Source organism: Gordonia alkanivorans (genome assembly GCF_004011905.1).
In the GTDB taxonomy this organism is placed as follows: Bacteria; Actinomycetota; Actinomycetes; order Mycobacteriales; family Mycobacteriaceae; genus Gordonia; species Gordonia alkanivorans.
In genome coordinates, this window is record NZ_CP027114.1 from 3,790,784 (window position 1) to 4,021,469 (window position 230,686).

178 protein-coding genes, 3 tRNA genes, 2 rRNA genes and 1 pseudogene (2 of these 184 cut by a window edge) are annotated in these 230,686 nt (G+C 67.8%); 69 read left to right on the forward strand and 115 right to left on the reverse strand.

Going from position 1 to position 230,686, the window contains the following annotated elements; genetic code table 11:
* Both pheT and pheS read right to left on the reverse strand, forming a co-directional pair.
* Positions 1-2,029, reverse strand: the 5' portion of a protein-coding gene (gene pheT / locus C5O27_RS17330; RefSeq protein WP_127963246.1) for a phenylalanine--tRNA ligase subunit beta. It extends 443 nt beyond the left edge of the window; the window shows 2,029 of its 2,472 coding nt (coding positions 1-2,029); it begins with the start codon at positions 2,027-2,029; its stop codon lies beyond the left edge, outside the window.
* A gap of 56 nt (positions 2,030-2,085) precedes the next feature.
* Positions 2,086-3,138 carry a phenylalanine--tRNA ligase subunit alpha gene (pheS, locus tag C5O27_RS17335; RefSeq protein ID WP_127963247.1) on the reverse strand — a complete coding sequence of 351 codons (1,053 nt, stop codon included), beginning with the start codon at positions 3,136-3,138 and terminating at the stop codon, positions 2,086-2,088.
* Between pheS and C5O27_RS23155 the strand changes: the two genes are divergently transcribed.
* Together C5O27_RS23155 and C5O27_RS17345 are read left to right on the forward strand one after the other, a co-directional pair.
* The gene (locus C5O27_RS23155; RefSeq protein WP_279636553.1) at positions 3,131-3,265 is read left to right on the forward strand and encodes a hypothetical protein; all 135 of its coding nucleotides are present in this window, start codon (positions 3,131-3,133) and stop codon (positions 3,263-3,265) included. The two genes, pheS and C5O27_RS23155, sit on opposite strands and share 8 nt — an antisense overlap.
* Before the next feature lie 455 nt (positions 3,266-3,720).
* Complete coding sequence (locus tag C5O27_RS17345; protein ID WP_127963249.1) at positions 3,721-4,686, forward strand: hypothetical protein; 966 nt, start codon at positions 3,721-3,723, stop codon at positions 4,684-4,686.
* Positions 4,687-4,834: 148 nt separating this feature from the next.
* Here C5O27_RS17345 and C5O27_RS17350 read toward each other — a convergent pair whose 3' ends face one another.
* The 5 genes from C5O27_RS17350 to infC all read right to left on the reverse strand — a co-directional run bounded on the left by C5O27_RS17350 (position 4,835) and on the right by infC (position 9,548).
* The gene (locus tag C5O27_RS17350; protein ID WP_127963868.1) at positions 4,835-7,303 is read right to left on the reverse strand and encodes a Tex family protein; all 2,469 of its coding nucleotides are present in this window, start codon (positions 7,301-7,303) and stop codon (positions 4,835-4,837) included.
* A gap of 46 nt (positions 7,304-7,349) precedes the next feature.
* Positions 7,350-8,159 (reverse strand): TrmH family RNA methyltransferase, encoded by an 810-nt coding sequence (locus C5O27_RS17355; protein WP_127963250.1) that lies wholly within the window; start codon positions 8,157-8,159, stop codon positions 7,350-7,352.
* Positions 8,160-8,206: 47 nt separating this feature from the next.
* Positions 8,207-8,587, reverse strand: a complete 381-nt coding sequence (gene rplT / locus C5O27_RS17360; RefSeq protein ID WP_005178731.1) for a 50S ribosomal protein L20 — start codon at positions 8,585-8,587, stop codon at positions 8,207-8,209.
* Positions 8,588-8,630: 43 nt separating this feature from the next.
* Complete coding sequence (gene rpmI, locus C5O27_RS17365; RefSeq protein ID WP_006360758.1) at positions 8,631-8,825, reverse strand: 50S ribosomal protein L35; 195 nt, start codon at positions 8,823-8,825, stop codon at positions 8,631-8,633.
* A gap of 120 nt (positions 8,826-8,945) precedes the next feature.
* Complete coding sequence (gene infC / locus C5O27_RS17370) at positions 8,946-9,548, reverse strand: translation initiation factor IF-3 (RefSeq protein ID WP_081712428.1); 603 nt, start codon at positions 9,546-9,548, stop codon at positions 8,946-8,948.
* A gap of 312 nt (positions 9,549-9,860) precedes the next feature.
* On the opposite strand from infC, the gene C5O27_RS17375 reads away from it, so the two are divergent.
* From C5O27_RS17375 to C5O27_RS17385, 3 genes are all read left to right on the forward strand, one after another.
* Positions 9,861-10,286, forward strand: a complete 426-nt coding sequence (locus C5O27_RS17375) for a DUF1844 domain-containing protein (RefSeq protein WP_006868217.1) — start codon at positions 9,861-9,863, stop codon at positions 10,284-10,286.
* Between the two features lie 188 nt (positions 10,287-10,474).
* Complete coding sequence (locus C5O27_RS17380) at positions 10,475-10,777, forward strand: hypothetical protein (protein ID WP_006360761.1); 303 nt, start codon at positions 10,475-10,477, stop codon at positions 10,775-10,777.
* Between the two features lie 253 nt (positions 10,778-11,030).
* The gene (locus tag C5O27_RS17385) at positions 11,031-12,239 is read left to right on the forward strand and encodes an IS110 family RNA-guided transposase (RefSeq protein ID WP_005193666.1); all 1,209 of its coding nucleotides are present in this window, start codon (positions 11,031-11,033) and stop codon (positions 12,237-12,239) included.
* A 9-nt stretch (positions 12,240-12,248) separates the two neighbouring features.
* On the opposite strand, the gene C5O27_RS17390 is transcribed toward C5O27_RS17385, so the two are convergent.
* From C5O27_RS17390 to C5O27_RS17405, 4 genes are all read right to left on the reverse strand, one after another.
* The gene (locus tag C5O27_RS17390; protein WP_006360542.1) at positions 12,249-12,902 is read right to left on the reverse strand and encodes a DsbA family protein; all 654 of its coding nucleotides are present in this window, start codon (positions 12,900-12,902) and stop codon (positions 12,249-12,251) included.
* A gap of 265 nt (positions 12,903-13,167) precedes the next feature.
* Positions 13,168-13,683 (reverse strand): signal peptidase II, encoded by a 516-nt coding sequence (locus C5O27_RS17395; protein ID WP_005193672.1) that lies wholly within the window; start codon positions 13,681-13,683, stop codon positions 13,168-13,170.
* Entirely contained in the window at positions 13,680-15,680 is a 2,001-nt protein-coding gene (locus C5O27_RS17400) for a heavy metal translocating P-type ATPase (protein ID WP_127963113.1), read from the reverse strand. Before C5O27_RS17400 ends, C5O27_RS17395 begins: the two co-directional genes overlap by 4 nt.
* Entirely contained in the window at positions 15,677-16,078 is a 402-nt protein-coding gene (locus C5O27_RS17405) for an ArsR/SmtB family transcription factor (RefSeq protein ID WP_010844639.1), read from the reverse strand. The genes C5O27_RS17400 and C5O27_RS17405 overlap by 4 nt, the downstream gene beginning before the upstream one ends.
* A 92-nt stretch (positions 16,079-16,170) precedes the next feature.
* On the opposite strand from C5O27_RS17405, the gene C5O27_RS17410 reads away from it, so the two are divergent.
* A complete protein-coding gene (locus tag C5O27_RS17410) occupies positions 16,171-16,767 on the forward strand; it encodes a class I SAM-dependent methyltransferase (protein WP_005193680.1) in 597 nt (198 codons plus the stop codon).
* Between the two features lie 569 nt (positions 16,768-17,336).
* Here the strand turns inward: C5O27_RS17410 and C5O27_RS17415 are convergent.
* Positions 17,337-17,699, reverse strand: a complete 363-nt coding sequence (locus tag C5O27_RS17415) for an Rv2640c family ArsR-like transcriptional regulator (protein ID WP_127963114.1) — start codon at positions 17,697-17,699, stop codon at positions 17,337-17,339.
* Positions 17,700-17,798: 99 nt separating this feature from the next.
* Here C5O27_RS17415 and C5O27_RS17420 point away from each other — a divergent pair, with 99 nt between their 5' ends.
* Positions 17,799-18,287 (forward strand): ArsI/CadI family heavy metal resistance metalloenzyme, encoded by a 489-nt coding sequence (locus C5O27_RS17420; RefSeq protein WP_174351863.1) that lies wholly within the window; start codon positions 17,799-17,801, stop codon positions 18,285-18,287.
* Positions 18,288-18,313: 26 nt separating this feature from the next.
* On the opposite strand, the gene C5O27_RS17425 is transcribed toward C5O27_RS17420, so the two are convergent.
* The 6 genes from C5O27_RS17425 to uvrA form a co-directional block, all read right to left on the reverse strand.
* Complete coding sequence (locus C5O27_RS17425) at positions 18,314-18,724, reverse strand: arsenate-mycothiol transferase ArsC (protein ID WP_005193685.1); 411 nt, start codon at positions 18,722-18,724, stop codon at positions 18,314-18,316.
* The gene (locus tag C5O27_RS17430) at positions 18,721-19,146 is read right to left on the reverse strand and encodes an arsenate reductase ArsC (protein ID WP_006360546.1); all 426 of its coding nucleotides are present in this window, start codon (positions 19,144-19,146) and stop codon (positions 18,721-18,723) included. Before C5O27_RS17430 ends, C5O27_RS17425 begins: the two co-directional genes overlap by 4 nt.
* Before the next feature lie 41 nt (positions 19,147-19,187).
* Positions 19,188-19,871: an arsenate reductase/protein-tyrosine-phosphatase family protein gene (locus tag C5O27_RS17435; RefSeq protein WP_127963115.1), complete on the reverse strand. Its 684-nt coding sequence runs from the start codon at positions 19,869-19,871 to the stop codon at positions 19,188-19,190.
* Positions 19,864-20,964: an ACR3 family arsenite efflux transporter gene (gene arsB / locus C5O27_RS17440; protein WP_127963116.1), complete on the reverse strand. Its 1,101-nt coding sequence runs from the start codon at positions 20,962-20,964 to the stop codon at positions 19,864-19,866. Before arsB (C5O27_RS17440) ends, C5O27_RS17435 begins: the two co-directional genes overlap by 8 nt.
* Positions 20,961-21,323 carry an ArsR/SmtB family transcription factor gene (locus C5O27_RS17445; RefSeq protein WP_020173050.1) on the reverse strand — a complete coding sequence of 121 codons (363 nt, stop codon included), beginning with the start codon at positions 21,321-21,323 and terminating at the stop codon, positions 20,961-20,963. Before C5O27_RS17445 ends, arsB (C5O27_RS17440) begins: the two co-directional genes overlap by 4 nt.
* A 150-nt stretch (positions 21,324-21,473) precedes the next feature.
* Positions 21,474-24,356: an excinuclease ABC subunit UvrA gene (gene uvrA / locus C5O27_RS17450; protein WP_040004387.1), complete on the reverse strand. Its 2,883-nt coding sequence runs from the start codon at positions 24,354-24,356 to the stop codon at positions 21,474-21,476.
* Positions 24,357-24,621: 265 nt separating this feature from the next.
* Here uvrA and C5O27_RS17455 point away from each other — a divergent pair, with 265 nt between their 5' ends.
* The 4 genes from C5O27_RS17455 to C5O27_RS17470 all read left to right on the forward strand — a co-directional run bounded on the left by C5O27_RS17455 (position 24,622) and on the right by C5O27_RS17470 (position 29,826).
* Entirely contained in the window at positions 24,622-25,302 is a 681-nt protein-coding gene (locus tag C5O27_RS17455; RefSeq protein WP_006360763.1) for an MBL fold metallo-hydrolase, read from the forward strand.
* Between the two features lie 285 nt (positions 25,303-25,587).
* Entirely contained in the window at positions 25,588-26,706 is a 1,119-nt protein-coding gene (locus C5O27_RS17460; protein WP_127963251.1) for a DoxX family protein, read from the forward strand.
* Between the two features lie 91 nt (positions 26,707-26,797).
* Positions 26,798-27,454: a hypothetical protein gene (locus C5O27_RS17465; protein ID WP_127963252.1), complete on the forward strand. Its 657-nt coding sequence runs from the start codon at positions 26,798-26,800 to the stop codon at positions 27,452-27,454.
* The gene (locus C5O27_RS17470) at positions 27,451-29,826 is read left to right on the forward strand and encodes a HelD family protein (RefSeq protein ID WP_127963253.1); all 2,376 of its coding nucleotides are present in this window, start codon (positions 27,451-27,453) and stop codon (positions 29,824-29,826) included. Before C5O27_RS17465 ends, C5O27_RS17470 begins: the two co-directional genes overlap by 4 nt.
* On the opposite strand, the gene C5O27_RS17475 is transcribed toward C5O27_RS17470, so the two are convergent.
* Positions 29,798-55,804 (reverse strand): non-ribosomal peptide synthase/polyketide synthase, encoded by a 26,007-nt coding sequence (locus C5O27_RS17475; RefSeq protein WP_127963254.1) that lies wholly within the window; start codon positions 55,802-55,804, stop codon positions 29,798-29,800. The two genes, C5O27_RS17470 and C5O27_RS17475, sit on opposite strands and share 29 nt — an antisense overlap.
* Positions 55,801-63,975, reverse strand: a complete 8,175-nt coding sequence (locus C5O27_RS17480; RefSeq protein ID WP_127963255.1) for an amino acid adenylation domain-containing protein — start codon at positions 63,973-63,975, stop codon at positions 55,801-55,803. The genes C5O27_RS17475 and C5O27_RS17480 overlap by 4 nt, the downstream gene beginning before the upstream one ends.
* Positions 63,976-64,309: 334 nt before the next feature.
* Between C5O27_RS17480 and C5O27_RS17485 the strand changes: the two genes are divergently transcribed.
* Positions 64,310-65,212 (forward strand): hydroxymethylglutaryl-CoA lyase, encoded by a 903-nt coding sequence (locus C5O27_RS17485; protein ID WP_035752185.1) that lies wholly within the window; start codon positions 64,310-64,312, stop codon positions 65,210-65,212.
* Between the two features lie 34 nt (positions 65,213-65,246).
* On the opposite strand, the gene C5O27_RS17490 is transcribed toward C5O27_RS17485, so the two are convergent.
* On the reverse strand, positions 65,247-65,693 hold the full coding sequence (locus tag C5O27_RS17490; RefSeq protein WP_006358695.1) for a universal stress protein: 447 nt from the start codon (positions 65,691-65,693) through the stop codon (positions 65,247-65,249).
* A gap of 177 nt (positions 65,694-65,870) precedes the next feature.
* Entirely contained in the window at positions 65,871-68,027 is a 2,157-nt protein-coding gene (gene uvrB / locus C5O27_RS17495; protein ID WP_035752184.1) for an excinuclease ABC subunit UvrB, read from the reverse strand.
* A gap of 337 nt (positions 68,028-68,364) precedes the next feature.
* On the opposite strand from uvrB, the gene C5O27_RS17500 reads away from it, so the two are divergent.
* Positions 68,365-68,949 (forward strand): ribonuclease FAU-1 family protein, encoded by a 585-nt coding sequence (locus C5O27_RS17500; RefSeq protein WP_035752180.1) that lies wholly within the window; start codon positions 68,365-68,367, stop codon positions 68,947-68,949.
* 49 nt (positions 68,950-68,998) lie between these two features.
* Here the strand turns inward: C5O27_RS17500 and C5O27_RS17505 are convergent, their stop codons facing one another.
* From C5O27_RS17505 to rpsA, 5 genes are all read right to left on the reverse strand, one after another.
* Complete coding sequence (locus tag C5O27_RS17505) at positions 68,999-69,469, reverse strand: hypothetical protein (protein ID WP_035752179.1); 471 nt, start codon at positions 69,467-69,469, stop codon at positions 68,999-69,001.
* A gap of 130 nt (positions 69,470-69,599) precedes the next feature.
* Positions 69,600-70,496, reverse strand: coding sequence for a dephospho-CoA kinase (gene coaE / locus C5O27_RS17510; RefSeq protein ID WP_035752176.1), 897 nt, complete (start codon positions 70,494-70,496; stop codon positions 69,600-69,602).
* A 63-nt stretch (positions 70,497-70,559) separates the two neighbouring features.
* Positions 70,560-71,789 carry a zinc metallochaperone AztD gene (gene aztD / locus C5O27_RS17515; protein WP_035752174.1) on the reverse strand — a complete coding sequence of 410 codons (1,230 nt, stop codon included), beginning with the start codon at positions 71,787-71,789 and terminating at the stop codon, positions 70,560-70,562.
* Between the two features lie 69 nt (positions 71,790-71,858).
* Complete coding sequence (locus C5O27_RS17520; RefSeq protein WP_035752171.1) at positions 71,859-72,608, reverse strand: TetR/AcrR family transcriptional regulator; 750 nt, start codon at positions 72,606-72,608, stop codon at positions 71,859-71,861.
* A gap of 146 nt (positions 72,609-72,754) precedes the next feature.
* Positions 72,755-74,224: a 30S ribosomal protein S1 gene (gene rpsA / locus C5O27_RS17525; RefSeq protein ID WP_035752169.1), complete on the reverse strand. Its 1,470-nt coding sequence runs from the start codon at positions 74,222-74,224 to the stop codon at positions 72,755-72,757.
* Positions 74,225-74,747: 523 nt separating this feature from the next.
* On the opposite strand from rpsA, the gene C5O27_RS17530 reads away from it, so the two are divergent.
* The 3 genes from C5O27_RS17530 (at position 74,748) to C5O27_RS17540 (ending at position 77,433) form a co-directional block, all read left to right on the forward strand.
* Positions 74,748-75,323, forward strand: a complete 576-nt coding sequence (locus C5O27_RS17530; protein ID WP_006359827.1) for a 2'-5' RNA ligase family protein — start codon at positions 74,748-74,750, stop codon at positions 75,321-75,323.
* A gap of 75 nt (positions 75,324-75,398) precedes the next feature.
* Positions 75,399-76,532, forward strand: a complete 1,134-nt coding sequence (locus C5O27_RS17535) for a class I SAM-dependent methyltransferase (protein WP_127963256.1) — start codon at positions 75,399-75,401, stop codon at positions 76,530-76,532.
* A gap of 34 nt (positions 76,533-76,566) precedes the next feature.
* Complete coding sequence (locus C5O27_RS17540; protein ID WP_127963257.1) at positions 76,567-77,433, forward strand: class I SAM-dependent methyltransferase; 867 nt, start codon at positions 76,567-76,569, stop codon at positions 77,431-77,433.
* Positions 77,434-77,453: 20 nt separating this feature from the next.
* Here C5O27_RS17540 and C5O27_RS17545 read toward each other — a convergent pair whose 3' ends face one another.
* From C5O27_RS17545 to C5O27_RS17570, 6 genes are all read right to left on the reverse strand, one after another.
* A complete protein-coding gene (locus tag C5O27_RS17545; protein WP_279636554.1) occupies positions 77,454-78,227 on the reverse strand; it encodes an amino acid ABC transporter ATP-binding protein in 774 nt (257 codons plus the stop codon).
* Positions 78,224-79,204, reverse strand: a complete 981-nt coding sequence (locus C5O27_RS17550) for an amino acid ABC transporter permease (protein ID WP_127963258.1) — start codon at positions 79,202-79,204, stop codon at positions 78,224-78,226. Before C5O27_RS17550 ends, C5O27_RS17545 begins: the two co-directional genes overlap by 4 nt.
* 1 nt (position 79,205) lies before the next feature.
* Complete coding sequence (locus C5O27_RS17555) at positions 79,206-80,144, reverse strand: ABC transporter substrate-binding protein (protein WP_035755388.1); 939 nt, start codon at positions 80,142-80,144, stop codon at positions 79,206-79,208.
* Between the two features lie 108 nt (positions 80,145-80,252).
* Positions 80,253-81,341, reverse strand: coding sequence for an isocitrate/isopropylmalate dehydrogenase family protein (locus tag C5O27_RS17560; RefSeq protein ID WP_127963259.1), 1,089 nt, complete (start codon positions 81,339-81,341; stop codon positions 80,253-80,255).
* Positions 81,341-84,088: a DNA polymerase I gene (gene polA, locus C5O27_RS17565; RefSeq protein WP_006359993.1), complete on the reverse strand. Its 2,748-nt coding sequence runs from the start codon at positions 84,086-84,088 to the stop codon at positions 81,341-81,343. Before polA ends, C5O27_RS17560 begins: the two co-directional genes overlap by 1 nt.
* Before the next feature lie 78 nt (positions 84,089-84,166).
* Positions 84,167-84,736: a GNAT family N-acetyltransferase gene (locus tag C5O27_RS17570; protein ID WP_006359994.1), complete on the reverse strand. Its 570-nt coding sequence runs from the start codon at positions 84,734-84,736 to the stop codon at positions 84,167-84,169.
* Between the two features lie 222 nt (positions 84,737-84,958).
* Here C5O27_RS17570 and C5O27_RS17575 point away from each other — a divergent pair, with 222 nt between their 5' ends.
* The 4 genes from C5O27_RS17575 to C5O27_RS17590 are packed head-to-tail and all read left to right on the forward strand — an operon-like array spanning position 84,959 to position 89,308.
* The gene (locus C5O27_RS17575; RefSeq protein WP_006359995.1) at positions 84,959-86,374 is read left to right on the forward strand and encodes an ABC transporter permease subunit; all 1,416 of its coding nucleotides are present in this window, start codon (positions 84,959-84,961) and stop codon (positions 86,372-86,374) included.
* 3 nt (positions 86,375-86,377) lie between these two features.
* Complete coding sequence (locus C5O27_RS17580) at positions 86,378-87,367, forward strand: branched-chain amino acid ABC transporter permease (RefSeq protein ID WP_005201095.1); 990 nt, start codon at positions 86,378-86,380, stop codon at positions 87,365-87,367.
* Positions 87,360-88,496, forward strand: a complete 1,137-nt coding sequence (locus tag C5O27_RS17585) for an ABC transporter ATP-binding protein (protein ID WP_075864081.1) — start codon at positions 87,360-87,362, stop codon at positions 88,494-88,496. The genes C5O27_RS17580 and C5O27_RS17585 overlap by 8 nt, the downstream gene beginning before the upstream one ends.
* A complete protein-coding gene (locus C5O27_RS17590) occupies positions 88,493-89,308 on the forward strand; it encodes an ABC transporter ATP-binding protein (protein ID WP_006359997.1) in 816 nt (271 codons plus the stop codon). The genes C5O27_RS17585 and C5O27_RS17590 overlap by 4 nt, the downstream gene beginning before the upstream one ends.
* 116 nt (positions 89,309-89,424) lie before the next feature.
* On the opposite strand, the gene C5O27_RS17595 is transcribed toward C5O27_RS17590, so the two are convergent.
* Both C5O27_RS17595 and C5O27_RS17600 read right to left on the reverse strand, forming a co-directional pair.
* The gene (locus tag C5O27_RS17595) at positions 89,425-90,789 is read right to left on the reverse strand and encodes an ABC transporter substrate-binding protein (RefSeq protein ID WP_035755383.1); all 1,365 of its coding nucleotides are present in this window, start codon (positions 90,787-90,789) and stop codon (positions 89,425-89,427) included.
* 168 nt (positions 90,790-90,957) lie between these two features.
* Positions 90,958-91,581, reverse strand: coding sequence for an ANTAR domain-containing response regulator (locus tag C5O27_RS17600; protein ID WP_006360000.1), 624 nt, complete (start codon positions 91,579-91,581; stop codon positions 90,958-90,960).
* Positions 91,582-91,680: 99 nt separating this feature from the next.
* Between C5O27_RS17600 and C5O27_RS17605 the strand changes: the two genes are divergently transcribed.
* Positions 91,681-91,757, forward strand: a tRNA-Leu gene (locus tag C5O27_RS17605).
* Positions 91,758-91,882: 125 nt separating this feature from the next.
* On the opposite strand, the gene C5O27_RS17610 is transcribed toward C5O27_RS17605, so the two are convergent.
* From C5O27_RS17610 to C5O27_RS17640, 7 genes are all read right to left on the reverse strand, one after another.
* The gene (locus C5O27_RS17610) at positions 91,883-93,259 is read right to left on the reverse strand and encodes a glycosyltransferase (protein ID WP_127963260.1); all 1,377 of its coding nucleotides are present in this window, start codon (positions 93,257-93,259) and stop codon (positions 91,883-91,885) included.
* Positions 93,256-94,266 (reverse strand): glycosyltransferase family protein, encoded by a 1,011-nt coding sequence (locus C5O27_RS17615; protein WP_074849950.1) that lies wholly within the window; start codon positions 94,264-94,266, stop codon positions 93,256-93,258. The genes C5O27_RS17610 and C5O27_RS17615 overlap by 4 nt, the downstream gene beginning before the upstream one ends.
* Complete coding sequence (locus tag C5O27_RS17620; RefSeq protein ID WP_127963261.1) at positions 94,263-95,207, reverse strand: WcbI family polysaccharide biosynthesis putative acetyltransferase; 945 nt, start codon at positions 95,205-95,207, stop codon at positions 94,263-94,265. The genes C5O27_RS17615 and C5O27_RS17620 overlap by 4 nt, the downstream gene beginning before the upstream one ends.
* Before the next feature lie 250 nt (positions 95,208-95,457).
* Positions 95,458-96,204, reverse strand: coding sequence for a succinate dehydrogenase/fumarate reductase iron-sulfur subunit (locus C5O27_RS17625; RefSeq protein WP_006360005.1), 747 nt, complete (start codon positions 96,202-96,204; stop codon positions 95,458-95,460).
* 1 nt (position 96,205) lies between these two features.
* Positions 96,206-98,149 carry a fumarate reductase/succinate dehydrogenase flavoprotein subunit gene (locus tag C5O27_RS17630; protein ID WP_006360006.1) on the reverse strand — a complete coding sequence of 648 codons (1,944 nt, stop codon included), beginning with the start codon at positions 98,147-98,149 and terminating at the stop codon, positions 96,206-96,208.
* Between the two features lie 58 nt (positions 98,150-98,207).
* Positions 98,208-99,032, reverse strand: a complete 825-nt coding sequence (locus tag C5O27_RS17635) for a hypothetical protein (RefSeq protein ID WP_040004307.1) — start codon at positions 99,030-99,032, stop codon at positions 98,208-98,210.
* Positions 99,029-99,322: a hypothetical protein gene (locus C5O27_RS17640; protein ID WP_006360008.1), complete on the reverse strand. Its 294-nt coding sequence runs from the start codon at positions 99,320-99,322 to the stop codon at positions 99,029-99,031. Before C5O27_RS17640 ends, C5O27_RS17635 begins: the two co-directional genes overlap by 4 nt.
* Before the next feature lie 347 nt (positions 99,323-99,669).
* Here C5O27_RS17640 and C5O27_RS17645 point away from each other — a divergent pair, with 347 nt between their 5' ends.
* On the forward strand, positions 99,670-100,350 hold the full coding sequence (locus C5O27_RS17645; RefSeq protein ID WP_127963262.1) for a DUF1345 domain-containing protein: 681 nt from the start codon (positions 99,670-99,672) through the stop codon (positions 100,348-100,350).
* On the opposite strand, the gene C5O27_RS17650 is transcribed toward C5O27_RS17645, so the two are convergent.
* The 3 genes from C5O27_RS17650 to C5O27_RS17660 all read right to left on the reverse strand — a co-directional run bounded on the left by C5O27_RS17650 (position 100,347) and on the right by C5O27_RS17660 (position 103,142).
* Complete coding sequence (locus C5O27_RS17650) at positions 100,347-101,336, reverse strand: glycoside hydrolase family protein (protein ID WP_127963263.1); 990 nt, start codon at positions 101,334-101,336, stop codon at positions 100,347-100,349. The genes C5O27_RS17645 and C5O27_RS17650 overlap by 4 nt on opposite strands.
* A gap of 102 nt (positions 101,337-101,438) precedes the next feature.
* Complete coding sequence (locus tag C5O27_RS17655; protein ID WP_425269574.1) at positions 101,439-102,083, reverse strand: DUF1254 domain-containing protein; 645 nt, start codon at positions 102,081-102,083, stop codon at positions 101,439-101,441.
* A gap of 6 nt (positions 102,084-102,089) precedes the next feature.
* Positions 102,090-103,142 carry an ABC transporter permease gene (locus C5O27_RS17660; protein ID WP_127963264.1) on the reverse strand — a complete coding sequence of 351 codons (1,053 nt, stop codon included), beginning with the start codon at positions 103,140-103,142 and terminating at the stop codon, positions 102,090-102,092.
* 126 nt (positions 103,143-103,268) lie between these two features.
* Here C5O27_RS17660 and C5O27_RS17665 point away from each other — a divergent pair, with 126 nt between their 5' ends.
* A complete protein-coding gene (locus C5O27_RS17665) occupies positions 103,269-103,823 on the forward strand; it encodes a TetR/AcrR family transcriptional regulator (protein ID WP_040003981.1) in 555 nt (184 codons plus the stop codon).
* A 12-nt stretch (positions 103,824-103,835) separates the two neighbouring features.
* On the opposite strand, the gene C5O27_RS17670 is transcribed toward C5O27_RS17665, so the two are convergent.
* A complete protein-coding gene (locus C5O27_RS17670) occupies positions 103,836-104,582 on the reverse strand; it encodes a class I SAM-dependent methyltransferase (RefSeq protein WP_006357487.1) in 747 nt (248 codons plus the stop codon).
* Between the two features lie 300 nt (positions 104,583-104,882).
* Here C5O27_RS17670 and C5O27_RS17675 point away from each other — a divergent pair, with 300 nt between their 5' ends.
* The 3 genes from C5O27_RS17675 to C5O27_RS17685 all read left to right on the forward strand — a co-directional run bounded on the left by C5O27_RS17675 (position 104,883) and on the right by C5O27_RS17685 (position 106,576).
* Entirely contained in the window at positions 104,883-105,482 is a 600-nt protein-coding gene (locus tag C5O27_RS17675) for a DUF8020 domain-containing protein (protein WP_006357488.1), read from the forward strand.
* Between the two features lie 174 nt (positions 105,483-105,656).
* Positions 105,657-105,977, forward strand: a complete 321-nt coding sequence (locus C5O27_RS17680) for a hypothetical protein (RefSeq protein WP_006357489.1) — start codon at positions 105,657-105,659, stop codon at positions 105,975-105,977.
* Positions 105,974-106,576 carry a TetR family transcriptional regulator gene (locus tag C5O27_RS17685; RefSeq protein WP_127963265.1) on the forward strand — a complete coding sequence of 201 codons (603 nt, stop codon included), beginning with the start codon at positions 105,974-105,976 and terminating at the stop codon, positions 106,574-106,576. Before C5O27_RS17680 ends, C5O27_RS17685 begins: the two co-directional genes overlap by 4 nt.
* A gap of 302 nt (positions 106,577-106,878) precedes the next feature.
* Here C5O27_RS17685 and C5O27_RS17690 read toward each other — a convergent pair whose 3' ends face one another.
* Entirely contained in the window at positions 106,879-108,381 is a 1,503-nt protein-coding gene (locus tag C5O27_RS17690; protein WP_127963266.1) for a phospholipase D-like domain-containing protein, read from the reverse strand.
* A 121-nt stretch (positions 108,382-108,502) separates the two neighbouring features.
* On the opposite strand from C5O27_RS17690, the gene C5O27_RS17695 reads away from it, so the two are divergent.
* From C5O27_RS17695 to C5O27_RS17715, 5 genes are all read left to right on the forward strand, one after another.
* Entirely contained in the window at positions 108,503-109,192 is a 690-nt protein-coding gene (locus C5O27_RS17695; RefSeq protein ID WP_244216536.1) for a CHAP domain-containing protein, read from the forward strand.
* Positions 109,193-109,212: 20 nt separating this feature from the next.
* Complete coding sequence (locus C5O27_RS17700) at positions 109,213-110,304, forward strand: DUF6670 family protein (protein ID WP_244216537.1); 1,092 nt, start codon at positions 109,213-109,215, stop codon at positions 110,302-110,304.
* On the forward strand, positions 110,301-110,933 hold the full coding sequence (locus C5O27_RS17705; RefSeq protein WP_127963268.1) for a DUF2461 domain-containing protein: 633 nt from the start codon (positions 110,301-110,303) through the stop codon (positions 110,931-110,933). Before C5O27_RS17700 ends, C5O27_RS17705 begins: the two co-directional genes overlap by 4 nt.
* A 258-nt stretch (positions 110,934-111,191) precedes the next feature.
* Complete coding sequence (locus C5O27_RS17710; protein WP_127963269.1) at positions 111,192-112,589, forward strand: amidohydrolase family protein; 1,398 nt, start codon at positions 111,192-111,194, stop codon at positions 112,587-112,589.
* Positions 112,590-112,597: 8 nt separating this feature from the next.
* Positions 112,598-113,542 (forward strand): putative antibiotic biosynthesis monooxygenase, encoded by a 945-nt coding sequence (locus C5O27_RS17715; protein ID WP_127963270.1) that lies wholly within the window; start codon positions 112,598-112,600, stop codon positions 113,540-113,542.
* A 1-nt stretch (position 113,543) separates the two neighbouring features.
* Here the strand turns inward: C5O27_RS17715 and C5O27_RS17720 are convergent, their stop codons facing one another.
* Positions 113,544-113,951, reverse strand: coding sequence for a YchJ family protein (locus C5O27_RS17720; protein WP_127963271.1), 408 nt, complete (start codon positions 113,949-113,951; stop codon positions 113,544-113,546).
* A 96-nt stretch (positions 113,952-114,047) separates the two neighbouring features.
* Here C5O27_RS17720 and C5O27_RS17725 point away from each other — a divergent pair, with 96 nt between their 5' ends.
* A complete protein-coding gene (locus C5O27_RS17725) occupies positions 114,048-114,260 on the forward strand; it encodes a dodecin (protein WP_006867659.1) in 213 nt (70 codons plus the stop codon).
* A gap of 18 nt (positions 114,261-114,278) precedes the next feature.
* On the opposite strand, the gene C5O27_RS17730 is transcribed toward C5O27_RS17725, so the two are convergent.
* Entirely contained in the window at positions 114,279-115,163 is an 885-nt protein-coding gene (locus C5O27_RS17730) for an alpha/beta fold hydrolase (protein WP_127963272.1), read from the reverse strand.
* A 76-nt stretch (positions 115,164-115,239) separates the two neighbouring features.
* Here C5O27_RS17730 and C5O27_RS17735 point away from each other — a divergent pair, with 76 nt between their 5' ends.
* The gene (locus C5O27_RS17735; protein WP_127963273.1) at positions 115,240-115,860 is read left to right on the forward strand and encodes a TetR/AcrR family transcriptional regulator; all 621 of its coding nucleotides are present in this window, start codon (positions 115,240-115,242) and stop codon (positions 115,858-115,860) included.
* Here C5O27_RS17735 and C5O27_RS17740 read toward each other — a convergent pair.
* The 5 genes from C5O27_RS17740 to C5O27_RS17760 form a co-directional block, all read right to left on the reverse strand.
* Positions 115,834-116,508, reverse strand: a complete 675-nt coding sequence (locus C5O27_RS17740) for a TetR/AcrR family transcriptional regulator (RefSeq protein WP_127963274.1) — start codon at positions 116,506-116,508, stop codon at positions 115,834-115,836. The genes C5O27_RS17735 and C5O27_RS17740 overlap by 27 nt on opposite strands.
* 96 nt (positions 116,509-116,604) lie before the next feature.
* On the reverse strand, positions 116,605-117,750 hold the full coding sequence (locus C5O27_RS17745) for an acyl-CoA dehydrogenase family protein (RefSeq protein WP_127963275.1): 1,146 nt from the start codon (positions 117,748-117,750) through the stop codon (positions 116,605-116,607).
* 21 nt (positions 117,751-117,771) lie between these two features.
* Complete coding sequence (locus C5O27_RS17750; RefSeq protein ID WP_006360590.1) at positions 117,772-119,448, reverse strand: class I adenylate-forming enzyme family protein; 1,677 nt, start codon at positions 119,446-119,448, stop codon at positions 117,772-117,774.
* Between the two features lie 47 nt (positions 119,449-119,495).
* Positions 119,496-120,245, reverse strand: a complete 750-nt coding sequence (locus C5O27_RS17755; protein WP_006360589.1) for an SDR family NAD(P)-dependent oxidoreductase — start codon at positions 120,243-120,245, stop codon at positions 119,496-119,498.
* 33 nt (positions 120,246-120,278) lie between these two features.
* Positions 120,279-121,070, reverse strand: coding sequence for an enoyl-CoA hydratase-related protein (locus C5O27_RS17760; RefSeq protein WP_006867652.1), 792 nt, complete (start codon positions 121,068-121,070; stop codon positions 120,279-120,281).
* Between the two features lie 232 nt (positions 121,071-121,302).
* On the opposite strand from C5O27_RS17760, the gene C5O27_RS17765 reads away from it, so the two are divergent.
* Together C5O27_RS17765 and eutC are read left to right on the forward strand one after the other, a co-directional pair.
* Entirely contained in the window at positions 121,303-122,712 is a 1,410-nt protein-coding gene (locus C5O27_RS17765; RefSeq protein ID WP_127963276.1) for an ethanolamine ammonia-lyase subunit EutB, read from the forward strand.
* The gene (gene eutC, locus C5O27_RS17770) at positions 122,709-123,509 is read left to right on the forward strand and encodes an ethanolamine ammonia-lyase subunit EutC (RefSeq protein WP_127963277.1); all 801 of its coding nucleotides are present in this window, start codon (positions 122,709-122,711) and stop codon (positions 123,507-123,509) included. Before C5O27_RS17765 ends, eutC begins: the two co-directional genes overlap by 4 nt.
* Before the next feature lie 21 nt (positions 123,510-123,530).
* On the opposite strand, the gene C5O27_RS17775 is transcribed toward eutC, so the two are convergent.
* From C5O27_RS17775 to C5O27_RS17900, 26 genes are all read right to left on the reverse strand, one after another.
* Positions 123,531-123,866 (reverse strand): SHOCT domain-containing protein, encoded by a 336-nt coding sequence (locus C5O27_RS17775; protein ID WP_006360586.1) that lies wholly within the window; start codon positions 123,864-123,866, stop codon positions 123,531-123,533.
* A gap of 13 nt (positions 123,867-123,879) precedes the next feature.
* Positions 123,880-124,317 (reverse strand): DUF6325 family protein, encoded by a 438-nt coding sequence (locus tag C5O27_RS17780; RefSeq protein WP_127963278.1) that lies wholly within the window; start codon positions 124,315-124,317, stop codon positions 123,880-123,882.
* On the reverse strand, positions 124,314-126,152 hold the full coding sequence (locus C5O27_RS17785; protein ID WP_127963279.1) for an AMP-dependent synthetase/ligase: 1,839 nt from the start codon (positions 126,150-126,152) through the stop codon (positions 124,314-124,316). The genes C5O27_RS17780 and C5O27_RS17785 overlap by 4 nt, the downstream gene beginning before the upstream one ends.
* Positions 126,153-126,262: 110 nt before the next feature.
* Complete coding sequence (locus C5O27_RS17790; protein WP_127963280.1) at positions 126,263-128,245, reverse strand: ABC transporter ATP-binding protein/permease; 1,983 nt, start codon at positions 128,243-128,245, stop codon at positions 126,263-126,265.
* A 201-nt stretch (positions 128,246-128,446) separates the two neighbouring features.
* Positions 128,447-128,911: a hypothetical protein gene (locus tag C5O27_RS17795; protein ID WP_127963281.1), complete on the reverse strand. Its 465-nt coding sequence runs from the start codon at positions 128,909-128,911 to the stop codon at positions 128,447-128,449.
* Positions 128,912-128,921: 10 nt separating this feature from the next.
* Positions 128,922-129,800 carry an acyl-CoA thioesterase gene (locus C5O27_RS17800; RefSeq protein WP_127963282.1) on the reverse strand — a complete coding sequence of 293 codons (879 nt, stop codon included), beginning with the start codon at positions 129,798-129,800 and terminating at the stop codon, positions 128,922-128,924.
* A 145-nt stretch (positions 129,801-129,945) separates the two neighbouring features.
* Complete coding sequence (gene pyk, locus C5O27_RS17805; protein WP_006360580.1) at positions 129,946-131,370, reverse strand: pyruvate kinase; 1,425 nt, start codon at positions 131,368-131,370, stop codon at positions 129,946-129,948.
* A 184-nt stretch (positions 131,371-131,554) separates the two neighbouring features.
* Entirely contained in the window at positions 131,555-133,060 is a 1,506-nt protein-coding gene (locus C5O27_RS17810; RefSeq protein WP_006360579.1) for a glutamate synthase subunit beta, read from the reverse strand.
* Positions 133,053-137,624: a glutamate synthase large subunit gene (gene gltB, locus C5O27_RS17815; RefSeq protein WP_127963283.1), complete on the reverse strand. Its 4,572-nt coding sequence runs from the start codon at positions 137,622-137,624 to the stop codon at positions 133,053-133,055. The genes C5O27_RS17810 and gltB overlap by 8 nt, the downstream gene beginning before the upstream one ends.
* Positions 137,625-137,961: 337 nt before the next feature.
* A complete protein-coding gene (gene lgt, locus C5O27_RS17820; RefSeq protein WP_127963872.1) occupies positions 137,962-139,608 on the reverse strand; it encodes a prolipoprotein diacylglyceryl transferase in 1,647 nt (548 codons plus the stop codon).
* Between the two features lie 124 nt (positions 139,609-139,732).
* The gene (gene trpA, locus C5O27_RS17825; protein WP_127963284.1) at positions 139,733-140,542 is read right to left on the reverse strand and encodes a tryptophan synthase subunit alpha; all 810 of its coding nucleotides are present in this window, start codon (positions 140,540-140,542) and stop codon (positions 139,733-139,735) included.
* Entirely contained in the window at positions 140,539-141,870 is a 1,332-nt protein-coding gene (trpB, locus tag C5O27_RS17830) for a tryptophan synthase subunit beta (protein WP_035755318.1), read from the reverse strand. Before trpB ends, trpA begins: the two co-directional genes overlap by 4 nt.
* Positions 141,871-141,931: 61 nt before the next feature.
* Complete coding sequence (trpC, locus tag C5O27_RS17835; RefSeq protein WP_035755315.1) at positions 141,932-142,750, reverse strand: indole-3-glycerol phosphate synthase TrpC; 819 nt, start codon at positions 142,748-142,750, stop codon at positions 141,932-141,934.
* Between the two features lie 181 nt (positions 142,751-142,931).
* Positions 142,932-143,717, reverse strand: coding sequence for a Trp biosynthesis-associated membrane protein (locus tag C5O27_RS17840; RefSeq protein WP_127963285.1), 786 nt, complete (start codon positions 143,715-143,717; stop codon positions 142,932-142,934).
* Entirely contained in the window at positions 143,714-145,306 is a 1,593-nt protein-coding gene (locus C5O27_RS17845; RefSeq protein ID WP_127963286.1) for an anthranilate synthase component I, read from the reverse strand. Before C5O27_RS17845 ends, C5O27_RS17840 begins: the two co-directional genes overlap by 4 nt.
* Positions 145,303-145,482 (reverse strand): tautomerase family protein, encoded by a 180-nt coding sequence (locus C5O27_RS17850; protein ID WP_005196179.1) that lies wholly within the window; start codon positions 145,480-145,482, stop codon positions 145,303-145,305. The genes C5O27_RS17845 and C5O27_RS17850 overlap by 4 nt, the downstream gene beginning before the upstream one ends.
* Before the next feature lie 39 nt (positions 145,483-145,521).
* Positions 145,522-145,893 carry a phosphoribosyl-AMP cyclohydrolase gene (hisI, locus tag C5O27_RS17855; protein WP_006359158.1) on the reverse strand — a complete coding sequence of 124 codons (372 nt, stop codon included), beginning with the start codon at positions 145,891-145,893 and terminating at the stop codon, positions 145,522-145,524.
* A 19-nt stretch (positions 145,894-145,912) separates the two neighbouring features.
* Positions 145,913-146,686, reverse strand: coding sequence for an imidazole glycerol phosphate synthase subunit HisF (gene hisF, locus C5O27_RS17860; RefSeq protein ID WP_127963287.1), 774 nt, complete (start codon positions 146,684-146,686; stop codon positions 145,913-145,915).
* A 71-nt stretch (positions 146,687-146,757) separates the two neighbouring features.
* A complete protein-coding gene (locus C5O27_RS17865; RefSeq protein ID WP_127963288.1) occupies positions 146,758-147,579 on the reverse strand; it encodes an inositol monophosphatase family protein in 822 nt (273 codons plus the stop codon).
* Entirely contained in the window at positions 147,579-148,322 is a 744-nt protein-coding gene (priA, locus tag C5O27_RS17870) for a bifunctional 1-(5-phosphoribosyl)-5-((5-phosphoribosylamino)methylideneamino)imidazole-4-carboxamide isomerase/phosphoribosylanthranilate isomerase PriA (RefSeq protein WP_006867632.1), read from the reverse strand. The genes C5O27_RS17865 and priA overlap by 1 nt, the downstream gene beginning before the upstream one ends.
* A 52-nt stretch (positions 148,323-148,374) precedes the next feature.
* Complete coding sequence (locus tag C5O27_RS17875; protein ID WP_127963289.1) at positions 148,375-148,674, reverse strand: hypothetical protein; 300 nt, start codon at positions 148,672-148,674, stop codon at positions 148,375-148,377.
* On the reverse strand, positions 148,671-149,312 hold the full coding sequence (gene hisH, locus C5O27_RS17880) for an imidazole glycerol phosphate synthase subunit HisH (RefSeq protein ID WP_006359153.1): 642 nt from the start codon (positions 149,310-149,312) through the stop codon (positions 148,671-148,673). The genes C5O27_RS17875 and hisH overlap by 4 nt, the downstream gene beginning before the upstream one ends.
* Positions 149,309-149,932: an imidazoleglycerol-phosphate dehydratase HisB gene (hisB, locus tag C5O27_RS17885; protein WP_127963290.1), complete on the reverse strand. Its 624-nt coding sequence runs from the start codon at positions 149,930-149,932 to the stop codon at positions 149,309-149,311. Before hisB ends, hisH begins: the two co-directional genes overlap by 4 nt.
* Complete coding sequence (locus C5O27_RS17890) at positions 149,929-151,092, reverse strand: histidinol-phosphate transaminase (RefSeq protein ID WP_127963291.1); 1,164 nt, start codon at positions 151,090-151,092, stop codon at positions 149,929-149,931. The genes hisB and C5O27_RS17890 overlap by 4 nt, the downstream gene beginning before the upstream one ends.
* Positions 151,089-152,432, reverse strand: a complete 1,344-nt coding sequence (hisD, locus tag C5O27_RS17895; protein ID WP_127963292.1) for a histidinol dehydrogenase — start codon at positions 152,430-152,432, stop codon at positions 151,089-151,091. Before hisD ends, C5O27_RS17890 begins: the two co-directional genes overlap by 4 nt.
* Before the next feature lie 170 nt (positions 152,433-152,602).
* Positions 152,603-153,001 carry a substrate-binding domain-containing protein gene (locus C5O27_RS17900; protein WP_244216538.1) on the reverse strand — a complete coding sequence of 133 codons (399 nt, stop codon included), beginning with the start codon at positions 152,999-153,001 and terminating at the stop codon, positions 152,603-152,605.
* 334 nt (positions 153,002-153,335) lie between these two features.
* Between C5O27_RS17900 and C5O27_RS17905 the strand changes: the two genes are divergently transcribed.
* From C5O27_RS17905 to C5O27_RS17935, 7 genes and pseudogenes are all read left to right on the forward strand, one after another.
* Positions 153,336-154,934: a DUF222 domain-containing protein gene (locus C5O27_RS17905; RefSeq protein ID WP_127963293.1), complete on the forward strand. Its 1,599-nt coding sequence runs from the start codon at positions 153,336-153,338 to the stop codon at positions 154,932-154,934.
* A 67-nt stretch (positions 154,935-155,001) separates the two neighbouring features.
* A pseudogene (locus tag C5O27_RS17910) lies at positions 155,002-155,173 on the forward strand (dicarboxylate/amino acid:cation symporter); the annotation flags it as partial.
* A 415-nt stretch (positions 155,174-155,588) separates the two neighbouring features.
* Complete coding sequence (locus C5O27_RS17915; RefSeq protein WP_020173050.1) at positions 155,589-155,951, forward strand: ArsR/SmtB family transcription factor; 363 nt, start codon at positions 155,589-155,591, stop codon at positions 155,949-155,951.
* Positions 155,948-157,048: an ACR3 family arsenite efflux transporter gene (gene arsB / locus C5O27_RS17920; RefSeq protein WP_127963116.1), complete on the forward strand. Its 1,101-nt coding sequence runs from the start codon at positions 155,948-155,950 to the stop codon at positions 157,046-157,048. The genes C5O27_RS17915 and arsB (C5O27_RS17920) overlap by 4 nt, the downstream gene beginning before the upstream one ends.
* On the forward strand, positions 157,041-157,724 hold the full coding sequence (locus tag C5O27_RS17925; RefSeq protein WP_127963115.1) for an arsenate reductase/protein-tyrosine-phosphatase family protein: 684 nt from the start codon (positions 157,041-157,043) through the stop codon (positions 157,722-157,724). Before arsB (C5O27_RS17920) ends, C5O27_RS17925 begins: the two co-directional genes overlap by 8 nt.
* 41 nt (positions 157,725-157,765) lie before the next feature.
* Positions 157,766-158,191 (forward strand): arsenate reductase ArsC, encoded by a 426-nt coding sequence (locus C5O27_RS17930; protein WP_006360546.1) that lies wholly within the window; start codon positions 157,766-157,768, stop codon positions 158,189-158,191.
* Positions 158,188-158,598, forward strand: coding sequence for an arsenate-mycothiol transferase ArsC (locus tag C5O27_RS17935; protein ID WP_005193685.1), 411 nt, complete (start codon positions 158,188-158,190; stop codon positions 158,596-158,598). The genes C5O27_RS17930 and C5O27_RS17935 overlap by 4 nt, the downstream gene beginning before the upstream one ends.
* Positions 158,599-158,624: 26 nt before the next feature.
* Here the strand turns inward: C5O27_RS17935 and C5O27_RS17940 are convergent, their stop codons facing one another.
* Complete coding sequence (locus C5O27_RS17940; protein WP_174351863.1) at positions 158,625-159,113, reverse strand: ArsI/CadI family heavy metal resistance metalloenzyme; 489 nt, start codon at positions 159,111-159,113, stop codon at positions 158,625-158,627.
* 99 nt (positions 159,114-159,212) lie between these two features.
* Between C5O27_RS17940 and C5O27_RS17945 the strand changes: the two genes are divergently transcribed.
* On the forward strand, positions 159,213-159,575 hold the full coding sequence (locus tag C5O27_RS17945; RefSeq protein ID WP_127963114.1) for an Rv2640c family ArsR-like transcriptional regulator: 363 nt from the start codon (positions 159,213-159,215) through the stop codon (positions 159,573-159,575).
* A 569-nt stretch (positions 159,576-160,144) separates the two neighbouring features.
* On the opposite strand, the gene C5O27_RS17950 is transcribed toward C5O27_RS17945, so the two are convergent.
* On the reverse strand, positions 160,145-160,741 hold the full coding sequence (locus C5O27_RS17950; protein ID WP_005193680.1) for a class I SAM-dependent methyltransferase: 597 nt from the start codon (positions 160,739-160,741) through the stop codon (positions 160,145-160,147).
* Positions 160,742-160,833: 92 nt separating this feature from the next.
* Between C5O27_RS17950 and C5O27_RS17955 the strand changes: the two genes are divergently transcribed.
* The 4 genes from C5O27_RS17955 (at position 160,834) to C5O27_RS17970 (ending at position 164,663) form a co-directional block, all read left to right on the forward strand.
* The gene (locus C5O27_RS17955; RefSeq protein ID WP_010844639.1) at positions 160,834-161,235 is read left to right on the forward strand and encodes an ArsR/SmtB family transcription factor; all 402 of its coding nucleotides are present in this window, start codon (positions 160,834-160,836) and stop codon (positions 161,233-161,235) included.
* Positions 161,232-163,232 (forward strand): heavy metal translocating P-type ATPase, encoded by a 2,001-nt coding sequence (locus tag C5O27_RS17960; protein ID WP_127963113.1) that lies wholly within the window; start codon positions 161,232-161,234, stop codon positions 163,230-163,232. The genes C5O27_RS17955 and C5O27_RS17960 overlap by 4 nt, the downstream gene beginning before the upstream one ends.
* Positions 163,229-163,744 carry a signal peptidase II gene (locus C5O27_RS17965; protein ID WP_005193672.1) on the forward strand — a complete coding sequence of 172 codons (516 nt, stop codon included), beginning with the start codon at positions 163,229-163,231 and terminating at the stop codon, positions 163,742-163,744. Before C5O27_RS17960 ends, C5O27_RS17965 begins: the two co-directional genes overlap by 4 nt.
* Positions 163,745-164,009: 265 nt before the next feature.
* The gene (locus C5O27_RS17970; protein ID WP_006360542.1) at positions 164,010-164,663 is read left to right on the forward strand and encodes a DsbA family protein; all 654 of its coding nucleotides are present in this window, start codon (positions 164,010-164,012) and stop codon (positions 164,661-164,663) included.
* Between the two features lie 9 nt (positions 164,664-164,672).
* Here C5O27_RS17970 and C5O27_RS17975 read toward each other — a convergent pair whose 3' ends face one another.
* Positions 164,673-165,881, reverse strand: coding sequence for an IS110 family RNA-guided transposase (locus C5O27_RS17975; RefSeq protein WP_005193666.1), 1,209 nt, complete (start codon positions 165,879-165,881; stop codon positions 164,673-164,675).
* Positions 165,882-166,236: 355 nt separating this feature from the next.
* On the opposite strand from C5O27_RS17975, the gene C5O27_RS17980 reads away from it, so the two are divergent.
* The 3 genes from C5O27_RS17980 to C5O27_RS17990 are packed head-to-tail and all read left to right on the forward strand — an operon-like array spanning position 166,237 to position 170,417.
* A complete protein-coding gene (locus C5O27_RS17980; RefSeq protein WP_127963294.1) occupies positions 166,237-167,700 on the forward strand; it encodes a flavin monoamine oxidase family protein in 1,464 nt (487 codons plus the stop codon).
* Between the two features lie 33 nt (positions 167,701-167,733).
* Positions 167,734-168,369, forward strand: coding sequence for a TetR/AcrR family transcriptional regulator (locus C5O27_RS17985; protein WP_006357353.1), 636 nt, complete (start codon positions 167,734-167,736; stop codon positions 168,367-168,369).
* A gap of 14 nt (positions 168,370-168,383) precedes the next feature.
* Positions 168,384-170,417 carry a neutral/alkaline ceramidase gene (locus C5O27_RS17990; RefSeq protein ID WP_127963295.1) on the forward strand — a complete coding sequence of 678 codons (2,034 nt, stop codon included), beginning with the start codon at positions 168,384-168,386 and terminating at the stop codon, positions 170,415-170,417.
* Positions 170,418-170,424: 7 nt separating this feature from the next.
* Here the strand turns inward: C5O27_RS17990 and C5O27_RS17995 are convergent, their stop codons facing one another.
* The 4 genes from C5O27_RS17995 to C5O27_RS18010 form a co-directional block, all read right to left on the reverse strand.
* Positions 170,425-171,939, reverse strand: a complete 1,515-nt coding sequence (locus C5O27_RS17995) for a DUF4185 domain-containing protein (RefSeq protein ID WP_127963873.1) — start codon at positions 171,937-171,939, stop codon at positions 170,425-170,427.
* A gap of 42 nt (positions 171,940-171,981) precedes the next feature.
* Positions 171,982-173,172 (reverse strand): L,D-transpeptidase, encoded by a 1,191-nt coding sequence (locus C5O27_RS18000; protein ID WP_127963296.1) that lies wholly within the window; start codon positions 173,170-173,172, stop codon positions 171,982-171,984.
* 256 nt (positions 173,173-173,428) lie between these two features.
* A tRNA-Lys gene (locus C5O27_RS18005) sits at positions 173,429-173,501 on the reverse strand.
* A gap of 143 nt (positions 173,502-173,644) precedes the next feature.
* Entirely contained in the window at positions 173,645-173,866 is a 222-nt protein-coding gene (locus C5O27_RS18010; RefSeq protein WP_127963297.1) for a DUF3618 domain-containing protein, read from the reverse strand.
* A gap of 150 nt (positions 173,867-174,016) precedes the next feature.
* On the opposite strand from C5O27_RS18010, the gene bcp reads away from it, so the two are divergent.
* Both bcp and C5O27_RS18020 read left to right on the forward strand, forming a co-directional pair.
* A complete protein-coding gene (bcp, locus tag C5O27_RS18015; protein WP_005199861.1) occupies positions 174,017-174,508 on the forward strand; it encodes a thioredoxin-dependent thiol peroxidase in 492 nt (163 codons plus the stop codon).
* Between the two features lie 12 nt (positions 174,509-174,520).
* A complete protein-coding gene (locus tag C5O27_RS18020; protein WP_006357347.1) occupies positions 174,521-175,147 on the forward strand; it encodes a TetR/AcrR family transcriptional regulator in 627 nt (208 codons plus the stop codon).
* 29 nt (positions 175,148-175,176) lie between these two features.
* Here C5O27_RS18020 and acpS read toward each other — a convergent pair whose 3' ends face one another.
* Together acpS and C5O27_RS18030 are read right to left on the reverse strand one after the other, a co-directional pair.
* Positions 175,177-175,569, reverse strand: a complete 393-nt coding sequence (gene acpS, locus C5O27_RS18025) for a holo-ACP synthase AcpS (RefSeq protein ID WP_006868104.1) — start codon at positions 175,567-175,569, stop codon at positions 175,177-175,179.
* 38 nt (positions 175,570-175,607) lie between these two features.
* Positions 175,608-184,868: a type I polyketide synthase gene (locus tag C5O27_RS18030; RefSeq protein WP_127963298.1), complete on the reverse strand. Its 9,261-nt coding sequence runs from the start codon at positions 184,866-184,868 to the stop codon at positions 175,608-175,610.
* 566 nt (positions 184,869-185,434) lie between these two features.
* Between C5O27_RS18030 and C5O27_RS18035 the strand changes: the two genes are divergently transcribed.
* Together C5O27_RS18035 and C5O27_RS18040 are read left to right on the forward strand one after the other, a co-directional pair.
* Positions 185,435-185,860 (forward strand): HIT family protein, encoded by a 426-nt coding sequence (locus C5O27_RS18035; RefSeq protein WP_127963299.1) that lies wholly within the window; start codon positions 185,435-185,437, stop codon positions 185,858-185,860.
* Complete coding sequence (locus C5O27_RS18040; protein ID WP_127963300.1) at positions 185,857-186,633, forward strand: SIR2 family NAD-dependent protein deacylase; 777 nt, start codon at positions 185,857-185,859, stop codon at positions 186,631-186,633. Before C5O27_RS18035 ends, C5O27_RS18040 begins: the two co-directional genes overlap by 4 nt.
* Before the next feature lie 26 nt (positions 186,634-186,659).
* On the opposite strand, the gene C5O27_RS18045 is transcribed toward C5O27_RS18040, so the two are convergent.
* The 3 genes from C5O27_RS18045 to C5O27_RS18055 all read right to left on the reverse strand — a co-directional run bounded on the left by C5O27_RS18045 (position 186,660) and on the right by C5O27_RS18055 (position 193,269).
* Positions 186,660-190,814, reverse strand: coding sequence for an AAA domain-containing protein (locus tag C5O27_RS18045; RefSeq protein ID WP_127963301.1), 4,155 nt, complete (start codon positions 190,812-190,814; stop codon positions 186,660-186,662).
* 128 nt (positions 190,815-190,942) lie between these two features.
* Positions 190,943-191,293, reverse strand: a complete 351-nt coding sequence (locus C5O27_RS18050) for a rhodanese-like domain-containing protein (RefSeq protein ID WP_075863112.1) — start codon at positions 191,291-191,293, stop codon at positions 190,943-190,945.
* A 188-nt stretch (positions 191,294-191,481) separates the two neighbouring features.
* Positions 191,482-193,269, reverse strand: a complete 1,788-nt coding sequence (locus tag C5O27_RS18055) for a DEAD/DEAH box helicase (protein ID WP_006357340.1) — start codon at positions 193,267-193,269, stop codon at positions 191,482-191,484.
* A gap of 234 nt (positions 193,270-193,503) precedes the next feature.
* Between C5O27_RS18055 and C5O27_RS18060 the strand changes: the two genes are divergently transcribed.
* The 4 genes from C5O27_RS18060 (at position 193,504) to C5O27_RS18075 (ending at position 198,667) form a co-directional block, all read left to right on the forward strand.
* Positions 193,504-195,291: an AMP-dependent synthetase/ligase gene (locus tag C5O27_RS18060; RefSeq protein WP_127963302.1), complete on the forward strand. Its 1,788-nt coding sequence runs from the start codon at positions 193,504-193,506 to the stop codon at positions 195,289-195,291.
* An 84-nt stretch (positions 195,292-195,375) separates the two neighbouring features.
* Positions 195,376-196,611 carry an OpgC domain-containing protein gene (opgC, locus tag C5O27_RS18065; protein ID WP_127963303.1) on the forward strand — a complete coding sequence of 412 codons (1,236 nt, stop codon included), beginning with the start codon at positions 195,376-195,378 and terminating at the stop codon, positions 196,609-196,611.
* Positions 196,608-197,798 carry a trans-sulfuration enzyme family protein gene (locus C5O27_RS18070; protein ID WP_127963304.1) on the forward strand — a complete coding sequence of 397 codons (1,191 nt, stop codon included), beginning with the start codon at positions 196,608-196,610 and terminating at the stop codon, positions 197,796-197,798. Before opgC ends, C5O27_RS18070 begins: the two co-directional genes overlap by 4 nt.
* A 53-nt stretch (positions 197,799-197,851) precedes the next feature.
* Complete coding sequence (locus C5O27_RS18075) at positions 197,852-198,667, forward strand: DUF1206 domain-containing protein (RefSeq protein ID WP_006357336.1); 816 nt, start codon at positions 197,852-197,854, stop codon at positions 198,665-198,667.
* 10 nt (positions 198,668-198,677) lie between these two features.
* Here the strand turns inward: C5O27_RS18075 and C5O27_RS18080 are convergent, their stop codons facing one another.
* Entirely contained in the window at positions 198,678-200,216 is a 1,539-nt protein-coding gene (locus C5O27_RS18080; protein ID WP_006357335.1) for a DUF7782 domain-containing protein, read from the reverse strand.
* A gap of 50 nt (positions 200,217-200,266) precedes the next feature.
* Entirely contained in the window at positions 200,267-200,983 is a 717-nt protein-coding gene (locus C5O27_RS18085) for an HNH endonuclease family protein (protein WP_035750841.1), read from the reverse strand.
* A 344-nt stretch (positions 200,984-201,327) separates the two neighbouring features.
* On the opposite strand from C5O27_RS18085, the gene C5O27_RS18090 reads away from it, so the two are divergent.
* Positions 201,328-201,915: a hypothetical protein gene (locus tag C5O27_RS18090; protein ID WP_127963305.1), complete on the forward strand. Its 588-nt coding sequence runs from the start codon at positions 201,328-201,330 to the stop codon at positions 201,913-201,915.
* Positions 201,916-201,958: 43 nt separating this feature from the next.
* Here the strand turns inward: C5O27_RS18090 and C5O27_RS18095 are convergent.
* A tRNA-Leu gene (locus C5O27_RS18095) sits at positions 201,959-202,040 on the reverse strand.
* Positions 202,041-202,137: 97 nt separating this feature from the next.
* Between C5O27_RS18095 and C5O27_RS18100 the strand changes: the two genes are divergently transcribed.
* Both C5O27_RS18100 and C5O27_RS18105 read left to right on the forward strand, forming a co-directional pair.
* On the forward strand, positions 202,138-202,566 hold the full coding sequence (locus C5O27_RS18100; protein ID WP_127963306.1) for a transcriptional regulator: 429 nt from the start codon (positions 202,138-202,140) through the stop codon (positions 202,564-202,566).
* Positions 202,563-202,913 (forward strand): DUF3817 domain-containing protein, encoded by a 351-nt coding sequence (locus C5O27_RS18105; protein ID WP_006357331.1) that lies wholly within the window; start codon positions 202,563-202,565, stop codon positions 202,911-202,913. Before C5O27_RS18100 ends, C5O27_RS18105 begins: the two co-directional genes overlap by 4 nt.
* On the opposite strand, the gene rdgB is transcribed toward C5O27_RS18105, so the two are convergent.
* The 11 genes from rdgB to clpS form a co-directional block, all read right to left on the reverse strand.
* Entirely contained in the window at positions 202,903-203,523 is a 621-nt protein-coding gene (gene rdgB, locus C5O27_RS18110; protein WP_127963307.1) for an RdgB/HAM1 family non-canonical purine NTP pyrophosphatase, read from the reverse strand. The two genes, C5O27_RS18105 and rdgB, sit on opposite strands and share 11 nt — an antisense overlap.
* Positions 203,523-204,278, reverse strand: a complete 756-nt coding sequence (gene rph / locus C5O27_RS18115) for a ribonuclease PH (protein ID WP_127963308.1) — start codon at positions 204,276-204,278, stop codon at positions 203,523-203,525. Before rph ends, rdgB begins: the two co-directional genes overlap by 1 nt.
* Positions 204,279-204,323: 45 nt before the next feature.
* A complete protein-coding gene (locus tag C5O27_RS18120; RefSeq protein ID WP_127963309.1) occupies positions 204,324-205,088 on the reverse strand; it encodes a cyclic nucleotide-degrading phosphodiesterase in 765 nt (254 codons plus the stop codon).
* Between the two features lie 80 nt (positions 205,089-205,168).
* Positions 205,169-205,981, reverse strand: a complete 813-nt coding sequence (gene murI / locus C5O27_RS18125) for a glutamate racemase (protein WP_127963310.1) — start codon at positions 205,979-205,981, stop codon at positions 205,169-205,171.
* Between the two features lie 14 nt (positions 205,982-205,995).
* On the reverse strand, positions 205,996-206,628 hold the full coding sequence (locus C5O27_RS18130; protein WP_006359574.1) for a rhomboid family intramembrane serine protease: 633 nt from the start codon (positions 206,626-206,628) through the stop codon (positions 205,996-205,998).
* Positions 206,629-206,683: 55 nt separating this feature from the next.
* The gene (locus tag C5O27_RS18135) at positions 206,684-207,655 is read right to left on the reverse strand and encodes a PLP-dependent cysteine synthase family protein (RefSeq protein WP_006359575.1); all 972 of its coding nucleotides are present in this window, start codon (positions 207,653-207,655) and stop codon (positions 206,684-206,686) included.
* 2 nt (positions 207,656-207,657) lie between these two features.
* A complete protein-coding gene (locus tag C5O27_RS18140) occupies positions 207,658-207,948 on the reverse strand; it encodes a MoaD/ThiS family protein (RefSeq protein ID WP_127963311.1) in 291 nt (96 codons plus the stop codon).
* A 2-nt stretch (positions 207,949-207,950) separates the two neighbouring features.
* On the reverse strand, positions 207,951-208,358 hold the full coding sequence (locus C5O27_RS18145) for a M67 family metallopeptidase (protein ID WP_127963312.1): 408 nt from the start codon (positions 208,356-208,358) through the stop codon (positions 207,951-207,953).
* A gap of 157 nt (positions 208,359-208,515) precedes the next feature.
* The gene (locus C5O27_RS18150; RefSeq protein WP_040004228.1) at positions 208,516-209,625 is read right to left on the reverse strand and encodes a P1 family peptidase; all 1,110 of its coding nucleotides are present in this window, start codon (positions 209,623-209,625) and stop codon (positions 208,516-208,518) included.
* 87 nt (positions 209,626-209,712) lie between these two features.
* Complete coding sequence (gene aosR / locus C5O27_RS18155) at positions 209,713-210,288, reverse strand: oxidative stress transcriptional regulator AosR (protein WP_127963313.1); 576 nt, start codon at positions 210,286-210,288, stop codon at positions 209,713-209,715.
* Between the two features lie 62 nt (positions 210,289-210,350).
* Positions 210,351-210,674 carry an ATP-dependent Clp protease adapter ClpS gene (gene clpS, locus C5O27_RS18160; RefSeq protein WP_006359580.1) on the reverse strand — a complete coding sequence of 108 codons (324 nt, stop codon included), beginning with the start codon at positions 210,672-210,674 and terminating at the stop codon, positions 210,351-210,353.
* 21 nt (positions 210,675-210,695) lie between these two features.
* On the opposite strand from clpS, the gene C5O27_RS18165 reads away from it, so the two are divergent.
* The 5 genes from C5O27_RS18165 to glgB all read left to right on the forward strand — a co-directional run bounded on the left by C5O27_RS18165 (position 210,696) and on the right by glgB (position 219,226).
* Positions 210,696-212,003 (forward strand): nicotinate phosphoribosyltransferase, encoded by a 1,308-nt coding sequence (locus tag C5O27_RS18165; RefSeq protein WP_127963314.1) that lies wholly within the window; start codon positions 210,696-210,698, stop codon positions 212,001-212,003.
* A gap of 34 nt (positions 212,004-212,037) precedes the next feature.
* The gene (locus C5O27_RS18170) at positions 212,038-212,649 is read left to right on the forward strand and encodes an isochorismatase family protein (protein ID WP_127963315.1); all 612 of its coding nucleotides are present in this window, start codon (positions 212,038-212,040) and stop codon (positions 212,647-212,649) included.
* A gap of 89 nt (positions 212,650-212,738) precedes the next feature.
* Complete coding sequence (locus tag C5O27_RS18175) at positions 212,739-214,850, forward strand: ATP-dependent DNA helicase (protein ID WP_127963316.1); 2,112 nt, start codon at positions 212,739-212,741, stop codon at positions 214,848-214,850.
* Positions 214,851-215,001: 151 nt separating this feature from the next.
* Positions 215,002-217,002: a maltotransferase domain-containing protein gene (locus C5O27_RS18180; RefSeq protein WP_127963317.1), complete on the forward strand. Its 2,001-nt coding sequence runs from the start codon at positions 215,002-215,004 to the stop codon at positions 217,000-217,002.
* A gap of 1 nt (position 217,003) precedes the next feature.
* Complete coding sequence (gene glgB / locus C5O27_RS18185) at positions 217,004-219,226, forward strand: 1,4-alpha-glucan branching protein GlgB (RefSeq protein ID WP_127963318.1); 2,223 nt, start codon at positions 217,004-217,006, stop codon at positions 219,224-219,226.
* A 68-nt stretch (positions 219,227-219,294) separates the two neighbouring features.
* On the opposite strand, the gene C5O27_RS18190 is transcribed toward glgB, so the two are convergent.
* From C5O27_RS18190 to C5O27_RS18210, 5 genes are all read right to left on the reverse strand, one after another.
* The gene (locus tag C5O27_RS18190; protein ID WP_127963874.1) at positions 219,295-220,242 is read right to left on the reverse strand and encodes a tetratricopeptide repeat protein; all 948 of its coding nucleotides are present in this window, start codon (positions 220,240-220,242) and stop codon (positions 219,295-219,297) included.
* Between the two features lie 59 nt (positions 220,243-220,301).
* Positions 220,302-221,552: an MFS transporter gene (locus C5O27_RS18195; protein WP_127963319.1), complete on the reverse strand. Its 1,251-nt coding sequence runs from the start codon at positions 221,550-221,552 to the stop codon at positions 220,302-220,304.
* Entirely contained in the window at positions 221,553-221,867 is a 315-nt protein-coding gene (locus C5O27_RS18200; RefSeq protein WP_040004226.1) for a thiamine-binding protein, read from the reverse strand.
* A gap of 16 nt (positions 221,868-221,883) precedes the next feature.
* Positions 221,884-222,279, reverse strand: coding sequence for a DUF3817 domain-containing protein (locus tag C5O27_RS18205; RefSeq protein WP_006359589.1), 396 nt, complete (start codon positions 222,277-222,279; stop codon positions 221,884-221,886).
* Positions 222,280-222,349: 70 nt separating this feature from the next.
* A complete protein-coding gene (locus C5O27_RS18210) occupies positions 222,350-223,552 on the reverse strand; it encodes an acetyl-CoA C-acetyltransferase (RefSeq protein WP_006359590.1) in 1,203 nt (400 codons plus the stop codon).
* A gap of 86 nt (positions 223,553-223,638) precedes the next feature.
* Here C5O27_RS18210 and mce point away from each other — a divergent pair, with 86 nt between their 5' ends.
* Together mce and C5O27_RS18220 are read left to right on the forward strand one after the other, a co-directional pair.
* Positions 223,639-224,121 (forward strand): methylmalonyl-CoA epimerase, encoded by a 483-nt coding sequence (gene mce / locus C5O27_RS18215; RefSeq protein WP_006359591.1) that lies wholly within the window; start codon positions 223,639-223,641, stop codon positions 224,119-224,121.
* Between the two features lie 228 nt (positions 224,122-224,349).
* Entirely contained in the window at positions 224,350-225,303 is a 954-nt protein-coding gene (locus tag C5O27_RS18220) for a coiled-coil domain-containing protein (RefSeq protein ID WP_127963320.1), read from the forward strand.
* 30 nt (positions 225,304-225,333) lie between these two features.
* Here the strand turns inward: C5O27_RS18220 and nucS are convergent, their stop codons facing one another.
* Both nucS and glsA read right to left on the reverse strand, forming a co-directional pair.
* Positions 225,334-226,017 (reverse strand): endonuclease NucS, encoded by a 684-nt coding sequence (gene nucS / locus C5O27_RS18225; RefSeq protein ID WP_127963321.1) that lies wholly within the window; start codon positions 226,015-226,017, stop codon positions 225,334-225,336.
* Between the two features lie 158 nt (positions 226,018-226,175).
* On the reverse strand, positions 226,176-227,609 hold the full coding sequence (gene glsA / locus C5O27_RS18230; protein WP_127963322.1) for a glutaminase A: 1,434 nt from the start codon (positions 227,607-227,609) through the stop codon (positions 226,176-226,178).
* Positions 227,610-227,756: 147 nt separating this feature from the next.
* On the opposite strand from glsA, the gene C5O27_RS18235 reads away from it, so the two are divergent.
* Complete coding sequence (locus C5O27_RS18235; RefSeq protein ID WP_127963323.1) at positions 227,757-228,623, forward strand: universal stress protein; 867 nt, start codon at positions 227,757-227,759, stop codon at positions 228,621-228,623.
* 141 nt (positions 228,624-228,764) lie between these two features.
* Here the strand turns inward: C5O27_RS18235 and rrf are convergent.
* Together rrf and C5O27_RS18245 are read right to left on the reverse strand one after the other, a co-directional pair.
* A 5S ribosomal RNA gene (gene rrf / locus C5O27_RS18240) occupies positions 228,765-228,881 on the reverse strand.
* 111 nt (positions 228,882-228,992) lie between these two features.
* Positions 228,993-230,686, reverse strand: a 23S ribosomal RNA gene (locus C5O27_RS18245); it runs 1,442 nt beyond the window's last position.

A 230,686-nucleotide genomic window follows, 5' to 3' on the forward strand; every position in this document is an offset into this window, starting at 1 on the left:
GGCCCGGATGCCACGGCCGGTGATCGGCGGCGGAGAGTTCAAGCTCCACCCCCGCAGCACGCGCGATCGTGCGAGCCGCCTCGAAGGCGTCGAGGTAGTCGGCGGCGCGTCCCGGACCCCACGGCCCCGCAGGGTCGCGCAAGCCGCTCAGAACGACACCGACGTGCAGCGGCTGATGCGGCAACGAGGCGTCGAGCGCCGCGATCTCCTCATCGGTGGGACGCTGCGTCACGTCGAGCGCGGGGACGGGTGCGACGTGGTCCCCGGCGATGACGATCTGGCCGATGGTGAACAACGACAGGTCCCGCTGGCCACGAGCGATGTTGCGCGCCGCCATCTCGAGCAGACCCGGCAGCAGCGTCGTGTTGAGTTCGGGCCGATCCGACTCGAGCGGGTTGAGCACCTTGACGGTCCGGCGGCGCTCGTCGTCGGCGGGCAGATCCCAGAGGTCGAAGACCCCGGCCGGCATGAACGGGTACGGGAGGACCTCGACATACCCGTCGAGGGCGAGGGTGCGTCCGACGCTGCGCCGACGACGCTGCTCCGGCGTCAGGCCGGTGCCGCCGGGTGCGCGCGGCACGACGGCGGGGATGTCCTCGAGACCTTCGAGACGCACGACCTCTTCAACGAGGTCGGCGCGCTGCTTGAGGTCGGGACGCCACGACGGCGGGACGACGTCGAGGGGGTCGGTGCCGGTGACCACGCAGCCGACCTCGGTGAGACGTGCGGCGGTGGTGCCGGCCGGATAGCCGATGCCTGCGACGCGGTCGGGCTCGTCGGCGGCGATGGTGATCGCCGATGGGAGCGGGGTCGCGACACGCGCCTCGGACAGCGGTGAGGAGATGGTCCCGCCGGCGATCTCGACGATGAGCTGGGCGGCCCGATCGGAGGCGACCGCGGTGATCTCCGGGTCGACGATGCGCTCGAAGCGCTTGCTGGCCTCGGAGGTCAACTTGTGGCGTTTGCCGGTGCGGAACACACGGACGGGGTCGAAGGTCGCAGACTCGAGCAGCACGGTGGTCGTCGAGTCACCCACCTCGGTGGCGCGGCCGCCCATGACGCCGGCGAGGGCGATGGGACCGGTCTCGTCGGCGATGACGACGTCCTCCGGGTCGAGCACGCGGTCTACCTCGTCGAGGGTGCGCAGCTTCTCCCCCGGCTTCGCCGAGCGGACGGTGACGGTGCCGGTGATGCGGTCTGCGTCGAAGGCGTGCAGCGGCTGGCCGAGTTCGATCATCACGTAGTTGGTGACGTCGACGATCGCCGAGATCGGCCGGATACCCGCGACCAGAAGGCGCTTCTGCATCCACCACGGCGAGATCGCCTTCGGGTCGACGCCGGTGATAACGCGCGCGGTGTAGCGGGTGGCGCCGGAGCCGTCCTCGATGGCGACGGGCCACGGAGTGCCCTCTGCGATCACATCGGCTTCAACGACACCCGGGTCGACGAAGGGCACCTCGAAGCTGCTTGCCAGCTCACGGCCGAGACCGCGGATCGAGAAGGCGTAACCGCGGTCCGGGGTGACGTTGACGTCGATCGCGGCGTCGTCGAGTCCGAGGACCTCACGGGCGTCGGCGCCGGGCTCGGCGGTGCCGGGGGCCAGCACCAGGATGCCGCTGTGGTCGTTGCCGATGCCTAGCTCGGAGACCGAGCAGATCATGCCGTCCGAGATGCGGCCGTAGGTCTTGCGCGAGGCGATCTCGAACGGGCCGGGCAGCACGACGCCGGGCAGTGCGGCGACGATCAGGTCACCCTCGGCGAAGTTCCGGGCGCCGCAGACGATCCCGCGCGGCTCCGCCTCGCCCACCTCGACGGTGCAGAAGCGGATCGGCTTCTTGAACTCGGTGAGCTCCTCGATCGTCTCCACGCGACCGATCACCAGCGGACCGGTGATCTCCGGGAACTTCTCGATGTCCTCGATCTCGAAACCGACGCGGACGAACCCCGCGTCGATCTCCTCGGTGGTCGCCGACCACTTCGGATCGCCCGAGCGCAGGACCTCGGTGTACCAGGACTGTGGTGCACGCACTGTGTATCAACTACTTTCGTCGCGTCGTGGAAGTCGAAGGATGCTCGCCGGGCCGGTCAGGCGGCCGGACCGAATGGGAGGGTGAACCGGATGTCGCCCTCGACCATGTCGCGCATGTCGGAGATGTCGTTGCGGAACTGCAGGGTGCGTTCCAGGCCCATGCCGAAGGCGAAGCCGGAGTAGACATCCGGGTCGATTCCGCTCGCGCGCAGCACGTTCGGGTTGACCATGCCGCAGCCGCCCCACTCGACCCAGCCGGGTCCGCCCTTCTTGGCCGGGAACCAGACGTCGACCTCTGCCGACGGTTCGGTGAACGGGAAGTACGACGCACGCATCCGCGTGGTGGTCTCCGGCCCGAACAGCGCGCGGGCGAAGGTCTCGAGGGTGCCGCGCAGGTTCGCCATGGTCAGACCCTTGTCGACGGCGAGTCCCTCGATCTGGTGGAACACCGGGGTGTGAGTGGCGTCGAGCTCGTCGGTGCGGAAGGTCCGACCCGGGCAGGCCACGTAGATCGGCACGTCGCGGTTGAGCATCGACCGCACCTGGACCGGCGAGGTGTGCGTGCGCAGCACCTGACGCGAGCCCTCGGGCGCGATGTAGAAGGTGTCCTGCATCGACCGCGCCGGATGATCCGGCAGAAAGTTGAGAGCGTCGAAGTTGTGGTGCTCGGTCTCGACCTCGGGTCCCTCGGCGATCTCCCAACCCATGGCAACGAAGACGTCGGCGACCTGCTCGGCGATGACGGTGATGGGATGGCGGGCGCCGACCGGGCGACGACCGCTGGGCAGCGTCACGTCGACCGACTCGGCGACGAGCACCGCCGCGTCACGTTCGGCCTCGAGGGTCGCAGTTCGCAGTTCCAGCGCCGCGGTCACCCGACCCCGAACCTGGTTCACGAGCTTGCCGGCCTCCGAACGCTGCTCCTTCGGCAGGCTGCCGAGGGCGCGACGGGCCAGTGCGATCGGCGATCGGTCGCCGAGATGCGCGGACTTCGCCGCGGACAGCTGCTCGAGATCGGCCGCCGCCTCGAAGGCCTCGACGGCCGACGTCGCCGCCGCCTCGAGGTCGTCGGGTCCGGGGAATACCGTTTCGTCGGCGGAAGTGGCCACGGTCGGCGAGCTCCTCATGCGTGGGTCGGTGGGTGGACGGCGTCGTCGTCACGCGGAGGGCGGGTCGGGCGCGGAGAACCGGCTCGAGGCGACCGTCAACGGCGGCGATGACTCCCATCGAGCGTAGTCGACCGCCGCGAGGCGCTGACCTGCAGGGAGGCGTCGTCGCCTGCAAGCGGGTCAACAACGGTGTCCCGCCGGCGCTCACCCGACTCGGACTGCTCCGGAATGTCGGCCCTCGCCGGGAGAGTGCGCCGCTCGGAAACCCGTCGCGACCACTGGTCGCTCCGGTAGCTTCGCCGTGTGGACGGCACCGATCCAACCGCACGAGTGGAGCCACCGACTGTCCGCGCTCCGAGACGATCGTCGACGAACTGGTCGCTGTTGATAGCTGCCGCAGCCGCGATCGCATTCGTAGGCCGAGGAACAGCACGCTTGCGTGACGCGTCCCTGTTCGCCGAGGACGGTCGGATCTTCTTGGCCGGGGCCCACAATTCGGGCCCTGCCGCACTTGCCGATCCGTACGCGGGATATCTCCACGTGGTCCCTCGTGCGATCGCAGCGATACTCGAACCCGCTGCGGTGACCAGTGCACCGGCCTTGTACGCGTCAGCAGCCCTGCTCGTGCACCTGTTGATGCTGACCCCGGCTCTGTCGAGACGGCTGGACTGGCTCGTGCCGGGAAAAGTTCTCCGCGCGGTCCTGTTCGCTTTGTTGTGCTTGATGCCGCCGATGTGGGAAGTGCTTGCGAACATCGCCAACCTGATCTTCGTCGGTGGCATTTGCCTGCTACTCCTGGTCGTCTCCGACGACCCGAGGACTCGCATCGCACGTGCCGCAGAGCTCCTCGCGGTAGGACTCCTGGGGTTGAGTGGACCCCTCATCGTCATATTCCTGCCGTGGTTCGTCTGGCGCTGGTGGCGAGTCGGCCGCACTCCGCACTCGACGCTAACGGCCGCCGTGGCCGCCACTGCCGCGGCCGTGCAACTGGTGACCTTCGTGCAATCCCACCGCGAAACGCGCGGCGGGGGCACTCCGTTCTTGTTGCTGAAGGCGATATACGAACGGGTGGGCGGAAGTTGGCTGTTCGGCGATGCTGACGTGTTCGGTCGTAACGCGTCTGTCTGGTTTGTCGGCGCCGCGATCCTGTGGTGTGCCGGAGTGTTGGCGTTGAGTGTGGTGGTTCTGCGCGGGGTGGCGCTGGCCCTGTGGGCGTTGGCAATTGCAGTGCTCGGCAGCGCGACGTTTGCATACGGGACCTGGATGACCGCGTCCTCGTTGGGACTCCAGCGCCATATCGTCGTCCCGGTGGCGACCTTGGTCGTTCTGATGGTCGCAGTGCTCGGTCGAGCATCAAGACGATGGCAGGCGTATGCGGCCTCCGTTCTGCTTGTGCTCGGAGGTGGAGCGATATGGCACGACTTCATGCCGGAGCCGTATGCGTACCGGCCCGATCTCGGCGTCCTGCAGGACTGTCTCGACAGCAGCGCGGCGATCTGCCGTCAACCGATCTTCAACGGCAGATGGGTGATGGTGCTGCGGAACTAGATCATTGATCGCCGAGGCCATCGGCATTGTCTCGAGATGGGCAGGTGCTCGCTCAACGCGATGGCGACGGATGCCCGAGCAGCGCTCTCGGACACGCTGAGACAAACGGTCCCGGCACCACCCCGTGCCGGGACCTTTGTCGAAAGAGCTACTTGCCGAAGCCGGCGCGCTTGAGGGCGTCGGCCATCGCACCGCTCGGTGCGGGCCTGCGATCGTTGCGGTTGTTGCCGCCCCCGCGGTTGCCCTGGTTGCCGCGACCGCCCTGACCGCGCTGTTCGTTGCGGCGCTGACCGCCACCGCGATTGGCGCCGTTGTCGCTGCGGGGCGCACGGGCGCCGCCCTTGCCACCGGCGTTGCCGGCTCCCGGCTCGTCGTCGAGGCGCAGGGACAGGCCGATCCGCTTGCGTTCGACGTCGACGTCCATGACCTTCACCTTGACGATGTCGCCGGACTTCACGACCTCGTGCGGATCGGAGACGAAGCGGTGGGCCATGGCCGAGACGTGGACCAGGCCGTCCTGGTGGACGCCCACGTCGACGAAGGCACCGAAGGCCGCCACGTTGGTGACCTGACCTTCCAGCACCATGCCGGGCGTGAGGTCGGAGACCTTCTCGATGCCGGCGGCGAAGGTTGCGGTCTTGAACTCCGGGCGCGGGTCGCGACCCGGCTTGTCGAGCTCGGCGATGATGTCGATGACGGTCGGACGACCGAAGGTCTCGTCGACGAAGTCGTCGGGACGCAGCTTGGTGAGGGTCGCGGTGTCGCCGATCAGCGAGCGGACGTCGGTGCCGACCTTGTCGAGAATCCGGGTGACGACCGGGTAGGCCTCCGGGTGCACGCTGGACGCGTCGAGCGGGTTGTCGCCGTCGGTGATCCGGAGGAAACCGGCACACTGCTCGAACGCCTTGGGTCCGAGGCGCGGGACATCGGTGATCTGCTTGCGGCTGCGGAAGGCGCCGTTCGAGTCACGATGGGCGACAATCGATTCCGCGAGACCGGCAGTGATGCCGGAGACGCGGGACAGCAGCGGCACCGACGCGGTGTTCACGTCCACGCCCACCGCGTTCACCGCATCCTCGACCACGGCGCCGAGCGACCGGGCGAGCAGCGTCTCGGAGACGTCGTGCTGGTACTGGCCGACGCCGATCGACTTGGGATCGATCTTCACCAGTTCCGCGAGCGGGTCCTGCAGGCGGCGGGCGATCGACACGGCGCCACGGATCGACACGTCGAGGTCGGGCAGTTCCTTCGAGGCGTACGCCGACGCCGAGTACACCGATGCCCCGGCCTCCGAGACCACGACGCTCGTCGGCGGCTTCTTACCGGAGTCCTTGATCGCGGCGATCAGTTCGCCGGCCAGGGCGTCGGTCTCCCGCGACGCGGTGCCGTTGCCGATCGCGATCAGATCGACGCCGTGCTTCTGGACGAGTGCACCCAGCACCGCCAGCGCACCGGCCTTGTCGCGACGCGGCTCGTGCGGATAGATGGTGGCCGTGTCGACGACCTTGCCGGTCTCGTTGACCACGGCCACCTTCACGCCGGTCCGCAGGCCGGGGTCGAGGCCCATCGTGGTGCGGGCGCCGGCCGGGGCGGCCAGGAGCAGGTCCTTGAGGTTGGTGGCGAAGACGGCCACCGCGTCGGCCTCGGCGGCCTGGCGCAGACGCATCCGGACGTCGAGCGAGAGTCCGACGAACAGCTTGGTGCGCCACGCCCAGCGGACGGCGTCGGCGAGCCAGCGGTCGGCGGGACGGCCCTGATCGGAGATCCCGAACCGGGCAGCGATGCGCTGCTCGTAGGGACCGGGTCCGGCCGGACGATCGGCCGCCTCGGGATCGGCGTCGAGGGTGACCGAGAGGATCTCCTCGCGTTCTCCGCGAAGCACCGCGAGCACCCGGTGCGACGGGATCGAGGTGAAGGGTTCGGAGAAGTCGAAGTAGTCGGCGAACTTGGCGCCGGCCGCCTCCTTGCCCTCGCGGACGGCAGTCCGCAGCACGCCGGTCTGCCACATCAGTTCACGCAGTTCACCGACCAGGTCGGCATCCTCGGCGAACCGCTCGACGGCGATCGCGCGGGCGCCGTCGAGCTGTTCGGCGGTGAAGGTCGACGGATCGGTGGGCGGATCCGACAGCAGCGCGTCGGCCACCGGCTCGTGCCCGGCCTCGCGGGCGATCTGGGCCTTGGTGCGGCGCTTGGGCTTGTACGGCAGGTAGATGTCCTCGAGGCGGGCCTTGGTGTCGGCCGCGAGGATTCGTGCGTCGAGTTCGGCGTCGAGCTTGCCCTGTGCGGCGATCGACTCGCGGACCGACTGACGCCGGGCCTCGAGGTCGCGCAGGTATCCGAGACGCTCGTCGAGGGTGCGCAGTTGGGTGTCGTCGAGACCGCCGGTGACCTCTTTGCGGTACCGGGCGACGAACGGGACGGTCGACCCGCCGTCGAGTAGTTCGATCGCGGCCCGGACCTGTCCGACGCCGACGCCGAGTTCGGTGGCGATCGCCGACGCGACGCGGGCGTTCACGACCGCGGGATCGGGGGTGGGCACGGTCTGCGGGGTCGCGGCATCCGATGGGGCGGGGACTGCGGGAGCGGACTCGGGCTGGGGCACGGACGCGGGTGACACGGTTTCTGACACGATCGCCGACCCTACCGGCCGCCTCGGACAGCTGTCAGCCGCGACCCACCGCATTGTGGACACGCGCACTCTCGTACAGACAGATCGCTGCCGCGGCGGCGACGTTGAGACTCTCCGCGCGACCGCGGATGGGGATGGACACCCGGTGGTCGGTGGCCGCCTGGATGTCGGCGGACAGGCCGTGGGCCTCGTTACCGAAGAGCCAGCCGACCCGGCCGGACAGCACCTCGGCGGCGTGATCGAGGTTCACCTCGCCGTCGGCGGCCGTCGCGAGCAGCGAGATGCCGGCGCCGGCGATGGCGTCGAGACCCTCGGTCAGGGCGCGCTGACGCACCACCGGCACGGTGAACACGCTCCCGGCGCTCGCGCGGACGCACTTGCCGTTGTGGGGATCGACGGCGTCACCGAGCAGCACGACCGCATCGGCGCCCATCGCGTCGGCGCATCGGATGAGGGTTCCGGCGTTGCCGGGTTCCCGCGGTTCGACGGCGATCGCGAGGAGCCGCGGCTCGTCGGCGAGGACGGCCTCGAGCGGCACGTCGAGGAGCGGGCAGACAGCGAAGATCCCGGGCGGGGTCGAGGTCTCCGCGAGCTTCGACGCCGCACGGGCGGAGATCACGAGAACCGGGACGCCGGCCGCCTCGGCGGCGGCGGTGATCCCCTGATGCCGGAGCTGGTCCTCGTCGGCGACCAGCACCACCTCGGCGCGGTCGACCGCGAGAGCCGAGGACACCGAGTTGGCCCCCTCGGCGAGGAAACGCCCCTGCTCACGCCGCTCGGCAGCGCGATGGAGCTTCGCATACGACACGACCCGCGAGGATCGCTCGGACAGGATCTCCGTCATCGGATCATCCCTCGGGCGACTCGCGGGTCGTGTGTGGTGTGGCGCAATCAGGCAGCCGGGGCGTTGACGTCGGCCGGCAGGGCCTTGCGGGCGACCTCGACCAGGCCGGTGAAGGCCTCGGGATCGGTCACCGCGATGTCGGCGAGCACCTTGCGGTCGACCTCGACACCAGCGGCCTTGAGGCCCTGGATGAAGCGGTTGTAGGTGATGTCGTTGGCGCGGGCCGCAGCGTTGATACGCGCGATCCACAGCTTCCGGAACTCACCCTTGCGGGCGCGACGGTCCCGGTAGGCATAGGTCATCGAGTGGAGCTGCTGCTCCTTGGCCTTGCGGTAGAGGCGCGACCGCTGGCCGCGGTAGCCCTTCGAGGCCTCGAGGGTGGACCGACGCTTCTTCTGGGCGTTCACTGCCCTTTTCACGCGTGCCATGTGTTAAATCCTTTTGCTTGTCAGAGGTCAGGGTTCGCGCGCGTCAGATGTTCAGCAGGCGCTTGATGCGAGGGGCGTCGTTCTCGCTGACGACGGTGGTGCCGTCGAGACGACGGGTGCGCTTGGAGGGCTTGTGCTCCAGCAGGTGGCGGCGGTTGGCCTTCTGACGGACGATCTTGCCGCTGCCGGTCACCTTGAATCGCTTCGCGGTGCCCTTGTGGGTCTTGCTCTTAGGCATGTCTTTCCTTCTGTCGGGCGAACTCCGGCAGCCGAACCTGATCAGGTCCGGCTGGAATCCGGGTTCACGTCTCGTGATCTCGACCGGGACGGGGCATGCACCCGCGTCCGGCCGAACGGCTCAGCTCTCGTCCGGCGCGTTCTTCGGGCCGCCGGAACGTTCGCGGCTCTCTTGCGCCTTCTGGCGGGTCTTCGCACCCTTGTGCGGGGCGAGGACCATCGTCATATTGCGACCGTCCTGCTTGGCCGAGGTCTCGACGAAGCCGTAGTCGGCGACATCGTTGCCCAGGCGCTGCAACAGGCGGTAGCCGAGCTCAGGACGGGACTGCTCGCGGCCGCGGAACATGATGGTCACCTTCACCTTTGACCCCGCCTCGAGGAACCGGACGACGTGACCCTTCTTGGTCTCGTAGTCGTGGTCGTCGATCTTGGGTCGGAGCTTCTGCTCCTTGATGACGGTCATCTGCTGATTGCGACGCGATTCGCGCTGCTTCTGGGCCGCTTCGTACTTGAACTTGCCGTAGTCCATGATCTTGCAGACCGGCGGACGGGCGTCCGGAGCCACCTCGACCAGGTCGAGGTCGGCCTCGTAAGCCAAGCGAAGCGCATCTTCAACACGCACGATGCCCACCTGCTCCGAGTTGGGTCCGACGAGTCGGACCTCAGGGACGCGGATGCGCTCGTTGATGCGGGTCTCAGTGCTGATGGGGCCTCCTAGTTCAATCCTGCAGTGGTAACCGTCGCGTCGTGGCGAGGGTCGTGTGCAGGAGAACGGCGCAAACCTCAGCAAACGAGCCCCGGGACAGATGTCCGCGGGGCTCCGATACCGACCGATTCATATACTGCGCACTAGGCACAGCACTGCTGATCTCTCGAGTCACATCGACGAGGATGAGATCTGCGACGATCGGCGTGAACCGGACCGTACAACTGCGGGAACTCGCCAGGCGAGGACTCGCGTCGAACGGTGGGAGCGGAACTCCACTTACGACCCCGGCGCATACCAGGGCGGTCGTGCTATGGGAGTCTAACATCCATGGCCGAGAACCCCAATTCGTCACAAGCACCGACACCCCAGGAGGGTGCGACGGGCAGTGGCGCCGACATCGATGATGCGGCACGCACTGACTTCGACAACGTCCGTGACCTGGGAGATATTCCGGCCATCGAGGTCATCACCCGGTCGATCGTGATGCTCATGAGTGCCGCCGCCGAGAAGTTGGGCCTGGCCGAGGGCACCCCGGAGGACCGGATCGACCTGCCCGAGGCCCGTACCCTCATCACCGCCCTGGCCGGCCTCGTCGATGCGTCGAAGGCCGACCTCGGCATCCATGCCGCCCCGATCCGCGACGGCCTCAAGGGCCTGCAGCTCGCCTTCCGTGAGGCCAGCGCATACCCGGACGAGCCCGGCGAAGGACCCGGCGAGAAGTACACCGGCCCGGTGAGGGCCCCGAAGAAGTAGGCGGACCTCGATACGCGGCGTCCTCGCTTCGCTCGGTCGTCGCTACTCGGCCGGCAGGGTTCTGCTGAACGAATCTGCTGCGGCGTCCTCGCTTCGCTCGGTCGTCCCTACTCGGCCGGCGGGGTTCTGCTGGTTGAGCAGGCGAGGAGCGTAGCGACGAGCCGTGTCGAAACCACTAACCTGGACTCATGACGAATCCCGGAGAGTCCGACGCACCGAACACGCCCCCGTCTGACGACGTCATCGACGCGGAGATCGTGCACACCGGTCCGGTGCCGGGAACCCTCCCCGATCCCGACTACACCGACAGCGGTGTCCCGACCTTCGACTTCGTCCGCGACAAGATCGAGAACCGGATCAATACCGCCATCGGCTCCCAGGATCTCGCCGAGGCGAGTGCCGAGGGTCAGAGCGTCGACGAGATGATGCGCAAGCGCGACGAGGCAGCGAAGAAGCGTCTCGAGGAGATCCGCAAGTCAATGGGCCAGTAGCCCAGCCGTACGCACAATCGCCTTTACGTTGGAGTACGTCCGGGGCGGTCGCCTCGGACGCTCGTCCGCGGTTCGGGGCGTGGCTCGACAATCACCTGTGTGCCCTCGGTGGCTCGGCGTGGAAGGCCACCCCGGACCGTGACGGGTCGTTTCGGCCGCTGATTGAGAAGTGTTCGCGAACTTGTCGCTGTGTAAAGGTGCGCCGGCGAAACAACCCCTGACGAGGTCAACAGGTTCGAGCAGAGAGGTTCATGTGGTCGAAACAATCTGGGTAGGAATCGATGTCGGCCGTCACGCACACCACGCCGCCGCTGTGGACGACGCGGGGACGGTGCTGTGGTCACGTCGGGTACCGAACGATCAGGCGGCCATCGAAGCGATTGTGGACCAGGCGTGCCGTGTCGAATCGGTGGTGTGGGCGATCGACATGACCGCGCCGGAATCGGCCCTCCTCCGAGGGGTGTTGTCCCGCCGCGGCCAACACATTCGCTATGTACCTGGTCGCGTTGTGCACAGCATGACCGGCGCTTTCGCCGGCGAAGGCAAAACCGACGCCCGCGACGCGGTGGTGATCGCCCAGACCGCGCGCCTGCGTGGTGATCTCGCGACGGTCGCGGTCCCTGATGACGTCGCGATCGAACTCGACCTGTTGACCGGGCATCGCCGCGACTTGGTCACCGAACGCACACGAGGCATCAATCGACTGCGCGGCCTGCTGACCCGCATCTTCCCCGGTCTCGAACGGTGCTTCGACTACTCGACGTTGACTGGTTTGGCGTTCGTCACCCGCTTCACCACACCGTCGGCGATTGATGGGGTCTCCGACGAGGAGATTTACGACCACCTACGCGGTCAAGGAGTCCGCCGGCCGACCATCCCGAAGATGATCAGCAAGGCGCGTGCCGCCGCGGCCGCGCAGACCGTCGCTCTGCCTGGTGAGGCGACCACGGCATTGCTGGTGCAGCAGGCGGCTACCTCGCTGATGGCGCTCACTCGCCAGATCACCTACCTGGATAAACAGATCGCCGAGGTGTTCCGCCGAGACCGCCACGCCCGGATTCTTGAATCCGTACCCGGTATCGGCACCCGAAGTGGTGCCGAACTCATCGCGTTCACTGGTGGCGACCTCACGTCGTTCGGCTCGGCTGCCAAACTGGCTGCCTACGCCGGTCTTGCTCCCGTCCCGCATGATTCAGGTAACCGGCGGGGCACATTGCGTAGACCGCAGCGCTACCACCGGGGTCTGCGGAAGGTGTTCTACATGGCCGCACTCAACAGCTCGCAACGCGACGGACCATCACGGGAGTTCTACCAGCGCAAACGACGCGAGAACCGCTCTCACGTGCATGCGCTCATCTCGCTGGCCAGACGGTTGATTGATGTTGTGTGGGCACTCATCCGTGATGGCCGAGAATGGACTCCGAGGGGCGCCGGCCCGCCCATCGCGGAGGCTGCCGCCTAGCCCCTGAGATCATTCAGACGCCGCTGCACGCACCGCCGCGGTGAGGTCGTCGATCGTGTTCGGTTGTAGCCGATTCTCGTCGAGGAAGAATGTGGGGGTGCCTTGGACCCCGAGAGCCAGACCGTCAGCGACGTCGGCGCGGATCCGTTCGAGCGTGGCCGGGCTGTTGTAGACCGTGTCGAAGGCCGCCATATCGAGATCGAGGTCGACGGCGAAGCTACGGAACAGGTCGTCAGCGGGGACTTGCTGTTCGCCCCAATGGGTTTGGGTGGTGAACATGCGCTGGTACATCTGCTCGAACCGCCCCTGCTGGGCGGCGGCTTCGACCGCGCGAGCAGCACGTTCGGCGTTGAAGTGTCCGGGCATCGGAAAGTAGCGGACGACGAACGTAACGCGGTCGCCGTAGGTTCGCCGCAGATCCTCGATGACCGGGTAGATGGCTCCGCAGGCTTCGCACTCGAAGTCCAGGAACTCGACGAATTGCGCCCGGCTCTGCGCAGGCGACGTCAGCCGATGACTGTCGGGCCGGGCCACCAGATCAGACACCGCGGCGGTATCGGACGGGGCGGGTGTGGAAGTGTCCTGATCGACGAGGACGGCGACTCCGATACCGACGATAATGGTTACGAAGAACGCCCACGCGAACTTGGTTGGTCTGGTCATACGTTCAACATAGAGGCGATGTCGGCGGGAATGAGGATCGGTCTCATCAGGCCGGGGGTTGCCTTCGGGGTAGCGCCCGGAATGTATGAACCTGATGTCTGTTCTCAGTCTTCATGGGTGCGCGCTACAAGCGGATCAGATTCTGTATCCGGCAGCGAGGAGTCTCTGGCGTTTCCTCTGGGAGCGGACCATCGAGACTCCGGGCAGACGGTGAGCCGGGCAGTGACCAGCGCGGCCAGCCGGGCCCTGCGCCGGATCGGGGGGGTCAGCGCTCGGGTGAATGCTGCGCTCGTTCGTCGGGACTCCTGAATGCGGTGAGGGTGATCAAGATGGCAGCGCCGCCGACGATGAATGTGTCAGCGAGGTTGAACGTTGGCCACCAACCGGTGTGGAGATAGTCAGTGACCACTCCGTCGGGGAACCGATCGATGAGATTGGCGCTTGCCCCGCCGAGGATCGCTGCTAACCCCAGCCGCCCGAGGTGCCCGGTGCCTGGCGCCATCCGCCAGGAGGTGACCGCGACGATGAAGGTGATGATTCCGGTGACTGTGGGCAGCACCCATGCCGGGGCATCGGCGGCGATCGAAAACGCCGCGCCCGGATTGAATGCCAGCCGCAGCTGCACCGGCCCCGTTCCGATGACTGCGCCGTCCGCGAGCGCGCTTGTGGCCCATGCCTTGACGGCCAGATCGGTGGCCGCGAGTCCGACAGCGACGGCCAGCAGCCCGCACCGCCGTGTGAGGCGTACGCGGCGGTGCGCCACCGGAACCGCGGTGATCACTGCCCGACCGTCACTACGGACGGAGTCCGCTGGCCAGTTCCGGTCCTCGCCCGGGCTAGCGCTTTGACCCGGCCGGCGCGGACTCCGTTGGCGATGACGACGATCTCGGCGAGTTCGTGGACGGCGACGACGGCGGCGAGGCCGAGTATCCCGAACAGCGCGAGAGGGATGAGGATCGCGATCAGGGCGAGGGACAGGCCGACGTTCTGCAGCATGATCTTCCGGGCGCGGCGGGCGTGATCGAGTGCCTGCGGGAGGGTGCGGAGGTCTTCGCCCATGAGGGCGACGTCGGCGGTTTCGATCGCTACGTCCGATCCCATTGCGCCCATGGCGATGCCGAGGTCGGCGGTGGCCAGGGCGGGAGCGTCGTTGATGCCGTCGCCGACCATCGCGGTGAACGAGTTCGTTCGGAGGTCGCCGATGATGCGGGCCTTGTCTTCGGGGCGGAGGTCGGCGTGTACGTCGTCGATGCCGGCGATCTTCGCCAGCGCGTTGGCGGTGGCGGTGTTGTCGCCGGTGAGCATCGCGACCGTGGCGCCGATGCGGTGCAGGTGCTCGATTACCGCGCCGGCTTCGGGGCGAAGCTCGTCACGGACGGCGACCGCGCCGATGACCTGACCGTCGTGTTCGATCAGGACGGCGGTGGCGCCGTCGGCCTGCATGGCCGCGACCCGCTCATCGAGCGGGCCGGGCTCGATCCAGTCGGGACGGCCCAGCCGCGCGGGCCGTCCGTCGACGAGGCCGGTCAGGCCGGCCCCGGGAACAGCCTGCACATCGCGCGCGGCGGTGGTCTCGCCGTGGGCGGCGAGGATCGCGCGGGCGAGCGGGTGTTCGCTGTGCGCTTCCAGCGCCGCGGCGACGGCGAGCACCCGCTCCTGGCCCGGAGTGCGGTCGCCCAGGCTGCTCCCGGTGCTAGGAGCAGCGGTGTCGGTGGGGGTGGTGGCGATGTCGACGACGGTGGGCCGGTTCGCGGTCAGAGTGCCGGTCTTGTCGAGGGCGACGGTGCGGACCCGGCCGAGGGCTTCGAGGGCGGCACCTCCTTTGACCAGGACGCCGATCTTGCTGGCGGCGCCGATCGCCGCGACCACGGTCACCGGCACAGAGATCGCCAGCGCACACGGCGACGCGGCGACGAGCACGACCAGGGCCCGTTCGATCCACGTGGCCGGGTCACCGAGCAGGGAGCCGAGGATCGCAATGGCGGCGGCGAAGATCATGATCGCCGGTACCAGGGGCTTGGCGATCCGGTCGGCGAGGCGTTGCGCGTCGCCCTTGCGGGACTGTTCGGCCTCGACGATCTGCACGATCTTGGCCAGCGAGTTGTTCTCCGCCGTGCTGGTGACATGCACGATCAGGGCGCCGGTGCTGTTGATCGACCCGGCGTAGACCTGCGTGCCGGGTCCGGCTTCGACAGGCACGGATTCGCCGGTGATCGCCGAAACATCCAGTGCGGTGCGGCCTTCGGTGATGGTGCCGTCGGTGGCGATCCGCTCGCCGGGTTTGACCAACATCTGGTCCCCGACGGCCAATTCCGCCGGGGAGACGGTGACCGGGGTGCCGTCGCGGAGCACGGTCGCGGAGTCCGGGACCAGATTTAGTAGCGCCCGCAGCCCGCGGCGGGTGCGGGCGACGGCGTACTCCTCAAGGCCTTCGCTGATGGAGAACAGCACAGCGAGCATCGCGGCTTCGCCGACCTCGCCGAGGATCACCGCGCCGACCGCAGCAATCGTCATCAGGGTGCCGACGCCAATTTTGCCCTTCGCCAACCGGCTCAGGGTCGAGGGGACGAATGTCCACGCCCCGATCAGCAGCGCCACCCACTCCAGGGCGAGCGCGACCGGTTCGGGGCCGCCGGACCAGCTGGTGATGTACGCGGCGAGCAGGAACACCGCGGCCGCGGCGGCAGCCTGCAGCTCCCGCACCTGCCACCAGTGCTCCGGAGCCTGCTCGTCCTCACTGGCCGGTTCGTCGTGCCCGCATCCGCATGCGTCGCTCATCGCCGCACCCCCGCCTTCGTGTCGCCCGTTGTGCAGCAGGAGGTGGTGGCGTCGGTGCCGTAGTTCGGGCACAACACAACCGCGTTTCCGGTCGCTGCCAGGAGGGTTTCGGCGGCGGCGAGCACGTCCATCAGCTCCGGTCGGGCCAGGCTGTAGAACACCTGCCGCCCCTGCGGGCGGCCTTCGACGAGCCCACAGTCCCGTAAGCACGCCACGTGCGCGGAGACCGTCGATTGCGCCAACCCCAGCTCCGCCATCAGATCCGCCACCCGGGCCTCGCCACCGTGCGCGAGGCGGGTTGCGATTGCCAGACGGGTCCCATCGGAGAGGCTGTGGAACAACGCCACCGCGGGATCGAGGTCCGCCCCAGTCGCCACCGAGCACTCATTCATCGTCATATGACGATGATAGCGGCATTGTGTGCTGTAATCGAATCATCACGAAGAAGTGGCAGCAGGCGCGGCCGGGCGAGATGGTGGGAGCTGTTGGTATGCCGTCGATGTCGACGATCGAGTCTCTGTTCTGCCGCAGCGCACCGTGGCAGGCGGCCACCGGCAGGTGGGTACTCCCGTGGGCGCTGCAAGGCATCCATCCCCGAGGCCGGGTCCTTGAAATCGGTGGCGGCGCCGGCGCGATGACCGAACAGATCCTCACCACCAACCCCGACGAACTCGTGGATGTGACCGTCACCGACTTCGACCCGGTCATGGTCGCCGCCGCCAGCGATCGGCTGCAGGGTTTCGGGGCCCGCGCTCACGCCCAGGTCGCCGACGCCACAGCCCTGCCGTTCGAGGACGGAAGCTTCGACACCGTCGTCTCGTTCATCATGTTGCACCACGTCATCGACTGGGAACGCGCACTCGCCGAGGCCGCCCGAGTGCTCGCGCCCGGCGGAATGCTGGTCGGCTACGACCTGCTCGGCAGCGCACCGGCGCGGCTGCTGCACAACCTCGAAGGGGCACCGCACCGGTTCATCCCCCGTGGCGAACTCCGCCTGCGCCTGACGTCTTTGCCTCTGACCGACATCACGGTCCGCGAGAACCCTGCGCTCGCCCGGTTCCGTGCCCGCCGTGCTGGTGACCGATGACCACGCCACCACTGCACGGGCATCACCATGGCCCTCCCTCGGACGAGCTCGCCGAGCTCGAGCAGCGTGACGTCGCGGTGGCGTTCGTCGACCTCGCCGGATACAGCGTGTTCACCGAGTTCTGCGGCGACCAGGAAGCCGCAGAACTGGCCATACGGTTGGCCTCTCAGACCTGGCAGGCAGGCTCTACGACCGGGCACGCGGCTGGTCAAGGCCATCGGCGATGCGGTGATGCTCACCGCCGACGCCCCCCAAGTGATCCTCGCCACGATCACCGCCCCCGCGGCCGCGGCCGCCGGTCAAGACGGATTCATCGCCCTACGCGCCGGGATCGATCCACTACGGCAGCGCAGTCGTCCGCGACGGAGACCTGTTCGGGCACGCGGTCAGCGTCGCCGCCCGCATCACCGCCCTCGCTGGCGCCGGCCACGCCGTGATCACCGATCCGATCTGCCCGCCACCAGCCGAGCTGGATTGCTCGCCATGCTCGCTGACCTGCTGAAAGACACCGGAGTTGGCCTGCCAAAAGGACACCCGGATAAGGCTCGCTCAGTTCGTGCCGTCGCCGTTCAACAGCAACCCGTCGTAGCGCTGAGAACGTTGCGTAGTGCTTCCAACGAGTCCGGTTGCGCTCGGTAGTAGACGTTCATGCCGCGGCGCTCGGGGGTGACCATGCCGGCTTTGCGGGGCTGCCCCAGGTGGTGACTGGTGGTGGCTTCGGTGAGGCCGACCGCGGTCGCGAGGTCGCAGGTGCAGGTCCCGTCACCGGTGTCGGTAAGCAGGATTGAGACGAGCTTGATCCGAACGGGATCGGCAAGCGCCTTGAGCCGCAACGCGATCTGCAGCGCGGTGTCGTCATCGAGCGGTGCCGCCGATACCGGTGCGCAGCAGATCGGGGCGCTGATGTCGACCATCGGCAAGGGCTTCGGCATGACCAGATCGTACGCCCCTACTTGACATATGTCGAAAAGGTGGGCACGCTGCAGAGTGACCGCAGTTCGATATATGTCTCACAGGTGAAGGTGATGGTCATGTCCCGTATGCAGTTGGCGCTCAACGTCGATGATCTCGATACCGCGATCGAGTTCTACTCCAAGCTGTTCAACACCACCCCGGCCAAACGCAAGCCGGGATACGCCAATTTCGCGGTCGTCGAGCCGCCGCTGAAACTGGTGCTGCTAGAGAACCCCGGCCAGGGCGGCACGATCAACCACCTCGGCGTCGAGGTCGAATCGAGCGAGAAGGTGCACGCCGAGATCGCCAGGCTGTCCGGGGAGGGCCTGTTCACGCAGGAGGAGATCAACTCCACCTGTTGTTTCGCAACCCAGGACAAGGTCTGGGTGACCGGCCCGGCGAACGAGAAGTGGGAGGTCTACACCGTGCTCGCCGACTCCGACACCTTCGGCACCAGCCCGAAACTGTTGGAACAGAACGCCGCCGCCGACGACGCCGAGCAGGGTTCGGTGTGCTGCGGTGGCAGCGCCGCCGAACCGGCCGAAGCGCGCACGGCCTGCTGCTGAGCCCGACGTTCAGCCCGCGCTCCCGCCTACCGCGCGATGCGGTCGGCGAGGGCGCGGATCCGGGCGGTGATGTCGTCGCGGATCAACCGCATCCGTTCGATGCCGTCGATGCCCCGTTCGGAGGGTTCGTCGGTGTTCCACACCTCGAGGGCGACGCCGTCGGGTGGGGTGACGTCGGCGGTGCCGACCACCACGACGAGATCTGCAGTTTGCATCAGTTCGTCGGTGAGTTGGCGCGGCTGATGTCCGTCCACGGTGGCGCCGACTTCGGCGAGCACCTGGGCGGACAGGTCGTTGACCTGGCCGCCGATCTTCGCGCTGGTGCCGGCCGAGGATGGGGTGATCCGGGCGGTGACTGTCGGTGTGAGATGTTCGGCCATCACCGATTTGCCGCGATTGGACACGCACACGAACAGCACCTGCGGTGTCGTGCTCACCGGCCGACCTGCTGGTCGGCGGGTACGAGTTCGTCGAGGAGGTCCTCGACGAGTCCGCGGATCTGATCGCGGATCGGGCGGACCGCGTCAATGCCTTGGCCGGCTGGGTCGTCGAGGGCCCAGTCGCGGTACCTGACGCCGGGGAATACTGGACATGCATCGCCACAGCCCATGGTGATCACCACGTCGGAGGATTCGACCGTGTCGGGGGTGAGGATCTTCGGTGACTGCGCGGAGATGTCGATACCGACTTCGGCCATCGCCGCGACAGCGGCGGGATTGATTGAGTCGGCGGGAGCAGATCCGGCGGAGCGGACCTCGACACTGCCCTGGCTCAGAGCGGTGAGGAACCCCGCGGCCATCTGTGAGCGGCCAGCATTGTGGACGCACACGAACAGCACGCTAGGTCGAGAGGAAGACATGAAACACAGGCCCTTTCAGCTGTGGAGGAAAGCTCGGAAAGTCACACACGGTCGGCCGTGAGCTCGGCAAGGAGCTCGCGAACCCGGGCATCAAGGTCATCGCGGATGGCGCGAACCTCGCCTAGTGGACGGCCTTCAGGATCGGAGACCGTCCAGTCGAGATACCGCTTACCGGGATAGATCGGACACGCGTCGCCGCAACCCATCGCTACGACCACGTCGGCGGCGGCGACCACATCGTCGGTTAGCGGTTTGGGGTACTGCGTACCCAAGTCGACGCCGATCTCGCTCCTTGCTTCGACGACGGTCGGGTTGATCGAGTGCGCGGGTGTTGACCCGGCTGAGCGCACGTGTACCCGCCCAGCGGCGTGATGGGTCAACAATCCTGCGGCCATCTGCGAGCGGCCGGCGTTCTGCACGCAGATGAAGAGAACCTCGGGCACATCCTTGGGCACCGCGCCCTCAGCCTGGGCGAGGGCGCGTAACCGATCAGCCGCGAACCGGCCCGCCAAGGTCGTCAGATGCGTATGCACCCGGGAGGTACGCCGTAACACGGTGTAGGACTCGAAGACACAGCGTTCTACCGTCTGGCGAGACACCACCCCTTCGTACTTGGCGGCCAAGTCGGCGGCGGTACGGGCCAACACGGTATGAGGCATCAACAGTTCGGGCTGCTCGCGGTGTTCACCGCGACGTAGGTGTTCGTCCAACGCATTCTCAGACATCGCGAGCAGGCTCCTTCGACACATCTAGGCTAGTAGCAGTGGGAGTTGTGAAGCGTTTCCGCAACGCCAGGGACACATAGACGAGGGCGACGAGAACCGGGACCTCGATCAGTGGCCCGATGACCCCGGCGAGAGCCTGGCCGGAGGTCGCACCATAGGTCGCGATCGCGACGGCGATGGCGAGTTCGAAGTTGTTGCCGGCGGCGGTGAACGCCAGCGTGGTGGTCCGTGCGTAACCCAGCCCCATCGCGGCGCCGAGGACGAATCCGCCACCCCACATCACCGCGAAGTAGATCAGCAGCGGCAGCGCGATCCGCACGACGTCCCACGGGTGAGAGGTGATCTGCTCCCCCTGCAAGGCGAACAGGATGACGATGGTGAACAGCAGACCGTAGAGGGCCCACGGCCCCAATCGCGGGAGGAACGAGGATTCGTACCATTCGCGGCCTCTGGCCCGTTCGCCGATGCGGCGGGTGAGATAGCCGGCGATCAACGGGATTCCGAGGAAGATCAGCACCGACTTCGCGATCTGCCACGGCGAGGTGTCGATGGTCGTCTGTTCCAGGCCGAGCCATCCGGGTAGCACCGAAAGGTAGAACCAGCCCAGCACGGCGAACATGATCACCTGGAACACCGAGTTCAGTGCGACGAGGACGGCAGCCGCCTCGCGGTCGCCGCACGCCAGGTCGTTCCAGATGATGACCATCGCGATACAGCGCGCCAGACCGACGATGATCAGTCCGGTCCGGTATTCCGGTAGGTCCGGGAGCAGAAGCCAGGCCAGCGCGAACATCAACGCGGGTCCGACGATCCAGTTCAGCAGGAGCGATCCCAGGAGCAGGCGACGATCGCCAGTGACCGAGTCGAGTCGGTCGTAGCGCACCTTGGCCAGCACCGGATACATCATGATCAGCAGTCCGAGAGCGATTGGCAGCGAGATGCCGTCGATCTCCACGGCCGCCAGGGCGTCACCCAGGCCGGGAACGGTGCGGCCCAGCATCAGGCCCGCGACCATTGCTGCGCCGATCCACACCGGCAGGAACCGGTCGAGCATCGACAACTTCGCCGCGACCGCGGTGTCGGTGGTGGTCACTGGTCGGCCTCGCACGAACGAGTTTCCCCCACAACCATGGCGAGATCGCCCAGCAGGACCGACAGTTGTTGCAGTGCTTCGGTGTTCACACGGTAGTACACCCAGGTCGCGCGGCGTTCGCTCGTCACCAGACCCGCCTGACGCAGCACCTTGAGATGATGCGAGATCGTCGGCTGCGACAGCTCGAACGGCCCGGAGATGTCGCACACGCACGCCTCACCTCCCGGATGCGCGGCGACCTCCGACAGCAACCGCAGCCGAACCGGATCCGCGAGCGCCTTCAGCAGCGGGGTAACCGCTCCGGTCTCGTCACCACTCAGGCCGCGGCCTGGCAAGAGAAGCAAGTTCTTATTCGACACCCGTCAATATTGACATACATCGATTCAACGGGACAAGGCCCTCCGATACCCGGGAGCGCACTTGCGTTCCCGCATTGAGATCCACTTTCGAGCAGAGGTGCTGGCTGAACCAGCGCTGCTGCAATGGAAGTGGCGATTCTGCTGTGCCTGTCAGCCCGCTGACGCGACCGTCTCGTCGACCTCGAGGATCTCGGCGAGGAACTTGCCGGTGTGGCTGCCCGGCGCGACCGCGATGTCCTCGGGCGTGCCCTCGGCGACGACCGTGCCGCCGCCGCTACCACCCTCGGGTCCCATGTCGATGACCCAGTCGGCCGTCTTGATGACGTCGAGGTTGTGCTCGATGGTGATGACCGTGTTGCCCTTGTCGACGAGGCCGTTGATCACCGCGAGGAGCTTCTTGATGTCCTCGAAGTGCAGGCCGGTGGTCGGCTCGTCGAGGATGTAGACCGTGCGTCCCATCGACCGCTTCTGCAGCTCTGCAGCCAGCTTCACGCGCTGCGCCTCGCCGCCCGACAGGGTCGGGGCCGGCTGTCCGAGGCGGACGTAACCGAGACCGACATCGTTGAGGGTCTTGAGGTAGCGATGGATCGAGGCGACCGGCTCGAAGAAGTCGGCGGCCTCCTCGATCGGCATGTCGAGCACCTCGGCGATGGTCTTGCCCTTGTAGTGGACCTCGAGGGTCTCCCGGTTGTAGCGGGCACCGTGGCAGACCTCGCACGGGACGTAGACGTCCGGCAGGAAGTTCATCTCGATCTTGATCGTGCCCTCGCCGGTGCAGGCCTCACAGCGGCCGCCCTTGACGTTGAACGAGAACCGGCCCGGCTGGTAGCCGCGCACCTTGGCCTCGGTGGTGGCCGCGAACAGTGTGCGGATCTTGTCGAAGACGCCGGTGTAGGTCGCCGGGTTGGATCGCGGGGTGCGTCCGATCGGCGACTGGTCGACCTGGACGAGCTTGTCGAGGTTGTCGAGTCCCTTGATCCGCGTGTGGCGGCCGGGCACCTGACGTGCGCCGTTGAGCTTGTTGGCGAGCACGGTCGCGAGGATGTCGTTGACCAGCGTCGACTTGCCGGAGCCGGACACACCGGTCACCGCCGTCATGACGCCGAGCGGGAACGACACCTCGATCCCGCGCAGGTTGTGCTCACGTGCACCGACGACGGTCAGCTGACGCTTGCGGTCGATCGGCCGGCGGATCTCCGGGACCGGGAGTGAATCCCGGCCCGAGAGGTACGCACCGGTCAGCGACTGGCGGTTCTTCAGCAGGTCCTTGTAGCTGCCGCTGTGCACGACGTGACCGCCGTGCTCACCGGCTCGGGGACCGATGTCGACGATCCAGTCGGCGGACCGGATGGTGTCCTCGTCGTGCTCGACGACGATCAGCGTGTTGCCCAGGTCGCGGAGTCGGGTGAGGGTCTCGATCAGTCGACGGTTGTCGCGCTGGTGCAGACCGATCGACGGCTCGTCGAGGACGTAGAGGACGCCCGCGAGTCCGGAGCCGATCTGCGTCGCGAGGCGGATGCGCTGGGCCTCGCCGCCCGACAGCGATCCGGCCGCACGCGACAGCGACAGGTACTCCAGTCCGACGTCGAGCAGGAAGCGGATACGTGCCTGGACCTCTTTGAGCACGCGGCCGGCGATCGCGGCCTGACGCTCGTCGAGGTGGAGGTTGTCGAGGAAGTTCGCGCAGTCGGCGACCGACAGCGCACAGACCTCGGCGATCGACTTCGGGCCGTACTCGGGATGGTCGAGGGTGACCGCGAGGATCTCCGGGCGCAGACGCGCACCCTGGCAGGCGGGGCACGGCACGTCGCGCATGTACCCCTCGTAGCGTTCCTTCATCTGCTCGGACTCGGTCTGGTCCATCCGCCGGGCGAGGAACGACATGACGCCCTCGAACTCGGTGTAGTACGAGCGGGTGCGTCCGTAGCGGTTGCGGAACTTCACGTGCACCTGGTGGTCGCTGCCGTTGAGCAACGCTCGACGAGCCTTGACCGGCAGCTTCTTCCACGGGGTGTTGATGTCGAAGCCCATCTGGTCGGCAAGACCCGACATCAGGCGCAGGAAGTAGTCGGCGTTGTGACCGGTCGACCACGGCGCGATCGCGCCCTCGGCGAGGCTCATCTCCGGGTCGGGCACGACGAGTTCTTCATCGACCTCCTTGCGGATCCCGAGGCCGTCGCACTCGGGGCAGGCACCGTAGGGCGAGTTGAACGAGAACGAGCGCGGCTCGAGGTCGTCTATCGCGATCGGGTGGGCGTTGGGGCACGCCATCTTCTCGGAGAACCGGCGCTCGCGATTCGGGTCGTCCTCTTCGAGGTCGACGAAGTCGAGCACGATGATGCCGTCGGCGAGACGCAGACCGGTTTCCACCGAATCGGTGAGACGCTGCTTGGCGCCGGCCTTGACGACGAGGCGGTCGACGACGACCTCGATGTCGTGCTTCTCCTGCTTCTTCAGCTTCGGCGGGTCGGTCAGCTGGTGGACGACGCCGTCGATGCGGGCGCGTGAGAAGCCCTGGGTCTGTAGTTCGGCGAAGAGGTCGACGAACTCGCCCTTACGGGTACGGACCACCGGTGCGAGAACCTGGAAGCGGGTGCCCTCCTCCATGGCGAGCACCTGGTCGACGATCTGCTGCGGCGTCTGCTTGGCGATCGCCTCGCCACAGATCGGACAGTGCGCCTTACCTGCACGGGCATACAGCAGACGGAGGTAGTCGTAGACCTCGGTGATGGTGCCGACCGTCGATCGCGGGTTGCGGTTGGTCGACTTCTGGTCGATGGACACCGCCGGTGACAGACCCTCGATGAAGTCGACGTCGGGCTTGTCCATCTGGCCCAGGAACTGCCGCGCGTAGGCCGACAGCGACTCGACGTAGCGGCGCTGCCCCTCGGCGAAGATCGTGTCGAAGGCGAGGGACGACTTGCCCGACCCCGACAACCCGGTGAACACGATGAGGCTGTCCCGAGGGAGGTCGACATCGATGCCGCGCAAATTGTGTTCGCGGGCACCTCGGACGATCAGACGATCAACCACTGCAGTCCTAACATTCTTTTCAACTCAGAGTCTTCTCAAACTCACCGGGGCGCACGGGTGGCGCATGGGCACCGTAACGACAGGCACCGACAATTCTGTTCCGCATGCGTAGGCCCGGATAGGATTCGAGGCCCGCGGGCCGGACGATCGGTCTCGCCATCCGCGCATACACCATCGGACCGATAGTCCACGATACCCGCGCCCCGACCACGCCCGACCGTCGCGAGCGTCACACACCCGCCGAGCGGTGTCATAGCCTTGTCGCATGACCTCAGCGACACCGATCAGCGACTCCTACACCGGCGATCTCTCCGAATCGAAGACCCCGCAGCGACGCACTCTGGACTCGGCCACCATCGTCAAACTGTCCGTCGGGTCGATGGACAACAACGTGTACGTGGTGACCTCGAAGGCCACCGGCGACCAGCTGATCATCGACGCCGCGAACGATGCGGACACGATCATCGCCACCCTCGACGCCATCGGCGGGAAGCCCGCACTGATCTTCACTACCCACCAGCACTTCGACCACGTGCAGGCGCTCGCCGCCGTCGCCGAACACACCGGTGTCCCCACCGCTGCCGGCCGGTTCGACGCCCCCGAGTTGCCGGTCACACCGGATCGTCTCGTCGACGACGGCGACGTGATCGAGGTCGGCGACCTGCGCTTCGAGGCCATCCATCTCGTCGGCCACACCCCGGGTTCCATCGCCCTGGCCCTGACCGACGGCGACACCGTCCATCTGTTCACCGGCGACTGTCTGTTCCCCGGCGGCATCGGCAAGACCTGGAAGTCCGAGGACTTCGACACCCTCATCGAGGACGTATCCACCAAGCTGTTCGACCGTTTCGGCGACTCGACCGTCGTCTACCCGGGACACGGGAAGGACACCACCCTCGGTGCCGAGCGTCCGTCTCTGCAGGAATGGCGCGAACGCGGCTGGTGACATCCGCAAAACCCACCTCTCCTCCGTAAACGCGCCCCCTCGTGCCGGGGTGGGTTTACGGAAAAGAGGCGGGTTTGCTTCAGGTTTGGGCATGGGTCTCTCCGGATATCTGACACCCGAAACGCTCTCCCGATCGTGACCTCGGTGCTCCCGAAGTTCCCGAACGGATCACGAAGAGTCGATTCACCTGCATGTATCCGGAGGGCGGGTAGCGTTGATCAGGCCACAAATGCGCTGTACCCCGACGGATCTCGAACCGCACTCGATCGAAGAAGGTTGTGACCGATGATTCTCCGCCGTATCGCCCGCCCGCTCCTTGCGTCTGCGTTCGTCGCCAGTGGCGTCGACGCCATTCGGAGCCCGAAACCGATCGCGCAGTCCGCGGCGCCGCTCGTCGACAAGGCGCGCACCGCACTGCCGCCGGAGGTCGCAGACAAGGTCCCGGAGAACACCGAGACCTTGGTGCAGATCAACGCCGCGGCACAGATCGGTGGCGGCATCCTGCTGGCGACCGGCAAATTCCCGCGCCTCGCCTCGGTCGTGCTGGCCGGAACCCTGATCCCGACGACGGCCGCCGGCACGGACTTCTGGAACGAGGCCGACCCGGTCCGCAAGGAAGCCCAGCGCGACGCGTTCATCAGGAACATCGGTCTCCTCGGCGGCGTTCTGCTGGCCGCGGTGGACACCGAGGGCAAGCCGTCGCTCGCGTGGCGTGGCAAGCAGAAGGCCAGTGCCGTCGCCGCGGCACTCCCGATCGGCTCCGCCGCCGGCCACTCCACCTGGGACACCCTCGTCGAGCGCGGCCATGAGGGCGCCGAGATCGTCGGCGAGCGGTCAGCTGAAGCCGGTGACCTTCTGAGCAAGGGTGCACACGTCCTGTCGGAGCGTTCCGCGGAGTGGACGGCCGAGGCCGCCGCCAAGTTCCGCGAGCACGCTCCTGAACTGGCCGAGTCCGCGCAGAAGCGGTCGCTCGAGATCGCGGAACGGGCCGCCGACACCGCGGCCGAGGTCGCCGACCGTCTGCGCGATCGTGCACCTGTGCTCGCCGACGCTGCCCTGGTCCGCTCGTCGACCCTGGCCGACGCCGCACTCGATCGATCGTCGGAACTGGCCGAGACCGCCCGCAAGCGGGGACCGAAGCTGGCCAAGCAGGCGCAGAAGCGCGCGAAGAAGGCCAAGAAGCAGGCGGCGAAGAACGCGCCGAAGTTCGCCGACGTGGCCCGCGACCGTTCGGCCGAGTTCGCCGACATCGCACGGGACCGCTCGGCCGAGTTCGCCGAACTCGCGCGCGCCCGGTCGGCCGAGCTCGCCGAGTCCGCCCGCCATCTCGCGGCCGCTGCCGAGGAGACCGCGGCGTACACCGCAGACGAGGGCCGCAAGCGCTGGCGCAAGGCGCGCGGCTGACCGTCCTGCCCGGTAGCCGGATGCGAGTACGACGCTGAGCACCACCGACCACCACACGGACGCGGCACACCCACCAGAGAACTATCCCTGGGTGTCCGCGTCCGTTGTGGTCGAGCGGGACCCGCCGACTGCTCCCCCACCCGGTACGCGTCTGGTGGTCGCGGTCGGCTCGAACGCGGCGTCGAGCGTGTTGCGCCGCAAGCTCGGTCACCTCGACCCCGCCGGCGTCCTGCATCTGACGCCGGTGCGGGTCGCCAACATCACAGTCGGCCATTCCGCACACGTCGCGGCACGTGGATACGTGCCCGCGGCACCCGTTCACACAGGTCACGGCTCGTTGGAGGCGGTGGCCGCCTGGCTCTCACCCCGGCAGACCGAGGCGCTGGATCTCACCGAACCCAACTACGATCGACGGACAGTGAACACGCACGACCATCCCCTCATTCTCGGTGAACCTCGGCTGCCCGCCGACGGTCCCGCCTCTCCGGACGAGTTCGACATCTACGTGTCGCGTCACGGAGTCCTGGCCGACCCCTCGGCCGGGACGCCATTGCCGTTCGGCAGCCAGGCGGGTGTCTTCGGGTGGCTGGCGCGGCATCTCGGCGACCCCGATCTACACGGCTCGGCGGCCGAGGTCTGCGCTCGCCTGGCGATCGCGGATCACGCGACCCGGGTCACTGGACTGATCAGAGCTGCCGGACTGTCACGGTCGGCGTGGCCCGTCAATGCGCGAGGAGTTGTGGCGTGACCGCACTGTCCCCCGACACCGACCCTCGGATCAGCGAGGAACAGGAACATCTCGACCGCGTCTACGGCCGTCTCGACCGGATGCGCCGGACCACGCAGCGCCGCCTGTCCTCGACCCTCAGCGAGCGCGGCGAAACCCCGCAGGCGCTCTCGGAGCGCGAGTCCTACGAGCGGATGTACAACGAGGACCTCGCGAAATTCGATGCCGCCGAACACAATCTGTACTTCGGGCGCCTCGACCTCGACGACGGCGAGATCCGGCGGATCGGCCGTATCGGTGTGCTCGACGACGGCCTGGGCGACGACGGTACTCACGACCACACCGCGACCGACGCGACGCTGCTGCTCGACTGGCGCGCACCACTCGCACGTCCCTTCTACCTGGCCACGCCGGCTGCCCCCGAGGATGTCGCCCGCCGTCGCCACATCCGCACCCGCAGCCGCAAGGTCCGCGGGGTCAGCGACGAATCGCTGACCGCAGGCGACGCCCTGCTCGACGACTTCGGTCACGGCGACGTCGTCAACGAATCCGCTCTCGTCGCCGCCCTCAACGCGGCGCGTACCGGCGAGATGACCGACATCGTCGAGACCATCCAGCGGGAGCAGGACCTCATCATCCGGTCGACGCACCGGGGCGTGACGGTCATCCAGGGCGGGCCGGGAACCGGCAAGACGGCCGTGGCGCTGCACCGCGCCGCCTACCTGCTCTACACGCATCGTGAGATCCTCTCGCGCAGCGGCATTCTCATCATCGGACCGAACGACGACTTCCTCAGCTACATCGGTCAGGTCTTGCCGTCCCTCGGCGAGTCCGGTGTCCTGCTCTCGACGATCGGCGACCTGTTCCCCGGTGTCCGGGCCCGCAGCGAGGACCCGCGGGTCACCACCGGCGTCAAGGGCGGCCTCCGGATGGTCGACGTCCTCAAACGTGCGGTGCGGGCCAAGCAGTCGTTGCCGTCCCGGCCGGAGCCGGTGGATTTCGACAGCTACCGGGTCGAGATCGACTCCGAACTGGTCAAGGCAGCACGGGCCAAGGCCCGTTCGACACGCCGCGCGCACAACCAGTCCCAGAACGCCTTCCTCAAGGCCGGTCTCGCCGAGCTCGCCCGACGTCATGCCTCGACCATCGGTTCCAGCCTGCTCGACGGTTCGCAGCTCCTGAGCCCCGCCGACATTGCCGACATCCGCGACGAGATGAGCCACGATCCCGACATCCGTGCGGCGCTGCTGAAGTTCTGGCCCACGCTGACGCCGCAGGACATGCTGCGCGAGTTGCTCACCGACGAGCGCGCCATTCGTAGGGCCACCCCCGGCTGGTCGGACGACGACCGGGCTGCGCTACTGCGGGAACCGCGCACCTTCTCGATCACCGGGGAGGACTTCTCCCCCGCCGATGTGCCACTACTGGACGAGCTGGCCGAACTCATCGGATACGGCACCGACGACGCCGAACGTGCCGAACGTGCACGCTGGCGGCGTCAGCTCGCCGAGGCGCAGGATGCTCTCGACATCCTGACCGGTTCGGCCCCACAGGATCTCGAGGACGAGCTCGATCCCGAGATCCTGATGGCCTACGACCTGATCGACGCCGAACAACTGGCGTCGCGTCAGACCGAGACCCGACGCGCCACCACCGCCGAACGCGCCTACGGCGACCGCACCTGGACCTTCGGTCATGTGATCGTCGACGAGGCGCAGGAGCTCTCGCCGATGGCATGGCGAATGGTGATGCGCCGCATCCCGAATCGGTGGATGACCATCATCGGTGACACCGCCCAGACCTCCGACGAAGCGGGCACCCGGTCGTGGGGTGAGGTCCTCGAGCCGTACGTCGCGAAACGCTGGCAGTTCAAGGAGTTGTCGGTGAACTACCGCACGCCCAGCGAGATCATGACCTACGCCGCTCGCGTCCTCGACGAGATCGGCAACGGCGAGACCGCGCCGACCTCGTTGCGCAGCAACGGTATCGAACCGGTGGCGATCGCGGTGGACGACACCGGTGACGCGGCGAACATCGCGGCCGGCGTGTTCCACGCCGTCGATCTCGCCGAACCCGACGGACTCACGGCCGTCGTCGTCCCCGACACGCTGGTCGATGTGGTGGCCGCCGCCCTGGACCCGGACGCGTTCGACGCGAAGGGTGTGGCAGCCCCGAAGGTCTACACGGTCCGGACCTGCAAGGGTCTCGAGTTCGACACCACGATCGTGGTCGAGCCCGCCGCGATCATCGCCCAGTCACCGCGCGGTCTCAGCGACCTGTATGTCGCGCTGACCCGTGCCACTCAGCGTCTGCTGGTCGTGCACGACGAGCCGCTGCCCGCGGTGCTGGCGGATCTGCCTGCCGTCACCGACGCCGCGACTCCGCGTCGCTGATCGCTGCGTCGATCCGCGGTCCGAACTCCGACAGGGCGTCGCTGCCGACGATGCCGAGATGGTCGGTGTCGATGTCGATCCGCGTGATGCCGCCGCCCAGGTAGGGCGCCCAGCGGTTCGGGCCTCCGTCCGCCGATTCCTCGGTGTCGCTGTCAGCGGCGACGATGAGCATGGTGTCGCCGTCGTACGGTCGTGGCCGGTGCGAGATCGTGCGCTCGGCAGAACTCGTCATACGCGTCAGCATCCGGTCGAAGGACTCCGCATCGAGCAGTCCGAGTCCGGTGACCTTGTCCCGGATCGCGGCGGCGATCGTCTCGGGCGCAACCGATCCCGCGTCGTCGGGGTCGACGAGCTCGTCGACGTCGATGACCTCACGCCAACCGCCGAGCAACTCCGAGGCCAGCTCTCGGGCGTCGATGTCCACCGACATCTCCCCGTCGTCCGTCCAGCTCGGCGCCAGCTCGACGTCGTCGGCCGGGTAGCTGTCGAGCAGACCCAGGAATCCGACGTCCTCGCCGCGCAACCGCAGTTCGACGGCCATCTCCTGTGCGATCAGGCCACCGATCGACCACCCCAGCAGATGGTATGGGCCCTCGGGAGCGATGCGTCGGATCTCGTCGACGTAGCGTACGGCGAGATCGTGCACCGTGGCGTCGGGGAGATCGCCGGCCACCACATACGGATCCTGGAGTCCGTACACCGGTCGGTCGTCGAGATACGGCGCCAGGCCACCGAACAACCACGCCAATCCATCGGCGGGATGCACACAGAACACCGGGTTCCGTGCACCCTCCCGACGCAGCGGTACGACGACGCCGCCGTTCGTCGGGTCGGATGCATCCGCGTCCACGGGTTCCGGTTCGAGGTGTGCGGCCAGCCGCGCGCCGAGGTCGCGAGGCGTCGGTCCGGCGAACACCCAGGCGACCTCGACCGGGATGCCCGTGCGACGACGGAGTTCGGCGACGAGACGGACCGCGGACAGTGACGTCCCACCGACGTCGAAGAATCCCTGGGCCGCGCTCGTGACCGCAACCCCGGTGACCGTGGACATGCACTCGGCGACGAGTTCCTCCCACTCCCCGGCCGGCGCCACCGGCTGCTCCGCGACGTGCGCCTCGTGACCGGCCTCCCGGATCACCGCCGACATCTTCGCGTGGTCCGGTCGTCCGTCGTCCCCGACCGGGATCTCGTCGACGATGGCCAGGACCGACGGGACACAATGCGGTGCAATGACTTCGATGGCAGCGCGACGAACATCGTCGGCGGTGATGTCGGCGCTGATGCCATCGCGGTCGACGCTCACCCACCCGTGGATCTCGATGCCGTCGTCGCTCGGGACAGCGACGACACTGCTCGCTCGCACACCGTCGAGTCCGGCTAGGGCCGTCTCGACCAGGTCGAGATCGACGCGCAGCCCGCCTCTCCGGACCTGACGGTCGAGCCGGCCGAGGACCTCGACCCGGGGTTCCGCGCCGTCATCCAGCCACCGTGCGAGCACACCGGTCGATGCGCCGGCGGTGCGCAGTTCACCGGGGATTCGGGCCGGCAGCGCCCGCCCGGAGGTGTCGACGACGACCGCGCCCGGCGCTCCCTCGATACCGAGCCGGCGACGATCGTCCTCGGTCACCAAGTCGATCTCACCCAGCAGGGTGGTGGTCGGTTCGTCCGCGGTGATCGCATCGATGATCCGCTCGAAGACATCGCGGAACACCGCGACCGTCTCCGGATCGAAGAGTGCTGCTGCGTAATCGATCTCGCCGGTGATGACGGCCCCGTCGGGGGTGGTCGTCTCCGCGAGCCCGAGGGTCAGGTCCACCTTGGCGGGCGGCGGCCCGGGATCGACGGGTTGCACGTGGAATCCGTCCGCGAACTCGGTCATAACCGCCAACTGATCGCTGTGTCCGGCCGAGGTGTCGGCAAGGTAGTTGATCATGACCTGGACGAGCGGGGCGTGCGCGGTGGACCGGACGGGCGTGAGGCGTTCGACGAGCGTCTCGAACGGGATGTCCGCGTGCGCGAAGGCCGCCGCATCGGTGTCGCGTACCTGATCGAGCAGATCGGCGACGGTGTCGTCGGCGCCGATCTCCGTCCGCAGGACGACGGTGTTGATGAACATGCCGATCATCCTCGTCGTCGCAGCCTGCCCTCGACCCGAGACCGCGGCACCGATACTCACGTCGTCGACGTCGGCGAGTCTGGCGAGCGCCGCGGCGAATGCGGCGTGGCACACCATGAACGGCGTCAGCCCGTGCGCCCGGGCGGTACGGGCGACCGCGGCGCTGCGTTCGGGCCCGAATTCGATCGGCAGTCGTGCGCCCCGGTGATCGATCACCGGTGGCCGCGGCCGGTCGGTCGGAAGGTCGAGGGCCGCGGGGATGCCGTCGAGCGCCGTCGACCAGTAGTCGAACTGGGCAGCCATCAGCGAGGTCGGGTCGTCGAGGTCGCCGAGAGTCGCGCGCTGCCAAAGCGTGTGGTCGACGTAACCCACCGGAAGCGGCTCCGGCGCGGGCAGATTCGTTCCCGACGTTCGCGCCTGGTACGCAACCATCAGTTCCCCGGTCAGGATCTGCAGGGATGCGGCGTCGCCGGCGATGTGGTGGATCACCACGACGACGCGGTATCCGCCGTCGACGGGCGCGATCGCGACCCGCACCGGGAGGTCGACGGTGACGTCGAATCCCTCGGCGCAGACCGCCATCGCGGCGTCGACATCGGCTGTCTCGTCCCACCGCAGGCGGGTTGCCACGTCGCTCGTGCCGAGCACGAGCTGTACCGGTGTCCCATCCACCGCCATCGGGTAGACGGTGCGCAACGGTTCGTGTCGGGCGATGACGTCGAGCAAGGCCTCGCGCAGCGCGGCGAGGTCCGGTTCGCCGAGCACATCGAAGGCGACGGGCATGTTGTACACCGGCGATGCCACATCGAACTGGTTGATGAACCAGATCCGTTGCTGCGCATACGACAGCGGGATCTGCGCGGGGCGCCGACGACGGCTCAACGGTTGCACCGACAGACGCCGCTGGGTCAGCGTACGCGCGAGCTCTCGTACAGTCGGTGCGCGGAAGATGTCACGGATGTCGATGTCCACCCCGAGACGTTCGGCGACGCCGGCCACGACACGCAGTGCGGCAAGCGAATGCCCGCCGAGGTCGAAGAACGACACTGTCACCGAGACCTCGTCGAGTGCCAGGACGTCGGCGAAGACCGCCGCCAGAGCGCGCTCGATTCCGTCGGCGGGCGGGACGAACTCGGCCGACACCGCGGCCGGAGCGGGCAGCGCACGACGGTCGAGCTTGCCGGTGGCGGTCAGCGGGACGTCGTCGAGGATCACCCACTGCGTCGGCCGCATGTACTGCGGCAGTGTCTCGACCACGCGGGCCCGAACCACATCGAGGTCGACGTCGCCGGCGAGATAACCGACCAGGACCTCGCCCGTCGGCCCGTTGCGGACGGTCGCCGCGGCGTGCGTGATGCCGTTGATCTGCGCCAGGATCGATTCGATCTCCGCCAGCTCGATGCGCTGTCCGCGGAGTTTCACCTGGAAGTCGGAGCGCCCGAGGTACTCGAGTTCACCTTCCGCATTCCATCGGACCAGGTCGCCGGTCCGGTACAGACGGGCGCCTGAACGGCCGGTGGGGTCGGCGACGAAGCGCTCGGCGGTGAGATCCGGTCGGGACGCGTAGCCGCGAGCCAGCTGCCCACCGCCGACATAGAGTTCGCCGACGACCCCGACCGGTGCGGGTTGCAGCCGGTCGTCGAGGACCCAGGTCGTGGTGTTCGCGATCGGCCGGCCGATCGGCACGGTCACCTCGTCGGTGCCGAGGCGGTGAGCGGTGACCTCGACCGCGGCCTCCGTGGGCCCGTACAGGTTGTCCATGTCCGCGTCCGGGACCAGCGCACCCAGCGCATGCGCGGTCGCCGCGGGCAGCGCCTCGCCGGAGGCGTGGATGCGCCGCAACGTCGCCAGGGCCGCGCGCCGCTCGGGGTTGTCGCCGACGTACTCGGCGAACGCCGCCATCATCGACGGCACGAAGTGGATCGACGTGATCCCCTGGCGCCTAACCTCGTCGAGGACGTAGGCCGGGTCGATGTGCCGACCGTCCTCGGCGATCACCAGCCTGGCGCCGGCCATCAGTGGCGCGAACAGTTCCGGCACCGACACGTCGAAGGTGGCCGGGGTCTTCAGCATCACGACGTCGTCGTCGCTCAATGGTTCCCGGATGTGCATCCAGGCGAGACGGTTCAGGACTGCCCGGTGACTGACCGTGACGCCCTTGGGTGTTCCCGTCGATCCGGAGGTGAACAGCGTGTACAGCGCGTTGTCGGGGTCGACCACCCGACGGAATGCGGCGCGGGACACCGCCGCGGCGTGGTCGTCGGCAACCGGGGTGTCGGCGTCGACCACCAGGACGTGCGGTGTGACACCGGCGAGGACCTCGGGTCGAGGGTCTGCGGCCAGGATCACCGAGATCGACGCCGCGTCGATCATCGCCGCGAGTCGCTCCGCGGGCGTTGCCGGGTCGATGACCACGTAGGCGCCACCGGCGGCGACCACGGCGTGGATCGCCAGGACGAGCTCGACCGAACGCGGGATGCACACGCCCACTGCGACATCCGGTCCCACGCCGTGGCCCGAAAGCCGCTGCGCGAGATCGGACACCCGGGTGGTGAACTCCGCGTAGGTCAGCGTCCGATCCCCCGCCACCAGAGCTATCGCGCCGGGGGTGCGTCGGGCCGCGGCGTCGACCGCCTCGGAGACCGTCGACCACGGCACGGACAGGTCCGGGCCGGAAACCAGTTCGGCGATCCGCGTGCGCTCGGCGTCGTCGGTCAGATCGATCTCGCCCACCGGCCGACCGTCGATTTCCGTACCGGTGAGAGTCTCGAGCACACGGATCAGCCGCGTGATCATCACCTCGATGGTCGACGCGTCGAACAGGTCTGTCGCGTAGACGATCTCGACCGGCCACGCACCCTGGGGGGCCACGCTGACCGCGACGGTCAGGTCGAGCTGAGTGGTCCCGGTGGACACCGCGAGAGGTTCCAGACGGAGTCCGCCGGGGGCCTCGGCTGCGTCGGCGGTCCCAGCAGTGCCCGTGGCGTGCAGCACCGACAGCATCACCTGGCTCAGCGGGGCGAAGGCCTCGGATCGCGCCGGGGACAGCCGGTCGACGAGGTAGTCGAACGGGACATCCGCGCGGGCGAGCGCGTTGACGTCGTCGACGCGGACGCGGTCGAGGAAGTCCCGGACATCGATCGCCGGGTCGACCTCCGTCCGCAGGACCAGGGTGTTGACGAACATGCCGACCAGGTCGTCGAGATGAGCGTGGCCGCGCCCGGCGACCGGCGTGCTGATCGCGATGTCGCGGCTCGCCGACAGGCGGGCGAGGAGGATCGCGAGCGCTGCGTGGATCGTCATGAAGTCGGTGATCCCGCGATCCCGGGACACCGCGGAGATCCGGGTGGCCAGGTCGGCCGGGATCTCCGCGGTGATACGGCCGCCACGCTGAGAGGCAACCGGCGGCCGTGGGCGATCTGTCGGCAACGGGAGGAGGTCGGGCAGGTCCGACAACCTGTTGACCCAGTACCCGACCTGCTTGCCGAGCACCGAGTCCGGGGCGTCGACATCGCCGAGGGTCTGCCGTTGCCACAGTGCGTGGTCAGCGAACTGGACCGGTAGCTCGGTGAACGCCGGCGGCCGTCCCTCGGCACGCGCGAGGTACGCCGTCCACAGGTCGGACAGCAACGGTCGCATCGACTCGCCGTCGGCCGCGATGTGATGGAGAAGGACGACGAGGAGGTGATCGTCACCGTCCGGGCCGTCGCCTCCTACTGCCAGTAGTCGCACGCGCAGCGGGATCTCGGTGGTGATGTCGAAACCGGGCTCACCGAGGAGCAGGGGCAGATCGTCGGCGGTGAGTGAATCGGCGGTCAGCGTGTCGGTTTCCCACCGCAGTGCCGCACGGGCATCGTCGACGTCCAGGATCCGTTGGAAGGGTTCACCCGCGTCGGCCGGGAAGACTGTGCGCAGGATCTCGTGCCGCGCGAGCACATCGACGACGGCGTTGCGCAGCGCCGACCGATCGAGCGGACCGCGTAGTCGTACGGCCAACGGGATGGTGTAGGCCGCCGACTCCGGTTCGAACCGGTTGAGGAACCAGATGCGTTGCTGCGCATACGACAACGGAATCCGGTCTGGGCGGTCGACGACGCGCACCAGTGGCGCCTGCGGCGGCTCCGAGTCGAAGGCGGTCTCGATACGGCGCGCGAGCCCGCGCACGGTCGGGGACTCGAAGACGTCGCGGACACCCAGGCGGACGCCGAACTGGTCTCCGGCACGCGCGCTCAGTCGGGTCGCGGCCAGCGAGTTCCCGCCGATGGCGAAGAAGTCTGCAGTGGCCGAGACCTTCTCGAGGTCGAGGATGTCGGCGACGATCGCGGCGAGGATTCGTTCGGTGTGACCCGACGGCGGTGTGTGGGCGTCGGTCGCGTCGGCGGTGTCGATCTCCGGCAATTGCCTGCGGTCGATCTTTCCGACCGGATTGCACGGAAGGTGCTCCAGGACCTGGAGTTTCGCCGGAATCATGTAGGGCGGCAGCTGCGCGGCGAGCTGTTCGCGGAGATCCGCGACGTCGAGGTCTCCATCCGGGTCGAGGGGCTCGACGTACCCTGCGAGCTCGGTGACAGGGTCTCCCACGCCGATGACGACCGCATTGCGCACGGCCGGGTGTGCGGTGAGCGTCGCCTCGATCTCACCGAGTTCGAGGCGCTGGCCGCGCAGCTTCACCTGGAAGTCGCTGCGCCCCACATAGGTCAGTTCGCCGGTGCGTGATCGGCGCACGAGGTCCCCGGTGCGGTACATGCGGCTGCCCGGTGATCCGAACGGAGCCGGCACGAAACGCTCCGCCGTGAGCGCCGGGCGGTCGTGGTAACCGCGGGCGAGCTCCCCGCCGGCGAGATACAGCTCTCCGACGACGCCGGGCGGCACCGGATGGAGCCGGCCGTCGAGGACGTACGCGGTGGCGCCGGGCACGGGACGTCCCAGCCGGACCGGTTCGTCGAGGCCGACCGCCGGTGAGGTGACGCTGATGATCGTCGTCTCGGTGGGTCCGTAACCGTTGTGGAAGGCGGTGTGCGCGGCCCAGCGGTCCTTCTCTGCGTCGGGGACGGCTTCGCCGCCGACGAGCACGTTGGTGAACGGCAACGACGCGGGGTCGGGTAGTGAGGCGGCCACGGAGGTCACCAGGAATGCGTGTGTCGTGCGATGCGTCGAGACGAAGTCGGCCAGTTCACGCCCACCGTAGATCTCCGGCGGGACGACGACGAGTGTGGCCGCGCTGCCGTAGGCGCCGAGGATCTCAAGGATCGCGGCGTCGAAGGCGGGTGAGCTGATACCCAGCCATCGGGCCTGCGGCCCCGAACCGTGACGGTCACGCAGCACTGCGGCCACGCCGGCCAGGCCCCGGTGGGTGACGAGCACACCCTTGGGCATCCCGGTCGAACCCGAGGTGAAGATCATGTACGCACCGTCGTCGGGGTACACCGGGCGCCGGATCGCGGGAGCCGGCCGAGGCGCTCGGGACCTCAGCTCGGCGGCCCGGTCGGCGTCGAGAAGCATCCAGTGCACCCCGGCCGACGTCTGCACCGAGCCGTCGGTGAGACCCACCTTGGCGCGTGCGCCTCCCACCACGCGGGCGATGCGATCCGCGGGATGGCGGGGATCGACCGGGCAGTACACCGCGCCGGTCTTGGCGATCGCCCACAGCGCGAGTTGTGCCCGTGCCGACCGTCCCAATGCGCACACGACGACGTCGTCCGGACCGACGCCGTGCTCGGTGAGTTCGGCGGCGAGATGCGAACTCGCGTGGTCCAGCTCGTCATACGTCCAGCTGCCGAGCTCGTCGATGACGGCGGGGTGGTCGCCGCGGGACCGGACGGCGGCGGCGAACAGTTCGGGCAGGGTCACGACGGCCGGGTCCGGGTCACCGGAGACCAGCGGCCCCGTGTCCTCGTCGATGGCGAGCAGATCGAGATCGCCGACCGGCGTCGCGGTGTCGGCGACCGCGTGGACGAGGAGGCCGACGAATCGGTAGGCCAGGCGCCGGGCGTCGGCATAGTCGTAGAGGTCGGTGGCGTAGGTGAGGGTGCCGCGCCAGGGTGCGCCCGCCGCCCCGTCGGTGCGCACCGCGACCGTGAGGTCGAACTTGGCAGAGTCGTCCGTCACGGGCACCGGACTGATGTCGAGGCTGGCGAGCTCGGTGGCCAGATCCGCGGGCATTGTTGCGGTGTCTGCGGTATCGGTGGTCGTCAGCAGGACCTGGACGAGCGGCGCGTACGACGCGGCCCGGGTGATCCCGAGCGCGTCGATCACCTCGTCGAACGGCACGTCGGCGTGTGCGAGGGCGTCGAGGTCGTCGTCGCGGATCTCGTGGAGGAGGTCCGCGAACCCGCCATCCGTCGCGACCCGGCTGCGCAGGGCGACGGTGTTGACGAACATGCCGATCAGGTCGTCGGTCTCGCCATCGCGGCCGGCGGTGGCGGTGCCGATGACGATGTCTCCGCTCCCGGAGAGGCGGCTCAGGAGTGCCGCGAGCGCGGCGTGCAGCACCATGAACGTCGTGGTCCCGGTGGCACGGGCGAGATCGGCGGCGGCCGACGCGGTGCGACCCGGAATCGTGAAGTCGACCGTGGCACCGCGGGTGTCGCGGGTCGACGGCCGCGGGTGTGTGGTCGGGAACTCGAGGAGCGCCGGAGCACCGGCGAGGCGGTCCGCCCACCACTGGCGTCGGGTGGCCGCGGTCGCGTCGCCCTGCCGGAGTTCCAGGACATGGTCGGCGTACTGGCGAGGCAAGGGCGCCCAGTCCGGTGCGCGGCCGTCACGTCGCGCGACATAGGCGGCGAGCAGGTCGCGGGCCAGGACCGGTCCCGACGCCCCGTCCGCTGCTATGTGGTGAATCGCAAGCACGAGCAATGCACCGTCGGCCGGGTCGCGGTGCAGACGTGCCCGCACCGGCAGGTCCCGGGTGAGGTCGTACGGCACCACGGTGACGGCCATCGCCTCGGCATCGGAATCGACCAGACGCCAATCGAAGTCGACGTCGTCGGCGATGACCTGGTGCGGTCGGCCGTCCGGCCCGAGAGGGTAGGTGGTCCGCAGGATCTCATGCCGCGCGATCACATCACCGATCGCGGACCGGACGTCGTCGGCGTCGACCTGCCCGCGGATACGGAATCCGAACGGGATGATGTACGAGGCGACGTCGGGTTCGTACTGGTTGATGAACCACAGGCGTCGTTGCGCACTGGAGAGCGGCAGGATGTCGGGACGCGGCGACGATGCCCTCTCGCCCACCTCCGGGCCGAGCGCCGCGGGATCGGCGCCGGAACGTTCGACGCGGGCGGCGAGGCCGCGAACGGTCGGCTCGTCGAAGACATCCCTCACGGTGACCGGGATGCCGAGCGTTCGTCCCAGTCGCGACGCGAGACGGGTTGCTGCCAACGAGTTCCCGCCGGCGTCGAAGAAGCTGGTGCCGGCCGAGACCTCGTCGACCCCGAGCACATCGGCGAAGACGTCGGCGACGGCGATCTCGGCGGGTGTCGACGGGGCGACGTACTCGTCGGCCGCGTACATCGGAAGCGGGAGTGCCTTGCGATCGATCTTGCCCGCGGTGTTCGACGGCATCTCGTCGAGGATCACCCAGGACGTCGGACGCATGTAGCCCGGCAGTTTCTCGGCAACGGTCCGGACGACATCGAGATCGACGTCGGCGCCGGTCAGATGAGCGACGAGCTGCTCGCCGGCGGGCAGTGCCATCACGGACGCCACCACCTGGGTCACGCCGGGTGCGGTCTGCAGGACCGACTCGATCTCCCCCAACTCGATCCGCTGCCCCCGCAACTTCACCTGAAAATCACTACGCCCCAAATACTCCAACTCACCAACACCAGACCACCGCACCCGATCACCCGTCCGATACAACCGCGAACCCCACCCACCAAACGGATCCGCCACAAACCGCTCCGCAGTCAACCCCGACCGCGACGCATACCCCCGAGCCACCTGCACCCCACCCAGATACAACTCACCCACCACACCCACCGGAACCGGCCGCAACCGCGAATCCAACACCCACACCGACACATTCGGCACCGCACGACCAATCGGCACCACCACCTCACCACCGCCGACCACATACGACGTCACATCCACCGCAGCCTCAGTCGGCCCATACAAATTCACCACCCGCACACCAGGCACCAACCCCCGCAACCCCTCCACACCCGCAACACCCAACGCCTCACCCGAACAGAACACCTGCCGCAACGACCCCAAACCCACACCACCCGAACCACCCAGCGCATCAACAAACACCGACAACATCGACGGCACAAAATGACACACCGACACACCAAACCGCTCCACCACCGACGCCACATACCACGGATCCCGATGCCCACCCGGCTCCGCCACCACCACCGAAGCACCAACCATCAACGGCCAGAACAACTCCCACACCGACACATCAAACGACACCGGCGTCTTCCACAACACCACATCATCACCAGTCACCCCGAACAACGACTGCATCCACCCCAACCGATTCACCACCGCCCCATGCGACACCGTCACACCCTTCGGCCGACCCGTCGACCCAGACGTGAACAACGTGTACACACCCACCAACGGCGACAACACCCCCACCTCATCCACCACCGCACCCAACTCCACACCACCATCAACACCCGAAACACCCGACCCCACACCACAATCCACCACCAACCGCTCCACACCAGAAGGCACCACCACCTCCTCAGACCCCCGCGTCAACACCACACCCACACCCGCCGTCGACAACATGTAACCCACCCGCTCCACCGGCGCATCCACCTCCACCGGCACATACCGCCCACCCACAACCACCACCGCATGCACCGCCACCAACAACTCCAACGACCGCGACATCACCACCCCAACAGCAGAATCCACCCCCACACCCACACCCAACAACCGCCGCGCAACCCCCGCCACCAAACCACCGAACTCCCCATACGACACCACCCGATCCCCACACCACACCGCCACCTGCGACCCCGACAACCCCACCCGCTCAGCCACCACCGAACCCACCGAACGACCACCCCACCCCAACTCCACCACCGCACCCCGCGACCAGTCCGCGATGGCGGCACGCTCGGTCGCGTCGGCGAGGTCGATGTCGCCGACCACCACCGTGTCGTCGGCGAGACCGGTGGTGAGGACGTCGACGATCCGCTCACCCAGACGGCGGACGGTGCGATCCTCGAAGAGGTCGGTGGCGTAGACGATCCGCCCGGACAGGGCGGTCAGGTCGCCGGCTGCGTCGCGTGCGGCCGTCATTCCGATCATGAGGTCGAATCGCGCGGCGGGAACACCCGCCTCGACGGGCGTGACCGTCAGGCCGGGCACCGAGATGTCGCCGATCGCGGACTGTTCCAGTGTCAGCATCACCTGGGCGAGGGGTGCGAACGCCTCGCTGCGGGTCGGGGCGAGTACCTCGACGAGGTGCTCGAAGGGGACGTCGGCAGCCGCGAACGCGTCGAGGTCGGTGTCGCGGACCTGCCCGATCACCTCGCCGAACGTGGCACCCGGGTCGACCTGGGTGCGCAAGACGACGGTGTTGACGAACATGCCGACCAGGGCATCGAGTTCGGCGCGACCACGACCTGCGACCGGCGTCGCGAGTGCGACGTCGGAGGAACCCGCGAGACGGGACAGCACGACCGCGACGGCGGCGTGCAGCACCATGAACGCGGTGACCCCATGGCGACGTGCGAACCCGTCGATCGACGACGCGAGTCCCTCGGGCACCCCGAATTCCACGACGGCACCGTGGAGCGATGCCACCGGCGGCCGCGGACGATCAGTCGGCAGTTCGAGTACATCGGGCAGGTCCGCGAGCTCCTCCTGCCACCACCGGGCCCGGCGACCGAGCGCAGAGTCCGGATCGTCCACCGACCCGAGGACGCGCTGTTGCCAGAGGGCGACATCCGCGTACTGGACGTCCAGCGGGGGGCGTTCGGGCGCATGTCCCGCCGTACGCGCGGCATAGGCGTGCAGCAGGTCGTCGACGAGCGGTCGCAGGGATTCACCGTCCGCCGCGATGTGATGGAGGACCACGACCAGGAGGTGGTCGTCGGACTCGGCGACGATCCCGGCACGGATCGGCAGGTCGCGGGTGACGTCGAAGCCAGTGGAGGCGAGGGTCTCGACGTCCTCGTCGCACCACCACTGGTCCACGGTCACCTCGTCGGCGGACGCGATGTCCTGCCAAGGCCTACCGTCGAGGTCCTGCGGGTACCGGGTGCGCAGCACCTCGTGCCGGGTGATCACGTCGGCGAGCGCGGCGCGCAGGGCCACGGTGTCGAGCCGACCGCGCAGCCGCATGGCGAACGGGATGTTGTAGGCGGGTGACGCCGGATCGAACTGGTTGATGAACCACATCCGCTGCTGCGCCGCCGACAGGGGCGGGCGCGACGGACGCGGGATCGATCCCAGGTCCGGGAGGTCATCGCCGGAAGGCGACGGCGCGACGACCGAATCATCACCGCGACGCTCGTCTACCCACTCAGCCATGGCACGGACGGACGGGGCGTCGAACAGTTCACGAACGGTGAACGGCAGCGAGAACATGTGCGAGAGCCGGGCGGCGACCCTGGTAGCGGACAACGAGTGCCCGCCGATCTCGAAGAAGCTGTCGGTGACCGACACCCGCTCGACGGCCTGGTCGAGGACGTCGGCGACGATCTCGACGATCAGGCGTTCGGTGTCCGAACCCGGCGCAACGATCTCACGCGGATTGAGCTCCGGTGCGGGAAGCGACTTTCGGTCGATCTTCCCGGATGTTCCGAGCGGCATGTCGTCGAGTACGACCACGGTGTCCGGCACCATGTACGGCGCGAGGCGACGTGCCGCATGTTCACGTACCTGCGCCACCTCGGCATCCCCGAAGACGTAGGCGACGAGGAGGTCGTCGCGCACCAGAACCGCGGCGGCGACGACGCCGGGTGCGGTCTGCAGCACCGACTCGATCTCCCCCAACTCGATCCGCTGCCCCCGCAACTTCACCTGAAAATCACTACGCCCCAAATACTCCAACTCACCAACACCAGACCACCGCACCCGATCACCCGTCCGATACAACCGCGAACCCCACCCACCAAACGGATCCGCCACAAACCGCTCCGCAGTCAACCCCGACCGCGACGCATACCCCCGAGCCACCTGCACCCCACCCAGATACAACTCACCCACCACACCCACCGGAACCGGCCGCAACCGCGAATCCAACACCCACACCGACACATTCGGCACCGCACGACCAATCGGCACCACCACCTCACCACCGCCGACCACATACGACGTCACATCCACCGCAGCCTCAGTCGGCCCATACAAATTCACCACCCGCACACCAGGCACCAACCCCCGCAACCCCTCCACACCCGCAACACCCAACGCCTCACCCGAACAGAACACCTGCCGCAACGACCCCAAACCCACACCACCCGAACCACCCAGCGCATCAACAAACACCGACAACATCGACGGCACAAAATGACACACCGACACACCAAACCGCTCCACCACCGACGCCACATACCACGGATCCCGATGCCCACCCGGCTCCGCCACCACCACCGAAGCACCAACCATCAACGGCCAGAACAACTCCCACACCGACACATCAAACGACACCGGCGTCTTCCACAACACCACATCATCACCAGTCACCCCGAACAACGACTGCATCCACCCCAACCGATTCACCACCGCCCCATGCGACACCGTCACACCCTTCGGCCGACCCGTCGACCCAGACGTGAACAACGTGTACACACCCACCAACGGCGACAACACCCCCACCTCATCCACCACCGCACCCAACTCCACACCACCATCAACACCCGAAACACCCGACCCCACACCACAATCCACCACCAACCGCTCCACACCAGAAGGCACCACCACCTCCTCAGACCCCCGCGTCAACACCACACCCACACCCGCCGTCGACAACATGTAACCCACCCGCTCCACCGGCGCATCCACCTCCACCGGCACATACCGCCCACCCACAACCACCACCGCATGCACCGCCACCAACAACTCCAACGACCGCGACATCACCACCCCAACAGCAGAATCCACCCCCACACCCACACCCAACAACCGCCGCGCAACCCCCGCCACCAAACCACCGAACTCCCCATACGACACCACCCGATCCCCACACCACACCGCCACCTGCGACCCCGACAACCCCACCCGCTCAGCCACCACCGAACCCACCGAACGACCACCCCACCCCAACTCCACCACCGCACCCCGCGACCACGTCTCGACCGTGCCGCGCATCTCCGCGGGCATCGGGTCGAGCGCCGCAACGGGCGTGTCGGGGTCGTCGGCGAGCAACTGCAGGAGATCGACCAGCGATGCCGCGATCACCTCGGCGACCTCGGCGTCGACGGCGGTCAGATTGGCCTTCACAGTGAGCGACAGCTCGTCGGCGTCCGGGGCGGCGATGAGCGCCAGCGGATAGTGGGTCGCGTCCGAGGTGGTCACGTCGCGGATCTCGAGCCCTGACGTGCGCGATCCCTCCAGCACGGTTCCCGTGTCGACTGGATAGGACTCGTAGACGACCAGGGTGTCGAAGAGCGCGGGATGCCCGGAGGCGCGGGTGATCTCGCCCAGACCGAGGAACTGGTGGTCGACGAGCCCGGTACGGGAAGCGTGGAGCGTCGTCACCAGATCGGCGACCGTCCGGTTCGGGTCGACGTCCGCGACGACGGGCACCGTGTTGATGAAGAGACCGATCATGGCGTCGGCCCCGTCGAGGTCGGCCGGCCGACCCGACACCGTCTCGCCGAAGACGACGCGTTGTTCTCCGGTCAGTCGCGACAGCAGGATCGACCAGGCCGCGTGGAGTGCGGTGCTCGTGGTGCTGCCGAGTTGCCGGACCCGTTCCTCCAGCCGGGCACGGCCGGCGGCGTCCAGGCGCGCGGCGATCTCGTACGGACGGCGCTCCTCCTGGCGGGCGCGGGCGGCGTGGTGGGGCGCGACCACGGTGGGCGTGACGTCGGCGAGAGTGTTCTGCCACGCAGTGAGGGCAGCGGCACGATCTCGGCGATCCAGCCACTCGAGGTAGGACTCCATGTCGGTGGCCGGGGTGACCGCGGGACGGCCGAGATGTGCGGCGAGGAGATCGGCGACGAGGATCGGCCCGGACCACCCGTCGAGGATGATGTGGTGCGCGGTGATCACGACGGTGTGTGCGGGACCGGCGATGCTGTGGTGCGCGACGGCGGTGAACCTGATCAGCGGCGGCGAATCGAGGTGGAACGGCCTGGTGCGATCCTCTTCGGCGAGTTCGGCGATGCGATCCGCCGCATCCGCGAGCTCTGCTGCCGTGAGGTCGATGCCGCGGAAGTCGGGGTCCGTCACCACCGCGTGATCCGCCGGCGGGATCACGACGACGGGTCGGCCCGACCCGGTCCGGGTGAACGCGGACCGCAGGACCCGTTGGCGCGCCAGCAGTTCGCGGATCGCCGGAAGCAACGCGGTCGGCGCGTGCTCACCGGCGAACTCGATGATCGATTGTGTGACATAGGGGTCGGTCGGATGCCCGGCGCCGTCGAACCCAGGGCCGTCGAACTCAGGGGTACCGGCGAGTCGTTCGGCCTCGTAGATCAACCCCTGTTGCAGCGGGGTCGGCGGCCAGATCGCCGGCGCGGTGTGGGAACGACCCGCCGAGTACCTCTCGACCAGATCGTCGATCTCGGTCTGCGAGACTCCCCCGCCGATGACGTCGGTCTCGCTGGGCCCCGGATCCCCCACCGATTCCACGTATGCGGTCAGCGAGGACAGTGCGGCATCCCATCGAGAGGCGATGTCGTCGAGGACGTCGCGACCGAGTACCGCTTCGGGCGCCGAGAGATCCAGTCGCAACGAGCGCCCGCGCGGGGACGGCACCGTCCCCATGGTTGCGGTGAGCGCGGCGAGAGCCGCCATGTCGCCGGTCACCGACGGCGGGAGCACCGGCGCGTCGCCGACCGGAAGGAACTCGGTGGCCGTCGTGTCGGCGTCGTCCTCCGAACCGGCCAGACTCCCCAGGTAATTGACGGTCACCGGCGGTAACGGGCGGTCACGGAGGGGCGACCCAGGCCGTGACCAGCGCAGCGGACCGAACGCGATGCCGTTGTCGGGCATGCGTTTCTGCCGGTCCTTGAGGGACTTGAGGATCGTCGCCAGGTCGCGTCCGGGTGAGGTCCCGGTCTCGGGGATCTCGACGCCGACCGGGACGAAGGAGGTGAACCAGCCGACGGTCTCGCTCAGGTCGGCGCCCGGGGCGACGGACTCCTCGCGCCCATGGTTCTCCAGGAGCACCGACACCGTGCGGGCGTCGTACCCGAGTCGACCGGCGGCCGTCCCGGTGGCGAGGGCGTAGGCGAGGGCCGCGGCGACCACGGTGTCGGCGCGGGCGCCGAACGCATCCGCGACCCGACCCAGCACGGACTCGGTGCGATCGGGTCCGACGACGTGGGTCGTGGAGACGGTGGTTCGCAACCGATCTCGGACGGGATCGAGCACCGAGTCGGACGACGGTGGCAGCTGTTCGGTCCACCAGTCGATCTCGTGCTCGCGGTCGGCGAGTTCGGACAACACCTGCGCCCACCGGCGGAAAGACGTCCCGTGGGCGGTGACCTGCGGCTGGTCGCCGCTGCGGTACTGCCACCAGGCGCGGGCCAGGCCGGACACGATGGTCGGCCACGACACCGCGTCGACGCCGAGGTGATGGATCGCGATCACCAACCGGCCGACCGTGTCCCGGCCGTCGGCGACCCGCACTCCCACGGCCGCGACGAGTCGTCCCCGTTCGGGTGAGAGGGCGCCGAGAGCACGTCGATGCGCCTCTCGCACCGCCTCACCGAGAGTGGCTGCCGCAGAACCGGTGGCCGGCCGCACCGGGTCGAGGATCTCGACCAGGACGTCGTGGGCGCTTCCGGCTCCGGCGATCACGACGGGATCGCCGTCCTCGCCGATCTGCAACGACGCGGTGAGCATCGGGTGCGCTGCCACCACCGCAGCGGTCACGGCGCGCAGGGCGTCTTCGTCGATGTCGGCCGGCAGGGTCAGCACCGTGCTCTGCGAGAAGTCGGCGATGTCGTCGAGCCCATCGGCGAGGTCGAGCATCCACGCCACGCCCGGCGTCGACGCGACCGGTCCGATGCCGCCGCCGGACAGCTCGTCGAGCACCGCGTCGGGTTCATGCCGGGACAGCTGCGCGAGGTCGCGGATCGTCGCGGCGCCGAACACGTCACGCGGGGTGAGACCGAAACCGGCGGCCCGCAGCATCGAGGTCAGGCGGATCGACGCGATCGAATCGCCGCCGAGAGCGAAGAACGAACTGGTCATCGGGACCTGTTCGACACCGAGGACGGCGGCGACGATCCCGGCGACGACGCGTTCGGTGTCCGTCACCGGCTCCGCATCGGACCCGGTGTGCACCAGCATGTCGAAAAGCGGCGCGGGAAGCGCCTTCCGGTCGAGCTTTCCGGCGCTACTGAGCGGCGCATCGGGCAGCGTGACCCACAGCGTGGGCCGCATGTAGGCGGGCAGCGAAGCCGCCACCGCCTCCCGCGCACGGCGGACGCTGTCGGCGCTCTCGGGTCCGATCAGGTACCCGACGAGATGCTCCGCGCCGCCCGGGGACCGCGCCAGGGTCACCGCGGCCTGCCGTACCCCGGAGACGGTCGCGAGCACGGACTCGATCTCGCCCAACTCGATCCGCTGGCCGCGGAGCTTCACCTGGAAGTCGCTGCGGCCCAGGTACTCCAGCTCGCCGGAGCGGTTGCGGCGGACCAGGTCCCCGGTGCGGTAGAGCCTGTCCCCTCGCCCGAACGGGTCGGCGACGAAACGGTCCGCGGTCAGATCGGCGCGCCCGGCATACCCCCGGGCCAGCTGGACACCGCCGAGATACAGTTCGCCGGCGACGCCGGTCGGTACCGGCCGTAGACGGTCGTCGAGGACGAGGCTCTGCGTGTTCCAGATCGGCCGGCCCATCGGCACCACCTCGCGGTGATCGCCGAGGGTGGCGGCGGTGACCTCCACCGCGGCCTCGGTCGGACCGAAGAGATTGTGGACCCGCACCCGGGGCAGGACGGCGCGCACCGCGGCGAGGGTGGCCGGCGCCAGCGCCTCGCCCGAGCAGTAGAGGTGTCGCAGGCTCCGCGGCACCCCGCCCCCCGTGTGGTCGAGGACCTCGACGAAGACCGTCAGCAACGACGGGACGAAGTGCACGGTGGAGACCTGCTCGTCGTCTATCAGCCGGGCGATGGCGTGTGGGTCGAGGTGTGCATCGTCGGGTGCGATGACCATCCGGGCGCCGGTGATCGGCGGGGTGAAGAGCTCGGGCACCGACACGTCGAAGGTCGCCGGCGTCTTCAACAGGACCGCGTCGTCAGGGCCGATGCCGAATTCCTGGATGCCCCAAAGCAATCGGTTCATCACGGCCCGGTGGGTCACGGTCACGCCCTTGGGCCGGCCGGTGGACCCGGAGGTGAACAGGGTGTAGGCGGCGTGGTCGGCCAGGAGCGGCGCCCGCCGTTCGGCGTCGGTGACCGGGGTGGTGTCGAGATCCACCGGGTCGGTGGAATCGACGACGATCACCCGGTTCACGACGCCGCCGATCGTCGTACCGTCCGCTTCATCGGGGCCTGCCGCGCCGGGTGCGACGAGACCGATGTCCGCTCGCGCGGTGTCGATCATGTAGCGCACCCGGTCCACCGGCGCATCGGTGGCCACCGGGACGTACTGGCCGCCCGCGGCGAGGACCGCGTGGATCGCGACCACCAGTTCGACCGATCGCGGTATACACACGGCGACACTGTCTTCCGGGCCGACGCCGGCGGCGATCAGCTCTCGCGCGACCACCGCCACCCGGGCGGCGAACTCCCGATGGGTGATCGACCGGCCGGCGCAGCGCAACGCGACCGCGTCCGGTGAGATCCGGGACCCGGCGACCACGGCATCCGCCAGTGTCTCCGGCAGCAGGGTCACGATGCGGCCGAGTCCGAGCTCGTACTGGGCTTGTTGCTGAGCCTCGGTGAGCAGCGGGATGTCCGCGACCGGCACGTCGAGGTCGTCGGCCAGAACGGTGAGGGTGGACTCCAGCGCGGCGGAGATCGTCTCCGCGGTCTCCTGGTCGAACAGAGCGGTGGCGTACGTGATCGACCCGGCGAGCGTCCCGTCGACGCCCTCGCGGGTACCGATGGTGAGGTCGAATTTCGCGGTGGTGTCGTCGATCTCGACGAACTCGGCGGTCAGGTCCCCCATGGTCGCGCCGGTCACGGCCGGCTCGGCACCGGCGGCGTGCACCAGCATCACCTGTGCCAGCGGCTCGACGTTCTCCGTGCGGGGCGGATCGACGGCGTCGACGACGCGCTCGAACGGCACCTCGGCGTGATCGAAGGCGGTCAGGTCGGCCAGCTTGACCCGGTCGAGGAGGGCCCCGCCGGTGAGCTGCGGATCCACGTCGACGCGCAGTACGACGGTGTTGACGAACATCCCGATCAGCTCGTCGAGGACGCGGTGCCCACGTCCCGCGACCGGGGTCGCGACCGCGATCTCGGCGGTCGACGTCAGCCGCGCCAGAACAGCCGCCACCGCGGTGTGCAGGACCATGAACAGCGTCGCACGCTGCTCGGAGGCGCGGCGGCGAAGACCGGCGACCACCGGCGCCGGCAACGACCACCGTACGGTCGCCGCACTGGGATCGGGTTCGACGGTGCGCGGCCGGTCCACGGGCAGCGGCAGGACATCCGGCAGCCCCCGCAACTGCTGCGTCCAGTAGGACAACTGGCGTGACATCTCCGAGTCCGGGTCGGCCGGATCTCCGAGCCGATGCCGTTGCCACACCGCGTAATCCGCGTACTGCAGGGTCAGCGGCGTCCACTGCGGAGCCTGGCCGCTGCGGCGTGCGTCGTAGGCCTCGACGACCTCGCGGGCGAGGATGGGCGCGGACTCGCCGTCGGCGGCGATGTGGTGGAGCGCGATCACGAGTACGTGATCGGTGTCCGTGGAGCTGAGGATCCGCGCACGCAGAGGGAGATCGCGGGTCACGTCGAACGGTTGTGAGATCGTGGCGGTGATCTCCTCGGCGACCAGGCTGTCCGGCGCGATCCCGGAGATGACGGTGTGTCCGACCGGGACCAGGCCGGGGTGAGACTTGCGCACCACCTGGATGGGTTCGGCTGCGTCTGTTGCTTCCGGATCGGTGGGATAGATCGTGCGGAGCACTTCGTGCCGCTCGGCCACGTCGTTGATCGCCTCGTGCATCGCGTCCACGTCGAGGTCGCCGTGCAGTCGCACGACGATGGGGATCACATATGCGGCAGAGCCCGGGTCGAACTGGTTGAGGAACCACATCCGCCGCTGGGCGTAGGACAACGGGACCGGTTCGGGTCGCGCCATCACGCCGGGCACGGGACCGGTTGCGCGACCATCGATCCCGCCGGTGTCGAGCAGCGTCGCGAGGGCCTCGACGGTCGGGGCCTCGAAGATCACCCGCACCCCGATCTCGACACCGAACTCCGCGCCGAGGCGGGCGACCACTCGGGTCGCGGACAGCGACGTACCGCCGAGATCGAAGAACGAGTCGAGCGCCGAGACGCCCGGGCCGCCGGCCGCGCCCTCCATGCCGAGGACCTCGGCGAAGACCGCCGCGACCGCGCGTTCGGTGTCGGTGCGCGGTTCGAGGTGGACGCCACTCGAGAACTCGGGTGCCGGCAGTGCGGCGCGGTCGAGTTTGCCGGTCGCCGCGAGGGGGATCTCGTCGAGCGGGACGATCGCGGTCGGCACCATGTGCGCAGGCAGATGCCGGGCCGCATGGGCGGTCAGCGCCGGCACGTCGACGGCCGCGCCGTCGCTGCCGTGGACCCAGGACACCAGCACGGTCTCACCCGACGTCGGGTGCGCGATGCCGGCGGTGGTCGAGAAGTCGACCGCGGCAGAGCTTTCCAGGACGGCGTCGATCTCGCCCGTCTCGATCCGGAATCCGCGGATCTTCACCTGGAAGTCGCTGCGGCCGAGGAAGTCGAGTTCCCATCGGCCGTCCCGGCGGCGCCGGCGGACGAGGTCACCGGTCCGGTACATCCGCTCACCCGGCCGCCCGAACGGTGCGGCGACGAACCGCTCGGCGGTCAGCGCGGTCTGGTTCAGGTAGCCGACGGCCAGCGCCGGGCCGACGAGATACAGCTCGCCCGCGACGCCGGGCGGGACCGGATGGAGTCGCGCGTCGAGGACGAGTACACCCACACCCGCGATGGGTCCGCCGATGGTGACGGGTTGTCCCGGACGCATCGCGGCGGAGGCGGTCGACCAGATCGTCGCCTCGGTGGGCCCGTAGAGGTTGTACATCGCACGCCCGTCCGACCAGGCGCGGACGAGCTCGGGTGAGCAGGCGTCGCCGGCGACGCACACCACCCGGAGGTCGGGGAACATCTCGGCGGCGGGCACCGTGGCCAGCGCACTCGGCGTGATCGTCAGGTGCGAGACGGACTCGTCGGCGATGACCGACGCCAGTTCGCGGCCGCCGGTGACCCCCGGCGGCACCACGACCATCGTCGAGGCCCCGGCAACCGCGACGAGGGTCTCGAACACCGAGGCGTCGAATCCCGGTGCGGCAAAACGCAGTACCCGTGACTCCGGGCTCAGGTCGAATCGGGACCGGGCGTCGGCGACCAGATCCGCGAGCCCGCGGTGCGAGACCGCGACGCCCTTGGGTCGCCCGGTCGAGCCCGAGGTGAAGATGATGTAGGCGGTGTCGTCGATCCGATCGTCGGGCACCGGGTTGTCGAGGGCAACCGGCTGCGATGCCCACCGGGTGGGATCGGTCAGGTCGACGAGGTCGTCGACGAGGAGCCAGGTCGTGCCGTCGTCGGCCTCGGCCCGTGCGTCCGAGGAGCCCGGCGCACCGGGCGCCGAACTCGTGACGCCGAGCGTCGCGGCCAGCGTGCCGGTCATGTAGCGGATGCGTTCGGCGGGCTGCGACGGGTCGATGAGACCGACCGCGGCGCCGGTGCGGACGATGGCCCAGAAGGCCACCGTGCCTAACAACGATCGCGGCACGGCCAGCGCGATCACCGCGCCCGGTCGTGCGCCCCGCGACCGCAGTTCCGCGGCGACCAGTCGTGTGGCGATGTCGAGTTCGGCGTAGGTCAGCGTGGTGTCACCGTCGGTGACCGCGACACCGTCGGGGTTGCGGGCCGCCGCGGCGTCGAACAGCCCGGGCAGCGTGACCTTCTTCTCGGCCAGGGCCGGTGAGCTCAGGAGAGCCGGGGCGTCGTCGGGCTCCCCGGTCGGGAGGTCACCGATCGGGGTCTGCGGCGATTCGACGACCGCATGCGCGATGGACAGCAGACGACGCGCCAGATCGGCGACGGTGTCGGGGTCGAACAGCGCCGTCGCATAGGTGATCACGACCGGGGTGTCCTCGTCGCGGGGTCGACCGGGCGGGTCGACAACGGTCACCTGCAGGTCGACCTTGGCGCTGGTGACCGGGGCCTCGAGTTCGGAGACGACCAGACCGGGGAGTTCGACCCTCGGCCGGTCGGTGTTCTGGAAGGCGAGCGCCACCTGGAACAGCGGCGGGTGTGCGGTGCTGCGGGCGGTCGTCACCTCCTCCACGACCGTCTCGAAGGGCAGGTCGGCGTGATCGAGTGCGGCGATGTCGGTCTCGCGGCAGGCCGCGAGGACCGTGGCGAAGTCCGCATCGCGGCGCAGGGGCGTGCGCAGCGCGAGGGTGTTCACGAACATCCCGATGAGGCCGTCGAGCCGACGGTCGCCGCGCCCCTCCACCGGTGTGCCGATCACCAGATCGGTGCTGCTTCCCGACCGCAGGAGGGTGACCGCGAGAAGCGCGTGCACGCACATGAACATGGTCGCGTCGTGCCGGTCGGCGAGTTCGCGCAGGCGTGACCAGGTCGACGCATCGATCACCGTCGACAGTTCCGCACCGCTCTCCTCGCGCAGAGCCGCCCGCGGGCGATCCAGCGGCAGATCGGTGAGTTCCGGGGCGTCGGCGAGTTGCGTTCTCCAGTAACCGAGTTGGCGTGCTGCAAGCGACTCGGGGTCGGTGAGATCACCGAGGATCTCGTGATGCCACACCGCATAGTCGGCGTAATGCACCGGCAGCGGGGACCATTCGGGCGCATGACCGGACTGCCGCGCCTGGTAGGCCTCGACGAAATCGGCCACCAGCGGCGCCATCGACCCACCGTCGCCGATGATGTGATGGACGACCAGGACGAGCACCCACTCGTCGTCGGCGACCCGGATGAGGCGCGCGCGCACCGGTGCTCCCCGCTCGAGGTCGAAGCCGCGCGTGACGATGTCGGCGACGGTCGCGGTCACCCCGGCAGACCCGGAGCCGCGCATGTCGATCGGCGGATCCACCCGCGCGTCGTGCCGGGCGGTGTCGGGATCGTCGACGATCTGCTGCGGAACGCCGTCGACGGCGACGAACCGCGTGCGCAACGTTTCATGGCGGGCGATCAGGTCATCGAGCGCCGCGGCCACCGAAGCCGGTTCCAGGCGTGGGCCGGGCAGATCGGCGGTGGTTCGCCCGCGCAGGCGCAAGACGGCCGGGATGAGATAGGCCGGTCCGCCCGGGTTCATGGTCTCCAGGAACCAGATCCGTCGCTGGGCAGGCGACAGCGGAAGCGGACCGGTCCGTTCCACCGGACGCAACGGCGGTCGCGTGGACTCCTGCCGGTCGCCCTCGGCGAGACGCGTGTCGATCGCCGCGGCGAGTGCGCGGACCGTGGGGGTCGTGAACAGATCGCGTGCCGCCACCGTGGTCCCGAAGTCCTCGGCGGCGCGTGCGGCGACGCGAGTCGCGGTGAGCGAGTTGCCGCCGAGGTCGAACAGTGATGCGGTGACACTGATCTCGGTCTCGCCGAGGATCTCCGCGAGGAGGGCGGCGAGCCGTTCCTCGGTGGGTGTGGCCGGTGGTTCGTGGGTTCCGGTGTCGTCGGTGGTGTCCGGTTCGGGCAGGACCGCGCGGTCGAGCTTGCCGTTGACCGTGAGCGGCAGCGCGTCGAGCCACACGAACAGGGTCGGCACCATGTACTCCGGCAGCGCGGCAGCGAGCCGGTCCCGGACGGTCGCCTCGTCCGGGGCTCTGCCGGCCGTGGGAACGAGGTAGCCGACGAGATGCTCGGTGTCGCCGCGCATCCGGATGTCGGCGCCGGCCGCGTCGATGCCGTCGATCGCGGACATCGCCGACTCGACCTCGCCGAGTTCGATGCGGAAACCGCGCAGCTTCACCTGTCCGTCGCGGCGGCCGACGAATTCGATCGATCCGTTGCGGGCGACACCGACGTCACCGGTCCGGTACATCCGACTGCCCGGCGGACCGAACGGGTCGGCGACGTAGCGTGTCGCCGTCAGACCGTGGCGTCGCAGGAAGCCCCGGGTGACCTGGAGGCCCGAGACGTACAGTTCCCCGGGCACGCCGTCGGGCAGCGGCGCGAGCCGGCCGTCGAGGACATGCACACGGGAACCCAGTAGCGGCCCACCGATGTCGGAAGCCGTTGCGGTCTCGACGAATTCGCGCGTCAGATCACGGCGCGTCATGTACACCGTGGTCTCGGTGGGCCCGTACATGTTGTTGAGCTGCGGACCGGGGACGTCGGCTCCCGGTCTGGTCGGCGAACCGTCGGCGATGCGGTCGGCCTGCCACTTGCGCACATGCTCGTAGTCGAGGAGCTCGCCCGAGAAGTGGAGTCGTCGAACCGTTTCCGGCAGTGCAGAGCCGTGGGGCGGGCGTACCGCCGCCGCGAACTGGTAGAAGGACGAGGGGGTGAAGTTGACGATCGTGACGCCTTCGCGGTCGAACACCTCGACCACGTCGTCCGGGGCACGGGTGGTGGCGTGGTCGAGCACGACGAGACGTCCCCCGGCGAGAAGTGCGGCCCAGAGCTCCCCCACCGATACGTCGAAGGCGTAGGAGTGGAACATCGACCACACGTCGTCGGGTGTGCTCTCGACCAGCGCGTCGAGCGCGACGACCAGCGAGATCACGTTGTCGTGGGTGACCACGACCCCCTTGGGCACCCCCGTCGAACCGGAGGTGTACATGACGTAGGCACTCGAGTGAGCCCCCACGCGTTCGGGAAGTCCCGTCACCGGGAGAGGTTCCGCCCAGGCCGTCAGATCGTCGGGTGTCGAGATGCGCGCGGGCATGTCCGACCACGCGGCCGCTGTCTCAGGGTCGGCGAGGACGAGCACCGGCGCGGCGTCGTCGACGATGGTGCGCAATCTCGCGATGGGATGCGTCCGGTCGAGCGGCAGGTATGCCGCACCGGTCTTGAGCACCGCGAGCAGCGCGACGATGAGGTCCGCCGACCTCGGCATCGCCACGCCGACCAGGGTTTCCGGCCCGGCGCCGGCGACGGCGAGCGCGCGGGCCAGTCGCTCCGTCCGGTCGTCGAGGTCGCGGTAGGTGATCGTTGCGCCGTGGAGATCGGTGAGGGCGACGGCGTCGGGGCGCCGGTGTGCCGACACCCGGAACAGGCCCGGGAGCGATTCGACATCGCCCGCGCCGAGGACATCGTCGATCCGCCGTTCCAGGTCGGCGAGGACCTCACCGGCTGTCGCCGCCAACTGTGCCGGAGTGGTCCCCGTCCGCGGCAGCAGAGCCGTGACCGTTGCGCGTAGCGCCGGGGTCGGGTCGACGCCGCGCGCGGCCAGGGTGGTCGCCGCGACCGTCACCCGGCGGTGGAACTCGCGGAACGTCACCGGCCCGTTGGCCCCGACCATCGCCTCGGCGTCGGCGGCGTGGGTCGCGGCGAAGGTGAGCCTGCGCAGCGCCGTCGGCTGTGTGGACCCCGCGGACGTGCGCGCCCCGACGCTGCGCGAAACCGAGGTGTCCGACGTCACGCGGGCTCCACCCGGTTCCGTCGTGGTTCACCGGGGATTGCGTCACCGGGCACTGCGTCGACGCGCCCGGACAGGGCGGTCGTCGCCGCGGTGCGGACGCACGCGAACACCTCGTCGATGGTCCGGTCGGCGTCGGCGAGGAGCGTGGTGACCGCGACCGTCAAGGCCTCCGACGGGTCCTCGTCCGGCACGGAGAACGCCATGGCCACCGAGGTGGCCTCGAGATCGGCGAACGTGACCGAGGGTGCCCCGGGGATGCCGATCACCGCATCCGGCGCCGTCGCCGCGACCGTGGACACGAGTTCGTGCAGCGGCTGCTCGGCGTCGACGATCTCGGCCGACTGCCCGTCGGCCCAGATCGACAGGTCGCCCACCGGCGTCCCCGGCCGGGCGGCGATGTCGATGAGCAGGTTCTGGTACCGCTCCGCGATCCGTTCGGCTCCGGCACGGTCGAAGAGGTCGGTGTCGTAGGCGATCTGGCCACCGAGCGCACCACCCCGGTCCACCCCGTCGAGGTCGTCGGGGTACACCATGATCTCGAGGTCGACCTTGGCCGCCAGAGACGACGACGGTCGCAGACGAACGGACAGACCGTCGAGGCTCATCGCGGGGATGTCGAGGTTCTGGTACGAGAGCATGACCGAGAACAGCGGGTTGTGCCGGCCCCGGCGAGCCGGTCCCTTCCCGACGCGGTTCAGGTGGTCGACGATCTGGTCGAAGGCGACGTCGGCGTGGGCGAGGTCGGTGACGTCCTCGGTCCGTACGCGTCGCAGCAGCTCGTCGAACGGTTCGTCGAGACGCAGACGGGTACGCAGCGGCACCGTGGTCGCGAGCATGCCGACCATGTCGGCGAGAGCGGGATCGTCGCGGCCCGCGAACGGCGTGCCGATCACGACGTCCTCGCGGCCGGAAAGCCGGCCGATCAACACGGCGAGCGCTGCGTGCATCACCACGAACTGCGTCGTGTTGTTCACGCGCGCAAGGTGTTTGAGCACCGTCGCGGTCTCCGGCGGGACACTCACGTCGACCACGTCTCCGCGGTGCCGGGGTTCCACGGGACGCGGCCGGTCCGTCGGGATCACGGCGGGTTCACGGACCGTCCCGAGGCGTTGCTCCCAGTACTCCAGCTGGGCCTGCTCCTCGGTGATTCCGCCGGACGCCTCGGACGACAGTCGCTCGGCGTGCCAGATCGCGTAGTCGGCGTACTGCACCCGCACCGGGTTCACGACCGCGGTCCAGGGACCCGCCTGCCCATCGATCCGGGCGCGGTAGGCGGTGGTGAGGTCGCGGGCCAGCGGCCGCAACGAACCGCCGTCGGCGTTGATGTGGTGCACCACGAAGACGAGGAGGTGACGGTCGGCGGCGAGCCGGAGGATCGCAGCACGGACCGCGTTGGGGCCGGTCAGATCGAAGCCCGGTTCGACGACGGCGGCGATCTCCTCCTCGACGCGGTCCGGGGTGGTGTCGACGAGGGCCACCCGGAAGCCGCGCAGGGCATCGGCGGCCGGGATGATGACCTGCACCGGACGCCCCTCGTGCAACGGGTAGCGCGTCCGGAGGGACTCGTGGCGGGCGATCACGTCGCCGAGCGCCCCGGTCAGGGCCGAGACGTCGAGTGGGCCGTCGAGTTCGAGGGTGAGCCCCACGTTGTACGCCGACGATGCCGGATCGATCTGGTTGAGCGACCAGAGTCCGCGTTGGACACCGGTCAGGTCGACCATGTGCGGCCGCTCCCGGGGTGTCAGAACCCTGCCCGCGCCGGTGGATTCGACCGTGCTCAGTGCGGCGACGAAGCTCGCCACCGTCGGGTTCTCGAACAGCAGCGCCAGCGGGACCCGCCGGTCGATGTGCTGCTCCACCCGATAGGTCACCTTGGTCGCCGACAGCGAACTGCCGCCCAGTTCGAAGAATCCGTCGTGCACACTGACCGTCTGGAGTCCGAGCACGTCGGCGAAGATCTGCGCCACGGCCGCCTCGAGACGGCTGCGGGGAGCGACGTATTCGCGTGCGGGCGAGATCTCGACGGCCGGCAGCGCGCGCCGGTCGACCTTGCCGGTCCGGGTCACCGGGAACTCGTCGAGCACCTGGACGGTGTGCGGGACGAGGTGCGCCGGCAGATGGGCTACCGCATGGTCGACGATCTGTTCGGGGGCGGGGTTGCGTCCCGGCACCCCCGTCACATAGGAGACCAGGACCGTGTCGCCCGCCGGCGTCGGCATCCCGACACTCACCGAGTGCTCGACGTCGGGGTGGGTGACCAGAACGGCGTCGACCTCCCCCGGCTCGACCCGCATGCCGCGGATCTTGATCTGGAAGTCGTTGCGGCCGTGGTAGATCAACTGGCCGTCGGCTGTCCACGAGACGAGATCGCCGGTGCGGTACATCCGGGTGCCGGCCCCGAAGGGGTCGGCGACGAACCGGCCCGCAGTCAGTCCCGCCCGTCCGTGGTACCCGCGTCCGAGCGCCCGCCCGGCGAGATAGAGTTCGCCCACGACGCCGGACGGCACCGGGCGCAGTCCCGCGTCGAGAACCCGTGCCCCGACGCCGGAGATAGGCCGGCCGATGGTCACCGGCGCCGTCGCGCGCAGCGGCGGGGAGAGCGTCACCCAGATCGTGGTCTCGGTGGGACCGTACAGGTTGAGCAGCGGTCTGCCATCGGCGTCCCATCGCTCGACGAGTTCCGGCGGGCAGTCCTCCCCCGCCACCATCATCGTCTCGACGCCGGGGATCTCCGCCGGATCGATCGTGGCGAGCGCCGTCGGAGTGGCGCAGGCGTGCGTGACCAGGTGCCGGGTGATGACGTCGGCGAGTTCGGGGCCGGCGAACACATCGGGCGGACTGATCACCAGTTCCGCGCCCGCACAGATCGCGAGGATGATCTCCCAGACCGCGACGTCGAACCCCGGTGCGGCGAGCTGCAGTACGCGGGACGCACGGGTCACACCGAGTCGGGTCTGCTGCTCGGCGACCATCTCCGCGAGGCCCGCGTGGGTGACCGCCGCCGCCTTCGGACGTCCGGTCGATCCGGAGGTGAAGAGCAGGTATGCGAGATCGTCGACGCGAGCGCCTCGGGTTCGGTCCGCGTCGGTGACCGGATGGTCGCGGCGTCCTGCGAGGTTCAGCTCCACCTCGAGGTCGTCGAGCAGCCACTCCTCGACACCGAGGTCACGCTGCTGCGGTGCGGCATCCGGGTCGGCGGCACGGTCGGCGACCACCACCGAGTCGACGGTGATCACGAGTGCGGCGCCGCTGTCGGCCAGCATCGCAACTCGGCGGCGCACCGGCAGCCGCGCGTCGATGATGACGAAGGCGGCGCCACTCATCGCCACGCCGAGCATGGTGAGGACCATCCGTGGGGATCGTGGAATGCTGACGGCGACCACATCTCCCGGACCGATGCCGCGGTCGGCGAGGAGGCGGGCCAACTGGTGGGTCGCGGTCGCCACCTCTGCCCAGGTGAGTCGCCCGGTACCGGCCCGGGCGTCACCCATCAGGGCGACGGCGGAGGGATTTGCCGACGCGATTCCCCGTGCGATGAGTTCGGCGAGGGTCGTCTCCTGCTGCGCGCCGCGAAACGGTGCGGCGAGTGCGCGGAGCGCGTCGGGCCCGAGCAGGTCGATCGAGGCGAGGGAACGGTCGGGCGCCGACACCATCTGGCTCAGGACCAGGCGCAACCGGCTCGCCATGTCGCGGATCGTCTGCTCATCGAACAGGTCGGTGGCATAGGCGAATTCGACCTCGTAGTCGTGAGTGCGCTCGGTCACCGAGACGGTGACGTCGTACTTCGCCGCCGGCACCCTCGCATCGAGCAGTTCCGCCGAGCCCGTCCACTGCGACAGCTCGGTCAACTGGTCGGGCTGCACGCTCAAGGCGACCTGGAACAGCGGCGAATGGGACGGCGACCGTTGCGGCGCGACGGCGTCGACGACGCGTTCGAAGGGGACGTCGGCGTGACTCAACGCCCGCGCGCAACGACGATGCGCCGAGGTCACGAGATCCCGCACGGTGTCGTCCGGGCGCAGCGAGGTGCGCAGGACGACGGTGTTGACGAACATGCCGACCAGTTCGGCAACCGCCGGGTCGTCGCGTCCGGCGACCGCGGTGCCGATGCTGACGTCGTCCACCGCGGCGAGCTTGCCGAGGGTGAGGGCCAGAGCCGACTGGAAGACGGCGAACGGCGTGACGGCGAGGGTCGTCGCGAGGCGGCGGAGCCCAGCCGACAGCTCGGCGTCCAGAGTGACGTCGAGGTGATCTCCCGCGCTGGACATCACCCGCGGGCGCGGGCGATCGGTGGGCAGTTGCAGAAGGTCGGGTGCGCCGTGGAGTTCGGTGCGCCAGAACTCGAGTCCCTCGACCAGCGCGGGCGACGGCCGTTCCGGGGTTCCGAGGACCTCGGCGCGTTCGACGGCGACATCGGCGTATTGCATCGGGAGCGGGGTGAACTCGGGTTGTTCCCCGGCGCGCCTGCTCTCGTAGGCCGTCATCAGGTCCCGGAGCAGCGGCCGCAACGAATGCCCGTCGGCCGCGATGTGGTGAAGGACGAGCACCACGACGTCGCCGCGAGGGTCCCCGGTGAGGAGGCGGAAGCGGAACGGGATCTCCTCGGCGAGATCGAATCCCACCTCGGTGATCGCGGAGATCGCCGCATCGAGACCCCGCTCACCGACATCGATCGGTTCGGAGTCGAACACGGCGCCCGCGGTCGCGGTGTCGAGGATGCGCTGTTCCGGTTCGCCGTCGACCGCCGGGAACACGGTACGCAGGATCTCGTGCCGGTCGAGGACGTCGAGCGCCGCGCGATGGAGCACCTCGGGATCCACCGCATGGGTGAGCCGAAGCGCACCGGACATGTTGTAGGTCGACTCGGTCGGGGACATGCGGTTGATGAACCACAGCCGGGTCTGCGCCTGGGACAACGGAATCCGCGCCGGGCGCGGTGGAAGGCGACGCTCCGGCGGTTCCGGCACGGTGTCCGCAACGACGGCGCGGGAAGCAAGGTCGGCGAGGTCGTCACTGTCGAAGACGTCGGTCAGGGCGATCGTCAGACCGTGTCCGATCCGGGCACGGGACACCATGCGGGCTGCGAGGAGTGAGTCGGCGCCGAGGGCGAAGAGATTGTCCGACAGGCTGACCCGTTCCCGGCCCAGGGCCTCGGCGACCATCGAGACGATCGCCTTCTCCGCCGGTGTCCGGGCCTCACGGAACTCCGTGGTCTTGTCCGTGAGGTCCGGGGCGGGCAACGCCGACTGGTCGAGCTTTCCGGAGCGGTTCGTCGGGAAGGCGTCGAGGAACACCACGGCGAGCGGCACCATGTGGCCGGGCAGCCGCCGGCGGCAGAAGGCGCGGACGGCGTCCGAGTCGGGGACCCCGGAGGTCCCGCGGACGTACGCCACGAGTACCGGCGCCGGTCCGAGATCTCGCCGAGCCACGACGACCACCGCGTCGACACCGGGCATCGTCGCGACCACCGATTCGACCTCGCCGAGCTCCACCCGTTGCCCGCGGATCTTCACCTGATGGTCGCTGCGACCCAGGTACTCGAGTTCTCCGTTCTGCGTCCACCGCACCAGGTCGCCGGTCCGGTACATCCGGGCACCCGGCTCACCCAACGGGTCGGCCACGAACCGGGAGGCGGTCTGCGCCATCGCGCCGAGGTAGCCGTTGGCCAGCTGCGGGCCCACCAGGCACAGCTCACCGGCGACGCCGACCGGGACCGGCCGCAGGCGGCGATCCAGAACGCGCACGACGGTGCCCGCCACCGGTCGCCCGATGGGCACGACGGTGTCGTCGGAAGTCACCCGATGGGACGTGACGTCGATGGCCGCCTCGGTGGGACCGTAGAGGTTGACCAGGCCGGCCGACGAGGTCCGGCGGAGGCGGCGAGCCAGCTGCGCCGACAGCGCCTCCCCGGAGGTGAAGACCCAGCGGGCCCGGTCGGGCAGCGACGTCGGCGTACCCGACCCGTTCTCGGTCTGACCCACGACGTCGAGATAGGCGTCGAGCATGGACGGGACGAAGTGCAGCACGGTGACCGCGGCCTCGTCGATGAGGCTCCGCAGGTACTCGGGGTCCCGGTGGCCGTCCGGTTCGGCGATGACCATCTGCGCACCGGTCTGCAGGGGCCACAACAGCTCCCACACCGACACGTCGAAGGTCGCCGGGGTCTTGTAGAGCACCGCATCGTCGGGGCCGATCGGATGATCTCGCTGCATCCATGCGAGGCGGTGCTCGAGCGCCGCGTGGTCGACCTCGACACCCTTGGGTACACCGGTCGAGCCGGACGTGAAGATCACGTACGCGGGCTGATGCGGCAACGGACGCGTGTGGAGGGGTGGCGCCTCGGCCCGGGGACCCGCCCCGGCGTTGATCGCGTCGATCCCACGGGCGGCGAGGAACGCCGCGTCGACGGTGACAGCAGGGCGGACGATCGCGGCGATCGCGCGGCGTCGTTCCTCCGGCTCCGCCGGATCGACGGGCACGTACACCGCCCCGAGGCCGACGGCCGCATAGATCGAGCACACCTGTTCGGGGGAGCGGTCGAGAGCGACGATCACCCGGTCCCCCGCGACGACTCCCTCGTCCGCGAACACGCGCGCGAATTCGCCCACCGCCAGCGACATCTCGCGGTAGGTCAGGCGCGAGTCCCCGAAGACGAGCGCGGTCGAATCCGGCGTTGCGACGACCTGTCGTGCGAAGGGGGCCAGGATGTGCTCCGCGGCGACATCGACCGCCGGGCCGCCGTCACCGAGCAGCTCGACCGCCGCCGGCTCACCGGGGATGAGCAGGTCCAGCGCCGCCACCGGACGATCCGGGGCGTCGACGAACTGCTCGAGCACGTGGAGCAGCCGCGCCCGGTGGGTGCCCAGTTCGTCGGGGTCGTACAGGGCCGGGTTGGCATGGAGGCCCACCTCCAGCGGCGCCTCGGGACCCGCGGCGAAGACGTTCATCACCAGGTCCTCGACCATGCCCGCGGACAGCATGTGATAGCTGACGTGCGCCCCGTCGATCTCGATCGGCTTGTCGAAGAGCAGTAGGTTCACGAGCGGACCGAAGGATGTGCCGGTCGCGTCACCGAAACCGGCTGCGGCGCGAATGTCCTCGGAGCGGTACCGCTGGTGCCGGAGAACCGCGGTGATCTCGGAGGTGACCGCGGCGACGACCTCCGCACAGGTCACCGCGCCCACCCCGTCGACGCGCAGCGGGAGCATGTTGGAGACCATGCCCATCGACTGTTTGATCCGGGCGGTCGTGCGGGCTGTGACCGGCAGGCTCAGCACGATGTCGTCGGCGCCCGACATCCGGGCGAGGAAGGTGGCGAAGGCCGCGGTGAGGACCGCGGCGACGGAGGCGTCGAGCTCTCGGGCGCGACACCGCAGACGGCTGTCGAGGTCGGCGTCGAGCATCCCTGCCGCGACCACCGTCTCGTTGCTGATGCCGGTAGTGGCCGGATGTGTGGCCAGCGACACCCGTTCGGGCAGTCCGGCGGCGCGTTGCGCCCAGAACGCGTGATCCTTCTCGTGGCGCGTGCTCTCGCGATAGGCGGCATCGTCGGCGATCACCTCGGCGAGTGTCGCGCGCCGAGGTGGGACGCGGGTCTCGGCCGCGACCGCTGCGTTGTAGCGCGCCACCGCTTCGTGCAGGCAGACGAGCGCGCCGTAACCGTCGAAGGCGATGTGATGACCGCGCATGTACCAATAGGTACGGTTGTCCGCCACCCGGATGAAGGCCGCGAAGCCGACCTGGTCGTTCAGCAGGTCGACCGGACGCTCATGATCCGCGCGCATCCAGTCGTCGGCCGCCGCGAGGGGATCGGGCCGGTCCCGGAGGTCCAGCTCGACCACGTCGAACGGCAGCGACTCGTCGATGTACTGCATCGGTGTGCCGTCGACCTCGGCGATCCGGGTGTAGGCGGTCTGGAGTTCCCGCGAGCCCTCGATGACGCCACGACGGAACAGCTCCCGGTCGAACGGACGACCGTCGTCGAGGATGTCCAGGTAATGCGCGATGGTGATCGAGTGGTCGTCGTCGAGGTTCTCGGCGAACCACATGGCACGTTGAGCCGCAGTGAGATCCAGCAGGTCGACCCCCCTCGTTCTGCTGCGCCCTCCCCGGCGCCCCTCCCCGTACCCAACTTGTGGGTTCCCCTCACTGAGGGGTGATGTGTCATCCATGCCTCGTCCGAACCAGTCGTCGGCGATTTGGTCGTCCGACGACGCCGCTGACCCGTCCCCCCGAGGCGTTCGTCGAACAGCCACGAATCATACGCTTTACATCTCTTTTGAGATCGAAAGTGATACAGCGCATCTCGCGCCTGAGAGGCGGATCACATCTTGCGGAGAACTCAAGTGACAGATGGGACCTCACAAGTCCCTGACGGCCACACTCTCAACTTGCGTCACCCCGGAAGCGCCGGGTTGCGGTTTGGATTCGGTTGTTCGACCGTCATCTGCCCGAAGGAAGGATTCGTTGCACGCGAGCGGTCCGCGGCGGGGCAAGATTGGGGACATGACGAGCGTGCAACTGGTCGAGGTCGGCCCCCGCGACGGGCTTCAGAACGAGCAGATCCTCCTGTCGATCGACGACAAGGTCGAGTTGATCTCGCGCAGTGTCGACGCCGGTGTCCGACGCGTCGAGGCGGTCAGTTTCGTCAATCCGAAGCGGGTTCCGCAGATGGCCGGCGCCGAGGAGGTCATGGCCCAGGTTCCGCGCGTCGACGGCGTCTCCTACATCGGTCTGGTCCTCAACCGCCGGGGTCTCGACCGTGCCCTCACCGCCGCCGTCGACGAGGTCAACGCGGTGGTTGTCGCGACCGAGGAGTTCAGCCGGCGGAATCAGGGCTGCAGCGTCGACGAGGGCATCGCCGCGGCGATCGACGTCGTACATGATGCCCGCGAGGCCGGACTACGGACGACGGTGACCATCGCGGTGTCGTTCGGCTGCCCGTTCTCCGGGGAGGTCGCCCCCGAGTGGATCGGCGAGATCATCGCGCGCCTGACCGACGGCGCGGCACCGGACGAGATCGCCCTCGCCGACACCATCGGCGTCGGCGTCCCGGCACAGGTGCGCACACTCGCCGACCTGGCGGCCGCACACGCACCGGGCATCCCTCAGCGCTGGCATTTCCACAACACCCGCAACACCGGCTACGCCAATGCGCTGACGGCCCTGGAATGCGGGGCCGGCGCTCTGGACGCGTCCATCGGCGGTTTCGGCGGTTGCCCGTTCGCCCCGGCCGCGACGGGCAACATCGCGTCGGAGGACCTGCTCTATGCGCTGGACCGGTCGAACGTCACGACCGGCGTCGACATGTACGGCCTGATCGAGGCCGCGGAATGGCTGGGCAGGTCCCTGGAAAAGAGTGTCCCCGCTCTCCTCGGGCGCGCCGGAGGTTTCCCGGACGCCCGCTGAGGCGGGGACGCTCGTTGCGTTCGTGTGCGGGTGACTAACCCGTGGTGTGCACGATCAGCACGTCACATGCCGACTTGCGTGCCACGTCGGCCGGAACCGATCCGAGCAGGCGCCCGGCGATCGAGTTCAGGCCGCGGTTACCGACGACGAGGAGGTCGGCCTTGACGTCGCTCACGAGCTGGAGCAGCGCGTCGACCGGAGCACCCTTGACGGGGCGCTGCACGACGGTGGCGGCTCCGGCCTTGGACGCACGTTCCTTCGCGGTCCGCAGGATCTCCTCGGTCGGCGTCGAGCCGGTGACCTGGTAGGCCTCGTCCTTGAGGATGTCGGCAGCCTCCCCTGCGCCACGCTCGTTGGGGAAGTATGCGCACGCGATCACCAACTGCGCGCCTTCGCCCGCGAGTGCCCCCGCACGTTCCACCGCCTTCATCGACGACTCCGAGCCGTCGGTCCCGACGACGATGGTCTCGTATGCGCTCATCCCAACCTCCGACATGAATTCGCCTCGCTGCCCATCAGCGAGGCGTCACCTACATCCCCCATATTGCAGGGTTCTTTCACCGGGACATTAGTTTGCCGCGGCGTGTCTGTCCGCCGATCGTGGTGATCGGCACATGGTCGCGCTGTTGTGTCTTCGGCGGGATTGCAGGTCACAGCCCTATTTGATGCCCGCCGCGTCCATTCCGCGGAGCTCCTTCTTCAGGTCGGCGATCTCGTCGCGCAGGCGGCCCGCCAGCTCGAACTGCAGGTCCCGGGCCGCGCTCATCATCTGATCGGTCAGCTGCGACACCAGGTCGGCCAGCTCGGCGCGCGGCATCGCCGAGACATCGCGCTTCTCGATCACGCCCGCACTGCCGGCCTTCGACACCTCACCCTGCGCCCGGCGGCCGCGGCTCGCGTTGCGTCCCGAACCGCCCACCGCGACGGCCTCGTCCTCGGCCTCGCGGTACACCTGGTCGAGGATGTCGGCGATCTTCTTGCGCAACGGCTTCGGGTCGATGCCGCGTTCCTTGTTGTAGGCGATCTGCTTCTCGCGGCGGCGCTCCGTCTCGTCGATCGCGTTGCGCATCGAGTCGGTGATCTTGTCTGCGTACATGTGCACCTCACCCGACACGTTGCGGGCCGCACGGCCGATCGTCTGGATCAGCGACGTGGTGCTGCGCAGGAATCCTTCCTTGTCCGCGTCGAGGATCGCGACCAGCGATACCTCCGGGAGGTCGAGACCCTCGCGGAGGAGGTTGATGCCGACGAGGACGTCGTAGTCACCCGACCGGAGCTGACGCAGCAACTCGACACGACGCAGGGTGTCGACCTCGGAGTGCAGGTACCGCACCCGGATGCCCAGTTCCAACAGATAGTCGGTGAGATCCTCGGCCATCTTCTTGGTGAGCGTCGTGACGAGGACGCGTTCGTCGCGTTCGGTGCGCTGCCGGATCTCGTGGACCAGGTCGTCGATCTGCCCCTTGGTCGGTTTGACCACGACCTGCGGGTCGACCAGGCCGGTCGGGCGGATCACCTGCTCGACGAACTCGCCGTTCGACTGACCGAGCTCGTAGGGTCCGGGCGTCGCCGACAGATAGACGGTCTGACCGATGCGGTCGACGAACTCGTCCCAGGTCAGCGGGCGGTTGTCCACCGCCGACGGAAGCCGGAAGCCGTATTCGACGAGATTGCGCTTGCGGGACATGTCACCCTCGTACATGCCGCCGATCTGCGGCACGGTCACATGCGACTCGTCGATGACCAGGAGGAAGTCCTCCGGGAAGTAGTCGATCAGCGTCGCCGGTGCACTCCCGGCCGAACGGCCGTCGATGTGGCGCGAGTAGTTCTCGATCCCCGAGCAGAATCCGACCTGCCGCATCATCTCGAGGTCGTAGGTGGTCCGCATCCGCAGGCGCTGCGCCTCGAGCAGCTTGCCCTTGCCCTCGAGTTCGGCGAGGCGTTCCTCGAGTTCCTTCTCGATCGACGCCATCGCCCGTTCCATCCGCTCCGGCCCCGCCACGTAGTGGGTGGCGGGAAAGATTCGCAGCGAGGCGACCTGACGGACCACGTCGCCGGTGAGCGGATGCAGGTAGTAGAGCGATTCGACCTCGTCGCCGAAGAACTCGATGCGCACCGCGAGTTCCTCGTAGGACGGGATGATCTCGACGGTGTCGCCGCGGACGCGGAAGGACCCGCGGGTGAACGCCGTGTCGTTGCGGGTGTACTGCACGTCGACGAGCAGCCTCAGCAGGGCGTCGCGATCGATCTCCTGCCCCACCTCGAGCTCGACCGAACGATCGAGGTACGACTGCGGCGTACCGAGGCCGTAGATGCAGGACACCGACGCCACCACCACGACGTCGCGACGGGAGAGCAGACTCGAGGTCGCCGAGTGGCGGAGTCGTTCGACGTCGTCGTTGATCGACGAGTCCTTCTCGATGTAGGTGTCGGTCTGCGCGATGTACGCCTCGGGTTGGTAGTAGTCGTAGTACGAGACGAAGTACTCGACGGCGTTGTTGGGCAGCATCTCGCGGAGTTCGTTCGCCAGCTGGGCGGCGAGCGTCTTGTTGGGTGCCATCACCAGCGTCGGACGCTGCACCTGCTCGATGAGCCAGGCAGTCGTCGCCGACTTACCGGTACCGGTGGCACCGAGGAGCACGATGTCCTTCTCCCCCGCCTGGATCCGTGCGGTCAGATCCTTGATCGCGGCGGGCTGGTCACCGGCGGGCTCGTACTCGCTGACCACCTCCAAGCGGGCTTCGGTGCGCTCGATCTCGCCGATCGGACGGAACTCGGAGTGCGCGAGCACTGGGCGTTCTGCTGCAAAAGCCATAGTGCCAGGGTAAACGCGCACTACGACACGAGTGTTCCCGCGCGGTCTGCGGCCCGCCGCACGACGCGCGCCCGGAGCAGCACGACGAACGAACCACCGGTATGGGCTGACCGGTCACCGCGCCCGACACGGCGTCCTCGACCAGCGCGAACGGGGCGAGCCGGACCACCCTCGCACCCGGTACCGGCGCCGTCACGTGCGACCTGCCGGGCACGTGTGACCTCGGTTCGGCCGCCGACAGCCTGAATCCCGACCATGCGCGGCCGTCGTCCCGCACATCGGGAACATCTCCGATGTTCACTCTGAGATCGGGTGCCGGCCGAACTACATTCGGGGGATGACGAGCAACAGCGGTCCCGTGACGACCGCGTCGGCCGCACCCCACTCGATGCACCCGCCCAAGCGGGAGGTCTTCGATGTGCCCGCCATGACGAACACCGACAACAAGGGATTCGTCCGGGAGGTCGAGGAATACCGCGTCACCGACTACGGCCTCTACATGTCGCGCTCCGCGCCCGGCCACCCGAGGTTCGACCATCTCGAATCATGGCTTCTCCCCTCATTGGGGTTGCGCGCCAACATCTTCCACTACCAGGGCGGCTTTCGGGCGAATCAGCGCCTCTACCTCGACATCGGGCGGTTCTCCGGCCCCGACGAGCGCGGCCGGTGGTACGCCGAGGACTGGTATCTCGACCTCGTCGACGTTCCGGGATCACCGCTGGAACTCATCGACGTCGACGAGGTCTTCGAAGCGCACCGGTGCGGACTCCTCGACAGCGACCAGTGCGTGCAGGCCGTCGAGATCGCGACCCGCGCGCTCGTCGGGGCCGCCGCGCACGGAAACGACGTACAGGCCTGGCTCGACGACGCGGCCGGCGGCGTGGTGTTCTTCCGAGACCACCGCCCCGATCACGGGTGGTGACCCGGTACGACCGCGCGCCGGTGTGCCGGCCCGACGTCGGACGACGGACTCAATAGGTGGGCAGCACGAAGCACGCGCCGTTCCGGATGAACTGCGGCAGTTGCACTCCCGTGCCCACGTTGACGGTCCGCGTCTTGACCACCCCGTCGAGTTTCGCGGTGAGCACGTAGCGTCCGGGGGCGGATGGTCGCCAGGTCGGCGTGACCTCGGCAGTGGTGGGCTTGGCGGTGTGGATCGTCACGGTGCGACCCGCCCGGGTGGACGTGACCTCGAGTGTCGACTTCGCCGACTTCGGATCGCCGACGATCACGGACAACTTGTAGGCGCATCCCGCACCGTAGAGTCCGTAGTTCGACGAGCCGTTCGCCGAGGAGCCGTAACCGGGCAGCGTGTCGACGGCGATCCCCTGCAGTGCCGCGTTCGCCGGGGCGGCACTCACCGCAGCGGCCGTGAGCGCCGCCCCGACGGCGATGCCGCCGACGACCGTACGCACGTGTTTCGAACTACCAGGACCCCACATATGTGCTCCTCACAGCGCTTTGCCGACTCGGTGATCCGCACCGGGATCGGTGCGTCGTCGCAAAGCTAACAGCGCGGAGCACACGATGTGGCCAATTCAGGCAACATTCGTAGTCAGTTTGTCGAGCCCCTCATGCGATCTCGATCCGCACGGTCGCAGGTCGCCCAGGATCGCAGGAACCGTGAACGCCGGGGCCGACGGGCGCGAACCCACCGTCGGCGAGGAGGTCGACGAGTTCTGCGGACGCGCCCTCGTCGCGGGCGGCGATCCGCAGCTCGACGTTTGCCGGATCGGTGATCTCGACGGCGGCCGCCCGCTCACCCGCGATCGCCCACAGCCGGTTGACCAGACGTGTCGCGGGACCGTTCGGATTCGGTTCGGCGGCAACGAGTTCGGGGACCGGATCGGCGACCCGACGCGCCCGGACGTTGGCCTCGAACGGTACGAGCCGATCGTCCCAGACCCGCGCGGCGGCAGCGGCGAGGTCATCGGCCGACCCGGAGTTGTCGAGCCAGACGTCGGCGACCGCACGGCGCTGCTCGTCAGTGGCCTGCGCCGCGATTCGAGCACGCGCGTCTGCTTCGTCGACCCCGCGCATCGTCGTGAGGCGATGCAGTCGGACGTCGGCGTCGGCGAACACGATCACCACGAGGTGGAAGAACGGCGCGGTGTGGTTCTCCACCAGCAGCGGGATGTCTTGGACGACGACGGCGTCGTCGGGCGCCGCCGCGAGCAGGTCCTGGGTGCGCGCGCCGATCAACGGGTGGGTGATCCCGTTGAGCGTCTTCCGTGACTCCTCGTCGACGAAGGCCTTGGCCGCGAGCGCCGGACGGTCGAGGCTGCCGTCGGCGGCGAGGATGTCCGAGCCGAAGGCCTCGACGAGCGCGGCGAGGCCCGCCGAGCCGGGTTCGACCACCTCGCGGGCGATCTTGTCGGCGTCGATGATGTATGCACCTCGATCGACGAAGGTCTTTGCCACGGTCGATTTGCCGGCGCCGATGCCACCGGTCAGTCCAAGCCTGATCACGCCACCAGTCTGGCAAACAGGCTCCTGTCCGGTGCACACCGGCGCCCCGTGTGTCGCGTCGCTTCAGCCGGTGACCGCGACGAGTTCGACGGTCTCGCGCGGCAGGGTGGACTCGGCGACCTTCTCCCCCGACTCCAGATCGATCGCGACGATCTTCTTCGACACCGGTTCACTGACGTACGCGATGCGATCCTGCACCACGACATTCGGCATCGGCGACTGCCATTCGTCGGGTTCGGTCCACTCCCCGATCGCCGGGATCCGGGCGGTGCGGTTGCCGGATCGTGCATCGAAGACGTGCAGCGCGCCGTCGGTCCCGAGGATCACCGCAGAGCCGCCGGGGCCACGTTCGAGCGACCGGAAGCTGTAGGAGGTCCCGAGATCGACCAGGCGGAGATCGCCGGTACGGGTGTCGGTGAGCGAGAAGCGCGTCGGCCGTTCGAGGTCGGCGTCCTCGTCACTCTTGTAATCCCCCAGCACGACCGGGGACCCGTGATCACCGGCCTGGTTGCCGATGCGGCCGTAAGGATCCGGGCTGGCCACCTTGCGGATGTCGTTGCCGTCGACGATGAGGATGCCGTTCTCACAGCCGAAGGTCAGGCGGCCGTCGGCCGCGGCGGCCTCGCCGTGGACGCCGGGACATTCGTCGTTGCGGGCGATCTCGTTCCGCTGCTTGTCCAGGATCGCAACGCCGCTCCGCGAATTCTCGTCGCCGCGTGTGACGACAACCGAACCGTCGCCGCGGAACACCGCCACACCGTGATGGGGTTGCGGGACCGTGAACGTGGTGGCCACCGGGTTGCCGCGGAGCAGTTCGGCGGGTTCGACGATGTCGACCTGTCCGGTGCCGTCGCTGAACAGGCTGATTCGTGAGTCGTGGACCACGACATGTCCGGGTTCCGCTCCACCGAAACGCATCTCGGTGAGCGAGGGCTCGGTCGTGTAGTGATGTCCGTGGTCGCCGTGCGCCTTCGTCCAGGTCCCGGCGTCGAGGACCCGGAACCCGTCGGCCTCGGAGACGAAGACGTGCCGCCCGTTGCCCGCGCTGTTCAGCCGGACGAATCCGTCGAGGGGAAGGTCGGCGACCTGATCGAGCGTCTTCGCGTCGAGCACGAGGATTCCGCCGTCGTAGCTGAGTGCGAGTCGTGGTGTCGCGCTTTGCTGTTCCGCGGGTCCGCGCGACGATTCGGCGGACGGGGTCGCCTGCTCGGGGTCGCCGCATGCGACGAGCGCGATGGAGGAGGCAGCGAGCAGCGCGAGGGAACGGGTCAGAGTTGTCCGTGGTGATAGCACTCGGACAGTCAACCGTCTAATGAAAATGATTGTCAACAATGCATGGTTGTCCGACCTCGGCGGGCGAGTTCAGCCGTCCCCGATGAACGGCGCCAACCCGTCGAGCAGTCGCGCCAGGCCGAAATCGAACACCTCGTCAGGAGCCCCTGGCGCCTGATGATGTTCGCCTGCAACGGTTCCCACTCGATCCGCGAGAGGGAACCCGCCTTTGGGGATCACCGCGTCGAGCTCGGGTGCGACGACCTCCCACCACTCGACGTCGGTCATGCCGCTGTTGGTCACCGCGGCGTCGGCAGCCAGGGCCTCCCGGGCGTTGCCGGTCACGAAGGCGGACAGGAGACCGAGGATGTGGTCACGGTCGAGGTCCGAGATGTCCAGCGGCTCGAGCAATTCGAGCTGCCGTTCGTAGCGGGCGAGACGACGCGGACCGAGAACCTGTCGCCACGGATTGGCGTCGATCAACCAGGGATGTGCCAGGTACTCGGCGCGCAGATGACGTGCGACCTGCGCGAGGGATTCCCGGACCGTCGATCCCGGCCCCGGCACCGGGTCGCCGGCGACATGGTCCACCATGAGCGCGACCAGGACGTCTCGGGTGGGCACGTAGGTGTAGAGAGTCATCGGACCGACGCCGAGCTCGGCGGCGAGTGCCCGCATCGACACCGCGGTCAGTCCACGCTCGTCGGCGAGGGTGACCGCCTTGCCGACGATCTCGTCGACGGTGACCCGTTGTCGCGGACCGCGTCTGGGTGTCTGCGGCTCCCCACGTCCACGCCAGAGCAGCCGAACGAGGGTTCGGGCATCGTCAGCGGTCGACACGTTGCACCCTTTCCGTACAGCGTACGAGATCAATACCGTACCCACCGGGTCTCGGCTGGTGTGGCAGGGACACGAAAAACCCTCCCGGGAAGTCCCGGGAGGGCTTTTCGTGTGCTCAGTGCAGATCTACTGCGGGAGCAGAGCTATCAGGCGTTGCCCGAGAGCTTCTCGCGCAGAGCGGCGAGCTGCTCGTCGCTCGCCAGCGAACCACCGGTGGACGAAGCACCACTGGTGTTCGCCGAGCCACCACGGCTCTCCGAAGCCGACGAGTAGTCGGTCGGGGCGTTGGCAGCCTCGGCTGCGGCGGCGGCGAACTTCTCCATCTGGGCGGTGTGCATCTTGTGGCGACGCTCGGCCTCGGCGTACCGGGCCTCCCATGCCTCACGCTGCTTCTCGTAGCCTTCGAGCCATTCGTTGGTCTCGGCGTCGAAGCCCTCGGGGAAGATGTAGTTGCCCTGCTCGTCGTAGCTGTCGGCCATGCCGTACTTCGAGGGGTCGAACTCCTCGGTGTAGTCCTCGTTGGCCTGCTTGAGGCTCAGCGAGATACGACGACGCTCGAGGTCGATGTCGATGACCTTGACCATCGCATCGTCGTTGACGGCGACAACCTGATCCGGCACCTCGACGTGGCGCTCGGCCAGCTCGGAGATGTGGACCAGACCCTCGATGCCCTCGTCGACGCGGACGAACGCACCGAACGGCACCAGCTTGGTGACCTTGCCCGGGACGATCTGACCGATCGCATGGGTACGGGCGAACTGACGCCACGGGTCTTCCTGAGTGGCCTTGAGCGACAGCGAAACACGCTCGCGGTCCAGATCGACGTCGAGGACCTCGACGGTGACCTCGTCGCCCACTGCGACGACCTCGGACGGGTGATCGATGTGCTTCCAGGACAGCTCGGAGACGTGGACCAGACCGTCGACGCCGCCGAGATCGACGAACGCACCGAAGTTGACGATCGAGGACACGACGCCCTTGCGGACCTGGCCCTTCTGCAGCTGGTGCAGGAACTCGCTGCGGACCTCGGACTGGGTCTGCTCGAGCCACGCACGACGCGACAGGACCACGTTGTTGCGGTTCTTGTCGAGCTCGATGATCTTGGCCTCGATCTCCTTGCCGATGTACGGCTGGAGGTCGCGGACGCGACGCATCTCCACGAGCGATGCCGGGAGGAAGCCGCGCAGGCCGATGTCCAGGATCAGGCCGCCCTTGACGACCTCGATGACGGTGCCCTTGACGGCCTCGTCCTTCTCCTTGAGCTCCTCGATGGTGCCCCAAGCCCGCTCGTACTGCGCACGCTTCTTGGAGAGGATCAGACGGCCTTCTTTGTCCTCCTTGGTGAGGACCAGGGCCTCGACCTCGTCACCGACGTTGACGACCTCGTTGGGGTCAACATCGTGCTTGATCGACAGTTCGCGAGAGGGAATGACGCCTTCGGTCTTGTAACCGATGTCGAGCAGAACCTCGTCCCGATCGACCTTGACGATGGTGCCTTCCACGATGTCGCCATCGTTGAAGTACTTGATCGTGGAGTCGATGGCGGCGAGAAAGTCCTCGGCAGTGCCAATGTCATTGATGGCTACTTGCGGCGAGGTGATCGTGGGGGACGACATATGTTGAGTTGCTCCGGACAGGTGTGTAGTAGGTACAGTTCTTGACGTATTGCGCGGCACAAAACCCCTGATCAGAAGCATTTCGACCGGAGCGTGCGCCTGTCGCGCGTCATCGAGCGCACGCGCGTTCTCAAAGCCTACTCCAGCGGCATTGTGCTGGGCAAATGCCCTTGAAACGGCCCCTCCGAGAGTCCCATGCGTTGCCCCTCCGCCGGGCCGCGGCGCGCTTCGCGATTTACGACCGCAGTGATTCGACGGCGTCGTCCCGGTCGCCGGCCGACAGCCTGTCGGTGGCCGGCACGGCCGCCGTGGATCTACCCGTTCGGACGACTCGCCCACTTCATCGAATGAACCCAGGGAAACCGTGCGGTGAAACTGGAAGAAATCACTGTAAGCCTGAACTGCGCAAACGAAGCGACAGCCGAAAGCACCACCGACGCGGAGGGCAGACTCGTCATTCACCTGTTGGCGATCGTGGGCTGAACCACCGGGTGCTGCACGCGTGCTCTGGTTGACTGCATCCGTGGCACATTCGATCGAGTTGTTACCCGACAACGACACCGACGCCTGGGTGCGGCGCCGCTGGTCAGCGCTCGCCGACGTCGGTCTTCCCAGTGCGCAGCGCGTGCGGTCGGACACCAACCGTCCGCACGTCACCCTGTTGGCGGCGCGCCACATCGCGTCCGCCGCCGACGCCGCCCTCGGTCCCGCCGGCCAACGTCTACCGATGAAGTGCATCATCGGGGCGCCCGTCGTGTTCGGTCACGGCTCCCGTCACACCCTTGCACTGCTCGTCGTACCCAGCACCGAGTTGCTGTCGCTCCACGCCCAGGTGGCCCGCACGGTTCGCGGCCACACCGTCGACCCTGACGACACCGAGGCGGGCGCGGAGAATCCGAGCACCTTCGCGCACGTCGATCCCGGCGCCTGGACCCCGCACATCACCCTCGCCCGGCGCCTGACGTCCGCGCAGGTCGGCGAAGCGCTCGTCGCGCTCGAATCGCTCGGCAAACCGGATCGGATGTGCACCTTCACCGCGTTGCGACGCTGGGACCCCGATGCCCGGACCGAACACGTTGTGGCCGGACGGGCGTGCTGAGCTGCACCGGAGCTGTGAGTCGAGTCGAAACCGCTCCGTGACCGGCTCGAGAGCCAACGCTGCCATCGTCACACCATGACGATCACATCCGACAGCACCACACCACCCGGTCACGGCACGCACAACCCGACCGTCGCCTCCTCGTCACCGAGCGCCGACGAGTTCGCCGAACGATTCCTCAACTCCACCCTGGCCACCGCAGAGACCATGAGCGTCTATCTCGGGGAGCGACTCGGCTGGTACCGGTGCCTCGTCGACCACGGTCCGCTGACCGCCGACGACCTCGCTTCCCGCACGGCCACCGATGCACGGTACGCCCGGGAATGGCTCGAGATGCAGGCGGCCTTCGGCATTCTCGACGCCGACCTGTCCGGCAGACCAACGACATTCGGTATCCCACCCGGCGTCGCCGAGGTCCTCACCGACACCTCCAGTCGTTCGTATCTGGGTGCGCTCCCCCGGATGTTCGCCGCCTCGTTCGGCCGGCTGTCCGAACTACTCTACGCCTACCGCACCGGCGGCGGTGTCAGCTGGGAACAGCTCGGGGCCGACGCGCGCGAATGCCAGGCCGCACTCAACAAGCCGTGGTTCGACGCCGATCTCGCACCCGCTCTCGCCGCCATCGACCATCTCCATCAACGACTGTCCCGACCGGGCGCGAAGATCGCCGACATCGGTTTCGGCGCCGGGCATTCGACGATCGCCCTCGCCCACGCCTACCCGGACGCGACATTCGTCGGTCTCGACGTCGACGCCGCATCGGTGCAGATGGCGCGGGACAACGCCGAGGCCGAGGGTCTCGGCGACCGGGTGCAGTTCCATCTCGCCGGCGGAGAAGAGGCCGTGGCACACGGACCGTTCGACGCCGCCTTCGCCTTCGAATGCCTCCACGACATGCCGCGGCCCGTCGAGGTTCTCGCCGCGACGCGGCAGGCCCTCGCACCCGGGGCGCCGATGATCGTCATGGACGAAGCGGTATCCGACGAATTCTCGGGCCCGGCAGACGAACTCGACAAACTCATGTACGGGTTCTCACTGTTCGTGTGTCTGCCCGACTCGATGAGTTCGCCGCCCTCGGTCGCCACCGGCACGGTGATGCGACCCGCCACCCTACGGTCCTACGCCGAGCAAGCCGGTTTCCGGAGCGTCGAGGTGCTGCCGATCGAGGACTTCGCCTTCTTCCGGTTCTACGAGCTCCGCACCGGCTGAAGAGACGGCCGACGCCGGGCAATATCATCACTAGATGCCCACGAAGGACGACGACCGCGAGAACTCGGAGACCACCGAGCAGGAGCCCTCTGTGCGGCCTCCACGCGTCCTGGGCGACGTCGACTCCGCGACGAGTGACCGGGCGAGTCGCTGGTGGTGGGACCACGACGCGGAGAACTACCACGACGAACACGGCGACTTCCTCGGCACGTACACCGGAGGCGGCGACTTCGTCTGGTGCCCAGAGGGCGTCCGCGAATCCGAGGCCGGACTCCTCGGCGAGATCGAGGATCGCACGATCCTCGAAATCGGTTGCGGCTCAGCGCCCTGCGCCCGCTGGCTCGCTGCTCACGGTGCACACGCCGTCGGTGTCGACCTGTCCCGGCGCATGCTCGGGATCGGTCTCGACGCCATGGAGGCCGACGAGGTGCGCGTGCCGCTGATCCAGGCGACCGCGGAGACCCTGCCCTTCGCCGACGAGTCCTTCGACACCGTGTGCTCGGCGTTCGGCGCGATCCCCTTCGTCGCGGACTCCGCCGGCGTCATGGCCGAGGTTGCTCGTGTCCTGAAGCCCGGCGGCCGTTGGGTTTTCGCGGTCAACCATCCGATGCGCTGGATGTTCCTCGATGATCCGGGACCCGAGGGCCTGACCGTACGAATCCCCTACTTCAACCGCACGCCTTACACCGAAACCGACCCGAGCGGGCAGATCACCTACGTCGAGCACCACCGCACCATCGGCGACCGGGTCCGCGAGCTACGTGCCGCCGGGTTCATCCTCGACGACATCATCGAACCCGAGTGGCCCGACGACCACGACCGTGAGTGGGGCCAGTGGAGCCCTTTCCGCGGACGCTACTTCCCCGGCACCGCGATCTTCTGCAGCCACAAGCCCGGATAGCCGCGGGTACGCCCGGCGTCTCAGAGCAACTTCGACAGGAACTCCCGTGTCCGCTCCTCCTGCGGGTTGGCGAGGAGTTCGCGTGGGTCGCCCTTCTCCACGACGACGCCGCCGTCCATGAAGACCAACTGGTCGGCGACCTCGCGCGCGAAGCCCATCTCGTGGGTCACGACCATCATGGTCATGCCGGATGCGGCGAGTTCACGCATCACCTTGAGGACGTCGCCGACGAGTTCGGGATCGAGTGCCGACGTCGGCTCGTCGAACAGCATGAGCTTCGGTTCCATCGCGAGGGCGCGCGCGATGGCGACGCGCTGCTGCTGACCGCCGGACAGCTGCGCCGGGTAGGCGTCGGCCCGGTCGGACAGGCCTACCCGCTCGAGCAGGTATTCGGCACGTTCGACGGCGGCGGCCCGCTGCTGCTTCTTCACCTGGATGGGCGCCTCGATCACGTTCTCGAGAGCGGTGCGGTGCGGGAACAGATTGAAGTGCTGGAACACCATGCCGATGTCACGGCGTTGCGTCGCAGCGTCTTTGGCACTCATCTCGTAGAGCTTGCCGTTGCGTTCGCGGTAGCCGATGAGGTCGCCGTCGACGTAGAGGCGGCCGGCGTTGACCACGTCGAGGTGGTTGACGCACCGGAGGAACGTCGACTTACCCGAACCGGACGGGCCGATGAGGCAGGTCACCTCGCCTCGCGCGACCTCGAGCGAGATCCCCTTGAGGACCTGGACCGATCCGAAGCTCTTGCACACCCGGTCGGCGAGGACCATCGGCGTCTCGGCGGAACTCATGCGTTCTCTCCCCCGGTCGTGCGGCCGGCTCCCGGTCCGTCCGGGATGTCGTCGGCCGCGGCGGCCTGCCCGTCGGCCATCGCCTTGAGCTGGCGTGCGGTCAGCGCCCGGGTGGCGCCCCGCGAGTAATGACGCTCCACGTAGTACTGGCCGACCATCAGGATGCTGGTGACGGCGAGGTACCAGGTCGAGGCGACGAGCAGCAGCGGGATCGGTTCGAAGTTGACGCCCGAGATGTCGCGCACGCGACCGTAGAGATCGAGGGTCAGCGGCACCGCCGCCACCAGACTCGTCGTCTTGAGCATGGAGATCAGCTCGTTGCCGGTGGGCGGGATGATCACCCGCATCGCCTGCGGCAGCACGGTGCGACGCATCGTCTGCGACCACGACATGCCCAGAGCGATCGACGCCTCGGACTGACCCTCACCGACCGACGACACGCCTGCGCGCACGATCTCGGCCATGTAGGCGGCCTCGTTGAGCCCGAGGCCGATGACCGCGAACAGGAATGCGGCATTGAGGGTTTGGATGTCGAAGGACGCGAACTGGTGGACGAACGGGATGCCGACGTCGATCTGCTTGTAGATCGCCGGGAACAGTCCCCAGAAAACGAGCTGCACGTAGACCGGCGTCCCGCGGAAGATCCACAGGTACACCCAGGCGGTGCCGCGCAACACCGGGTTCGGTGAGAGCCGCATGATGGCGAGCGCGACGCCGAGGACGATCGCGATGGTCATCGCCAGCACCGTCAGCGCCAGGGTGTATCCGACGCCGGACAGCACGCGCTGGTCGAACAGGTAATCGGCGTAGGTGCCCCACGCGTAGGCCTTGTTGGTGGCGGCTCCGTAGACGAAGAGCCCCGCCAGCGCGAGGATGATGACCGCGGCGATCCACTGGCCCGGTCTGCGGAGCGGTACCGCCTTGATCGGTTCCGGCTCGCCGGCCGTGGTGGTGGTGTCGGTCTGCGGTGAGGTCATCTCAACTCACCGCCCCGTTGATGACGGAGACATCGATCATGCCCTCCTGCAGGCCCCAGTTGGCCGCGATCTCTTCGTACTGCCCGTTGTCCATCAGGTACTGGACCGCCTTCTGCATCGCGGGTCCCAGCGGTGAGCCCTTGCGCACCGCCCATCCGTACGGCGCCGAGTCGAACAATTCGCCGGCGGCCTTCAGCTTTCCGTTGGTGCGTTTGATGGCGTACGCGGTGACCGGCGAGTCGGCCGACATCGCCTCGACCCGGCCGAGGATCAGGGCGTTGACCGCCTCGTCCTGGCTGTCGAACTTCACCTTGTCGATCGGTGGGAGACCCCTCGCGACGCATTCCGCGCTCTTGGCCGGGATCTCGTCGGTGTCCTCGTAGGTGGTGGTCTGTACCGCGACCCGCTTACCGCAGGCGTTCGACGGGTCGATGTCCTCGTCGGAGTCGGCGGCCTGCGCCCATTGCACGCCGGCGCTGTAATAGGTCACGAAGTCGACCTGCTTCTCGCGTTCGAGGGTGTCGGTGAACGACGACATCCCGACGTTGTACGTCCCGGCCTGCACCGACGGGATGATGGTGTCGAACTGCGATTCCTTGTACACCGGAGTCAGGCCGAGGACCTTGCCGACCGCATTCATGAGGTCGACGTCGTAGCCGATGATCTTGCCGTCCGGCCCCTTGAACTCGTTGGGCTGGTAGGGCACGTTGACTCCGACCACCAGGCGTCCGGTTCGTGCGATCTCGGGCGGGACGAGTGCCGCGATCTCCGGGACCTTCTCCACGTCCACGTTGATCGGGGTCACCTGGTTGGCGCGTTCCCGTTCCTCGTTGTTCACGCACCCGGTGAGCACGACCGCGAGCGCAAGGAACACGCCGAGCAGCCGGGCCACGCGCGACCGGACACGGCGTCGGTCAACCCGCGTCGAGGCCCGTTCCACAACACATCCCTTCGATGACGAACAGATCACCTGATCAGACCAACTCACTGTAGTTTGCGCCCGCCTCGCCGGCTGGCTACCGGATGTTCACGCACGTCTTCGCGCGCGTCATGCAGCCACGGTTCGCCGCGCCACCTCGTCGGCGAACTCGCTGGTCGATGACGTCCCACCCAGGTCAGCGGTCGCGATGGAGACCGCGAGGGTGTCGGCGACGGCGGAATCCATCCGGTCGGCCGCCGCGACGAGCGCCGGATCGTCGGTCATCAGCCCGTACCGCCGGAACCCCATCGACACCGACGCGATCATCGCGACCGGGTTCGCGACGCCCCGCCCGGCGATGTCGGGAGCTGCTCCATGAGTTGCCTGCGCCATCACCTGGGTCTCCGAGCAGTTCACCGAACCCGCGATGCCGAGCGAGCCGGCGAGTTCCCCGGCGAGGTCCGACAGGATGTCGCCGAAGAGGTTCTCGGTGACGACGACGTCGAAGTCGGCGGGGCGTCGGACGAGCAGCGCCGCCATGGCGTCGACGTGCTGTTCGGTCACCTCCACGTCGGGGAACTCCTCGCCGACCTCCCGGCATGCGTCGCGGAACAGGCCGGTCGTCAGGCGCAGCACGTTCGCCTTGTGCACGATGGTCACCCGGGCCGGGCGTCCCGAGACCGCGCGGTCGCGGGCGGCTTCGAAGGCGACCCGCGCGATGCGCTCACTGGCCGCGCGGGTCACGAGCCCCACTGCCAGCGCGACGTCGGGAGTCGGCATGAACTCACCGCTCCCGACCGCCATGTTGCGGTCGGCGTACAGGCCCTCGGAGTTCTCGCGGACGATCAGCACATCGATGTCGGGTGCGGTGGCGGGTACCCCCGAAAAGGCCTTGGCGGGACGGAGATTGGCGAACAGCCCGTACCGGGTGCGCAAAACCGCGCCCGGGGTGCGGCTGCTGTGCTCGGGCGGATACGACGCGGAATCGTGCGGTCCGACGATCCAGAGTCCCAGATCGTCGAGCGCCGACAATGTCGCGTCCGGCACCGGTTCGCCGTGGGACGCGATGGCGGCGGCGCCGAACGGGAGTTCGTCCCAGTCGATCCGCAAGTCCTCCGCCGCCGCAGCCGCGTCGGCGACCATGATGGCGGCGGGCACGACTTCCAGACCGATGCCGTCGCCGGTGAGAACGCCGACCCGCATGGGCGAGGAGACCATCAGTGGGCCGCGTCGTCCCAGGACCGACCGAACCCGACCGACACCTCGAGCGGGACCGACAGCGTGATGGCGTTGCCCATCTCCTCGCGCACCGCGGCTTCGACCGCGTCGCGCTCGCCGGCGGCCACCTCGACCACGAGTTCGTCGTGGACCTGCAGCAGCACCCGCGACGTCAGCTTCTCGGCGAGGAAACGCTTGTGCACGTTGATCATCGCGACCTTGATGATGTCGGCGGCGGTGCCCTGGATGGGTGCGTTGAGCGCCATCCGCTCCGCGGACTGGCGTCGTTGCCAGTTGTCGCTGTTCAGGTCGGGCAGGTAACGCCGGCGGCCGAACAGGGTCGCCGTGTACTCGTTGCGCCGGGCTTCGGCGACCACGTCGTGCAGGTAGTCCCGCACACCGCCGAACCGCGCGAAGTACGCTTCCATCTGGTCCTTGGCCTCCTCACGGCTGATCTTCAGCTGGGCCGCGAGCCCGAAGGCACTGAGGCCGTAGGCGAGTCCGTACGACATCGCCTTCACGCGGTGGCGCATCTCGGTGGTCACCTCGTCGATCGGCACCCCGAAGGCGCGCGATCCGACGAAGTTGTGCAGGTCCTCCCCGGTGTTGAAGGCCTCGATCAGCCCTTCGTCCTCCGACAGATGGGCCATGATCCGCATCTCGATCTGGCTGTAGTCGGCGGTCATCAGGCAGTCGTAGTTCACGCCCGAATCCTGATCCGTGCCCACGATGAAGCCGCGACGGATCTCGCGGCCGGCCTCGGTGCGGACCGGGATGTTCTGCAGGTTCGGTTCGGTCGACGACAGGCGGCCGGTCGCGGCGATGGTCTGGTTGAACGTCGTGTGGATGCGCCCGTCGTCGGCCACCGACTTCAGCAGACCGTCGACGGTGACCTTCAACCGCGTGGCGTCGCGATGCTCGAGAAGGTGTGCGAGGAAAGGATGTTCGGTCTTCTCGTACAACGACTGCAGCGCGTCTGCGTCGGTGGTGTAGCCGGTCTTGGTCTTCTTGGTCTTCGGCATGTCGAGCTTGTCGAAGAGCACGGTCTGCAGCTGCTTCGGCGAACCGAGGTTGATCTGTTCACCGATGACCTCGTAGGCCGACTCGGCGGCCGCTCGGATCCGGTCGTTGAACATCTGTGCCAGCGCATTGAAGTGATCGACGTCGACAGCTATGCCGGCGGCCTCGAGGTCGGCGAGGACGAACGACAGCGGCAACTCCATCTCGGTCAGCAGCGGCTTGGAGTCGATGCGGTCGAGTTCGGTGTCGAGGGTGTCGGCGAGCTCCTGCACTGCACGCGCCTCGAGCATGTGCTGTTCGGCGACCTTGCCCTCGGTGTCGTCGTCGAGCAGCGACATCTGGCCGTCGCCCGCCCCGGTGTCGGCGCGTAGCTCACGGCGCAGGTACCGCAGGGCGAGGTCGTCGAGATTGAAGGTCCGCTGCCCGGGGCGGACGAGGTACGCGGCCAGCGAGGTGTCGCTGGTGACGCCGTCGAGCTTCCACCCGCGCGAACGCAGCGCGTGTACCGCCCACTTGGCCTCGTGCACAGCCTTGAGCGCCTGCGGGTCGGCGAGCCAGTTGGCCAGGGCCGCATCGTCTTCCGGCGTCAGGGTGGTCACGTCGACATACGCCGACGAACCGTCGGCGGCCGCGATCGCCAGTCCGGTCGGGTCGGAGCCCACGACGACGTGCGGCGCGGTCACCGCGAGACCGGTCCGGCCCGTACGGGCGTGTTCGGTGAGCCATCCCGCGACCTCGCCGGCGCCGAGGACCGAGCCGTCGAGATCGAAGCCCGCCTCGGCCTCGGGCTCGACCGAGCTGAGGGTGGAGAACAGGCGGTCGCGCAGGACGCGGAACTCGAGGTCGTCGAAGAGCTGGTGGATGCGGTCGCGATCCCAGCCGACCATCGCGAGATCTTCGGGGCCCGCGGGCAGCTGCATGTCGCGGATGAGTTCGGTGAGCTGACGGTTGGTCTGCACCGAGGCGAGATTGGCGCGCAGCGCATCGCCGACCTTGCCCTTCACCTCGTCGACGTGATCGACGAGCGAGGCCAGCGATCCGTACTCGCGAATCCACTTCGACGCGGTCTTCTCCCCCACACCCGGAATGCCTGGGAGATTGTCGCTGGGGTCGCCGCGCAGGGCGGCGTAGTCGGGGTACTGGGCGGGGGTCAGACCGTACTTCTTCTCAACCTCTTCGGGGGTGAAGCGGGTGAGGTCCGAGACACCCTTGCGCGGGTAGAGCACGGTGGTCGACGGGTCGACCAGCTGCAGCGAGTCGCGGTCGCCGGTGACGATCAGGACCTTGAAGTCCTGTTCGCGCGCCTGGGTCGCGAGGGTCGCGATGATGTCGTCGGCCTCGAAGCCCTCGATCGCCATGACCGTGACACCCAGCGCGTCGAGGACCTCCTTGGTGAGGTCGACCTGCCCGTTGAACTCGTCGGGCGACTTGGAGCGCTGCGCCTTGTACTCCGGGAACATCTCCGAGCGGAACGTCTTCCGCGAGACGTCGAAGGCGGCGGCGATGTGGGTGGGTTCCTCGTCGCGCAGCAGATTGATCAGCATCGAGGTGAAGCCGTAGACCGCGTTGGTGGTCTGTCCGGTGGCCGTCTTGAAGTTCTCGGCCGGGAGCGCGAAGAACGCCCGATATGCCAGGGAATGCCCGTCGAGGAGCATGAGGACCGGTTGCTTGGTCTTGCCCTTGCTGCCGGTACGGGTAGCTGCCGGGGAACTCTGCGCTGGACTCACAGTCGCTGAGTCTAGTGATCCGTCCCGACACCCGGACCCGCCCCGCCCGGGGCGGTCGGACGGGTGGACGGTCAGGGGTCACATCGGCCGGTACATGGCCCAGACCCTGGGGCCGTCGAGCGGAAGTTCGAATTCCGCGGTGACCTGGAAACCGAACCGCTCGTACAGCGGGACATTGAGAGCGTTCGAGCTCTCGAGGTAGGCCGGTCCGTCGATCTGCTCGAGCCGGTGCTGCAACAGCGCCGTGCCGACGCCGGCCCCCTTGACCGGGGCGCCGATCTGTCCCAGATACCAATGCGGCTCTTTCGGACGATGCTTGGCGAACTCGGCCTCCAGCTTGATCCCGCGGCCGATCCGGGGCCCGAGAGTCCGAAGGAACTCCCAGGACGACACCAGCTGTGCCCTCGTCGAGATCTTGTGCCCGGGCGGATCCCAGGCGGCCGCGCCGACCGGCTGCCCGTCGCGCATCGCGAGATCGATCGTCGATCCCTTCCCGTGGATGTGGACGAGCAGAGTCCGGAACACCGCGCGGTGACGAGCGGTGTCCGGGTCCATCCACAGCGTCACGGGGTCGTCGGCGAACGCCTGCGCGAGCAGCGCACTCGCGAGTTCGACGTCTCTGGTCTGTGTGATGGTCACCGGCAGCATCCGACCAGGGTACGGCCCTGATGGGTACGCCAGCACCACATCGCATCGATCGAGCCCACCCTGCGTCGCCGCAGATGTAACTTCCGGGAAACGTCGTTGTCGTCACGTGGCGACGAAGCTGCGGCTAATGTCCCGCAGGGTGACCGGCCGCGCAGTGATCGGCCAGGTCATGGCCGATGGATGTCACTGGCGTACAGGTCCGCAAGGGAGGTACCACCCTCGATGACAGAGCCTGACCGGCAGGCCGCACTCGTGCCCGACGACCACACCGAACGGACTCACGCGCATCGCCCCGAGTGTCGGCCCGCCCGCCAGACCCGATCACCGTCCTGCCGCCCGCCATCCCGTCGGCGCCCATCGGCGTCGACGCGGCGCACCGCGCTGGCCGTCCTGCTGTTCGTCGCGGCGTCGATGCTGTGCGGGCTCTTCGGGACCCCGTCCGCCGACGCCGCCCCCGACGAGGTGCGGGTGTTCGGTGTCCTGCGGAACGGCGCCGAGAAGGTCGAGGGGGTGAAACTCGAGGCGAAGGACGCGTCAGGCACCGTCGTCGGGACGGCCACGTCGTCGGCGACCGGAGCCTGGTCGATCATGGTGCCGCCCGGGAGGTACACCGTCGTCGTCGACACCGACTCTCTCCCAGACGATGTGGAGGTCCAGAAGCCCGAGCTACCGGTCGATGTCAGTGGCGGAACGGCGCGGCCGGTCATCTTCTCGTTCGGTGAGGTGCGGACCGGTACGGAGGTCTCGGCGGTCGCCGAACTCACCCGTCTGGCCATCGACGGCATCCGTTTCGGTCTCATCATCGCCATCACCGGCGTCGGCCTCAGCCTGATCTTCGGGACGACCGGCCTCACCAACTTCTCGCACGGCGAGCTGGTGACCCTGGGAGCGGTGGTCGCGTGGGTGTTCAACGTGAAGGTCGGGCTACAGCTGATACCGGCGACGATCCTCGCGGTCATCGTCGGCGTCGGCATCGGCATCCTGAACGAGCTCGGTCTCTGGAGACCGCTGAGACGGCGACGAACCGGGCTGATCGCCATGCTCGTCGTGTCGATCGGCCTCGCCCTGGTGATGCGGTATCTGATCCTGATCTTCTTCTCCGACCGGGCCGAACCGTTCAACGACTACCAGGCACAGACGCAGATCGGCTCGGGTCCGTTCGCGATCACGCCGGTGAATCTGGCCTGCATCGTCATCTGTGTCGTGGTGCTCCTCGGCGTCGCTCTGTTGTTGCAGCGGACCAGGATCGGCAAGGCCATGCGTGCCGTCGCCGACAACAGGGACCTCGCCGAGTCGTCGGGGATCGACGTCGACCGCGTCATCCTGTTCGTGTGGGCGCTCGCCGGCGGCCTGGCGACACTCGGCGGCGTGATGTTCGCGCTCTCCGAACTCGGCGGCCGGGTGCAATGGGAGATGGGATTCAAGCTCCTGCTGCTGATGTTCGCGGGCATCACGCTCGGCGGACTCGGCACCGCCTACGGCGCCCTCCTCGGCTGCCTCATCGTCGGATTGCTCGTCCAGCTGTCGACCTACATCCTCAGCCCCGACCTGAAGTACATCGGCGGCCTGTTGATCCTGATCATCATCCTGACCATCCGGCCCCAGGGCATTCTCGGATCGCGAGCGAGGATCGGCTGACCCATGGACATCATCTCAGCGCTACAGATTGCGTTCGCACAGCTCATCGGCCCGTCGGCGATCTTCTACGCCCTACTGGCCATCGGCCTCAACCTGCACTTCGGCTATGCCGGGCTGCTCAACTTCGGCCAGATCGCCTTCGCCCTCCTCGGCGGATACGGCGTGGGCATCATGGCCGTCAACTACGACCAGCCGCTCTGGCTCGGCGCCATCGTGGGTATCGCCGCAGCCGGCATGCTCGCGGTGGTCCTCGGCATCCCGACACTTCGTCTGCGAGCGGACTATCTGGCGATCGTCACCATCGCCGCGTCGGAGATCCTCCGACTGGTGTTCCGGTCGACGTCGTCGGACGATTTCACCCACTCCACCAACGGGATCTACGGCTACGCGAGCGGTTTTTTCTCGATCAGCCCGTTCGACAACGGCAAGCAGTACTCGTTCTTCGGGGTCAAGTTCCTCGGCGGCGACCTGTGGTCGATGGTGGTGGGCTGGTCCGTCGTCCTGCTCCTGTGCCTCATGGTCTACCTGCTCGTCCACTCCCCCTGGGGTCGCGTGCTGAAGGCGGTGCGCGAGGACGAGGACGCCGCCCGATCGCTCGGCAAGAACGCCTATTCCTTCAAGATGCAGGCACTCATCCTCGGTGGCTGTATCGGCGGCCTCGCAGGCGTGTTCAACGCACTCGCGACGCAGTCGATCAACCCGGACTTCTACTCCACCGCCCAGACCTTCTTCGCCTACGGCGCACTCATTCTCGGCGGTGCGGCGACGGTGTTCGGACCGGTCCTCGGCGCGATGCTGTTCTGGTTCCTGCTGGCCATCCCCGACGCGCTGTTGCGCCAGGCCACGTCCGGCGACAACCCGATGCTGGACCTCTCGGCGCAGCAGGTCGGCGCGATCCGCTACGTGCTGCTGGGTCTGGCGATCATCCTGATGATGGTGTTCCGACCACAGGGACTCCTCGGCAACAAGAGGGAGGTGCAGCTCGATGCCTGATGACGGACGCCATTCGGCACACGACGACGAGCCCTCGACGCCGGTGGGCGACACCGGGATCGTCGTCGACGAGACCGGTCCCGACATCGCCGGTACGCGGGCGACGCGCCGCGATCTGACGACCCTGTCGGCGCCCGAGCGCTCGCGACTGTTCGCGGAGGTGTCACCCGAACCGGGATCGGCAAAGCCTGACCCGATCATCGTGGTGGACAACATCTCCCGCACCTTCGGCGGCATCAAGGCGGTCCAGGTCGACCACCTCGAGGTGCAACGCGGCGCGATCACCGGCCTCATCGGACCCAACGGTGCCGGCAAGACCACGTTCTTCAACCTGATCACCGGTTTCGACAAACCGGATTCGGGTACGTGGTCGCTCAACGGCGAATCCCTCGGCCGGATGGTCCCGCACCAGGTCGCACGCCGCGGCATGGTGCGCACCTTCCAGCTGACCAAGGCGCTGTCGAAGATGTCGGTGCTCGACAACGTCAAGCTCGGTGCCACCGGCCAGCGCGGCGAACACTTCCTCGCCGCCCTCGCCCCGTGGACCTGGCGCAAACAGGAAGCCGAGATCACCGAGCGCGCACACGAACTGCTGCGGCGGTTCAAGCTCGACGCCAAGGCGAACGACTTCGCGGGCTCGCTCTCGGGTGGGCAGCGCAAGTTGCTGGAAATGGCACGCGCGCTGATGACCGATCCCGAGATCGTGATGCTCGACGAGCCGATGGCCGGTGTGAACCCGGCCCTCACGCAGAGCTTGCTCGAACACATCAAGTCGCTGCGCGACGAGGGCGTGACGGTGGTCTTCGTCGAACACGACATGGACGTCATCCGCGACATCAGTGACTGGGTGGTGGTGATGGCCCAGGGCCAGATCATCGCCGAATCCCTGCCGGATCGCCTGGTCGACAACGAGGCCGTCGTCGACGCCTATCTCGGCGGTCACCACGACCAGGCACTGGAGTTCGACGACCAGGGTCAGCCCGTCGGTGCGACCGCGGTGCTCGCCGAGCAGGTCGAGGCAGCCATCGAGGCCACCCTCGAAGAAGGCGGCGACCTCTCCGAGCCGGTCGAGTTGCCGCCCGCCGATTCGGCCGGCGTCGACACGGACAAGAAGGAGACCGAGCGATGAGCCTGGGATCGGACGGCGGGTCGCTGACACCGGCACAGCGCGCGGCCACCCCCGACGAGCACCGCAAGCTCGCGACGAATGCGTTGCTGCGCGCCGACGACATCACCGCCGGCTATCTGCCGGGGATCAACATCCTCGAGGAGTGCAACTTCTTCCTGAACGACGGGGAGATCGTGGGCATCATCGGTCCGAACGGCGCCGGCAAGTCGACGCTGCTCAAGACCCTGTTCGGGCTGATCCCGGTCCGTAAGGGTTCGGTCACCCTGCGCGGCGACGACATCACCTCGGCCAAGGCACACGTCCTCGTCGACAAGGGTGTCGGATACGTCCCGCAGACACAGAATGTGTTCCCCGCGCTGACGATCGAGGAGAACCTCGAGATGGGCGTCTACCTGCGGCCGAAGACGTTCGCCAAGCGGTTCGAGTTCGTCTCCGAGCTGTTCCCGCTCCTGTCGGAGCGTCGGAAGATCAAGGCGGGCGCGCTGTCCGGCGGCGAACGGCAGATGGTCGCGATGGGCCGGGCCCTGATGATGGACCCGGCGGTCTTGCTGCTCGACGAGCCGTCGGCAGGCCTGTCCCCCATGTTCCAGGACGAGGTGTTCATCCGCTGCAAGGCGATCAACGCAACCGGCGTCTCGATCATCATGGTCGAGCAGAACGCCCGCCGCTGCCTCCAGATCTGCGACCGCGGTTACGTTCTCGACCAGGGTCGCAACGCCTACACCGACACCGGCAGCAACCTCGCCAAGGATCCCAAGATCATCGAGCTCTACCTGGGCACGCTGGCGGGCAGCTCGGAGAAGAAGACGTAGGCTTCGCTCACGGGATCCGTTGCCGCTCACGCGGGGACGGTGAGCGGCAACGGATTTCGTGCGCGGACACACAGAGACCCTCGGCTCGTGAGCCGAGGGTCTCTGGTCTTGTGTGACTACTGCGCGGCCACCGACACGTACTTGCGGGTCGGGGTCAGCAGCTTGTTGTCCCCGTCGAACTCGAGGACGCCGTAGGAGCCGACGCTGGGCTCACCGGCGGCGTTGAACGCCAGGTTCCCGGTCTTGCCGACGTAGGCGATCGTCTTGCCGCTCTTCAGCGCATCCAGGCACGCCTGGTACGAGTCGCAGTTCTCGTCGCCGTTGGTGACGCCGATGATGTTGGCGGCGATCGTGCGGCCGTCGGTCGACTTGGCTGCGGTCGCGGCGAGCGCACTCAGCACCGCGGCGTCGTAACTCTCGCCCGAGTAGTTGAAATCGATCAGCTTCGGATCGAGATCCTTGAGCGCGGACTGGAACTCACCGCTGGTCTGGGTGAGCGGAGTCGTGCCCTTCATACCCTTGAGCAGGCCGGAACCGACCGACTCGCCGAGTGCGTTACCCATGTTGCCGTCGACGCCGTAGACGAGCTTGCCGTCGCTCGGTCCGATGCCCACCTCGTGCATACGGGTGAGGATCTTGGCGCTCTCCTCGAACCCGATGAGCGCAACGCCGTCCGGGTTGAAGTTCTTCACCTGGTCGACCTCGGCGTTGAACGACTGGGCATTCGGGTCGTAAATGATCTTCTGGATCTGGTCGGCGGGCACACCGGCGGCCTCGAGGTCGCGAACGGTGTTGTCGGCCAGGCCCGTTCCGTACGGGTCGTTGAGGGCGAGGATGGACACACGCTGAACGCCGTCCTCGGCCATCGTCTGCGAGAGTGCCTGGGCCTGCAGGACATCGGCGGGAGCGGTACGGAAGTACTGTCCCTTGTCCTGGTAGCAGGTGAACTCGTCGGAGGTGTTGGCCGGCGAGAACATGACGGCGCCCGCGTTGGCGATCTTGTCGATGACCTTCAGCGACACCGACGACGACGCCGCACCGATGATCACCTGGGTGCCGGCGCTGAGCTCGCGGTCGACGGTGGCGTTGGCGGTGTCGGTGGTGGTGTCGCCGGAGTCACCGGTGACCAGCTCGACGGGCTTGTCGAGCACACCGCCGGCGGCGTTGATGTCCTTGATGGCCAGGTTGACACCGGCCACCATGGGCGGCCCCAGGAAGGCGAGGGAGCCGGTCTCGGGGAGCAGCGTGCCGATCTTCAGCGGAGCGGTGCTCTCGGGGCCCGGCGTGGCCTTCGGCGGGTTACAGGCCAGCTTCTGCGCGAGGCCCATGCCGGGGGGTGCGGGAGTGGACTCTACGGCCGCGCTGGCCGAGCCTCCGGAGCCTTCGTCGGAACCAGAGTCAGAGCTGCTGCAGCCGGCGACGACGAGCGCTGCCGCCGCAGTCATGACCACTGCCCCGCTCGTCAAAGAACGAAAGGACATCAATGCTCTCCTTGCGATTGGAGTTGTCACACGAGAGCGGTGCATCGAGATCGACGCATCCAACCGCGCCTCGCTGGGGAAAAGCTAGCGCGATCTTGTTGCCCCTGCGTAAAGACAGTGAAACTGACTTGCGCGCAGACGCATTGCGTCAAATCGACCTGTCCTTCGTCAGTTCGTCCCGAGGGTCTCCACGACGACCTGGGCCACGGCTTTCATCGTTGTCCGACGGTCCATCGCGGCACGCTGAATCCACTTGAACGCCTCGGGCTCGGAAAGGCCCTGTTTCTGCATGAGCAGACCTTTGGCGCGTTCGACGAGCTTGCGGGTCTCGAGCCGCTCGTTCATCGTCGCGACCTCGCGCTCCAGCAGTTTGAGCTCGTGATAGCGACTGACGGCCACCTCGATGGCCGGCACCAGATCGGCCTTGGTGAACGGTTTGACCAGGTAGGCCATCGCGCCGGCGTCGCGCGCCTTCTCGATGAAGTCCCGCTGGCTGAACGCGGTGAGCATGACGACCGGCGCCAGCCGCTTCTCCGCGATCTCCGTCGCCGCGTCGATGCCGTCGCGGATGGGCATCTTGATGTCCATGATGACCAGGTCGGGTTTCAGGGACTCCGTGAGCTCGACGGCGACCTGACCGTTGGGAGCCTCCCCCACGACGTCATAGCCCTCTTCGCGGAGCATCTCGATCAGATCCATACGGATCAGCGAGTCGTCCTCGGCCACCAGCACACGATGCGTCTTCGTCGTCTCACCAGTTGTCGTAGTCGCACTGTCGGTCACTGTCACCATCCCCTCCTCCACGCCATAGTCGAACAGAAGAGTACCGGTTGCCGGGCCGGTCGGCCGATCATCTAGAGTTGGCTCCTGCACGGGGCAACCCGCGCACTGGCCCCCGTAGCCCAATTGGCAGAGGCAACGGATTCAAAACCCGTCCAGTGTGAGTTCGAGTCTCACCGGGGGCACCAATAAATCGCAGGTCTGTGGAGTTCCACTCCGGTGACCGGTCGACGTCATCCCTGACACGCAGAACTCGATCGAAGTCTGCCGGTCGAGGTGAGGTTCGGGAGTGCCGATCACCTGCGGACCACACTCACCAGGACAACGCCGGTTCCTCGTCGCCGAGGACGATCTCGACCTCGCTGTGATGCACTGTTCGGACCCCGAACAACCGGTCGAGAAGCTCGCCAGGGCCCACGTCGGTGTGCGCTGCCCAGCGTCGGACACGGTGCCGTGCGCGCGACGACGTGACCGTTACCGAGGCCGGTGATCCGTCGAAGTCCACCGTCACCTGGCCGCATTCCCCCGGCCCGACCTGGGCCGTGAGCAGCGCGAGCGAATCAACGGAGAAGACCACGACGGTACCGGCGACCTCGACGACGAACCTGCACCGCGACAGCGTCGATGCGTCCGGACCACCGACCCGGATTCGCGAATCGTCCACGCCCAGTTGGATGAGCAAAGCGTCGGCATGTTCGCCGACAAGCCAGACAGCAGCATCCATCCCTCGCAACGCGCCGGCGACAGTACGCATCAGCGATGCCGCGGTGTGCCCCGCCGTCGACACGAGCACCACGATGTCCGGGATCGAGTACAGCAGGCCGGCAGTACGGGCCGCCGGATCGGTGATGAGCGGGGCGAGCGCGAGGGCTTCGGCGTTCTTCTTCGAGATCCGCTCGGGCACCGAACGTTCCGCCCAGTCGGGACCATCGTGCCAGGCCAGTGCGTCGGGTTCGTGCGCGAACACCGCGCCCATCATGAAGGCCCGGTTCGCGAATTCCCAGTCCTCACCGCCGTAGTGGACGAACGACGGGTCGAAGCCTCCGACGTCGTCGAACAATTGACGGCTGCAGGTCATCACCGCACTGATCAGATACTTGTAACCGTCCCAGCCCGGGTTCAGGAGGTTGGACGTGCGGTCGTACGCATCGACCAGCCATCCGGGTTCGCAGTCGTGCGAGGATTCGAGCGGCCGTTGTTCGGACAACCACCCCACCACCGAGTCCGGGGCGACCCGGCTCAGGTCGGCGTGCTTACGCCGCCCGACCACGAGTGCGTCGGGCGCCGCGGCGGGCAATCTGATCGACTGCCGGATGTAGTCGGGTGTCGGCACCGTGTCCGCGTCGAGGAAACACAGGACCGTACCGCTCGACGCCGCGACACCCAGATTGCGGGCGGCTGCCGCTCGGAAGCCGTTGTCCTCCTGCGTCACCACGGTGATGTCGAGTCGCGATGTCCACGCTCTCACGTCCGGCGAACACGTCGAGCCATCGTCGGCGACGACCACTTCGAGACGATCCGGCGGGTGGGTCTGGGCCGTCAACGCCTCGAGGACCAACGCGAGTTGGTGGGGTTGGTTGTAGTACGGGATCACGACACTCACCAGCGGCGTCGTCGAAGCCACGCCGACCAGGTCCCAGCGATTGTCGGCCACCACGGTTCGGCCGTCGCCGAGCCTCATGACGGTCATGCACTCCACCGCCGGACCAGTCGCTCGTGAGCCCGGCCGACGTCGGCGGCGGTGGGCGACGGCGTCACCGCCGGATCGATCCAGGTGCTCGCGGGATTCGCGAACGCGCTCTCGAGAGCGGTCCGCAGAGCAGCATCGTTGTTGGCGTGCATCGTCAGGACGCCCGGGGAACGAGCGGCGAGTTCATCGGTGTAGGCGGTGCTCGGGACCAGCGGTCGGCGCCCGGCGGAGATCCAGGAGTTGATCGACCCGGAGGCCGACATGTGCCGGTGATAGGCGGCCGGAACCGTGACCTCGGCCGACGCCCGGATCAGTTCGTCGTCGGTCAGGAACCCCGTGACCGTGCACCGCCGTCCCATCTCCGCGGCGACCTTGGCGAGTTCATCGGCCAGGTCTTCGTGGCCGGGTGACGGGGTGCCGAGCGCGACGAAACCGATGGACGGGTCGAGGCCGGACATAGCCTGCAGTGTCTCCAGGTGCCCCTTCCCGGGGTACAGGTAGCCGAGGACACCGACCGTCAGTTCCGCTGATTCCGAGGGCTTGTCGACGCGGACGGTGTCGAACATCAGCGGTATGACCTCGACGCCGATCGTCGCGTCGACGTACTCGGCGAAGAGCGACGCCTCGTGGTGACTCGACACGATCACTCCTGTCGCGGCCCGCGCCACCGCGCGATAGAAATCGGCACGTGCCTGCATCGCCGGTCCGTCCGAGGGCTGGGGCAGATCATGCAGGGTCACCGAGACCGGCCGGTCCAGTGCCGCGAACAGGGCGAGCACGCTGTCCCGGGCTTGCCGTGGCGTACGTCCGAACAGGCGATCGGTCACGTGCACGTGCACGAGCGCACACTCGTCCAGTCCTGATACGACACCGGCGCCGAGCGTGAGCACGTGCGCCAAACGATGATCCGCGCTCTCGGCGCGTACCGCATCGAAGACCGACTGCGCATATCGGACCACACCGTGTGAGCGGGGTCCGACCAGGAGATGCCCGATCGGCCCCGTCACGACAGGCCCAAGATCTCGATGAGGTCGGTGTAACGGTCCAACACTGCTCCGATGAACTCGGGATGGTCTGCGTACCAGTGCATCTGGCGACGGCGAACGTCGTCCTCGGTCAGCGCCACACCGTCGACGTCCCACGACGTCCGCGGGCACGCGTCGATCCCCAGCGCGTCGATCACCCGTCGCTCCAGGGGCGCTCGGATGTTGCCGAGCAGGTCGCGTGAGGGTGGGACCGGCGCCGACGCCCCGAGCGAGTCGAGGATCCGGCCGCCGAGGGCGAGCAACACTCGATTTCCAGGGTGGTTGATCGTGTGGGCGGCATCGGCCCCGAGGTCGAGCAGTGTGTCGGAGATCCCGACGTCACAGTGCCGCCGCTCGCGGACGGCGAGCTGATCCACACTCCATTGCGCTGCTTCCCGGATACGTTCGGCGGCGATGTCGACGTCCCATTCGTCGAAGCGGTCGCGACCGGCCACCACGGCGAGGGCCGTTCGCAGATCGTGGTACGGAACCGCCGCGGGTACTGCGGACGGCTGCGCTGGGTGTCGGGCGATGACCTGGAACGGAAACAATCCGCCGTAGCGGATGACCGGCCAGACGATGACGGACGCCGATGGCGCCAGGTCGGCCAGGTCCGAGGTTCCGATCGGAAATCCCCGGTACCCGGTACGCACCGGTTGGGAGACGATGATCGCTGCGCTGCTCATGAGGTCCTCGACCCGCGCCATGTCGGCGGACTCGAGTTCGTGGACCGGCGGGACGCGAACGGTACGGAACGGGAGGTCCGGAGAGCTGGACAGGACAATCCGCAAGGCCTCGGCCTGGCAGTTTCCCCAGACGACGAGTATCTTCCGGTCATCGTTCCGCGGAGCCTCGACGACGCCGTAGAACTCGCCGTAGTGCCGGGTCCGACCGTCGACCAGCTCCTCGTCACTCGTCCTCATACGAGCTCCGGAGTACGTCTGACGACGCGATGGGTCCCTGTCATCGAAGTACCGACTCCCCTCCTGATGGGCCCCTGGTCGGTACCCCTGCGCCGCTCGTGTATCCGTTTCGCCCGTTGACGAATCATCGACCAGGTCACACCAGAGGCACGACGAGTGTGACGGACTCGTCGAGAGCCGTCGGCGGTGTCACCCGATCAGTGCCGGGGACGTGACACCCGGGGTCGCCGGGTGAGCGCGAGAAGTGGCGCTAGCGTCGGAAGAGCTTGTTACCCAGCCATACCAGCGGGTCGTATTTGCGGTCGACGACCCGTTCCTTCATGGGGATGAGCGCGTTGTCGGTGATCTTGATGTGTTCCGGGCAGACGTCGGAGCAGCACTTGGTGATGTTGCAGAACCCGAGACCGTGCTCGTTCTGCGCGGTGTCGCGACGTTCGGCGACGTCGAGCGGGTGCATGTCGAGCTCGGCGATCCGCATCAGGTAGCGGGGGCCGGCGAAGGCTTCTTTGTTCTCCTCGTGGTCGCGGACGACGTGGCAGGTGTTCTGGCACAGGAAGCACTCGATGCACTTGCGGAACTCCTGCGACCGTTGCACGTCGACCTGCTTCATCCGGTACTCCCCCGGCCCAAGCCCGGGCGGCGGCGTGAACGACTGGATCTCGCGGGCCTTCGTGTAGTTGAACGAGACATCGGTGACGAGGTCACGGATGACCGGGAACGTGCGCATCGGGGTGACCGTGATGACCTCGTCCTCGGTGAACGTCGACATCCGGGTCATGCACAACAGCTTCGGACGTCCGTTCACCTCAGCGGAACACGACCCACATTTGCCCGCCTTGCAGTTCCAGCGCACGGCCAGGTCGGGAGCTTGGGTCGCCTGGAGGCGGTGGATGATGTCGAGCACCACCTCGCCGTCGTTGGCCTGCACCGTGTAATCCTCGAGACCACCGCCTTCGATGTCGCCTCGCCACACTCGGAACTTCGCGTCGTAACCCATGTCAGTCCTCCGACTGTCCCTCGGCTCGCTCGCCCCCGGCGCCGGGATGACCAGCGATTTCGGCTGCGGTGTAGTACTTTTCGATCTCTTCGAACTCGAAGAGCTCCAGCAGGTCCGGCCGCATCGGTTCCTGTTCTTCCTCGACGACCTCGACCTCCGGGACCGGTGAGTCGGTGCTCGTTTCTGCCGTGCAGACCAGCAGGGTGTTGCGCCAGGCCGAATCCATCGACGGGTGATCGTCGCGGGTGTGTCCGCCGCGACTCTCGGTGCGCATCAGTGCCGCCTTGGCGACACATTCGCTGACCAGGAGCATGTTCCGGAGATCGATCGCGAGATGCCACCCCGGATTGAACTGCCGATGCCCCTCGACCTGCATGCTGCCGAGCCGGTTCCGGAGGTCGGAGAGCACGCGGAGCGCCTCCTGCATCTCCGCTTCTTTGCGGATGATGCCGACGAGGTCGTTCATCGCCTGCTGCAGATCCATGTGCAGCGTGTACGGGTTCTCCGGCTTGCCGTCGGCGGGCGGATCGAACGGAGAGAGCGCGTATTCGGCCGCCCGGTCGATGTCGTCTTGCGCGATCTCGGGCCGGTTACCCAGCGACTCGACATACGACGCCGCGCCGAGCCCTGCTCGTCGACCGAACACGAGCAGATCGGACAGCGAGTTGCCGCCCAGTCGGTTCGACCCGTGCATACCGCCGGAACACTCGCCGGCGGCGAACAGTCCAGGCACGCGCGACGCCGCGGTGTCGGGATCGACCTCGATCCCACCCATCACGTAGTGGCAGGTCGGGCCGACCTCCATTGGCTCCTTCGTGATGTCCACGTCGGCAAGCTCTTTGAACTGGTGATGCATCGACGGAAGCCGCCGGATGATCTCCTCCGCCGGCATGCGGGACGCGATGTCGAGATAGACGCCACCGTGCTCGGTGCCGCGACCGGCCTTGACCTCCTCGTTGATCGCGCGGGCGACCTCGTCGCGCGGGAGGAGATCCGGTGTGCGGCGGGCGGAGTCGTTGTCCGCGAGCCACTCGTCGGCTTCCTTCTCCGTCTCCGCGTACTGACCCTTGAACACCGGCGGGATGTAGTCGAACATGAACCGCTTGCCGTCGGTGTTCTTGAGGACGCCGCCGTCACCGCGGACGCCTTCGGTCACGAGGATGCCCTTCACGCTGGGCGGCCACACCATCCCCGTCGGGTGGAACTGGACGAACTCCATGTTGATCAGGCTCGCGCCTGCGCGCAGGGCGAGCGCGTGCCCGTCGCCGGTGTACTCCCAGGAGTTCGACGTCACCTTGAACGACTTGCCGATACCGCCAGTAGCGACCACCACCGCAGGTGCCTCGAACACGATGAACCGGCCGGACTCGCGCCAGTACCCGAACGCACCGGCGATGGCGTCGCCGTCTTTCAGCAGCTCGGTGATGGTGCACTCGGCAAAGACCTTGATGCGGGACTCGTAGTCACCGGTGGCCGCGAAGTCCTCCTGCTGCAGCGAGACGATCTTCTGCTGCATGGTTCGGATGAGTTCCAGTCCGGTCCGGTCTCCGACGTGAGCCAGGCGCGGGTAGGTGTGGCCGCCGAAGTTGCGCTGTGCGATCCGGCCGTCAGCGGTCCGGTCGAACAGCGCCCCATAGGTTTCCAGTTCCCACACCCGGTCGGGCGCTTCCTTGGCATGCAGTTCGGCCATGCGCCAGTTGTTCAGGAACTTCCCGCCACGCATCGTGTCCTGGAAGTGCGTCGCCCAGTTGTCCTTCGCGTTCGCGTTACCCATCGACGCCGCGCAGCCACCTTCGGCCATCACGGTGTGTGCCTTGCCGAACAGCGACTTGCACACGACTGCGACCGAATAGCCCTTCTCACGAGCTTCGATGACCGCTCGCAGGCCGGCACCACCCGCACCGATCACAACGACGTCGTACTGGTAGCGTTCCGGTTCGGTCATCTAGCGCGACTCCCAACGTTGAAAACGGTTGCACAACAGTCGTTGCGACCTCGATCGATCAACCCACGAACCTCAGATCAGAGATGGTGTTGCTGGCCACCAGCATGATGTAGAAGTCGGTGAGCACGAGTGTGCCGAGCGTGATCCAGGCGAACTGCATGTGCCGGGTGTTCAACTTGGAGACCTGGGTCCAGATCCAGTACCGCACCGGATGATTCGAGAAATGCTTGAGCCGGCCGCCGGTCACGTGCCGACACGAATGGCAGGACACCGTATAGACCCAGAGCAGAACCACGTTGACCACGAGGATCACATTGCCCAGCCCCAGACCGAATCCGCCGTCCTTGGCGTGGAACGAGACGATGACGTCGTAACTGTTGATCACCGAGATGACCACGGCCGCATAGAAGAAGTACCGGTGCGAGTTCTGGATGATCAGCGGCAGCCGCGTCTCCCCCGTGTACTTGGTGTGGGGTTCGGCGACGGCGCATGCCGGCGGGGACAACCAGATCGACCGATAGTAGGCCTTGCGGTAGTAGTAGCAGGTCAACCGGAACCCGAGGAGGAACGGCAACGTGAGGAACGCCAGCGGAATCCACATCGGGAGTTCCGGGAACGGCGTCCCGAAATGACTCGATCCGGGCACGCACGACTCGCTCAGACACGGCGAGTAGAACGGCGTGAGGTAGTGATAATCCGCGACGTAGTAGGCACTCCGGACGAACGATCGCACGGTCGCATAGATGACGAACGCCGAGAGACCGATGACCGTCAGCAACGGCGACAGCCACCATCGGTCTGTCCGGAGGGTGCGCGCCGTCAGGCGCGCCCGTCTCGGGGAGAAGACCCCGGGTGATTCCCGCTCAGCCGCGGGCGCGCTCACTTCGTCCGCTCGCGCGAGTGGAACCCGAGCCCTTCGTCCTGGGCACCGAGCCACGCCGACTCGTCGGACTTGCTGTCCGGCACGTAGACCCGGGCCTGGCCCGGCTTCTGCTGCGGCTTCACCTTCGGCGGATGCTGCTCGAAGTCGTGCAGATCGATGTCGAGACGGTCGAGATCGTTGACCATCCGGCGGACACTGTCGGCGTCACCGTAGCGAGCCTTCAGGGTCACCAGCTGATGGCGCAGCGCCTGGATACTGTGATGGATTGCGTTGATCTCTGCATTTATCATGGCGATCCCTCCGGCCACTATGTGATGTTCCACACAGTACCGCCCGAGTATGGATCGTCAACGCTTTTCGTCGAACGTGTCGCGGGGCCGCTTTCGTGAGGCACTCCTGCCGCCCACCGGTGGCAGCACATCGCGATGTGGTCCCGACACGTTGCCCGGCACCGCCGAACTCTCGTTCTCGAAAGTGTTCGGGGACCGGGCGAAGCCCTGGTCGTCCATCGGCCACACCGCCGGTACGAACACCCTGCCGGTGACGCTGTCGGCGGAAGCGCACAACCAGCCACACAGGGAATGGGAGCCTTGATCCGTCCCATCCATGCTCGGGCCACGCGAGGAAGACACGGACGATGAGCGATGACGAAAACGCTCCGTCGGGCGAGCGTCCGCGCGCCGAACGACGCTGGACAGCCTCGGCATTCGTGCTCCTCTCGATGCTCATACCGTTCCTGCTGCCCTCACGCTATGCAGCGGGTACCAGCTGGCTCCTGCCCGCCATCGAAGGTGCGGTCCTGCTGGCCTTGGTCATCGTCGACCCGGGCCGCATAGACCGACCCGGACGCTGGGTGCGGGCACTGTCGATCGCGTTGGTCGTCGTGATCGCCGCGGGGGCAGCTTGGGCGGCCGGCCGGTTGGTGTGGGATCTGCTGCACGGCAATCCGGACACGACGGTGGCCAACGAGCTGCTTCTCTCGGGTGCGCTCGTGTGGATGCAGACCGTTCTGGCCTTCGGGTTCCTGTACTGGGAGCTCGACGGCGGCGGCCCCGTCAACAGGCATCTGCACCCACGACGGCATCCGGATCTCGCCTTTCCTCAACAGATCGAGCCGACTCTCGCACCAGCAGGGTGGCGACCCGTGTTCTTCGACTATCTGTACCTCGCTCTCACCAACGCGACGGCATTCAGCCCCACCGACGTGCTGCCACTCGCCCGGTGGATGAAGCTCGCGATGGCCGCGCAGTCGATCCTGTCGATCGTCGTGCTGAGCCTCGTCGTCGCCAATGCGGTCAATCTGCTCGGGTCGACCTAGGCGGGCTCCCGGATCACCCCGAAGTGGCGGACCGATCCGGAGAGCCCGGGCAGTTCTTTCGCCGAACTCCACGACGACAGCCCGTCGCTGCTGTCGGAGTAGAAGTACCGGCGCTGCTTGTACGCGTCGACGTACATGCGCCAGTTGCCGTTCGGGAGTTTGACCAGCGCCATGCCTTCGACGAAGCGACCGAAACTCCGCATCGGGACGAACCGGTAGGGACCGGTCAGCGACTTCGCGACCGCGTGTTCGATGACCTTCTTCGTCTCGTTTTTCGTGAACGCGTGGCACGTGGAGCCGACCTTCACCACGGTCGTGTCGATGTGGTCCGCACCGAGGCCGAGGATCGGCACCGGCGGACTCCACAGTCGCAGGCCGGGTTCGAGCGCCGTCATCACGTAGGGCACGAACCCTCCGCCCGTCGACATCGACAGGATGATGTTGACGCGACCACCCTCGACGAAGAACTCCGGCGCCCACGCCTTGGTGGTGAAGGGCGACAGCGACGGTCCGTCGCTCGAACCGGCCGACCCGAACGACAACGACCCCGACGAGGAGCCGAACACTCCCTTGCCATCGCCCGTGCCGGGCAGGAAAGCGCAACACAATGGAACCGGGTAGTCGTGCATGAACGCCCAGTTCACACGATCCCGGCTCCGCGCGAACCCGATGGTGTTCCGGCCGGTCGTATAGGCGACGTAGTACCAGCCGTCCGCACCGTGGAAGATGCTTGGATCGCGCACCACGCCTGATGGCGGACGGTAAGCACCAAAGCGGAGCGGCCGAAACCGGCTCGCATCCGTGGACTGGTACACGTCCATGTGACGGGAACTGGTGTTGGAGAACGCCACCATTGTGTATCGCCAGTTCGGCGCCGCCTCGGCGGTGCCCGCAGTTGCGACGAGCAGGCCCGCGAATACCAGCATCGCGACACAGACAGCACCGATGCGCCTCGACCGAGTGCGAATTCGCTGAGACAGCATCATCTGAGCAGTATCCGCGAAAGTGACTGTGGCGCGCGCAAATTTCCCCGATACAACTATCGAGACCCTTGGTGCCCCGAGATACGATCGCCGGGCGGAGCCGCTCTACACCATGACTCCGACTCCTCGCCGCGGCGTACCCGCGCGGGTGACATGCGTATGACGTTGTGCCCGGAAACCGGGCACAACGTCATACGGATCCAGTCCGGAGGCGGGGTCGACGCCGACGTAGGTCGCCTCCGAGGTCGGAAGTCCGCCCCAACCCGCGGCGCACCCGATGAGGTGGCGCACCGGGTCGACCTCCTCGCGGGTGCCGAAGGTGCGGTCGAACGAGTCGAGCCCCTTGGCCAGCTCCAACAGGGCGTTGCGGGTCGCGTCGAGGCTGGCGGTGTCGTAGTCCGGCGAGACGAACGCCTCCGCAGACCCCGACGTGATGGTCACCTGATTCTGCAGCTCGCCCACCACGGCAACGTCGGCAGCATCGGTCGGATCGACCAGGATCCGCACGGCGACGAGGACATACCGCGATCCGTACTGTTCCTGCGTCAGCGTGTGCTCGCCCGCAGCGTGGAGAACACCGCCGACATAGTGGTCCTCGTTCACGATCATCGCGGAGACATAGCGCTCGCCCGCGTCGGGCAGCGTGAGGACGGCAGGCTCGGCGAGGTCGACGACGGCGAAACTGTAGAGGGTGTCGCGGTTGAGCCGGATCACCGTCTGCTCGTCACTCGACGCCCGGATTCGCGCCATCGAAGCCTAGCTGGCGAGCTCGCCGGCCTCGGGTGTCGACACGGCGGCACGTCGCATTCCCGTGACGAACAGCACCAGACCGACGACGATCCAGGTGACAAGGGTCAGACCGGCGGTGAGACCGCCGGCTCCGCCGAAGTAGGCGGCCGAGCGGACCAGGGTTCCGGCCGCACCCGGCGGCAGGATCTGGCCGACGGTACCCAACCCGGACGGCAGCCATGCAGCCGAACCGGCGATACCGGCCAGCGGGTTGCCGAGGAACATCATGACCATCGCGCCGATGGTGAAACCCTTGGCACCGAACGCATTCTGCAGGCCCGCGAGCGGAATGGCCAGGGCGGCGATCCCGAGCGCGATCGAACCGGCGACGGCCCAGAACGTCGTGGACCACAGTCCCGTCTCGATGCTGCCGAACCCGAAGGTGAGCATGCTTGCGACCACGAAGCCACCGACGGCCGAGAAGGTGATCAGACCTGTCAGGTACCAGCCGTTGCTTCGCGGGAAGATCTTCCGGAACGCGACGACCGGCACGATACCGCCGAACACGAGCGGGAACGCGAGACCGCCGATGCCGATGCCGGTGGGGTCGCCCTCGGGCAGCGGGACGACGTCCTCGACCGTCACCTTCTCACCAGTTGCCTGCCCGACCGCCTGCGCGGTACCGGTGAGGCTCCCGCTGATCGACGCCGAGCCTGCGCTGGCAACCAGGGTGTGGACACCCGCCTCGTCGACCACGAAACCGCCGACCACCTCACGGTGCTCGATCGCGTCTCGCAACCCGGCCTCCGAGTCGTAGCGCTGTGGCTCGTACGCGTCGGGAGCCGCCGTGGCCAGGCTTCGCTCGAACGAACTGACCGCGGCCGGCGCACCGACCACACCGACCCGCAGATCGTGGGCACCGCTCTTCAGCGACGGCAGGATGAAGACCATCAGCAGGAGGATGAGGATGACGCCTAAACCGGCGGTCAGGCCCACCAGCATCACCATGGCCGGCGGCGTCTTCTTTCCCGAGGCAACCTTCTCCTCATTCGCCGTGATTCCCATCTCCGTGGATGTCATCGAACGTCCTCCAGACCTAAACCGGATGCTTTTCCTCCGCTATCTAGTGGATGATAGTCCTCCGGTTAGACTGGGGCTGTCAACACCGATGTGACGGACGAGTCACGGGGTCGAGAGGACGTGGACATGCGAGCAGATGCAGCGCGCCGTCGTCAGGCGATCGTCAAAGAGGCCCGTCGACTGTTCGCGGCACAGGGCGGCGGTGTCGCACTCGAGACCCTCGCCGAGGCTGCCGGGGTGGGGATCGCCACGCTCTATCGCAACTTCGAGTCCCGGCATGCGCTCGCTGACGAAGTGGCGCTCGCGATCCTGAACGACATCGGGCGCGCCGCCGACGAGGGTCTCACCCAGATCACCACCGCACCCGACGCCGCGTGGACGGCGTTCGTGAATCGGCTCGTCGAGTTGGATCTCGGCGCCCTGTCTGCAGCGTTGGCCGAGTACGTGACCGCTGCGGTCCGCACCACCCAGACCCAGACCCTGGCCCGCGTCGACGAACTGCTCGGTTCGGCCAAGAACGCAGAACTGGTCCGCGACGACCTCGACGCACTCGAGCTGATCGTCGGGATCGGCCTCATCACACGCCCTCAGCCCGAGGCCGTCGCGGCAGTGACCCCGAACCTCGTGCCGCGCCTGGTGTCCATCCTGTTGGCGGGTATGCGCCCGTCGTCCGACGACTGACCCGCCTCGCGCTCAGACCGTCCCGCGTGCGGCCCACGCAGTGGCCGAGACGATGAACCGCCCGTCGCCGAGACGCTTCCGCGCCACCGCCTCGAGTTCGCTTCGATCGGTGGCGTCGAGCGACTGCACATACTCGCCCGCCGGACCGATGCCGAAAGTGTAGGGCTCCCACCACTCCTCGAAACTCGGATGGACAACGTCGACGGTGATCGGCTCCTCGACGACGCTCCGCAGTCCGGCCATCGCGAAGAGTTCCGTGAGATGACCACGGTGCGCGCCGGACAGCAGCGCCTCATCCCGGGCGTCCGGCTCGAGCACGTGTACCGCATCCCAGAACGGGGCGAGCGCTCCGGTCGGCCCGTCCCACACGCAGGCCGCGACGGTCCCGCCCGGACGTGTCACGCGTGCCATCTGCGCGAGACCGCGAACCGGGTCCGTCATGAAATGAACCACCAACTGCGCGAGTACGTGGGTGAATTCGCCTGTGTCGTAGGGTAATTGCTCGGCAGTACCACGGCGCACGTCAACGTCGGGAAATCGTTCGCGACAGGCATCGACGAAGGGCGGGGACGGATCGATCGCGCTCACAGCAGCACCCAGTGTCAGCACGTGGGAGGTCAGCGCCCCGGGGCCACACCCGACGTCGAGGACATCCGAATCGGCACCGACCCCCGCGAAGGCGGTGAAGACCTCGGCGAGCGGATCGGCGTAGCGGCCCATGAAGCGTCCGTACGCCTCGGGCGGGACGGCGAAACCCACTCCTCCATGCTACGACTCACCGACCATTCGAACCTCATGCCAATCGATCTCGACCGGCCCGGGTCAGTACAGCTGGTCCTCGCGCCATCCTCGGGACGCTTCCCTCGATCACATGGTCCACATGTTTGGACGTCATCCGTTCATACCAAATGGAATCGGACATGCACATGCGCGATCGGAACGGTGCAACAATCACACCGCTCGAACCCGACAAAGCGCTCGGAGCCCACTAGGTGGCCGGGTGTGGTCATCGCGGCGACGGCAACGACCACATGCAGACGACGAAGTGGAGAGCGACCGATGAAGCGTTTCCGCCTGTTCGGCATCACGGCGTCGGCCATCGCCGTGCTCACGATCTCGTTCGGCACTGCCCATGGCGCGCCGGCACCTGCAGCGCCCTCACACTTGTCGATCGCCTCCGCGGACGGCACCTCCATCACGTCGAGCCTGCGGAACGCCACCTTCGTATCGGCCGGGAGCGAGCTGCGGGTCGTCGACCCGAACGGGCGGCTGCTCGAACGCGTCGCCCTGACCCTGCCCCTCAACGGGGCGACGGTGCCGCTGCGCACGCAGGTCAGCGCCGATCGCACCCAGGCGACCTTCACCCCGATCCTCACGCCGGAGGCTCGCACCGCGATCGCGGCGGGCGTTCGTCCCGCGTCGGCGAAGAAGGATCGCGCGTATCAACAGATGATCTGGCACATCAACAACGGCTGGAACCGCGGCGGCAACGTGACCACTGCAATCGGTGCGCTCACCGGCCTGATCATCGGCTGCCTCGTCATCGTCGGTTGCATCTGGGGCGCCGGGGTCGGCGCTGCCATCGGTGCGGCAATCGGCATCAGCAACGGCGATCCCGCCACCGCACAGTCGATCCTGAACTGGATCAACACCCCATGACAGAGGGGTAGCTCCCCTCGATTCCGGACGCGGCCCTTTCCCCCGCCGCCCCGGAGTTCCCCCAGGAAGATCCCTCGCGCCCTCCCCCGACAGAAACGCGCGAGGGATCTTCTTTGCAGAAGGGTACTTTACAAACCGAAACTTTTGTATAGACAACGCCCATTGTCTTGATCAGTGCCTGGCCCGGCGACCGTCCGTCCCGGTGAGCCGACAGGTGCCGGGCAGTGGCCCACCACCACCGAGCACGGCAAACTGGTGGCCATGACCATCGCCACCGACCTCGGACTCGCTCCTGGTCCCGCGACCCCACTCCCGCGCGTCCCGCTTGCGTGGTCCATGCAGCACAGCCGCAACATCCAGATGAACGGGTGGCCGGCGACGGCCGTGCGCTTCGACGTTGATGTCGACACCGGTAGCGCCGTTGACGCCGGGGGCGGGAGTGCACTGCGCGCCGAGATCTCGAACGCGCGGGTGCCGGTCGGCGCGGCAGGATGACGACACGTAATCACGGGCAGGACAGCGAGTCGCTGCTGCGCAGCTCGTTACTCGACGGGTTGCACGACCTTCTGACTGAGCGCGACTGGTCGGCGATCCGCATGTCGGATGTCGCCGCCGCCACCGGTGTGAGCCGACAAACCGTCTACAACGAGTTCGGGTCGAGATACGGCCTGGCACAGGGATATGCGGTCAGGTTGGCGAACCGCTTCGCAGGGCATGTCGCCGAATCTCTCGCCGACCACGTCGGCGATGTCACCGGCGCGCTGCGCACTGCGTTCACCGAGTACTTCACCGGCGTGGCCACCGATCCCCTGATCGCGTCACTGCTGTCCGGCGAGGCCAAGCCGGATCTGATGAAACTCATCACGACCGACGTGGCGCCGATCATCGCCACTGCGAGCGAGCGACTGTCGCAGGCATTTCGCGAGTCGACATGGTTGACCATGCCTGATTCCGACATCGAGCGGATCTCGCGCGCGATCACCCGCATGGCGCTGAGCTTCGTCGCGATGCCGCCGGAAGGCAACCGCGACGTCGCGGCCGACCTCGCCGAGATCATCGCCCCGGCCATCGAAGCCGCGCGAATCCGGGAGTGAGCCAGGGCCTGCAACGCACCGTCACCAGCCCTTCGTGGCTCGTCGCTGGCGCTCCTCACGCCTCAGGGAGCGGTGGCGCCTGGCCGCTGGCGCTCCTCGCACCTCAGGGAGCGGTGGTGACCGGTCGCTGGCGCTCCTCGCACCTCAGGGAGCGGTGGTGACCGGTCGCTGGCGCTCCTCGCACCTCAGGGAGCGGTGGTGACCGGCCGCTGGCGCTCCTCGCACCTCAGGGAGCGGTGGTGCCTGGCCGCTGGCGCTCCTCGCACGTCGGCAGCGTCGGCGTCTCGTCGCAGGGACGGATTTCAGCGCGTGGAAGTCAAGCGCGTCAGACGTTTTCCGGCTCCCCGCCGGAGCACACTGCGGTAGACCCGTTCGACCAGCGGGGTGCTCGCGTCCTCCGGGTCGACGAGCTCGTTCTCGGCGATGATCGAGGCCTCGTCATCGATGACCTCACGGTCGAAAAGTTCGAGTGTGCGGCCCGGGGTGGCCAGCGCCTCGATCGCGCCGACCAGCGAATCCTTCTCTCGCACAGCGTCGTCGAAGACCTCGGCATCGACGCCGAGGTGTTCCGACAGCAGCCGGGTCCGCATCGACGTGATGTTGACGCGGATGCGCGCATCGTCGGGGTGGTCGCGGCGGGCCTCGATCGCCACGTCGCATTCACTGTCGAAACCCAGCGATCGATTGTTGAGATTGGACGAACCGACGCGCAGCAGGATGTCGTCGATGACGAGCACCTTGGCGTGCACGTAGATCTCGTCGCCTTCCGAGGTCACCGGGTAGTAGGCGCGGAACCGGTCGTGGACGTCGGCACGCCACAGCATCCGGAGCAGTTTGTGCCGTGCGCCGTCCATGGCCAGCCGTTCGACCGGGCTGTCGGCGTGCCGTGGAAGGACCACGACGATCTCCGGGCCGTCGGGTTCGGCGAGTCGTTCGGCCAGTGCGTCTGCGATCTCGCGGGCCGCCAGGTACTGGCTCTCGATGTAGATCGTGCGCCGCGCAGCCGCGAAGGCCGCCTTGTAGAGCCGGCGGATCTCGTCGACCTCGTCACGATCGTTGTAGTGCGGGATGGTGCGGGCGACCCCGACCTCGCAGTCGGTGAACGTGACCCCGAGATCCTCGGGCCAGATGTCGGGACCGTCGGTGTCGACGAGTGGCGCCAGACGTTCACCGGTCGCCGCTTCCCAACGGTCGACGGCGACACCCGCGACGGCACGTGCCGCATCCCCGTCGAGCGCAACCGTCACGTCATGCCACGGACCATGCGGTTCGCCGTCAGGGTCGCGACGGAAGTCGTTGTGCGAGAGATGTTCCGAAGTATCCCAGCGGTCGACTGTCATGTCGATGCCACCGCAGAACGCGAACTGATCGTCGATGACGGCGATCTTCTGGTGATGTGCGGCCGACACCGGATGGGCGGCATCGATCCGGAAATGCAGTCGACGCCCGGTCAGCAGGTCCTGGACGAACGGCGGCGCCACACCGCGCAGCAGCCCGGTGAAGGCACCCGTGCTCCAGCGCAGCACGTAGATCTCGAGGCCCGGCCGGTTGGCGCCGAGCCATTTGAGGAACTCGCCGAGACGGTCTGGGACCTCTCCCTCCGGTGACCGTGGGTCCAGGCTGATGCGGGTGTCGACATCCCAGCCGATCAGGATGACTCGGCGTCGAGCCTGTAGCAGCGCCGACTTGGCGTGTAGGAAGTAGTCCGCCGCATCGACGATGCAGGCGACGCGGTCGGCGGTGGCGATCTCCCGACAGGTGTCCCCGGCACGCAGGATCGGCTCGTGCCCCGGTTCGTCAGTCATGTCGTCTTCCGCCCCGTTCGTCTCACGGTCGTGGTTCGCAGCCCCCGCCAGTCCGCCATTCTGCCAACAGCCGACGCTCGGCGCGGCACCGCACCATGTGTGGGTCCTTACACTCGTCGAGATGAGACCCGACTCGGCCAGTGACCTCGTGAAAAGCGGGGACCTCGTGAAAAGCGGGGACCTCGTGAAATGCAGGGACCTCCTCGAACGCCCGCCCCGTCGTCGACGCCGACCGATCGCCGTCGCCGCAGCGGTCGTCGTGGCCCTGCTGCTGGGCGCCGGTGCGATCGCCTGGCGCACCGTCCCCGAGCGGTGGCTACCGTGGGACACCGCGGAATTTCCCCAGGTCGACGCCACCCAACTGACGCCGACGCAGAACCAGATCGTCGAGTTGCTCCGCGCCGAGCACGCCGCGCAGCGTCCGGGGCCGTTCTACTCCGAAGGCGTCGACGAACCGTGGTGCGCGAACTTCGTCAGCTGGATCATGCGCGAGGCCGGGACACCGTTCGCCAACCCCCACTCGGGGCACTGGCGGATTCCGGGAGTGTTCACCCTGCAGGAGTATTTCGAGGACACCCGACGTTTCGAGCCGGTCGGTGACTACACGCCCCGCGTGGGCGACGTCGTGCTCTACGACCGGTCGTCGGCCCTGGGCCAACACACCAACATCGTGGTCGGGGTCGACGGCGACGAGGCCACGACGGTCGGGGGCAACGAGATGCGCAAGATCCGGGTACATGAACTGGACTGGCGGTCGGATGGCGGCGTCGTCGGGTTCGGACGCCTCGACCCGGGACCGGACGGCCGGTGATGAACGGCGACAGTCGGCACGTGTACCGCTCGCGCCCTCCGGCCGCTGTGCGACCAGCGCTGGCGGTGGCCCGCCACTTCACCGACGCCGCGCACCGCGCGTCACAGAAACCGTTCGACGGATCGCTCGATCTCCTGCCGCACACCGAGCTGCCGGGCCGCTTCGGGTGGAGCCACTACGGCCTCATGTTGCCGTCCTTGCCCGACCCACACCGGTACCTGAGCCTGATGGTGATGGCCGGCATGACCGGCCTCCACGCCTTCGACTTCCCGCAGGAGGCCACCCCCGACGACCCGCAGGACATCGTCGTCGCCTCCGCGTCGAGCGGGGCCGACAGCGCCTACGTGCGTGAGGTGCTCTCCATCCGACGCGACGGGCGGTTCGCCCCGGACCGCGCGGAGTTCGGCACACTGGCGTCGATCACCGGGACGCATCCGGAGTTCGACATCCGTATCCATGCCGGCGACCTGGACGCAACGCTGACGATGACGTGTCGGCCCAACCCCACCCGGTTCGTGAAATCGCCTGTCTGGCAGCATCTCGGCCACGTGGGACGCTACCGGGGTCAGGTGACGCACCGCGGTGCGACGACCGAGATCTCTGGAATGGGGAACCTCGAGTACGCGCGATCCATCAGTCCCTACGTCGTGCTCCGCCGGGCCACGAACCGCCAGATCCCGCTGGAGTGGTTCAGTTATCACGTCGTCGACCTACCCGGTGAACGCCAGATCCTGTTCACCCAGCTGGGGGTCTCCGGAAGCATCGTCGAGACCAACGTCATCCGTCGATCACTCGACGGCACAGTCGATCACAAGGTGCATGAGGGTTACCACCGCATCCTCGAGACGGACGACACCCCCACCGTCGACTCACACGGGAACGAGCAACTCCTCCCCCGCGTCTTCGAGTTCGGTTGCAGCGGCATCTCGGTCGTCGGAACATACGACTGTCCACCGCGATTCGCGATCGGACGGGGTTACATCTCCGGTTACGAGGCACGCGTGCGCGTCGACGGCGAGGAGTTCACCACGCGAGGATACGCCGAGCACATCGACGAACGACCTCACCGCCGCCGGAACGGGTCCGGCGCCGCGACGACAGGAATGCCATGAGCTTCGACGGATTCCCCGAAGCCGCTCTCGACTTCTACGACGATCTCGAGATCGACAACTCGAAGTTCTTCTGGGAGCAGCACAAAGAGATCTATCGCACCGCGGTCGCGGAACCGATGACGGCGCTCACCGAAGAACTCGCCGACGAGTTCGGCGCCGCCAAACTGTTCCGCCCGTACCGCGACGTGCGCTTCTCCAAGGACAAGTCGCCGTACAAGACGCACCAGGGTGCATTCGTTGCGGTGGCACCGGCCACCGGGTACTACATCCAGATCGGTGCACCCGGCGTCCGGGTCGGTGCCGGTTTCTACGAGGCCGGGCCGGCACGGCTCGCCGAGCTGCGCAAGGCCATCGACCACGACCGGCACGGACCCGAACTCGAGCGCATCGTCCGCAAACTCGCCAAGGCCGGATGGGAGATCGGCGGCGACCGCCTGAAGACCGCTCCCCGCGGCTACGACGCCGATCACCCGCGCATCGAACTCCTGCGCCACAAGTCGCTCTTCGCCGGCCGCGACTACGGCTTCGACGAGGTCATCCACACCCCGACACTCGTCGACCGCGTCCGTAAGGACTGGCGTGAGACCAACACGCTCGTCGACTGGATCGTCCGCCACGCCGCCACCTGAACGGTGAGCCACACGAACGACTTTCGCGCGACGCCGCGGCGCGTCGGGTGGGAGGGCCCGACGGACACGAATCGGTAGCGGTTCGCGATCTCGCCCCTGCCGCTCGGGTAGGGCTGTTCATACTGGCTGCGAGCCTGTGACGACGACGACGTCCACCGCGCCACGACCATATCGTTCTGCACCACCGTGACGAGCGTGAAATTCTTGTGCGGTGATGCCCGATTACGTGATGTCAGCTCGTGAGCGGAGGAGCTTTCGATGACCGATCATGTCCACCACGGTCACATCTTCCATCTGGCCGGCAGCCCCTTGATCACCGAAGCGTCCGACGCGCTCGTGGAGATCCCCGACGGCGCCCTGGCGATCGGGGCCGACGGCATGATCAAGTACTGCGGTGAGAAGTCCGGGCTACCAGCGGAGTTCGCCTCCGCTCGACGGCACGAGCATTCCGGCGGTTACCTGATCCCCGGTTTCGTCGACACGCACATCCACTTCCCGCAGACCTATGCGGGTGACTCCTACGGTGGCGGACAGCTTCTGGAGTGGCTGAACCTCTGCATCTTCCCGTCCGAATCGAAGTTCGTCGATCCCGAGTTCGCGCGAGCCGCGGCGGTCGAGTTCACCAAGCGACGGGTCGCGGCCGGGACGACCGCGATGATGGCGTTCGGGTCGGCGTTTCCCCACGCGCAGGACGCGCTGTTCGAGGAGACCCGCAAGGCGGGGCTGCGCCTGGTCTCCGGGCGCGGAATCCAGACCGTGGGCGGCGATACCGCGAAGCCACTGCTCACGTCGGAGGAGGACGCGATCCGCCTGACGAGGAACGAGATCGAGAAGTGGCACGCCGCCGACACCGGCGACCACCGAACAGCGCTCCTGCACGTCGCGATCGTCCCGAGGTTCTCGTTGTCGGTGACCACCCAGACACTGCAGAACCTCGGCGAGCTCTACGACGAGTACCGCGACCGGGGCGTCTACGTGCACACCCATCTCAACGAGAACGGCCGGCCCGGAACCGGCGAGATCGACACGACCAAGAACGTCTATCAGGTCGACTCGTATCTCGACACCTACGACGGGAAGTTCCTGCCGGGATCACAGGTCGGCGGCAAGAGCCTGCTCGGTCCGCGCACCATCCTCGCGCACTCCGTGCACTGCCAGGACTCCGAACTGGCGCGCATGGCCGAGACCGGGACGTCGATCTCGCATTGCCCGGTGTCGCAGCTGTTCCTCGGTTCCGGGACGATGCCGTGGAAACGCACGGTCGCGTCCGGGGTGAACATCTCCGCGGGAACCGATTTCGGGGGCGGTGACGAGTGGCTCATCCCCCGCGTACTCGGCGACGCCTTCAAGCAACACATCACCGAACCCGGCGAGGCGGGGGTGTCGATGCATCCGGCGGAAATGCTGTTCATCGGAACACTCGGCGGAGCGCGCGCACTCGACATGGAGAGTCGCTTCGGCAACTTCGACGAGGGCAAGGAGGCGGACTTCCTCGTCATCGAGCCGGCCGACGGCCTGAAAGCCACGCTGGAGAATGCGGTCCGCTCGGACGATCCCATGCTCGCCCGCGATCAGACCCTCTTCGGGCTGCTGATGGGTATTCGCGAATCCTCGGTCGCCGAGGTCTACGTCCAGGGCCGACGAGTGGTGGTGTAGCCGGCGCGATGGTTGTCACCCTGTCCGTCTTTCATCCCGCTTCGCAGGCGGGATTCGCCGACTGGGCGGCATTGCTCGCCGCGTCGGCGGCCGACACCGAGGGCTGCCTCGGCACCGACATCTCGACGGTGACCGATGGCCATTTCGAACCGGCGGTGGCGGCGACCTTCGTCGACGAGATGGCATGTGACCGGTGGGTCGACAGCGCCCGGCGCGCGGAAATCCTGCGCAAGGGACGCGATCTCGGTTGGCTGCCGTCGGCGCCGACGCTCGAACTCGTCGACGGCGAGGCTCCCCCGTCCGGAGTCGGCGCCTTCCGTCACGACATCCTCCCGGGCAGGTCCGACGAGTTCCTCCGCGCGCAGCGTGAACTGACCGACGCCGCATCGGAGTTCAGCGGATATGAAGGAACCGCCCTGTTCATCGACGACGCCACCGGGACCGCGCTGTCGGTGTTGCGCTTCCGCACCGCCCGGCAGCTATCGGCCTGGGTGTCATCTCGGGAACGCGGCGAAGCGCTCGACATCTTGCGATCGAGCCTCACCCACGACTTCGAGACGATGTCGGCGACCACCGCCTTCGGCACCACGGTGCGCACCGACAACGGCCGCTTCCGTCAGACGCCGAACTGGAAGTCGGCGATGATGGTCCTGTTGGTGCTGTACCCCACGGTGATGATTCTGTCCCGGTTCCTCGGACCGGTGCTCGACCGTATCGGAGCGGAACCATGGCTGGCACTGTGGCTGAGTCAGGTCGTGAGCGTCGGGTTGATGCAATGGTGGCTCATGCCGTGGGCGGCGAAACCGTTCCGCCGCTGGCTGGATCCGGTGGACGGCAATGGCCTGCGCAGCAATCTGGCCGGGGCCGTGACGATTCTGCTGCTCTACATCGTGTGCCTGGTGATCTTCGCCAACGTCACCTGGCTCCAGTTCTGGGATTACGTGGACAGCTGACTCAGCCGAGCACCCCGTCGAGATAGACCCACCGCCCGTCGTACCGGGTGAAACGGCTGCGTTCGTGGAGTGACCCTCGCTCGGAACCGGACTTGTAGTACGCGGTGAAGGTGACCTCCCCCTCGGTGTCGAACGGCGATCCACCGTCCGTCGACTCGACGTCCAAGCGGTACCAGCGCATCGCGTCGTCGAGTTCGAGGTCGTCCGGGCGGGTGTCGGGGTGCCAGCTGACCAACAGGTGGTTGCGGTCACCGAGGGCGAAAGCGGTGAAGCGCGAGCGCATCAGCGCCTCTGCGGTCGGCGCGGCGCGCTCACCGGCGAGGACGGGTCCGCAGCATTCGCCGAAGGGGAATCCGGACAGGCACGGGCACCTCGCGCCGGGATCTCGGTTTGCCGATTCGGTGTTCATTTTCCGCATCTTAGGGGTAGACAGAAACGAGATCACCCAAGAGGCGGTCCGGTTGCCCATGAGGTGACCGGGCCGACCCCAACGGAGGGAGAATCCTTGTCCGACAATGTTTATCGGGTCATCGAAGTGGTCGGTTCGGCCGCGACCGGCACCGACGACGCGATCCGGAACGCCATCGCCCGTGCATCGCAGACGGTCAACCATCTGGACTGGTTCGAGGTGACCGAGACCCGTGGTCACATCGAGGACGGACAGATCGCGCACTTCCAGGTCACCCTGAAAGTCGGCTTCAAGATCGAAGGCTCCTGACTCCGGAGCCCAGACGTACTAGCCCCTGGTGGCGGCGGTGAGGAATGCGCCGATCTCGCGCGCGACTGCCTGCGGTTCGTCGAGCATGGACAGCACCGCCGCGCCGGGGATCTCGGCATAGCGGCCCCGCGGCGCGAGTTCGGCGAGACGTGGTCCGTGCGCCGGTGGCATCACCCGGTTGTCGGGCGACCACAGCACGAGCACCTCTCCGCCGAACCCCCGCAATGCCTCGGTTTTCCGAACCAGCTCGGCGGGATCGAACGACGTCGTCGCGTACTTGGTGACGTCGCGCCGGATACGCGGGTCACGCAGGACCGGGTCCGTCCACCGGCGAATTCGTTCGTCGTCGACGGGCTTGTCGACCATCCATCCCCACAGCACCGGCAATCGCCGAAGCCACCCGACCCGCAGCTGGCGTGCCGCCAGGGTGATGCCCCCGGGCAGGCGCACCGCCAGGGTGGCCATCTTGCCGGGCAATCCGGGCGGGAAGTTCTCGAAGGCCTCGCACGGGAGAACCACCATCCTCGCGACACGCTCGTCCCGCCCGAGCGAGGTGAGGAACAGCGAACCGCCCCAGTCGGAATGAACGAGGGTCACGTCGCGCAGGTCGAGGGCGTCGAGGATGTCCGCGACCAGCCCGACCATCCCGTCCATCGAAAGGTCCGCGTCCTCGTTGAGGGGGATACGGTGCGACCCGAGGGGAAGGATCGGGCGGATGTAGCGAAACCCGTTCGGCAGCAACGGGATCACGTCGTCCCACACCGTGTGGTCCATGAGTAGGCCGTGCAGGAACACGACCGGCGGCCCATCCCCGTCCTCCGCGTACTCGACCGTGCCGGCCGGCGTTTCGATTCGCTGGAGAACACCCGACGCGGCGCTCGTCTTCCGGTTGAGCTCGGACATGGTGCACGCTCCTCACCTCGGACGGACGAGGCCGACCCGGCCCCTAGAATGATCATTCTAGAATCATTGTTCTAGAATGACCAGGGTGAAGACCGATGAGCGCATCGTGGTGGCGATGACCGAGCTCCTGCGCCGGCAGGGGTACGCCGCGACCGGGATCAAACAGGTCGTCGAGATGTCCGGTGCCCCCATCGGTTCGATCTATCACCACTTCAAAGGCGGCAAGCGGGACATCGCGGCCGCCGCACTCCGACAGTCCGGAACGGCCTACGGCGAGTTGGTCGGCATGCTCCTGGCTCCCTACGACGACCCCGCCGACGGGATCGAGGCGGCGTTCGTCGCCGCCGCGGAGACCATCGAACAGGGCGGGTGGCTGAATATGTGTCCCGTCGGGACCGTCGCCGGCGAGATCGCCGACGCCGAACCCGACCTCCGAGAGATCGCCGCCGAGGTCATGTCGTCGTGGATCGACACCGGCGCGGCCCTGTTCACGGCGCGCGGACTCCCCGAGGCGGACGCCCGCTCACTGATGACCGCGGCGGTGTCGGCGCTCGAGGGAGCGTTCATCGTCGCCCGCACCCAGCGCTCCACCGACGCCATCCTCGCCGCGGGACGGGCGATGGGCTGCTACGCGCGCGCGCTCGCCACACCGGCTCGGGCGGAACCGATCTCAGAGGCGGGCGAGGTACGTCGGTAGGGCGTCCTCGACGACGAGGGACTGCAACGCGAAGCGGAGCTGCGCCGAGACGTACCGGTCGAGGTCGTATCCGGGCGCGAAATGCCAGTGCTTGAGCGCCCATCCGTGCGCCAGCATCATCAGGTCGAAGACCACGAGGTCGGCGTCGACATCGAGGATGAGCCCGGCCTCGATGCCGGCGGTGACCGCGGCCCGCATCGGCGCGGAGGTCTCGACCTCGAGTTCCTTGATCCGCTCACGTCCCGCGGCGTCGAGCGTGCGGCTCTCCCGGTAGGTCAGCACGACGGCGTCGCGGTTCTCGTCGACGATGGTCGCGTATTGCCGGAATCCCGCGATCAACTGCTCGACGGGGTCGTCGCCGGCACGGTCCATGGCGGGCTGGAGCTGATCACGAAAGGCCTCGAGGATGTCGACGATCGCGGCGAGCAGGATCTCTTCCTTGCCGCCGAAGTACTTGTAGAACAGGCCGACGCTCACCTGCGCCTCCTCGGCGAGCGCCTGCATCGACATCTGGTGGAAGCCGGTGCGCTCCATGACCTTCACCGCGGCGTCGAGCAGCTGCCGGCGGCGCGTGGTGACGCGCACCGCGCGCACCGCCTCCTCGACGGCCAGGTCGGCCGACGACCTCGCCGTGGCGGGTTTCGCCATCGCAGTACTTCCTTCTGGTCGGCTGATGAACATCGATCCGAACCACCGGCCTGTGGATCAGGCGCGATGAATCAGGGTTCACTCACTGTACAAGTCCTACAGACCGAGGTCCTTGGCGACGATGGTCTTCATGATCTCGGTGGTGCCGCCGTAGATCGTCTGGATACGGGCGTCGACGAAGGCCCGCGACACCGGGTACTCGCGCATGTAGCCGTATCCGCCGTGCAGTTGCAGGCACCGGTCGGCGGTGCGCACCTGCAACTCGGTGGCCCACCACTTGAGTTTCGCGGCACGCGCCGGCGTCAGCTCCCCGGCCACGTGTTCGGCGATGCAGTCGTCGAGGAACGTGCGGGCGATGTCGAGTTCGGTCGCGAGCTCGGCGGCGACGAACTGGGTGTTCTGGAACGACGAGACCGGCGATCCGAACGCGGTGCGCTCCCGCACGTACTCCAGGGTGCGCGCGAAGGTGCCCTCAGCGGCCGCGACGGCACCGACGGCCAGCGACAGCCGTTCCTGCGGAAGGTTGCGGACGAGCTGATAGAAGCCCTCACCCTCCTCGCCCAGCCGGTTGGCCGCGGGGACGCGCATGTCCTCGAAGGAGAGTTCGCTGGTGTCCTGCGCGTGCAGGCCGATCTTGTCGAGTTTGCGACCCCGCACGAATCCGGGAGTGTCGGCCTCGACGACGAAAAGCGTGAGCCCCTTGTGCTTCTCGGAACTCGTCCGGGTGGCGACGACGAAGAGGTCGCCGTTGCGACCGTTGGAGATGAAGGTCTTCGCACCGTTGACGACGTAGTGGTCGCCGTCGCGGACGGCGGACGTGCGGATACCGGTGAGGTCGCTGCCCGCCCCGGGTTCGGTCATCGCGATCCCCAGCACGGTGTCGCCGCCGACCACTCCGGGCAGCCAGCGCGCCTTCTGCTCGTCGGTGGTCAGCTCGGTGAGATACGGCAGGACGACGTCGTTCTGCAGGGAGAAAGCGATGGCCTCGGCGGCGGCGCCGGTCCGCGCCACCTCGTCGATCAGGATCGCGTTGTATCGGAAGTCGTCGACCCCGGGACCACCGAACTGTTCGGGTACGGGAAAGCCGAGGAGCCCGTTCTTGCCCGCCTCGACGAAGAGGCCGCGATCCCACTGCCCGGCGTTCTCCCAGTCGGCGTGCGCAGGCGTGATCTGTTCGGCCACAAAGCGTCTGACCGTCTCACGGAAGTGCTTGTGTTCGAGCTCGTGGGTGAGTGAGGACATCGATTCTCCCGTTCGGGTGTGTCAGCCGTGGACGCGGTCGGTGGCCGGCGCGGCGAATGCGCCGTCGGTCATCTCCCGTGCAGCGGATTCGGCGGCCTTGTAGTGCAGCTTCTTCCCGGTCGCCGACACGGGTAGGGACTCGACGATGCGGTATGCGCGTGGCCGTTTGAAGCGCGACAGCATCGGATGTGTGCGGCAGTACGCGTCGAGATCCTCTGGCGTTGGCGCATCCCCGTCGGCGGGTACGATGTAGGCGACTACGAGACTTCCCCACTGCTCGTCGGGGACACCCACCACCAGCGAATCCGACACGCCCGGATGGCCGTTCAGCGCCTCCTCGACCTGGACCGGGTGGACGTTCTCGCCGCCGGACAGGAGCATGTCGTCCTTGCGTCCTACGATGGTGACGAACTCGCCCGAATCCCAGGTGGCCAGGTCGCCGATGTGCAGCCAGCTCCCGTTGTACTTCGCCCTCTCCTGCTGTGGGGAGTCGTAGTAGGCGGCCGCGCATTTGGGCGACCGAATGATGACCTCGCCGACTTCTTCACCGTCGCGGGCGACGACCTCATCCGGGCTCGCCAGATGGCCGTCGTCGTGGACGCGGACCACGCGGACGTCGTCGTCGATGCAGGCGCGGCCGGCGGTACCGGCGTGATCGGGCAGGTCGTCGGGACGCAGGAAGGTGTTCCAGAAACCCTCGGTGCTGCCGTAGCCGTTGAAGATCCGCGGGGTGAGCACCTCTTGGTAGCGCAGCGCCGCCTCACGTTCGAGCGGTGCGCCCATCGTGACGATGCCGCGCAGACTGGTGAGATCGCGCGGGTTCGCCGACTGTGCGCCGGCGAGCATCGCCAGGTTGGTCGGCGCACCGATCAGGAACGTCAGCCGGTACTTCTCCACCCAGTCGAGCGTCAGCTCCGGATCGAACGTGCGCATCGGGACGACCGAGGAACCCAGGTAGAACGACGGATTGGGCCCGGCGCAGTAGAGTCCGCCCCGGTGGAACCAGGGCGTCATGTTCAGCGTCCGGTCGTCCGGGGACAGAGGGAAGTGCATGATCACGTCGTGCGCCGAAAAGATCTCGATGGCCGAGTTCATCGGCACCGCCTTGGGCATCCCGGTCGTCCCTGATGTGTACAGCCGGGTGGTCTCGTCGAAGACGCCACGCGCGACGGTCGGCGCCGCACCGCCGGTGACGGGTAGGTCGTCGAAGCGGATGGAGCCGGGGACGAGTTCCCCGTCGCCGACTCCGACGAGCAGTTCCGGCGTGTGGTCGGCGAGCGCGACGGCCTCGTCGACCATCGCACCGATGGAGGCGTCGTAGACGTAGACCTTCGGCCGGCTGATGTCGAGGATGACAGCCGTCTCCCCGGCCGCGAGCCGGAAGTTCACCGGCGACCCGACCGCTCCGGCTGCCTGTGTCGCCAGGTAGAGCTGGGCGAACTCCGGGCCGTTGAGCAACTGGTAACCCACCACGTCGCCGTCGGTCACCCCGCGATCGGCGAGACCGGCCGCGAGTTCGTCCACCGCCGAACCGAGTTGGGCGTACGTCCACTGGCGGCCGGTGAGTGGGTCGATCATCGCGACCTCGCCGGCGTAGCGGCCGACGTTGCGGCGGAATCCGTTCAGGTAGGTGAACTCGTGCTCGAAGAAACTTCGGTACGCGTGCGCGTCGTAGACGTAACTCGTCTCGGGGGTCATGTCGATTCCCTCGGTTCTCTTCTCGGTCCGGGGTGGGTGGTGGCCGGTCAGCCGGCCATGGTGAGACCGCCGCTGACGCTGATCACCTGACCGGTGATGAACGACGCCGCGGGCGAGGCGAAGAACAGGACGGGTGCGGCCACCTCGTCGGGGCGAGCGAGCCTCCGGAACGGGATCGCCTTCACCAGAGCCTCTTTCAGCTTCTCCGGTTGTGCTTGGAAGAGCGGGGTGTCGGTCGGTCCGGGGCAGACCGCATTGACGGTGATCTGATAACGGGCCATCTCCCGCGCGAGCGACTTCGAAAGGGCGATGACGCCGCCCTTCGCGCCGGCGTAGATGGTCTCGCCCGCCGATCCGACGCGACCGGCGTCGGAGGCGAGGTTGACGACGCGGCCACCCTGCCAGCCGTCGGCCTTCGACGCCTCCACCATGCCGGGCAGGAACGCGCTGGCCATGTGCACGGGGCCGAGGTAGTTGATGGCCACCACCTTCTCGGCGAACTCGGTGGTGGCGTTCAGGAACTGGTCCGTGCGGTCCCAGCCGGCCGCGTTGACGAGAATGTCGGGGACACCGACCTCGGCGTTCACGGCGTCCCGCAGTTCGTCGACCTTCGCCCGGTCGGCGACGTCGACGGCCATCGGGATGATGGAACCGGCCTCCTCCGCGGTGCGCTTGGCGGCGTCGAGGTCGAGGTCGGCCGCGACCACCGTGGTGCCCTCTGCCGCGAAGCCGAGCGCGATGGCCTTGCCGATGCCGGACCCGGCTCCGGTCACGACGGCGATGTGCTTGTCACTCATGAGATTTCCTCTGTGCTGTCGCGGGGACGGTGATCAGGCACCGACGTACTGGTTGAACTGCGGCGCGCGCTTCTCCGCGAAGGCATTGGCTCCCTCGAGCCCTTCCGGGGAATGGGTGAAGAGGTCGAGCGCGCTCATCGCGAGATTCGACAGCCCGGCCTGGTGGTCGGTGTCGGCATTGAAGCTCTGCTTGAGGAAACGCAGCGTGGTGGGCGACTTCTCGGCGATCTCGGCGGCGATCTTCTTCGCCTCGTCGAGCAGGTCCGCGGCCGGGACGACCCAGTTGACCAGGCCCCACCGTTCGGCGGTCTCGGCGTCGTACTGCCGGCACAGGTACCAGATCTCCCGGGCCCGCTTCTCCCCCACCACACGAGCGAGGAAGGCCGAGCCGAACCCCGCGTCGAAGGAGCCGACCTTGGGCCCGGACTGACCGAAGCGTGCGGTGTCGGCGGCGATGGTGAGGTCGCACAGGACATGCAACACGTGACCACCGCCGATGGCGAGTCCGTTGACCGCGGCGATGACCGGCTTGGGGATGTCACGGATCGTCTTGTGCAGGTTGCCGATCTCGAACATGCCGCTCTCGCTGGGACCGTAATCACCGGTCTCCGCACGCTGTTTCACATCACCGCCCGTGCAGAACGCCTTCTCGCCGGCCCCGGTCAGGATCACCGCCTGCACGCCGTTGTCGGCCCAGGCACGTCGGAAGGCGTTGATCATCTCCTCGACCGTCTTGGCCCGGAAGGCGTTGTACCGATGCGGTCGGTTCATGGTGATGATCGCGGTGGGTCCCTCGACCGTGTAGTCGATGTCCTCGTAATCCATCCTGCTCACTCCTTGTGTGGGGAATCGCCCGGGGCACGTCCATGCGGGGCGTCTGCAGTGGTCAACGGCGTCTCGGGCGCCGCGGGGAGTCCACTCATGAACTGTGGTGTTGGTATGAGTGAACGTACATTCATCGTGTTTGCTGTGTCAAGGGTCACTGTCGGATCCATGCCGATCCGAGCGGTTCGTTCGCCATGCACACAGGGCCGGGCGAACCTAGACTTCGGGGACCATGAGATTCACCCAGACCATCTCCGGCACGACCTATGAGTTCGACGGCCTCGTCGAACTCATGGCGAAGGCCACACCCCGCCGCTCGGGTGACGAGCTGGCCGGCTGCGCCGCCACGTCGGATGCCGAACGTGCAGCTGCGGCATGGCAATTGGCCGATGTCCCGCTCTCGGACTTTCTCGTCGATCTCCTCGTCCCGTATGAGTCGGACGAGGTGACCCGGCTCATCGTCGACACCCACGATCGCGCGGCCTTCGACGAGATCTCGCACCTGACCGTCGGCGGGTTCCGCGACTGGCTGCTCGAGATCTCCACCCGCGCCGGCGCTGCCGAACGCATCGCCCGCATCTCCCCTGCTGTCACTCCCGAGATGGCGGCCGCGACATCGAAGATCATGCGCAACCAGGATCTGATCCTGGTTGCCTCGGCCATCCGGGTGACCTCGGCCTTCCGCACCACGATCGGACTCCCCGGCCGGATCGCCACCCGCCTGCAGCCCAACCACCCGACCGACGACCCGCGCGGAATCGCCGCAGCCACACTCGACGGCCTGCTGATGGGTTGTGGCGACGCGGTGATCGGGATCAACCCGGCGTCGGACTCACCACAGGCGACCGCCGACCTGCTGCACATGCTCGACGAGATCCGTCAGCGGTTCGAGATCCCGATGCAATCCTGCGTCCTCTCCCACGTCACCACCACCGTCGACCTGATCGGTCAGGACGTCCCGGTGGACCTCGTGTTCCAGTCCATCGCCGGAACCGAAGGAGCCAACACGGGATTCGGGGTGAATCTCTCGATCCTGCAGGAGGCCAACGAGGCCGGTCGGTCCCTGCGACGCGGCACGGTCGGCGACAACGTCATGTACCTGGAGACCGGTCAGGGGTCCGCATTGTCGGCGGGCGCCCACCTCGGCACCGGCGGCAAGCCCGTCGACCAGCAGACCCTCGAGACGAGGGCCTACGCGGTGGCGCGCGCACTGGACCCGTTGCTGATCAACACCGTCGTCGGGTTCATCGGCCCGGAATACCTCTACGACGGCAAACAGATCATCCGCGCCGGACTCGAAGATCACTTCTGCGGCAAGCTTCTCGGACTCCCGATGGGCGTCGACGTCTGCTACACCAACCATGCCGAGGCCGACCAGGACGACATGGACACCCTGCTCACGCTCCTCGGTGTCGCCGGTGCGGCGTTCGTGATCGCGGTGCCCGGCGCCGACGACGTCATGCTCGGCTACCAGAGCCTGGCGTTCCACGACGCGCTGTACGTCCGCCAGGCACTCGGGTTGCGCCCCGCGCCGGAGTTCGAGGCGTGGCTCGCCCGACTCGGCATGTCCGACGCCGACGGCCGAATCCTCCCGGTCGATCCGGCCTCCTCCCCGCTCCTGCCCCTGGCGGCCGGGCGATGAGCACCCCGGACCGGTCTCCGGTCTCCGACGGCGACGACGTCTGGGCCGCGATGCGGCGGACCACTCAGGCGCGCATCGGTTTGGGGCGCGCCGGGAACTCGTTGCCGTCGCGTCGCGTGCTGGAGTTCCAGGCTGCGCACGCGGCAGCGCGGGACGCCGTTCACGAACCCCTCGACGCCGAGGCCTTCGCCGAGTCGCTCGCCGACCTCGACCTCGGCGATCCGGTCGTCGTGACGAGCCGGGCGTCCGACCGAGGCGAGTACCTGCGCCGGCCCGATCTCGGCCGGATGCCGGAGGATCTGTCCGCCCTCACCGAGTGCGGCGCCGAGATCGGGATCGTCATCGCCGACGGCTTGTCGCCGCGCGCGGTCGTCGATCATGCTCACGGCCTCGTGGCCGCACTCCTCGACGCGTTCGAGGATCGCTACACCATCGCGCCGCCGGTGATCGCCACCCAGGCACGCGTCGCACTCGGCGACCACATCGGTGAGGCACTCGGCGCGACGACCCTCATCGTGATCATCGGTGAACGGCCGGGACTGTCGGTCGCCGACAGCCTCGGCATCTACCTGACCCATCTGCCCCGGCCCGGCCGCACCGACGCCGATCGCAACTGCATCTCCAACATCCACCCGCCAGACGGACTGCACTACGAGGTCGCCGCACGGATCACCACCGCACTGGTCGACGGCGCCCGCAAACTCGGCCGGTCGGGGGTGGCGCTCAAGGACACCTCCCGCCAGGCCGCCCTCGAAAACCTCGACGACGCAGACGAGCTCACCGTCGAGCCGTCCTGACCTGGTGCCCGGTCCCAACCCTCACATCCCGAGGATCTTGGCCTTCTGCGCGGCGAACTCGGCTTCGGTGAGGATGCCCTGCTGATACAGCGCACCGAGTTCCTTCAGAGCCGTGATCGTGTCCGTACTGCTCGACTGCGCCGGCGGTCGGGGCGGCTGTGGCGGGGGCGGCGACTCCGGGTACGGGGTCGGCGCGTACTGGGGTGGCGGGTACTGCTGAGCGGTCGGATCCTGCTGGGTGACGGTGCCCTGTTGTGCCCAGCGACTCGCCTGGCGTCGGGACACCCGATTGCTCACCGCCGTGGCGGTTCCGGAGATGACGGCCGTGCGGGCGACCCCGCGGATCAGACCTGGCATGACACCTGTCCCTTCATTCCTCGATCGCGTCGAGCGTCTCGAGCAGCGCGTCGACCGGGATCCGGCCCGACGCGACCACTCGCCCGCCGTTGTTGCGCAGGGCGGTGGCGAACGGCGCCGCCCACTGGTTCTCCCACACGAGAATCGCTGCGCTGGAACCGGGTTCCAGTGCGGCGGCGGCCTCGCGGATGTCGGTGTCGTCGAGAATCGACGTCGCCGCACCGTCGAAGATCGCGAATTCGGCGCCCAGCTCTCCGATCCCGAGCTCGGCGATGGTGCCGTCGGTCGCCTTCGACACGAAGACGATGTCGATGAGTCGCACGATCCCGCGGTCGATCAGGTCCATCAGGTAGGGCAACGCCTCACCCGTGGGCTGCGTCCCCGCCCACTCGACGACGACGTAGTCGACCGGACCGAGTTCGGGACCCGCCGAGTCGTCGTCGGCGGTCATGACCGCAGATCCACGACGGACCCACCCGGCTCCGATTCGTACAGTGCGCCGATCTCGGCTGCGTACTTGGCCGCGATCGGGTTGCGACGCAACTTCATCGTCGGGGTCAGCTCGTCGCCGCCCGGGTCCCACGCCGCCGGGACGATGGTGAATCGTTTCACCTGTTCGACGCGGGACAGCTTTCCGTTGCCGGTCCGGATCGCCGACGAGACCTCCTCCACGATCTCGGGATGCGTCGACAACTCGGCCAGGTCGGCGTTCGGCATGCTCAGCCTCTTGGCTCGTACCGCCACTGCCTCCGGGTCGAGGACCACGAGTGCGGACACATAGGGTTTCGAATCCCCGATCGCCGCGACCTGACCGATCAACGACGACGCCGCCTTCATCGCGTTCTCGATGTTGGTGGGTGACATGTTCTTTCCGGACTCGTTGATGATGAGTTCCTTCTTGCGGTCGACGATGATCACGTTGCCGTCGTCGTCGATCGTCGCGATATCCCCGGTGGACAGCCAACCGTCGGCGTCGATCGTCTCGGCCGTCTTCTCGGGTTGGTTGCGGTAGCCGCGCATCACGACGGGGCCGCGGACGAGCAGTTCACCGTCGTCGGCGAGCCTGACCTCCATCCCTCGTATCGGCGGGCCCACGGTGCCGATCTTCAGATTGTCCGGGGTGGTCATCGTCGAGACGCCGGTGGTCTCCGACATCCCCCAGACCTCCAGGATCGGAATCCCCAGCCCCAGGAAGAACTTCAGCACCTCTACCGGGATCGCCGCGGCTCCCGATCCCGCGAAGACCACCTCGTCGAGTCCGAGTGCGGCACGCACCTTGTGCAGGACCAGCTTGTCGGCGATTCCGTGCTGGACGCCGCCCAGAAGGCCGCTCCCCTTGCCGTCGATACGCGCCTGCGCGGTCGATGCGCCGACCCCGAAAGCCCAACCGGCGAGAGCCCTCTTGACCGGACTGGACTCCTCGGCGACCTTGGCCTCGATGCCGGCGCGGATCTTCTGCCACACCCGCGGAACCCCGAAGAAGAACGTCGGATGCACTTCGGGTAGAGCCGTCGCGACCTCGCGCGGATCGGGCACTGTGGTGATCTGTATCCCGCGCATCAGGTTCGCTGCATGCGACGACACCCGGTCGGCGATGTGGGCAGCCGGCAGATACGAGATCGAGCGGTCGTCGAATCCCACGTCGAGCTTCTCGGCGAGAGCCGCCATCTCCGCGACGATGTTGCGATGGGTGATCTCGACGCCCTTGGGCGGCCCAGTGGTGCCCGATGTGTAGATCAGGGTCGCGAGGTCCTCGGGTTCGACTGCCTGCCACGACGCGGCGAAGTCGAAACCCTCTGGCGGAGGCGTGCGTTCGACGTCGTCGAGTGAGATGGCGCCGTCGGCCACGCCGTCGACGACGACAATGCGTTCGACGCCGGTGTTCGCGGCGGTGATCACCGGCAGGAAGACCTGCTCGGTGATCACGATCTTGTTCTCGGCGTTGCCGAACAGGTACTCGATCTGGTCAGGGGCGCTGGTGTTGTAGATCGAGAACGGGACCGCACCGAGGTGGAGTGCCGCGGTGTCGACCAGATGGAACTCCGGCCGGTTGGTCAGCATGATGCCGACGGTGTCCCCGCGCCCCACGCCGAGGGCGGCGAGACCGCCGGCGATCGCCTCCACGCGGGTCGCGTACTGCGACCAGGTGAGCTGCTGGATGCCACCGACGGTACGGATCGCCACGGCGTCCGGACGGACGGTGACGGTCTGCTGGAACGCGGCCGGGAGCGTCGACACGTCGACGCCGGTCTCATGGGGAAAGGTGATCAGGTCTGCTGCGGTCATCTGGGCCCCTACTCGCCAGTGCGATGGTTGTGGTGCACATCACACTAGCGAGTAGTTGCAGCAGCAAGGATCGGTTCACGCAAACGCGACCCGGATCGACAACCTGCAGGTCAAGACCGTTTGTCAAGCGAAGGACTCGAGTCGATCGACGACAGCGTCCACGCCCCGCCACCGGTCAGTTCGAGCACTTCGGTGTGGTGCTGATCGGTGGTGCTGCGGTGGCTGACCGACACCAGGATCGTGTCCGGGAGTTCGGTGCGTACCAGTTGATACAGCGCGTACTCGAGGCCCTCGTCGACCGCCGAGGTCGCCTCATCCATGAACACCGCCTGCGGCTTCGTCAACAGGATTCGGGCGAACGCCACGCGCTGCTGCTCACCCGGCGACAGGACCTTGGCCCAGTCCTCCTCGTCGTACAGGCGGCCGGTCAGGTGCGGCAGGAAGACCTGCTCCAGAGCCTGTTTGATCGCCTCGTCACCGACATCGTCGGGCAGCGCCGGGTAGGCGACGGCTGTACGGAGGTCACCGAGCGGGATGTAGGGCATCTGGGACAGGAACAAGGTGTGCGCGTCCGGTGGACGGGAGAACTCACCATCGATGAACGGCCACAGGCCCGCGAGTCCGCGAAGCAAGGTGGTCTTACCCGAACCGGACCGGCCCTTGACGACGAGTGCGTCACCGGGGTCGAGCGAGATGTTGAGCGCGCGGATCAGTTCGTCGCCGGTCGGGGTCTTGACGCTGATATCGGCGAGACGAACAGCCCGGTCCCGATCCACGGTCGTGATCTCGGGCATGGCACGCGACTTCACGTCGGCATCGGCGAGCCCGTCGAGACGGATGATCGAGGCGCGCAGGCCGGTGAAGTCGTCGTACGCGGTCCGGAAGAACGACAACGCGTCGTGCATCTCGCCGAAGGCCGATGCGGTCTGCTGCATGTCGCCGAGTTTGATCTGCCCGTCGAAGAATCGTGGGATCTGAACAAGGTACGGGAACACCACCGCGAGCTGGCTGACGCTGAAGTTCCAGCCGACGAAGGCCATCTGGACGTGGATGATCTGCCAGTAGTTCTTGATGACCGCCGCGAAGCGTGACATCAGGCCGTTGTGCTCGACGCGTTCGCCGCGATAGAAGGCGATGTTCTCGGCCCCGTCGCGGACTCGGACGAGGGCGTAGCGGAAGTTCGCGGTGAGACGTTCCTGCCAGAAGTTGAGTCGGATGAGCGGGCGGCCGATGGCGAAGGCCACGACGCTGGTCACGAGCACGTACACCAGGACCAGCCACATCATCATCCGCGGGATCTCGACGCCGAGGAGCGTCACCGGGCCCGAGAGGTCCCACAGGATCTTCGAGAACGACGCGATCGAGGCGACCGCGGTCAGCACACCGTTGGTCGACGAGCCACCGCCACCCCAGAGCAGCGACGACCCGACCGAGGCGACGTTGGTGATGTCGGCCTGGATGCGCTGGTCGGGGTTGTCGACGCCGGGATGGATGTCGGTCGGCTTCTGCGACGGCTCCGACGTGCGGCGGAACCACTTCCGGCGCATGAGGCCCGAGCTCAGGTCGACGAAACGATTGCGATAGAAAGCACGCCCGTCCATCCAGTCCGCCGCCGCGCCGCCGGTCATCCAGCGGCGCAGGTTGATCTCGAAGGCTGCCCCGACGTAGATCTCGATCATCGTGCGCACGACGTGGACTGTGGCGAGGATGCCGAACACCGCCATCGAGTGCCAGAAGGCGTCCTTGCCCATCTGCAGCATCTCGGCCCCCTGCGGGCCGCCGGCCCCCAGTCCCTCGGCGGCGGTCTGGAGACCTGTGAACAGATCGTTGCTGAAGTAGGAGAACAGCACGGTGATCCGCACACCGAGCAGTGCGAGCACCGTGAGCAGCGCGGCCAGTCCCCAGGCCTTGAGACGGGTGCCGGGCTCGGTGAAGAAACCACCGATCACGCGCCACAGGGGTCGGCCCCATCGGCTGAAGCGAGCGAGCAGGAAGCCGATGACGAGCATCGCGACCGCGGAGATGCCGAATGCGATGGCCAGCCACTTCAGGCTGGCCCAGACCTCGTTGCCCCAGTCGATGCTGTACTCCACGCACACTCCCTACGCCTCGGATGTCGCAGCCGGGAATCCCGGCGACATCGCGGCCCGGCTGACTGCGGGGTGTCGAAAAAGGAATCGACACAACGTGTCCGGGCCCACCATTGATCCGGCGAAGTTTAACCCGGGGTTCACCGCCTGTCCGGACAACTGCCGCCCATGTCGCGGCGGGAGAACGGCGAAGACCCGGAGGATTCAGCCGAACGGCCGGAGGACCGCACCCTTCTGGAGGGCAGCGGTCGACACCGGTTGTGACAAGCTCTCGCCGACGCGGACGACATAGCCGGCATCGGTGTACTCCACGCCGTCGACCTCGAACGTCAGTTGGCAGCCCGTGTCGCTGCGGAGAAACCCGGTCAGCGAGGTCGTCGCAACCTCTCCGCCCGCGGCGTCGTAGACGAAGACCGGTGTCCCCCGGGCGATCTGTCCGCCGCCGGGCGCCGCAGCGACCTCTGTCGCGCAGTCGGCGACGACGCCGCCCTTCGCGGTGAAGGTCGGGGTGCGCAGCACACCCGACAGCAGGGCGCCGAGCGCGACGGCCGCGAACAGCACCATCGCGATCGTCGTACCCACGATGACCGGCACCCGGGTCCTGCGTTGCCACGTGCGGCGCGGCAGCGGAGGGCCCGGATCCAGCCACATCTCCTGGCCGATGGTCATGTCCGGTGCGTCACTTCTTCGGCGGAAAATACTTGATCAGTGCCTCCTGGACGACCGAGGTCGCGAGCGTGCCGTCGCGCGTCCAGAACCGTCCCGAGCCCATTCCGCGCGAACCGGTCGCCACCGGCGAACGCGTCGCGTACAGCAGCCAGTCGTCGAAGCGGAACTCGCGATGGAACCACATCGAGTGGTTGACGGTCGCGGCGAACAGCCGGTCGATGCCCCACGACAGTCCGTGCGTGGTGATGATCGAGTCGAGAACCGTGGTGTCCGAGGCGTAACACATTGCGGCGACGTGCATCACGGGATCGTCGGGCATCACGCCGTCGGCCTTCATCCACACCCGGTTGTCGGTGAGCTTGCGCCCCGCCTCCTTCGCCTTCCAGCTCGGGTCGTTGGCGAAGCGGATGTCGACGGGATGCAAGGCGTTCACGAAGGTCGCGATGCGGTCCTCGTAACCCTTGAAATGCTCACCGAGAGGCGGCAACTCCTCCGGGTAGGGCACCTGCGGGATCTCGACGGCGTGTTCGAGCCCGGCGGTGTTGTCCTGGAAGGCCACGAGCATCGTGAAGATCTCTTCGCCGTCCTGCTTGGCGGTGACCTGGCGATTGGCGAAGGACTTGCCGTCGCGGAATCGGTCGACGTGGTACTCCATCGGCTTGGTGACATCGCCACCACGGATGAAGTGGGCGTGCAGAGCGTGGATCGGCGGGTTGCCACGGGTAAGGCTGCGGGATGCGGCCACCACGCCCTGCCCGAGAAGCTGTCCACCGAAGGTCCGAGCGGTGACCTGCTCCGGGTGCTGCCCGATGAACACGTCCTCGTCGCGACGTTCGACGTCGAGCAGTGCCAGCAGCTTGCCGAGATCCCCGGCCTGTTCCACGGTCATGGCCTTCACCCTAGTGACAGACCGGGGCTCACACTCCTGGTGGTCTGCTCAACGCCTCCGGCGTCAGTGGTCTGCTCAACGCCTCCGGCGTCAGTGGTCTCCTTCAACGCCTCCGGCGTCAGTGGTCTGCTCAACGCCTCCGGCGTCAGTGGTCCTGCTCGCCGATGCGGTGGACGTGGATCATGTTCGTCGAGCCGACGGTGCCCGGCGGGGCGCCGGCCACGATGACCACCACGTCGCCCTCGGCCAGACGGCCGATGCGCAGCAGCTGGTGGTCGACCTGGTCGATCATGTGATCGGTGGTGTCGACGTGGTCGACGATGAAGGTCTCCGTGCCCCAGCTCAGGGCGAGCTGACTACGCACCTCCTGCGTCGGCGTGAAGGCCAGCAGCGGCAGGCGCGAGTGCAGCCGGGCGAGGCGTCGGACGGTGTCGCCGGACTGGGTGAACGCCACGAGCGCCTTGACCTCGAGGCGCTCACCGATGTCGCGCGCCGCGTACGAGATGACGCCGCGCTTGGTGCGGGGCACATGCGAGAGCGGTGGCACGTCGCGCGGGCCGGTCTCGACGGCCCGGCAGATGCGGTCCATCGTGCGGACGGTCTCGAGCGGGAACTTGCCCACCGACGTCTCGCCGGACAGCATGACCGCGTCCGCGCCGTCGAGGACCGCGTTCGCGACGTCGGAGGCCTCGGCGCGGGTGGGGCGCGAGTTCTCGATCATCGAGTCGAGCATCTGGGTCGCGACGATCACCGGCTTGGCGTTCTCGCGGGCCATCTGGATGGCCCGCTTCTGCACCAGCGGCACCTCCTCGAGCGGCAGCTCGACACCCAGGTCGCCGCGGGCGACCATGATCGCGTCGAACGCCAAGACGATGGCCTCGAGGTTCTCGATGGCCTCCGGCTTCTCCAGCTTCGCGATGACCGGAACCCGGCGACCCACGCGGTCCATGACCTCGTGGACGAGTTCGATGTCGGACGGGCTGCGCACGAACGACAACGCGACCAGGTCGACGCCCAGGTCGAGTGCGAACTCGAGGTCGGCGATGTCCTTCTCGGACAGTGCGGGCACCGAGACGCTCATACCCGGCATCGACAGACCCTTGTTGTTGCTGACCGGACCGCCCTCGGTGACGGTGCAGACCACGTCGTTGCCGTCGATCGAGGCGACGGTAAGTCCGACCTTGCCGTCGTCGACCAGGAGCCGGTCGCCGGGGTGCGCGTCCTCGGACAGGTTCTTGTAGGTGGTCGAGACGCGGTCGTGGGTGCCCTCGACATCGTCGACGGTGATCCGGACCTCCTCCCCCGTCTCCCAGACGGTGGCGCCGTCACAGCCGTCGAAACGGCCGAGCCGGATCTTGGGTCCCTGCAGGTCGGCGAGGATGCCGACGGCCTTCTCCGCAGCATCGGAGGCCTTGCGGACGCGCGCGTAGACGGCAGCATGGTCCTCATGCTTGCCGTGGCTGAAGTTCATCCGGGCCACATCCATACCGCTGGCGACGAGTTCCTTGAGCTTCTCGTCGCTGGAAGTGGCCGGACCCATGGTGCAGACAATCTTGGTTCGCCGAGTCACAACCTCACCTTAGTCCCGTCGGTGGTGCATCTCCACGCGCCGCCGAAGTCGTCACCCAGGGGTCATGTGGTGTTGTCGCTGGTGACAGCCCACTACTTTCCGGTACGGATTTCGCGTCACACGGACAGCCCGCGCGTGTTCTCCGTCATCGTCGCCGGAGCGGCGTTCGGCGACCGCGGACCCGTCAGCGCACCGACAGCGGCAGCGCTGCCGGACGAACCGGTGACGGAAGGTCGGATTCGCCGACGAGGAACTCGTCGACGGCCCGTGCCGTCGACCGCCCCTCGGCGATCGCCCATACCACCAGCGACGCGCCACGGTGGGCGTCACCACACACGAAAATGCCGGGAGCGTCGGTCTGCCAATCACTTCCACATGAGATGGCCCCACGCTTGTTGGGTTCGATCTCCAGACCCGACAGCAGTTCACCCCGTTCCACACCGGCGAATCCGATCGCGAAAAGCGCTAGTTCGCAAGGGATCTCGAACTCGTCACCAACCGGCCTGATCTCACGTCGGCCGTCGGCGTCACGCTGCACCTCGACCTCGGCGAGCACCATGGTGGTGACATTGCCCTCCACGTCGCCGAGGAAACGCTGCACGGCCACCTGGTACTTGCGCTCCCCGCCCTCGGCGTGCGCACTGGAGGTCCGCATGACCAGTGGCCAGGTGGGCCACGGTGATCGGCTGTCGTCGCGTTCGTCGGGCAGTTCGGGGTTGTAGTCGAGCTGGACCACCGACGCCGCACCCTGCCGGTGGGCGGTGCCCAGGCAGTCCGCACCGGTGTCGCCGCCGCCGATGATCACGACGTGCTTGCCGGCCGCGGTGATCGGCGAGGGGCCGTCGCCCTCGCATTCCCGGTTGGCGGGTACGAGGTGCTCCATCGCCAGGTGGACGCCGTTGAGTTCGCGGCCGGGCACCGGGTTGTCGCGGGCCTCCATCGCGCCGATGGCCAGGACGACGGCGTCGTGCCGGGCACGCAGGTCCTCCACCGTCAGGTCGGTGCCGACGTCACAACTGGTGACGAATTCGGTTCCCTCGGCGCGCATCTGGGCGATGCGACGATCGATGTCGGACTTCTGGAGCTTGTACTCCGGGATGCCGTAACGCAGCAGCCCGCCGAGGCGGTCGTCCCGCTCGTAGACGGTGACGTCGTGGCCCGCACGCGTGAGCTGTTGCGCCGCAGCGAGTCCCGCAGGACCGGAACCGACCACGCCCACCGACTTGCCGGTCTTGGACTCCGGCGGCTCGGGCCCGATGACGCCTTCGGCCCACGACTCGTAGGCGATGGTCTTCTCGATGCGTTTGATGGTGACGCTGCCACCGGTCTCGCGCTCGGAGATCGACAGGACGCAGGCGGCCTCGCACGGCGCCGGGCACACCATCCCGGTGAACTCGGGGAAGTTGTTGGTGGCGTGCAACCGGCTGCTCGCCGCATCCCACCGGCCGCGGCGGACCAGGTCGTTCCACTCCGGGATCAGATTGCCCAGCGGGCAGCCCGCGGTTCCGGAGTGGCAGAACGGGATACCGCAGTCCATACACCGGCGCGCCTGGGTGCTGACCTCCGCCAGAACCTTCGTCGGGTCGTCGGCGTGCACGTAGACGTCGTCCCAGTCCTGGACGCGCTCGGCGACCGGACGGTACTTCGCTTCTTTCTTCGGGACCTCCAGGAACCCGCGCGGATCAGCCACGTGCCGCCTCCATGATCGCTGAATCGACGTCGCGTCCCTCGGCCTCGGCCATCCGGGCCGCGTCCAGGACTCGCTTGTAATCGGTCGGCATGACCTTCGTGAACGCCAGGCAGCGTCGGGGCCAGTCCGCGAGGATCGACGCACCGATCGCCGAACCGGTGAGTTCGGCGTGCTTGGTGATGGCGTCCTTGAGCCAGGCCAGGTCGTCGGGGTCGGGGCGCATCAGTTTGACCATCGCCATGTTGACCTTGTCGCGGTCGAGGTCGTGCACGAAGGCGATGCCACCCGACATACCTGCCGCGAGGTTGCGTCCGGTCGGTCCGAGAATCACCACGCGCCCGCCGGTCATGTACTCGCAGGCATGGTCGCCCACTCCTTCGACGACCGCGGTCGCACCCGAGTTCCGCACCGAGAAGCGCTCACCCACGCGCCCGCGCAGGTACACCTCGCCCGACGTCGCGCCGTAGAGGATGGTGTTGCCTGCGATGACCTGGTCCTCGGCGACGAACCACGAGTCGGGATGCGGGGCGACGACGATCTTGCCGCCGCACAGCCCCTTGCCGACGTAGTCGTTGGTGTCGCCGCTGAGCCGGATCGTCACGCCCGGCGGCAGGAACGCGCCGAGCGACTGCCCGGCCGAACCCTCCAGTTTCACCACGATCGTGTCCTCGGCCAGGCCCTCGGCGCCGAAGCGACGGGTGACCTCGGCGCCGAGCAACGTGCCGACGGTCCGGTTCACGTTGCGCACCGGCAGTTCGAGCGTCACCGGGTGGGCGTCCTCCAGCGCCCCTTCGGCGAGCTGGATGAGCGTCTGGTCGAGCGCGCGGTCGAGTGCGTGGTACTGCTCCCGCACCCGCCGGCTCGGCCCCTTGCCCTCGACCTTGCGGAAGATCGGCGACAGATCAAGACCCTTCGACTTCCAGTGTGCGACAGCGGAATCGGTGTGCAGTCGCTGAGACTGACCGATCGCCTCATCGAGGGTGCGGTAACCCAGCTGCGCCAGGTGCTTCCGCACGTCCTCGGCGATGAACCGGAAGAAGTTGACCAGGTGGTCCACCTGGCCGGTGAAACGGGAACGGAGCTGCGGGTTCTGGGTCGCCACGCCGACCGGGCAGGTGTCGAGGTGACACACACGCATCATGATGCATCCGGCCACGATGAGCGGCGCGGTGGAGAAGCCGTATTCCTCGGCGCCGAGGAGGGCGGCCATGATGACGTCGCGTCCGGTGCGCAGCGCACCGTCGCACTGCACGGTGATGCGGTCGCGCAGACCGTTGAGCATGAGCGTCTGCTGGGCGTCGGCCAGGCCGATCTCCCAGGGAGTGCCCGCATGCTTGAGCGAGGTGAGCGGCGAGGCGCCGGTACCGCCGTCGTGGCCGGAGATGAGCACGACGTCGGCATGTGCCTTGGAGACGCCGGTCGCGACCGTGCCCACGCCGACCGCGCTGACCAGCTTGACGTGGATACGGGCCTGGGAGTTGGCGTTCTTCAGATCGTGGATCAGCTGGGCGAGGTCCTCGATCGAGTAGATGTCGTGGTGCGGCGGCGGTGAGATCAGCGCGACGCCGGGCGTCGAATGCCGGGTCTTGGCTATCCACGGGTACACCTTGTACGCCGGAAGCTGGCCACCCTCACCGGGTTTCGCACCCTGCGCCATCTTGATCTGGATATCGGTGGCGTTGATCAGGTAGTCGCTGGTGACACCGAAACGGCCGGACGCGACCTGCTTGACCGCGCTGCGTCGTTCCGGGTCGTAGAGACGGTCGACGTCCTCGCCGCCCTCCCCCGAGTTCGACCGGCCGCCGATCTTGTTCATCGCCATCGCGATGGTCTCGTGGGCTTCCGCGGAGATCGAGCCGTAGCTCATGGCGCCGGTGTTGAAGCGCTTCATGATCTCCTCGACCGGTTCCACCTCCGCGATCGGGATCGGTTCGCGCGCATCGAGATCGAACTCGAAGAGGCCGCGGAGCGTGCCGCCCTTGCGGGACAGCCGGTCGACCTCGTCGGAGTACTTCTGGAAGATCTCCGACCGCCCGCTCTTGGTGGCGTGCTGCAGCAGGAAGATCGTCTCCGGGGTGAACAGGTGCAGCTCGCCTTCCCGGCGGTACTGGTACTCGCCACCGACCTCGAGACGACGGTAGACCTGCTCGGTCGGGTTCTCGGGAAACGCGCGGTGATGCCTGATGCGGACTTCCTCGGCCAGTTCGTCGAGACCGACGCCCTCGATCCGCGACACCGTGCGGGTGAAGTACTCGCGCACCACCTCCGACGACAACCCCACGGCCTCGAAAGCCTGTGCGGCGGTGTAGGAGCTGATGGTCGAGATGCCCATCTTGCTCATCACCTTCAGCACGCCCTTGCCGAGCGCCTCGAGGTAGTTGCGGATGGCCTTCGACGGGGTGACACCGGTCAACTCGCCCTCGGCGATGAGGTCCTCGATCGTCTCCAGTGCCAGATACGGGTTGACCGCGGCCGCACCGAAACCGATGAGCGTCGCGATGTGGTGGACCTCGCGGGCGTCGCCGGATTCGACGACGAGCGCGACCCGGGTGCGCTCCTTGGTGCGCACCAGGTGATGGTGGACGGCCGAGATGGCCAGCAGCGACGGGATCGGTGCATGGTCTTTGTCGGTGAGACGGTCGGAGATGACGAGGGTGGTGTGGCCCTCGGCGATCGCCTGGCTCGCCCGCCGGCGCAGGTCCTCGAGGGCGACCCGGAGACCTTCTCCACCGTCGTCCACCTCGTACAGCGCACGCAGCACCTTGGCCGACAGGCCCGGGTGATCACCGTCGTCGTTGATGTGGACGAGCTTGGCGAGGTCGGCGTTGTCGAGGACCGGCCAGTGCAGCATGATCTGGCGGCACGACGCGGCGGTGGGGTCGAGCAGGTTCTGCTCCGGACCCATCACACGGCCCATCGAGGTGACGATCTCCTCGCGGATGGCGTCCAACGGCGGGTTGGTGACCTGCGCGAACAGTTCCACGAAGTAGTCGTAGAGCAGGCGGGAACGCCGCGACAGCACCGCGATCGGGGTGTCGGTGCCCATCGAACCCAGTGGTTCGTATCCCGAGGCGGCCATCGGGGTGAGCAGCACCCGCAGGTCTTCCTCGGTGTATCCGAAGGACTGCTGCCGGCGTACGACGGTGTCGTGGTTCGGCTGGAAGACCGGGCGTTCGGGCAGCGTGGCGATGTCGAGGAGCCCGGCGTGCAACCACTCGTCGTACGCCTCGGCGTGCATCAGTTCGCCCTTGATCTCCTCGTCCGGGATGATCCGGCCCGCGGTGGTGTCGACGAGGAACATGCGGCCCGGCTCGAGGCGCCCCTTGCTGATGATGTCGTCGACCGGGACGTCGAGAACGCCCGCCTCCGAGGCGAGGATGATCCGGCCGTCGCGGGTCTGCCACCAGCGTCCGGGACGCAGGCCGTTGCGGTCGAGGACCGCGCCGACGACGGTGCCGTCGGTGAAGGTGACGCACGCCGGACCGTCCCAGGCCTCCATCAGCGACGCGTTGAACTGCAGGAACGCGCGCCGCTTCGGGTCCATGTCGGGGACGTTCTCCCACGCCTCGGGAACCATCATCATGACCGCGTGGGGCACGCTCCGGCCGCCGAGATGCAGGAGTTCGAGCACCTCGTCGAGCGACGCCGAGTCCGAGGCCTCGGGGGTGCAGATGGGGAAGGCACGCTTGAGGTCGCCGGGTATGAGGTCGGTGTCGAGCAGCGCCTCCCGGGCGCGCATGCGGTTCCGATTGCCGCGAACCGTGTTGATCTCGCCGTTGTGGGCGACGAACCGGAACGGATGCGCGAGCGGCCACGACGGGAAGGTGTTGGTCGAGAACCGCGAATGGACGATCGCGATGGCGCTCTGGCACCGGTCGTCGCGCAGGTCCGCGTAGTAGAGCGGCAGCTGCATCGTGGTGAGCATGCCCTTGTAGACCATGGTGCGGCTCGACAGCGACGGGAAGTACAGGCCGGTGCCCGCCTGCTCGATCTCCGGGGTGACGCGCTCGGCCTGCTTGCGGAACGGATAGATGAAGCGGTCGACGGCGACGCCGCCGATACGCTCGGCGCCCGGCTCGGGGTCGACGGTGACGAACAGCTGCATCATGTACGGCATGCAGGCCACGGCGGTGCCGCCGATGTCGGCATGCTCGTGGTCGACCGGGACGTCGCGCCAGCCGAGGATCGTGATGCCCTCGTCGGCGGCGAGCGCCTCCACCCGGGCGATGGCCTGTCGGCGCAGTTCCTCGTCCATCGGCAGAAAGCAGGTACCCGCGGCATAGGTGTGCGAGCCGTCGGCGGCCGGCTCCGGAAGTTCGAAATCGACGGTGGCACGCAACAATTCGTCCGGCAGCTGGATCAGGATGCCTGCGCCGTCACCGCTGTTGGTCTCGGCTCCGGCAGCCCCGCGGTGCTCGAGATTCTCCAGCGCCAGGAGCCCGTCGGCAACGATCGAATGCGATCGGCGACCGTGGATGTCGGTGACCATCGCGACGCCGCACGAGTCGACCTCGGCCTCCGGGTCGTACAGGCCCTGCTTGGCCGGGAGCGCAGAAAACAGCATCACTACCTCCACTCGATCCGGAACGGATCGCTGCTGAGTGTCCACTGGGACAGCACTGGCCCGAGGAGTATTGCGCGGCGAGCGAGTGACCGTGCCGAGATCGGTACCGGGCTGAGTCGAACCGGGCGGTCGGAGATCGCGCGTCGTGAAGTTCGATCGTATCCGAACACCACCGAGCACGCGTGTGCTCGAAGGCTGTGATCCTCGCGACCGAGAACCGCCCCTGGACTCGACCCGGTGTGGACCTGCCGGCTACCTATCGTCGGCGGTTGCCTTCTGGAGGGTGGTTTTCAGCAGGCGGTTTTCGCGCTTACTTCCTGGCAGGGGCGGCCGAGGGTCAGGGCCGGCGGCGGCGACCGAATCGAGAAGCGACCCGGCGGCGGAGGCTGCTCGAGGCATCGGCCTGTCCGGCGTCGGTGGCCTGCACGTCGGCAGAGTCGGCTGCCGAAGACTCAGCATCGCCGGTTTCAGGGGCATCGGTTTCGACGGCAGAGGATTCCGGGTCGGATTCGACGACGCCGGTCGCTTGTTCCTCAGATTCCGCGACGCCGGTTGTCGCGTCCTCGGATTCGACGACCTGGCTTGCCGGGTCCTCGTTCTCGACGACGCTGTCGGCCTCATCGTCTTCGGCTGCATTGGCCGTCGCTGCGTCTACGGCCTCGGTGTCTGTTGCCTCTGCGTCGGTGGTTGCGTCATCCTCCGCCTCGGGTTCCGCGACCTCGGGTTCCGCGACCTCGGGTTCCGCGACCCCAGCGTCTGCGGACTCAGGTGCGCCAGACTCCCCCGCGTCAGAATCCACTGCCTCAGTCTCAACTGCGCCAGTGGCTGCTTCGGCTTCCTCGGTGACGGGTTCCTCGGTCTCGGTCTCCCCCGCCGCGGTTTCGTCGACCACCGGCTCGGCAGCGGGTTCATCATCCGAGACCTTCGCCGCTGCGGCAGGTTCGGCGGCGACACGGGTGGTCTCGACCTTGTCGGCCTCGGCGTCGAGCGCGTCCAGTGTGTCCACCTCGGCCGGCGGTTCCTGTCCTTCGGCGGCGTCGAGTTCGTCGAAGTCCTCGTCGTACCAGTCGTCCACGTATCCGGCGACGCCCTGTTCCTCGAGTTCGGCGGCACGTTCGGGGTGGTACATCTCCAGCCCCTGTTCGCGACCCTTGGGTGCGACGACGAAGTAGACGATCGCGCACACGAAAACGAGGGCCGCGGTGAAGAGGTTCGGGCGGATACCGGCGATGTCGTTGGCGACGGCGGCACGGTCGTCGCGCAGCATCTCGATGAAGAACCGGCCGAGGCAGTAGCCGGCGATGTACAGCGCGAACAGGCGACCGTGACCGATGCGGAACTTGCGGTCGATGACCACCAGGAGGACCACGATCAGGACGTTCCACAACAGTTCGTAGAGGAACGTCGGCTGGACGACGGCGACCACGACGCCGTTGGACTTGCCGTCTATCAGGCCCGCGTCGGCGTAACCGGCCTTGTTGACGCGCTCGTAGATCTCCAGACCCCACGGCAGTGTTGTCTCACGGCCGTACAGCTCCTGGTTGAAGTAGTTGCCGAGCCGACCGATGGCCTGGGCCAACAGGATCGGCGGGGCGATCGCATCGCCGAAGGCGGGCAGTCGGATGCCGCGGCGTCGGGCGCCGATCCAGGCACCGACCGCACCGAGCGCGACCGCGCCCCAGATTCCGAGACCACCGTCCCAGATCCGCAGGGCGTCGAGCGGCTCCTTGGGGGCGTCAGCGCCGAAATAGGTCTTCCAGTCGGTGATCAGGTGATAGAGACGCCCGCCGAGGAGACCGAACGGAACGGCCCAAATCGCGACGTCGAGGACCTCGCCTTCCTGTCCCCCACGTGCGACCCACCGGCGATTGCCCCACCAGACCGCGACGATGATCCCCGCGATGATGCACAGCGCGTACGCGCGCAGCGGGAACGGTCCGAGATCCCACACACCCTGAGGCGGACTGGGGATGTAGGCGAGCATCGTCGTGGTCGGCGCGTTCACGATGCAACCCTAACCGACCGGACACGTGTGCCCGTGCGGTGCGGTTGCCGCGTGGCCCGGATACAGACCTCGGGCAGCCTCTCGGCCCTACTCGACCAGCGGGTCAGACAGCCGCGTGACGCGAACGCACGCCCTCGGCGAGTTCGCCGACGAGGGAAGCCAGGCGGTCCTGGCCGGCCTTGGCGGCAGTCACCAGCGCCGAGCCGACGATGACGCCGTCGGAGTAGGACGCGATCTGGGCGGCCTGCTCACGGTTGCGGACACCGAGTCCGACGCCGATGGGGATGTCGGAGTATTCGCGGACGCGTGCACACAGCTCGGGAGCCATGTCCGACACCGCGTCGCGTGCTCCGGTGACGCCCATGGTGGATGCCGCATAGACGAATCCACGGGACGCGTCGACGGTCAGCGCGATGCGCTCGTTGGTCGACGACGGCGCGACGAGGTAGATGCGGTCGAGGCCATACTGATCGGAGGCGGCGTGCCACTGGGCGCCCTCTTCGGGAATCAGGTTCGGCGTGATGAGCCCGGCGCCGCCCGCGTCGGCGAGGTCTCGCGCGAAGTTCTCGACGCCGTACTGCAGTACCGGGTTCCAGTAGCTCATGACGACCGCGGCGCCACCGGCCGAGCTGATCGCCTCGACCGCGGTGAACACGTCGCGCACCCGCACCCCGTTGGTGAGGGCGAGATCGGCGGCCTCCTGGATCGTCGGACCGTCCATCACCGGGTCGGAGTAGGGCACGCCCACCTCGATGATGTCGCAACCGGCGTCGACCATCGTCCGGAACGAGGTCAGTGAACCCTCCAGCGTCGGATACCCCACGGGGAGATATCCGATGAGTGCGCTGCGGTTCTCCTCCCGACACTTCGCGAAGACGGGTCCGGTCTTCGAAGAGATCGTGTTTGCGCTCATGCCCGCTCTCCCGGCTGTCCGCTGGTGGCCTTTGCCTCGTCCTGCGACGGCGGCGGGTCGAAGAGGCCGAACCAGCGCGCGGCGGTGTCGACGTCCTTGTCGCCGCGACCGGAGAGGCTCACGACGATGATCGCGCCCTCGCCGAGTTCCTTGCCGAGCTCGAGTGCGCCGGCGACCGCGTGCGCGGACTCGATGGCGGGAATGATCCCCTCGCGGCGGCTCAGCAGCGCGAGCGCGTTCATCGCCTCGGTGTCGGTGATCGGTCGGTATTCGGCCCGGCCGGTGTCCTTGAGGTAGGCGTGCTCGGGGCCCACGCCCGGATAGTCGAGACCTGCGGAGATCGAGTGGGATTCGGTCGTCTGCCCGTCTTCGTCCTGCAGCAGGTACGAGTACGCACCCTGGAATGCACCCGGCGTGCCGCCGGTGAAAGTCGCTGCGTGACGGCCGGTCTCGACGCCGTCACCGGCCGCCTCGAAACCGACGAGACGAACGTCGGAGTCGTCGATGAACGGATGAAAGATACCGATGGCGTTGGACCCACCGCCCACACAGGCGGTCACGGCGTCGGGAAGGCGTCCGGCCTTGTCGAGGATCTGGGCACGTGCCTCCAGACCGACGACGCGCTGGAGATCACGGACCATCACCGGGAACGGGTGCGGGCCGGCGGCGGTGCCGAAGCAGTAATAGGTGTTGTGCGCGTTGGTGACCCAGTCACGCATGGCCTCGTTGATGGCATCCTTCAGCGTGGCCGAACCGTTGTCGACGGCGATGACCTCGGCGCCGAGCAGACGCATCCGGGCGACGTTGAGCGCCTGTCGGTCGGTGTCGACGCGACCCATGTAGATCACGCACTCGAGGCCCAGGAGCGCACATGCGGTGGCGGTGGCCACGCCGTGCTGGCCGGCGCCGGTCTCGGCGATGATGCGGTTCTTGCCCATCCGCTGGGCCAGAAGCGCCTGTCCGAGAACGTTGTTGATCTTGTGCGAGCCGGTGTGGTTGAGATCCTCGCGCTTGAGGAAGATGCGCGCCCCCCCGGCGTACTCGGCGAGACGCTTCGCTTCGTACAGCGGCGACGGACGTCCGGCGTAGTCACGCTGCAGACGGTCGAGTTCGTTCAGGAAGGCGTCGTCGTTGCGGATCTTGAAGAAGGTCGTGGTGACCTCGTCGATGACCGCCATCAGGGCTTCCGGCACATGCCGTCCGCCGTAGACGCCGAAGTGTCCACCCTCGTCGGGTTCGATCGACGTACGCGTCGTCAGGCCGGTGCTGGCCGGCGGGAGCACGGTCGCGGAAGAGTCGGGATGGGCCGAATCAGGATGGGCGGTCACTACATCTCACAGTCGATCGGGCCGACGACGACATGGACCGAACACGGCCCGAAGACGTATGTCAGCGAACTGGTTTCGGGCACGACGGGTGGGTACCCGCGGTGACCAGCTCACGCACGGCGGCGCGGGGGTCACCACTTGTCACGAGTCCCTCACCCACCAGGACGGCGTCGGCGCCCGCGCCGGCATAGGCCAGCAGGTCGGCAGTGCCGCGAACACCCGACTCCGCGATGCGGATGATCTCGGTCGGCAGGCCGGGGGCGATCCGCGAGAACGTATCCCGCTCGACCTGGAGGGTCTTGAGGTTGCGGGCGTTCACGCCGACGACCGACGCGCCGGCCTCGAGGGCGCGGTCGGCCTCTTCCTCGGTGTGCACCTCCACGAGGGCGGTCATGCCGAGGCTCTCGGTGCGGTCGAGCAGCGAGGCGAGGACGTTCTGTTCGAGGGCCGCGACGATCAGCAGGATGACGTCGGCGCCGTGGGCGCGGGCCTCGTGGATCTGGTACGGACCGACGATGAAGTCCTTGCGCAGGACCGGGATGTCGACCGCTGCGCGAACGGCGTCGAGATCGGCGAGCGAGCCGTGGAAGCGTCGCTCCTCGGTCAGCACGCTGATGATGCGGGCGCCGCCGTCTTCGTAGGCCTTGGCAAGCTCGGCTGGGTCGCCGATCGAGGCCAGCTCACCCTTCGACGGGCTCGCGCGCTTGACCTCCGCGATCACACCGATACCGGGCTGGCGGAGTGCGACCATGGCGTCCCGGGGAGCGGGAGCCTTCGCCGAGGCGGCCTTGACGGCAGCGAAGTCGGTCATCGCCTCACGTGCGGCGACGTCGGCTTTGACTCCCTCGATGATCGACTCGAGAACGTTGGGCATGCTCACAGCGACTCCGCTCCCTTCCGCTCGTCGTGTGGTCTCAGGGTAGACCGACAGTCGCGGCGACCTGTCGCCGGGTTGGCCGATTCTCCACAAAACGGGACCGGTCCTGGACTGTTGCGCATATCTCAGCCTGTCGTGTGCGTCTCAGCGAGGCGTCGGACCGGGGCACTGCTCGCCCGGAGGGTCAGCGCTCGTCCGGATCGGTGGGGTCGATGCCCGTGTCGAGCGCGTCCCACATCATGCGCTCGTTGGCGTCCGGGTCGTCGCCGGGCCGCCGGTCCTTTCCGCGGGTTCCGGCGTCGGCGTCGGCGTCGGCGTCGGCCGGGGTGTCACCGGCTTTCGCGGAGTCGGCCGCGGCCGCCCTCTTCCGCCGCTCGTAGTCGGCGAAGATCTCGGTCTCGAGCTCCTCGCGCCGGGCCGCGGGGGTCTTGTACTTGGACGACATCGTCGCACCCTTGGCGACCCGGAGCAGCACAACCGCGGCGGCGACCGCACACACCGTGCCGAGCAGGACCAGCGCGGCGGGCAACCACTGGGTGTCGGTGTAGAGCACGATGTACCGGTCCGGAATGTCCCCGGCGTCGGCGGCGTACTCGGAGTCGGCGCCACCGGCGATCAGGGAGATCGCCGGGAAGGCGGCGAGCACGCCACCGGCGGCGACGAGCAGCGCGACGAGGCGCAGACCCCAGCCGCGCACCGACAGCACCGCGGCGATGCCGGCGAGGTAGACCAGGGCGAGCGGCGTGAGCCACGGGCTCCAGTCCGATCCCTTCACGTCGAAGGCGCGCTGCGGTGAGAGGCCGTCCTCGGCCGAGACGGTGGCCCACGTCAGCCGGCTCGCGCCCCAGAACGCGGCGGCGGTGGCCAGCATCAGGACCGCCGCGATCATCTGCGGCCGTCGCGAGGACTTCGGCTTGGGCTGGGACGACTCAGGCTGGGACGACTCGGCCGGTTGGTCCGCGGATGTCACGCGATGTCTCCTGACGGGGTCTCCCCGACCCTGTTCATCGTCGACGCGGCGGCGACGGCGTTGAGCACCGCGGTTGCCTTGTTGCGCGCCTCGTTGTACTCGTACTCGGGCTCACTGTCGGCGACCACGCCGCCACCGGCCTGCACGTAGGCCTGGCCACGGGCGAGGAGCGCGGTGCGGATGGCGATCGCGGTGTCGGCGTTGCCGGCGAAGTCGAGGTAGCCGACGATGCCGCCGTAGAGGCCGCGCCGTGTCTTCTCGTGTTCGTCGATGAGCTCCATCGCGCGCACCTTGGGTGCGCCGGTGAGCGTGCCGGCCGGGAAGCAGGCGGTCACCGCGTCGAGTGCGTGCTTGTCCTCGCGCAGCGTTCCGGACACCGTCGACACCAGGTGCATGACGTGGCTGTACCGCTCGATGTGCCGGTAGTCGCTGACCTTCACCGTGCCGGGGACGCACACACGGCCGAGATCGTTGCGGCCGAGATCGACGAGCATGAGGTGTTCGGCGTTCTCCTTCTCGTCCTCGAGAAGGCCCTTGCCGAGCAGTTGATCCTCTTCTTCGGTGGCGCCGCGCCAGCGCGTCCCGGCGATGGGGTGTGTGGTCGCGATGCGGTCGGCGACGGTGACCAGCGCCTCCGGGCTGCTGCCGACGATCGTGAACGGTTTGCGGGCGATCGCGTCGGGAGCGGCGGTGTCGCTGTTCGCCTCGGTCCCCGGCATCCGCAGCAGGTACATGTACGGGCTGGGATTCGATGCCCGGAGCACGCGGTAGACGTCGAGCGGGTCGGCCTCGGTGTCCATCTCGAACCGCATCGACGGCACGACCTGGAAGGCCTCGCCCGCCTCGATCTCGCCGACGAGGCTCGTGACGATCTCGCTGTACTCCTCGAGCGTGCGCTGTGCGGTGAAGTCCGGAGTGGGCCGGTCGAAGGTCGAGACGGTCGACGACGCGGGTGCGGCGAGCGCCTCGGTCATCCGGTCCAGACGCGCCAGGGCGTCGGCGTAGGCCTCCTCGACGCGCTCGTCGGAACCGTCCCAGTTGACCGCGTTGGCGATCAGCGTGATCGTGCCCTCGTGATGATCGACGGCGGCGAGGTCGGTGGCCAGCACCATCATCATGTCCGGCAGGCCGAGGTCGTCGACGGTGGTCTCCGGGAGACGTTCGAGGCGCCGGACCATGTCGTAGGCCATGAACCCGACGAAGCCGCCGGTCAGCGGCGGCATGCCCGGCAGCGGGTCGGTTTTGAGCACGCGCAGCGACTCGGCCAGCACTTCGAGGGCCTCGCCGCCCTCGGGAGCGCCCACCGGCACCGAACCCCACCAGTGCGCCTGGCCGTCGACGACGGTCAGCGCCGAGGGTGCCCCGGCCCCGATGAAGGACCAGCGCGACCAGGAGCGGCCGTTCTCTGCCGACTCCAGCAGGAAGGTCCCGGGACGATCGCCGGCCAACTTGCGGTACGCCGACAGCGGTGTCTCCGAATCGGCGAGCACCTTGCGTGTCACCGGCACCACGCGATGGTCACGGGCGAGGTCGAGGAATTCCGCGAGGGACGTCGTGTGCGCCCCGGCCGCCGCGTTCACGCCGCTCATCCGAGGGGCTCGCCGCCGACGCCCCACTGAGTGCGCGGCACCTCGGTGATCGTGACCCAGACCGAATCCGGGTTCTTGCCGGTCGCCTTGGCGTACGCCTCGGTCACCGCCGCGATGGTCTCGCGCTTGACGCGGTCGGAGAGTCCGGGGGTCTGCGAGATCTGGATGAGGGGCATGCAACGTCACCGCCTTTCGGGTGTGATCACGATGGAAATCTACTGTGCGGAATCGACCGGCCGGGCGTCTGCTCCGAAAGACAGCGACTCGGTGTCGAAACAGCTGTGGTTCCCGGTGTGGCAGGCCGCGCCGACCTGGTCGACGACGAGCAACACCGTGTCGCCGTCGCAGTCGAGGCGCGCGTCGTGCACGTACTGGGTGTGACCGCTCGTCTCGCCCTTGACCCAGTACTCCTGGCGTGACCGCGAGTAGTAGGTCGCCTTGCGCGTGGCGAGGGTCCGTTCGAGAGCGGCGTCGTCCATCCACGCGACCATCAGGACGTCGCCGGTGGAGCGTTCCTGCGCGACCGCACTGAACAGTCCGTCGGCGTTGCGTTTGAGACGCGAGGCGAGCTCCGGATCGAGGGCCATCAGCGTTCTCCTGCCTGTGTCATCGGACGGTGATCCCGGCGTCGGCCATGGCGGCCTTCACCTCGTGGATGGTGAGTTCGCCGAAGTGGAAGACCGAGGCGGCCAGCACTGCGTCCGCGCCGGCCTGGACGGCGGGCGCGAAGTCCTCGACCTTGCCTGCACCGCCGCTGGCGATGACCGGGACCCGTACGGCCGCGCGCACCGCCCTGAGCATGCGCAGGTCGAAGCCCTGCTTGGTGCCGTCGGCGTCCATCGAGTTGAGCAGGATCTCACCGACACCGAGGTCCTGACCGCGCCGAGCCCACTCGACCGCGTCGATGCCGGTTCCCTGGCGGCCGCCGTGGGTGGTGACCTCCCAGCCGGACGGCGTCGGCTCCGAACCCTCCGGCACGGTCCGCGCGTCGACCGACAGGACGATGCACTGCGAGCCGAAACGTCGGCTCATCTCGCCGAGGACCTCGGGGCGTGCGATCGCGGCGGTGTTGACGCTGACCTTGTCCGCGCCCGCGCGCAGCATCATGTCGACGTCCTCGACGGTTCGGATGCCGCCGCCGACGGTCAGCGGGATGAACACCTGGTCGGCGGTCCGCTTGACGACGTCGATCATCGTGGAGCGTCCCGAGCTCGACGCGGTGACGTCGAGGAAGGTCAGCTCGTCGGCGCCTTCCCGGTCATAGCGCTCGGCCAGCTCGACGGGATCCCCGGCGTCGCGGAGGTTCTCGAAGTTGACGCCCTTCACGACCCGGCCGTCGTCGACGTCGAGGCACGGGATGACCCGCGTCGCCAGCGTCATCGTCGTGTCTCCTTCGTGTGCTCGTTCTTCATGGGATGCTCTCGTGCCTGTCTCATCGGTTGCCGGGGTGCTCATTCCGACCACTCCCCGACCGTTTGCTCGATCACTGCCATCAGACCCGCGTGCACGGTCGGCGTGCCCGCGACCAGTGACGGGGAGGCGACCGTCCAGCGCTCGCCCGCGATGTCGGAGGCGACCCCACCGGCCGCCCGGACCAGCGCGGCGCCCGCCGCGTTGTCCCACGGGTGCCGCCCGAAGGCGACGGCCCCGCCGAAGACGCCCGAGGCGGTGAACGCCATGTCGACGCCCGTGCTCCCCGTCATCCGGATACGGGCGACGCGGGAACTCAACGCGCGCAACAGATCTGCGCGTCGATCCCCCGCATAGCGACCGCGCCCGGCCGCGTTGAACGGCCCGAAGGCGACCGCGGCCTCCTCCAGCGGCGTGTCCGGCAGCGGCTCGGCGGCCTCGCCGTTGATCAGCAGCGGACCGTCGGCGTGAGCAGCGTACTTGCGGTCCAGCAGCGGCAGCCACGTCAGACCGAGGGTCGCCTCGCCGTCGACGACGAGCCCGAGCAGGATGCCGGTGAGCGGCATGCCTGCCGAGTAGTTGAAGGTCCCGTCGACCGGATCGAGCACCCACACCGGGCCGTCGACCGGATCGGCGCCGCCGAATTCCTCACCGTGGACCGGGATCTGCGTCCGGCCCTCGAGCTCGGCGGAGATCCGCCGTTCCAGGTCGAGGTCGACCTGGGTGGCGAAGTCCGTCCCGCCCTTGTGCACGGCACTTGGCGCACCCAGACCTTCGACGAAGGTCTCGACGGCTGCGTCGAGCACCGACCCCGCGGTGTCGAGCAACCGCGGGAGGTCGAGCGAGCTCTGGGTCGCGCTCATCAGACCCCGGCGACGGCCGTGAGTGCCTCGGGCAGGGTGAAGCGGCCGGCGTAGAGGGCCTTGCCGACGATCGCGCCCTCGACACCCTGGTCGACGAGGCCGGCGATGGCGACGAGGTCGTCGATGGCCGACACACCTCCGGAGGCGACGATCGGGGCGTCGGTGGCCGCGGCGACCTCGGCGAGCAGTTCGAGGTTCGGGCCCTTGAGGGTTCCGTCCTTGGACACGTCGGTCACCACGTAGCGCGAGCATCCGTCGCGGTTGAGACGCTCGAGGACCTCCCACAGGTCGCCGCCGTCGGTGACCCAGCCGCGGCCGCGCAGCCGGTAGGAGTCGCCGTCGCGTATGACGTCGAGGCCGACGGCGATGCGGTCACCGTGTTCGGCGATCGCGCGGGCGCACCATTCCGGGTTCTCCAGGGCTGCGGTGCCCAGGTTGACGCGGGTGCAGCCGGTCGCCAGCGCGGCGGCGAGCGAGTCGTCGTCGCGGATGCCGCCCGACAGCTCGACCTTCACGTCGAGTTCGCCGACGACCCCGGCGAGGAGCTCACGGTTGTCGCCGCGACCGAAGGCCGCATCGAGGTCGACGAGATGGATCCACTCCGCACCGTCGTTCTGCCACGCCAGCGCCGCATCGCGCGGCGAGCCGTAGGAGGTCTCGGTGCCGGCCGCGCCCTGGACGAGGCGGACCGCCTGCCCGTCGGCGACGTCGACGGCGGGAAGGAGTTCGAGGGTGCTACCCATGGGTGGAGTGTTCCTGTCTGTTCTCGGGTCGGGCTGTTGTGTGTCGAGCGGGTCAGGCGGGCGGGTGTCCGTCGCGGGCGGCGATCAGCTCCGCCCGCGCGCGGTTGACCATGCGGTTTGCCACGGTACCGATGGCCGCGATCATCGCGACCACTGCGGCCAGTGCGGCGACCAGACCTGCGAGCGGTGACCAGTTCGCCAGCAGGAGGATGAGCGGTATGCACGCCGCCAGGACCAGCACACCGGCGCCGAGAGCGTAGAACGCGAGCTTGGCGATCGAGAAACCGCTGCCCGCAGACGGGGTGTCGGGCGTGTTCCCGTCCGCTTCGCCGGCCGGCGTGCCGTCGGTCATGAGAGGCCCTTCACCCAGTTCTCCAGGAGTTGGGCACCGGCGTCCCCGGATTTCTCCGGGTGGAACTGCGTGGCCGAGAGCGGTCCGTTCTCGACCGCGGCCAGGAACCGTCCGCCGTGCTCGGCCCAGGTCAGCTTCGGAGCGTGCAGCGGCGAACCGACGTTGTCCATCTCCCAGGTCTGTGCGGCGTAGGAGTGCACGAAGTAGAACCGGGTGTCGGCGTCGAGGCCGTCGAACAGCACCGAGCCCTCGGGGGCCTCCACGGTGTTCCAGCCCATGTGCGGCAGGACCGGCGCGGGCAGCTGGGTGACGCTGCCGGGCCACTCACCGCAGCCGTCGGCCTCGACACCGAACTCCACGCCGCGTTCGAAGAGGATCTGCATGCCGACGCAGATGCCCAGCACCGGGCGTCCACCGGCGAGGCGGCGGCCGATGATCCGGTCGCCCTTCACCGCGCGCAGGCCTTCCATGCACGCGGCGAACGCACCCACACCCGGGACGACCAGGCCGGTCGCCTGCAGCGCGGTGTTGAAGTCGGAGGTCACCGTCACCTGGGCGCCGGTGCGTTCGAGTGCACGCTGCGCCGAGCGCAGGTTGCCCGAACCGTAGTCGAGGATCGTGACGTCGGTAGCGCTCACAGGGCTCCCTTCGTCGACGGGACGCCGCTGACCCGGGCGTCGTATTCGGTGGCCGTGCGCAGGGCACGCGCCACGGCCTTGAACTCGGCCTCGGTGATGTGGTGCTGGTCGCGGCCGTAGAGCACCCGCACGTGCAGGGCGATGCGGGCGTTGAGCGCGATCGACTCGAAGACGTGCCGGTTGATGATCGTCGAGTACGGCACACCCGGGTAGCCGCCGATCACCGCGGTGAGAAGGTGTTCCGGTTCACCGGTGTGCACGCAGTACGGACGCCCGGAGACGTCGACGACGGCCTGCGCGAGGGTCTCGTCCATCGGGATCCAGGCGTCGCCGAAGCGGCGGATGCCCCGCTTGTCCCCGAGCGCCTGACCGAGCGCCTGGCCGAGCACGATGGCGGTGTCCTCGATGGTGTGGTGACCCTCGACCTCGATGTCGCCCTCGGCCTTGACCGTCAGGTCGAAGCTGCCGTGCTGACCGAACGCCGTCAGCATGTGGTCGTAGAACGCGATGCCCGTGGAGATGTCGGTGAACCCGGTTCCGTCGAGGTTGAGTTCGACCGAGATCGACGATTCCTTGGTGGTCCGTTCGACCTTCGCGATGCGAGGCGCGGGGATGCTCACTGAGAGTTCTCCAGATCTGTGGTGGCGAGCGTGCGGCTGACGTCGAGGAATGCGTCGTTCTCGTGCGGGAGTCCGATGGTCACCCGCAGGTGGCCGGTGATCCCGACGTCCCGGATGAGGACACCGGCATCGAGGTAACGCTGCCACGACGCCGGCGCATCCCGGAAGCCGCCGAACAGGACGAAGTTCGAGTCCGACTCGACGACGCGGTAGCCGAAGCCGGTGAGCGCCGTCACCACACGTTCGCGTTCGGCGATGATCTTCGCGACACCGGCGAGGGTGTCGTCGCTGTGACGCAGTGCGGCGCGTGCGGCGGCCTGGGTCAGCACCGACAGGTGGTACGGCAGCCGGACGAGCTGGATCGCGTCGACGACCGCCGGCGCGGCGGCCAGGTAGCCGAGACGGCCACCGGCGAAGGCGAAGGCCTTCGACATGGTGCGGCTGACGACGACCTTGGCCGGGAACTCCTCGATCAGCTCGGTCGCACTCGGTGCGGACGAGAACTCGGCGTACGCCTCGTCGACGATCACGATGCCGGGTGCGGCCTCGACGATGCGTTGGAGGTCGGCGAGCGGGATCGAGCCACCGGTCGGGTTGTTCGGCGAGGTCACGAAGACCACGTCGGGTTCGCGGTTGGTCACCTCGGCGACGGCGTAGTCGATGTCGAGACCGAAGTCGGGCGACCGTGCCGCGACCAGCCAGGTGGTGTCGGTGCCGTCGGAGATGATCGGGTGCATCGAGTACGACGGCACGAAGCCGAGCGCGGAGCGCCCGGGACCACCGAACGCCTGCAGCAACTGCTGCAGGATCTCGTTGGAACCGTTTGCGGCCCACAGGTTTTCGACACCGAGCTGCACACCGGTCGCGCGGGTCAGGTATGCGGCGAGGTCGGTGCGCAACGCGACCGCGTCCCGATCCGGGTAGCGATGCAGTTCCGCGGCGGCCTCACGTGCCGACTCGGCGACGTCGTCGATCAGCGCCGGTGACGGCGGGTGCGGGTTCTCGTTGGTGTTGAGGATCACCGGCACCTTGAGTTGCGGTGCGCCATAAGCGGATTTGCCGCGCAGGTTCTCCCGCAGCGGCAGATCGTCGACGCTGATCTGCGATCCGGGGACCGAGCGCCCCGCCTCCGTCGTCACAGTCGCGTCCGATGCCGTCATGGGCGCACGCTTCCGGCGAAACGCTGCTTCACCGCGTCGCCGTGGCCGGGCAGGTCCTCGGCGTCGGCGAGGGTGACGACCTTGTCGGCGACCTCACGCAGGGCGGCCTCGTCGTAGTCGATGACGTGGACGCCCTTGAGGAAGGTCTGCACCGACAGGCCCGACGCGAAGCGCGCCGAACCCGAGGTCGGCAGAACGTGATTGGAGCCCGCACAGTAGTCGCCGAGGCTGACCGGCGCGTACGGACCGACGAAGATCGCGCCGGCGTTGTGGACACGGTCGGCGACCGCGGCGGCGTCGCGCGTCTGGATCTCGAGGTGTTCGGCGGCATAGGCGTCCACGACGGCGAGGCCGGCTTCGACGTCGTCGACCAGAACGATGCCCGACTGCTCCCCCGACAGCGCGGTGGTGACGCGCTCGCGGTGCTTGGTTGCGGCGACCTGCTGCTCGAGGGCGACATCGACGGCGTCGGCGAGTTCGGCGCTGTCGGTGACGAGCACCGAGGCGGCGAGGACGTCGTGCTCGGCCTGGCTGACGAGGTCGGAGGCGATGATGCCTGCGTCGGCCGAGTCGTCGGCGAGGATCGCGATCTCGGTGGGACCTGCCTCGGAGTCGATGCCGACCACGCTGCGGCACAGACGCTTGGCGGCGGTGACGTAGATGTTGCCCGGTCCGGTGATCAGGTCGACGGGGTCGAGGACTGCGCCCGGCTCGTCGGCGGCGTCGGTGTCGGTTCCGCCGTACGCGAGCAGCGCGACGCCCTGTGCGCCACCGACGGCCCACACCTCGTCGACGCCGAGGAGCGCACAGGCCGCGAGGATGGTCGGGTGCGGCCAGCCGCCGAAGTCCTTCTGCGGGGGCGACGCGACGACCAGCGAACCGACGCCGGCCTCCTGGGCCGGGACGACGTTCATGATCACCGACGACGGGTAGACCGCGTTGCCGCCGGGGACATAGAGGCCGACGCGGCGGACCGGAATCCACTTCTCGCTGACGACGCCGCCGTCGACGACCTGGGTGCGGGTGGTCTCCCGGCGCTGATCGGAGTGGACCTTGCGCGCACGGGTGATGGACTCGCGCAGCGCGTCGGCGACCTGTGCATCCAGACCGGCCAGCGCGTCGGCGATGACCTGAGCAGGCACACGCACCGAAGTCGGGCGGACACCGTCGAACTTCTCACCGAACTCCAGGGCCGCGGGCGTGCCGGTCTCGGCCACCGCATGCACCACCGGCGTCACCGTGTCGAGTACGGCATTGACGTCGGTACCCCCGCGGGGCAGCGCACGACGCAATTCGGCGAGCGTCGGAGTGCTACCGCGCAGGTCAGTTCGGGCGAGCATGATCTCTCCTGGTCGGTGCGGGAAATTACCCATCCAGGATACGGGTCGGTGGCCAGCGGGTTTCTGGTGCGGGTGATCACCGGCGTGTGGTGTGTCGGGCGCCACGCCGCTACGGCGCACGTCGGCGACCCGGGCGGTCCGGGACGCCGACGATGCGCCTGCGCCGTGTGTCAGGGGTTCTTGTCCCCCGAGGGGCGTTGGAACCAGGTCTCGAGGTCGAAGTCGGACTTGATGCTGCCCTGGTCGACGAGGAACGCCCTGGTGCCGGTGAGCAGCTCGACGACGTCCGCGGGGAACGGTTCCTCGGAATAACCGTCGGGGTTCGCCGCGGCACGGACCGGCGCCTCGGGAGCCTTCGAGTTGCCGAGTTCGAACCGCAGGTACTCCTCCCAGTGGGCCTTGGCGTACCTGACGGCGTCGGTGTGAAGCTTCTGCCACGTAGGTGCGAACCCGGGGTTCTTGGTGAGAAAGTCCTCGCTGCTGACGGTCACACCCGTGCCGGCGAGGTTCGGACGATCCCGGTAGACCGAATCGACCAGATGGAAGCCCTTGCCTTCGAACGTCTGCAACGCGACCGACGGGATGACGCCCGGCAGCGCCGCCGCGTCGATCTCCCCCGAGTTGAGTGGCGCCTCCTGATCTGCCGGGTACAGGTGGATCAGGTTCGCCGAGATCCCCTCCTCCGCCAGTTTGACTCAGTGTGATTCGGAAGCCCAGTCGCGCCGCCTGGCGTCACGATGCGCCGGAGCCCTCGCGAGCCGGACGGTCCGGCTCGGTGGTCATCTCGCCGCCCATTACCAGACGCCACCGACAATTCCCGCGATCGATCGATGTTCGATACGCGTTGCGCGGCAATGGGATTGCGAGTACAGTCGAACATACATTCGAACACGGCATCGGGGGGTGACCGTCTTGACCGAAATCTCGCAGACCGACGTCGGGCCGTCGACCCGCGCCTCCGAGCTCGTGCAGGAACTGCACCGGATCACCACCGAACTCCAGGCCGTCGATCTGGCGCAGTGTTCCGATGCCGAACTCATCGACGTCGCCGCCGGAACCGAACGCGCCATCGCCCGACTCACTTTCGCCGGCGACCGACAGATCATCGAGATCGCCGACCGCGACCTACCCCACAAGACCGGCCACCGCAGCATCACCCAGTTCATGACCCACCGCCTACGCATGGCCGACCCCATGCGCCGCACCAAACAACGCCACGCGACCGCCACCCACCTCAGCCCGACCGGCGAACCACTCGAACCCGAACGCCCCGCTCTGGCAGAGGCATTGGCCGACGGCAAGGTCAGCACCTCCCACGTCCGGGCAGTACTCGACGTCCTCGACCAGATCCCACACGCCACCGACCACGACGTGAAAGTCGCCGCCGAACGACAGATGGCCGAGATCGCCGTCGACCACACCCCCGCCGACATCACCGCCCTCGGTGCACGACTACTGGCCCACCTCGACCCCGACGGCACACTGACCGACGACACCGACCGCAAACGTCGCCGCAAACTGTCGGTCAACCGGCAACGCGCCGACGGCACCGCCAAGATGACCGCCAACCTCACCCCCGAACTCCTCGCCCGCATCACCATGCTGCTCGCCGTCTGGGCCAAACCCGGCATGAACAACCCCGACGACCCCGACTCCCCCCACGGTTCCATCGAGGACGCCGACCCCGAGGCGGTCGAAGCCGCAGCCGCACGCGACGACCGCACCCCCGCCCAGCTCAACCACGACGCCCTCAACGCACTCCTGAAAGCCGTGTTCGACGACGGACTCCTGGGTAAGAGCCACCGCGGGTTACCCATCCAGCTGATCATCAAAGCCGATCTCAACGACCTACGACGCGAAGCCGGGTTCGCCACCACCGCGACCGGCACCCTGATCCCGATCACCGACCTGATCAACCTGGCCGCCGACACCCAACCCTGGCTGGCGGTGTTCAAAGACGCCACCGCCGTCCCGCTGTACTTCGGCCGCGGCAAGAGGTTGGCCACCCGTGCACAACGTCTCGTGTCCTTCGCCCGACCCGACGGCGAGGTCTGTTCCACCCCCGACTGCGGCATATCCGCGGCGCACGTGGAAATGCACCACGCGCAACTGGATTGGGGTCTCGGTGGACTCACCGACATCACCGACCTCGCACCGGCGTGCCCGAAACACAACCGGATGGTCAGCAATGAACCCGGCGGCTACACCACCCGCATGGTCCGTGAAGGCCCCGACGAAGGCCGCTGCGCCTGGCGGTTGAACGCCGAACCCGGCGCACCACCCAACCCCGCACGCATCAACCGGCGACCCGACATCCCCCGACGATTCGCCGAACAACTCAACAAGGTGCGCACCGAGATCCACGGACCCGACGAGGAGTCCGGCGCTGAAACGCGCCTTCACCTGCGCGAGGTCATCGACCTCCGCAACGCCACCGATGCCGAAGCCACCCTCGCCTCGCTGCTCCTCGCCGCCGCCTACCCGACCCTCGCATCCGTATGACGTTGTGTCCGGAATGCGGGCACAACGTCATAAGGTTCAACCGCCTCACCTGCGACGAAATCCGGACCTCAACTACATGATCGTCGTGATGTTCCTCGCGCAGGCGGGCCGAGTGGAGCTCACCGTCGGCGACATCGCCCTCGGCATGGCCCTCGCGATCCTGCTGAACATGGGCACCATCACCGTGCCCGGCGGTTTCCCGGTGGTCGCGACCCTTCCTCGCCACGTCGCTCGACCTCATGCCCAGGCCCCACGACCTGCGGGTACTTGGACCTCAATGATCCCGAACCGGCTGCGGGCGTTGTTTTTCCGCAGTAGCGTCACGGACATGCCAGCATATTGGGTCATGTTCGTCGTCGCGCTGATCTCCTGCATCATCATCGGGGTCGGGTTCATCGTCGGCATCCCCGGCAACAAGGACTGATCGCCGGCCCCTCCTCTGCGGCCGCATCGAGAGTGCGCGCCGCAGGTCAACGTCGCGCGCACCACTTCGACACGCGCACAACTTCGACACGATCGCCACTTCTGGCGCATGAGCGCTGGTCACAGCCAGCGCTTGTGCGCCGGAGGTGGATCTCAATGCGGGAACGCAAGTGCGCTCCCGGGTATCGGAGGGCCTTGTCCCGTTGAATCGATGTATGTCAATATTGACGGGTGTCGAATAAGAACTTGCTTCTCTTGCCAGGCCGCGGCCTGAGTGGTGACGAGACCGGAGCGGTTACCCCGCTGCTGAAGGCGCTCGCGGATCCGGTTCGGCTGCGGTTGCTGTCGGAGGTCGCCGCGCATCCGGGAGGTGAGGCGTGCGTGTGCGACATCTCCGGGCCGTTCGAGCTGTCGCAGCCGACGATCTCGCATCATCTCAAGGTGCTGCGTCAGGCGGGTCTGGTGACGAGCGAACGCCGCGCGACCTGGGTGTACTACCGTGTGAACACCGAAGCACTGCAACAACTGTCGGTCCTGCTGGGCGATCTCGCCATGGTTGTGGGGGAAACTCGTTCGTGCGAGGCCGACCAGTGACCACCACCGACACCGCGGTCGCGGCGAAGTTGTCGATGCTCGACCGGTTCCTGCCGGTGTGGATCGGCGCAGCAATGGTCGCGGGCCTGATGCTGGGCCGCACCGTTCCCGGCCTGGGTGACGCCCTGGCGGCCGTGGAGATCGACGGCATCTCGCTGCCAATCGCTCTCGGACTGCTGATCATGATGTATCCGGTGCTGGCCAAGGTGCGCTACGACCGACTCGACTCGGTCACTGGCGATCGTCGCCTGCTCCTGGGATCGCTCCTGCTGAACTGGATCGTCGGACCCGCGTTGATGTTCGCGCTGGCCTGGCTTCTGCTCCCGGACCTACCGGAATACCGGACCGGACTGATCATCGTCGGTCTGGCGCGCTGTATCGCGATGGTCATCATCTGGAACGACCTGGCGTGCGGCGACCGCGAGGCGGCTGCCGTCCTCGTCGCACTGAACTCGGTGTTCCAGGTGATCATGTTCGCCGTGCTGGGCTGGTTCTACCTTTCGGTGCTACCCGGATGGCTCGGCCTGGAACAGACGACCATCGACACCTCGCCGTGGCAGATCGCGAAGTCGGTGCTGATCTTCCTCGGAATCCCGTTGATCGCCGGCTATCTCACCCGCCGCATCGGCGAACGGGCCAGAGGCCGCGAATGGTACGAATCCTCGTTCCTCCCGCGATTGGGGCCGTGGGCCCTCTACGGTCTGCTGTTCACCATCGTCATCCTGTTCGCCTTGCAGGGGGAGCAGATCACCTCTCACCCGTGGGACGTCGTGCGGATCGCGCTGCCGCTGCTGATCTACTTCGCGGTGATGTGGGGTGGCGGATTCGTCCTCGGCGCCGCGATGGGGCTGGGTTACGCACGGACCACCACGCTGGCGTTCACCGCCGCCGGCAACAACTTCGAACTCGCCATCGCCGTCGCGATCGCGACCTATGGTGCGACCTCCGGCCAGGCTCTCGCCGGGGTCATCGGGCCACTGATCGAGGTCCCGGTTCTCGTCGCCCTCGTCTATGTGTCCCTGGCGTTGCGGAAACGCTTCACAACTCCCACTGCTACTAGCCTAGATGTGTCGAAGGAGCCTGCTCGCGATGTCTGAGAATGCGTTGGACGAACACCTACGTCGCGGTGAACACCGCGAGCAGCCCGAACTGTTGATGCCTCATACCGTGTTGGCCCGTACCGCCGCCGACTTGGCCGCCAAGTACGAAGGGGTGGTGTCTCGCCAGACGGTAGAACGCTGTGTCTTCGAGTCCTACACCGTGTTACGGCGTACCTCCCGGGTGCATACGCATCTGACGACCTTGGCGGGCCGGTTCGCGGCTGATCGGTTACGCGCCCTCGCCCAGGCTGAGGGCGCGGTGCCCAAGGATGTGCCCGAGGTTCTCTTCATCTGCGTGCAGAACGCCGGCCGCTCGCAGATGGCCGCAGGATTGTTGACCCATCACGCCGCTGGGCGGGTACACGTGCGCTCAGCCGGGTCAACACCCGCGCACTCGATCAACCCGACCGTCGTCGAAGCAAGGAGCGAGATCGGCGTCGACTTGGGTACGCAGTACCCCAAACCGCTAACCGACGATGTGGTCGCCGCCGCCGACGTGGTCGTAGCGATGGGTTGCGGCGACGCGTGTCCGATCTATCCCGGTAAGCGGTATCTCGACTGGACGGTCTCCGATCCTGAAGGCCGTCCACTAGGCGAGGTTCGCGCCATCCGCGATGACCTTGATGCCCGGGTTCGCGAGCTCCTTGCCGAGCTCACGGCCGACCGTGTGTGACTTTCCGAGCTTTCCTCCACAGCTGAAAGGGCCTGTGTTTCATGTCTTCCTCTCGACCTAGCGTGCTGTTCGTGTGCGTCCACAATGCTGGCCGCTCACAGATGGCCGCGGGGTTCCTCACCGCTCTGAGCCAGGGCAGTGTCGAGGTCCGCTCCGCCGGATCTGCTCCCGCCGACTCAATCAATCCCGCCGCTGTCGCGGCGATGGCCGAAGTCGGTATCGACATCTCCGCGCAGTCACCGAAGATCCTCACCCCCGACACGGTCGAATCCTCCGACGTGGTGATCACCATGGGCTGTGGCGATGCATGTCCAGTATTCCCCGGCGTCAGGTACCGCGACTGGGCCCTCGACGACCCAGCCGGCCAAGGCATTGACGCGGTCCGCCCGATCCGCGATCAGATCCGCGGACTCGTCGAGGACCTCCTCGACGAACTCGTACCCGCCGACCAGCAGGTCGGCCGGTGAGCACGACACCGCAGGTGCTGTTCGTGTGCGTGTCCAATCGCGGCAAATCGGTGATGGCCGAACATCTCACACCGACAGTCACCGCCCGGATCACCCCATCCTCGGCCGGCACCAGCGCGAAGATCGGCGGCCAGGTCAACGACCTGTCCGCCCAGGTGCTCGCCGAAGTCGGCGCCACCGTGGACGGACATCAGCCGCGCCAACTCACCGACGAACTGATGCAAACTGCAGATCTCGTCGTGGTGGTCGGCACCGCCGACGTCACCCCACCCGACGGCGTCGCCCTCGAGGTGTGGAACACCGACGAACCCTCCGAACGGGGCATCGACGGCATCGAACGGATGCGGTTGATCCGCGACGACATCACCGCCCGGATCCGCGCCCTCGCCGACCGCATCGCGCGGTAGGCGGGAGCGCGGGCTGAACGTCGGGCTCAGCAGCAGGCCGTGCGCGCTTCGGCCGGTTCGGCGGCGCTGCCACCGCAGCACACCGAACCCTGCTCGGCGTCGTCGGCGGCGGCGTTCTGTTCCAACAGTTTCGGGCTGGTGCCGAAGGTGTCGGAGTCGGCGAGCACGGTGTAGACCTCCCACTTCTCGTTCGCCGGGCCGGTCACCCAGACCTTGTCCTGGGTTGCGAAACAACAGGTGGAGTTGATCTCCTCCTGCGTGAACAGGCCCTCCCCGGACAGCCTGGCGATCTCGGCGTGCACCTTCTCGCTCGATTCGACCTCGACGCCGAGGTGGTTGATCGTGCCGCCCTGGCCGGGGTTCTCTAGCAGCACCAGTTTCAGCGGCGGCTCGACGACCGCGAAATTGGCGTATCCCGGCTTGCGTTTGGCCGGGGTGGTGTTGAACAGCTTGGAGTAGAACTCGATCGCGGTATCGAGATCATCGACGTTGAGCGCCAACTGCATACGGGACATGACCATCACCTTCACCTGTGAGACATATATCGAACTGCGGTCACTCTGCAGCGTGCCCACCTTTTCGACATATGTCAAGTAGGGGCGTACGATCTGGTCATGCCGAAGCCCTTGCCGATGGTCGACATCAGCGCCCCGATCTGCTGCGCACCGGTATCGGCGGCACCGCTCGATGACGACACCGCGCTGCAGATCGCGTTGCGGCTCAAGGCGCTTGCCGATCCCGTTCGGATCAAGCTCGTCTCAATCCTGCTTACCGACACCGGTGACGGGACCTGCACCTGCGACCTCGCGACCGCGGTCGGCCTCACCGAAGCCACCACCAGTCACCACCTGGGGCAGCCCCGCAAAGCCGGCATGGTCACCCCCGAGCGCCGCGGCATGAACGTCTACTACCGAGCGCAACCGGACTCGTTGGAAGCACTACGCAACGTTCTCAGCGCTACGACGGGTTGCTGTTGAACGGCGACGGCACGAACTGAGCGAGCCTTATCCGGGTGTCCTTTTGGCAGGCCAACTCCGGTGTCTTTCAGCAGGTCAGCGAGCATGGCGAGCAATCCAGCTCGGCTGGTGGCGGGCAGATCGGATCGGTGATCACGGCGTGGCCGGCGCCAGCGAGGGCGGTGATGCGGGCGGCGACGCTGACCGCGTGCCCGAACAGGTCTCCGTCGCGGACGACTGCGCTGCCGTAGTGGATCGATCCCGGCGCGTAGGGCGATGAATCCGTCTTGACCGGCGGCCGCGGCCGCGGGGGCGGTGATCGTGGCGAGGATCACTTGGGGGGCGTCGGCGGTGAGCATCACCGCATCGCCGATGGCCTTGACCAGCCGCGTGCCCGGTCGTAGAGCCTGCCTGCCAGGTCTGAGAGGCCAACCGTATGGCCAGTTCTGCGGCTTCCTGGTCGCCGCAGAACTCGGTGAACACGCTGTATCCGGCGAGGTCGACGAACGCCACCGCGACGTCACGCTGCTCGAGCTCGGCGAGCTCGTCCGAGGGAGGGCCATGGTGATGCCCGTGCAGTGGTGGCGTGGTCATCGGTCACCAGCACGGCGGGCACGGAACCGGGCGAGCGCAGGGTTCTCGCGGACCGTGATGTCGGTCAGAGGCAAAGACGTCAGGCGCAGGCGGAGTTCGCCACGGGGGATGAACCGGTGCGGTGCCCCTTCGAGGTTGTGCAGCAGCCGCGCCGGTGCGCTGCCGAGCAGGTCGTAGCCGACCAGCATTCCGCCGGGCGCGAGCACTCGGGCGGCCTCGGCGAGTGCGCGTTCCCAGTCGATGACGTGGTGCAACATGATGAACGAGACGACGGTGTCGAAGCTTCCGTCCTCGAACGGCAGGGCTGTGGCGTCGGCGACCTGGGCGTGAGCGCGGGCCCCGAAACCCTGCAGCCGATCGCTGGCGGCGGCGACCATGACCGGGTCGAAGTCGGTGACGGTCACATCCACGAGTTCGTCGGGGTTGGTGGTGAGGATCTGTTCGGTCATCGCGCCGGCGCCGCCACCGATTTCAAGGACCCGGCCTCGGGGATGGATGCCTTGCAGCGCCCACGGGAGTACCCACCTGCCGGTGGCCGCCTGCCACGGTGCGCTGCGGCAGAACAGAGACTCGATCGTCGACATCGACGGCATACCAACAGCTCCCACCATCTCGCCCGGCCGCGCCTGCTGCCACTTCTTCGTGATGATTCGATTACAGCACACAATGCCGCTATCATCGTCATATGACGATGAATGAGTGCTCGGTGGCGACTGGGGCGGACCTCGATCCCGCGGTGGCGTTGTTCCACAGCCTCTCCGATGGGACCCGTCTGGCAATCGCAACCCGCCTCGCGCACGGTGGCGAGGCCCGGGTGGCGGATCTGATGGCGGAGCTGGGGTTGGCGCAATCGACGGTCTCCGCGCACGTGGCGTGCTTACGGGACTGTGGGCTCGTCGAAGGCCGCCCGCAGGGGCGGCAGGTGTTCTACAGCCTGGCCCGACCGGAGCTGATGGACGTGCTCGCCGCCGCCGAAACCCTCCTGGCAGCGACCGGAAACGCGGTTGTGTTGTGCCCGAACTACGGCACCGACGCCACCACCTCCTGCTGCACAACGGGCGACACGAAGGCGGGGGTGCGGCGATGAGCGACGCATGCGGATGCGGGCACGACGAACCGGCCAGTGAGGACGAGCAGGCTCCGGAGCACTGGTGGCAGGTGCGGGAGCTGCAGGCTGCCGCCGCGGCCGCGGTGTTCCTGCTCGCCGCGTACATCACCAGCTGGTCCGGCGGCCCCGAACCGGTCGCGCTCGCCCTGGAGTGGGTGGCGCTGCTGATCGGGGCGTGGACATTCGTCCCCTCGACCCTGAGCCGGTTGGCGAAGGGCAAAATTGGCGTCGGCACCCTGATGACGATTGCTGCGGTCGGCGCGGTGATCCTCGGCGAGGTCGGCGAAGCCGCGATGCTCGCTGTGCTGTTCTCCATCAGCGAAGGCCTTGAGGAGTACGCCGTCGCCCGCACCCGCCGCGGGCTGCGGGCGCTACTAAATCTGGTCCCGGACTCCGCGACCGTGCTCCGCGACGGCACCCCGGTCACCGTCTCCCCGGCGGAATTGGCCGTCGGGGACCAGATGTTGGTCAAACCCGGCGAGCGGATCGCCACCGACGGCACCATCACCGAAGGCCGCACCGCACTGGATGTTTCGGCGATCACCGGCGAATCCGTGCCTGTCGAAGCCGGACCCGGCACGCAGGTCTACGCCGGGTCGATCAACAGCACCGGCGCCCTGATCGTGCATGTCACCAGCACGGCGGAGAACAACTCGCTGGCCAAGATCGTGCAGATCGTCGAGGCCGAACAGTCCCGCAAGGGCGACGCGCAACGCCTCGCCGACCGGATCGCCAAGCCCCTGGTACCGGCGATCATGATCTTCGCCGCCGCCATTGCGATCCTCGGCTCCCTGCTCGGTGACCCGGCCACGTGGATCGAACGGGCCCTGGTCGTGCTCGTCGCCGCGTCGCCGTGTGCGCTGGCGATCTCTGTGCCGGTGACCGTGGTCGCGGCGATCGGCGCCGCCAGCAAGATCGGCGTCCTGGTCAAAGGAGGTGCCGCCCTCGAAGCCCTCGGCCGGGTCCGCACCGTCGCCCTCGACAAGACCGGCACTCTGACCGCGAACCGGCCCACCGTCGTCGACATCGCCACCACCCCCACCGACACCGCTGCTCCTAGCACCGGGAGCAGCCTGGGCGACCGCACTCCGGGCCAGGAGCGGGTGCTCGCCGTCGCCGCGGCGCTGGAAGCGCACAGCGAACACCCGCTCGCCCGCGCGATCCTCGCCGCCCACGGCGAGACCACCGCCGCGCGCGATGTGCAGGCTGTTCCCGGGGCCGGCCTGACCGGCCTCGTCGACGGACGGCCCGCGCGGCTGGGCCGTCCCGACTGGATCGAGCCCGGCCCGCTCGATGAGCGGGTCGCGGCCATGCAGGCCGACGGCGCCACCGCCGTCCTGATCGAACACGACGGTCAGGTCATCGGCGCGGTCGCCGTCCGTGACGAGCTTCGCCCCGAAGCCGGCGCGGTAATCGAGCACCTGCACCGCATCGGCGCCACGGTCGCGATGCTCACCGGCGACAACACCGCCACCGCCAACGCGCTGGCGAAGATCGCCGGCATCGACGACGTACACGCCGACCTCCGCCCCGAAGACAAGGCCCGCATCATCGGCGACCTCCGAACGAACTCGTTCACCGCGATGGTCGGCGACGGCATCAACGACGCTCCCGCCCTGGCCACCGCCGACCTCGGCATCGCCATGGGCGCAATGGGATCGGACGTAGCGATCGAAACCGCCGACGTCGCCCTCATGGGCGAAGACCTCCGCACCCTCCCGCAGGCACTCGATCACGCCCGCCGCGCCCGGAAGATCATGCTGCAGAACGTCGGCCTGTCCCTCGCCCTGATCGCGATCCTCATCCCTCTCGCGCTGTTCGGGATACTCGGCCTCGCCGCCGTCGTCGCCGTCCACGAACTCGCCGAGATCGTCGTCATCGCCAACGGAGTCCGCGCCGGCCGGGTCAAAGCGCTAGCCCGGGCGAGGACCGGAACTGGCCAGCGGACTCCGTCCGTAGTGACGGTCGGGCAGTGATCACCGCGGTTCCGGTGGCGCACCGCCGCGTACGCCTCACACGGCGGTGCGGGCTGCTGGCCGTCGCTGTCGGACTCGCGGCCACCGATCTGGCCGTCAAGGCATGGGCCACAAGCGCGCTCGCGGACGGCGCAGTCATCGGAACGGGGCCGGTGCAGCTGCGGCTGGCATTCAATCCGGGCGCGGCGTTTTCGATCGCCGCCGATGCCCCGGCATGGGTGCTGCCCACAGTCACCGGAATCATCACCTTCATCGTCGCGGTCACCTCCTGGCGGATGGCGCCAGGCACCGGGCACCTCGGGCGGCTGGGGTTAGCAGCGATCCTCGGCGGGGCAAGCGCCAATCTCATCGATCGGTTCCCCGACGGAGTGGTCACTGACTATCTCCACACCGGTTGGTGGCCAACGTTCAACCTCGCTGACACATTCATCGTCGGCGGCGCTGCCATCTTGATCACCCTCACCGCATTCAGGAGTCCCGACGAACGAGCGCAGCATTCACCCGAGCGCTGACCCCCCCGATCCGGCGCAGGGCCCGGCTGGCCGCGCTGGTCACTGCCCGGCTCACCGTCTGCCCGGAGTCTCGATGGTCCGCTCCCAGAGGAAACGCCAGAGACTCCTCGCTGCCGGATACAGAATCTGATCCGCTTGTAGCGCGCACCCATGAAGACTGAGAACAGACATCAGGTTCATACATTCCGGGCGCTACCCCGAAGGCAACCCCCGGCCTGATGAGACCGATCCTCATTCCCGCCGACATCGCCTCTATGTTGAACGTATGACCAGACCAACCAAGTTCGCGTGGGCGTTCTTCGTAACCATTATCGTCGGTATCGGAGTCGCCGTCCTCGTCGATCAGGACACTTCCACACCCGCCCCGTCCGATACCGCCGCGGTGTCTGATCTGGTGGCCCGGCCCGACAGTCATCGGCTGACGTCGCCTGCGCAGAGCCGGGCGCAATTCGTCGAGTTCCTGGACTTCGAGTGCGAAGCCTGCGGAGCCATCTACCCGGTCATCGAGGATCTGCGGCGAACCTACGGCGACCGCGTTACGTTCGTCGTCCGCTACTTTCCGATGCCCGGACACTTCAACGCCGAACGTGCTGCTCGCGCGGTCGAAGCCGCCGCCCAGCAGGGGCGGTTCGAGCAGATGTACCAGCGCATGTTCACCACCCAAACCCATTGGGGCGAACAGCAAGTCCCCGCTGACGACCTGTTCCGTAGCTTCGCCGTCGACCTCGATCTCGATATGGCGGCCTTCGACACGGTCTACAACAGCCCGGCCACGCTCGAACGGATCCGCGCCGACGTCGCTGACGGTCTGGCTCTCGGGGTCCAAGGCACCCCCACATTCTTCCTCGACGAGAATCGGCTACAACCGAACACGATCGACGACCTCACCGCGGCGGTGCGTGCAGCGGCGTCTGAATGATCTCAGGGGCTAGGCGGCAGCCTCCGCGATGGGCGGGCCGGCGCCCCTCGGAGTCCATTCTCGGCCATCACGGATGAGTGCCCACACAACATCAATCAACCGTCTGGCCAGCGAGATGAGCGCATGCACGTGAGAGCGGTTCTCGCGTCGTTTGCGCTGGTAGAACTCCCGTGATGGTCCGTCGCGTTGCGAGCTGTTGAGTGCGGCCATGTAGAACACCTTCCGCAGACCCCGGTGGTAGCGCTGCGGTCTACGCAATGTGCCCCGCCGGTTACCTGAATCATGCGGGACGGGAGCAAGACCGGCGTAGGCAGCCAGTTTGGCAGCCGAGCCGAACGACGTGAGGTCGCCACCAGTGAACGCGATGAGTTCGGCACCACTTCGGGTGCCGATACCGGGTACGGATTCAAGAATCCGGGCGTGGCGGTCTCGGCGGAACACCTCGGCGATCTGTTTATCCAGGTAGGTGATCTGGCGAGTGAGCGCCATCAGCGAGGTAGCCGCCTGCTGCACCAGCAATGCCGTGGTCGCCTCACCAGGCAGAGCGACGGTCTGCGCGGCCGCGGCGGCACGCGCCTTGCTGATCATCTTCGGGATGGTCGGCCGGCGGACTCCTTGACCGCGTAGGTGGTCGTAAATCTCCTCGTCGGAGACCCCATCAATCGCCGACGGTGTGGTGAAGCGGGTGACGAACGCCAAACCAGTCAACGTCGAGTAGTCGAAGCACCGTTCGAGACCGGGGAAGATGCGGGTCAGCAGGCCGCGCAGTCGATTGATGCCTCGTGTGCGTTCGGTGACCAAGTCGCGGCGATGCCCGGTCAACAGGTCGAGTTCGATCGCGACGTCATCAGGGACCGCGACCGTCGCGAGATCACCACGCAGGCGCGCGGTCTGGGCGATCACCACCGCGTCGCGGGCGTCGGTTTTGCCTTCGCCGGCGAAAGCGCCGGTCATGCTGTGCACAACGCGACCAGGTACATAGCGAATGTGTTGGCCGCGGCGGGACAACACCCCTCGGAGGAGGGCCGATTCCGGCGCGGTCATGTCGATCGCCCACACCACCGATTCGACACGGCACGCCTGGTCCACAATCGCTTCGATGGCCGCCTGATCGTTCGGTACCCGACGTGACCACAGCACCGTCCCCGCGTCGTCCACAGCGGCGGCGTGGTGTGCGTGACGGCCGACATCGATTCCTACCCAGATTGTTTCGACCACATGAACCTCTCTGCTCGAACCTGTTGACCTCGTCAGGGGTTGTTTCGCCGGCGCACCTTTACACAGCGACAAGTTCGCGAACACTTCTCAATCAGCGGCCGAAACGACCCGTCACGGTCCGGGGTGGCCTTCCACGCCGAGCCACCGAGGGCACACAGGTGATTGTCGAGCCACGCCCCGAACCGCGGACGAGCGTCCGAGGCGACCGCCCCGGACGTACTCCAACGTAAAGGCGATTGTGCGTTGATCGGGGTGTTGCGCCTCACACTCTCCTGTTACTCTCTCGATACTTCAGGTCATCTGACCTGAACATGTGGTCGATAGCCTCGCCATCACCACGAGATCGGGGGATCACATGGGTACACACCTCTCACGCAGACACTTCCTGGGCGGAACGCTGGCGGCAGCAGGCGCGTCGCTGGTCGGGTCGGGGCGGGTGTCGGCTGCGCCGACGGGGATCGTCGACGTCATCGTCGTCGGCGGAGGACTGGCCGGGCTCGCGGCTGCCAAGGCACTCAAGGCTGCCGGCGCGTCGGTGACCGTGCTCGAGGCCCGAGACCGTGCGGGCGGGCGCGTCCACAACATCTCCTCACCCAAGCTGGGCGCCACGCTCGACGCCGGAGCCGAATTCATCGGGCCCACACAGGGTCACATCGCCGGCCTCGCCCGTGAGTACGACGTCCGGACGCTGCGGACCTACAACGCCGGCGACAGCATCTTCGTCAGCCGCACCGGGACGACGCGGGTACCTGCCGCTCTGCCGATTCCCGCAGTGGCCGACCTCGTCCAAGCGGGTGCCGCGCTGGTCCGGGCCCAGGCCGACGCGCTGGCGGGCTTCCCCGTCGGCCAGCCGTGGAAGCACCCGAACGCCGCCTACCTGGACTCGATCACCTGGGGGCAGTACACCCACCAGATCGCCGACACCCAGACCGCGCGCGACCTCGTGCAGATAGCGATGTCGGCACCGCTGTCGGTCCGTCCCGACGAGGTCTCCGCGCTCTACTACCTCAACTACATCGCGGCATCCGGCGACGAGCAGAACCCGGGAACCCTCATCCGACTCCTGAGCACCGACGACGGCGCGCAGGAGCGACTGTTCGAAGGCGGCGCCGCCCTCATCCCGCTTCGGATGGCCCGCGAGCTCTCGGCGAACATGGTCTACAACGCGCCCGTCCGGTCGATCTCCTACACCGACGGCATCGCGACCGTCGCCGGCGACGCCGGCACCCATCGCGCGCGCCGCGTCATCGTCGCCATGTCCCCCGCCATCGCCGGCCAGATCGACTACCGCCCAGGACTTCCCGCCGCACGCACCGGCATCCACCGCGGCTACCGCATGGGTGCGGTCAGCAAGTTCGCGGCGCTCTACAAGCGGCCGTTCTGGCGCGACAAAGGTCTGTCGGGACAGGCCTACGGCGCTGGACGCCCCATCGACGTGACCTTCGAGAGCTACGCCGAGGGCAACCACATCCTGATGGGCTTCATCTCCGCCGACGCCATGCGCCGCCTCGATCACGCTCCCGAATCCACCCTGGTCAAGGAGTGCATCGCCAACTTCGTCGAGTACTTCGGTCCCGAGGCCGCCGACTTCGTCGACTACGGCGTGTTCAAGTGGGATCTCGAACCCTGGTCGCGCGGTGGGCCGGTCGCGGTGAGCCGACCGGGCACCCTCACCAAATACGGCACCGCACTCCGCGAGCCCGTCGGCCCCATCCACTGGGCCGGCACGGAGACCTCGGACTACTGGACGGGATACATGGACGGAGCGGTCCGCTCGGGGCGTCGTGCGGCACGGGAGATCCTCGGTGATCTCCGGTGACCGAGCTGACGTGAAGGTGCGCCGACCATGAGGATGCCTGTCGAGGAACGGCGAGAACTGCTGCTGGAGTCCGCATTCCGGGTGATCGCACGACGCGGGGTCGACGGCGCGACCACGCGCGCGATCTGCGCGGAGGCCGGCGTCACGCTGTCGACCTTCCACTACGTGTTCGCCACCCGCGACGAACTCCTCGAGGCACTCGTCGAACGCGGAACCGAGAAGGAGTTGACCGCGGTGGGCGCCGCGCTCGGCGAGGGCGCCCAGGACATCTCGCCGGGCCGGGCCGGCGTGGTGGCGATCCTGCAGAGCGCGCTCTCCGCCTACATCGACGGGGTACAGGCCGATCCCGACCGCGAGCAGGCCATGATCTCGCTGAACCAATACGCCAGGCAGACCGACGGACTCAGCGACCTCGGCGCACAGATGTACCTCCGGTACTACGAGGCGATCGCAGACGCGCTCGACGGTGTCGCCGCGGCCACCGGTACCGCCTGGGACCGCGCCTCCGCCGATCTCGCACCGCTCGTCCTCGCCGCCACTGACGGAATCACTCTGTCTTTCCTGAACATCCGCGACCGCGCGATCTGCGACCTCATCGCAGACGCCGTGGTCGCCAACCTGTCGACGCACATCGCCGACAACCCAGAGACCACCCAGGAGAAAGCTTGAAGGGGACACACCACGTGGACGTGACACGGAGACAACTGATCGCCGGTGCGGCGGTGACCGTTGCGGGCGGCGGTCTGGCGCTGAGCACGGCCGGTCGGGTCCCGGCCGCCCCCTCCGACTCGACGAACTACCTCGTCGGCTGCGGTATCGGTGACGTCACGGGCGCCGTTGCCGGACAGGGCATGATGGGCTACTCCAATCCGGAGCAGGTCGCGGCCGGCCTCCTCCAGCGATGCTGGGCGCGCGCCTACATCATCGTCGACCAGGCCACCGGCAAGCGCGTGGTCTTCCTGACCGCCGACATCGCCTGCCTCTTCGAGTCACACCACATGGGGCTGATGGAGAAGCTGAGCAAGCGTTTCGGTTCGCTCTACACCGAGGCGAACGTCAACCTGAACGCGCAGCACTCGCATGCCTCCTGCGGCGGGACCGCCTGGGACTACGCATATTCGCTCGCCGCTTTCGGATTCAAGAAGAACTCGTACGACGCCGAGGTCGACGGCATGTTCGCCGCCATCGTCCGCGCGCACGACAACCTGGCGCCCGGCACGATCACCATCGGTCGCGAGGAACTGCACAACGCCAGCGCGAACCGGTCCAGGGTCGCCTTCGACGCCAACCCGGCGTCGGAGAAGAAGTTGTTCCCCAACGCGATCGACCCGCAGGTCACCGTGCTGCGGCTTCGGCACGCGAGCGGGAGGGACGTCGGGGCCATCACCTGGTTCTCGACCCACGGCACCTCGCTGGCCGATCACAACGTGCTGATCGCCGGCGACAACAAGGGGTACGCCAGCTACCTGTGGGAGCGCACCCAGCCGGGCTTCGTCGCCGCCTTCCCGCAGACGAACTCGGGCGACATGACGCCCAACCTCTCCCTCGAGTGGTTCACACCGAGCGGCCCGACGACCGACAACAAGCGCAACTGCGAACTCATCGGTGAACGCCAGTACGTCGCCGGACGGCGCGCCTTCGAGGCCACCCGCCCGATGACCCGCGGCGGCGTCGACTCGATCACGCGCTACGTCGACATGTCCGCGGTGCGGGTCGCCGGAACCTACACGCCCGACGGGAAACCGGCGTCGACGACGCCGGCGATGATGGGTGCCGCCGCAGCGGCGACCAGCAGCGAGGACAACTACGAGCAGCCGCTCCCCCTCCTCGTCGAGGGCATGACCAATCCCCTCGTGGCCGCTCTCGGCGGCGACAAGAAGCCGCCGATCGCCCCGTGGATGCGGGACATGCAGGCGCCCAAGCTGATTCTCTTCCCTCTCGGACTCATGCCGCCGTCGGGCTGGATTCCGTCGGTGGTCCCGTTGCAGATCATGCGGATCGGGGAACTGGTGCTCGTCGCGGTGCCGGCCGAGGTGACCGTCGTCGCGGGACTCCGACTTCGTCAGGTCGTCGCCGACGAACTGCGCGTCGACATCGACAACGTGCTCATCCAGGGTTACGCGAACTCCTACACCCAGTACGTCACCACCCCGGAGGAGTACGACCTCCAGCAGTACGAGGGTGGCGAAACCCAGTACGGCCGCTACACATTGCCCGCGTACATGCAGGAGTTCGCGAAGCTCGCCGCCGCGATGGCATCGGGCCGCAGCCTGGGGCGCGGTCCGGCGCCCGTCGACAAGTCCGGCTTCCAGCCCGATCTGCTACCGCCGGTCCCCGCCGACCGCCCCATCCCGGGGCACGCCTACGGCGACGTCCTCCGCCAGCCGGGCGGGTCGTACCGTCCGGGGCAGCCCATCACCGTCGACTTCGTCGGCGCGCACCCCAACAACGACTTCCGGCATGGCGGAACGTATCTGGAGGTCCAGCGCCGCGAAGGTGATTCGTGGACGACGGTCGCCGACGACAACGACTGGTCGACCGAGTTCCGCTGGGCACGCCCACCCGGCAGCACCGACACCTCGCGCATCACGATCACCTGGCGACCGCCCGCCGGGACGTCGGGGACGTACCGGATCAAGTACGACGGCAACAGCCGCGACAGCAGCGGCAGGACCCGGCCGATCAGTGGTACATCGAGGACGTTCGAGGTGAGCTGAACCGCGGTCAGCGGATACGCGCTCGCATCAGTGCGACGTTGTAATCGGTCCAGGTCGACATGGTGAAGTACAGGTCCTCACCGCTCGACCACGGGTGCATGAAGCCGCCGTAGAGCTGGTCGTACCTCGACGAGTGGACGAGCTCGGCGGGCTCGGACCAGAGTCCTTGGGGTTCGCGGGCCTTGCGCAGCACGATCCCGCCGCGGAAGGCGTCGAGGTAGGTCAGCTGCCACCGCTTCGACTTCTCGTCGTAACGGGCCGACACCTCGCCGGCCGGTCCGGCGAAGATCACCGACGCGACGTTGCCGTCGCGTGCGGGGACCCAGCGACCGTCTCGCCAGTACTGGTAGGCGGTCTTGTTCAGTACGTGGTCGCGGTGGACCCGCGCGAGGCCGACCGAACCGATCCGCGAGTTGGGCGTGCCGAACATGTACACGTACTCGCCCTGGGGAACCATCGACGACACCTGGAACTGGCTGACGCCGAAGATGTTGTCCCATCGGGCGTACGGGTCCTTGGTCCACGTCGACCCGCCGTCGTCCGAGTACGCCAGCCCGCCGTGGTTGGTCAGCCACGTGCCGGGAATCTTGCCCCAGGTCCGCACCGACATGTAGGTCATGAACTGGCGGTCGCCGATCGCGAAACCCGAGGTCGGGATGACGGTGATCTCGTAGTGGTCGATGCGTCGCGCGCTGAGCAGTTCCGCGGCGTGGCATCGGCTGTCCTGGATCATCGTGTCGATGCTCATCCCGTCGGACAGCTTCGCATCGCTCGAGAACCCGAGCACGTTGGACCGCCAGTCCCGGCCGTTGGCACCCGGCGGGCGGAAACCCTTGCCGAAGGTGTCGCCGAAGACGACCGCGACCTTCCCCGGTGCGGACTCCCACATGATCCCGAGGTCGGTGCCGTTGATCTGCCAACGCTTGTCGGTGCGACTCGTCGAACCCTTACCGGTGAGCGTGCTGACGAGTTCGACGCCGGACACCCGCGGACGCGTCGGCTTGGATGCGACCGGTCCGGCGTCGACACCCGGGGCGACGGCCGCAGGTGGCGGTGGAAGCTCCGGCGGGTTCGGGTTGGGCACCGGAACAGGGATGTTCTTGGGCGCCGGATCGAAGGTGATCTTCGGGAATTCGATGCTCAGCGCGGGCCCGCCGGCGTCGGGTTTCGGCTTGGGTGGGTCGGTGATGTCCGGGCACGGGTCCGAGCACGGGTCCTTCGGCGGCTTCTCCGACGGGATGCGGACCACCGGCTTCTGCGGAGCCGGTTCGGGCACCGGCAGGATCCGCGGGTACGGCAGCGGGATGCTGAACCGGTCGGGCAGCCGCGGGATCAGGTCACGCGGGTCGACCGGACCCTTCTTCGGTTTCGGCGGCAGATCCGCCTCACACCCCGAACTCGGCAACACGACCGACGGTGCTGCGTGCACAACCGCGGCGGAGCCCCCGAGTGCGGTACCGGCGACCACGATCGCGCAGACCGGGACGAACCATCGCAGCCTGCCGATCCGGAACGAGCCCATACGAGAACCGGGTGCGCGGCGCTCGGAAGGACTGGTCATGGATCAGGAGTTGGCCGCGTTGCCCTTGCGCCACTCCGACCACGGGATGTTCCAGTCACCGAGACCGTCGGTGCCGGAGAGCGTGCCGCCCGTGGTGTTCTTGACGACCACCGGGTCGCCGCGCAGCGTGTTGTTCATGACCCAGAGCGCGTTCTCCGGGCTGAGGTTGAGGCAGCCGTGGCTCGTGTTGGTGTTGCCCTGGGCCCACACCGACCAGGGCGCCGAGTGGAAGAAGATGCCGCTGTAGGACATCCGCGTCGCGTAGTCGACGGGGGTGCGGTAACCGTTGGACGAGTTGATCGGGACGCCGTACGTCGACGAATCCATGATGATGTGGTCGTGCTTGTCGGCGATCAGGTAGATGCCGTTGTCGGTCTCGTCGCCCGGCTTGCCCATCGACGTCGGCATGCTCTTGATGACCTGGCCGTCGCGCTCGAACACGACCTGCTTGGTGTTGTCGTCGGCGGTGATCACCATCCGGCGGCCGACCGTGAAGTTGGTGCGGACGTTCTCCTGGCCGTACAGGCCGTCACCGAGGTCGATGCCATAGGTGTTGACGGCGACCCGCACCTTGGTGCCGGGCTTCCAGTACTCCTTGGGACGCCACCGGACCTCGCTGTCGCTGATCCAGTAGAACGCGCCCTCGACCGGCGGATCGGTGACCACCCGGATCGCCTTCTGCGCGGCTCGACGGTTCGGGATCGGCTCGTCGAACTTCACCGCGATCGGCTGTCCGACGCCGACGGTCTCACCCGGGTTGGGGGTCAGGTAGGCCTGCGTCAGGTTGTTGGGGCTGCTGGTCGTGAAGGTGACCTTCTTGGTGACCGCGCCGCCGATGCCGACCGCGTCGGTCTCCAGCGTGTAGGTGCGGTTGTAGCCGAGCGCCTCGTTGCTGACCCAAACCGTGTCGTTGTCGGTGAAGGTGCCCTTGAGCGGGGTCCCGTCCGACTTGGTGATGAGAACCCGGCTGAGCGTGCCCTCGCTCGTGGTGACCTTGATCGGTGCACCCGGCTGGACGCCGACCGTGTTGTCACTCAGCGGCTGATCGTTGAGTTCGGTGATGTCGACAGCGGGCTTGAGCAGATCGTCGAAGAGGCTCGAACTGGTGACGTTGTCGGAGTACGCCGCCTCCTGTGAGCACGATGTCACGAGTGCGATGATCGCAAGCAACACACCACTGATGATCAGTGGCATCCGTCGTGAAGAACGACCGATCCCCATCTCTCTCCCGCCTGTCACGCCCGACTCTGATGACCGGTCGGCCGAATGCCTCCCCGAATCTCGCACCAGTGTACGAGAACCCGGTCTGTGAGCTCCGCTGTGTGTCGTCCGTTCGGCGGCGTGTCCTGCGCACCGCCCGCGACACCGACCTCCGCAGGCCGCTGCGTCACAAACCCTGACATGCCACAAGACGCCTCGCAATTGCTGCGAGGCGTCTTGTGAAACTCTGTGCGCCATCAGGGACTCGAACCCCGAACCCGCTGATTAAGAGTCAGCTGCTCTGCCAATTGAGCTAATGGCGCTTGCCATTTTCGCCTCCGGAGTACCTCCCGGCGGCGAGAAGGAACATTACATGACACCATCCCCAGTTGTGAAATCGCCTGGTCGGAGCGGGTTTGCGCGGGTTTGAGGCCGTCGCTTCCCGGGGTGCCGGCAGCGGCGTGGGTCAGCTGGTGATCTTGCGGACCACGAGCACGAGCACGAGTGCCCCCACGCCGGCGATGGAGTACATGACCGCGGGCTTCTGCAGCGTCGCCAGAGCCTTGGTTTTGGCGTCGTCGGCGAGGCGCTGCGGGTTGGCACGTTCGGCGAGCGCGTCGAGCGTGCTGGCAAGGTCCTCACGGGCCTTGGCGATCTCCTGCTCGATACGTTCGGTGTCTCCGGCCACGTTGCATCCTTCCGGCGCTTCTCGCTCTAGTTACGCGTCGTCACTGCTCACGCGTTGTCATTGACTGTCCAGATCGCCGCCGGACGGCGGCGGTTCGATGCTACGACATCCTCCCGTCGCGGCATGTGACCATGCACTAGCCTGACTGTCATGGCAGAGGTCACTCCCCCGGTGGAGGCACAGCGTTTGTCCGTCGGTGATCGCGCACCCGCGTTCACCCTGCCCGACGCGAACGAGAATCCGGTGTCGTTGTCCGACTATGCCGGACAGAAGGTCATCGTCTACTTCTACCCGGCGGCGTCGACGCCCGGCTGCACCAAGCAGGCGTGTGATTTTCGCGACAATCTCGCCGAGCTGAACGACGCCGGCCTGACGGTGCTCGGCATCTCCCCGGACAAGCCGGCCAAGCTGGCCAAGTTCGTCGAGAAGGAAGGGCTGACCTTCCCCCTGCTGAGCGACCCCGAGAAGAAGGTGCTCACCGAGTGGGGCGCCTTCGGCGAGAAGAAGATGTACGGCAAGACCGTCACCGGCGTCATCCGCTCCACGTTCCTCGTCGACACCGACGGCACCATCGCGCTCGCGCAGTACAACGTCCGCGCCACCGGACACGTGGCCAAGCTGCGCCGCGACCTGTCCGTCTGAGATCCACCTCCGATGACCGAGTCCGCCGAACCGCTGATGCCGCGCAAGCGGCCCACGCAGGAACGAAGCAAACGCAAGTTCCAGGCGATGCTCGAGGCGGCCCGCGAACTGCTGATCGACGTCGGTTTCGAATCGCTGACGTGTGAGGAGATCGCGGCGCGCGCCGAGGTCCCGATCGGGACGCTGTACCAGTACTTCGCGAACAAATACGTCATCGTCTGCGAACTCGACCGGCAGGACACCGTCGACGTCCGCGAGGAGCTGACCGCGTTCGCCACCGAGGTGCCGTCGCTCGAGTGGCCCAGCCTGCTCGAGAAGTTCCTCGACCATCTCGCGGCACTGTGGCGCACCGACCCGTCACGGCGTGCGGTGTGGCTGGCGGTGCAGTCGACGCCCGCCACGCGTGCGACCGCGTCGGAGAACGAACGCGTGCTCGCCGAACAGGTCGCACGGATCATCGCACCGCTCACGCCTTCTCAGCGTGAACGTCGCGAGATGATGTCGCAGGTGCTGGTGCACACGGCGTACTCGTTGCTCAGTTTCTCGGTGCAGGACGGCCACGACCACGACGAGACCGTCGCCGAACTCAAGCGGATGCTCGCGGGCTATCTGCTGCTCGAGGAGTCGACGACGGTCTGAGGGTCGTGGCGGCCCTGAGGGTGTGGGGCCTATCTGCCCTCGAGGATCGCTACCGCCGCCGCGGTGTCCCCGTCGTGCGTCAGGGACACGTGGACGACGGTGTCGCGCAGGTGATTGCCGATCTCGCCGGACAGCCGGATCGCCGGCCTGCCCCAGTTGTCGGTGACGACCTCGATGTCGCTGTGCCGGATCAGGGGCAGCAACGGGGACCGCGAGAACCGGCTCACCGACCAGGCTTTCACGACGGCTTCCTTCGCCGCCCAGCGCGCGGCGAGATGCCGTGCGTCGTCGCCGGTTCCGGCAGCCGAGTCCCGCCGTTCGCCGACCGTGAACCGGTCGGCGAACGTCGTTCCCGGCTGCCGGAGCTGCTCGGCGAACTCCGGGATCGACACGATGTCGATCCCCACTCCGAGAACGCTCATCTCTTCCGGCTTCGCCTCACTGCTCGAATCCGCTGCCGTCACCGGGTTTCCGGAACCGGACCGGACCCGTACACGTCCGCCGCGTCGAGGCGCACCGACGGGTCGAGGAGCATGCCCGCCTCGGCGTCGTGCTCGTCGACCGACTCGTCGAAGCGGCGGTTCGGCGGCCGCTGGTAGGCCGGCTCGCCCCCGCAGATCGACTGCAGGAAGCGCTGGCTGCCCAGGCGCGCACGCTCATCAGCCCGCTTCCGGTAGGTCTCCCGCTCCTCGGGTGCCAGGGAGGCGATGAAGGCCTCCGGGTGGACGACCGCGATGAGCCCGGACACGTGACCGAAGCCGAGGCTGGTCAGCAGACCGGCCTTGAGCGGGAACCGCTCCCCCAGCTGCAGCGTCTCGCGCGGCCACACCAGGTGCGGGTACTCCTTCATCTTCTCGTCGACGCAGTCGAGGCTGCGGTTCGGCGGGATGACCCCGTCGCGGAGCATCTGGCACAGGCCGATCAGCTGGAAGGCCGCGGCACCGCCCTTGGCGTGGCCGGTGAGCGACTTCTGCGACACCACGAACAGCGGGGCGCCGGTGTTGCGTCCGATCGCCTCGGCGAGGCGCTCGTGCAGCTCGGACTCGTTGGGGTCGTTGGCCTTCGTCGACGTGTCGTGCTTGGACACCAGCGCGACGTCGTCGGCGGTGACACCGAGCGAGTTCAGGGCGTTGGCCAGCGGCGAGGACAGCGCACCGCGGGCTGCACCCAGGGCACCGAGCCCCGGAGCCGGGATCGAGGTGTGCACGCCGTCGCCGAAGCTCTGCGCCCACGCCACCACACCGAGGACCGGCAGACCCATCTGCGCCGCCACGTCGCCGCGGGCGAGCAGGATCGTGCCACCACCGGCCGACTCGACGAACCCGCCGCGTCGGCGGTCGTTGGCCCGCGAGAACCGGCGGTCGTCGATGCCGCGTGCGGTCATCTTCGCCGAGTCGGCGGTCGCCGACATCGCACCGAAGCCGACGATGCCCTCGATGCCGAGGTCGTCGAAGCCGCCGGCCACCGCGAACAGCGCCTTGCCGAGACGGATCTTGTCGACGCCCTCCTCGACCGACACCGCTGCCGTGGCGCAGGCCGCGACCGGGTGGATCATCGCGCCGTAGGAGCCCACGTACGACTGGACGACGTGCGCGGCAACGATGTTCGGCAGGGCCTCCTGCAGGATGTCGTTGGCGTTGGCCTCACCGAGCAGGGTGTTGATGTAAAGGTCCCGCATCGAGGCCATGCCACCCATACCGGTGCCCTGGGTGTTGGCGACGAGGCCGGGGTGTACCCAACGCATCAGCTCGCTCGGCGTGAAGCCGGACGACAGGAACGCATCGACGGTCGCGACCAGGTTCCACAGGGCCACCCGGTCGATCGCCTCGACCATGTCGGGGCTGACGCCCCAGCGGGTCGGGTCGAAGCCGGTCGGGATCTGGCCGCCGACGGTACGGGTCAGCGAGAACTTGCGCGGGACACGGATCTCCGTGCCGGCCAGGCGCGTGACCTGCCAGTCGCCGTCGGGATTCTGCGTGACCCGCGTCTTCTCGGGGTTGGCACTCGCGAACGCACGGGCCTCGGCCTCGGAGTTGACCGTGAAGGTCAGGTCCTCGTCGAGGAACACCGAGGTGAGCAGCGGCGAGGTGTTGTCGACCATCGCGCCGTCGTCGGCGTAGCGACGAATGCCGCACCGCGACACGACCTCGTCGTGGTAGCGCTCGGCGATCTCACTCTCCGGCACCGGATCACCGGACTCGGTGTCATACCAGCCCGGCTTCGGAGCCGAATCCCAGTGGATCAGACCGGTGTTCCAGGCCAGCTCGAGAACGCCTGCCGCCGATAGCTTCTCGTCGACCTCCATTTCGAAGCGGGTACGCGCCGAACCGTACGGCCCGAGCTCGCCGGCACCCACGATGACCACCAGGTCCTCGGGACGCGCGTCGATCGTCGGCCATTCCGGACGCATGCTGCGCGGAGCGCGGGCGGGCGCCGGGAGTGCGGCGACGGTGGTCGTCGCCGATGCCTCGTCGGCATCCTCGCCGGCCTCGGCAGCCGCTGCGGCGGTGGCCGCGAGCGCCTTGAGGTCGGTCGAGGCGTCGAGCCCGCCGGTGAAGTCGGCCAGGACCGGAGCGGTCGACGCGGACTCACGCTGCTCGGGGGTGCACAGCGTCAGCAGGTTGGCGGCCATCTCCTCGGTGCTCCAGGTGCGGACACCCGCGGCCTCGACCGCGTCGACCATGCCGTCGTTGTGTCCCATCAGCCCGGTGCCGCGCACCCAGCCGATGAGGGCGTGGGCCAGCGTGGTCTTCGAGCCCCACGACTCCTCGGCCGACCAGCGGGTCACGAGCGCGTCGAGGGCGGCCTTGCTCTCGCCGTAGGCGCCGTCGCCGCCGAACATGCCGCGGTTCGGGGAACCCGGCAGGACCACGTGCAGGCGGGCCGCGATGTCGTGGTCGGAGTGGACCTCCGCCAGCCCGGCGATCAGCCGCTCGACCGACCACAGCAGCACCTTCATCTCCAGCTCGGCGCGAGCGCCGGCATCGGTGAGGTCACCGGCCACCCGCGGGGCGGCGAACGGGAACAGCATCGTCGGCTTCATGGCCGGCTTCACCACCGCGGTCGTGCCGCCGAGGTTCTCGGTCTGCTCCGTGGCCACCCACTCGACCAGGTCGTCGATGTCGGTGTACGACGCCATGTTCGCCGGGGCGATCCACAGCGCGGCACCGGTGCGGGCGTTCTCGCGATAGAGCTTCTTGTAGAAGGCGAGACGCTCGGAGTTCAGTCGCGAGGTGGTCGCGATGACGGTCGCACCGCCGGCGAGGATGCCGGCCACCACACCTGCGGCGATCGAGCCCTTGCTGGCGCCGGTGACGACGGCGATCTCGCGGCTGTAGATCCCCTTCTCGGGGTTCTCGGCGGCGTGCGCGATGGCACCGAAGACGCGGCCGTGCACGGCGTTCCCGTTCGCGAGGGCCTTGCCCTGCCACCAGGTGGCGTGTTCGGCGACGGTGTCGCCGGCTCCGGCGAACCCGCCGACGACCTTCTCGAAGTCGGCGTCGAGCTCCTGCTCGTCGGCCAACCAGAGACGGACGAGATCCTCACGGGCGGTTGCCCACCGGTCGTCGATGAGCACGACCTTGGCGTCGTCGAACGCCGGCGCGACAGTGCGCGCCCAGTCCGATCCGAGTTCGGCACTGACCAGCTCGGCCAGCTCGGCGTTGGGATCGGCCGCGGCCTCGGCGAGGTCGGCGACCTCGGCGAGTCCCAGCTTCTCCAACACCGCGTACGCCGCCGAGGCGAGCGCACCCGACCGGCCGGTGATCTGCTCGGTGAACTCGCCGAGAGCAGCCGCGTCGACCGTTGCCCCACCGCCGGATTCGGCGGCGGGCTTGCCCACCGCGATGCCCTTCTCGGCACCCACGGCGGTGACCGCCTTGTCGATCAACGCGTCGAGCGCGTCGGCGTTGGCGACCGGGCCGTCGAGCAGGTTGCCCAGTGCCTCACCGCGGACCGAGGCCCCGTCCCGCGTACCCAGTGCGAGTGCCACGGTCGTGTGCAGTCCCCAGCCGGGGCCGAGCTGCCACACGCTGCTGACGCGGTCGGTGATGTAGTTCTGGCGCTTGCCCAGCGGGCCGAGGACCTTGCGGACCTGGTCGCTGACCGCGTCGGTGAGTACCGCACCCAGCGGCCGGTAACCGCGGGCGAGGGTCTCGACGGTCGACGACAGCGCGACCATGTCGGCCTCGGCCGCACCGTCGATGGCGCCGAGTCCGAGCTCGCCGCCGATGTCGAGCAGGAGCTGGTTGCGGCGTGAGGACACACCGTCGCACAGCGCCTCGATGGTGTCGGTCGCACCGATCTGGTCGACGCGCATCTTGGTCCACAGGGCGATCACGGACTTCACCGCATCCGACGGGGTGAACGCGATGTCGTCGGGACGCGGGCCGCCGGCGGGAGCAGCCGGAGCCGCGGCCGGAGCCGGTGCCGCCGCTGCCGCCGCGGGAGCAGCGTCCGCCGGAGCGGCGGCCGACTCTGCGGGAGCGTCGATCTCGTCCTCTTCCGGCTCGTGACCGGCATCCTTGGCCAGGATCACGTCGGAGTCGCGTTCGACGTTCACCACCTCGGTGGTGGCCGAGGCGTAGTCGTCGAGCTTGAGGGTGTTGTTGGCCAGACCCGTCAGGGTCGGAGCACCCTTCAGACCGATCTCGACGAAACGCTGCACGGCGAGACCGTCGCGCTCCGGACCGCTGAACAGCAGGTCCTGGGTCTCGATCCAGCGCACCGGGCTCGCGAACTGCCAGGCGAGGAGCTCGATCAGGAGAACGCGGGCCAGCTCGGTGGGCTTGGCGGTCCAGTTGTCCCAGTCGGCGAGGACCTCGTTCAGCGGATCGGACGGCACGAGCGCCGCGATCTCCTCGACGAAATCGCGTCCGAGGTTGAACAGGCGCGGCACCAGGTTCGGAATGTAGCGGCCGATCAGGATGTCGATGTCGATGTCGGCGGGCAGCAGCTCCTCGAGCTTGCCGCGGAACTCCGGCACACCGGCGCGCAGGACGCTGGAGTGGAACGGGACGTCGATACCCGGGATGAGGATGAACGCCCGCTTGCCACCGAACTCGGCACGGCGACGGTCGATCTCGGCCTCGAGGTGCTCCAGGCCCCGGACCGTGCCGGCGATCGCGTACTGCGAGCCGAGCAGGTTGAGGTTGACGACCTCGAGGAACTCACCGATCTCCGCACCCAGGCCGGAGACGAAGCCGGTCACGTCGGCGTCGGCGAGACCGAACTGGCTCGGCCGGATCGCGGCCATGCGGTAGTCGCTGCGGCCCTGCTCATCTCGCGGAACGAGATGGTGCATGGCCTCGCCGCGCTGGAACACGACCTCGAGGACCGCCTCGAGCGGCAGGACGCCGGCGCAGGCGGCGAGAGCGTTGTACTCGCCGACGGAGTGACCACAGGTGATGGCGCCCTCGACGAAGCCGCCGGCCTCCTTGAGTTCGGCGATCTGCGCGACACCGAGGGTCGCCATCGCGACCTGGGTGAACTGCGTCAGGTACAGCACGCCGTCGGGATGGTTGTAGGTGGTGCCGTTGGCGACCAGGGTCGTCGGGTTGTCCCGCACGACGGCCAGGATCGAGAAGCCGAGCGCCTTGCGCGTGTGCTTGTCGGCGCGATCCCAGATCTTACGGGCTGCCTTGGACCGCGACCGGGCGTCGAGGCCCATGCCCTTGCTCTGGATGCCCTGCCCCGGGAAGGCGTAGACGGTGCGCGGCGCGGCCAGGAGGCCGGTGGCGCTCATGACGAGGTTGTCGCCGACCTTGGCGCTGACCTCGACGACCTCACGGCCGTTGTCGAGGCCGACACGGTCGACGCGCACGGTGATGGTGTCGCCGAGGCGGACCATCCCCAGATAGCGTGCAGTCCAGCCGATCAGCGGTCGCGGCGACGGGGTCGGGTTCTTCGAGTCGGTCGCGGTGACGACCTGCTGCGCGGCAGCCGACAGCCACATGCCGTGCACGATCGGGTCGCCGAGTCCGGCCAGCTTGGCTGCCGAGGCGTCGGTGTGGATCGGATTGCGGTCACCGGAGACGACGGCGAAGCCGTGCATGCGGTTCGGCGCGGTGATGGTGGCCGAACGGAGCAGCTTGCGGGTGGCCGACTGCTCGGCCTTCGGGGCACCGCCCGCGCGGAGCGGGTCGGTGAGCTCGGCGGCACCGAGGCGTCCGCGGATGGCGAAGCGCTCGTCGAGGGTGGCGATCGAACCGGCAGTCCCGGCGATCTCCACCGAGACCTCGACGACACGGCCCACGTCGGAGTCGCGGACCGCGCCGGCACGGGCGGTCACCGTCAGTTCGGCGGTCTCCGTGGGGATCTCACCGGTGAGAGCGATCGCATGGTCGAGGTGGACCAGGTCGAGCAGACCCTCGACGACCGGTGCGCCGGTCTCGGTGCGGGCGGCACCTATCACGCTGAACACGCTGGGCCAGCAGGCGCCGACCAGGGTGTCGGGGACGGCGAAGCCGAAGGGCTCGGTCGGGGTGGTCGGACGCAGGTGCGCGGGCAGGGAGAAGCCGGTCACCGATGCATGGTCGGCCACCGAGTCGGGCTGCCAGGTGATGGTGGTGGTCGCGGTGCCGTCGGTCACCTCGGCGAGTTCGCCGCCCGCGGCGACCGTGAGGATCTCGGTCATCGCGCCGGCTGCCTCGTCGAGTCCGACGACCGGCGATCCGCCGTCGCGCACGCCGAGACCGGCGAGCAGCGGGATGCGCACGGCCGCACCGGAGATCGGGACGACGAGATCGAAACGGACGACGCCGTTCTCGGTACCGGTCTGCTCGATGACGGCGCCGGTGGGCTCGTGCTCGGCACGCTCGGGGGCGACGATCGACCAGGCGGCGCGGTCACCGAGGAGGGCGACCGGGCTCGGGACGATCCGTCCCGCCCAGCTGACGTCGTCGGATTCCAGAACAGCGGTCAGGACGCCGGCGTCCTCGACCAGTCCGGCACGGTGTCGCGAGGCAACCTCCACCGAACGCACACCTGCGGTCAGCAGGTCGGTGACGACCTGCGCCTCGAAGCGGTCCAGCAGCTCGCCGACCGGCTCGTCGACGCGGGTGATGCCGGCAACGGCGACCGGACCGGGGATGACGCACACGGCGTCGGCGCCGTAGCGCGTGTCGTGGGCCTGCCACAGCGAGTCACTGCGCCACCAGCGGCGCACGTCCTTGTCGATGACCGGCACGAAGTTGACCGGCTTGCCCGGGGTGCGGCACTGCTCCAGGAAGAACGAGACGTCCGCGGGATGCAGGATGTCGGTGTCGATCTCGCGGTAGACGCTGCCCAGCGCGTCGATCGCGGCGTGCGGGTCGTCGGTGGACGACAGCTCGGCGAACATCGTCGGGATGGGACCCGAGTCCTGCGGGTGCATGCGGGCCTCGGTGCGCTGCAGCATCTCGACGAAGCGCTGCTGCCAGGTGATGTCGGCCCACGGGTGCTGATCGCCGTTGGCGTCGCCGACCGCGAGGGTGGCGTAGCGGTCGAGCCATTCGCGGTAGGTCATCTCGGCGACGTCGCCGAAGTACGGCTTGGCGGTGTCCGCCATCGCCGCGATGATCTCGTCGCGGCGTGCGGCGACGGCCTCGGCGTCACCGGCGACCTCGTCCAGCAGACGGCCGCAGCGGGACGCGGTGTTGTCGACCTCGTGGATGTCGGCGCCGAGCTGCGAACGGCCCGAAGCCATTCCGGCGGTCGCGTGGCCTGCACCGATCCACTCGTCGATACCGACGGTGTCGACGAGGAGCTGCTTGACCTCGGGAGTGGTGGTGGCCTCCTTGGCGGCCATCGCCGCGGTGCCGATGAGGATGCCGTCGAGCGGCATCAGCGGATAGCCGTAGCCGCTCGACCAGACGCCGGTCAGGTATTCGCTGGCACGCTCCGGGGTACCGACGCCGCCGCCGACGCAGATGACCACGTTGGGTCGGGCGCGGAGTTCGCCGTAGGTGGCGAGCAGCAGGTCGTCGAGGTCCTCCCACGAGTGGTGGCCACCGGCGCGGCCGCCCTCGATCTGGACGATGACCGGATGGTGCGGGACCTCGTTGGCGATCCGCACAACCGAACGGATCTGCTCCACGGTGCCCGGCTTGAAGGCGACGAAGCGGAGTCCGGCCTCGACGAACTCGTCGACGAGGGCGACCGCGTCCTCGAGTTCGGGGATGCCGGCGGAGACGATCACGCCGTCGAGCGGCGCGCCCTGGGCACGGGCCTTCTGCACGAGGCGTTTGCCACCGAGCTGCAGCTTCCACAGGTACGGGTCGAGGAACAGCGCGTTGAACTGCGCCTCGCGACCCGGCTCGAGCAGGTCGGTGAGAGTGGCGATGTTGCGGGCGAAGATGTCCTCGGTGACCTGGCCTCCACCGGCGAGCTCGGCCCAGTGGCCGGCGTTGGCCGCGGCGGCGACGATCGCCGGGTCGACGGTGGTCGGGGTCATGCCCGCGAGCAGCATCGGCGAACGTCCGGTGAGACGCGTGAACGCGGTCTCGACGACGGTCCGGCCGTCGGGCAGCTCGACGAGGGTCGGGGCGAACTGGGACCACGGGGTGGCGACCTCGGGCACCCCGCCCGGGCTGAAGAGGTTGCGCTGTCCGACGCGCAGGGCGGCGGGGACGAGGCCGACACCCTGGCCGCGGACGAGCGATGAGGTGAGACGGGTGGCGATGTCGCCCGGACCGAAGTCGAGGATCCACTTGGCACCGCCGGCGACGACCTCGTCGACCGAGGAGACCCAGTCGACGTGTGCGACGAGGATGTCGTGGGCGTGACGGGTGGCGAGCTCACGGTCGATGCCGCAGCGGTCGGCCCAAGCGCCGACGAGTTCGACGGCCTCGGCCATGTTCGGGTGGTGGAAGGCGACCGACACCTGCAGGTGGTCGAACTTCGGGGCGAACGGTGCGCCGCCGGTCAGCTTGCGCTTGCGCTCGTCGGCTTCGGCGGCGGCGATCCGCTCGCAGAGCGCGACGAAACCGGCGAGGTGACGCGGGGCGCCGGAGAGCACGAGTGCGTTGCGGCTGTTCTTGATCGAGACGACGGGCGCGGTGGCCAGGTCGCTCTCTGGCAGGGTCGCGCGGTACTGGGCGAGGACCTCGTCGACGCGTGCCGGGGTGACGTTGTTGACCGCCAGCATCGGCGTGCCGTCGGTGGTGACCCCGAGGCCGCGGCGACGCGCGATGAGCGAACCAGCGGCACCGATGAGGTGGGCGACGGCGAGCAGCAGGCCCTCTCCGGCTTCCGCGGCGTTCCCCTCGGCTCCGACCGCGTCGGTGGCCAGCGACCCCTGCGAGTGTCCGATGACGGCGCTGGGCGGGATGCTCGCGGTGTCGAGACCCTGCTTGCGTAACGCCTCGATGGCGGCCAGCTGGGTCAGCAGGACCCCGGGACCCGAGAGGGTGAAGTCGGCGAGAGCGGCCTCGGTGGGCACCTCTTCGCCCGCGTCGTGCGCGTGGACCCACGCGAGGGGGTGGAAGCCGTCGGCGCGCGCGACGACGAGGTCGTCGGCGACGGGTGCGACGAGCCGCTCAGCGGCCTCCACGATCCCGCCGATGCGGTGTTCGAGGTCGGCGTCGACGACCAGTTCGGCCAGCGTCGGCAGCCACGCGCCACCCTGACCGCCGAAACTGATCGCGTAGGGCTCGCCCTGGGCGAGCCGGTCAATGAGTGTGGTGGTGGGGCGCTCTGCGTTGGCGGCGCCCTGCGAGCCGGTGCGGAACTGGTCGACGGTCACGAGTACTCCTCTGTGGTGGTCGGTCTCGGTGGTCGGCGGAGTGTCTTGGTGCCGGCGCGCGCGCCGGCGGGTGTCTTGGGTGCAGGCGGGAGCGCCGGCGATTCCTCGTCGGTGAGAACGGGGGGTCGCCCACGACACCGGGGCATCGCAGGCGGAAACGAGAGCGGCAGCCCTGCCTGATTCGAACTACTTGGTACAACTGATGAACACGCCTGCCACACAGGGACATCGGCGCTCCCCGGCTCATGGAGGAGTCGCTTACGACGTGAACGTGACACCCATGATGACACACGAAAGTGAGGGATTCCTCATGTTTCCGGGTGACCTGTCGGTATACCCATCAGTAACCCCGCGGGTAACTTGAAAGACCATGTCAACAACCATCCGAAGGGTTGCGAAACATGCTGGCCAGACAACGTACCCGAGGGTATGTCGGCCGCCGAACGCGCGCTCGGTCAACCGTTATGAAACCGTGATGTGATGCGGACCACTTGCCGGTCCGACGGCGCGTCCACGGCGTTCGCATGGTGCCCGGACGCGCTCCGCCCGTGCCCTAGAGTCGCCCCATGAGCAGTTGCATCTTCTGCGCCATCATCGCGGGCACGGCTCCGGGCCGGATCGTCTATTCCGACGACGACGTCGTCGGTTTCCTCGACATCCGGCCGGTCACCCGCGGGCACACCCTGCTCGTCCCCCGAGTCCACTCATCCGGTCTCGACGACCTCGACCCGACGCTCGGGGCGGCCCTCTTCGCCGCCGGACAGCGCGTCGGCTCGGCACTGAAGGCCGGGCCGATGGCCGCTGACGGGGTCAACCTCGCCCTCAACGACGGCCGCGCCGCGTTCCAGACCGTCTTCCACACCCATCTGCACGTCGTGCCCCGCCACGCAGGCGACAAGCTCAGTTTCGCCAAGGGTCTGGTCGTGCGCCGCGATCCGGACCCCGACGAGACCGCCGACCTGGTGCGCGCCTCCCTCGAGGCCGCGGGATGACCGGGCCGACCATCCCCGAGGCCGTGATCGACCTCGTCCGAGACGCGGACTGGATCACCGTCTTCAGCGGGGCCGGCGTGTCGGCCGAGAGCGGGATCGCGACCTTCCGCGACGTGCAGACCGGACTGTGGGAGACATTCGATCCCGCCGAACTCGCCACCCCGGAGGCATGGGAACGCGACCCCGCACTGGTCTGGGGCTGGTACCGGTGGCGAGCCCGCGAGGTGCTCGCCGCCGAACCGAACGCCGGACACCGAGCACTGGCCGAGCTCGGCGCCTCGCGCACCGTCATGGTCGTCACCCAGAACGTCGACGACCTGCACGAGCGTGCCGGAAGCGACGTGGTCAGCCACCTCCACGGCAGTCTCTTCGCGCCGCGCTGCTCGGTGTGCCACACCCCGTACGACGGTCCGGATGCGCGGCCGTCGGCAACCGATCCGGACACCGAGCACGTGGAGCCCCGGGTCACTCCGCCGACCTGTCCGAGGTGCGGCGGCGACGTCCGCCCCGGCGTCGTCTGGTTCGGGGAGTCGCTGCCGACCGACGACTGGCAGCGGGCCGATCAGGCGTTCCGCGCGAGCGAGGTGGTCATCGTCGTCGGCACCAGCGGAATCGTGTACCCGGCGGCATCACTCCCCGAACGCGCTGTCCGCGAGGGCATTCCGGTGATCGAGTTCAACCCTGCCGAGTCGTCGGTGACCGACTTCGCCACGCACAGCCTGCGGGTGTCGGCCGCCGAGGGCCTACCGGCTCTGCTCCGCGCGCTGGGCTGACGGTCCACTCGCCACTCCCCCGCGCGTCACTCCCCGGCGGTCAGGTCGATCGGCGTCCACGTCGGGGCGACCTCTGCGGCCGGACGTGCCGTGAGCGATCCGGGCTTGCAGCCACGCGCCTCGAGGGCCGCGGCGACCGCATCGATCACCCGATCCGGGTCGAGTTCGAACTCCGACTCCCGGACCCGGGCGAATTCCCAACCGCAGCGCCGCAATTCACGCTCGCGCTCGAGATCCGAGCGGGCCTGGCGTCCGGTCCCGGGGAACGCGTCGGGATCGCATTCGACGGCCATCCGGGCGTCGGCACCGAGGACAACCAGGTCGATGATCCGGTTGTTGACGGTGACCTTCGGGGTCACGTGGTAGCCCAGTGCCGCGAGACGGTTGAACACCCGCTGTTCGAGTAGGTTGTCGAACGGCTCGACGCGGAGGTCGTCGGGCACGTCGGTCGGCATCGGACTGATCGCGAGACCCTCGTTTGCGGTGAAGTAGGACAGCAGCGAGTACCGGAGGTCGTTGTGCCGCAAGTCTTCTGGTCCGATTGAATGGAACAGCCAGACCTGGTCCATCGCGCGGGTGGCCGCGACGTTGATCCGTCGCTGCGATTCTGCACGCGTCAGTGCCGAGATGGCCGTCGGATCGGAGACGACCATGGACAAAAAGATGACGCGGCGCTCGTCGCCCTGGAAGTCCGGCGGGGTGCCCACCCGGATACGACGGGTGCGCCACGCCTCGGCATCGAGCCCGTTGCGTAGGGCCCGTTCCAAGGCCTCCGCCTGTTTGGTGCCCTGCAGCGCGATCACGCCGAAGTCCCGGCCGTCGTAGGCCGGATCGGCCAGACAGTCGCGCAGCGCCCCGAGGATCGCCTCCACCTCGGCGTCGTTCACGAGGCCCGACCCGCTGCCGGTGGCCTCGCCGTCGACCGCAACCGTGCGCAACGGCTCGAGTCGGTCGGAGCCGTACTGCCGCACCGGGATCAGCGGCGCCTTGCCGTAGAACTGCCGCGACGAGAACTCGATGATCTCCGGCATCGACCGGAAGTGCTCGCGCAACCCGACGACGTTGCCGAACCGGCTGCGGAGCAACGAGAACAGACTCGACCGCGGGGTGAGTCCGTCGCGGAGGTAGGTAGGGAGATCCGGCAGTGCGGCGTCGAGCTCGGCGAAGGCGTCGTCGAGTGTGGTCCCGGCGAGTCCCACCGGCGCACACTGCTTGTCGTCGCCCACGACGATGATCCGCGGCGCGAGCCACAGCAGGAAGGAACTGGTGATGTCGGCCTGCGACGCCTCGTCGACGATGACGACGTCGAAGGAGTTCCGGCGGGGCGGGAGCGTCTCGGCGACCTGGTTGATCGACATGATCCAGGCCGGGATCGCGTTCTGCGCCACGGCCATCGCCTCGCGCGCGGCACGCCGGAACCGGTTGGCGTGCTTGCCCGACCCCTTGCCGAGGTTGATCATGTGGTCGCGGTAGGACTGCAGCGCCTGGATCTCGCCGGTCGTGGTGCGCCCGAGCAACTCCCGCCAGGCACGCGCCGAGGCGAGACGGGTGGTCAGCTGCGCGACGTCGACCTCGATGGCATCGAGGTCGGCCGAGATCCGGGTTTCGGAATGCACGTCGCTGCGTTCGGACACCCACGTGTGGGCGTACCGCCACGCCCAGGCGGCAGCCATCTCCCGCGCGCGTTCGGACCAGATCGGATCGCGCGGCGTCGCCCAGATCGTCCGGACCAGTTCCGGAGCGCGGCTCTTGAGTCGCAGTTCGAGGAGATCGAGCGCGTTCTCCGCATTCGCCTGCTCCTGGGCCTTGAGGAAGGCTCGGCGGGCCGTGCGGATCCCGGCGGCGTCGGCGGTGCCGAGCGCGGCGAGTAGTGCATCACCTTCGGATGACGGGCCCTTGTCGAGTTCGGCGGCCAGCCCGTAGGTGCAGTCGGCCAGTTCCCGTTCGGCCAGGGCCGCGTCGTTGGCGGCGGCGATCGAACCCGCCTGCCCGGCCACCTCGGCGATCTCCGCGACGCTGCGGGGGCGCGGGCCACCGGGGCTGATCGCCTCGAGTTCGTGGACGAGATGATCGCGCCCGGTGACCAGACGCGAGATCCACGCGAGCTGCGCGTCCAGCCTGACGAGCCGATCGACCTGTGCGGACCGGGATCCGGAGGCATCGATCGGCACGTGGAGGTCGGCCAGGATGCGATGGACCTGGTGGACGGCGTCGACGACCGTCAGGTGGTCGGCCACCCTTCGCAACGACACCTCGTCCGTCGGGACCCGACCGTCGACGGTCGCCCGTACTTGCGCCTCCTCGACCGCGCGCTGCTGCGGGGAGCGGCGCAGCCGGCCGCGCCATTGGCCACCCTCCGCCAGATGTTCGGCGGCTGCGTCGAACAGCGCCGCATCGCCCGGGCGGTCCCCCTCGACGAGAACCGTGTGGGCGCCCAGGTCGCGGTCGCGCCGGGCGGCCTCGGCGATCACCGGGGACAGGGTCGTCACGCGGGACCACAGGTGGGACGCGTTGCCGGCCAGCAGCCGATCGGCCATGTCGACCATCGGGGCCGGAAAGGACGCCACCTCGCCCGCGGCCACGCCCAGCTGTTCGCAGATCTCCTTGATGGTGAGAAGTCGTTCGCTGTCGACGCCGTCGAGAGACGGGAGCAGCGCTCCCGTGCCGCCGTGGGTTTCCTTTGGTCGGGCGGCGATCCGCGCGCAGATCGTGTCCATGTCGCCGGGCTCCGGCAGATGATCGGCGAGCTCGGGGAACCGCTGGGTGAGACGGCCGCGGTCGCCGCCGGTCACCTGGAGGAGTTCGACGAGCCGGGCGAACTCCGAGGAATCCAGGGGCGGGACCGCACCCTCGAGTCCCGGCGGCATCCAGTCGAAGCGCTCGGCGTCGCGCTTGACCTGCCGCACGATGTCCGCCGGGGTACCCCGATAGTCCCCCGCCACCCACTCGTGGACCTCGGTCTCGCCGGCGCGCAGATCCCACAGCTCGCGCATGAGCTGGTCGCGCTGGGTCAGGGCGTGGTCGCGGCGGGCCTCGAGGTCGGCGATCTCGGCGTCGGCGACGGACACCGAGAACGCGGCCTTGCGCGCGGCGAGGTTCTCGACCACCGACACGATCGTCTCGGCATGGTCCTGGGAGATGTCGGCGATGGACACCGTGAGTTCGCGCAGCGCGGGCGGGAGCATGTCGCGCAGCACGTGGAGCGCATGCGCCTTCTCGCTGACGACCAGCACGCGCTGCCCCTTGGCGAGCAGCGCGGACGTCACGTTCGCGATGGTGTGCGTCTTGCCCGTACCGGGCGGCCCCTCGACCACGACGCCGCTGTCGTGGCCCAGCCGCACGAGCACGTCGCGTTGCTCGACGTTTGAGGGCAGCGGGAAGAGCGCGTCGGCGATGAGACGTTCGGGTGAGAGCACGGCCGGCGCGTCGAGCGCGCCCAGCCGATCCTCGGCGTCGATCGGTTTGACCAGCTGGGCCAGGCCGACGGGCACGCTCGCATCCTCGTCGCGCAGGTCGTCGATGATCGCGTCGTAGAAGGCGAGCGAGTTCTCGACACCGCGGCGTCGCAGGACGATCGCCGGTCGCATGTCGAGCGAGAGGGTGGCGCGGTCGGCGTCGATCTCGATTTCCCCCAGCCACTCGCCCACGAGATCGGTGACCTTGCCGGCGACGACCGACGGCTGCTCGGCGAGTCGGGTCCGGGTCTTCATCGCGCCGGCGAGTTCGAGTCCGTCGACCGCGGCGAGCAGATGGGTGTCGTGCATGGTCGGCGCGGAGCCCGCGCCGAGGGACACGCGGATGGCGCCCGACTCGTCGCGGTCGGCGACCACTGCCTGTGTGAGGAGATGCTCGCGGACGAGAGGTTCGGAGCCGGCGTCGTCGTGGACGGTGACGAGGGCGTTGGCCAGGACGAGTTCGAGGGTCTCGGGGCTCTCGGTCAGCTCGTCGACGAGGCGGGCGACATCGGCGTGTGCGGTGTCGGCGGGATCGATCTCGACGACGACCTGCCCCGGCGCGGCCGACGCCCGCACCGAGATGGGCGTCGAGGCGCCCACCCAGACGTGGCCTGCGTGTTCGTCGATGTCCCGGACATCACCGGAGCGCGAGCGGACGACGTCCCTCAGGAACGCCATCAGCCGGGTGACCTGGTCTCGCAGTGTCTCGCGAGTGTCATCCTGCATCCGATGGGTTCCTCTCGTCGCCGGCGTTCCTACGCTATCAAGCCGCTGGTCAGGAAAGCGGAACTGCCGCACCGTATGTCAAGGAGACCACGTCGGCCGGTGAGCGGCGTCGCGCTCACGTGATGCGCTCAGGTGGAGGAACGCAGTGCTCGGTAACCACCGTCGACGTAGCGGACGTTGGTGTAGCCGAGGCCCGCGATCTGCTCGGCGATCCGCGGTGCCTCCGAACTCACCGACACCACGGCGATCTCGGTGTCGCGCGCGATCTTCCTGGGCTGCTCGGCGTCGCGGATGACGGGGAAGGTGCCGGTCGGGGTGGGACTCAGGAGGTTCGGTAGCTCACTGGGTTCGACCACGTAGGCGCCCGGAAGGCTGCCCTGGTGGCGCACCACCTGCGGGCGGGCATCCACCATGACCGCGTTTCCGGCGCGGCTGTGGTCGATTGCTTCTGCTGCTGAAATCGCACTCACCAAGGACACTGGTGACTCACCAATCCTGTGCTCACTCGTAATTTTCGTGCCCCTCGGTCGGCGGATACCCGCACGCACGAGATGGACACCTTGAAGACCCCCGTCTCCAAGGTTACGGAATGATCTCGGTTTGACAAGTTCCGTCACCACATTGCGGCACGCACGGCGAGCGAAACCGACTCAGGTCGATACGGCGATCAGGACCGGCGACCGCGTCCGGCGACCCGCGGCGAAGGCCGCTTGCCGCCGAAGTTGTCGCGACGACCGTCGCGGCCACCCTGCGGCCCGCCACGCTTGCCCCCGCGACCCCGCGGCGCACCCATGTCCTTGCGGATGTCGATCGGGTTCTTCCCGATCTTGGTGTGGCGGAGCTGGGACAGCGTCTCGTTGTCGAGATCGTCGGGCAACTCGACGAGGCTGAAGTCGTCGCGGATGCTGATGTTGCCGAAGTCCGCGCGGGTGAGACCGCCCTCGTTGGCGATCGCACCGACGATCGCTCCCGGGGAGACCTTGTGCTTGCGGCCGACCGCGATGCGATAGGTGGCGAAGCTCGCGCCGGGACGACGCGGGGTGCGCTCCCGCTGTTCACGGTTCGCCCGCTTCTCCGACTCCGGCGGATCCGGGGTCAGCAGGAACCCGCCGTCGCGCGTCTCGAGGGCCAGCGCAGCGGCGATGTCGGCCATGGCCACATCGTTGTCGCGGGCGTAGTTCTCGATGAGTCCGCGGAACAGGTCCAGGTTGTCCGAGGACAGGTTCTGGGTGATCGACTCGCCGAACTTCGCGACACGCTGCGCGTTCACGTCGTCGACGCTGGGCAGCCCGATCTCGGTGAGCTCCTGGCGCGTCGCCCGCTCGATCGCCCGTAGCAGGTGGCGCTCACGCGGCGAGACGAACAGCAGCGCGTTGCCCGAACGGCCGGCGCGGCCGGTGCGTCCGATCCGGTGCACGTACGACTCGGTGTCGTGCGGGATGTCGTAGTTGACGACATGCGAGATGCGGTCGACGTCGAGGCCGCGGGCGGCCACGTCGGTTGCCACGAGGATGTCGATCGAGCCGTTCTTGAGCTGGTTGATGGTCCGCTCACGCTGTGCCTGCGCGAGGTCACCGTTGATGGCGACCGCGGAGAGTCCGCGTGAACGGAGCTTCTCCGCGAGTTCCTCGGTCGCCTGCTTGGTACGGACGAACACGATCATCGCGTCGAATTCCTCGACCTCGAGGAATCGGGTCAGCGCGTCGAGTTTGCGCTGGTGGGACACCTGCAGATAGCGCTGTGTGATGTTCTGCGCGGTCGCCGTCTTGGACTTGACCGTGATCTCTTGCGGTGACTTCAGGTAGCGCTGGGCGAGCCGGCGGATCGAGCTGGGCATGGTCGCGGAGAACAGCGCGACCTGCTTGGTGTCCGGAGTCTCGGCGAGGATGCGTTCGACGTCCTCGGCGAAGCCCATCGTGAGCATCTCGTCGGCCTCGTCGAGCACGAGGAACTCGAGTCCGGAGATGTCGAGGGTCTTCTTGTCGAGGTGGTCGATCACTCGACCGGGCGTACCCACGATCACCTGAGCACCGCGGCGCAGACCCGCGAGCTGCACACCGTAGGACTGTCCGCCGTAGATCGGCAGGACCTTGACCTCGGGCATGTGCGCGGAGTAGCGGCCGAAGGCCTCCGACACCTGCAGGGCGAGCTCACGCGTCGGTGCGAGGATCAGCGCCTGCGGTGTGCGCGCAGAGGTGTCGAGCCTGGAGAGGATCGGGATCGCGAAGGCCGCGGTCTTGCCGGTACCGGTCTGCGCGAGGCCGACGACGTCGCGGCCGGCCATCAGCGGCGGGATCGTGGCGGCCTGGATCGGCGAGGGGGTTTCGTAGCCGACGTCGGTGATCGCGGCACGGACTCGTGACTCGATCTCCAGGTCGTCGAAGGAATCGCCGGGGATGTCTTGTGCAGGGGTGTCAGCCGGCGCGCCGTGCTCGCCTTGTTCGGAAGTACTCATGCGCGGGTCTCATTCATCGCACTCAACTGTAATCGCCCGACCCCGGAAAGTAGGCATCGTGCCATGACCGCGTCACAACTGGCAGCTGAACTGGTAATACAGCACTACGATGAGCGCGTGTGATGCATCACACGAATACTGGTACTGTCAGTGCCACTCAAGTGGCGTCGTCCCCGGTCACCGGGTAGTCGGCGCCGGATATGTCCAGATCAGCAAGTCCGTCTCAGGAGTGCCATGCAGCAGCAGTACGCCACCCCGTCCGATCTCACGATCGACGACAAGGCGAACCTCGTCGACTCGATCCTCAAGTATCGGACCGAGCGACCCACGATGCCTCTTTTCCGCAAGCGCTCCCACAATCAGTGGATCAACGTCACGGCGAAGCACTTCGCGGACGAGGTCGACGCGGTGGCCAAGGGACTCATCGCCTCGGGCGTGGAGCCCGGGGACCGCGTGGCGATCCTGGCGTCGACGCGGTACGAGTGGACCGTCCTCGACTACGCCATCTGGCGTGCAGGGGCATGCACCGTCGCCATCTACGAGACCTCGGCCCCCGACCAGGTGCAGTGGATCCTCGAGGATTCGGCGGCCAAGCTCCTCATCGTCGAGAACCACGAGCACTACACCAAGCACATCCGGGTGATCGACGAGACGCCGACGCTCAAGGAGACCCTGGTCATCGATGACCACGCACTCCCGACGCTGACCAAGCGCGGCGCGACCGTCGCCGACGACGAGCTCGATCGCCGCCATGCGAACTCGCTGTCCACCGATGCCGCGACCCTGATCTACACCTCGGGAACCACCGGCCGCCCGAAGGGTGTCCTGCTCACCCACGCCAACTTCATGGCCGAGTGTGCCGCCACCCGCGATGCGGTCGGCGCCGGCCTGGCCGAGGGCAAGACCACCCTCCTGTTCCTGCCGCTCGCGCACGTCTTCGCGCGCATCATCGCGGTGGCCAGCGTGGAGAACGGGGTCATCCTGGGTCACACCAACGACATCACGAACCTCGTCAACGACTTCGCGGTGTTCAAGCCGCACTACGTGCTGTCGGTGCCGCGCGTGTTCGAGAAGGTCTACAACTCGGCCAAGCAGAAGGCCTACGACGGCGGCAAGGGCTCGATCTTCGAGAAGGCCACCGATACCGCCATCGAGTACAGCAAGGCCATGGAGAGCGGCAAGGTCGGCCTCGGTCTGAAGCTCCGCCACGCGCTGTTCGACAAGCTGGTCTACGGCAAGCTCCGCGCCGCCCTCGGCGGGCAGTGTGAGGGTGCGATCTCCGGCGGAGCCCCGCTCGGCGCCCGGCTCGGCCACTTCTTCCGCGGTGTCGGCATCCCCGTCTACGAGGGTTACGGCCTGTCGGAGACCACCGCGGCGGTCACCGCCAACAACGAGGAGAACCAGAAGGTCGGTTCGGTCGGCCGCCCCGTTCCCGGTGTGACCGTCGCGATCGCCGACGACGGCGAGATCCTGCTCAAGGGACCCGTGGTCTTCAGCGGCTACTGGCGCAACGAGGCCGCGACCGCGGATGCGATCCGCGACGGCTGGTTCCACACCGGTGACATCGGCACCCTCGACGACGGCTACCTCTTCATCACCGGCCGCAAGAAGGAACTGATCGTGACCGCGGGCGGCAAGAACGTCTCCCCCGCTCAGCTCGAGGACTCGATCCGCGCCCATCCGATGGTCAGCCAGTGCCTGGTGGTCGGCGACAACAAGCCGTTCATCGCCGCGCTGATCACCATCGACCCCGAGGCCGTGCCGGGCTGGCTGGAGCGTCACAACCTGCCCGCCGACACCCCGCTCTCGGAGCTGATCGAGAACGAGGATCTCAAGGCCGAGATCGACGCGGCGGTCAAGGAGGCCAATTCGAAGGTCTCCAACGCCGAGGCGATCAAGAAGTTCACCATCCTCGACACCGACTTCTCGATCGAGACCGGTGAGCTGACGCCGACGCTGAAGCTCAAGCGCAACGTCATCCACGACGCGCACAAGCAGGCGATCGCGGACCTCTACACATAGAAGCGCCGCCTCGAGGCGATTCAGGTCACGACTCACCGCGGCCCGGGATGACTCCGGGTCGCGGTGAGTTCTATCTTCAGATCAATGTCTTCACACACAGGGTCTGGGAACCGAGTGTCGGGAAACCGAGATCTCGCCATCGACGCCACGCGAGGAGTGGCGATCTGGAGCATGGTCACCGCACACTTCGCCACCGATTCCCCGTTGGCCTCGCCCACACACGCCTTTCCGTACGTGGACGGGATGTCGGCGTTCGTCATGCTCTCGGGCATCGTGCTGGGCCTCGTGTACCAGCGCTGGGTCACCCGTCACGGGCTGCGGTACGCCTACGTCCGCCTGGCCAAGCGCATCGCGGTCCTCTACGTCTGTCAGCTGACGATCGCGCTCGTCGCCGTCGCGGCCGCGCTCGAGGGCCACCGCTGGCTGACGCTCCTGCTCCCGGTCGACGGCTGGGCCGACGGGATCTGGCTGTCGGTCACGATGCAGTACCTGCCGAGCGGCGGGAACATCCTGCTCCTCTACATGGTGCTGATGATGTCCGCGTTCGCCCTGTTCCCGCTTCTGCAGCGCGGCTGGTGGGCGTGGATCCTCGCCGCGTCGCTGACGTTGTACGCGGTTTCGCTGGTCTGGTCGCCCGACTGGTTCTACCTCAGCGCCTACCAGGCGGCCCCGCACATCCAGAACGTCGCGGGATGGCAGATCATGTTCATCCCGTCGGTGGTCATCGGCTGGAACTGGTCGCGATGGAGTGTCCCCGAGTTCGTCGACCGCTGGCTCGTCGTCATCGTCGCCGTGGCGGTGACGGTCGCACTGTTCTTCCACTACGGCATCGCCGCCGGCCCGTGGGCGCACCTCGAACCCGCCTTCGCCGACAAGCTGGACTTCCGGCCCGCGCGTGCCATCGGCGCCTACCTGGTGATCCCCGCCCTCTACGGGATGTTCCGCTTGTTGCTGCGCTGGTGGCATCACGACTGGCTGCGCCCGCTGGTCATGACCGGCACCCGAAGCCTCGACTCCTACGTCATCCAGGCGATCGCGCTGGTCATCGTCCCGATTCACATCGCGCACCGGCCGTGGGACACGCTCACGATGCAGGCCGTCGCGCTGCTGGTTTTCGGCATCTGCTGGGTGTGGGCGGAGTTCCGGTACTTCACGCACATCGACAAGCTGCACAAGGTCCCTGGACGGGTCGCCCGAGGTGTCCTGCCAGGCCGCGACAACACCGCGCCGGGGTTCGGCGACGGGTCCGCTCTCGACGTCGACGTCGAACCCGGTGTGCCGACCGACGAGCAGCCGCAACCGATAGGAGCCCGCGCATGACCGGAGAAGTGCAGCCCGGGGAGATGACACGCAGCGTGCACGCCGGGAACGACTCGTCGGGTCCGTCGGTGCGCACGCCCATCACGATGGCGAACTCGTATCACCTGCCGCCCGAGCCGGAACAGATCAGCTGGTCGGGTACCGACCAGCTCTTCTACACCCGCAACACCGGCGCCAACCAGGTCGCCCTGCAGGACAAGCTCGCCGCGCTCGAGGAGGCCGAGGACGCGGTCGTCCTGGCCTCCGGTGTCGCCGCGCTGCACGCGGTCTTCTTCACCTTCCTCTCCACCGGCGACCACGTCGTCGTCTCGGACACCACCTACGAGGCGACGTGGAAGCTGTGGGCGGAGCTGTTGCCGAAGAAGTACGGAATCGAGGCGACCTTCGTCGACATCACCGACCCCGAGAACGTCCGCGCGGCGCTGCGTCCCGACACGCGACTCGTGGCCGTCGAGACGATCGCGAATCCGACGACCAAGGTCGGGGACATCGCGGCGCTGGCCGACATCGCCCACACCGCCGACGCCCTGCTGCTCGTCGACTCGACCTTCACCCCGCCGCCGCTGTACCGGCCACTCGGCGACGGCGCCGACCTCGTCGTGCATTCGCTGACCAAGTACATCAACGGTCACGGTGACGCGATGGGCGGCGCGGTGCTCGGCCGCTCCGACCTGATCGGCCGCATCAAGGAGCAGGCGATGGTCGACGTCGGCGGCGTGATCTCACCGTTCAACGCGTGGCTGATCGCCCGTGGTGCCATCACCCTGCCGCTGCGGCTCGCCCAGCACCAGCGCACCGCCGAACGCGTCGCCACCTTCCTCGACGGGGATCCGCGTGTCGCCTTCGTGCGCTACCCCGGCCTCGCCTCCCATCCCGAGCACGACTTGGCGGTTCACCAGTTCGGCGGACGCGGGTTCGGCGCGATGATGGCGTTCGCCGTGCGCGGGGACTCGGCGACCCAGAACCGTTTCGTCGGGGCGCTGCAGGTGATCACGTCGGCGGTGTCGCTCGGCCACGACGAGTCGCTGATCGTCCACGTCGGACCCGACGGCCCGCGGGTGGCGGCATATCCGGAACCGTTCCGGCAGTGGGGCCATCTCCGTTTCTCCGTCGGCCTGGAGGACGCCGATGACCTGATCGCCGACATCTCCCGGGCTCTCGACGCAACGTTCCCGGACGGCGACTGAGCGCGCGTATCGTTCGAAACGTCGGCGCTCACCGCCGACGGGAGGCGGCGAGGATGTCAGGCAACCAGGTAACCGGCGCGGTCGATCGCGCCACCGACAGTCCGTGGTTCCAGCGCGGGGCACGCGCCGGGCACGCCGTCAGCGGACTCGTCCACCTGCTCATCGCGTACATCGTCGTTCGGCTCGCCTTCGGCGAGGGCGGAAACGCCGACCAGTCCGGGGCCCTGGGCATCTTCGCCGGGAACACCGGGGGCCGCATCGTGCTCTGGATCGCGGCCGTCGCCTTCGTGGCACTCGCCCTGTGGCGAGTCGCCGAGGCCATCGTCGGCCCGCACGCCACCGAACCCGGCCGGGACAACGACGGCGCAGAGGACTGGCTCGACCGCGGTAAGGCATTGTCGCTGGCCGTCGTCTACGCCGGATTCGCTTGGACGGCAGTGCGATTCGCGATGGGCAGCGGCCAGTCGAGTGGCCAGCAGAATACCGGACTCACCGCTCGTCTGATGGAATCCGGTGCCGGCAAGTTCGTCGTGGTGGTCGCCGGCCTGATCATCATCGGCGTCGGTGTCTACCACGTGTACAAGGGTGCGAGCCGGAACTTCCTCGACGACCTCAAGACCCACGACCGCGCGGCGACCATCGCCGGGGTGGTCGGTTACTGCGGCAAGGGCCTCGTGCTCGTCGGCACCGGCATCCTGGTTCTCGTCGCGGTGGCCACCTCGGACCCGTCGAAGGCGAGCGGGATCGACGGCACGGTCAAGTCCCTGGCCGCCCTCCCCGCGGGGCAGGTGCTGATGATCCTGGCCGCGATAGGTATCGCCGGCTACGGCGTGTATTGCTACTGGCTCACCCGGTACGCACGGATGTGACCGCCGGTCCTCAGTCCGCCTCGTAGAGGATTCCGCGTCCGATGGCCTCCCGGACCACCGGCAGTGCGGCGGTGGCCAACGCCTCGGCGTCGACGCCGTGAAAGTCGGCGAGCAACTCGATCAAGGTCTGCAGGGGAACCTGTCCGCGACATCCGGCGAGTAATGCGCGGGACACCTCGTCGACGCCGAGGACCGCGCCCGGACCTCCGGGGCGGCGCACGGCGGCACCGACCTGTTGCCAGCCGTCCTCGCCGGGTAGCGAATGTTCTTCGAGCATCACCGGCGCGACCGAGAGCCGCTTGTCCAGCAGCTCCGCGTCGGAGGTCTCGCGTAGGTACCGGCGGCGGGCCAGGAAGGCCTGCGCCTCGGGACCGGTGACCTCTTCGCCCGCTCCGGTGATCTCTTCGATGACGACGTCGGGCTCCCGGTCCTCCCCCGCCTCCGGCGCGCGAACGGTGATGGAGCCCATGCCGATCGCGACGATGTCGTTGTCGTCGAACCACTCCAGCCACTGCTCCCCGCGCCGGGCAGCGGCAGCCTCGTCCTCGCCGGCGTCGGAGAGCCACAGCGACACATAGCTGATCGGATCAGCCGCCTCCCGCTGGACGACCCAGGCGTCGAGACCCGTCCCGTCCAGCCAGCCGCCCACCCGGTCACGCCAGTCCGCACCGTCGGTGATGATCCAGTTGGCCAGGATCTGGGCGGTGCCGCCCGGGTTCAGGTGAGCAGGCAACTCGCGGATGAGCTGCTCGCACAGCGCATCTCCGACGACACCCGAGTCACGATAGATGTAGTCCTGGCTGCCGGTCCCGACGACGAACGGCGGGTTGGACACGATGAGGTCGAAGCGCTCCCCCGTCACGGGCTCGAACATGCTGCCCGCCCGCAGATCCCACGACATCCCGTTCAGGCGCGCGGTCGCCCGGGCCAGCGCCAGTGCCCGCTCGTTGGTGTCGGTGGCGACGATCTCGTCGCAGTGCGAGTTCAGGTGCAGCGCCTGGATGCCGCACCCCGTGCCGATGTCGAGGGCGCGTCGTGCTGGTTCACGAATGATCGCGCGTGCGAGAGACATCGAGGCCCCACCGATTCCGAGTACGTGGTCGCGGGCGACGGGACCCGATCGCATGGCGGCGTCCTGGTCGGCGACGACGAGGAAGTCGTGGGTTTCGTCGGCGTGCGGGCGGATGTCGAGGCTCGCGCGGATCGCTCCCTCGTCGATCCGGGTGAGTACTCCCTGGGCGACGAGTGCGTCGACGCCGGCTGTCGGAAACGCCTGCGCGACGAGGTTTTCGGGTTCGTCCGACCCGAGCAGGAAGAGCCTGATGAGGGTGGCGAGTCGCGACTCGCCCTCGTCGCCGTCGCGCTGTTCCTCCGCAGTCGCGGCCGACGCGGGCCACCACACGCCGCGCAGCAGGGCGGCGTGGACCTCGTCACCGAGGAGTTCGGTGACACCGTCGGTCGTGTAGGCCGCGGCGCGGAGGTCGGCACCCAGGGCGTCGACGACGGAATAGTCGGTCAGCGGATGAAGGGAGGAAGGTGGCGCCGTCACGCACCTGAGGCTACTCACCGTGACTGGCCGGGATCGCTCCGTCCCTCGCGTCAGCAGTCGGACAGCACTCGGGACATCGCGTCCCGTTCCGCCGCAGTGACCCAGAGACCGTAGGCCTTCTTGACCTCGATCTGGCGGCTGACGTAGGTGCATCGATACGCCTTGTTCGGAGGCAGCCAGGTGGCCGCATCGCCGGCGCCCTTGCGCTGGTTCACCGTTCCGTCGACCGCCTGCAGATTCCGCGGGTCGTTGGCGAACTCGAGACGGCGACGCGCATCCCACTGCGCCGCGCCCTTCTGCCAGGCGTCCGACAGCGCGACGACGTGGTCGATCTGAACGAGCGCCGACGTGTCCTGGCCGCGGGTGAACGGCAAGGTCGTGCCGGAGTAGGCGTCGACGAGCGTCCCCGACAGCACGCGACACCCGTCGGCGTGCAGGGTAACGTCGACGAGGTCACGGCGCAGGATGTCCTCCCGGGTCCGACACCCGTTGCGGCCGAACTGCACATCGACCGCGTCGTCCCAGGCCGAGCCGAACTCCGAGCGCGAGTATCCCGTCTTCGGCGCCCGACCCTTCACCGCCAGCGAGTCCAGATCGGCGTGGGCCCGGTTCACCGGCGCCGGCGTCGACGACGGTGTCGAGAACGGAAGCGACGGAACCGAAGCCGCACCCGGGGCGGGCGCTGTCTCCGGAGCCGATTCCGATTGGAGCAGACCGAGTGCACCGAGCACGGCAAGGAGAACGACCACTCCGATTCCCGGCAGCACCGCCCGACGTCTCACCCCGGCATCGTTGCACGCGTCCCCGACACCGAGCCGACGTGCCCGGTGACTGGCGAACCTCGCTTCGACCTGCAGACGTCGGCCGAAGTCTGCAGGTCGAAGCGAGGTTCGCCGGTGGTGGCTCGCGGGTCGTCGGCGTTTCCGGAGCCGAGGCGACCGACACCTAACGATTTCGGAACGACAATCCCGGGGTGGCAACGATTCGGTCCCATTCGGGATGACAACCCTCCGGTTCAGTATGATCACCCCTACGACCGGGTCAAACGTGCCACTTGGGTGCGTCCGGCCGCCCGGAGATCACACTCCCTGACCGGAAGGACGGCAACGCCATGAGCGCACCGGAGAGCAGCGCCGATCGCGAGATCGACGCGGTGGACACGGAGAACGACGCCGTAGATGCCGATCTGCAGGCCGCCGACGAGGACGCGACGGTCGAGGTCGACGCCCTGGAGGACGAGGACGCCGCCGTCGAGATCTCCCCCGACGAGGTCGTCGCCACAGAGGACTCCGCCGAGGAGCCCGCTGTAGAAGACTCCGCCGAGGATGTCGCTGCCGAAGACGTTGCGGTCGAGGAAACCGCCGCCGTCGACGATGCGGCCCCGGTCGAAGAAGCCCCGCTTGACGAGGAAACTCTCGACAAGCCCATAGAGGCCGACACCCACGGAGAACTCGCCGACGCCGCGGACCTCGAAGGTCTGCACGTGTCGTCGCGGGTTCGTGTCACTCTCGAGGACGGCACCACGCGTGAGGGGGAGATCGTCGACGACTTCGCCGACCTCGCTCCCGGCGACCAGACCGTCGAGGCACGGATTGACGAGGATCACATCGCCCGCTTGCGGCGCTGGGCGATCTCGACCGACGATCACGACATAGTCTTCGCCGACGACGATGCCGTCGAGCTCCTGAGCGTTTCGTAGAACAAGTTGTGCGCCACTTGCGCACAATTTCCACGAGATCCGGTGCGCGAGGGGGGACTTGAACCCCCACGTCCGTAGACACTGGAACCTAAATCCAGCGCGTCTGCCAATTCCGCCACTCGCGCTCGGTGCGTTCCCGACGTGGAACCGGGCTCCGCACTGTAACCGCGACCACCCTACCGGCCGCGTTTTGATCATCGCAGGCCAGGTACCTTGAAAGGTATGTCCTCGTCCCCCCGTCGCACACATCGGCCGGCGCTCGTGGTGCTGACCGTGGTCGCCGCGGTGGCGTGCCTGGTCCTCGCCTGGTGGCAGTGGTCGCGCTTCGAGTCGGCCTCCGGCAGCGGCCAGAACCTCGGCTACGCGCTGCAGTGGCCGGCCTTCGCGGTCGCGGTCATCTACGCCTACCGACGCTTCGTCGTCCTCGAGAGCGACCCGGAGGAGGCACGCAAGGCCGCCGCGGACGCCCGCGCCGCGGCCGAGATCCCCGAGGGCATCCTCCCCGAGCGCCCGACGACGCCGAGCGCGGCGTCGTTGATCAACGATCCCGACCCGGTCAAGGACGCGGCGCTCATCGATTACAACCGCTACCTGGCCGAGCTCAGATCGGCAGACACCCCCGACGCCCCGTCATCGAAAGGCCCGCAGTGACCGAGACCGCATCCACCGCTTCTGCTCCCACCGCACCGGTGGAGAAGGTCCGCGGGGCCCTGTTGAGGTACCGCGTCCTGGCCTGGATCACCGGTATCTGGCTGCTACTGCTCGTCGCCGAGCTGATCCTGGCGTACGGATTCGACAACAAGGCGCTCGACTTCGTGCCGATCGTCCACGGCTGGGTCTACTTCGTCTACCTGATCATGGCGGTCGACCTGGCGATCAAGGTGCGCTGGCCCGCGGGCAAGACGATCATCACCGCGATCGCCGGCACCATTCCGTTCCTGTCCTTCTGGTTCGAGCACAAGCGCACCCAGGAAGTGAAGGCGCAGTTCAACCTCTAGCGGCGAGCTCCCGCAGCGCCGGCACCAGTTGCGCCAGCGCCTTGCCGCGGTGGCTCAGCGAATCCTTCTCCTCCGGCGTGAGTTCGGCCGACGACCGGCCGGCCGCGAGCTCGTCGTCGGGCGCGAACAGCGGGTCGTAGCCGAAGCCGTTCGGTCCGCGCTCGGCGCGCAGCACCCGTCCGCGCCACTCCCCGCGCACGACCGTCTCGGTCCCGTCCGTCAGCACCAACGCGCACGCCGACACGAATGCCGCGCCGCGTCGTTCGTCGGGGGTGTCCGACAGCTGCGCCAGCAGCAGCGTGTTGTTGGCCGGATCGTCGCCGTGAGCACCCGACCAGCGCGCCGACAGCACCCCGGGCATCCCGTTCAGTGCGTCCACCGAGATCCCGGAATCATCCGCGAGACAGGGCAATCCGGTGGCGCGTGCACCCGAGCGCGCCTTGATCAGCGCGTTCTCCTCGAAGGTCGCGCCGTCCTCGGGCTCCTCCGGGTACTCGGGCACGGCGTCGAGGCCGAGGATCTCCAGGCCGGTGATCCCGGCGGCGTCGACGACACGCTGCAGCTCGGCGAGCTTCTTGCGATTGCGGCTCGCGAGCAGGACCTTCGACATCAGGCGTTGCCCGGCAGCTGACCCGGGTACGGCTCGGCGAGCACGGCGCGCTGCGCCTCGAACAGCTTCTGGGTACCGATCGCAGCGACGTCGAGGAGCGCGTCGAGGGTCGACCGTGCGAAGGTCGCGCCCTCACCGGTGCCCTGCACCTCGACGAGGGTGCCGGCGTCGGTGGCGACGACGTTCATGTCGACCTCGGCCCGCGAGTCCTCTTCGTACGGCAGGTCCAGACGCACCCGGCCGTCGACGACGCCCACGCTCACCGCGGCGATCGCGCACGAAAGCGGTTGCGGGTCGGACAGTTTGCCGGCGGCACGCAGGTAGGTCACCGCATCGGCGAGGGCCACGTACGCGCCGGTGATGGCGGCGGTGCGGGTACCGCCGTCGGCCTGCAGGACGTCGCAGTCGAGCGCGATGGTGTTCTCGCCGAGTGCGGCGAGGTCGACGCATGCCCGCAGGGAGCGGCCGACGAGCCGGCTGATCTCGTGGGTCCGGCCACCGATCTTGCCCTTGACCGATTCGCGCCTGTTCCGCTCGTGCGTGGCCGCCGGGAGCATCGAGTATTCGGCGGTGAGCCAGCCCAGGCCCGATCCACGACGCCACGGCGGGACGCCCTCGGTGACACTCGCGGTGCACATCACGCGGGTCTGCCCGAACTCCACCAGCACCGATCCCGCGGGATGGCTGGTGAAGCCACGGGTGAAGGAGATGGGACGCAGTTCGTCGTCGGCTCGGCCGTCAGCTCGTGTGGTCACGGCTCCAACTCTAACGACCATGGTCGGACGGCAGGTTACCCACCGCTAGGCCAGATCGATGACCTGTCCCTGACGCACGAGGTCGACCGGTCCCGAGAAAGTGCTGCGGGCCTCCGCGAGGATCTCTGCCGAATCGGTCCAGGGAGCGATGTGGGTGATCGCCAGCGCCCGCGCGTTCGCCTTCGTCGCGGCCTCCCCCGCCTCGATCCCGGACAGATGCAGGTCCGGTGGGCGTTCCGACGGCGAATGGGTCCACGACGCCTCGCAGAGGAACAGGTCCGCGTCGGCGGCGAGGTCGATGAGTTCGTCGCAAGGAGCGGTATCGCCGCTGTAGGCGATGACCTGCCCCTCCGGCCCGGTGATACGCAGCCCGAAGGTGGACGGGGGATGGTTGACGTTCATCGCCTTGATGCGCATGCCCCCCAGGGTCACCTCGAGACCGTCGCGCCACTCCTGGACGTCGAAGGTGTCGGAGATGTCGTCGACCTGACCCGGAAACTCCGACGAGCCGTAGCCGATCCGTAGCGCCGTACCCGGCGGGCCGTAGAGCGGGGCACGCTCCTTCGCCGGTGATGGTGCATAGCGTCGCCAGACGAGCATGGCCGGCAGATCCAGGCAATGGTCGGCGTGCAGGTGGCTGAGCACCACCGCGACGCTGTTCGGATCGGTCACCCGCTGCAGCTCGCCGAACACCCCCGGTCCGCAGTCCAGCAGCACCGGCTGCTCGCCGGGGACGGAGAGCAGGTAGCCCGAGCACGCCGCCCCCGGACCGCCCACACTGCCCGAACATCCGAGGACCGTGAGACGCATAAGCCCTACTGTGCCATGCCCGCGAGGCTCGCTGCCGGGTTACCGGGTCACAAGTACGCGGCGAAGATCCCCTGGGTCGGCTAAAGGTGCTGCACAGCCCCGACAACGGGGCCCAGGAACCGCCGGGAGAGCTTCGCGAACATCTCCGGGTCACCGGTCGCCTGGAAGACGCGCGACGCCTCCCGACCGGTGTGCGGGTGCAGCAGGTCCATCTCGGTCAGGACGCGGTAGAGGTCTTTGGCCGTCTCCTCCGCGCTCGACACGAGCGTCACCTCGTCGCCCATTGCGAGCTGCAGGACGCCGGTCAGCAACGGGTAGTGCGTGCAACCGAGCACGACCGTGTCGACGCCCGCCTGCTGGAGGGGTTCGAGGTATCCCTGCGCCAGGCCGAGGATCTGGCGTCCGCTGGTGATCCCGCGTTCGACGAAGTCGACGAAGCGCGGGCAGGGTACGGCGGTGATCACCGCGTCGCGGGCCGCGGCGAACGAATCCTGGTATGCGCGTGAGGCGATGGTGGCCTCGGTGCCGAGCACGCCGATCCGGCCGTTCTTGGTGGCGACCACCGCTCGACGCACCGCGGGGAGAACGACCTCGACCACCGGGATCGGCGCGTAGCGTTCCCGGGCGTCACGCAGGCAGGCTGCGGACGCGGTGTTGCAGGCGATGACGATCGCCTTGACGCCGCGCTCGGCCAGGTCGTCGCCGATCGCCAGCGCGTGCTTGCGGATCTCGGGGATCGTCAGCGGACCGTACGGGCCGTTCGCGGTGTCGCCGATGTAGACGATGTCCTCGTCGGGCAGCAGGTCCATGATGGCGCGCGCCACGGTCAGTCCGCCGACGCCGGAGTCGAAGATCCCGATGGGTGCCTCGGGATCGGAGGTCCAGACGGGCATGTTGGGTTGCGCGGCTATGACGCCACCCCCGGGGTCGCGGTGCGCTGCTTGCGTTTGCGGTCGCCCGAGGCGAGGAACCAGGCGGCCAGCACGCCGGCGATCGCGCCGAACAGATGCGCCTGCCAGGAGACGACGGGATTGCTCGGCAGCACGCCCCAGAGGATCGAACCGTAGATCAGGAAGAGCACGACGCCGCCGAGGATCTGCCACAGGTCGCGGTTGAACAGACCACGCACGATGAGAAAGGTGAGCCAGCCGAAGATGATGCCCGAGGCGCCGACCGTGATCGAGTAGGGCGCGGCGAACAACCACACCCCTACCCCGGAGATCACCCAGATGATGCCGGTGACGATGAGGAACCGCTGCGTCATCAGCACCAGGAAGCAGAGCACCGCCCCGGGCATGAGGTTGGCGAACAGGTGTTCCCAGTCGGCGTGCAGCATCGGCGCCCAGAGGATGCCGTCGAGTCCGTCGACCTGGCGGGGTTCGATGCCGTTCTGGTCGAGGTCATATCGGGTGGCCGCGTCGATCAGCTCGACGACGAACAGCGCCGCGATGATGCACACGGTGGTGATCAGCGAACGCAGCCAGAGCGGGCGCGAGCGCCGCGGCTGTTCCTGCCCGACCGGTGGGGTGTACGACGTCATGGCCAGTTTCTCTTCGGGTCTCGACTCATCTCAGGTGACGTTCCGGCACTGCCGGTCACGCCCAGAGCTGACCTTCGAGTGCCTGCTCCGCGTCGTCCAGGCTACCTTCGTAGACCCCGGTCGAGAGATACTTCCACCCCGCGTCGGGAACCACGAAGCCGATGTCGGCACGGATGCCGTCCTTCATCGCCCGGCGCCCGATGCCGCGTGCGGCCTGCAGGATCGCGCCGGTGGAGATGCCCGCGAAGATGCCTTCGAGGTCGATCAGCTCGCGCACGCGGGCGACCGCGTCGACGCCGGTCACCGAGAACCGGCGGGTGAGCACCGAGTCGTCGTAGAGCTCCGGGATGAAGCCCTCGTCGATGTTGCGCAGGCCGTACACCTCGTCGCCGTAGCGGGGTTCGGCCGCGACGATCTCGATCTCGGGATTGCGTTCGCGCAGAAAACGTCCGACGCCCATGAGCGTCCCAGTGGTGCCCAGGCCCGCGACGAAGTGGGTGATCTCCGGCAGGTCGGCGTAGAGCTCCGGGCCGGTGCCCTCGTAGTGGGCGGCGACATTGGCGGCGTTGCCGTACTGGTAGAGCATCACCCAGTCGGGGTTCTCCGACGCCAGCTTCTTGGCCACAGCCACCGCGGTGTTCGACCCGCCCGCGGCCGGCGAGGAGATCACCTTCGCGCCGAACATCCGCAGCAGCGACCGGCGCTCCTCGGAGGTGTTCTCGGGCATCACGCAGATCAGTTGGTAGCCCTTGAGTTTCGCGGCCATCGCCAGCGAGATCCCGGTGTTGCCGCTGGTGGGTTCGAGGATCGTCGAACCCACGTGCAGGAGCCCGTCGCGTTCGGCCTGCTCGATCATGCGCAGCGCCGGACGGTCCTTGATGGAGCCCGTCGGGTTGCGGTCCTCGAGCTTGGCCCAGAGCCGCACGTGCGGTCCGTCGGCCGAGTCGTCCCAACGCGGGGAGAGCCTCTGCAGCCCGATCAGCGGGGTGTGGCCGACCGAGTCGATGAGTGAGTCGTAGCGCGCCACGCTCAGCAGCCGCCGGCGACCGCGGGCAGGATGGTCACCTCGTCACCGTCGTCGATGGAGGTGTCGAGACCGCCGGAGAACCGGACGTCCTCGTCGTTGACGTAGACGTTGACGAACCGGTGCAGCTTTGCGGTGCCCTTCTCATCGGATGCGACCAGGCGCTCCTTGAGTCCGGGGTTGCCCGACTCCAGGTCGTCGATCAGCGCGGCGAGCGTCGCACCGGAACCCTCGACGCGCTTGGCGCCGCCGGTGTGGGTCCGCAGGATCGTCGGGATGGACACGGTGACGGGCATATTCAGCTCCTGATCTCGATCTCTTCTTCGGTGACCGTGCCGTCGACGATGCGATAGCTACGGATCTCGACGGTCTCCGGGTCCCGGGTGGACACCAGCACATAGTGGGCGCCGGGCTCACCGGCGTAGGAGATGTCGGTGCGGCTCGGGTAGGCCTCGGTCGCGGTGTGCGAGTGGTAGATCACCACCGGCTCCTCGTCGCGACGATCCATCTCGCGCCACACGGACAGCTGCTCGGCGGAGTCGAATCGGTAGAACGTGGGCGACCGTTCGGCGTTGACCATCGGGATGAACCGCTGCGGGTCGTCGGAACCCTCCGGCCCGGCGATCACGCCGCACGCCTCGTCCGGATGATCGGCGCGGGCGTGCGCGACCATCGCGTCGACGAGTTTCTGATCGATCTCGAGCATCGGTGTCCCGTTCTCCTTCGCAGACGCGGGGCCCGTTACGGGCACGTCGGTTCGGCGACCGGTCGTCGCACTTGTCTGATGGGAACGCCGGCCCGTGAACGCCTATTCCGAAACCGGTTATGACCGGCGTCACCGGCGGGTGACCGGTACGAGCAGGTCAGGCGAAAGCCGACGGTGCGGCGTCGGCGTACGTGGGGATCGAGGCCACCGACTCGGCGGCCAGCACGGCGTCGACGATCGCCCGCTGGACGACGTCGGCCGCACATCGGGAGACCTCGGCGATGATCGCCGCGTCCGCGTGCATGCCGGGCGGCGAGGCGGTCGCCGGATCGGTCGACTCCGGCCGGACCGCCCCGGTGGAGACAGCGAAGATGGTGTCGCCGTCGAGCGGCGAGTGGGCCGGGCGGATGGCGCGACCCAGGCCGTCGTGACCGGCCATGGCGATCCGGCGGGTCATCGCCGCATCGAGTGCGGCATCGGTGGCGACGACCCCGATCGTGGTGTTCAGAACGGTGTGTTTCTCCGCGAGTTCGGCCAGGTGCGCGATGTCGGCGGCCTCGGGACGCGTCAGGCCCAGTTCGGCGAGCTCGCTCTCGCCGAGGTCCCACGGCAGCCCGGTGGTCGGGTCGATGACGGCGCCGACCGGGTTGGCGACCATCAGCGCACCGACCGTGACACCGGCCGCCGGACCCGTCTCGATCGTCACCGAGGCGGTGCCCACGCCGCCTTTCAGCGCACCGGCCCGGGCACCGGCTCCCGCTCCCACACTGCCGACCGCGAAGTCGGTCCCGGCCACGCGGACCGCCTCGGCACCGAAGTCGGCGTCGGGCCGGTGATCCCACGCGCCGACCGGCAGATCGAAGATCACCGCCGCCGGCACGATGGGCACCACGTGCCCCCTGGTGTCCAGGGGCAGGCCGACCCCCTCGGCCTCGAGCGCGCGCATCGCACCGTCGGCCGTCGCGAGGCCGTAGGCGCTGCCGCCGCTGAGCACGATGGCATGCGCGGTCTGCACGGTGTTCGACGGATCGAGGAGATCGGTCTCCCGGGTGCCCGGGCCTCCGCCGCGCACGTCGACCGCCGCGATCGCGCCCGGCCCCGAGATCCGGACCACCGTCGTACCGGTGGCCCAGCCGTGGCCGTCGGGCGTCTCAGCGGTGCCGGAGACCTCGGCGTCGGCGTCGACGCGGTGACTGTGCCCGACAGTGATCCCGACGACGTCGGTGATGCGGTCACCCGGGCGGGCGGGTCGTCCGATGGTCGTCACGTGCACCTCTGCTCTCGTCGATCCCCGACCGGAACTCCGAACTCGGACAAAACTCCCGAAAGGAGCTGCGTCAACGAGGATCGTAGGTCACATCACCGCTTCCACGAGCAGATCCTGCATCACGGTCAGCCAGTGATAGACGTCGAGATGCGCGGCGTGCGGATGGTCGGGCGGCAGCCGATCCGGGGTGTCCTCCGAGATGCCGAGCATCGCCCCGAGCGCGAGACGGACGTCGTTGAGGGCGGTCAGCCATGCGGTCGCCTCGTCGACGGTGAGCGCGAGGTCGCCGCCCCCGTCCGGCAGGGTGTCGAGAAGTGTGTGGGCCGCAGCGAGTTTGGCGTTGATGATCTTCGGCTCGTTGACGCTGCGCAGCGCGGAGTTGAGTCGGCCGTTGACCACCTCCGCGGAAAGTTCCTCGTCCTGATCCGGCCGATGGAAATCCGGCAGCAGGCGGCCGAGGGTGGCGTCGTCCGGCGCGTCGGAGTGGCCGATGCGGATGCCGGTGACCTCCGACAGCGCGTCGCTCGGCGCGGTGTCGGCGCGTTCGGCGAGGAGCTCACACATCGAGGAGACCAGCGACGCGAGCAACTCGGCCTCGTGCGAGCCGAGCTGGGAGGTGATCCGGATCGACTCGCCGCGGCCCTTGCGTTTCCAGGTGCGCACGCCTCAGTGTCTCCCCACCGTCGACGACGGTCCGGTCCCCGGCGGCAGCATCTCTGTCCCGGTCATGAATCGCGCTGCATGGTGGCCCACAGGCCGGCCGCGTGCAGTTTGCGCACGTCTGCCTCGACCTTGTCCCGATCGCCGCTGGAGACCACGGCCTTGCCCTCGGTGTGCACCTGCATCATGAGCTGATTGGCATGCGACTCCGAGTAGCCGAAAATCTTCTGGAAGACGAAGGTCACGTACCGCATCAGATTGACGGGGTCGTCCCACACGACGGTCATCCAGGGTTTGTCGAGATCCGCCGCGCCGTCGGCCACCGCGGGTTCGGCAACCGCGGTACCGCCGGGGGTAGCCTCGTGCGCACGAGTTTCGTCAGGCGCCATGAGGACAAGGGTAACGCGATAGTGAGCATCGACAACACTGCGCTGCTGACCGACCAGTACGAACTGACCATGGTCGCAGCGGCTCTGCGGCACCCGGTCGCGCACCGGCCGTGCGTGTTCGAGGTGTTCGCCCGCCGACTCCCCGACGGTCGTCGGTACGGCGTCGTCGCGGGTACCGGACGTGTCCTCGCCGAGCTCGCGGGGTTCCGTTTCGGCGACGAGGAGATCGCCGTCGTGGAGCAGTTCCTCGACGCCGAGACCGTCGCATGGCTGCGCGACTATCGCTTCGCCGGGGACATCGACGGCTACCGCGAGGGCGAGCTCTACTTCCCCGGTTCCCCGATCCTCACGGTTCGGGCACCGTTCGCCGAGGCGGTTCTCCTCGAGACGTTGATCCTGTCGATCCTCAACCACGACAGCGCCATCGCCTCGGCCGCCGCCCGGATGGTCAGCGCGGCCGGTTCCCGCCCGATCATCGAGATGGGCTCCCGACGCACCCACGAGCGGGCCGCCGTCGCGAGTGCCCGCGCCGCCTACCTCGCCGGTGTCGCCGCGACGTCGAACCTCGAGGCGAATCGTCGTTTCGGCGTGCCCAGCGCGGGCACCGCCGCCCATGCCTTCACCCTCGGTTTCACCGGACCCGACGGCCCCGACGAGAAGGCGGCCTTCGCCGCGCAGATCGAGGCCCTCGGAGTCGGCACCACACTGCTCGTCGACACCTACGACATCACCCAGGGCGTCCGCAACGCGATCGAGGTCGCCGGCCCCGCACTCGGTGCGGTGCGCATCGACTCGGGGGATCTCGGTGTGCTCGCGCGTCAGGTGCGCACTCAGCTCGACGACCTCGGGGCGACGAACACCAAGATCGTGGTGTCCGGCGACCTCGACGAGTACGCGATCGCCTCGCTGCGCGCCGAGCCGGTGGACACCTACGGTGTCGGGACCTCGCTGGTCACCGGGAGCGGCGCACCGACCGCGGGTATGGTCTACAAGCTCGTCGAGGTGGACGGTCTGCCCGTCGCCAAGCGGTCGAGCCACAAGGAATCGCGCGGCGGCGCGAAGGCGGCCGTGCGGGCCGCGCGGGGCAGTGGGACGATCGTGGAGGAGATCGTCTACCGAGCCGACGGGCCGCGCCCTGATGCCGACGGTGGTCTCCACCTCCGGGATCTGCAGATCCCGCTGGTCCGCGGCGGGGAGCCGGTGGCATCCCTGCCATCGCTGACCGACGCGCGCGCCCACCTCGCGGCGGGGCTGGTGAGCCTGCCGTGGGAGGGCCTCGGCCTCTCTCACGGAGACCCAGCGGTGCCGACCCGCTACCAGCTCGGCTGACGAGCACACCCTTCGATCCGCCAGGGAGTACCTGATGAGCAGCGAACGCAACGACGGCACCAAGCCGGCCGACGCGTTGGTCGTCGTCGACGTCCAGAACGACTTCTGTGAGGGCGGTTCCCTCGCGGTCAACGGCGGTGCCGCCGTGGCCCGGGCGATCAGCACAATCGTCGGCGAGTACCGAACCGTCGTCGCGACGCGCGACCACCACATCGATCCGGGTGCACACTTCTCCGACGACCCCGACTACGTCGACACCTGGCCGCCGCATTGCGTGGTGGGCACCGACGGCGTCGCGTTCCATCCCGAATTCGATTACGCCGCAGCGCAAGATGTCTTCTCCAAGGGAGAGTACGACGCCGCGTACTCGGGTTTCGAGGGCATCGCCGACGACGGGACCACGCTCGAGCAGTGGCTGCGCGATCACAAGATCTCGTCGATCGACATCGCGGGCCTGACCACCGATCACTGTGTCCTCGCCACCGCGCTCGACGCGGTGAAGGCGGGCTTCACGACCCGGGTGCTGCTCAACTTCACCGCGGGCGTCGGCGCGGAGACCACGTCCGACGCATTGTCGAGCATGCGTGAGGCCGGGGTCGAACTCGTGGGCGATCTGCTCTACGACGGCTCCTACGGCACGGGTTAGTCCCCGAGGGAACCGCAGAGCCCGCTGATCCGTCTGAAACTCACACACCCCATCTCGCACCATCTCGAACGAGGACCCCGGAACACCACATGCCGAACACTCCCCCGGTGACCGAACTGCTCGACACCGCGGTCTCCGCGCTCGGCGGTCGTCGACGTGACGGTCAGGTCGCCATGGCGTCCGCCGTCGCACACGCGATCGACACCGGCGAACATCTCGCCGTGCAGGCCGGCACCGGCACCGGAAAATCGCTGGCGTACCTCGTACCGGCGATCCGCCACGCGGTGGAGACCGGCCGGACCGTCGTGGTGTCGACGGCGACGATCGCACTGCAGCGGCAGCTGATCGAGCGCGATCTCCCCCGTCTCGCCGGCGCCCTCGCCAAGCCGATCGGCCGCAAGCCGACCTTCGCGATTCTCAAGGGTCGCGGTAACTATCTGTGCCTCAACAAGATCCATTCGGGTACCGCCGACGAGCCGGACACCGAGTTGTTCGATCCGTTCGAGCTGTCCCGCACCGGACGCGATGTCACCCGGTTGCGGGAGTGGAGCAGCGACACCGAGACCGGCGACCGCGACGACCTCGTTCCCGGTGTCGCCGACCGCGCCTGGCGACAGGTCAGCGTGTCCGCGCGCGAATGCCTCGGCGCCGCCAACTGTTCCTACGGCGAGGACTGTTTCGCCGAGCAGGCCCGCCGCCGGTCCGGCAAGGTCGACGTGGTGGTCACCAACCACGCGCTGCTGGCGATCAACGCGACGAGTCCCGCCAACGTGCTCCCCGAGCACGACGTCGTGATCATCGACGAGGCCCACGAGCTCGTCGATCGGATGACCTCGGTGGCCACCGACGAACTGTCCGCGTCGTCGATCGCGCTCGTCTCCCGGCGCGTCGGCAAGCTCGTCGACGAGGAGACCGCCGACGCGCTCCTCGGCGCCGGGGAGCAACTCGGCGAGCTGCTGGAAACCGCCCCGAAGACGCAGTGGACCCAGCTGCCTCCCGACGCGACCTCCGTGCTGGTGATGTTGCGTGACCGGCTGTGGCAGACCCGTACCGCGATCGGCCCGGTGCGCGCTCCCGGCGCAGGCGACGACGGCGCGGCCGCTGCCCGGTCGGCGGCCCTCACCTCGCTCGACGACATGCACGACACGGTCGTGCGCGTCCTCGGCGCCTTCGACGAACCCGACGAGTCCAAACGCCGGGACGTGGTGTGGGTCGGCCTCGACACCTCCCGGCGCGGTGCCGAACCCCGACCGGTGCTGCACATCGCACCGCTGTCGGTCGGGGGCCTGCTGCGGGCGTCGCTGTTCGCCAATTCGACGGTGATCCTCACCTCCGCGACCCTCACGATCGGTGGTTCGTTCGACGCCCTGGCGGCGACCTGGGGCCTGCCCGCCTCCGGCCGCGGCACCGATCGTCCGGCCGCCGACGAACCGGGAACCGATGAACCAGGTCCCGACCCGGCTGCCTCGCGCAACATCACGGCCAGCGGCAAAGCGGTGCCGTCGGATTCGGGTTCGGCACGGTGGACGGGCTTGGACGCCGGCTCTCCGTTCGACTATCCGAAGTCGGCGATCCTCTACGTCGCCCGGCACCTCCCCCGGCCCGATCGGTCGGGTATAGCGCCGCGGACGATGGACGAGATCGCGAACCTCGTCGACGCCGCCGGCGGGCGCACCCTGGGACTCTTCTCGTCGATGCGCGCCGCGCGCGAGGCGGCCGAGGCCATCCGCGAACGGTGTGATCATCCGGTGCTGTGCCAGGGCGACGACACCACCTCGACGCTGGTCAAACGCTTCGCCGAAGACCCCGAGACGTGCCTGTTCGGCACGCTGTCGCTGTGGCAGGGCGTCGACGTGCCCGGGCCTTCGCTGAGTCTGGTGCTCATCGACCGCATCCCGTTCCCCCGCCCCGACGACCCGCTGCTCACCGCGCGGCAACGCGCGGTCGACGCACGGGGCGGCAACGGCTTCCTGTCCGTGGCTGCCAACCACGCGGCGCTGCTGCTCGCGCAGGGCGCCGGCCGATTGCTGCGTTCGGTCGACGACCGCGGCGTCGTCGCGGTGCTCGACTCCCGGCTGGCCACAGCCGGTTACGGGGGCTATCTGCTCGCCTCGCTGCCGCCGATGTGGCGGACCACCGACCCCGCGGTCGTCCGCTCGGCGCTCAGCCGGCTCACCGCGGCACCCCGTCCGGTGGGCTGATCGGCCCGCGAGGAGACACCCGACACGAGGACCGCGTACGACAAGACAATCGCGTACGCGGGGCACTAGGTTGGGTAGCGGTGATACCAACGCAGGCGAGACCGACAACGCACCCTGGCCAGTCGCGGGAGCTGACGAGAGGAGGCTTCGAGTGATCGGGCGCATGGGTATCGATGACATCGCACCCCTCGTCTCCGCAGGGCAGCAGCCCGCGAAAGCCGTTGTGGGAGAGTTTTTCCCGATCAGCACCACCGCATGGCGCGAAGGTCACGACGCGATCGGCGTCACCTTGCACATCGAGGCACCGCGACGCGGGGTCCTCGACATCCGCATGACGCCGGCGCCCGAACCGGACACGTTCAACGCGGCGTTCGTCCCCGACACGGTCGGGTTCTGGTCGTACCGCATCGAGGCCTGGAGCGACCCGTACACCACCTGGCGATCGGCGGTCATCAAGAAACTCGACGCCGGTCAGGGCGCCGCCGACCTGGCCAACGACCTCGAGACCGGCGCCCGAGTCCTCGAGCGCGCCGCCGAGGGCATCGTCGACGAGAACCGTGAACTCCTGCTCGACGCGGTTCGTCTGCTCCGCGCCCGACGCCGCCGTGTCGAGAACCGGGTGAGTCTGGCGATCTCCGAGGAGGTCGTCGAACTGCTCCACGACAACCCGGTCCGCGAACTCGTCACCAAGAGCCGCACCTACCGCGTGTGGGTCGACCGCACCCGCGCCCTCTTCGGGTCCTGGTACGAGTTCTTTCCCCGGTCCACCGGCGGCTGGGACGGCGAGGGCAACCCGGTGCACGGCACCTTCCTCACCGCAGCCGAGGATCTGCCCCGCGTCGCCGGGATGGGATTCGACGTCGTCTACCTCCCGCCGATCCACCCCATCGGCGAGGTCAACCGCAAGGGACGCAACAACACGCTCGTCGCCGGGCCCGACGACGTCGGTTCGCCGTGGGCCATCGGGTCGAAGGACGGCGGCCACGACGCGATCCACCCGCAGCTGGGTTCCGAGGAGGACTTCGAGTACTTCGTCGGACGGGCGCGGGAGCTGGGTCTCGAAGTCGCCCTCGACCTCGCACTGCAGTGCGCACCCGACCATCCCTGGGCGACCGAACACCCCGACTGGTTCATCATCCAGCCCGACGGCACGATCGCCTACGCGGAGAACCCGCCGAAGAAGTACCAGGACATCTACCCGCTCAACTTCGACGACGACCGCAACGGCATCTACCGAGCCGTGCTGAAGGTGGTCCTGCACTGGGTCGGTCTGGGCGTCGACATCTTTCGCGTCGACAACCCGCACACCAAGCCCCCGAATTTCTGGGAGTGGCTGATCAGCGAGGTCAAGAAACGGAACCCGGACGTGCTGTTCCTGTCCGAGTCCTTCACCCGACCGGCACGTCTCTACGGTCTCGCCCGCCTCGGGTTCACCCAGTCCTACACGTACTTCACCTGGAAAACGGAGAAGTGGGAGCTCGAGCAGTTCGGTCGCGAGCTGGCCGAGCACGCCGACGAGGCGCGCCCCAACCTGTTCGTGAACACCCCGGACATCCTCCACGAGAGCCTGCAGCACGGCGGCCCGGGCATGTTCGCGTTGCGCGCCGCCCTGGCCGCGACCCTCGCCCCGACCTGGGGCGTCTACAGCGGTTACGAACTCTACGAACACGTGGCGGTCGCCGAGGGCAGCGAGGAGTACCTGGACTCCGAGAAGTACGAACTGCGCCCGCGCGACTACAAGGCGGCGACGAGCCGCGGCGAGTCTCTGGAACCGTGGATCACCTCGCTCAACGAGATCCGCCGCCGGCATCCCGCCCTGCAGCAGTTGCGGAACATCCACTTCCACCACGTCGACAACCCGTCGCTCATCGCGTACTCGAAGATCGATCCGGTGACCGGCGACCGTGTCGTGGTGGTCATCAACCTCAACCCGTACGCCGCTGAGGAATCGACCGTGTGGCTCGATCTCCCCGCACTCGGATTCGAGTGGTACGACCACTTCTCGGTCCGCGACGAGGTGTCCGGGGAGGAGTACTGGTGGGGGCAGGACAACTACGTCCGGCTCGAGCCGTGGCGCGCGGTCGCCCACATCCTGGCCCTGCCGCCACTCGACCCCGCTGCCGCAGCGCGACTCGCCTATCGAATCCAGTGAGGTGCCCGTGACCGATCTCGAGTCCCTCCCCGACCCGAAGGCGTCCGATCACGATCTGCGTCGGCTCGACGCGCTGACCCACCCCGAACCGCACGCGTTTCTCGGGGCGCACGACGCTCCGGGAAGTTCCACGATCCTGCGCACCCTGCGACCCGACGCGCTGTCGGTGTCCGCGGTCATCGGCGGCGTCGATCACCCGATGACCCGCCAGACCGACGACCTGTGGGTCGTCACCGTGCCGATCGCCGACCTGATGGACTACCGCTACCGGATCGTCTATCCCGACGGCTCGGGCGGCACCGCCGAGTTCGTCGTCGCCGACGGTTATCGCTTCCTGCCGAGCCTCGGCGACGTCGACATCCACCTGTTCAGCGAAGGCCGGCACGAGACGCTGTGGGAGGCACTCGGAGCCCGCGTCGTCTCGTACACGACCGCCGACGGCGAGGTCGCCGGCACCGCGTTCTCGGTCTGGGCGCCCAACGCGCACGGAGTGGCCGTCATCGGGGACTTCGACCACTGGACCGGCCGCGTGGCTCCCATGCGCAAGGTCGGGGTCAGCGGTGTCTGGGAGGTGTTCGTCCCCGACGTCGGCGACGGCGCGCACTACAAGTTCCGGGTGCACGGCGCCGACGGCGTGATCCGCGACAAGGCCGATCCGATGGCCTACCGGACCACACCCCCGCCGTCGACCGCGTCGGTCGTCACACAGTCGCGGTACGTCTGGTCCGACGACGCCTGGATCGCGCGACGGGAGGCCTCCTCGCCCGAGCGCGAGCCGATGAGCATCTACGAGGTCCACCTGGCGTCGTGGCGTCAGGGTCTGGGCTACCGCGAACTCGCCCACCAGCTCGCCCACTATGTCGTCGAGAAGGGCTTCACACACGTCGAGTTCCTGCCGGTGGCCGAACACCCCTTCGGCGGTTCCTGGGGCTACCAGGTGACGTCGTACTACGCGCCGACGGCCCGCTTCGGCACCCCCGACGACTTCCGGTACCTCGTCGACCATCTGCATTCGCGTGGCATCGCGGTGATCGTCGACTGGGTCCCCGCCCACTTCCCGAAGGACGAGTGGGCCCTGGCCCGCTTCGACGGCACGCCACTCTACGAGCACGCCGACCCGATGCGCGGCGAGCAACTCGACTGGGGCACCTACGTCTTCGACTTCGGACGCCACGAGGTCCGCAACTTCCTGGTCGCCAACGCGCTGTTCTGGTTCAGCGAGTTCCACATCGACGGGCTGCGCGTCGACGCCGTCGCGTCGATGCTGTACCTCGACTACTCACGTCCCGACGGACAGTGGCGACCCAACATCCACGGCGGCCGCGAGAACCTCGAGGCGGTGCAGTTCCTGCAGGAGACCAACGCCACGGTCCACAAGCACTTCCCCGGCGTCATCACCGTCGCCGAGGAGTCCACCGCCTGGCCGGGCGTCACCCGGATGACCGATCTCGGCGGTCTCGGTTTCAGCTTCAAATGGAACATGGGCTGGATGCACGACAGCCTCGACTACCTGTCTCGTGATCAGATCCACCGCAGCTTCCACCACCACGAGATCACCTTCTCGCTGATGTACGCGTGGAGCGAGATCTTCGTGTTGCCGCTCTCGCACGACGAGGTCGTCCACGGCAAGGGCACGCTCTGGACGCGGATGCCCGGTGACTCCTTCACCAAGGCCGCCGGTGCGCGCGTCTACCTCGCGTACATGTGGTCGCATCCCGGCAAGCAGTTGCTGTTCATGGGCCAGGAGTTCGGCCAGACAGGCGAGTGGGCCGACAATCGCAGCCTCGACTGGCATCAGCTCGAGGGCTGGGAGGGTGAACTGCATTCCGGGATCTCGGCGCTGGTCACCGACCTGAACCGGATCTACCAGGCTTCCCCTGCCCTCCACACCCAGGACATCACGCCGCTCGGCTACGAGTGGATCGACGCCAACGACACCGCGAACAACGTGATCAGCTTCCTGCGGTTCGGGGAGGACGGATCGGTCGTCGCGTGCGTCTTCAACTTCTCCGGCTCGGATCGCGTCGACTACCAGGTCGGCCTGCCGCAGGGCGGGGTGTGGGAAGAGATCCTCAACACCGACGCCGACGCCTACAGCGGTGCCGGCCGCGGCAACCTGGGCGCGGTGACCGCCGACGGGCCGTCGTATCACGGGCGCCCCACCTCGGCGCGGGTCATGCTGCCGGCGAACTCCGCCATCTGGCTGGCTCCCCGCAGCCCGTAACCCCCCTCGATGCGCAAACCCAGCACCTCGGAGGTGCTGGGTTTGCCGAAAAGTGGAGAATCTGCGGATCAGTAGAGCGCGCTGGCCAGCTTCCGTCGAGCGGACACAACGAACGGTTCGGCCGGATCGAACAGCTCGAACAGCTCGAGCAGCCGGGTCCGGGCGCGGGTGCGTTCCTCGCCGTTGGTCACGCGGACCACGTCGATGATCCGATCGAAGGCCGCCTCGGGCTGCTGCGACAGCAGCAGGACGTCCGCCGCCGCGAGCTGGGCGTCGATGTCGCGCGGTGACGCGGTCTCGACGATGTTCGGGTCGTGCGCCTGCGCGCGCAGGATGAACTCGAGGTTCCGCGCCGCCGACACCGCCTCGACGTTCTCGGGTTCGGCTTCCGCAACGGCGCGGTACGCGGCCAGCGCTCCATCGAAGTCGCCGTCGTTGAGCTTCTCCTCGGCGGCGAGCATGCGCGGATCGGTCTGCTCCGTCTCGGGCGCCGCACCGGCAGGGGCGTCCGGCAGCGCGTCGCCGACCTGCGCGAAGATCTCATCGATCCACGCGGTGATCTCAGCCTCGGACCGGACGCCGTTGAACGCGGTGACGGGCTGTCCCTGCACGATCGCGACGACCATCGGGATCGACTGCACGCGGAAGGCCTGCGAGATACGGGGATTCGCGTCGACGTCGACCTTGGCGAGCACCCAGCGGCCACCGGACTCGGCGGCGAGACGCTCGAGGACCGGCGAGAGCTGCTTGCACGGCCCGCACCACTCGGCCCAGAGGTCGACGACGACGAGTTGCTGCATCGACCGGTTGAGGACCTCGGCCTCGAACGTCTCCTCGGTGACGTCGATGACGCTCGTACCGGCCGGAGCCGGGGGCGGGGGCGGCGCGCCGGGCCCGGAAGCCTCGTCGGGTTGCGCCTGGGCGCGCTGGGTGGCCTGGGCCCGCTGCGCATGGGCGCGTTGGGCTTCGGCCCGCTCCTTGATCCCGCCGAGATCGACGGCACCGGTCATGGCCATGGCGGCGGCAGCCTGCTGACGGGCCGCCGCGGCGGCCTGCTGACGATTGGTTGGTCGCGTCACTCCTCTAGTGTGGCACGACCACCCGGGCTCGTTGACCTAGGTTCGCCGAGCGCGGACACCGGTTGTTCGCGAGGGCGGACGACCCCGGCGAAGAACACGGCGAGCAACAGCGCGGCCAGTGCCGCGAGAAGTCCGATGTCGAGACTCGTTCGGCTGCTGATGAACCCGACGACGGCGGGACCGGCGAGCATGCCGAGATACCCGCAGCCGACGACGACCGAGATCGTCCGGCCACCCGCGGAGTCGGTGAGGTTGCCCGCGGCGGTGAAGATCTGCGGGATGAGGCCGGCGAGTCCCAGGCCGAAGACCGCCCACCCGGCGACCGCGAGTGCGGGTATCGGCGAGGCGATCGCGATCGCCATACCGGCCATGCCGACGAGCGCGCCGACCCTGAGCACGCGGACCGCACCCACCGCGGCGACCACCGGGTCGATGACGAATCTCGCGACCGTCATGGTCGCGCTGAAGGCACCGAAGGCGATCGCGCCGATCGCCTCGCTGGTCCCGTGGCTCTCGACGATGTGCAGGGCGCTCCAGTCGTAGGCGGTGCCCTCGGCGAGCATCAGTCCGAAGGCGACGACCGCCAGGAGCACGAGCCGGCGCCGGTCGATGCCGTGCCACCACGAGCCGGCGCCGATGTCAGACGATGTGTCCGGCGCCGGGCCCGCCGGCGCCTTGTCGTCTCCGGTGAGTTGGCGCGCGACCGCGGCGACGACCAGGAAGCCCGCGAAGGCCGCGCAGGCGACGGTCGGCACGACCCCGGCGTCGGCCCACAGCGTCGCCGCGACCACGCCGGACCCGACGAGGCTTCCCGCGGAGAAGAAGCCGTGGAAGGAGGACATGATCGGCCGGCGGTAGGCGCGCTCCACCGCGACGGCCTGGGCGTTCATCGACACATCGAGGCACCCGTTCGCGAAGCCGAAGGCCGCGAGGGCGGCGCCGAGGGTGAGAGTGTCGACGGCCAGCACCGGCGTGATGATGACAGCCGAGAGCAGCGATGCGGCGAAGACGGTGAGCGGCCGGGAACCCCAGCGGTCGATCAGCGGGCCGCACAGTTGCATGCCGACGAAGGCGGAACCACCCAGGAGGAGCAACAGGCCGCCGAGCTCGTCGTGTCCGACGTCGGTGCGGCCGCTGATGACCGGGATGTGCGCCACCCACATGGCGGCGAGGAAGCCGTTGAGAGCAAAGATCGTGGCGACCGCCCGCCGAGAGCGGCGAGGTTCGGTCGCGGGGTGCACCTGCACTCAGGAGCCCGAACCCAGGTGGCGTTCCACCCGCTCGACCTTGCCGGTCAGTTCGCCGGTGTGCCCGGGACGAATGTCGGCCTTGAGCACGAGTCCCACGCGTGGCGCATGGGCGGCGACGGCATCGGTGGCGGCCTTGACGACCGCTATCACCTCGTCCCAGTCGCCCTCGAGGTAGGTGAACATCGACGTGGTCTGATGCGGGAGCCCGGAGGCACGTACCACCTCGACGGCGGCCGCGACCGCCGCACTCATCCCGCCGTCGGCGTCGACGGCGGTTCCGCCCGAGGGCGTGAGGCTGAATGCGACGATCAGGGGACCACCTCCGGGATCAGGCGGTGGCCTGCTGCGGCGACTGTTCGGCCGACAACTCGGCGAGGTGGCCGTTGCGCTTGGCCCACCACTCGAAGACGATCGTGCCGAACGGCGGAACGCTCGACGCGAGCGCCAGCAGGGTGACGATCGGGATGCCGATGCGTCGCCCGCCGAGCGGGATCTCCCACTTCACGGAATTCCACTTGAGCTGGAACGCGGTGATCAGGGCGACGATCACGAAGATCACGAAGACGGCACCGTGGGTGGCGCCGGGAAGCGCGATGGCCTCGGGGTCGTCGTTGACGCGCTTGAGGATCATCCCGACGATCAGCCACGCCCAGGTGATCGCCTCCGCCACGGCGACGAGGCGGAAGCGCTTGGCGGGCGTGGTCAGGTCGAAGAAAGACAGCATGTTCACCATTCTGCCTGCCGGCGGAGACTTCTACGACAAAGTGTCGTAGAAGTCTCCTTCAGCGGGTGTGTCAGGCCTTCGGGACGCGGACGATCAGGGCATCGCCCTGGCCGCCGGCACCGCACAGCGCGGCCGCGCCGACGCCACCGCCACGGCGCTGCAGCTCGAGGGCGAGGTGCAGGGTGATTCGGGCGCCGGAGGTACCGATCGGGTGGCCGACGGCGATCGCTCCACCGTTGACGTTGATCTTGCCCTCGTCGACACCGAGCTGTTGCGCCGAGGCCAGGCCGACCGCGGCGAAGGCCTCGTTGATCTCGATGAGGTCGAGGTCGGCCGGGGCGATGCCCTCACGGGCGCAGGCCTTGGCGATCGCGTTGGCCGGCTGCGCCTGCAGGCTGGAGTCCGGACCTGCGACGACGCCGTGGGCGCCGATCTCGGCGAGCCAGGTCACGCCCAGCTCCTCCGCCTTGGCCTTGGACATCACGACGACCGCGGCCGCACCGTCGGAGATCTGGGAGGAGTTGCCCGCGGTGATGGTGCCGTCCTTGCGGAAGGCCGGACGCAGGCCCGAGAGCGACTCGGCGGTGGTGTTGGCGCGGATGCCCTCGTCCTCGGCGAACTGGATCGGGTCACCCTTGCGCTGCGGGATCGACACCGGCACGACCTCGTCGTCGAACACGCCGTTCTTCCACGCGGCGGCGGCGAGCTGATGACTGCGGGCGGCGAACTCGTCCTGCTGTTCGCGGGTGAAGCCGTCCTTGTCGTTGCCCTGCTCGGTCAGCGCACCCATCGGCTGATCGGTGAAGGCGTCGTGCAGACCGTCGAAGGCCATGTGGTCGACGAGCTCGGTGTTGCCGTACTTGAAGCCACCGCGGCTGTTGGGCAGCAGGTGCGGGGCCTGGGTCATCGACTCCTGGCCGCCGGCGACGACGACGTCGAACTCACCGGCGCGGATGAGCTGGTCGGCGAGCGCGATGGCGTCGATGCCCGAGAGGCACATCTTGTTGATGGTCAGGGTCGGGACGTCCCAACCGATGCCGGCCTTGATCGCGGCCTGACGAGCCGGCATCTGACCTGCCCCCGCGGTCAGAACCTGGCCCATGATCACGTACTGGACCTCCGAAGCCGGGACACCGGACTTCTCGAGTGCGCCCTTGATGGCCACCGCACCCAGGTCGACGCCGCTGAAGTCCTTCAGCGAACCGAGGAGACGGCCGAAAGGCGTGCGTGCACCGGCGACGATGACCGTCGTGTTGTCAGCAGTCGAGGACATGGAAAGGAACCTCCGGGGGTGGGTCGTGCGGGGGGCTACCGAGCGCCCGCTCTGTGCGCTCTGACCCTCAACGCTACCGTTGTGACATGAGCACCTCTGCATCTGACCCCAGCACTTCTGCCGGCGCGACCGCCCTGATCTCCGACCTGGTCGTCGCGATCGACCACGTCGGTATCGCCGTTCCGGACCTGGACGCCGCCAAAGAGTGGTATGCGACACATCTCGGCTTCGAGACGCTCCATCAGGAGACCAATGCCGAGCAGGGTGTCGAGGAGGCCATGGTCGGCCCCGCCGGCGGTGGCGCCGTCATCCAGCTTCTCGCGCCACTGAACGAGGAGTCGACGATCGCGAAGTTCATCGGTCGCAACGGCCCCGGACTGCAGCAGCTCGCGGTACGCGTGACCGACGTCGACGCCGTCATGACCCGCCTCACCGAGGCCGGCGTCCGCGTCCTCTACCCCGCCGCGAAACGAGGCACCGCGAACTCGCGCATCAACTTCGTCCATCCCAAGGATGCGGGTGGCGTCCTCCTCGAACTCGTCGAGCCGGCCGCCGACGCCGCACACTGATCTCGGACCGCTCTGCCCGAACCGAAAACCGTTCGGGCGCTTGATAAAATCCCCTCCGTTCGCACCCGGCCGGCACTCCGGTGCGAACGCCGGTGCCGGCGCGTGCGCACCCGAGTGGTCGTCCATGCGCCGCCACCGAAGACCGTGTCGCCGATAACGCCGACACCACACCCCGACGCGACTCCGACCGGGCTTCGAGCTCCGGGCGTCTCGGATACACTGGCCCGCATGCCAGGTCCCGCACGGCAATTGCCCTTCGCGATCGTGATGCGCGGTTATGACCGTGAGCAGGTCGCCGACCATCTCCAGCGACTCGATGCCGAGTTGCGGGTTCTCGCCGCCGATCGCGACGCCGCCACCGCCAACGCCCACGAGCTCGCCTCCCATCTCGAAGAGGCGCGCGACGAGATCGCCGAACTCCGGCGCGAGATCGACAAACTCTCGGTGCCGCCCACCACCGCTCAGGGAATGAGTGAGCGCCTCTCACGCATGCTCCAACTCGCCTCCGACGAGGCCTCGGAGATGCGGGCCGAGGCCTCCGCCGAAGCCGCCGAGACTCTTTCGATCGCACGCCAGGAAGCCGCCGACATGCGCTCCGAGGCGGCCGCCGAGGCAGAGCGGATCCGCAGCGAGGCGCAGGCGGCGGCGAAGAAGCTCGTCGACGAGGCCTCGGCCCGCGCCCGCCAGGTCAAGGAGACCGCCGCGGCCAACGAGTCCGAGTCGGCACGCCTCATCGCCGAGCGAACCGCAGCGATGGAGGCCGAGCACACCAAGACGATGAAGGCGGCCAACGACGAGGCCCGCCGCATCGTCGAGAAGGCGAAGGCCGAAGTCGCCGAGCTGGAAGCCGTCAGCGAACGTGAACGCGCCGCCGAACGCGAACGTCACGTTGCCGAAATCGCCGACCAGCGTGAGCGCGCACTCGGCGAGGCCAACCACATCCGGCAGACCGCGCTCGACATCGCCGGCGAACGCCTCAACCGGTCGCGCGAGATGGCGCAGGCGGCCGACCGAGCGCGCCAGGAGATCGCGGCCAACCTGGGTCAGCTCCGCGACAAGCTCGCCGAACTGCCCGAGTTGCTGGCGCAGCCGGAGGACTCCGAGTACGACGTGCTCTCCGACACCGACGATCTCGAGCTGCTCAATCGCAAGCTGTCACCGGAGGCCCGCGCCAACGCCTGAGCGGGGCCCGGAATCGGCGGCGCCCCGCGCTCAGAAGAGCCGGAACTCCGTACTCTCCGCACCGCGTAGGGCTTCGTAATCCAGCACGACGCAACGGATTCCACGATCCTCGGCGAGCGTTCGCGCCTGCGGCTTGATCTGCTGCGCGGCAAAGACGCCGGCGACGGGAGCGAGCGTGGTGTCGCGGTTGAGCAGTTCCAGGTAGCGCGTCAGCTGCTCGACGCCGTCGATCTCACCGCGTCGTTTGATCTCCACGGCCACGGTGGCACCCGCGGCGTCGCGGCACAGCAGATCGACAGGTCCGATGGCCGTCATGTACTCGCGCCGGATCAGGGTGTGGCCGGGCCCCAGAGTCTCCACGTGCTCGGCGAGCAACTCCTGGAGATGCGCCTCGACGCCGTCCTTGACCAGACCGGGATCGATCCCGAGTTCGTGCTGCGAATCGTGTTCGATCGACGCGATCGTGATCCGCAGTTCCTCACCCGCCTTGTTGGTGACCACCCAGTAGGCCTCTGCCTCGGTGCCCTCGGGCACGGCGGCCTCGGTGAGCCAGCACGGCGGGCTCATCCAGTTGAGCGGCTTGTACGCGCGGTCGTCGGCGTGGACGCTCACCGACCCGTCGGACTTGATCAGAAGCAGACGCTTGGCCATGGGCAGATGGGCGGTCAGCCGCCCGACGTAATCGACCTGACACTCCGCGATGACGAGACGCACGAGCCCACCCTAGGGCATCGGCTGCACCGTTCTCACGCCCCAGCGCCGTTCCTCACGTTCCCGCGGCGGGCCCTGAGGAGCGACCGGAGCCTGCGGAGGACGCCCCCTACCGCTCCCTGAGGAGCGACCGGAGCCTGCGGAGGACGCGTCTCGAAGGGTCACTGGTCGTAGTAGTGCTTGAGCATGAAGGTCTCCGCGTCGATGACCGCATCCTCCATCGTCGTGTGGACGTGCGGGAGGGTCGGATCGAAGCCCTTGAGGTCGACCGGCGCATCGGGATTCCGGGTGAGCCACTCCTCGCGCTGCCGTTCCACACTGGCTCGCACGACGCCGTCGGGATCGACGAGCGCCGCACGACGACCACTGTCGGCGAACAGTCGTTTGATGCTGAGCACCATGGTCCGCGCGACCGCGTCGATGACACCGAGTCGTGAGATCTCGACGATCACCACGGTGAAGTCGTCCATGTCGGCCACGAGACGCCGGTGAACGCTCTCGGCCCCGGCGAAGGTCAGGTCGCCCTGCAACTCGTAGACGCGGATCCGGTCGCGGCAGGTGCGCAGATAACTGCGCTCGCGTTCGCTCCACTCCGAGCTCACCGGGGTGTCGGTGAGGTCGTAGACCGTGCGGATGGTCACCCGGCTCTCGCGGGTGACGTTGAACATGTGGAGCCCGAGGTCCTTCGACAGGTGCTGGCACGTCTCGACGCCACGGACGCTGTTGCCGTGCTCGTCGAGTCGCGGCGAGTACACCCCGATTCCCAGCTGCCCCGGCAGCACGGCGAGGATGCCGCCGCCCACGCCGCTCTTGGCGGGCAGGCCGACCGAGGTGACCCAGTCGCCGGCCCCGTCGTACATGCCGCAGGTGGTCATCACGCTCAGCAGCCGTTGGGCGATCTCATGGGTGAACACCAGACGGCCGGTGCGCGGATTGAGGCCACCGTTGGCGATGGTCGCGCCGATGCCGGCGAGATCGTCGGTCGTCACCCGGATCGAGCACTGGCGGTAGTAGAGGTCGATGGCCGCATCCGGATCGGTGTCCAGCGCACCGAAGCTGTCGAGCATGTACGCGATCGCACGGTTACGCGAGCCGGTGGCCGACTCAGACGCGTAGACCTCTTCGTCCATCGAGAGACGACGACCCGCACAGCCCGAGTAGAAGTCGAGGATCTCGGCGAAGGCCGACTCGATGTCGGCAGCGGTCACGTCACGAGTCGCCGGGAGCAGCATGGACGCCGCGAAGATGGCTCCGGCGTTGATCATCGGGTTCTTGGGGCGCCGGCGATCGTCGACGCTGATCTCGTTGAAGGCCTCACCCGACGGTTCGACGCCGATCTTGGCGTCCACCGCGGCGACCCCGTGCTTTCGTAGGGCCATCGCGTACGTCAGGGGCTTCGACACCGACTGAATGGTGAAGGTCGTGGTGGAATCCCCGTGCGAGTACGTGAAGCCGTCATGGACACACATCGACAGCCCGTATCCCTCGGGATCGACGACGGCCAGTTCGGGGATGTAGTCGGCGACGTGGCCGGACAGGTCGTCACGAACGTTGTCCATGATGTGGCGGAGATAGCCGTCGACAAGGGATTCCATGGGGCAATCTAAGCGTGTCCAGCGGCGATCGGGTAGCCGACGCGGCGGACGACGCGACGAGGCACACAACAGCCGGGAATCCGGCACAGACGTGACTAGGCTGGGGCCCGAGTGAGTTCCGCCCCGAGGAGACAGTTGGGAGCACCGATGAAGCTGCTCGTCGCATACATCGCCACCTCCGGGGGCGAGGACGCGGTGGCCCTGGGTGCGTGCCTGGCACGCACCTTCGACGCCGAACTCGAGATCTGCATCGTCATCCCGCCCGAACCGGCCGGGGCCGACGACGCGGTGGAAAGACTTTCCGACGCCCTCGACAGCGCAGCACGACGCTGGCTCGACGAGGCGGCCGCTCGTCTACCCGACGACATCGAGACCACGACGACCATCGCCGAGCACGCCAATCCGGCCGAGGGACTCATCATCGAGGCCCGACGCACCAATTCAGACATCCTCGTCATCGGCGGAGCCGGCGGAGGGATCAGCGGTCGGCACACGCTCGGAACGGTCGTCAACGACATCCTGCATTCGTCGCCCATCCCGGTGGCGGTCGCACCGCCCGGTTTCGCGCATCTCGGCGCCGACGAGGTCCGGGAGATCACCGTGACCATCGGTGACCGTCCGGGTGCGCCCCTGCTGTTCGAGACCGCCATCCGCAGTGGCATCCGAGCTCATCGGCCGATCCGACTGGTGTCCATTCTCGCGATCGACGACATGCAGCCCTGGCGGAACGTCCCCGAGGACACGGCGATCGAATCTGCTCGCGCACATGCCCAACGGGCCCTCGACGAAGCGAGAACCCAACTGCCGGAGAACTTCCCGGTGACGTCGACGGTCGCACAGGGCTCCACCATCGAGGAAGCGGTGGAGTCACTCGAGTGGCACGACGGCGATCTGGTGATGGTCGGTTCGAGCCGGCTGGCCGCCCCGAACACGTTGTTCCTGGGGACCACCGCCGCGAAGATACTCCGAGCTGTTTCGGTCCCGATCATCGTGGTGCCGAAGAGCACCCACTGATTCTGCCGCCGGCACCGGGATGGTGTGGAAGTCGTTACGGGGTGTCGGCGTACTGCTTCTACACGCTGGTGGGCGGGGATGTGTGTGGAATGCATTGTGGCCCTACACGATTACTCGTGTAGGGCCACAATGGGATGTTGTGTTCGGCGGTGTCCTACTCTCCCACACTGATTAAGGTGCAGTACCATTGGCGCTGGAGGGCTTAGCTTCCGGGTTCGGAATGGGGCCGGGCGTTTCCCCTCCGCTATGGCCGCCGTAACTTTATGAAACAATCCACAACGGTTTGTTTGTTTGTTGTGTGTTGTCTCAGAAGATGCATAGTGGATGCGAACACACCAAAACCTGTTGTTTGGTGATGTTGTGGGTGTTGTTGGTAAGTCCTCGGCCGATTAGTACCAGTCACCTGAACACATTGCTGTGCGTACAGTTCTGGCCTATCAACCCCATGGTCTGTAGGGGGCCTTAACCCCGCAAAAGGGGGTGAGAAACCTCATCTTGGAACAGGCTTCCCGCTTAGATGCTTTCAGCGGTTATCCCTTCCGAACGTAGCTAACCAGCAGTGCCCCTGGCGGGACAACTGGCACACCAGAGGTTCGTCCGTCCCGGTCCTCTCGTACTAGGGACAGGTTTCCTCAAGTTTCTTACGCGCGCGGCGGATAGAGACCGAACTGTCTCACGACGTTCTAAACCCAGCTCGCGTGCCGCTTTAATGGGCGAACAGCCCAACCCTTGGGACCTACTCCAGCCCCAGGATGCGACGAGCCGACATCGAGGTGCCAAACCATCCCGTCGATATGGACTCTTGGGGAAGATCAGCCTGTTATCCCCGGGGTACCTTTTATCCGTTGAGCGACACCGCTTCCACTTGCCGGTGCCGGATCACTAGTCCCGACTTTCGTCCCTGCTCGACATGTACGTCTCACAGTCAAGCTCCCTTGTGCACTTACACTCAACACCTGATTGCCAACCAGGCTGAGGGAACCTTTGGGCGCCTCCGTTACTTTTTAGGAGGCAACCGCCCCAGTTAAACTACCCACCAGGCACTGTCCCTGAACCCGATCAGGGTCCGAGGTTAGAAGTCCAATACGATCAGAGTGGTATTTCAACAACGACTCCATGAACACTGGCGTGCCCACTTCACAGTCTCCCACCTATCCTACACAAACCGAACCGAACACCAATACCAAGCTATAGTGAAGGTCCCGGGGTCTTTTCGTCCTGCCGCGCGTAACGAGCATCTTTACTCGTACTGCAATTTCGCCGAGTCTGTGGTTGAGACAGCAGAGAAGTCGTTACGCCATTCGTGCAGGTCGGAACTTACCCGACAAGGAATTTCGCTACCTTAGGATGGTTATAGTTACCACCGCCGTTTACTGGGGCTTAAATTCTCAGCTTCGCTCCCCAAAGGTGACTAACCGGTCCTCTTAACCTTCCAGCACCGGGCAGGCGTCAGTCCGTATACATCGTCTTACGACTTCGCACGGACCTGTGTTTTTAGTAAACAGTCGCTTCTCTCTGGTCTCTGCGACCCACACCCGCTCAGAGAGTAAATCTCGTCACCGGTCTGGGTCCCCCTTCTCCCGAAGTTACGGGGGCATTTTGCCGAGTTCCTTAACCACAGTTCTCTCGATCGCCTTAGTATTCTCTACCTGACCACCTGTGTTGGTTTGGGGTACGGGCCGTGTACCAACTCACTAGAGGCTTTTCTCGGCAGCATAGGATCATGGAATTCGCCGCAACGGCTACGCATCACCTCTCAGGCTATATGTGTTCCGGATTTGCCTAGAACACGCCCTACAGGCTTACACCAGTACAACCACTGACTGGCCCCACTACCTTCCTGCGTCACCCCATCGCTTGCCTACTACCAGCCAAGGTCCCATGCATCACCCCACCCGGCACCCGAAGGCGCTCTTGGGGGATCTGGATGGTTAGTACAACTGATTCAGCATGGGCGCGGATACACGGGTACGGGAATATCAACCCGTTGTCCATCGACTACGCCTGTCGGCCTCGCCTTAGGTCCCGACTCACCCTGGGCGGATTAGCCTGGCCCAGGAACC

Coding starts and splice junctions, on each gene's coding strand:
- C5O27_RS17355 (WP_127963250.1), bottom strand. CDS start 8,159: ATGACGGAGATCCTGTCCGAGCGATCCTCGCGGGTCGTGTCGTATGCG.
- rplT (WP_005178731.1), bottom strand. CDS start 8,587: ATGGCACGCGTGAAAAGGGCAGTGAACGCCCAGAAGAAGCGTCGGTCC.
- rpmI (WP_006360758.1), bottom strand. CDS start 8,825: ATGCCTAAGAGCAAGACCCACAAGGGCACCGCGAAGCGATTCAAGGTG.
- C5O27_RS17375 (WP_006868217.1), top strand. CDS start 9,861: ATGGCCGAGAACCCCAATTCGTCACAAGCACCGACACCCCAGGAGGGT.
- C5O27_RS17380 (WP_006360761.1), top strand. CDS start 10,475: ATGACGAATCCCGGAGAGTCCGACGCACCGAACACGCCCCCGTCTGAC.
- C5O27_RS17390 (WP_006360542.1), bottom strand. CDS start 12,902: ATGACCAGACCAACCAAGTTCGCGTGGGCGTTCTTCGTAACCATTATC.
- C5O27_RS17400 (WP_127963113.1), bottom strand. CDS start 15,680: ATGAGCGACGCATGCGGATGCGGGCACGACGAACCGGCCAGTGAGGAC.
- C5O27_RS17405 (WP_010844639.1), bottom strand. CDS start 16,078: ATGACGATGAATGAGTGCTCGGTGGCGACTGGGGCGGACCTCGATCCC.
- C5O27_RS17410 (WP_005193680.1), top strand. CDS start 16,171: ATGCCGTCGATGTCGACGATCGAGTCTCTGTTCTGCCGCAGCGCACCG.
- C5O27_RS17415 (WP_127963114.1), bottom strand. CDS start 17,699: ATGCCGAAGCCCTTGCCGATGGTCGACATCAGCGCCCCGATCTGCTGC.
- C5O27_RS17420 (WP_174351863.1), top strand. CDS start 17,799: ATGTCCCGTATGCAGTTGGCGCTCAACGTCGATGATCTCGATACCGCG.
- C5O27_RS17430 (WP_006360546.1), bottom strand. CDS start 19,146: ATGTCTTCCTCTCGACCTAGCGTGCTGTTCGTGTGCGTCCACAATGCT.
- C5O27_RS17435 (WP_127963115.1), bottom strand. CDS start 19,871: ATGTCTGAGAATGCGTTGGACGAACACCTACGTCGCGGTGAACACCGC.
- C5O27_RS17455 (WP_006360763.1), top strand. CDS start 24,622: ATGACCTCAGCGACACCGATCAGCGACTCCTACACCGGCGATCTCTCC.
- C5O27_RS17460 (WP_127963251.1), top strand. CDS start 25,588: ATGATTCTCCGCCGTATCGCCCGCCCGCTCCTTGCGTCTGCGTTCGTC.
- C5O27_RS17480 (WP_127963255.1), bottom strand. CDS start 63,975: ATGGATGACACATCACCCCTCAGTGAGGGGAACCCACAAGTTGGGTAC.
- C5O27_RS17485 (WP_035752185.1), top strand. CDS start 64,310: ATGACGAGCGTGCAACTGGTCGAGGTCGGCCCCCGCGACGGGCTTCAG.
- C5O27_RS17490 (WP_006358695.1), bottom strand. CDS start 65,693: ATGAGCGCATACGAGACCATCGTCGTCGGGACCGACGGCTCGGAGTCG.
- uvrB (WP_035752184.1), bottom strand. CDS start 68,027: ATGGCTTTTGCAGCAGAACGCCCAGTGCTCGCGCACTCCGAGTTCCGT.
- C5O27_RS17500 (WP_035752180.1), top strand. CDS start 68,365: ATGACGAGCAACAGCGGTCCCGTGACGACCGCGTCGGCCGCACCCCAC.
- C5O27_RS17505 (WP_035752179.1), bottom strand. CDS start 69,469: ATGTGGGGTCCTGGTAGTTCGAAACACGTGCGTACGGTCGTCGGCGGC.
- rpsA (WP_035752169.1), bottom strand. CDS start 74,224: ATGTCGTCCCCCACGATCACCTCGCCGCAAGTAGCCATCAATGACATT.
- C5O27_RS17535 (WP_127963256.1), top strand. CDS start 75,399: ATGACGATCACATCCGACAGCACCACACCACCCGGTCACGGCACGCAC.
- C5O27_RS17540 (WP_127963257.1), top strand. CDS start 76,567: ATGCCCACGAAGGACGACGACCGCGAGAACTCGGAGACCACCGAGCAG.
- C5O27_RS17545 (WP_279636554.1), bottom strand. CDS start 78,227: ATGAGTTCCGCCGAGACGCCGATGGTCCTCGCCGACCGGGTGTGCAAG.
- C5O27_RS17550 (WP_127963258.1), bottom strand. CDS start 79,204: ATGACCTCACCGCAGACCGACACCACCACCACGGCCGGCGAGCCGGAA.
- C5O27_RS17560 (WP_127963259.1), bottom strand. CDS start 81,341: ATGGTCTCCTCGCCCATGCGGGTCGGCGTTCTCACCGGCGACGGCATC.
- C5O27_RS17570 (WP_006359994.1), bottom strand. CDS start 84,736: ATGCTGCCGGTGACCATCACACAGACCAGAGACGTCGAACTCGCGAGT.
- C5O27_RS17575 (WP_006359995.1), top strand. CDS start 84,959: ATGACAGAGCCTGACCGGCAGGCCGCACTCGTGCCCGACGACCACACC.
- C5O27_RS17580 (WP_005201095.1), top strand. CDS start 86,378: ATGGACATCATCTCAGCGCTACAGATTGCGTTCGCACAGCTCATCGGC.
- C5O27_RS17585 (WP_075864081.1), top strand. CDS start 87,360: ATGCCTGATGACGGACGCCATTCGGCACACGACGACGAGCCCTCGACG.
- C5O27_RS17590 (WP_006359997.1), top strand. CDS start 88,493: ATGAGCCTGGGATCGGACGGCGGGTCGCTGACACCGGCACAGCGCGCG.
- C5O27_RS17595 (WP_035755383.1), bottom strand. CDS start 90,789: ATGTCCTTTCGTTCTTTGACGAGCGGGGCAGTGGTCATGACTGCGGCG.
- C5O27_RS17600 (WP_006360000.1), bottom strand. CDS start 91,581: ATGGTGACAGTGACCGACAGTGCGACTACGACAACTGGTGAGACGACG.
- C5O27_RS17610 (WP_127963260.1), bottom strand. CDS start 93,259: ATGACCGTCATGAGGCTCGGCGACGGCCGAACCGTGGTGGCCGACAAT.
- C5O27_RS17620 (WP_127963261.1), bottom strand. CDS start 95,207: ATGAGGACGAGTGACGAGGAGCTGGTCGACGGTCGGACCCGGCACTAC.
- C5O27_RS17625 (WP_006360005.1), bottom strand. CDS start 96,204: ATGGGTTACGACGCGAAGTTCCGAGTGTGGCGAGGCGACATCGAAGGC.
- C5O27_RS17630 (WP_006360006.1), bottom strand. CDS start 98,149: ATGACCGAACCGGAACGCTACCAGTACGACGTCGTTGTGATCGGTGCG.
- C5O27_RS17640 (WP_006360008.1), bottom strand. CDS start 99,322: ATGATAAATGCAGAGATCAACGCAATCCATCACAGTATCCAGGCGCTG.
- C5O27_RS17645 (WP_127963262.1), top strand. CDS start 99,670: ATGAGCGATGACGAAAACGCTCCGTCGGGCGAGCGTCCGCGCGCCGAA.
- C5O27_RS17650 (WP_127963263.1), bottom strand. CDS start 101,336: ATGATGCTGTCTCAGCGAATTCGCACTCGGTCGAGGCGCATCGGTGCT.
- C5O27_RS17655 (WP_425269574.1), bottom strand. CDS start 102,083: ATGGCGCGAATCCGGGCGTCGAGTGACGAGCAGACGGTGATCCGGCTC.
- C5O27_RS17660 (WP_127963264.1), bottom strand. CDS start 103,142: ATGACATCCACGGAGATGGGAATCACGGCGAATGAGGAGAAGGTTGCC.
- C5O27_RS17665 (WP_040003981.1), top strand. CDS start 103,269: ATGCGAGCAGATGCAGCGCGCCGTCGTCAGGCGATCGTCAAAGAGGCC.
- C5O27_RS17675 (WP_006357488.1), top strand. CDS start 104,883: ATGAAGCGTTTCCGCCTGTTCGGCATCACGGCGTCGGCCATCGCCGTG.
- C5O27_RS17685 (WP_127963265.1), top strand. CDS start 105,974: ATGACGACACGTAATCACGGGCAGGACAGCGAGTCGCTGCTGCGCAGC.
- C5O27_RS17690 (WP_127963266.1), bottom strand. CDS start 108,381: ATGACTGACGAACCGGGGCACGAGCCGATCCTGCGTGCCGGGGACACC.
- C5O27_RS17695 (WP_244216536.1), top strand. CDS start 108,503: ATGAGACCCGACTCGGCCAGTGACCTCGTGAAAAGCGGGGACCTCGTG.
- C5O27_RS17705 (WP_127963268.1), top strand. CDS start 110,301: ATGAGCTTCGACGGATTCCCCGAAGCCGCTCTCGACTTCTACGACGAT.
- C5O27_RS17710 (WP_127963269.1), top strand. CDS start 111,192: ATGACCGATCATGTCCACCACGGTCACATCTTCCATCTGGCCGGCAGC.
- C5O27_RS17715 (WP_127963270.1), top strand. CDS start 112,598: ATGGTTGTCACCCTGTCCGTCTTTCATCCCGCTTCGCAGGCGGGATTC.
- C5O27_RS17720 (WP_127963271.1), bottom strand. CDS start 113,951: ATGAACACCGAATCGGCAAACCGAGATCCCGGCGCGAGGTGCCCGTGC.
- C5O27_RS17730 (WP_127963272.1), bottom strand. CDS start 115,163: ATGTCCGAGCTCAACCGGAAGACGAGCGCCGCGTCGGGTGTTCTCCAG.
- C5O27_RS17735 (WP_127963273.1), top strand. CDS start 115,240: ATGACCAGGGTGAAGACCGATGAGCGCATCGTGGTGGCGATGACCGAG.
- C5O27_RS17740 (WP_127963274.1), bottom strand. CDS start 116,508: ATGGCGAAACCCGCCACGGCGAGGTCGTCGGCCGACCTGGCCGTCGAG.
- C5O27_RS17745 (WP_127963275.1), bottom strand. CDS start 117,750: ATGTCCTCACTCACCCACGAGCTCGAACACAAGCACTTCCGTGAGACG.
- C5O27_RS17750 (WP_006360590.1), bottom strand. CDS start 119,448: ATGACCCCCGAGACGAGTTACGTCTACGACGCGCACGCGTACCGAAGT.
- C5O27_RS17755 (WP_006360589.1), bottom strand. CDS start 120,245: ATGAGTGACAAGCACATCGCCGTCGTGACCGGAGCCGGGTCCGGCATC.
- C5O27_RS17760 (WP_006867652.1), bottom strand. CDS start 121,070: ATGGATTACGAGGACATCGACTACACGGTCGAGGGACCCACCGCGATC.
- C5O27_RS17765 (WP_127963276.1), top strand. CDS start 121,303: ATGAGATTCACCCAGACCATCTCCGGCACGACCTATGAGTTCGACGGC.
- eutC (WP_127963277.1), top strand. CDS start 122,709: ATGAGCACCCCGGACCGGTCTCCGGTCTCCGACGGCGACGACGTCTGG.
- C5O27_RS17775 (WP_006360586.1), bottom strand. CDS start 123,866: ATGCCAGGTCTGATCCGCGGGGTCGCCCGCACGGCCGTCATCTCCGGA.
- C5O27_RS17780 (WP_127963278.1), bottom strand. CDS start 124,317: ATGACCGCCGACGACGACTCGGCGGGTCCCGAACTCGGTCCGGTCGAC.
- C5O27_RS17785 (WP_127963279.1), bottom strand. CDS start 126,152: ATGACCGCAGCAGACCTGATCACCTTTCCCCATGAGACCGGCGTCGAC.
- C5O27_RS17795 (WP_127963281.1), bottom strand. CDS start 128,911: ATGACCATCGGCCAGGAGATGTGGCTGGATCCGGGCCCTCCGCTGCCG.
- C5O27_RS17800 (WP_127963282.1), bottom strand. CDS start 129,800: ATGACCGTGGAACAGGCCGGGGATCTCGGCAAGCTGCTGGCACTGCTC.
- gltB (WP_127963283.1), bottom strand. CDS start 137,624: ATGCTGTTTTCTGCGCTCCCGGCCAAGCAGGGCCTGTACGACCCGGAG.
- lgt (WP_127963872.1), bottom strand. CDS start 139,608: ATGCTCGCCTACATCCCCAGTCCGCCTCAGGGTGTGTGGGATCTCGGA.
- trpA (WP_127963284.1), bottom strand. CDS start 140,542: ATGAGCGCAAACACGATCTCTTCGAAGACCGGACCCGTCTTCGCGAAG.
- C5O27_RS17845 (WP_127963286.1), bottom strand. CDS start 145,306: ATGAGCGGCGTGAACGCGGCGGCCGGGGCGCACACGACGTCCCTCGCG.
- C5O27_RS17850 (WP_005196179.1), bottom strand. CDS start 145,482: ATGCCCCTCATCCAGATCTCGCAGACCCCCGGACTCTCCGACCGCGTC.
- hisI (WP_006359158.1), bottom strand. CDS start 145,893: ATGGCCCTCGATCCGGAGCTCGCCTCGCGTCTCAAACGCAACGCCGAC.
- hisF (WP_127963287.1), bottom strand. CDS start 146,686: ATGACGCTGGCGACGCGGGTCATCCCGTGCCTCGACGTCGACGACGGC.
- C5O27_RS17865 (WP_127963288.1), bottom strand. CDS start 147,579: ATGAGCGCGACCCAGAGCTCGCTCGACCTCCCGCGGTTGCTCGACACC.
- priA (WP_006867632.1), bottom strand. CDS start 148,322: ATGGGTAGCACCCTCGAACTCCTTCCCGCCGTCGACGTCGCCGACGGG.
- C5O27_RS17875 (WP_127963289.1), bottom strand. CDS start 148,674: ATGACCGACGGCACGCCGGCCGGCGAAGCGGACGGGAACACGCCCGAC.
- C5O27_RS17890 (WP_127963291.1), bottom strand. CDS start 151,092: ATGACGGCATCGGACGCGACTGTGACGACGGAGGCGGGGCGCTCGGTC.
- hisD (WP_127963292.1), bottom strand. CDS start 152,432: ATGCTCGCCCGAACTGACCTGCGCGGTAGCACTCCGACGCTCGCCGAA.
- C5O27_RS17925 (WP_127963115.1), top strand. CDS start 157,041: ATGTCTGAGAATGCGTTGGACGAACACCTACGTCGCGGTGAACACCGC.
- C5O27_RS17930 (WP_006360546.1), top strand. CDS start 157,766: ATGTCTTCCTCTCGACCTAGCGTGCTGTTCGTGTGCGTCCACAATGCT.
- C5O27_RS17940 (WP_174351863.1), bottom strand. CDS start 159,113: ATGTCCCGTATGCAGTTGGCGCTCAACGTCGATGATCTCGATACCGCG.
- C5O27_RS17945 (WP_127963114.1), top strand. CDS start 159,213: ATGCCGAAGCCCTTGCCGATGGTCGACATCAGCGCCCCGATCTGCTGC.
- C5O27_RS17950 (WP_005193680.1), bottom strand. CDS start 160,741: ATGCCGTCGATGTCGACGATCGAGTCTCTGTTCTGCCGCAGCGCACCG.
- C5O27_RS17955 (WP_010844639.1), top strand. CDS start 160,834: ATGACGATGAATGAGTGCTCGGTGGCGACTGGGGCGGACCTCGATCCC.
- C5O27_RS17960 (WP_127963113.1), top strand. CDS start 161,232: ATGAGCGACGCATGCGGATGCGGGCACGACGAACCGGCCAGTGAGGAC.
- C5O27_RS17970 (WP_006360542.1), top strand. CDS start 164,010: ATGACCAGACCAACCAAGTTCGCGTGGGCGTTCTTCGTAACCATTATC.
- C5O27_RS17980 (WP_127963294.1), top strand. CDS start 166,237: ATGGGTACACACCTCTCACGCAGACACTTCCTGGGCGGAACGCTGGCG.
- C5O27_RS17985 (WP_006357353.1), top strand. CDS start 167,734: ATGCCTGTCGAGGAACGGCGAGAACTGCTGCTGGAGTCCGCATTCCGG.
- C5O27_RS17995 (WP_127963873.1), bottom strand. CDS start 171,939: ATGGGCTCGTTCCGGATCGGCAGGCTGCGATGGTTCGTCCCGGTCTGC.
- C5O27_RS18000 (WP_127963296.1), bottom strand. CDS start 173,172: ATGCCACTGATCATCAGTGGTGTGTTGCTTGCGATCATCGCACTCGTG.
- bcp (WP_005199861.1), top strand. CDS start 174,017: ATGGCAGAGGTCACTCCCCCGGTGGAGGCACAGCGTTTGTCCGTCGGT.
- C5O27_RS18020 (WP_006357347.1), top strand. CDS start 174,521: ATGACCGAGTCCGCCGAACCGCTGATGCCGCGCAAGCGGCCCACGCAG.
- acpS (WP_006868104.1), bottom strand. CDS start 175,569: ATGAGCGTTCTCGGAGTGGGGATCGACATCGTGTCGATCCCGGAGTTC.
- C5O27_RS18035 (WP_127963299.1), top strand. CDS start 185,435: ATGAGCAGTTGCATCTTCTGCGCCATCATCGCGGGCACGGCTCCGGGC.
- C5O27_RS18040 (WP_127963300.1), top strand. CDS start 185,857: ATGACCGGGCCGACCATCCCCGAGGCCGTGATCGACCTCGTCCGAGAC.
- C5O27_RS18045 (WP_127963301.1), bottom strand. CDS start 190,814: ATGCAGGATGACACTCGCGAGACACTGCGAGACCAGGTCACCCGGCTG.
- C5O27_RS18055 (WP_006357340.1), bottom strand. CDS start 193,269: ATGAGTACTTCCGAACAAGGCGAGCACGGCGCGCCGGCTGACACCCCT.
- C5O27_RS18060 (WP_127963302.1), top strand. CDS start 193,504: ATGCAGCAGCAGTACGCCACCCCGTCCGATCTCACGATCGACGACAAG.
- opgC (WP_127963303.1), top strand. CDS start 195,376: ATGTCTTCACACACAGGGTCTGGGAACCGAGTGTCGGGAAACCGAGAT.
- C5O27_RS18070 (WP_127963304.1), top strand. CDS start 196,608: ATGACCGGAGAAGTGCAGCCCGGGGAGATGACACGCAGCGTGCACGCC.
- C5O27_RS18075 (WP_006357336.1), top strand. CDS start 197,852: ATGTCAGGCAACCAGGTAACCGGCGCGGTCGATCGCGCCACCGACAGT.
- C5O27_RS18090 (WP_127963305.1), top strand. CDS start 201,328: ATGAGCGCACCGGAGAGCAGCGCCGATCGCGAGATCGACGCGGTGGAC.
- C5O27_RS18100 (WP_127963306.1), top strand. CDS start 202,138: ATGTCCTCGTCCCCCCGTCGCACACATCGGCCGGCGCTCGTGGTGCTG.
- rdgB (WP_127963307.1), bottom strand. CDS start 203,523: ATGTCGAAGGTCCTGCTCGCGAGCCGCAATCGCAAGAAGCTCGCCGAG.
- C5O27_RS18120 (WP_127963309.1), bottom strand. CDS start 205,088: ATGCGTCTCACGGTCCTCGGATGTTCGGGCAGTGTGGGCGGTCCGGGG.
- murI (WP_127963310.1), bottom strand. CDS start 205,981: ATGCCCGTCTGGACCTCCGATCCCGAGGCACCCATCGGGATCTTCGAC.
- C5O27_RS18130 (WP_006359574.1), bottom strand. CDS start 206,628: ATGACGTCGTACACCCCACCGGTCGGGCAGGAACAGCCGCGGCGCTCG.
- C5O27_RS18140 (WP_127963311.1), bottom strand. CDS start 207,948: ATGCCCGTCACCGTGTCCATCCCGACGATCCTGCGGACCCACACCGGC.
- C5O27_RS18145 (WP_127963312.1), bottom strand. CDS start 208,358: ATGCTCGAGATCGATCAGAAACTCGTCGACGCGATGGTCGCGCACGCC.
- clpS (WP_006359580.1), bottom strand. CDS start 210,674: ATGGCGCCTGACGAAACTCGTGCGCACGAGGCTACCCCCGGCGGTACC.
- C5O27_RS18170 (WP_127963315.1), top strand. CDS start 212,038: ATGAGCAGCGAACGCAACGACGGCACCAAGCCGGCCGACGCGTTGGTC.
- C5O27_RS18175 (WP_127963316.1), top strand. CDS start 212,739: ATGCCGAACACTCCCCCGGTGACCGAACTGCTCGACACCGCGGTCTCC.
- C5O27_RS18190 (WP_127963874.1), bottom strand. CDS start 220,242: ATGGCCATGACCGGTGCCGTCGATCTCGGCGGGATCAAGGAGCGGGCC.
- C5O27_RS18205 (WP_006359589.1), bottom strand. CDS start 222,279: ATGCTGTCTTTCTTCGACCTGACCACGCCCGCCAAGCGCTTCCGCCTC.
- C5O27_RS18210 (WP_006359590.1), bottom strand. CDS start 223,552: ATGTCCTCGACTGCTGACAACACGACGGTCATCGTCGCCGGTGCACGC.
- mce (WP_006359591.1), top strand. CDS start 223,639: ATGAGCACCTCTGCATCTGACCCCAGCACTTCTGCCGGCGCGACCGCC.
- C5O27_RS18220 (WP_127963320.1), top strand. CDS start 224,350: ATGCCAGGTCCCGCACGGCAATTGCCCTTCGCGATCGTGATGCGCGGT.
- glsA (WP_127963322.1), bottom strand. CDS start 227,609: ATGGAATCCCTTGTCGACGGCTATCTCCGCCACATCATGGACAACGTT.
- C5O27_RS18235 (WP_127963323.1), top strand. CDS start 227,757: ATGAAGCTGCTCGTCGCATACATCGCCACCTCCGGGGGCGAGGACGCG.